The organism is Flavihumibacter cheonanensis (assembly GCF_022352215.1).
GTDB classification, from domain to species: domain Bacteria; phylum Bacteroidota; class Bacteroidia; order Chitinophagales; family Chitinophagaceae; genus Flavihumibacter; species Flavihumibacter cheonanensis.
Genome location: NZ_JAKRWF010000003.1, coordinates 346,028 through 576,713, shown reverse-complemented (window position 1 = coordinate 576,713; position 230,686 = coordinate 346,028). Strand labels below are relative to the sequence as shown.

At 43.1% G+C, this 230,686-nt stretch carries 198 protein-coding genes, 1 tRNA gene and 1 riboswitch (2 of these 200 cut by a window edge); of the genes, 142 read left to right on the top strand and 57 right to left on the bottom strand.

Features of this window, described 5'->3' with window-relative positions; all coding sequences use genetic code 11:
• The 4 genes in view from MD536_RS16370 to ispG are tightly spaced (at most 44 nt apart) and all read left to right on the top strand, a layout consistent with a single transcriptional unit that may run on beyond the window.
• Window positions 1-255 carry the final stretch of a penicillin-binding transpeptidase domain-containing protein gene (locus MD536_RS16370; RefSeq protein WP_239602108.1) on the top strand. It extends 510 nt beyond the left edge of the window, so 255 of the gene's 765 nt are visible here — the last part of the coding sequence; its start codon lies off the left edge, out of view; its stop codon occupies window positions 253-255.
• A gap of 22 nt (window positions 256-277) precedes the next feature.
• Window positions 278-1,276 carry a vWA domain-containing protein gene (locus tag MD536_RS16365; RefSeq protein WP_239602107.1) on the top strand — a complete coding sequence of 333 codons (999 nt, stop codon included), beginning with the start codon at window positions 278-280 and terminating at the stop codon, window positions 1,274-1,276.
• Window positions 1,273-1,893: a tetratricopeptide repeat protein gene (locus tag MD536_RS16360; protein WP_239602106.1), complete on the top strand. Its 621-nt coding sequence runs from the start codon at window positions 1,273-1,275 to the stop codon at window positions 1,891-1,893. The genes MD536_RS16365 and MD536_RS16360 overlap by 4 nt, the downstream gene beginning before the upstream one ends.
• A gap of 44 nt (window positions 1,894-1,937) precedes the next feature.
• Window positions 1,938-3,950, top strand: coding sequence for a (E)-4-hydroxy-3-methylbut-2-enyl-diphosphate synthase (gene ispG, locus MD536_RS16355; protein ID WP_239602105.1), 2,013 nt, complete (start codon window positions 1,938-1,940; stop codon window positions 3,948-3,950).
• Here the strand turns inward: ispG and MD536_RS16350 are convergent.
• The 6 genes from MD536_RS16350 to MD536_RS16325 form a co-directional block, all read right to left on the bottom strand.
• Complete coding sequence (locus MD536_RS16350; protein WP_239602099.1) at window positions 3,947-4,504, bottom strand: hypothetical protein; 558 nt, start codon at window positions 4,502-4,504, stop codon at window positions 3,947-3,949. The two genes, ispG and MD536_RS16350, sit on opposite strands and share 4 nt — an antisense overlap.
• 108 nt (window positions 4,505-4,612) lie before the next feature.
• Complete coding sequence (locus MD536_RS16345) at window positions 4,613-5,695, bottom strand: hypothetical protein (protein WP_239602097.1); 1,083 nt, start codon at window positions 5,693-5,695, stop codon at window positions 4,613-4,615.
• Window positions 5,696-5,717: 22 nt separating this feature from the next.
• A complete protein-coding gene (locus MD536_RS16340; RefSeq protein ID WP_239602096.1) occupies window positions 5,718-7,061 on the bottom strand; it encodes a vanadium-dependent haloperoxidase in 1,344 nt (447 codons plus the stop codon).
• Window positions 7,062-7,077: 16 nt separating this feature from the next.
• A complete protein-coding gene (locus MD536_RS16335) occupies window positions 7,078-8,610 on the bottom strand; it encodes a vanadium-dependent haloperoxidase (RefSeq protein WP_239602094.1) in 1,533 nt (510 codons plus the stop codon).
• Window positions 8,607-9,539 carry a hypothetical protein gene (locus MD536_RS16330; protein WP_239602093.1) on the bottom strand — a complete coding sequence of 311 codons (933 nt, stop codon included), beginning with the start codon at window positions 9,537-9,539 and terminating at the stop codon, window positions 8,607-8,609. The genes MD536_RS16335 and MD536_RS16330 overlap by 4 nt, the downstream gene beginning before the upstream one ends.
• A 77-nt stretch (window positions 9,540-9,616) precedes the next feature.
• Window positions 9,617-10,189: a hypothetical protein gene (locus tag MD536_RS16325; RefSeq protein ID WP_239602091.1), complete on the bottom strand. Its 573-nt coding sequence runs from the start codon at window positions 10,187-10,189 to the stop codon at window positions 9,617-9,619.
• A gap of 146 nt (window positions 10,190-10,335) precedes the next feature.
• On the opposite strand from MD536_RS16325, the gene MD536_RS16320 reads away from it, so the two are divergent.
• Genes MD536_RS16320 through MD536_RS16310 form a run of 3 tightly spaced genes read left to right on the top strand, consistent with a single transcriptional unit; the run spans window position 10,336 to window position 17,372 of the window.
• A complete protein-coding gene (locus MD536_RS16320) occupies window positions 10,336-13,695 on the top strand; it encodes a methylmalonyl-CoA mutase family protein (RefSeq protein ID WP_239602089.1) in 3,360 nt (1,119 codons plus the stop codon).
• Between the two features lie 22 nt (window positions 13,696-13,717).
• Entirely contained in the window at window positions 13,718-16,921 is a 3,204-nt protein-coding gene (locus tag MD536_RS16315) for a WD40/YVTN/BNR-like repeat-containing protein (protein WP_239602088.1), read from the top strand.
• A 7-nt stretch (window positions 16,922-16,928) separates the two neighbouring features.
• Window positions 16,929-17,372 carry a hypothetical protein gene (locus MD536_RS16310; RefSeq protein WP_239602087.1) on the top strand — a complete coding sequence of 148 codons (444 nt, stop codon included), beginning with the start codon at window positions 16,929-16,931 and terminating at the stop codon, window positions 17,370-17,372.
• Here the strand turns inward: MD536_RS16310 and MD536_RS16305 are convergent.
• From MD536_RS16305 to MD536_RS16295, 3 genes are read right to left on the bottom strand one after another with little or no spacing between them, the layout of a single operon-like run.
• Complete coding sequence (locus tag MD536_RS16305; protein ID WP_239602086.1) at window positions 17,360-18,427, bottom strand: mandelate racemase/muconate lactonizing enzyme family protein; 1,068 nt, start codon at window positions 18,425-18,427, stop codon at window positions 17,360-17,362. The two genes, MD536_RS16310 and MD536_RS16305, sit on opposite strands and share 13 nt — an antisense overlap.
• Window positions 18,424-19,473 carry an N-acetyltransferase DgcN family protein gene (locus MD536_RS16300; RefSeq protein WP_239602085.1) on the bottom strand — a complete coding sequence of 350 codons (1,050 nt, stop codon included), beginning with the start codon at window positions 19,471-19,473 and terminating at the stop codon, window positions 18,424-18,426. The genes MD536_RS16305 and MD536_RS16300 overlap by 4 nt, the downstream gene beginning before the upstream one ends.
• A 4-nt stretch (window positions 19,474-19,477) precedes the next feature.
• Window positions 19,478-22,000 carry a serine hydrolase gene (locus MD536_RS16295; protein ID WP_239602084.1) on the bottom strand — a complete coding sequence of 841 codons (2,523 nt, stop codon included), beginning with the start codon at window positions 21,998-22,000 and terminating at the stop codon, window positions 19,478-19,480.
• Window positions 22,001-22,058: 58 nt separating this feature from the next.
• On the opposite strand from MD536_RS16295, the gene MD536_RS16290 reads away from it, so the two are divergent.
• Entirely contained in the window at window positions 22,059-22,937 is an 879-nt protein-coding gene (locus MD536_RS16290; protein ID WP_239602083.1) for an aldose 1-epimerase family protein, read from the top strand.
• On the opposite strand, the gene MD536_RS16285 is transcribed toward MD536_RS16290, so the two are convergent.
• Window positions 22,931-23,833 carry an SAM hydrolase/SAM-dependent halogenase family protein gene (locus MD536_RS16285; RefSeq protein WP_239602081.1) on the bottom strand — a complete coding sequence of 301 codons (903 nt, stop codon included), beginning with the start codon at window positions 23,831-23,833 and terminating at the stop codon, window positions 22,931-22,933. The genes MD536_RS16290 and MD536_RS16285 overlap by 7 nt on opposite strands.
• A 99-nt stretch (window positions 23,834-23,932) precedes the next feature.
• Here MD536_RS16285 and MD536_RS16280 point away from each other — a divergent pair, with 99 nt between their 5' ends.
• Together MD536_RS16280 and MD536_RS16275 are read left to right on the top strand one after the other, a co-directional pair.
• Window positions 23,933-25,270, top strand: coding sequence for a DEAD/DEAH box helicase (locus MD536_RS16280; RefSeq protein WP_239602079.1), 1,338 nt, complete (start codon window positions 23,933-23,935; stop codon window positions 25,268-25,270).
• A gap of 5 nt (window positions 25,271-25,275) precedes the next feature.
• On the top strand, window positions 25,276-26,085 hold the full coding sequence (locus tag MD536_RS16275; RefSeq protein WP_239602077.1) for an N-acetylmuramoyl-L-alanine amidase: 810 nt from the start codon (window positions 25,276-25,278) through the stop codon (window positions 26,083-26,085).
• A 16-nt stretch (window positions 26,086-26,101) separates the two neighbouring features.
• On the opposite strand, the gene MD536_RS16270 is transcribed toward MD536_RS16275, so the two are convergent.
• Window positions 26,102-27,235: a metallophosphoesterase gene (locus MD536_RS16270; protein ID WP_239602074.1), complete on the bottom strand. Its 1,134-nt coding sequence runs from the start codon at window positions 27,233-27,235 to the stop codon at window positions 26,102-26,104.
• 61 nt (window positions 27,236-27,296) lie between these two features.
• Here MD536_RS16270 and MD536_RS16265 point away from each other — a divergent pair, with 61 nt between their 5' ends.
• On the top strand, window positions 27,297-28,247 hold the full coding sequence (locus MD536_RS16265; protein WP_239602071.1) for a DUF72 domain-containing protein: 951 nt from the start codon (window positions 27,297-27,299) through the stop codon (window positions 28,245-28,247).
• Between the two features lie 88 nt (window positions 28,248-28,335).
• On the opposite strand, the gene MD536_RS22175 is transcribed toward MD536_RS16265, so the two are convergent.
• From MD536_RS22175 to MD536_RS16255, 3 genes are all read right to left on the bottom strand, one after another.
• Complete coding sequence (locus MD536_RS22175; RefSeq protein WP_369075808.1) at window positions 28,336-28,401, bottom strand: DUF4113 domain-containing protein; 66 nt, start codon at window positions 28,399-28,401, stop codon at window positions 28,336-28,338.
• On the bottom strand, window positions 28,383-29,627 hold the full coding sequence (locus MD536_RS16260) for a Y-family DNA polymerase (protein ID WP_239602069.1): 1,245 nt from the start codon (window positions 29,625-29,627) through the stop codon (window positions 28,383-28,385). The genes MD536_RS22175 and MD536_RS16260 overlap by 19 nt, the downstream gene beginning before the upstream one ends.
• A 96-nt stretch (window positions 29,628-29,723) precedes the next feature.
• Complete coding sequence (locus MD536_RS16255; protein ID WP_239602066.1) at window positions 29,724-30,158, bottom strand: LexA family protein; 435 nt, start codon at window positions 30,156-30,158, stop codon at window positions 29,724-29,726.
• A 107-nt stretch (window positions 30,159-30,265) separates the two neighbouring features.
• Between MD536_RS16255 and MD536_RS16250 the strand changes: the two genes are divergently transcribed.
• The 9 genes from MD536_RS16250 (at window position 30,266) to MD536_RS16210 (ending at window position 41,289) form a co-directional block, all read left to right on the top strand.
• Entirely contained in the window at window positions 30,266-30,970 is a 705-nt protein-coding gene (locus MD536_RS16250; RefSeq protein WP_239602063.1) for a hypothetical protein, read from the top strand.
• Between the two features lie 10 nt (window positions 30,971-30,980).
• Window positions 30,981-31,652: a 2'-5' RNA ligase family protein gene (locus MD536_RS16245; protein ID WP_239602061.1), complete on the top strand. Its 672-nt coding sequence runs from the start codon at window positions 30,981-30,983 to the stop codon at window positions 31,650-31,652.
• Between the two features lie 29 nt (window positions 31,653-31,681).
• Complete coding sequence (locus MD536_RS16240; protein ID WP_239602059.1) at window positions 31,682-32,764, top strand: PA0069 family radical SAM protein; 1,083 nt, start codon at window positions 31,682-31,684, stop codon at window positions 32,762-32,764.
• 29 nt (window positions 32,765-32,793) lie between these two features.
• Entirely contained in the window at window positions 32,794-34,254 is a 1,461-nt protein-coding gene (locus MD536_RS16235) for a RapZ C-terminal domain-containing protein (RefSeq protein ID WP_239602056.1), read from the top strand.
• On the top strand, window positions 34,251-34,988 hold the full coding sequence (locus MD536_RS16230; protein WP_239602054.1) for a nucleotidyltransferase family protein: 738 nt from the start codon (window positions 34,251-34,253) through the stop codon (window positions 34,986-34,988). Before MD536_RS16235 ends, MD536_RS16230 begins: the two co-directional genes overlap by 4 nt.
• A gap of 117 nt (window positions 34,989-35,105) precedes the next feature.
• Entirely contained in the window at window positions 35,106-37,898 is a 2,793-nt protein-coding gene (locus MD536_RS16225; RefSeq protein WP_239602051.1) for a DUF1553 domain-containing protein, read from the top strand.
• A 19-nt stretch (window positions 37,899-37,917) separates the two neighbouring features.
• Complete coding sequence (locus MD536_RS16220) at window positions 37,918-39,459, top strand: DUF1501 domain-containing protein (RefSeq protein ID WP_239602049.1); 1,542 nt, start codon at window positions 37,918-37,920, stop codon at window positions 39,457-39,459.
• Between the two features lies 1 nt (window position 39,460).
• On the top strand, window positions 39,461-39,610 hold the full coding sequence (locus tag MD536_RS16215) for a hypothetical protein (protein WP_239602048.1): 150 nt from the start codon (window positions 39,461-39,463) through the stop codon (window positions 39,608-39,610).
• A gap of 212 nt (window positions 39,611-39,822) precedes the next feature.
• Window positions 39,823-41,289 carry a c-type cytochrome domain-containing protein gene (locus tag MD536_RS16210; RefSeq protein WP_239602045.1) on the top strand — a complete coding sequence of 489 codons (1,467 nt, stop codon included), beginning with the start codon at window positions 39,823-39,825 and terminating at the stop codon, window positions 41,287-41,289.
• Window positions 41,290-41,333: 44 nt separating this feature from the next.
• Here the strand turns inward: MD536_RS16210 and MD536_RS16205 are convergent, their stop codons facing one another.
• Complete coding sequence (locus MD536_RS16205) at window positions 41,334-42,512, bottom strand: acyltransferase family protein (protein WP_239602043.1); 1,179 nt, start codon at window positions 42,510-42,512, stop codon at window positions 41,334-41,336.
• 48 nt (window positions 42,513-42,560) lie between these two features.
• On the opposite strand from MD536_RS16205, the gene MD536_RS16200 reads away from it, so the two are divergent.
• The 16 genes from MD536_RS16200 to MD536_RS16125 all read left to right on the top strand — a co-directional run bounded on the left by MD536_RS16200 (window position 42,561) and on the right by MD536_RS16125 (window position 61,511).
• Window positions 42,561-43,085, top strand: a complete 525-nt coding sequence (locus tag MD536_RS16200) for an acyltransferase (RefSeq protein WP_239602041.1) — start codon at window positions 42,561-42,563, stop codon at window positions 43,083-43,085.
• A 260-nt stretch (window positions 43,086-43,345) separates the two neighbouring features.
• Window positions 43,346-43,846: a transcription termination/antitermination protein NusG gene (gene nusG / locus MD536_RS16195; protein WP_239602040.1), complete on the top strand. Its 501-nt coding sequence runs from the start codon at window positions 43,346-43,348 to the stop codon at window positions 43,844-43,846.
• Window positions 43,847-43,880: 34 nt separating this feature from the next.
• Window positions 43,881-44,684, top strand: a complete 804-nt coding sequence (locus MD536_RS16190) for a polysaccharide biosynthesis/export family protein (RefSeq protein ID WP_239602037.1) — start codon at window positions 43,881-43,883, stop codon at window positions 44,682-44,684.
• A gap of 9 nt (window positions 44,685-44,693) precedes the next feature.
• On the top strand, window positions 44,694-47,057 hold the full coding sequence (locus MD536_RS16185; protein ID WP_239602035.1) for a GumC family protein: 2,364 nt from the start codon (window positions 44,694-44,696) through the stop codon (window positions 47,055-47,057).
• Between the two features lie 21 nt (window positions 47,058-47,078).
• Window positions 47,079-48,839 (top strand): ABC transporter ATP-binding protein, encoded by a 1,761-nt coding sequence (locus MD536_RS16180; RefSeq protein ID WP_239602032.1) that lies wholly within the window; start codon window positions 47,079-47,081, stop codon window positions 48,837-48,839.
• Window positions 48,840-48,856: 17 nt separating this feature from the next.
• On the top strand, window positions 48,857-50,383 hold the full coding sequence (locus MD536_RS16175) for an aldolase catalytic domain-containing protein (RefSeq protein ID WP_239602030.1): 1,527 nt from the start codon (window positions 48,857-48,859) through the stop codon (window positions 50,381-50,383).
• A 1-nt stretch (window position 50,384) separates the two neighbouring features.
• Window positions 50,385-51,137 carry a 3-deoxy-manno-octulosonate cytidylyltransferase gene (gene kdsB, locus MD536_RS16170; RefSeq protein ID WP_239602028.1) on the top strand — a complete coding sequence of 251 codons (753 nt, stop codon included), beginning with the start codon at window positions 50,385-50,387 and terminating at the stop codon, window positions 51,135-51,137.
• Window positions 51,138-51,162: 25 nt separating this feature from the next.
• Window positions 51,163-51,738, top strand: a complete 576-nt coding sequence (locus MD536_RS16165) for an HAD family hydrolase (RefSeq protein ID WP_239602025.1) — start codon at window positions 51,163-51,165, stop codon at window positions 51,736-51,738.
• The gene (locus MD536_RS16160) at window positions 51,738-53,111 is read left to right on the top strand and encodes a hypothetical protein (protein ID WP_239602023.1); all 1,374 of its coding nucleotides are present in this window, start codon (window positions 51,738-51,740) and stop codon (window positions 53,109-53,111) included. Before MD536_RS16165 ends, MD536_RS16160 begins: the two co-directional genes overlap by 1 nt.
• Before the next feature lie 13 nt (window positions 53,112-53,124).
• Window positions 53,125-53,772 carry a CatB-related O-acetyltransferase gene (locus tag MD536_RS22170; protein ID WP_239602020.1) on the top strand — a complete coding sequence of 216 codons (648 nt, stop codon included), beginning with the start codon at window positions 53,125-53,127 and terminating at the stop codon, window positions 53,770-53,772.
• Between the two features lie 5 nt (window positions 53,773-53,777).
• The gene (locus tag MD536_RS16150) at window positions 53,778-54,692 is read left to right on the top strand and encodes a glycosyltransferase family 2 protein (RefSeq protein ID WP_239602018.1); all 915 of its coding nucleotides are present in this window, start codon (window positions 53,778-53,780) and stop codon (window positions 54,690-54,692) included.
• Between the two features lie 18 nt (window positions 54,693-54,710).
• Window positions 54,711-55,853, top strand: coding sequence for a glycosyltransferase family protein (locus MD536_RS16145; protein ID WP_239602017.1), 1,143 nt, complete (start codon window positions 54,711-54,713; stop codon window positions 55,851-55,853).
• A 1-nt stretch (window position 55,854) separates the two neighbouring features.
• Window positions 55,855-56,766: an NAD-dependent epimerase/dehydratase family protein gene (locus MD536_RS16140; RefSeq protein WP_239602007.1), complete on the top strand. Its 912-nt coding sequence runs from the start codon at window positions 55,855-55,857 to the stop codon at window positions 56,764-56,766.
• 67 nt (window positions 56,767-56,833) lie between these two features.
• Window positions 56,834-57,895: a glycosyltransferase family 4 protein gene (locus tag MD536_RS16135; protein ID WP_239602004.1), complete on the top strand. Its 1,062-nt coding sequence runs from the start codon at window positions 56,834-56,836 to the stop codon at window positions 57,893-57,895.
• The gene (locus MD536_RS22275) at window positions 57,882-60,464 is read left to right on the top strand and encodes a hypothetical protein (RefSeq protein WP_239602001.1); all 2,583 of its coding nucleotides are present in this window, start codon (window positions 57,882-57,884) and stop codon (window positions 60,462-60,464) included. The genes MD536_RS16135 and MD536_RS22275 overlap by 14 nt, the downstream gene beginning before the upstream one ends.
• Window positions 60,465-60,470: 6 nt before the next feature.
• Complete coding sequence (locus tag MD536_RS16125) at window positions 60,471-61,511, top strand: glycosyltransferase family 4 protein (RefSeq protein WP_239601999.1); 1,041 nt, start codon at window positions 60,471-60,473, stop codon at window positions 61,509-61,511.
• Here the strand turns inward: MD536_RS16125 and MD536_RS16120 are convergent.
• The gene (locus MD536_RS16120; RefSeq protein ID WP_239601995.1) at window positions 61,451-62,794 is read right to left on the bottom strand and encodes an O-antigen ligase family protein; all 1,344 of its coding nucleotides are present in this window, start codon (window positions 62,792-62,794) and stop codon (window positions 61,451-61,453) included. The two genes, MD536_RS16125 and MD536_RS16120, sit on opposite strands and share 61 nt — an antisense overlap.
• A 47-nt stretch (window positions 62,795-62,841) precedes the next feature.
• On the opposite strand from MD536_RS16120, the gene asnB reads away from it, so the two are divergent.
• The 37 genes from asnB to MD536_RS15935 all read left to right on the top strand — a co-directional run bounded on the left by asnB (window position 62,842) and on the right by MD536_RS15935 (window position 104,408).
• On the top strand, window positions 62,842-64,698 hold the full coding sequence (asnB, locus tag MD536_RS16115) for an asparagine synthase (glutamine-hydrolyzing) (protein ID WP_239601992.1): 1,857 nt from the start codon (window positions 62,842-62,844) through the stop codon (window positions 64,696-64,698).
• Window positions 64,685-65,836, top strand: coding sequence for a glycosyltransferase (locus MD536_RS16110; protein WP_239601991.1), 1,152 nt, complete (start codon window positions 64,685-64,687; stop codon window positions 65,834-65,836). Before asnB ends, MD536_RS16110 begins: the two co-directional genes overlap by 14 nt.
• Complete coding sequence (locus MD536_RS16105) at window positions 65,833-66,393, top strand: WcaF family extracellular polysaccharide biosynthesis acetyltransferase (protein WP_239601989.1); 561 nt, start codon at window positions 65,833-65,835, stop codon at window positions 66,391-66,393. Before MD536_RS16110 ends, MD536_RS16105 begins: the two co-directional genes overlap by 4 nt.
• Before the next feature lie 2 nt (window positions 66,394-66,395).
• Window positions 66,396-67,148 (top strand): glycosyltransferase family 2 protein, encoded by a 753-nt coding sequence (locus MD536_RS16100; RefSeq protein ID WP_239601988.1) that lies wholly within the window; start codon window positions 66,396-66,398, stop codon window positions 67,146-67,148.
• Window positions 67,149-67,154: 6 nt separating this feature from the next.
• A complete protein-coding gene (gene gmd, locus MD536_RS16095) occupies window positions 67,155-68,270 on the top strand; it encodes a GDP-mannose 4,6-dehydratase (protein ID WP_239601985.1) in 1,116 nt (371 codons plus the stop codon).
• 56 nt (window positions 68,271-68,326) lie between these two features.
• A complete protein-coding gene (gene fcl / locus MD536_RS16090; RefSeq protein WP_239601983.1) occupies window positions 68,327-69,250 on the top strand; it encodes a GDP-L-fucose synthase in 924 nt (307 codons plus the stop codon).
• Between the two features lie 4 nt (window positions 69,251-69,254).
• Window positions 69,255-69,893 carry a response regulator transcription factor gene (locus MD536_RS16085; protein ID WP_239601981.1) on the top strand — a complete coding sequence of 213 codons (639 nt, stop codon included), beginning with the start codon at window positions 69,255-69,257 and terminating at the stop codon, window positions 69,891-69,893.
• A complete protein-coding gene (locus tag MD536_RS16080) occupies window positions 69,893-70,714 on the top strand; it encodes a glycosyltransferase family A protein (protein WP_239601977.1) in 822 nt (273 codons plus the stop codon). The genes MD536_RS16085 and MD536_RS16080 overlap by 1 nt, the downstream gene beginning before the upstream one ends.
• Before the next feature lie 225 nt (window positions 70,715-70,939).
• Window positions 70,940-72,214: a nucleotide sugar dehydrogenase gene (locus MD536_RS16075; protein WP_239601976.1), complete on the top strand. Its 1,275-nt coding sequence runs from the start codon at window positions 70,940-70,942 to the stop codon at window positions 72,212-72,214.
• Between the two features lie 21 nt (window positions 72,215-72,235).
• Complete coding sequence (locus MD536_RS16070) at window positions 72,236-73,192, top strand: SDR family oxidoreductase (protein WP_239601973.1); 957 nt, start codon at window positions 72,236-72,238, stop codon at window positions 73,190-73,192.
• Window positions 73,193-73,203: 11 nt separating this feature from the next.
• A complete protein-coding gene (locus tag MD536_RS16065; protein ID WP_239601972.1) occupies window positions 73,204-73,998 on the top strand; it encodes a polysaccharide biosynthesis/export family protein in 795 nt (264 codons plus the stop codon).
• Between the two features lie 5 nt (window positions 73,999-74,003).
• Window positions 74,004-76,391 (top strand): GumC family protein, encoded by a 2,388-nt coding sequence (locus MD536_RS16060; protein ID WP_239601969.1) that lies wholly within the window; start codon window positions 74,004-74,006, stop codon window positions 76,389-76,391.
• On the top strand, window positions 76,391-77,389 hold the full coding sequence (locus MD536_RS16055) for an NAD-dependent 4,6-dehydratase LegB (RefSeq protein WP_239601967.1): 999 nt from the start codon (window positions 76,391-76,393) through the stop codon (window positions 77,387-77,389). Before MD536_RS16060 ends, MD536_RS16055 begins: the two co-directional genes overlap by 1 nt.
• Window positions 77,390-77,396: 7 nt before the next feature.
• A complete protein-coding gene (locus MD536_RS16050; RefSeq protein ID WP_239601965.1) occupies window positions 77,397-78,536 on the top strand; it encodes a LegC family aminotransferase in 1,140 nt (379 codons plus the stop codon).
• The gene (locus MD536_RS16045) at window positions 78,523-79,152 is read left to right on the top strand and encodes an acetyltransferase (protein WP_239601963.1); all 630 of its coding nucleotides are present in this window, start codon (window positions 78,523-78,525) and stop codon (window positions 79,150-79,152) included. Before MD536_RS16050 ends, MD536_RS16045 begins: the two co-directional genes overlap by 14 nt.
• Entirely contained in the window at window positions 79,153-80,181 is a 1,029-nt protein-coding gene (gene neuB / locus MD536_RS16040; protein ID WP_239601961.1) for an N-acetylneuraminate synthase, read from the top strand.
• Entirely contained in the window at window positions 80,160-81,293 is a 1,134-nt protein-coding gene (gene neuC, locus MD536_RS16035) for a UDP-N-acetylglucosamine 2-epimerase (protein ID WP_239601959.1), read from the top strand. The genes neuB and neuC overlap by 22 nt, the downstream gene beginning before the upstream one ends.
• Window positions 81,293-82,339, top strand: a complete 1,047-nt coding sequence (locus MD536_RS16030; protein ID WP_239601956.1) for a nucleotidyltransferase family protein — start codon at window positions 81,293-81,295, stop codon at window positions 82,337-82,339. Before neuC ends, MD536_RS16030 begins: the two co-directional genes overlap by 1 nt.
• Window positions 82,336-83,049 (top strand): acylneuraminate cytidylyltransferase family protein, encoded by a 714-nt coding sequence (locus tag MD536_RS16025; RefSeq protein ID WP_239601955.1) that lies wholly within the window; start codon window positions 82,336-82,338, stop codon window positions 83,047-83,049. The genes MD536_RS16030 and MD536_RS16025 overlap by 4 nt, the downstream gene beginning before the upstream one ends.
• Complete coding sequence (locus MD536_RS16020) at window positions 83,039-84,358, top strand: lipopolysaccharide biosynthesis protein (protein ID WP_239601954.1); 1,320 nt, start codon at window positions 83,039-83,041, stop codon at window positions 84,356-84,358. The genes MD536_RS16025 and MD536_RS16020 overlap by 11 nt, the downstream gene beginning before the upstream one ends.
• Entirely contained in the window at window positions 84,348-85,880 is a 1,533-nt protein-coding gene (locus MD536_RS16015; RefSeq protein WP_239601953.1) for a hypothetical protein, read from the top strand. The genes MD536_RS16020 and MD536_RS16015 overlap by 11 nt, the downstream gene beginning before the upstream one ends.
• A 3-nt stretch (window positions 85,881-85,883) precedes the next feature.
• Window positions 85,884-86,939 carry a polysialyltransferase family glycosyltransferase gene (locus MD536_RS16010; RefSeq protein WP_239601952.1) on the top strand — a complete coding sequence of 352 codons (1,056 nt, stop codon included), beginning with the start codon at window positions 85,884-85,886 and terminating at the stop codon, window positions 86,937-86,939.
• Window positions 86,940-87,132: 193 nt separating this feature from the next.
• Complete coding sequence (locus MD536_RS16005; protein ID WP_239601951.1) at window positions 87,133-88,200, top strand: EpsG family protein; 1,068 nt, start codon at window positions 87,133-87,135, stop codon at window positions 88,198-88,200.
• A 19-nt stretch (window positions 88,201-88,219) separates the two neighbouring features.
• Window positions 88,220-89,341: a hypothetical protein gene (locus tag MD536_RS16000; protein ID WP_239601949.1), complete on the top strand. Its 1,122-nt coding sequence runs from the start codon at window positions 88,220-88,222 to the stop codon at window positions 89,339-89,341.
• An 80-nt stretch (window positions 89,342-89,421) separates the two neighbouring features.
• Complete coding sequence (locus tag MD536_RS15995) at window positions 89,422-90,507, top strand: glycosyltransferase (RefSeq protein WP_239601947.1); 1,086 nt, start codon at window positions 89,422-89,424, stop codon at window positions 90,505-90,507.
• Between the two features lie 4 nt (window positions 90,508-90,511).
• On the top strand, window positions 90,512-91,636 hold the full coding sequence (locus tag MD536_RS15990; protein ID WP_239601944.1) for a glycosyltransferase: 1,125 nt from the start codon (window positions 90,512-90,514) through the stop codon (window positions 91,634-91,636).
• Window positions 91,636-92,787, top strand: coding sequence for a glycosyltransferase family 4 protein (locus MD536_RS15985; protein ID WP_239601941.1), 1,152 nt, complete (start codon window positions 91,636-91,638; stop codon window positions 92,785-92,787). Before MD536_RS15990 ends, MD536_RS15985 begins: the two co-directional genes overlap by 1 nt.
• A complete protein-coding gene (locus tag MD536_RS15980; protein WP_239601938.1) occupies window positions 92,784-93,923 on the top strand; it encodes a hypothetical protein in 1,140 nt (379 codons plus the stop codon). The genes MD536_RS15985 and MD536_RS15980 overlap by 4 nt, the downstream gene beginning before the upstream one ends.
• Entirely contained in the window at window positions 93,910-94,521 is a 612-nt protein-coding gene (locus MD536_RS15975) for a sugar transferase (protein ID WP_239601937.1), read from the top strand. Before MD536_RS15980 ends, MD536_RS15975 begins: the two co-directional genes overlap by 14 nt.
• 1 nt (window position 94,522) lies before the next feature.
• Window positions 94,523-95,527: a sugar-transfer associated ATP-grasp domain-containing protein gene (locus MD536_RS15970; RefSeq protein WP_239601935.1), complete on the top strand. Its 1,005-nt coding sequence runs from the start codon at window positions 94,523-94,525 to the stop codon at window positions 95,525-95,527.
• 14 nt (window positions 95,528-95,541) lie between these two features.
• The gene (locus tag MD536_RS15965; RefSeq protein ID WP_239601933.1) at window positions 95,542-96,603 is read left to right on the top strand and encodes an ATP-grasp domain-containing protein; all 1,062 of its coding nucleotides are present in this window, start codon (window positions 95,542-95,544) and stop codon (window positions 96,601-96,603) included.
• Complete coding sequence (locus MD536_RS15960) at window positions 96,584-97,237, top strand: YdcF family protein (RefSeq protein WP_239601930.1); 654 nt, start codon at window positions 96,584-96,586, stop codon at window positions 97,235-97,237. Before MD536_RS15965 ends, MD536_RS15960 begins: the two co-directional genes overlap by 20 nt.
• Window positions 97,213-98,589 carry a hypothetical protein gene (locus MD536_RS15955; RefSeq protein ID WP_239601927.1) on the top strand — a complete coding sequence of 459 codons (1,377 nt, stop codon included), beginning with the start codon at window positions 97,213-97,215 and terminating at the stop codon, window positions 98,587-98,589. Before MD536_RS15960 ends, MD536_RS15955 begins: the two co-directional genes overlap by 25 nt.
• A gap of 350 nt (window positions 98,590-98,939) precedes the next feature.
• Window positions 98,940-100,067, top strand: coding sequence for an aminotransferase class I/II-fold pyridoxal phosphate-dependent enzyme (locus MD536_RS15950; RefSeq protein ID WP_239601925.1), 1,128 nt, complete (start codon window positions 98,940-98,942; stop codon window positions 100,065-100,067).
• Window positions 100,068-100,236: 169 nt separating this feature from the next.
• Window positions 100,237-102,108 (top strand): polysaccharide biosynthesis protein, encoded by a 1,872-nt coding sequence (locus tag MD536_RS15945; RefSeq protein ID WP_239601922.1) that lies wholly within the window; start codon window positions 100,237-100,239, stop codon window positions 102,106-102,108.
• A gap of 90 nt (window positions 102,109-102,198) precedes the next feature.
• A complete protein-coding gene (locus MD536_RS15940) occupies window positions 102,199-103,647 on the top strand; it encodes an MBOAT family O-acyltransferase (protein WP_239601919.1) in 1,449 nt (482 codons plus the stop codon).
• A gap of 83 nt (window positions 103,648-103,730) precedes the next feature.
• The gene (locus MD536_RS15935) at window positions 103,731-104,408 is read left to right on the top strand and encodes a hypothetical protein (protein WP_239601910.1); all 678 of its coding nucleotides are present in this window, start codon (window positions 103,731-103,733) and stop codon (window positions 104,406-104,408) included.
• Window positions 104,409-104,867: 459 nt separating this feature from the next.
• On the opposite strand, the gene MD536_RS15930 is transcribed toward MD536_RS15935, so the two are convergent.
• The 4 genes from MD536_RS15930 to MD536_RS15915 form a co-directional block, all read right to left on the bottom strand.
• Window positions 104,868-105,434 carry an MBOAT family O-acyltransferase gene (locus MD536_RS15930; RefSeq protein WP_239601908.1) on the bottom strand — a complete coding sequence of 189 codons (567 nt, stop codon included), beginning with the start codon at window positions 105,432-105,434 and terminating at the stop codon, window positions 104,868-104,870.
• Window positions 105,435-105,579: 145 nt separating this feature from the next.
• Window positions 105,580-106,317, bottom strand: coding sequence for a DUF1796 family putative cysteine peptidase (locus tag MD536_RS15925; RefSeq protein WP_239601907.1), 738 nt, complete (start codon window positions 106,315-106,317; stop codon window positions 105,580-105,582).
• 36 nt (window positions 106,318-106,353) lie between these two features.
• Entirely contained in the window at window positions 106,354-106,782 is a 429-nt protein-coding gene (locus tag MD536_RS15920) for a response regulator (RefSeq protein WP_239601905.1), read from the bottom strand.
• Between the two features lie 4 nt (window positions 106,783-106,786).
• Window positions 106,787-111,259 carry a PAS domain S-box protein gene (locus tag MD536_RS15915; RefSeq protein WP_239601902.1) on the bottom strand — a complete coding sequence of 1,491 codons (4,473 nt, stop codon included), beginning with the start codon at window positions 111,257-111,259 and terminating at the stop codon, window positions 106,787-106,789.
• A gap of 286 nt (window positions 111,260-111,545) precedes the next feature.
• Here MD536_RS15915 and MD536_RS15910 point away from each other — a divergent pair, with 286 nt between their 5' ends.
• A complete protein-coding gene (locus MD536_RS15910) occupies window positions 111,546-112,289 on the top strand; it encodes a tyrosine-protein phosphatase (RefSeq protein ID WP_239601900.1) in 744 nt (247 codons plus the stop codon).
• Between the two features lie 3 nt (window positions 112,290-112,292).
• Here the strand turns inward: MD536_RS15910 and MD536_RS15905 are convergent, their stop codons facing one another.
• Window positions 112,293-112,925: a class I SAM-dependent methyltransferase gene (locus MD536_RS15905; protein WP_239601897.1), complete on the bottom strand. Its 633-nt coding sequence runs from the start codon at window positions 112,923-112,925 to the stop codon at window positions 112,293-112,295.
• Window positions 112,926-113,090: 165 nt separating this feature from the next.
• Here MD536_RS15905 and MD536_RS15900 point away from each other — a divergent pair, with 165 nt between their 5' ends.
• The 9 genes from MD536_RS15900 to MD536_RS15860 all read left to right on the top strand — a co-directional run bounded on the left by MD536_RS15900 (window position 113,091) and on the right by MD536_RS15860 (window position 121,992).
• Window positions 113,091-113,972 (top strand): MerR family transcriptional regulator, encoded by an 882-nt coding sequence (locus MD536_RS15900; protein ID WP_239601894.1) that lies wholly within the window; start codon window positions 113,091-113,093, stop codon window positions 113,970-113,972.
• A gap of 86 nt (window positions 113,973-114,058) precedes the next feature.
• On the top strand, window positions 114,059-114,556 hold the full coding sequence (locus MD536_RS15895) for an RNA polymerase sigma factor (protein ID WP_234867497.1): 498 nt from the start codon (window positions 114,059-114,061) through the stop codon (window positions 114,554-114,556).
• Window positions 114,557-114,691: 135 nt separating this feature from the next.
• Entirely contained in the window at window positions 114,692-116,158 is a 1,467-nt protein-coding gene (gene crtID, locus MD536_RS15890; RefSeq protein WP_239601891.1) for a bifunctional phytoene desaturase/3,4-desaturase, read from the top strand.
• Between the two features lie 32 nt (window positions 116,159-116,190).
• Window positions 116,191-117,030, top strand: a complete 840-nt coding sequence (locus MD536_RS15885; RefSeq protein WP_239601883.1) for a phytoene/squalene synthase family protein — start codon at window positions 116,191-116,193, stop codon at window positions 117,028-117,030.
• 118 nt (window positions 117,031-117,148) lie between these two features.
• Complete coding sequence (gene idi, locus MD536_RS15880) at window positions 117,149-117,688, top strand: isopentenyl-diphosphate Delta-isomerase (protein ID WP_239601880.1); 540 nt, start codon at window positions 117,149-117,151, stop codon at window positions 117,686-117,688.
• Window positions 117,676-118,164, top strand: coding sequence for a sterol desaturase family protein (locus MD536_RS15875; RefSeq protein ID WP_239601878.1), 489 nt, complete (start codon window positions 117,676-117,678; stop codon window positions 118,162-118,164). Before idi ends, MD536_RS15875 begins: the two co-directional genes overlap by 13 nt.
• A gap of 34 nt (window positions 118,165-118,198) precedes the next feature.
• Complete coding sequence (locus MD536_RS15870; protein ID WP_239601876.1) at window positions 118,199-119,386, top strand: lycopene cyclase family protein; 1,188 nt, start codon at window positions 118,199-118,201, stop codon at window positions 119,384-119,386.
• Window positions 119,387-119,427: 41 nt separating this feature from the next.
• Window positions 119,428-120,006, top strand: a complete 579-nt coding sequence (locus MD536_RS15865) for a MarC family protein (protein ID WP_239601869.1) — start codon at window positions 119,428-119,430, stop codon at window positions 120,004-120,006.
• 141 nt (window positions 120,007-120,147) lie between these two features.
• Window positions 120,148-121,992, top strand: coding sequence for an FAD-dependent oxidoreductase (locus tag MD536_RS15860; protein WP_239601867.1), 1,845 nt, complete (start codon window positions 120,148-120,150; stop codon window positions 121,990-121,992).
• Here MD536_RS15860 and MD536_RS15855 read toward each other — a convergent pair.
• Window positions 121,976-124,138: a GH92 family glycosyl hydrolase gene (locus MD536_RS15855; RefSeq protein ID WP_239601865.1), complete on the bottom strand. Its 2,163-nt coding sequence runs from the start codon at window positions 124,136-124,138 to the stop codon at window positions 121,976-121,978. The two genes, MD536_RS15860 and MD536_RS15855, sit on opposite strands and share 17 nt — an antisense overlap.
• Before the next feature lie 101 nt (window positions 124,139-124,239).
• Here MD536_RS15855 and MD536_RS15850 point away from each other — a divergent pair, with 101 nt between their 5' ends.
• Entirely contained in the window at window positions 124,240-124,446 is a 207-nt protein-coding gene (locus MD536_RS15850; protein ID WP_239601863.1) for a hypothetical protein, read from the top strand.
• Between the two features lie 19 nt (window positions 124,447-124,465).
• Complete coding sequence (locus MD536_RS15845) at window positions 124,466-125,416, top strand: TIGR03557 family F420-dependent LLM class oxidoreductase (RefSeq protein WP_239601861.1); 951 nt, start codon at window positions 124,466-124,468, stop codon at window positions 125,414-125,416.
• 20 nt (window positions 125,417-125,436) lie between these two features.
• On the opposite strand, the gene MD536_RS15840 is transcribed toward MD536_RS15845, so the two are convergent.
• Complete coding sequence (locus tag MD536_RS15840) at window positions 125,437-128,322, bottom strand: DEAD/DEAH box helicase (RefSeq protein ID WP_239601859.1); 2,886 nt, start codon at window positions 128,320-128,322, stop codon at window positions 125,437-125,439.
• A gap of 147 nt (window positions 128,323-128,469) precedes the next feature.
• Here MD536_RS15840 and MD536_RS15835 point away from each other — a divergent pair, with 147 nt between their 5' ends.
• From MD536_RS15835 to MD536_RS15780, 12 genes are all read left to right on the top strand, one after another.
• The gene (locus MD536_RS15835) at window positions 128,470-128,868 is read left to right on the top strand and encodes an HYC_CC_PP family protein (protein WP_239601857.1); all 399 of its coding nucleotides are present in this window, start codon (window positions 128,470-128,472) and stop codon (window positions 128,866-128,868) included.
• Window positions 128,869-128,960: 92 nt separating this feature from the next.
• Complete coding sequence (locus tag MD536_RS15830) at window positions 128,961-129,533, top strand: DUF3347 domain-containing protein (protein WP_239601855.1); 573 nt, start codon at window positions 128,961-128,963, stop codon at window positions 129,531-129,533.
• A 9-nt stretch (window positions 129,534-129,542) separates the two neighbouring features.
• Window positions 129,543-130,838 (top strand): efflux RND transporter permease subunit, encoded by a 1,296-nt coding sequence (locus MD536_RS15825; RefSeq protein ID WP_239601853.1) that lies wholly within the window; start codon window positions 129,543-129,545, stop codon window positions 130,836-130,838.
• The gene (locus MD536_RS15820; RefSeq protein WP_239601848.1) at window positions 130,835-132,769 is read left to right on the top strand and encodes an efflux RND transporter permease subunit; all 1,935 of its coding nucleotides are present in this window, start codon (window positions 130,835-130,837) and stop codon (window positions 132,767-132,769) included. The genes MD536_RS15825 and MD536_RS15820 overlap by 4 nt, the downstream gene beginning before the upstream one ends.
• Entirely contained in the window at window positions 132,753-134,009 is a 1,257-nt protein-coding gene (locus MD536_RS15815) for a TolC family protein (RefSeq protein ID WP_239601847.1), read from the top strand. The genes MD536_RS15820 and MD536_RS15815 overlap by 17 nt, the downstream gene beginning before the upstream one ends.
• Window positions 133,987-135,195 carry an efflux RND transporter periplasmic adaptor subunit gene (locus tag MD536_RS15810; RefSeq protein WP_239601846.1) on the top strand — a complete coding sequence of 403 codons (1,209 nt, stop codon included), beginning with the start codon at window positions 133,987-133,989 and terminating at the stop codon, window positions 135,193-135,195. The genes MD536_RS15815 and MD536_RS15810 overlap by 23 nt, the downstream gene beginning before the upstream one ends.
• On the top strand, window positions 135,195-136,400 hold the full coding sequence (locus MD536_RS15805) for an efflux RND transporter periplasmic adaptor subunit (RefSeq protein ID WP_239601844.1): 1,206 nt from the start codon (window positions 135,195-135,197) through the stop codon (window positions 136,398-136,400). Before MD536_RS15810 ends, MD536_RS15805 begins: the two co-directional genes overlap by 1 nt.
• An 8-nt stretch (window positions 136,401-136,408) precedes the next feature.
• Window positions 136,409-136,948 (top strand): DUF3347 domain-containing protein, encoded by a 540-nt coding sequence (locus MD536_RS15800; RefSeq protein ID WP_239601842.1) that lies wholly within the window; start codon window positions 136,409-136,411, stop codon window positions 136,946-136,948.
• A 6-nt stretch (window positions 136,949-136,954) separates the two neighbouring features.
• A complete protein-coding gene (locus MD536_RS15795; protein WP_239601840.1) occupies window positions 136,955-137,521 on the top strand; it encodes a DUF2911 domain-containing protein in 567 nt (188 codons plus the stop codon).
• Between the two features lie 6 nt (window positions 137,522-137,527).
• Complete coding sequence (locus MD536_RS15790; RefSeq protein ID WP_239601839.1) at window positions 137,528-139,567, top strand: copper-translocating P-type ATPase; 2,040 nt, start codon at window positions 137,528-137,530, stop codon at window positions 139,565-139,567.
• 6 nt (window positions 139,568-139,573) lie between these two features.
• On the top strand, window positions 139,574-140,758 hold the full coding sequence (locus tag MD536_RS15785; protein WP_239601836.1) for an MFS transporter: 1,185 nt from the start codon (window positions 139,574-139,576) through the stop codon (window positions 140,756-140,758).
• Window positions 140,759-140,781: 23 nt separating this feature from the next.
• Window positions 140,782-140,937 carry a type II toxin -antitoxin system TacA 1-like antitoxin gene (locus MD536_RS15780; protein WP_239601834.1) on the top strand — a complete coding sequence of 52 codons (156 nt, stop codon included), beginning with the start codon at window positions 140,782-140,784 and terminating at the stop codon, window positions 140,935-140,937.
• Between the two features lie 66 nt (window positions 140,938-141,003).
• On the opposite strand, the gene MD536_RS15775 is transcribed toward MD536_RS15780, so the two are convergent.
• A complete protein-coding gene (locus tag MD536_RS15775) occupies window positions 141,004-143,292 on the bottom strand; it encodes a xanthine dehydrogenase family protein molybdopterin-binding subunit (protein WP_239601833.1) in 2,289 nt (762 codons plus the stop codon).
• A 16-nt stretch (window positions 143,293-143,308) separates the two neighbouring features.
• Window positions 143,309-143,779: a (2Fe-2S)-binding protein gene (locus MD536_RS15770; protein ID WP_239601831.1), complete on the bottom strand. Its 471-nt coding sequence runs from the start codon at window positions 143,777-143,779 to the stop codon at window positions 143,309-143,311.
• Between the two features lie 191 nt (window positions 143,780-143,970).
• Here MD536_RS15770 and MD536_RS15765 point away from each other — a divergent pair, with 191 nt between their 5' ends.
• Entirely contained in the window at window positions 143,971-144,225 is a 255-nt protein-coding gene (locus tag MD536_RS15765) for a hypothetical protein (RefSeq protein WP_239601829.1), read from the top strand.
• 17 nt (window positions 144,226-144,242) lie between these two features.
• On the opposite strand, the gene MD536_RS15760 is transcribed toward MD536_RS15765, so the two are convergent.
• Window positions 144,243-145,316, bottom strand: coding sequence for a 3-oxoacyl-ACP synthase III family protein (locus MD536_RS15760; RefSeq protein WP_239601827.1), 1,074 nt, complete (start codon window positions 145,314-145,316; stop codon window positions 144,243-144,245).
• 45 nt (window positions 145,317-145,361) lie between these two features.
• On the opposite strand from MD536_RS15760, the gene MD536_RS15755 reads away from it, so the two are divergent.
• The 4 genes from MD536_RS15755 (at window position 145,362) to MD536_RS15740 (ending at window position 149,805) form a co-directional block, all read left to right on the top strand.
• Complete coding sequence (locus MD536_RS15755; protein ID WP_239601826.1) at window positions 145,362-146,726, top strand: alpha-L-fucosidase; 1,365 nt, start codon at window positions 145,362-145,364, stop codon at window positions 146,724-146,726.
• Window positions 146,727-146,743: 17 nt separating this feature from the next.
• Window positions 146,744-147,472, top strand: a complete 729-nt coding sequence (locus tag MD536_RS15750; RefSeq protein ID WP_239601824.1) for a GDSL-type esterase/lipase family protein — start codon at window positions 146,744-146,746, stop codon at window positions 147,470-147,472.
• A gap of 163 nt (window positions 147,473-147,635) precedes the next feature.
• The gene (locus MD536_RS15745; RefSeq protein WP_239601822.1) at window positions 147,636-148,742 is read left to right on the top strand and encodes a TlpA family protein disulfide reductase; all 1,107 of its coding nucleotides are present in this window, start codon (window positions 147,636-147,638) and stop codon (window positions 148,740-148,742) included.
• Between the two features lie 496 nt (window positions 148,743-149,238).
• Window positions 149,239-149,805 carry a hypothetical protein gene (locus tag MD536_RS15740; protein ID WP_239601820.1) on the top strand — a complete coding sequence of 189 codons (567 nt, stop codon included), beginning with the start codon at window positions 149,239-149,241 and terminating at the stop codon, window positions 149,803-149,805.
• A 107-nt stretch (window positions 149,806-149,912) separates the two neighbouring features.
• On the opposite strand, the gene MD536_RS15735 is transcribed toward MD536_RS15740, so the two are convergent.
• The 4 genes from MD536_RS15735 to MD536_RS15720 all read right to left on the bottom strand — a co-directional run bounded on the left by MD536_RS15735 (window position 149,913) and on the right by MD536_RS15720 (window position 153,324).
• Window positions 149,913-150,932: a phosphotriesterase family protein gene (locus MD536_RS15735; RefSeq protein WP_239601818.1), complete on the bottom strand. Its 1,020-nt coding sequence runs from the start codon at window positions 150,930-150,932 to the stop codon at window positions 149,913-149,915.
• Between the two features lie 230 nt (window positions 150,933-151,162).
• On the bottom strand, window positions 151,163-152,074 hold the full coding sequence (locus MD536_RS15730) for a helix-turn-helix domain-containing protein (protein ID WP_239601817.1): 912 nt from the start codon (window positions 152,072-152,074) through the stop codon (window positions 151,163-151,165).
• An 11-nt stretch (window positions 152,075-152,085) separates the two neighbouring features.
• Window positions 152,086-152,973, bottom strand: a complete 888-nt coding sequence (locus MD536_RS15725) for an NmrA family NAD(P)-binding protein (RefSeq protein WP_239601815.1) — start codon at window positions 152,971-152,973, stop codon at window positions 152,086-152,088.
• Between the two features lie 279 nt (window positions 152,974-153,252).
• Window positions 153,253-153,324, bottom strand: a tRNA-Arg gene (locus MD536_RS15720).
• Window positions 153,325-153,481: 157 nt separating this feature from the next.
• On the opposite strand from MD536_RS15720, the gene MD536_RS15715 reads away from it, so the two are divergent.
• The 6 genes from MD536_RS15715 (at window position 153,482) to MD536_RS15690 (ending at window position 158,085) form a co-directional block, all read left to right on the top strand.
• Window positions 153,482-154,093: an RNA polymerase sigma factor gene (locus tag MD536_RS15715; protein ID WP_239601813.1), complete on the top strand. Its 612-nt coding sequence runs from the start codon at window positions 153,482-153,484 to the stop codon at window positions 154,091-154,093.
• The gene (locus tag MD536_RS15710) at window positions 154,068-155,345 is read left to right on the top strand and encodes a putative outer membrane beta-barrel protein (protein ID WP_239601811.1); all 1,278 of its coding nucleotides are present in this window, start codon (window positions 154,068-154,070) and stop codon (window positions 155,343-155,345) included. The genes MD536_RS15715 and MD536_RS15710 overlap by 26 nt, the downstream gene beginning before the upstream one ends.
• A 109-nt stretch (window positions 155,346-155,454) precedes the next feature.
• Window positions 155,455-156,258 carry a hypothetical protein gene (locus MD536_RS15705; RefSeq protein ID WP_239601809.1) on the top strand — a complete coding sequence of 268 codons (804 nt, stop codon included), beginning with the start codon at window positions 155,455-155,457 and terminating at the stop codon, window positions 156,256-156,258.
• A complete protein-coding gene (locus MD536_RS15700; RefSeq protein ID WP_234867421.1) occupies window positions 156,251-156,658 on the top strand; it encodes an OB-fold protein in 408 nt (135 codons plus the stop codon). The genes MD536_RS15705 and MD536_RS15700 overlap by 8 nt, the downstream gene beginning before the upstream one ends.
• A 10-nt stretch (window positions 156,659-156,668) precedes the next feature.
• Window positions 156,669-157,229: a YceI family protein gene (locus MD536_RS15695; RefSeq protein ID WP_239601807.1), complete on the top strand. Its 561-nt coding sequence runs from the start codon at window positions 156,669-156,671 to the stop codon at window positions 157,227-157,229.
• 4 nt (window positions 157,230-157,233) lie between these two features.
• On the top strand, window positions 157,234-158,085 hold the full coding sequence (locus MD536_RS15690; protein ID WP_234867418.1) for a DUF5777 family beta-barrel protein: 852 nt from the start codon (window positions 157,234-157,236) through the stop codon (window positions 158,083-158,085).
• 35 nt (window positions 158,086-158,120) lie between these two features.
• Here the strand turns inward: MD536_RS15690 and MD536_RS15685 are convergent, their stop codons facing one another.
• The 5 genes from MD536_RS15685 to MD536_RS15665 are packed head-to-tail and all read right to left on the bottom strand — an operon-like array spanning window position 158,121 to window position 162,133.
• The gene (locus MD536_RS15685) at window positions 158,121-159,227 is read right to left on the bottom strand and encodes a glycosyltransferase family 2 protein (protein ID WP_239601806.1); all 1,107 of its coding nucleotides are present in this window, start codon (window positions 159,225-159,227) and stop codon (window positions 158,121-158,123) included.
• A gap of 10 nt (window positions 159,228-159,237) precedes the next feature.
• On the bottom strand, window positions 159,238-160,038 hold the full coding sequence (locus MD536_RS15680; protein ID WP_239601804.1) for a glycosyltransferase family 2 protein: 801 nt from the start codon (window positions 160,036-160,038) through the stop codon (window positions 159,238-159,240).
• 14 nt (window positions 160,039-160,052) lie between these two features.
• Window positions 160,053-161,108 carry a glycosyltransferase family 9 protein gene (locus MD536_RS15675; protein ID WP_239601802.1) on the bottom strand — a complete coding sequence of 352 codons (1,056 nt, stop codon included), beginning with the start codon at window positions 161,106-161,108 and terminating at the stop codon, window positions 160,053-160,055.
• A 45-nt stretch (window positions 161,109-161,153) separates the two neighbouring features.
• Window positions 161,154-161,678 carry a GNAT family N-acetyltransferase gene (locus MD536_RS15670; RefSeq protein ID WP_239601800.1) on the bottom strand — a complete coding sequence of 175 codons (525 nt, stop codon included), beginning with the start codon at window positions 161,676-161,678 and terminating at the stop codon, window positions 161,154-161,156.
• 20 nt (window positions 161,679-161,698) lie between these two features.
• Complete coding sequence (locus MD536_RS15665) at window positions 161,699-162,133, bottom strand: SRPBCC family protein (RefSeq protein WP_239601798.1); 435 nt, start codon at window positions 162,131-162,133, stop codon at window positions 161,699-161,701.
• A 147-nt stretch (window positions 162,134-162,280) separates the two neighbouring features.
• Between MD536_RS15665 and MD536_RS15660 the strand changes: the two genes are divergently transcribed.
• Entirely contained in the window at window positions 162,281-162,658 is a 378-nt protein-coding gene (locus tag MD536_RS15660; protein ID WP_239601796.1) for a DUF2147 domain-containing protein, read from the top strand.
• 22 nt (window positions 162,659-162,680) lie between these two features.
• Here MD536_RS15660 and MD536_RS15655 read toward each other — a convergent pair whose 3' ends face one another.
• The gene (locus tag MD536_RS15655) at window positions 162,681-164,195 is read right to left on the bottom strand and encodes a T9SS type A sorting domain-containing protein (protein WP_239601794.1); all 1,515 of its coding nucleotides are present in this window, start codon (window positions 164,193-164,195) and stop codon (window positions 162,681-162,683) included.
• A gap of 217 nt (window positions 164,196-164,412) precedes the next feature.
• Between MD536_RS15655 and MD536_RS15650 the strand changes: the two genes are divergently transcribed.
• Genes MD536_RS15650 through MD536_RS15640 form a run of 3 tightly spaced genes read left to right on the top strand, consistent with a single transcriptional unit; the run spans window position 164,413 to window position 169,156 of the window.
• Entirely contained in the window at window positions 164,413-164,859 is a 447-nt protein-coding gene (locus tag MD536_RS15650; RefSeq protein ID WP_234867404.1) for a DMT family transporter, read from the top strand.
• Window positions 164,860-164,906: 47 nt separating this feature from the next.
• A complete protein-coding gene (locus MD536_RS15645) occupies window positions 164,907-166,844 on the top strand; it encodes a transglutaminase-like domain-containing protein (protein WP_239601792.1) in 1,938 nt (645 codons plus the stop codon).
• 20 nt (window positions 166,845-166,864) lie between these two features.
• The gene (locus MD536_RS15640; RefSeq protein WP_239601790.1) at window positions 166,865-169,156 is read left to right on the top strand and encodes a DUF3858 domain-containing protein; all 2,292 of its coding nucleotides are present in this window, start codon (window positions 166,865-166,867) and stop codon (window positions 169,154-169,156) included.
• A gap of 9 nt (window positions 169,157-169,165) precedes the next feature.
• On the opposite strand, the gene MD536_RS15635 is transcribed toward MD536_RS15640, so the two are convergent.
• Together MD536_RS15635 and MD536_RS15630 are read right to left on the bottom strand one after the other, a co-directional pair.
• A complete protein-coding gene (locus MD536_RS15635; protein WP_239601788.1) occupies window positions 169,166-169,591 on the bottom strand; it encodes a response regulator in 426 nt (141 codons plus the stop codon).
• A 5-nt stretch (window positions 169,592-169,596) separates the two neighbouring features.
• Window positions 169,597-171,141, bottom strand: coding sequence for a sensor histidine kinase (locus MD536_RS15630; protein ID WP_239601787.1), 1,545 nt, complete (start codon window positions 171,139-171,141; stop codon window positions 169,597-169,599).
• A gap of 226 nt (window positions 171,142-171,367) precedes the next feature.
• Here MD536_RS15630 and sufB point away from each other — a divergent pair, with 226 nt between their 5' ends.
• The 7 genes from sufB to MD536_RS15595 are packed head-to-tail and all read left to right on the top strand — an operon-like array spanning window position 171,368 to window position 177,373.
• Window positions 171,368-172,813: a Fe-S cluster assembly protein SufB gene (sufB, locus tag MD536_RS15625; RefSeq protein WP_239601785.1), complete on the top strand. Its 1,446-nt coding sequence runs from the start codon at window positions 171,368-171,370 to the stop codon at window positions 172,811-172,813.
• A gap of 30 nt (window positions 172,814-172,843) precedes the next feature.
• Complete coding sequence (sufC, locus tag MD536_RS15620) at window positions 172,844-173,599, top strand: Fe-S cluster assembly ATPase SufC (protein WP_234867390.1); 756 nt, start codon at window positions 172,844-172,846, stop codon at window positions 173,597-173,599.
• Window positions 173,596-174,885 carry a Fe-S cluster assembly protein SufD gene (sufD, locus tag MD536_RS15615; RefSeq protein ID WP_239601783.1) on the top strand — a complete coding sequence of 430 codons (1,290 nt, stop codon included), beginning with the start codon at window positions 173,596-173,598 and terminating at the stop codon, window positions 174,883-174,885. Before sufC ends, sufD begins: the two co-directional genes overlap by 4 nt.
• A 1-nt stretch (window position 174,886) precedes the next feature.
• Window positions 174,887-176,131: an aminotransferase class V-fold PLP-dependent enzyme gene (locus tag MD536_RS15610; RefSeq protein WP_239601782.1), complete on the top strand. Its 1,245-nt coding sequence runs from the start codon at window positions 174,887-174,889 to the stop codon at window positions 176,129-176,131.
• A 2-nt stretch (window positions 176,132-176,133) separates the two neighbouring features.
• Complete coding sequence (locus MD536_RS15605) at window positions 176,134-176,580, top strand: SufE family protein (protein ID WP_239601781.1); 447 nt, start codon at window positions 176,134-176,136, stop codon at window positions 176,578-176,580.
• Between the two features lie 4 nt (window positions 176,581-176,584).
• On the top strand, window positions 176,585-176,896 hold the full coding sequence (locus MD536_RS15600; protein ID WP_239601780.1) for an SUF system Fe-S cluster assembly protein: 312 nt from the start codon (window positions 176,585-176,587) through the stop codon (window positions 176,894-176,896).
• Window positions 176,897-176,905: 9 nt separating this feature from the next.
• Entirely contained in the window at window positions 176,906-177,373 is a 468-nt protein-coding gene (locus tag MD536_RS15595; protein WP_239601779.1) for an RrF2 family transcriptional regulator, read from the top strand.
• Here MD536_RS15595 and MD536_RS15590 read toward each other — a convergent pair.
• The 3 genes from MD536_RS15590 to MD536_RS15580 are packed head-to-tail and all read right to left on the bottom strand — an operon-like array spanning window position 177,336 to window position 181,923.
• Window positions 177,336-179,186 (bottom strand): PAS domain S-box protein, encoded by a 1,851-nt coding sequence (locus MD536_RS15590; protein WP_239601777.1) that lies wholly within the window; start codon window positions 179,184-179,186, stop codon window positions 177,336-177,338. The genes MD536_RS15595 and MD536_RS15590 overlap by 38 nt on opposite strands.
• A gap of 11 nt (window positions 179,187-179,197) precedes the next feature.
• Window positions 179,198-179,626, bottom strand: coding sequence for a response regulator (locus MD536_RS15585; RefSeq protein ID WP_234867377.1), 429 nt, complete (start codon window positions 179,624-179,626; stop codon window positions 179,198-179,200).
• A gap of 50 nt (window positions 179,627-179,676) precedes the next feature.
• Entirely contained in the window at window positions 179,677-181,923 is a 2,247-nt protein-coding gene (locus MD536_RS15580; protein WP_239601775.1) for a PAS domain-containing sensor histidine kinase, read from the bottom strand.
• A 296-nt stretch (window positions 181,924-182,219) separates the two neighbouring features.
• Here MD536_RS15580 and MD536_RS15575 point away from each other — a divergent pair, with 296 nt between their 5' ends.
• The gene (locus tag MD536_RS15575; protein ID WP_239601773.1) at window positions 182,220-182,861 is read left to right on the top strand and encodes a response regulator; all 642 of its coding nucleotides are present in this window, start codon (window positions 182,220-182,222) and stop codon (window positions 182,859-182,861) included.
• Window positions 182,862-182,865: 4 nt separating this feature from the next.
• Here MD536_RS15575 and MD536_RS15570 read toward each other — a convergent pair whose 3' ends face one another.
• Entirely contained in the window at window positions 182,866-184,830 is a 1,965-nt protein-coding gene (locus MD536_RS15570) for a TonB-dependent receptor plug domain-containing protein (protein WP_239601772.1), read from the bottom strand.
• 105 nt (window positions 184,831-184,935) lie between these two features.
• Window positions 184,936-185,155, bottom strand: a riboswitch (cobalamin riboswitch).
• 10 nt (window positions 185,156-185,165) lie between these two features.
• A complete protein-coding gene (locus MD536_RS15565) occupies window positions 185,166-187,193 on the bottom strand; it encodes a TonB-dependent receptor (protein ID WP_239601770.1) in 2,028 nt (675 codons plus the stop codon).
• Between the two features lie 55 nt (window positions 187,194-187,248).
• Between MD536_RS15565 and MD536_RS15560 the strand changes: the two genes are divergently transcribed.
• The 5 genes from MD536_RS15560 to MD536_RS15540 all read left to right on the top strand — a co-directional run bounded on the left by MD536_RS15560 (window position 187,249) and on the right by MD536_RS15540 (window position 193,795).
• The gene (locus MD536_RS15560; protein ID WP_239601768.1) at window positions 187,249-188,610 is read left to right on the top strand and encodes an APC family permease; all 1,362 of its coding nucleotides are present in this window, start codon (window positions 187,249-187,251) and stop codon (window positions 188,608-188,610) included.
• Between the two features lies 1 nt (window position 188,611).
• Window positions 188,612-189,781 carry a trans-sulfuration enzyme family protein gene (locus MD536_RS15555; RefSeq protein WP_239601767.1) on the top strand — a complete coding sequence of 390 codons (1,170 nt, stop codon included), beginning with the start codon at window positions 188,612-188,614 and terminating at the stop codon, window positions 189,779-189,781.
• 83 nt (window positions 189,782-189,864) lie between these two features.
• Window positions 189,865-191,334, top strand: coding sequence for a TolC family protein (locus tag MD536_RS15550; RefSeq protein WP_239601766.1), 1,470 nt, complete (start codon window positions 189,865-189,867; stop codon window positions 191,332-191,334).
• A gap of 29 nt (window positions 191,335-191,363) precedes the next feature.
• Window positions 191,364-192,752 (top strand): efflux RND transporter periplasmic adaptor subunit, encoded by a 1,389-nt coding sequence (locus MD536_RS15545; protein WP_239601765.1) that lies wholly within the window; start codon window positions 191,364-191,366, stop codon window positions 192,750-192,752.
• Between the two features lie 5 nt (window positions 192,753-192,757).
• On the top strand, window positions 192,758-193,795 hold the full coding sequence (locus tag MD536_RS15540) for an NAD(P)H-dependent glycerol-3-phosphate dehydrogenase (RefSeq protein ID WP_239601764.1): 1,038 nt from the start codon (window positions 192,758-192,760) through the stop codon (window positions 193,793-193,795).
• Between the two features lie 189 nt (window positions 193,796-193,984).
• On the opposite strand, the gene hemW is transcribed toward MD536_RS15540, so the two are convergent.
• The gene (gene hemW, locus MD536_RS15535; RefSeq protein WP_239601763.1) at window positions 193,985-195,124 is read right to left on the bottom strand and encodes a radical SAM family heme chaperone HemW; all 1,140 of its coding nucleotides are present in this window, start codon (window positions 195,122-195,124) and stop codon (window positions 193,985-193,987) included.
• 93 nt (window positions 195,125-195,217) lie between these two features.
• On the opposite strand from hemW, the gene MD536_RS15530 reads away from it, so the two are divergent.
• The 8 genes from MD536_RS15530 to porN all read left to right on the top strand — a co-directional run bounded on the left by MD536_RS15530 (window position 195,218) and on the right by porN (window position 206,247).
• Window positions 195,218-197,080, top strand: a complete 1,863-nt coding sequence (locus MD536_RS15530; protein WP_239601761.1) for a ShlB/FhaC/HecB family hemolysin secretion/activation protein — start codon at window positions 195,218-195,220, stop codon at window positions 197,078-197,080.
• 17 nt (window positions 197,081-197,097) lie between these two features.
• Entirely contained in the window at window positions 197,098-197,982 is an 885-nt protein-coding gene (locus MD536_RS15525) for a DUF4271 domain-containing protein (protein WP_239601760.1), read from the top strand.
• Window positions 197,983-198,020: 38 nt separating this feature from the next.
• Window positions 198,021-198,821: a uroporphyrinogen-III synthase gene (locus MD536_RS15520; protein ID WP_239601758.1), complete on the top strand. Its 801-nt coding sequence runs from the start codon at window positions 198,021-198,023 to the stop codon at window positions 198,819-198,821.
• 274 nt (window positions 198,822-199,095) lie between these two features.
• Window positions 199,096-201,201 (top strand): thioredoxin domain-containing protein, encoded by a 2,106-nt coding sequence (locus MD536_RS15515; RefSeq protein WP_239601757.1) that lies wholly within the window; start codon window positions 199,096-199,098, stop codon window positions 201,199-201,201.
• A gap of 189 nt (window positions 201,202-201,390) precedes the next feature.
• Window positions 201,391-202,680, top strand: a complete 1,290-nt coding sequence (gene porK / locus MD536_RS15510) for a T9SS ring complex lipoprotein PorK/GldK (protein WP_239601755.1) — start codon at window positions 201,391-201,393, stop codon at window positions 202,678-202,680.
• Between the two features lie 140 nt (window positions 202,681-202,820).
• Window positions 202,821-203,588, top strand: a complete 768-nt coding sequence (porL, locus tag MD536_RS15505; RefSeq protein ID WP_239601746.1) for a type IX secretion system motor protein PorL/GldL — start codon at window positions 202,821-202,823, stop codon at window positions 203,586-203,588.
• Window positions 203,589-203,656: 68 nt separating this feature from the next.
• On the top strand, window positions 203,657-205,189 hold the full coding sequence (porM, locus tag MD536_RS15500; RefSeq protein ID WP_239601744.1) for a type IX secretion system motor protein PorM/GldM: 1,533 nt from the start codon (window positions 203,657-203,659) through the stop codon (window positions 205,187-205,189).
• A 23-nt stretch (window positions 205,190-205,212) separates the two neighbouring features.
• On the top strand, window positions 205,213-206,247 hold the full coding sequence (porN, locus tag MD536_RS15495; RefSeq protein ID WP_239601743.1) for a type IX secretion system ring subunit PorN/GldN: 1,035 nt from the start codon (window positions 205,213-205,215) through the stop codon (window positions 206,245-206,247).
• Between the two features lie 361 nt (window positions 206,248-206,608).
• Here the strand turns inward: porN and MD536_RS15490 are convergent, their stop codons facing one another.
• The 10 genes from MD536_RS15490 to gpmI form a co-directional block, all read right to left on the bottom strand.
• On the bottom strand, window positions 206,609-207,028 hold the full coding sequence (locus MD536_RS15490) for a response regulator (protein ID WP_239601741.1): 420 nt from the start codon (window positions 207,026-207,028) through the stop codon (window positions 206,609-206,611).
• A 6-nt stretch (window positions 207,029-207,034) separates the two neighbouring features.
• Window positions 207,035-210,088: a PAS domain S-box protein gene (locus tag MD536_RS15485; protein ID WP_239601739.1), complete on the bottom strand. Its 3,054-nt coding sequence runs from the start codon at window positions 210,086-210,088 to the stop codon at window positions 207,035-207,037.
• A 43-nt stretch (window positions 210,089-210,131) separates the two neighbouring features.
• Window positions 210,132-211,955 carry an excinuclease ABC subunit UvrC gene (gene uvrC, locus MD536_RS15480; RefSeq protein WP_239601737.1) on the bottom strand — a complete coding sequence of 608 codons (1,824 nt, stop codon included), beginning with the start codon at window positions 211,953-211,955 and terminating at the stop codon, window positions 210,132-210,134.
• A 3-nt stretch (window positions 211,956-211,958) separates the two neighbouring features.
• The gene (locus MD536_RS15475; protein WP_239601736.1) at window positions 211,959-212,546 is read right to left on the bottom strand and encodes a hypothetical protein; all 588 of its coding nucleotides are present in this window, start codon (window positions 212,544-212,546) and stop codon (window positions 211,959-211,961) included.
• An 8-nt stretch (window positions 212,547-212,554) separates the two neighbouring features.
• Window positions 212,555-214,033 carry a hypothetical protein gene (locus MD536_RS15470; protein ID WP_239601735.1) on the bottom strand — a complete coding sequence of 493 codons (1,479 nt, stop codon included), beginning with the start codon at window positions 214,031-214,033 and terminating at the stop codon, window positions 212,555-212,557.
• A 57-nt stretch (window positions 214,034-214,090) separates the two neighbouring features.
• Entirely contained in the window at window positions 214,091-214,669 is a 579-nt protein-coding gene (locus tag MD536_RS15465) for an RNA polymerase sigma factor (RefSeq protein ID WP_234867331.1), read from the bottom strand.
• 113 nt (window positions 214,670-214,782) lie between these two features.
• Window positions 214,783-217,062 (bottom strand): TonB-dependent receptor plug domain-containing protein, encoded by a 2,280-nt coding sequence (locus tag MD536_RS15460; protein ID WP_239601733.1) that lies wholly within the window; start codon window positions 217,060-217,062, stop codon window positions 214,783-214,785.
• Between the two features lie 27 nt (window positions 217,063-217,089).
• Complete coding sequence (locus tag MD536_RS15455; protein WP_239601724.1) at window positions 217,090-217,620, bottom strand: RasGAP domain-containing protein; 531 nt, start codon at window positions 217,618-217,620, stop codon at window positions 217,090-217,092.
• Window positions 217,621-217,624: 4 nt separating this feature from the next.
• Complete coding sequence (locus tag MD536_RS15450) at window positions 217,625-218,107, bottom strand: heme-binding domain-containing protein (RefSeq protein ID WP_239601722.1); 483 nt, start codon at window positions 218,105-218,107, stop codon at window positions 217,625-217,627.
• Between the two features lie 10 nt (window positions 218,108-218,117).
• On the bottom strand, window positions 218,118-219,641 hold the full coding sequence (gene gpmI, locus MD536_RS15445) for a 2,3-bisphosphoglycerate-independent phosphoglycerate mutase (RefSeq protein WP_239601720.1): 1,524 nt from the start codon (window positions 219,639-219,641) through the stop codon (window positions 218,118-218,120).
• Between the two features lie 166 nt (window positions 219,642-219,807).
• Between gpmI and MD536_RS15440 the strand changes: the two genes are divergently transcribed.
• The 4 genes from MD536_RS15440 (at window position 219,808) to MD536_RS15425 (ending at window position 221,889) form a co-directional block, all read left to right on the top strand.
• A complete protein-coding gene (locus MD536_RS15440) occupies window positions 219,808-220,197 on the top strand; it encodes a DUF4783 domain-containing protein (protein WP_239601718.1) in 390 nt (129 codons plus the stop codon).
• A gap of 189 nt (window positions 220,198-220,386) precedes the next feature.
• A complete protein-coding gene (nadC, locus tag MD536_RS15435) occupies window positions 220,387-221,247 on the top strand; it encodes a carboxylating nicotinate-nucleotide diphosphorylase (protein ID WP_239601716.1) in 861 nt (286 codons plus the stop codon).
• 25 nt (window positions 221,248-221,272) lie between these two features.
• Window positions 221,273-221,620: a translation initiation factor gene (locus MD536_RS15430; protein WP_239601714.1), complete on the top strand. Its 348-nt coding sequence runs from the start codon at window positions 221,273-221,275 to the stop codon at window positions 221,618-221,620.
• A 29-nt stretch (window positions 221,621-221,649) separates the two neighbouring features.
• The gene (locus tag MD536_RS15425) at window positions 221,650-221,889 is read left to right on the top strand and encodes a hypothetical protein (protein ID WP_239601712.1); all 240 of its coding nucleotides are present in this window, start codon (window positions 221,650-221,652) and stop codon (window positions 221,887-221,889) included.
• 71 nt (window positions 221,890-221,960) lie between these two features.
• On the opposite strand, the gene MD536_RS15420 is transcribed toward MD536_RS15425, so the two are convergent.
• Complete coding sequence (locus tag MD536_RS15420; RefSeq protein WP_239601710.1) at window positions 221,961-223,412, bottom strand: NADP-dependent isocitrate dehydrogenase; 1,452 nt, start codon at window positions 223,410-223,412, stop codon at window positions 221,961-221,963.
• A 129-nt stretch (window positions 223,413-223,541) separates the two neighbouring features.
• Here MD536_RS15420 and apaG point away from each other — a divergent pair, with 129 nt between their 5' ends.
• Window positions 223,542-223,928, top strand: coding sequence for a Co2+/Mg2+ efflux facilitator ApaG/CorD (apaG, locus tag MD536_RS15415; protein ID WP_234867313.1), 387 nt, complete (start codon window positions 223,542-223,544; stop codon window positions 223,926-223,928).
• A gap of 17 nt (window positions 223,929-223,945) precedes the next feature.
• Here apaG and MD536_RS15410 read toward each other — a convergent pair whose 3' ends face one another.
• The gene (locus MD536_RS15410) at window positions 223,946-224,320 is read right to left on the bottom strand and encodes a four helix bundle protein (RefSeq protein WP_239601709.1); all 375 of its coding nucleotides are present in this window, start codon (window positions 224,318-224,320) and stop codon (window positions 223,946-223,948) included.
• Window positions 224,321-224,415: 95 nt separating this feature from the next.
• On the bottom strand, window positions 224,416-226,143 hold the full coding sequence (locus tag MD536_RS15405; protein ID WP_239601707.1) for a peptide MFS transporter: 1,728 nt from the start codon (window positions 226,141-226,143) through the stop codon (window positions 224,416-224,418).
• Window positions 226,144-226,257: 114 nt separating this feature from the next.
• Here MD536_RS15405 and purD point away from each other — a divergent pair, with 114 nt between their 5' ends.
• The 4 genes from purD to MD536_RS15385 form a co-directional block, all read left to right on the top strand.
• Window positions 226,258-227,571 carry a phosphoribosylamine--glycine ligase gene (purD, locus tag MD536_RS15400; RefSeq protein WP_239601705.1) on the top strand — a complete coding sequence of 438 codons (1,314 nt, stop codon included), beginning with the start codon at window positions 226,258-226,260 and terminating at the stop codon, window positions 227,569-227,571.
• A 10-nt stretch (window positions 227,572-227,581) separates the two neighbouring features.
• Window positions 227,582-228,598 carry a tryptophan 2,3-dioxygenase gene (locus MD536_RS15395; RefSeq protein WP_239601703.1) on the top strand — a complete coding sequence of 339 codons (1,017 nt, stop codon included), beginning with the start codon at window positions 227,582-227,584 and terminating at the stop codon, window positions 228,596-228,598.
• Between the two features lie 108 nt (window positions 228,599-228,706).
• Window positions 228,707-230,086, top strand: coding sequence for an alpha-L-fucosidase (locus tag MD536_RS15390; RefSeq protein ID WP_239601701.1), 1,380 nt, complete (start codon window positions 228,707-228,709; stop codon window positions 230,084-230,086).
• 153 nt (window positions 230,087-230,239) lie between these two features.
• Window positions 230,240-230,686: the 5' portion of a rod shape-determining protein gene (locus tag MD536_RS15385; RefSeq protein ID WP_234867301.1), read on the top strand. 579 nt of this gene lie beyond the right edge of the window; the window shows 447 of its 1,026 coding nt (coding positions 1-447); the start codon lies at window positions 230,240-230,242; its stop codon lies beyond the right edge, outside the window.

Here is a 230,686-nt window from a genome sequence, read left to right as displayed (position 1 = left end):
TTTCAACGCAGAACTCATGCTATTGTCAGCAATATGATGTTGGTGGAAGACTCCACTGACAATAAGCTGGCGTATAAATTTTCGGAAGGCAGGAACGCGGATGGTACCCGCATTCTTTGGATACAGGGATGGAAAGAAATTCTGCAACACCCGCATTTTTTTGTTATCCAGTTGAAAACCAGGAAGGAAGGTGTTGATTTGAAAGCTGCCGGAAAAAGGATCATGGACCAGGTTTTGGCCGGCTTTTTGCCCTAAATTGCCATAAAACACCGAACCCTTGTTCCGATTTGAACATCCATATTGGCTGGCTGCCCTGATTCTGGTAGCTGTATTGGTTATGCTTTTTGTGAATGCGCAACGCATCCGTAAACAAAAGCTGGCCTTGCTGGGAGATCCGGACCTCGTTAAGGCTTTGACAGGGTCATTTTCTCCGGCCCGTCATATTCGAAAGTTTATCCTGGTACTGGTTGCGCTGATTTGCCTGGTATTATCTATTGCCAACCCCCAACTCAAAGGCGCGAGCCTGGACCAAGGTCGCCAGGGATTGGATGTAATGCTGATTATGGATGTAAGCAAAAGCATGCTGGCACAGGATATCAAACCCAACAGGCTGGAGCGGTCCCGTCAATTAATGAGCCTGCTGATAGACCAGTTGTCCAACAATAGGTTGGGTATGATCTGGTTTGCCGGAAGAGCCTATCTGCAGATGCCGCTGACCACCGATTTATCCGCAGCCAAACTGTTTTTACAGAATGCAGGTCCGGGTGCTGTTCCAACCCAGGGTACTGTAATTGGTGAAGCTCTTAAACTGGCGGGTAATTCTTTTAATACCAAGGAACAGAAATATAAAGCAGTAATTCTTATATCGGATGGTGAAGATCATGATCCGGAAGCACTGGAAGTAGTGGGGCGGCTGGTTGAATCAGGGGTTATGATTAATACGGTAGGAGTTGGCTCAACAGCCGGTACTTCTATCATTGATCCCGAAACCGGTGAAACCAAAAAAGATGCGAATGGCAATGTGGTAATCAGCAAGCTGAACGAAGAACAGCTAAGAAATCTGGCTGTGAAAGGAAATGGAACCTATGTTTTCCTGCAGGATCCTTCTTCAGCGGCCCAAACCCTGCTTGCGCAATTAGACGGGATTGAGAAAAAGCAACTGGAATCTTCCGACACTGTTCAATACAACAGTTTTTTCTATGTTTCGCTGCTGTTGGCTCTAATGCTTTTGATTACGGAAATGGTAATTAGTGAACGTAAAACGGTATTGCAATGAAAGGAAGTGCTTTTCTGATAGTTCTTCTGATACAAAGCTTCCTGGTAAGTGCTCAGTCATCCCATGTACGGGAAGGAAACAAGCTGTTCCGTGAAGGAAAATTCGATGAAGCGGTTGAACGCTATGACAAGGCCCTGCAGGAAAATCCGGCAGACCTTACGGCGATGTACAACCGATCCAATGCACTTGCTAAAAAAGGGGATAAGGCTGCCGCAATGGAAGGGTATGAAAAATTGATACATGCGGGAAAGGACCCCAGGATCCTGGAAAAAGCCTATTATGATAAAGGTGTATTGCATCAGCAACAACAACAGCTGGATGAAAGCATCCTGGCCTGGATGGAGGCGCTAAAACTGGATCCTGAAGATACCCAGGCCCGGGAAAACCTGCAGAAAGCATTAAGGGAAAAGAAACAGCAGCAGGAACAGGAAGAGAAAAAACAGGAAAACAAGCAAAAGGAAAACAAGGAACAGGAAAAGCCAAAACCCCAGCAAAGCAAACTGAATAAAAAGCAGGTGGAACAATTGCTGAAGGCGCTGGAACAAAAAGAGAAGGAGGTCCAGAAAAAAATGCAGCAAAAAGGCGGAAGTCCCACCCGACCTGAAAAAGACTGGTAACAACCAAGGGGTTTCGGTTGTTATCTTTGACTAAAATCGCACTAATGGAATTATACAGCGAATCGCTGACAGGTTATAAAAGACTGATTACAAAAGAGGTTCGGATTGGTGATCTGCAGCTTGGAAACGGGCATCCCATCCGGATTCAGACTATGACAACCACCGATACCATGGATATAGCCGGTACGGTTGCTCAATCCATCCGTTGCATTGAAGCCGGTGCAGAACTGGTAAGAATAACTGCCCCCAGCAAGAAGGAAGCGGAACAATTGCTCCTGATTAAGGAAGAATTACGCCGGCAGGGATATTCAACCCCCTTGGTTGCAGATATTCATTTTACCCCTAATGCAGCCGAGATAGCTGCCAGGATCGTGGAGAAAGTTCGGGTGAACCCGGGGAATTATGTTGATAAAAAGAAATTTGAACAGATTGATTATACCGATGCGGAATATGCCGAAGAGATTGAGCGCATCCACGATCGCTTTACTCCGCTTGTAAAGATTTGTAAGGAATATGGTACAGCCATGCGCATTGGTACCAACCATGGTTCCCTAAGCGATCGAATCATGAGCCGATATGGTGATACACCTATTGGCATGGTGGAAAGTGCGATGGAGTTTTTACGTATTTCAAGGGATGAGAATTATCACAACATCGTACTGAGTATGAAGTCTTCCAATCCGCAGGTGATGGTTCAGGCCTATCGGTTGCTGATTCAGACGATGGAGTCAGAATTTGGAGAGATTTATCCATTGCATCTTGGGGTAACCGAAGCCGGTGATGGAGAAGATGGCCGTATCAAATCTGCAATTGGTATTGGCACCCTGCTTGAGGACGGAATTGGCGACACTATACGGGTATCCTTAACCGAAGATCCTGAATTTGAGATACCGGTATGTCGTGATTTGGTGAAACGATATAATAGTGGCAGTGAACTGCCGCCTGCAACTAAAGGCCGGGTTCCCGGGATTGGTTCCGGTTCTTTGGGATATAATCCTTTTGAGTACAAGCGCCGGGAAAGTTTTGCAGTTGATATTATTGGAGGCAAGCAGGTTCCGGTAGTGGTAGCGGACCTGAGTGGAATAGAGCAAATTCAGCCATCTGACCTGGTGTCGATTGGTTATACCTATGATTCGGTTACGGATAAATGGACGATCAGTGATGCGGCTGCTGATTTTGTGTTTACAGGACACCAGTTGCTTGATTTTGCACTGCCGGGTTCCCTGAAAGTTATTTGTTATCCGGCAACCTGGAATGAAGCGGCAGATAAGACTAAGTATTTCCCTATTTACCAGGACAGCGGTTATGTGAGTGCGGAATGGAAAAGTGAGATACTGAATTTTGTGATGGTAGATTGTTTCAATGATGAAAGTTCATTGAATGATTTTACCTGGCTGGATGAACTGGCTTCAGACAAAACAGTGGTGTTGTGTTTGAGTAGTACGAACCGTAATGCGATGCAATCGGTTCGACGCATGATGATGGAATTGTTACAACGACGAATTCAGAATCCGGTGATCCTGATCACGGATAGTAAATGGAGTACCGTTGATGAGCACCTGATTCATTTTGCTACTGAAACCGGGGCGTTGTTGCTGGAAGGATTGGGTGATGGTATCTGCCTTGGTATTTCTTCGAAGCAACCGATGGCGAATGTCCAGGTAAGTGGCAGAACTTATCTGCCTGTTTCGAACGTGTACCAGTTTATGAACAATACTGCTTTCTCCATTTTGCAAGCGACCCGTACAAGGATTTCCAAAACTGAATATATTTCATGCCCTAGCTGCGGACGTACCTTGTTTGATCTGCAGGAAACAACAGCAAAAATTCGTGCAGTTACCAATCACCTGAAGGGAGTTAAAATAGCGATCATGGGCTGTATTGTAAATGGTCCGGGTGAAATGGCCGATGCGGATTTTGGTTATGTGGGCAGCGGTCCCGGCAAGATTACACTTTACAAGGGCAAAGAAGTGGTAAAACGCAGTGTAAGTAGTGAAGTGGCGGTGGATGAACTCATCCTCCTTTTGAAAGAAAACGATGCCTGGGTAGAACCTTAAAATCGTTTGAGAACAGCGCGCTGGTGACTGCGCATACCATAAGTTTTGACTTTGGGTACGGTGCTGTCGCCACCGCCGGTTATCACGATGGGCTTTTCCTGGAAATTGTAAAATTCCACCAGCAGGCTATCGCCCTGTAATTCGTAACAATTCATAATGGTATTGCCTTCCACTGTAAAGGTTCCGCAAAAACGGGAACCAATCAGGAACTGATCGAGTACTATACTGTTGAGTTCATCAATCAGCCAATGGCCTCTTTCTTTGTTGAAAGGCTTTAAAATATAAGGACGGTTATCCTGTCCGGCAGTTCCGTAAATGATTCTCCAGCTATACTGATCAACGCTATCAGCAGGTAAAATATGAAGCTGCATCTGGACTCCCTCCCGTTGTTGCAATCCCTGGTACCAGGTCATGTTTCCTTTCCATTTTCCAACCCAGGACATTGGGAAGGAGGCAGGTTCAGTAGCTTTTTTTTGTGCTGCCAGTTGCGGACTGGTTATAAAAGAGAAAATCAGTATGTATAGAAAAGCGAGGTGTTTTTGTAACAGCTTCATATGGCTTTGAATGATTTCCACAAATTCCGGAATATTTTAGAAAAAAGAGGGCGTGATGTTCGCATCACGCCCAGCTTTTGTAACTCAACTGTAAAACCAAAAAAACTATTAAAACCTGATTGCATAGCCAAGATTAATAGCGTAATCAGCAAAAGCTGCATCTCCATGGCGATAGGTACCGCTTGTGATGGAGGCTTCTTTGTCCGTTACGCTGCGGGTACGGTTCCTTTCCAGTGCTACCGGAACGGTAAGAAAAAAGAGTGATTTTTTCTGTTGTAAAACAAGTCCGGGTTCAACAGATATTACATAACCGGGTCTGCGAAATCCTTTGCTGCCACCGAGGATATCTTCCACCGGAATGCCTTCGATTCTGCCACCCAAACTTCCGGAAAGTCCTTTCAGCGTACCTATGAAATTATACTGAAAGCCAATGCGTGCCATATACTGATCCGCTACACTCATGATGGATTCATTCGCAAGAACAGGACTGAGTGTTTCCCGGTAAGTGCGGGTTCCATTCACTTCACGTGGATTGGAGAGGTAGAAAAAATTGCCATAGAGTCCGGCTAATGGGGAGAAGTTATAGAAGCTGTTCAGTTCTACTGCGATCCCGGTTCCACCGTCACCCAGTTGAATGGATTGATCCACCGGGCGAAGCTGGGCAGAGCCATTTGGTCCAACATTCTGAAAATAGTCCTCGTAGTTATAATCGCCGGTTGGAAGTTTGAGTCCTGCTCCCAGTTGGAAATTTCCCTTGCTGTGTTTAGTGGGATCAATCATCCAGCGATAGGCCATAATACGCATATCACCAATCCCGAAGGATCGTGTATTATGACGTTCTGTTCGGCCATGTTCGTATAAGGAAGATCGTTTGTTCATTCCAATAGGCAGCCCAACCAGGAGCGACCAGCGTGGATTGATTTGTTTGGAAACAGAGAGGTCCAGCAGGTGCTGCCAGTTGATTACTTCGGTATTTTGTTTGAGTCGCTCTTCCTGTTCCTCGCGACCTTTAAAATGGCGAAAGGATTTGAAATAACGATACCCCATATTAAACTGCCAGGAGCCTGCTTCAATTTGTTGGCCACTAACATTACAACTGGAGCCACCGCCTCGAATGGCTACGCAGCCCTGGGCGTTTACTTTTGAAGCGATCGATATAAATGACAAAGAGGCGATTATGATTTTTTTCATGTCAATACGTTTTGGTTGTTGCTTAATTTTTTTTCATGGTTAATTTTTTAACGATGAGTTCACCTACGCGTTTACCGGATTCACTGCCGAGTTCATTATCGAACCGGAAATGAATTCCACCGTAAAGACGACTCATCGCAGCTTCAGCTGCTGCATCACGGAATGATTTGATTTCGCGGTTAGCGATACCAAATTCAAGCAGGGAGGTGTCAGTAAATGCGAGGTTTTCTCCAAATACACTGCCCATGGTTTCAGCGGCAGCTGCAGAAACCGTAGCGTGTCCGCTTGGGAAGGAGGGGAAGGGCGGAGTTTGGATATAAGGTCTCCACTCCGGATCAATTAGTTGATTGATAACAGTTTCAGGCCGGATATAGTTATACATATACTTGCCTTCCCAGCAACTGATAAAGCCATCGAAGAGGGCAATCGCTGTTTTCGCATAACCGGTAACGGTAGTATTGAAATCAGCGCCTGCTTTTTGTGCAGCGATCCCTACGATATTCATCCAATGACCGGGAGGTGAGAACTTTTTGGTAGCAAACATTACGTGGCCGGTCACATTCATCTTGAACGGATTATCGTCCCAGAAATCGGCAATATGTTTTTGTTCTTCGGTCAGGCTATCCCCGATTTGTTTTACCTCCATCATGGCTTTGTAAAAAGCGCTGTTTTTATTGGCGGGTTCAAATTGTGGTGGAATCATTGCTCTGCAAACAGCAGCACTGTCCAGCACAAAGGGCCTGATCTCCATCCAGTGCGGCTCTACTGCCTGTGCATACATCGGTGGGGTAGGAACATAACGGCCCGGTTCCTCATTCACGGTATAGCGGGTAGCGCTGCGGGTTTCGGCATAGTTGTCTTTTTTTGCCCAGCCCAGGATGGTAGCTACAACCGTATCCGAATAGGCGATGCTGCCGGAGATTTTTTCAGCAGGCATGCCCACGCTGTCTGCGATATTCAGCAGCTCACCATAATAATCCATCAGGCTACCTTCGGGGAAAGTAACTGCGTTACCCACTTTGGTGAAGGCCAGCATGGCTGCCAACGGAAAATCAATCCGGCTGGTGTCTTCAGGCGCAGGCATCTTTGGCATATGCGTAATCTGCTGAAACAAGGTTTGATAATTCGTAGGATCTCCAGCTGCTACAATTTCGTATGCAGCAATGGTGGCATAAGCATAGTTCCGGCTCGCTACCATTGGTGCGAAATTGTTTTCCAGCACTACATCATTCAGCTTTTTTACCGTTTTACTGAAAAGAACGGGATCGTGAATGGTACGAGCGTAGTCTTTATTCGATTGGCAGGCGCCCAGTAAAAAAGTAAGTACTATTGCCAAACCACTAATTAAGCTTTTTTTGCGATTCATATGTTGTTTTGATTTTCTAGTTTGATCCGTCTGCTTGTCCTTTTTTCACTGCAAAACTTCCAATAGCATTCCCACAGGCAGTTCCGGCTTCCGAATCAAACCGGTAGTGGATGCCCCCATAGATCCTTGATTCAGCAGCTTCCAACGACATTGCCTGGTATTCAGCTGCTTTATCCGGGAAAATATAGCCGAGTACTGTTGCTGCCGCTGCGGAAAATGTTGAGTGACCGGAAGTGTAGGAGGGGAAATTCGGCAGACCGATGGTTTTAATGGAGGGATCAACCTGAGATGGACGAGGATACCAGTAAAATGTTTTGGCATCCCAACAACTGACACCTGCATCGAAAATGGCCATGTTCATTAAAGCAAGAGCACGTGCAGTGCGGAGTTCGCTGAATTTTGCAGCTGCAATCGCTTCACAGGCAATTTCGTTCCAGTGACCAGGAGGTGTGTAGGTGCCGGCTCCATCACTCCACAATTGAGCAATACGCCATACTTCTCCTGATTTCACCTCACTCATTTTCTTAACTTCTGCCAGCGCAGTTTTAAATTCATCCGAGCCTATTGCCGGTGGTGGTGGCGGACGAAGAGAATCACGCTGGGCAGTGGTTATCAGAAATTGTTTTACGTTTCCAAAAAGCGGTAGCATTCCTGGTCTTGCTGGAAGCTCCAGGCTTTTCCAGGGCATGGTAATTCCACGTCCTACTGCAGCTGCTTCTAATTCTTTCCAGACTGTAGGATTGCCGCCTGCCTGGCCCATTCCATCGGTTCTGTAACGGGCAAGTGTAGTTGCAGCAATTTGTGCAGCAATCGCTTCTCCCGCCCTGATATCGGAAGGAGATGCGAGTCCGGATACCAGTTTGGCTCTTTTTTGTTCTGCACGTTCTTTATCCAACATTACTGAGTCATTCGGGAACATTACTTTCAGCAGACGGTATGCCACATCTGCAACCACAGCATCTTCGGAGGGATAGGAAGGAAGTGTTTCCTGTATGGGTTCCAGTGCTTCTACTGCGGGTGAATTGACTGCGGGGGCCATCCGGTTGTATTTGAATTTATAATGCCAGGTGGTAACCATTGCATCATAAAGCGCAACCTGCAAATATGCATAGGCCCTGCTTGCATATGGTGGATTGGCAAAAGGAAATTTTGGATAAACTCCTGGGTTCTGGGCATTGGGTGCCGGGTAGGTGCCATCCGGATTGGCTTCGGGTGGAATATTGTAAATCGCTACCAGTTTCCTGGCGGTTTCATTCCAACGGATAATGCCACTGTTTTTCCATTTTTCAATGCTTTTTTTATCAGCTGAACTAATGGAGCGCTGTAAATCCTGAATTTCTGTTAGTTCCTGTTGGTAGGCGGCACTGTTTACTGCCAGCGGTTCTTCAATCAGTATGTCTGTGGGCGCAGTTAACAGGATGGGTTTCCAGTTACCTCCGTTTTGATCAAGGGAAGCCGGTTCAAAATCAGGTAAGGATCGCTGTGAGATTTCTTTGGAACAGGCTGCCAGCAAAAACAGCGTTATTATAATTGAGATATGTTTGGTCATTGTTGCTTCTTTTGGAAAGGTTTAAAAACATATTGCAGTCCGGCCATCCAACCAAAGGATTTGCCCATATTTCTACCGGCAATCGTTTGATCAGCCATGGCATTGATCGCCAATCCTTTGATTCCGGGAATCCAGAATAACCCCGTTAATGCAACCGACTCCCGGTTCATACGATTGCCGGGATAGGGCATATCGTTTCTGCGGATGTCGGAACCAGTGGTTGCGAGCATCCAGTTATACTGCAGGCCAATGCGTACGCGTTTGTTGTCAAAACCGGCGCGGATGCTTCCATCCCATACATCGGGAATAGCCATTTCATTGCTATAGTATTGGTCATCCGAATAATAGGTTTCGCGGTCTACTTTGATTTTTCCTTTAGCTATATATCCGGTTTGAACAGTAGTAAACCAGCCTTTGTCCAGTTTGTAATGCCCAATAATACGGGCCTGAACCGTGTTGGCTCCCAGTCCGATTGAATAGGGTAAGAAATCAGGAATATAATCGCTTACCGGGGTGGAAAATCCTACAGTACCAAAGGTGAGCAGAGTCCCTTTCCATACTCTCGATTTACTTAGCTGGATTTTTGCCTCCATCTGGAGATCCTGCCAGCCTTTCATATGGGCCATATAACCTGCATCTGAGCTGTTGGAAATATGAGGTACTGTAGCGAAAATGGCAATGCGATTGGTGATCCCATATCCAATCATCGGCATAAATTGTTTGGAGGTGAACTTTCCTACATTGAGATTTTCTCTGAGTCGTTTACCCTCCCAATATTCGGTCCAGGTCATCTGACCATAATCGGCTACCAGGCAAAGTTCTCCTTTCGTCATGGTGAAGCCGTCAAAAGCAGTTTGTGCGATAGTATCCAGGCTACTTAAAAATAGCACCGCGAAAACTATCGTATTCTTAACAATACGATTCGTCATTTTGGTTATGATTGCTGTGATGTGTTCATACTGCAGGGCACTATGCTATCATTGCACTGCAGCTTTTTTGAAAGAAATTAAACCGTCACAGCAGCATCGGGAGGTTGTTCCTGGGGAGCTTTGGTGTACATGCAATCTTTCAGGATAAATAGATTGAAAGCGCTTGAACGGGTTGTGAAAACCGGTTCAAAGGAGTTCAGCGATTCCGTTATGGTATAATCGGAAAAAACATTTTTTAAAGCGAGCATTGGCTTTGCAGGTGAATTGGCTTTGCCGGGTGCTTCCTGGATATCATTTACCAGTTGGAAAAATAAATCTCTTGCATTGGTCAAGGTGGTTGCCAACGGGTTGGGGATACAGCGCATTTCAAGGGAATCATTGTAAATACGGCGCTCCACATACTGATAAGTGGTGCCGTTCACAGTAATTATTCCATTGGTGCGTTCAAAAATGGGAGAGTTGGTATAATACGGGAGCTGATCAATCGGCATTTTGATGGTGATCAGGCTCTCTTCCTCGTAGTTTTTATTGTCAATCTGTTGATTGAGCGATTGGTAAGAATGCTGTTCCAGCCAGGAAAAAACCGCGCGATACCCCACTACATTATAGAGGAGCATACCCGTTAGGAGTATGGCAGCTAGTTTTTTCACCCCACCAATATAGGATTTTTTTTGATTTGTCCCTCCTCACCCGTCCGGTGCCACCCGTCCGGTGGCACCGGACGGGTAAAGCTAACGGGTGTTCGTAATTGGGTTTGGCGTTGTAACTTTGGCAATCAATTGACAATGCTTGTTTTATGAGTAAACAACAGGAACCCAAAGTGAGGATCGTAACAGCTGCGGCTCTATTTGACGGACATGATGCGGCGATCAATATCATGCGCCGGATCCTGCAGGCCAAGGGTGCGGAGATCATTCATCTCGGGCATAACCGTTCTGTGCATGAGATCGTAGAGGCGGCTATTGAAGAGGATGTGCAGGGAATTGCGATCACCAGCTACCAGGGCGGACATGTGGAGTTCTTCAAATACATGAAAGATCTCCTGGATCAGAATGAATGCGGACATATTAAAATATTCGGAGGCGGTGGCGGCACCATCCTGCCGGAAGAAATCCGGGAATTACATCAATATGGTATTACCCGGATTTATTCCCCGGATGATGGCCGGAAAATGGGACTGGAGGGTATGATTGAAGATGTAATCAACCAGTGCCGGTTCTCATTGAATGGAACCAATTATACCAAACCAATGGGATTGGGTGAAGTGAAGGATGTAAGGGTTATTGCAAGGAAGATAACAAGAGCGGAGGAGGGAAGAATGGAGGATGGAGAAAAGGAAGAGGGAGGAATGGAAGAGGGCGTTGCCCCAGTGATTGGGATTACAGGAACGGGGGGAGCCGGGAAATCATCGGTTACGGATGAATTGGTGCGGCGTTTTTTAAACCGCTATGAAGACAAAACCATTGCGGTTATTTCGGTAGACCCTTCAAAGAAGAAGACAGGTGGCGCCTTATTGGGAGATCGCATTCGCATGAACAGCATTTCATCACCGCGGGCCTACATGCGCTCACTAGCTACAAGAGACGATAATGTGGCATTAAGTGCATCTGTACAGGATGCGATCGATATTGTGAAAGAGGCCGGATTTGACTGGATCATTTTGGAAAGCGCTGGCGTTGGCCAATCAGACGCGTCCATCCTGGATTATTGCGATTTAAGTCTCTATGTGATGACACCCGAATACGGAGCTGCGTCGCAATTGGAGAAAATCAATATGCTGGATTATGCCGACCTGATCGCTATCAATAAGTTTGATAAAAACGGCGCACTCGATGCCTTGCATGATGTGCGCAAACAATACAAACGCAACCACCAGCTTTTTACCGCAAAAGATGATGCCGTTCCTGTAGTAGGAACCATCGCCGCGCAGTTCAACGACGCTGGCGTGAATGAACTCTTTGAAAAACTGGTGCAGGTGGTAAAGCAGAAAACAGGTGTTTCCCTGGGAGAAGAGAAAGCGGCTATTCCTCACCGTGATACCGTACAGCAATCCATGGTAATCCCGCCAAAAAGGGTTCGCTACCTGGCAGAAATTGCCGAATCCAACCGCTCCTACAATCAATGGGTGGAAGCACAACGTGCAATTGCGAGCAAGTTGTATCAATTAGCGGGTGTATTGCAGGAGCCGGGGATGGATGGAATTTCAGAACTACAATCGATTCGAAAAAAATATGAAGAAGCCTTGCATCCGGAATGCAAAAAACTGCTGGACAACTGGAAAGGCCTGGTGGATGCGTACAATAAGGATTTTTTTGAATACCAGGTGAGAGATAAGGTGATTCGTCAGCCATTGACCAGCCTGTCTTTGAGCGGAACAAAAATTAAAAAAGTGGTGTTGCCCCGTTACCAGGATTGGGGTGATATTCTTCGCTGGCAATTACAGGAAAACCTGCCGGGTTATTTCCCCTATACAGCCGGTGTTTTTGAATTGAAGCGCCAGGGCGAGGATCCCACCCGGATGTTCGCTGGAGAAGGCGGACCGGAGCGTACCAACAAACGGTTCCATTATGTATCACAGGAGCAACCCGCCAAACGATTGTCCACCGCTTTTGATTCGGTTACGCTTTACGGTGAGGATCCTGCAGTACGCCCTGATATCTATGGGAAAATCGGCAATAGTGGTGTTAGTATCGCCACAGTTGATGATGCAAAAAAATTATACTCGGGTTTTGATCTCTGTGACCCCCGTACTTCTGTGAGTATGACGATTAATGGTCCCGCTCCGATACTACTCGCTTTTTTCATGAATGCCGCGATCGACCAGATGGCAGAAAAATGGATCTCCGCCAATGGCGGTTATGAGCAATGGATCAAACCAGTACTAGAGAAAAAATACCAGCACCTGCAAAAGCCGATCTATTATAATCCTTCTTCACCGGAACGGTTGCCAGATGGGCATAATGGATTGGGATTGGCACTATTGGGACTCAGTGCCGAAGAAGTACTTCCGATTGAAACCTATCATCAACTGAAAGCGGAAGCGTTGAGCCAGGTACGCGGCACTGTGCAGGCCGATATCCTGAAAGAAGACCAGGCGCAGAATACCTGTATTTTTTCAACGGAATTCGCGTTGAAACTGATGGGGGATGTGCAGGAATATTTTATCAAACAAAAGGTTCGGAATTTTTACAGCGTCAGCATCAGTGGATATCATATCGCGGAAGCGGGCGCCAACCCGATTACCCAGTTAGCCTTTACATTGGCGAACGGATTCACCTATGTGGAATACTACCTCAGCAGGGGTATGCATATTGATGATTTCGCTCCCAATCTGAGTTTCTTTTTCAGTAATGGCATGGATCCGGAATACAGTGTGATTGGCCGGGTTGCCCGACGAATCTGGGCCAAGGCCATGAAGGAAAAATACAAAGGCAATGACCGTAGCCAGAAGTTGAAATATCATATTCAAACCTCCGGGCGGTCCCTGCACGCGCAGGAGATTGATTTTAATGATATCAGGACTACTTTACAAGCCCTGTATGCTATTTATGACAACTGCAATTCCCTGCATACAAATGCCTATGATGAAGCGATCACTACGCCAACGGAGGAAAGTGTGCGCCGCGCGATGGCCATCCAGCTCATCATTAATCGTGAGCTTGGGTCGGCGAAAACGGAAAATTTCATCCAGGGTTCTTTCCTAATTGAGGAAATGACCGATCTGGTGGAAGAAGCGGTTCTGGTGGAGTTTGACCGGATTTCCGAAAGAGGTGGCGTATTGGGTGCGATGGAACGCATGTACCAACGCAATAAGATCCAGGAAGAAAGTTTACATTATGAAATGCTGAAGCATACGGGTGAATTACCAATCATTGGAGTGAATAGCTTTCTGAATAAAAAAGGCTCTCCAACGGTCATCCCGGGAGAAGTGATCCGTAGCACACGGGAGGAAAAAGAACAGCAGATCCAGCAGTTGCAGGCCTTTTGGAAACGGAATGAAGGCAAAGCTGGTCCGGCTTTAAAGCGATTGAAAGAAGTAGCGGTAGCAAATGGAAACTTGTTTGAGGAGTTAATGGAAACAGTGAAATACTGCTCACTCGGACAAATTACTCATGCTTTATACGAAGTTGGCGGTCAGTATCGCAGGAATATGTAGTTTAGGTGTCTGACATCTAACCATGAGAAAATTACTGTTACTGATCCTGGCACTGGGTACCATCACCGGCCAGGCACAAACGAAGAAAAAAGCAGCGCGCGCTACTGCGGCAGCTCCAACAGCAACCACTGTTTCCCTGGATGAACGTTTCCGGACAGTAAAGTTCCGGAACATTGGGCCCTTTCGGGGCGGCCGATCGGTTGCTACCTGTGGGGTTCCCGGAAACGATAAGACATATTATATGGGTACCACCGGTGGGGGACTCTGGAAAACCACCGATGCGGGTATCAGCTGGCAGAATATTTCAGATGGCTATTTTGGAACAGGTTCAGTTGGCGCTGTTGCCGTTGCTGAATCCGACCCTAATGTTGTGTATGTGGGTATGGGTGAACACGCGCCTCGGGGAGTCATGACCTCCTACGGTGATGGCGTTTACAAAAGCACGGATGCGGGTGCCACCTGGAAAAAAATCGGCTTACCGGATAGCCGGCAGATTGCAGCCATCCGAATCCATCCAAAAAATGCCGACCTGGTATATGTGGCCGTACAAGGCGCACTGAATGGCCCGTCTGAAGAGCGCGGCATTTACAGAACGGATGATGGCGGCGTCACCTGGAAAAAAATCCTCTACGTTAATAACAGCACGGGATGTTCGGATCTGAGCATGGATATGACCAATCCGCGGATCCTGTACGCCGCCATGTGGGAACATCATCGCCTGCCCTGGGAAGTTAAAAGTGGTGGTCCGGGTAGCGGCCTGTATAAATCTACTGATGGTGGTTTAACCTGGAACAAACTGGACCAGGGAATACCGGCTGCATTGGGTAAGATGGCGATTGAAGTATCACGCAGCAATCCGTCAAAAGTATATGCACTTATTGAAAGCGATACCGAAAAAGAGCTGGGTGGCTTATTTGTATCCGAAGATGGTGGTGCTTCTTTTAATCGTGTCAGTAAGGATCACCGGTTAACGACCCGTGCTTGGTATTATATCGAGCTGGCGGTGAATCCACAGAATGAGAATGAAGTGCATGTGCTGGGAGCAGAGTGGGTGAAAAGTATCGATGGCGGCAAGAGCTGGTCCAATTTGCGTACAGCACATGGCGATTACCACCAGTTATGGTTCAACCCCTCCAATCCCGCCAACTTTGTAATGGCGGATGACGGCGGTGCCTCCATCAGCTTCAATGGAGGCAAAAGTTTCAGTCCGCTCGATAATCAACCCACTGCGCAACTGTACCGGATCAACGTAGACAATCAGTTTCCCTATCGCATTTATGCAGGACAGCAGGATAATACTTCTCTTGTTATTGAAAGCCGGAATTTATGGGGAGGAAATATCGGGGAGCGCAACTGGTTTTATTCCGGAGGAGGAGAAAGTGCCTTCTTGGCATTTGATCCGGATCAGCCGACTTATGTCATGGGAGGCAGTTACCAGGGAACCATCGAGTTATTGAATCAAAAAATCAGTGAAGGTAAAGGGGTGATGGTAGTGCCGCTGCAATACCAGAGCATTATGCCCAAGCGGATGAAATATCGGTTTAACTGGAATGCCCCGATAGTATGGTCGAAGGCTGATGGGGGAAGTTTTTATCATGCAGGCAATCATCTGTTTAAGACTTCCAACCTGGGCAAAACCTGGACAGTCATTTCTCCGGATTTGACCCGGAATGATACAACGAAGATGGGTAAGAGCGGGATACCCTATACCAATGAAGGTGCTGGTGGAGAGAATTATGGAACGATTGCTTATGTGTCCATATCAACAGACGGACAGGTAATCTGGACCGGCAGTGATGACGGACTTGTGCACCTCTCAAGAGATGGCGGTGCCAACTGGAAAAATGTAACGCCAGCCGGATTGCCGGAATGCCTGGTTAATAGTATTGAAGTATCACCACACAATCCGGCAACCGTTTATATCGCGTGCACGAAATATAAAATGAATGATTTATCGCCCATGCTCTATCGCAGTGATGATTATGGAACCAGTTGGAAACGAATTGATGCAGGTATTCCTGCAGGTGCCTATACAAGAGTTGTAAGAGAAGACCCTGTACAAAAAGGATTGTTGTTTGCCGGAACGGAAACAGGGCTATTTGTTTCCTGGAATAACGGAGATGCATGGACGAGATTACAGTTGGGTTTACCTGTAACACCGGTTACCGATTTGAAAATTCACCAGGGTAACCTGATCGCAGCCACCATGGGAAGGTCGTTCTGGATCCTGGATGATTTGTTTATGGTACGCCATTCCGCAGCATTAGCAGATACCAATTCTGTGAAACTGTTTGGGGTGGAGAAACTGTATCGGGTAGGTGGCGGTAGTGCCCTGAATGCAACAGGCAGTACGGATGATCCAAAACCGATGACACCCTCCAATGAAGGCGTGAATGCACCGACGGGGGCCGTGTTCTATTATCAGTTACCAGGACTTGCGGATTCGGTGACGCTTACATTAGAGATTCGCGATGCCCGCGGGCGACTGGTACGTTCGTACTCGAATAAGCCGGATTCAACCTTTGTGGAATATGCAGGCGGACCTTCCCCCGAACCTTTATTGCCCAAACGCGCAGGATTGAATCGGTTTGTCTGGAACCTGAGGCATGCTACTTATCCAGGAGTGCCCACGGCCTACATAGAAGGTAGCTGGGATGGGCACCGTGCAGCACCAGGGAAGTATGAGGCAGTGCTCAAAGTTGGTGGCACTGAACAGCGACATGCATTCACCATTGCGGCTGATCCAAGAATTGAAGCGAGCCAGGCGGAATATGATGAACAGGATGAATGGCTTACCAAAGTGGAAGATGGTTTGCGGGATATCCATGGAGCGGTAAATAAAATGCGGGTTGCCAAAAAACAGGTGGCTGATTTACTCCAACTGATTGGCGATAAACCTGCCTATGCCGAACTGAAACAATCCGCTTCGGACTTGCACACAAGAATGGGAAAATGGGAAGAGGAATTGATTCAGAACCGCAGCCAGAGTTACGATGATATCATCAATTTCGTGAATAAACTCAGCGCGGATTATTTCTTCCTGAAAGGAGAAATGGATACCAATATTCCATTTGTGACAGACGGACAAAAAGAACAATTCAAAACATTAGAAGCAACCTGGAAGCCGCTGAAAACCGAGTATACAAGTATTGTAAATGCACTACCGGCACTTAACCAGCTCTGTCGTAAACTGGGTATTGAACGGGTAATGATGCCGTTAGATTAGTAGCGCAATGGAGAAAAAGAAACCATCCTTTGATGTGGTGAATGAGGTGCTGGAAGATTGCATACTGGCTTATCCGGTGTCTTCTTTTATCATCAGCCTTTACAAACAATACCTGCAAAGGGGAAGTCTGAGTAAAAAACAGTTACAGGGTTTATACGGAAAGGCCTCGAAAATCGAAGGCCTTTCCCCCGGTAAACTGGCTACCCTGGAGGCGCTGATTCATAAAATGCCTACACGGTTAAAGTCGGTTGTGCCTCCCCGTGATAGTAAACCGGAACCGGAAAAAGATGAGGTAGCCGGACAATTAATCTGCGCCATCCTCGAAAAAGTTCCCGAACACAAGCGGGTGGTTTTTCTCCAAACGAAATACGATAGTAATGAAGTGTTGACTTCTACTGAAATGGCTGATCTGAAACGGATAGCCAAGGCCCTTGGTCTTCAGGTCAACTGACAGCCAAATCCCGGTGCATCAAGGGGTATCAAACAACCCTTCTCAATTCTGAATCCACCGGTAATGATATCCTTACTCAATTCAAGGCTGCCATCCAAGTCGAGGTAGCGGGTGTTTGAGCAGGAGAGAGCAACATGAAGCGCGGCAGTAATACTTAACTTGCTTTCATCATTGCAACCCCAGAACAAGGAAATGCCTCCCTGTTGGGCAAGCAGCGCAATTTCCTTTGCGGCCCTTATACCTCCACATTTCATGAGCTTGATATTGTAGACGCCATAACGTGTAGGAACATGCGCCAATTGGAAAGCGGCGGAAGCATCCAGCAGGGATTCATCTGCCACTAAAATACTTCGTTGTTGATCTGATAACTGCAGCAGGTCTTGATCTGCGGTTGCAGGCAGCGGTTGTTCAATCAGCTCAATGCCGGCCTTTTCTGCACCCGACAGAAACCGCTTTAGTTTGGGCAGATCATACCCCTGGTTGGCATCCACCCGCAATTGAATAGCCGGACCCGCCATTTCCCGGAGCCGAATCATTCGTTCGAGGTCAAGTTCTACATCAACTCCTGTTTTAATCTTGAGGATTTGAAAGCCCATGTGGAGATACTCTTTTGCATCAGCAAGTGTTCCCGCTATATCCTTGATGCCAATGGTGACGGAAGTTGGTATTGGTTTGATTTTTTGTCCGTAGAATTCCAGCACCGGTATACCAAGGAATTTTCCAAACGCGTCGTGCAGTGCAAGATCAACAGCGGCCAGCGATCCGGGCAGGTGGTTAAAATGAACAGTGGCTTCATCAATCAATTGATTGAAATGCCGGATATCCCTTCCGATAAAACTTCCCAGGAAACCGGATTGTAAATGACGAAGCGTGTCTGCAGGATTTTCACCCACTACCTCTTCAAAAGGGCTCGCCGAACCTAAACCGGTGAGTCCATTTTCGAGTGTAAGCTCCAGGAAAACAATTGTTGCATCCGAACTGGTACTATAAGCAATGGAGTAGGGTTTAGATAGTGGGATATTCTCCAGCCAGGCTCGGTAGGAATGAATTTTCATAGGATTGTATTTAAAACCGGTAGCATTTTTTGAACTCCTTCCTGTAAAGGGAGCAGCACCGGCAGCTTCAATTCCGCTTCCAGTGTTCGTTGAAATTCGTAGGCTTCTTCCGTGGAGCAATCTTCCGTATTCAGCGCAACGGCAATAACAGTGGAGCCATAATGCCGGATCAGTTCGATTTCAGATTGTACGGAAGGAATTGCTCCCCATGCGGGAGTATGTTCGAAATGGGTTCGTTTCGGGGCATGCACCAAAACGGTGTATTTGGCATTTCCTGAAACCAGGAATTCAGATCCAGCCGGACCGCTTGGATTCCGAAGTGCTGATTGTCCTTCCAGTAGAATGATGTCGGGCTTGGTTTCCTTCCAGCATTGCAGTATAGCATGTTCCAGCTCTCCGGAAATAAAATCATTCAGGGTAGAATCAAAAATGAATCCATATTGGCCGCCCTGTAGCCAGCCTGTTTGTCCCGTATAAATCATTTGTGCCCGAATGCCTTCCTCTTCGCATGCCTGGCGGATCAGGCGGCAGGTAGTTCTTTTGCCCATGGCACAGTCCATGCCGAGCACTGCAATAATGGGTGCTGTAACGGAAAATATGTCTCCGGACCAGAAATGAAGAGCTGCCCGTTTTTTTGGCCGGCGGATATCAATAAGTTCAACCCCAAATTCCGCTGCTAATGCTACCAGGTTGGGACGTTCATTCAGGTAATCATGTAGTCCATTGACAATTGAAATCCTGTTTCGAATGGCTGATTCAATAATGTTCAAAAAATCAGGAGGCAGAATTCCTCCAACAGTAGCAACCCCAATGATACAATAACGGAGATCAGTAAGCGCCGCCAAAGCTGCATCCAGATCGGCATAAACAGGTATGCCTCGGTGTTTTCCATCCAACACTTCTCCTGCATCCCTACCAGCCTGTTTAAAATCAATAATGCCGGCAATTTCAAATCGTTCGGTTCCGCGAATCAGTCCGTGTGCAGTTTTGGCATCTGAATGGTCCAGTAATCCATTCGTAATTACAATAGCTTTTGGTCGGTTCATGTATTCATCTTTTAATTAATCTCCCAGGAAATTTTCCCATGAATTCTTTGTTGGCATATACCAGTTCTCCATTTACCCAGACTTTCAGGATCCCATCAGAAAGGGCCTGTGGGTTTTGTATGGTGGCATGGTCCTGGACGGTTTCTGGATCCAGCAGTACCATGTCGGCATAGTAGCCCGCCGCGATCAGTCCGCGTTGCCGGATGCCTACATGTTCTGCTGCGAGGGCGGTCATTTTGTTGATCGCAGTTTCCAGTGATATAATTTTTTTCTCACGCACGTATTGAGCCAATACTCTTGTAAATGATCCATATCCACGAGGATGGCCGCCATCTGCACCATCGGAACAAATATTGGTGTGTTGCCAGCTCAGAAAAGCTGATACATCTGCATCAGTCATAGACTTCCCCATAATGCCTTCGACTCCACCACTATCCGGATTGGCTTTGCGATAAGCTTCCACTTCCGCGATCAATGCCATCAGGGTGCGGGCAGGCGTTTCCTTTCGCAGTACTGCAACTTCAGAGAGTGTTTTACCGCGGTATTCCGGCCGGGGTTTATAGGCTACCAATACTGATGCAGCGGGATCTAAACTTTGAGTTACCGCGAATTCAGCACTGGCTTCATTGGTATAATCTGTTTTTGGAAACAACACTTTCAACGTGCTTCGCCAAAATTCATACGGATAAACATCCGCTGTGATATTGATTCCCTGCTGTCTTGCTCTTTCCAGTCGGGCGAGGATAGCAGGTGCTGTTTTCCAATCGTTTTTCAAGGCAATTTTCAGGTGCGAAATCTGAACCGGAATACGGGCTTCTTTTCCGATGCCGATAATTTCTTCGATGGCATCTCTCAACTGGATATCTTCACTCCGGATATGACTGATATAACGTCCCTGGTTAAACGAAGTAACCTTTGCCAGTTCCAACACTTCATTATAGGAAGAGAACCAGGCGCCATCATATTCCAATCCGGTTGACAAGCCCAATGATCCTTTTTTTAATTCGGCAGCCAGCAGGACTTTCATTTTATTCAATTCATCGGGTGTAGCTGTCCGGTGCAGGTCATTTTCTCCCATTACTTTTTCCCGAAGGCCAGTATGCCCGGTATAAGTTGCCAGATTAATAGCAGGAGCGTTTTTTTTGAACGAACTCTCCAGGCTGTCCATCCAGCTGCCATATCCATCCTGGCCGGCTACGATGGTAGTGATTCCCTGGTTCAGGGCTGCCAGCGCCTGTGGTTTGGATTGCAGGGAACCTTCGAGGTGACTATGGGTATCAATAAAACCGGGCGCCAGGATCTTTCCTCCGCCATCTACCACCGGTTCATCGGGAAAGGGTTGCAGTTCACCCACTGCCAATATTCTATCTCCTTCCAGGCGAACGGTTGCTGAGCGGGCAGGTGTACCTGTTCCATCCACCACTTTCACATTGGATATAATTCGGGTAGGCTTTACTAATACAGGCTTTCCGTTGAACCAGTTTCTGGCTGCAATCATTGCGGCTGGATTGCTGCCACTGCTAAGCAGTATCAGGGTGCGCTTCTTTTTGACATCCCGCATTATTATGTTTACAAAACCCGTCCAGCCTCCGGTATGCGAATATTGTTCTCCCGCTTTGTCAACACCCCATCCGAAACCATAGGGATAACTGGAATCCCGGCCAGGAATAGTGAGTGGTACGGGTTGGAAAGCCATAGCCAGTGTAGCCGGCTTTATGATTTTTGATTTGTACAACTGTTGTTCCCATTTAAGCAGGTCTTCTGCAGAGGAAAAGAGATTGCCATCACCGACAACGCCATCCCAGAAAGTAAGATCGTTCAATCTTCGTTGGCCATTCTCTTCCCGAAATCCTTTTACCTGGTTGGGGTTGTTTACGGTATTGGGTAAGCGAAAAATATAGGTATTCTTCAAGCCAAGCGGACGAATGATTTCTTTTTTGAAAAATTCTTCTATGCGCTGGCCGGATACTTTTTCAATTATGGATGCCAGTAAAACGTAGTTGGTGTTGCAGTAGGACCAGGAACTGCCGGCCGTAAATTTCATTGGAGGCTGGTATTGAGCCAGCATAGCAAGCAGCAGTTCATTGCTCAGTGTATCCGCGTTGCCCCGGTTGTTGTTGAACAATTCAAAATACTCCGGTAGTCCGGATGTATGAGTCATCAGTTGACGGATAGTTATCTCATGATAAGGAAGCGTTGGGATATGTTTTCTGGCGGGGTCATCAAGTTGCAACAAACCCCGGTCATAAAGGATCAATATGCCTGCACAAATAAACTGTTTGGTAAGAGAAGCCAGGTTAAAAGGTGAAGATATGCTCAATGGTTTTCCGGTTTGAAAATCCGCTACCCCATAAGTTTTGGAGAGGATCGGTTTCCCTTTTTCCGCATAGAGTACTACGCCGTTAAAACGACCGGATTGATACAGCGCGGTAAGCGCTGAATCGATATTTTGCACCTGGGCAACAAGTTGATTCGGGCGAATCAATAGCAAGGTACCTGCCAGTAGCAGGACAATCATTTTTTTCATAACATCAGTTGGAGCCTGAATTTAGCTATTTAATCAGACAAGCCTGATATCTTTACGTATGCGAATTACAATTCAGAATGAACGCATACGGGCGGTGATTCATCCAATCGGTGCGGAATTGCAGGAGTTGAAAGACCTGCAAACAGGCGTTGATTATTTATGGAGCGGAGATCCTGCTTATTGGGGCAAGTTTTCACCGGTGCTGTTTCCGATTGTCGGAACACTTAAGGAGAATACGTATTTCTATAAGGGGCATCAATATTCCTTACCCCGACATGGATTTGCACGCGAAAGAAGTTTTGAATGCATTGATCAGTCAGCGGAGAGTGCAAGTTTTCTTTTGACAGATGACGCTACCACACGTGAGGTTTATCCCTTCGATTTTCAACTGGTGATTCGCTACACCTTATTTGAGAACCTGCTTTCCTGTACCTATATGATTTCGAATCCGGGTAAAGAAGACAGCTATTTTTCTATCGGGGCGCATCCTGCATTTGCTGCTCCATTACGAGTTTCAGGTGAAGATCAACGTTATGAAGATTATTATCTTGAATTTTCTGATTCCGATGCCTTGCATCGTTATACATTGGTTAACGGGTTGATTGGTACAGGAATTACAGAAATTCCGTTGCTGGATAAAAAGCTGCAGCTACAAAAAGAACTTTTCCGACAGGATGCGATCGTTCTGAAAAACCTGCCAGATACGGAAATCCGGCTGAGGTCAATGAAGCATGCACACGGACTGGATTTTGGTTTTCATGATTTCCCTTTTTTCGGTATCTGGGCAGCGCCGGATGCGCCTTTTGTTTGCCTTGAGCCCTGGTGCGGCATTGCGGATAGTGTTGATCACAACCAGCAACTGACAGATAAGGAAGGCATAATTTGCCTGCCACCCAATGAAATTTTCGAACGTCAATGGACGGTGCGTATTTATTGAACCTTGGTAACGTCAATGGACCAGTCTGGGCCAGATGAAACTTTATATTGATTAGCAAAATTTCCCTGGTTAACTCCAAAAGACAGATTGAGCAGGCTATTCAGGTAAGCGACCGGCTGGCCCGCTGCCACAGCGGAAAAAGTAGTTCCAAAAACAATCTTTCCGGAATACACCAGTTGTCCTGATTTTCGGATACTCATGGAAAGCGTATCTCCATATTTCCAGCCTTTCTGTTTGATATGGATTTGTGGAATATTTGTCCAGATATTACCATATTGTTCATCCAGTACCGGAATATTTCCCTGGATGGAATCCCTTTTTATTTGCGCTTCCTGATAGGGAAGAAGTACTGCCGATGCGGGGTCCAACATAGTACCAATATCTTCAAATCGAATCTTTCCTGCAGCTAAGCGGGCGGCGGTATAGGCATAGAGGTCGCGACCATGAAAGGTGTACGAATCGGAAGAGCCAGGCAGGCGATTGCGTTTTTCATCTATTAACCGGAGAGCAGCAATGCCGACTTCCTTTGCCAGCAAGGTGAGGGTTCCATTATCGGGGGTAACGATAAATTGGCTGGTTCTCAATTTGGCAACAACAGAACGTCGGTTGGAGCCAACACCCGGGTCTACCACGGAAACAACCACCGTTCCGGCAGGCCAGAAGGGAATGGTTTGCCGCAGCCGGTAGGCGGCTGTCCAGATATCATAGGCCGGGATTTCATGCGTCAGATCGTACTGTGCCAGTCTGGGTGAAACGCTGTAGGCAACTCCTTTCATGGCAGCCACCGCACCATCTTTCAGTCCGAAATCAGTCTGGTAAAGCAGCACCGGTTGCTGGGCAGAGAGGCTGGACAAAAGGAGAAAGCAAGAAAGGGAGGAAAGGAGGAAACGGTACATACGCAATGGTTCAGCCACCTAAAGGTAGGCGAAAGCTCGGCCCAATTGCACTATCTTTACGACTTAACGAAATGAGATTTATAAGTGAAGTTTACTGATTTGAACCTTGATCCGGGACTGATGGAAGGAATCGAAGCATCCGGATACATTACCCTAACGCCTGTACAGGAACAGGTTATGCCGGCCATTTTAGAAGGAAGAGACCTGATCGCTTCTGCGCAGACCGGTACCGGCAAAACCGCCGCTTTTTTATTACCGATACTAAGCCGATTAATTGAACATCGCCACGAAGGGCATACCAGCGGGGTGATCATCGTACCTACCCGTGAGCTGGCTGTGCAGATCGCGCAGCATGTTGAGGGGCTCTCTTATTTTACGCCAATCAGTTCACTCGCTATTTATGGGGGTGGTGATGGAGGGGCTTTTGTGCAGGAAAAACAGGCCTTGCGCAATGGTGTGGACCTGGTGATCTGTACACCCGGAAAACTTATCGCTCACCTGAATATGGGGTATGTGGATTTCAGCCAGGTGCAGTTCCTGGTATTGGATGAAGCAGATCGCATGCTGGATATGGGTTTTCATGATGATATTATGCGTATCATCCGGCACCTCCCTGAAAAAAGACAGAGCCTGCTGTTTTCAGCGACCATGCCTGAAAAAATCCGCAGCCTGGCGAAAAAAATCCTGAAGCAACCGGTGGAGGTGAATATCGCTATTTCAAGGCCTCCGGAAAAAATAGTTCAGCGCGCCTATGTAGTGTATGAACCCCAGAAAAAAGCGCTCATTCAAAAAATAATCCGCGAAACACCTCATAGAAGTCTGATTATTTTCTGCAGTCGTAAACATACCGTAAAGGAACTAACCCAGACCCTTAAGCGAGCTAATTTCTCTGTGGCTGAAATTCATTCTGACCTGGAGCAGTCGGAGCGTGAAGATATCCTGGGAGGCTTTAAAAGTGGTCGGATTCCGGTAGTGGTGGCAACCGATGTATTAAGTCGTGGTATTGATATTGACACCATTGATGTGGTTGTGAACTATGATGTACCGCATGATGGCGAAGATTATGTTCACCGGATCGGAAGAACTGCCCGGGCAGAGAAGGATGGGAAAGCGTTTACATTGGTGAGTGAGCAGGAAATGAATCGGTTTGGCCGGATTGAACAACTGATTGGCAATGAAGTTCCCAAGCTGGAGATTCCCTCAGAGTTAGGTCCCGGACCGGAATACAAACCCGGAGGCGGGAAACATGGAGGAGGGAAGAAAGGAGGAGGGAAACATGGAGAAAGGAAGAGGGGGGAAAGGAAGATGGAGGAAAGAAAGATGGAGGAAAGGAAAAGGGAAGATAGGAGGAAGGAAAATGTTCCTGCGTCTAACGGGGAGCCTAAGGCGAAGATTAAGTTGGAGAAGAAAACTAATAATCCTGGTCCTGCAGAATAAATAGCATGCATATTTTGAATCGAAATTCCTGGCTGGCTGTTCTTGTTTCCATAGCCATGATCTGGGCCTGTAGTCCGAATCCTTATAAGGTTACCAATCGTGCTCATAAGAAGCAGGTTCGGCAGTTTGCGAAGCAACTCAAGCAATTTCCTCCGGCTCAATCCATGTCAACAGCTCCGTATTGGGTAGGTACCACCAATTTCGGCATGCGCAAGCCGAATTTTGTGATTATCCATCATACGGCTCAAAACAGTTGTGATCAAACCTTGCGAACCTTTACCTTGCCTCGTACAAAAGTGAGTTCCCATTATGTGATTTGTAAAGATGGAACCATCCATCATATGCTGAACGATTACCTGCGTGCCCAGCATGCCGGAGTGGGAAGCTGGGGTTATGATACTGACCTGAACTCATCCAGTATTGGCATCGAGCTCGATAACAATGGCTTTGAATACTTCGATGATCGCCAGTTGAATAGTTTACTAACCTTATTGGACACACTAAAAAAGCGTCACAACATTCCCGTAGGTAATTTTATTGGTCATGGCGATATTGCTCCAACCCGAAAAAATGATCCGAACTGGCGCTTTCCCTGGAAACAATTAGCGGATCGCGGGTTTGGAAAATGGTATGCAGATACCACGGGTGTTGAAGTGCCTGAAACATTTGATAAGCTTATGGCTTTGCGTTTGATTGGATATAATGTAAGTGATTCAGTAGCTGCCAGGCATTCGTTTAAGCGGCACTGGTTGCAGGATACCACCGCAGGATGGACGCCGGAAGCAGTAAAGATTCTTTACCAGTTGAGCAGATAATCGCCAGGAGGTTGGGTTAGGAGCTGAGTCGTTGTGATAACTGAACCAGGTGTTCTTCTTCTGCCACAATTCGAATTGTTTTTCCCTCTTTTTTTGACCACTTCACCAGTCGGATATAACCGTCCGCAATTTCAAGTCCGGTTATGGTGCCATCAGCAAAACAACAACATCCTGCATTAAAATAGCTGGGTCTCATGGTGTGGTACTGGTGGCTCACATGATCATATTCTCTTTTTCTTCTTGGGATTTCTGCTTTGATTTCCTGGATTCTTTGGGTATCCTTCTTTTGTTGTGCTTCTTCCAATTGGAGGTACAATCGTTCCAGGTGCGTTAATGAATTAAACACAGGCTGATGGGTATGTCCTGTTATCAATACCAGGTTTTGCTGAGCCGCACTCCATTCGTACATATATTGATTGTGCAGGGTTTTAAGATTAGAGTTAGAAGAGGGAGAATTGGTATTGATTTCAAGAAAGGCCTGCAGGGGTCCCCAGATATAGCTGACAAACCATTTTGAAAACGCGTTGCCATCGCTTTGCGCATCACCCTGGTGACCATGCGTGCAGAAAAAATCGAGATGACCGTAAGGAAGTTCAGCTCTCAAAACCGCGCCTGCAAAAGCTTTTAGTGGTCTGCCGTAAATTGCTTTGAGAAAACTGGGGGCAAGAGGATCGTTGCCCCAGTAAAGGTCGTGGTTACCATAAATTTTCACAAAGGCTTTCCGATTGGCAAACTGGATCTCTTTTTCAAAATTGGCCTTATTGTATTTGATGACATTGGGAAGGATGTTTTCCCAGAGTTCCTCACTATCGCCAAGGTTTATGTAGAAATAATTTCTTTGTAGATAATAATCGAGCGCCGTCATGTAGTTGTCTTCACAGATCGCAAAATCATCTGCACCATCCCGGGTGCCTTTGTGCAGGTCGGTAAAAATGATGACAGGATGTTCATCCGGCCGGAAGCCAATCAACGGACCTTTTTTTCCTGGCTCTGTAATGATGGAACGATATAGTTCAGCTAATGCCTGGTTAACATTGGCTTGTTTAGGCGCCGAGCTAAACCTGGCAACCGCCCAGAGGACCGGTTTTTTCAAGAGGAATTGAAGGATCAGTCGGATCAACTCCAATAGGACCAGGAAAATTTTTCGCATATGGAAAGTTACAAACTGGAGTGGATTCCATGCAAGGCTCTTTATCTTGCTAAAAAAAGAAATGGATTTCGGAAGGGTTTTACCGGAATTATTGGAACAGTTAGATTTTTCGCTGCCACCTGATCCGCTGCTTACACAAAAAGTTTTATCAGGCAAACGGGCGGCTGATCCTGGATTATTCCTGGGGGCAACGAGGTGGACAGTAGGGGAATGGGTGGGTAATCTGTATCCGCGATTAACCAAACCAGCGGTTTTTTTAACGGCGTATGCCCGACAATTGAATACGGTAGAATTGAATGCTACCCATTATAAAATTTATTCGAGGGAAGAATTGCAGAAATGGGTGCAACAGGTGGATGACGCCTGTGATTCGGTTAACCATCCGGGTAAGTTTGTCTTTTGCCCGAAGTTGTACCAGGGGATCAGTCACCGCGGAGCATTAAAAGGAAAAGAAAGTTTGGTGCAGGAATTCATTTCGGCTGTCCAGGTTTTTAATGAAGGAAAATGTACGAGGCTGGGGCCAATATTCATTCAGTTCTCAGATTCGTTTGCGCCAGGCCGACAGGTTGAATTGCTGGAGTTTCTGGCATCACTCCCGGCTTCGGTTCAATGGATGATAGAACTCAGGCATCCTTCCTGGTTTGAGGTAAGCTCAAGGATGCAGGATTTTTTTGGGATGCTGGCTCAATTAAAAATCGGATTGGTGATTACGGATGTGGCGGGCCGCCGGGATGTTAACCCGATGTTGCTGACCGTGCCCACTGTGATGATCCGGTTTGTGGGCAACCAGGGGCATCCTACAGATTATAGCAGGATGGAAGCCTGGGCGGAACGGTTGGGACAATGGTTTGCATGTGGCCTCGAAACTGCCTATTTTTTTCTGCACCTTGGAGAGGAGGCATTGGTTCCGAAATTTTCAGTGTATGCAGGGCAGTTGCTGAAGCAAAAGACGGGAGTGGAAACAGCGGTTCCGGTATTGGAGGAAGAGCCGAAGCAGGGAAGTTTGTTTTGATGCATGGAAGGGAGCCTCTTTCTTCCATGCATCCGTCTTCCTTTCCTCCCTCTTCCATTCCTCCGCCTCACCTCTCACGTCTGACGTCTCACAACACCTGCGGCAGGTCTTTCCAGGAAGTAGTATACCGGGGGCTCATCTGATCCTGACGCATGGTCCAGGTTGGCTGGATACGGTAGCTCCGAAATGAATGGTGTTGGCGCCCTGGCTGAAATTGATATTATCCAGTGCTTTCATAAGTTTTTTAGTTGTTGGTTCATGGACTGCATTGCTTTCAGCGGAGTGTAAAAACAGGTTTTCCTGTAAACTGGAAGCAGGAACCAATCCTGATAATTGCACACCCGCTTTCAGGTATTTTCTTTTTCCCTGGTAAATCAGCGGCAGGAGTGGCAACGCATAAGTCAGGAGTTCATTGGTACCGGAGCAGGGTTTGGGCAGGCGCAGCGCGGTGCTGAATTTTTTCGGATTATAGGTAAATTTTTTTTCATCTGCGGCTACAACGTAAAGACCAATTTCGGTGGCTGCACTGTCTTGCCGACGTAGTTTTTCGGCTGCCCTTGCCAGGTAGGTAGCAACAGCTTCGCGGATCTCTTCCAGTTCATAAACCGGTCTGCCAAACATACGACTGCTGCCGATCATTTTCTTCTTTTCCAGGGGATCCTTCAGATCAATGCAGGGAATTCCATTCAACTCCTTGTGCAATCGAACTCCAACTACGCCACCCATGTTTTTTTGCACCCAGTTTATAGGAAGGCGACTGAATTTCAGGGCGTCTGTAATACCTAAGCGCCTTAACTTTTCCGCATATTGGTGACCGATACCCCACACTTCCCCGATTTCTGTTTCTTTTAGCGCCTGTTCAAGTTCGTCAGGTTTTTGCAGAACGAGTGCACCCCTGGATTCCTGTTTATTTTTTTTAGCCAGTCGGTTGGCCAGTTTGGCAAGGACTTTAGTTGGAGCTATCCCAACTGAAACCCGGATTCCTGTCCATGTTTCTACCCGATGCTTTAAACCGGATGCTATGGAACTAAGCTGTTCTGCGGGAACCTGTTCAAGTTCAAGAAAAGCCTCATCTACTGAATAGACTTCCACTTTTTCAGCACCAACAAAGTTGCGAAGGGTATCCATCACCCGCATGCTAAGTTCGCCGTAAAGCTGGTAGTTGGAAGAAAAGACTGCAACCTTATTTTCAATGATCTGCGATTTGCATTGAAAATAAGGGGCTCCCATTTTGATGCCAACAGCTTTGGCTTCATCACTTCTTGCGATGATGCAACCATCGTTGTTGCTCAAAACAACCACGGGCTTATTCTCCAGATCCGGTCGGAACAGACGCTCACAGGAGCAATAAAATGAATTACAATCTACCAGTGCAAACATCTCTTTGGATTAGTGTCTTTTCACATCTTTCCCTTCTTCCCTCCTCCTTTTCTCCTTTCTCCTTTCTCCCGTCTCCTTTGTTTCCTCTTCCATACCTTAAAAGCTGTGCACCGTATGCGTCACTACTCCCCAAATTGAAAAACTTTCGCAACCAGGGTCAATATCAATCGGGGCGAGGCGATCTGTTTCGGGAATCAATCGCATTTTATTGAATTGTTTTTCGTACCGGCGAATCAGCATTTCACCATTGAGATTGGCTATTACGATATGGCCGTTGTGCGGGGTGATGGATCGGTCAACAATTACCAGGTCGCCCTGGTGAATTCCGGCACCTTCCATTGATTCTCCCCGAATACGGAGAAAAAAAGTGGCCGGTTTGTTCCGGATCAGAAAATCATTCAGGTCAAGCGCTCGGGTTGCATAATCATCGGCAGCAGCTCCGAAACCGGTGGCATTTGCATTTCGAACATCCTGTTGTTCAAAAGATTTGGTACCGGTGTAAGCGGCAGCATAAGTAGTATCGAGTTCCATAAAAAATGATTGTGGTTAAAAATTAGTAAGCGGAAAACAAAATTATTTGTTTTTGCTAAATTAATTAGTATTTTTATGCTAAATAAGTTGGTTTAAAATCCAAAGCGATGAACAAACCTGAAATCTTCAACAAAGTAGCTGGGCGGGATGGTGCGGCAAGGAGGGAAGACTCAACCAGGAAGGAAGTATCCGCCAGCAAGGAAGCTAAAGTTGCGGCCCTAACTGTGGGCAACGGATCCTATGGAAAGCAGTATGAAATGAATGTAAAGTTGCCGGAGACAATTCTTGGTGCAGTTGCTGAAACGGCCGCTGAGTTGGAATCTCTCAGAAAGTCTCAATTAGTAAAACTTTCGAGGCCAGTTCTGACAATTGCACGATTCCAGGCGAGGGAAGAGATGGAAGGCACGCTGTTGCGCTGGATCAACCGCATACTGAGTAGCCAGTCGGGTTTTCGATTTGCTTTCAATAATTACGGAAGTATGCCTGGAAAGCCATTGTATTGGCGTGTACAGGAAGCGGAACCCTTCCGGCGATTAACGGATAGTTTGCGGGTGCTGGAAGGCTGGTTGCAAGGGAATGGATGCCATGGACTCGAATTATTTTCTCACCCGAGGCTTCATTTGGTGGATGAACTGGATAGCAGTATTGAGCGGGAAGTGCTGTTGGCTTTTTCAGCTTCCACTTTTTATGAGGTCGTTGAATTGCAAGAAGTGGAGTTATTGGCAACTGAACAGTGGGCAAATGATTACAGGTTGGTTTCGAGGTTCTCCCTGCTGCCGGAGGGATTTAAACAAGCGGATAATAATCATTAAAAATCTGGTTATGCAAGTACATCAGTCGGTTGGTGAAAAAAGACAGGAAGGTTTTTTTCGGTATTCATCAATGCCAGGGTACCAGGAACATGAATATCAATTGGTATGGTCTATTCCGGATGCGGTAAAAGAGAAAATCAGAAAAATCCGTGTGGGTTTCCAGGAGAAATACCCGATGCCCTATGGCGCTGGTCAACAGGTATTATTACCATTGGTGAAATTCAAACAACGGCAATTATTGGAAGAACGGGTAAAGCATTCCATCTATCAATTAGCCACCGGCTGGCGACCTTTTCAAATCCGGCTCCAGGATTTTGCAGCGCAACCTTCCCACAGTATTTATGTTCCTGTTGCTGCGCGGTCGGGTAGTTCGGGTGACGCAGGATTAGCAGGAATAACGCGCGATTTGAAATCGATTCAATCACTGCTACGGCTCGACAAGGAACATACCCCCTTCTTCATAACAGACCACAAAATCCTGGTTGCAGGAAAATTGCCGCCTCCTATTTTTGACAAAGCCTGGTTAGAGTATGCGCAAAAATCATTTTCAGCCCAGTTCCTGGCAGATGCCTGTCTCCTGCTGAAACGGTCGGCTGGTAACCCCAACTGGCAAATCATCCAACGAGTGGAATTGAGAAATCTTCCTGTAGGCGTGAAGCAACAATCACTGTTTGAAGCCTGATTCAAACGAAGTAAATCATCAAACGGTTCATGAAGAAAGCAGCACAAAAGGAAAACAAAGGGTTGCCAAAAATGCGAGGCAGAGGAGCCCAGATCAATCCATCGAATCGTTTTGATGCTACGCAGGTATCTCGTTTGGAGAATACTGCCATCGATGAATGGGTAGACGCCGACATTGCCACACAATACCTGGAACAGGAAGCAAAAAGCCTGGTCAATAAAGTGGATAGTCCGGATGTCAATATGTTTTACAGCATGAATCCCTACCAGGGTTGTGAGCACGGTTGCATTTATTGTTATGCGCGCAATTCACACGAGTACTGGGGATATAGTGCGGGATTGGATTTTGAACGAAAGATCATAGTAAAGCGAAATGCTGCAGAATTATTGCGGAAATTTTTGATGCGACCTGCCTGGGAATGTGTACCTATTTCAATTAGCGGCAATACCGATTGCTACCAGCCGGCTGAACAACGATTCCGATTGACCAGAAAATTATTGGAGGTATGCAGGGAATTCAACCAGCCCGTAGGTATCATCACCAAAAATGCGGGTGTTTTAAGGGATGCTGATTTGCTGGCATCAATGGGCGAAAAACGCCTGGCATCTGTGCTGGTTTCGATCAATAGCCTGGATGAATCTTTACGAAGGCAAATGGAACCCCGCACCACTACTGCAGAACAACGACTACGAGTGATTCGTGAATTAAGCCGGAAAGGAGTACATACCGGGGTAATGATTGGTCCGGTTATTCCAGGTTTAAATGATCATGAACTGCCATCCATTCTTGAAAGTGCAGCAGCGGAAGGGGCAACATTTGCTGCCTATACTTTTGTCCGATTAAACGGTGCAGTTAAACTGATTTTCCATGATTGGTTATACACCAATTTTCCGGATCGCGCTAACAAGGTATGGCATAGCATTGAGGAAGGGCACGGAGGAAAAGTGAATGATAGCCGGTTTGGGACCCGAATGCGGGGAGAAGGGCAGCAGGCATCCATCATCAACCAGCAGTTTAAAAAGTTCCGGCAGTTGTACGGATTGGATAAAGAACGTTGGAGCCTTGATATCAGCCAGTTTTCACGGCCTGGCCAACAAATGAAACTTTTTTGAAAGCAGCGTTCTTATATTTGACGCCTACTATGGAACAAATAATTGAACGCATTGATCAGCTCTGGCAGCAGTTTTCAGGTCAGCCTGCAGCAGCCATTACCAAATTGCCACAATCGGGCAGCGACCGGATGTATTTCAGAGTGGAAGGCGTCCAGGATGCAGTTGTTAATTCAGCGATCGCAACCTATAATCCGCATATCAAAGAGAATGAAACCTTTCTTTCGTTTACCGAATCACTGAAATCGGCTGGTGCACCGGTTGCCAATGTGTTCGCAGTGAATGAGGAGCATGATATCTATCTGCAGGAAGATTTTGGAGATCGCTCTCTTTTGAATGAACTGGAAGAAAAAGGATTTACAGAAGAAGTGTTTGCGTTATTTCAGCAAAGCCTTTCCAAACTGGCACACCTTCAGATAAAGGGAGGAGAGCAAATCGATTATTCCAAATGCCTGACAGCCCGGGAGTTTGGAAAGCAGGCAATCATGAGTGACCTGTTGTATTTCAAATATTATTTTCTTGACACCCTCAAGTTTCCCTACGATAAACAGGCACTGCTGGATGATTTTGATGCATTGAGTACCTATCTCACACATACGGAAAACAAACATTTCATGTTCCGGGATTTTCAAAGCCGGAATATCATGGTGAAAGACGGACAGGTTCATTTCATCGATTACCAGGGCGGTATGCTCGGAGCCTTACAATACGATGTAGCATCCATGTTGTGGCAGGCAAGGGCTAATCTGCCAGACGAATGGAAAGACAGTTTACTGGAATATTATATTGGAGAGGTAAATAAAATTTTACCAAATCCAGTTGATCCGGTTCTCTTTACCATTCAATTCAATGGATATGTCCTAATCCGGTTATTACAGGTGCTGGGTGCATATGGTTTCAGGGGCTTCTTCCAGCGAAAAGCACAGTTTCTGACCAGTATTCCGCAAGCCCTGAAAAACCTGAGTGCCTTCACGGGCAATCGCAAGATGGGTATCGCAGTTCCTGAATTTGATAAATGTCTTCAATTCTGCACCAGTGCGGAAGTGATGGAAAGATTTGAACCTTTACAGGCGGATGAATCAACACCGCTTGTTGTGAATATTCATAGTTTCTCCTATAAAAAAGGAATTCCAACTGACCCAACTGAAAACGGTGGCGGATTTGTCTTTGATTGCCGGGGAATTTTTAATCCAGGCCGTTTCGAAGAATACAAAACCCAAACAGGCAGAGACAAGGCGGTTAAGGATTTCCTGGAACAACGTACCGCCATGCCCGATTTTCTGAACAGCGTTTTTGACCTGGTGGATATCAGTGTGGCTGAATATATCAGGAGAGGATTTGTGAGCTTGCAGGTAAATTTTGGTTGTACCGGCGGACAACACCGGTCTGTATATGCCGCGGATGCACTTGCGCGTCACCTCCGGAATAAATTCAAAGTAAAAGTGGAAGTGAAACATATTGTACAGGATGCAAAAAACTGGATCAACCCATGAAAGCAATGATTTTCGCAGCCGGACTGGGAACCCGTTTCAAACCCTGGACCGATCAACATCCCAAGGCTCTTGCCCCTGTGAACGGGAAGTCCTTACTTCAACGGAATATTGAGTACCTCCAACAGTATGGTATAACCGAAGTAGTGGTCAATGTGCACCATTTCGCGAACCAGATCCGGGAAGCTGTGGAAAACGCAAATGGCTGGGGTAGTAAAATCCTTATCAGTGATGAGCGCGATGAAGTACTGGAAACAGGAGGTGGTTTGCTTAAAGCTGCGCCCCTGCTTGGAAACGAACCATTTCTTACCATCAATGCGGATGTGTTAACCGACCTGAACCTGGATGCCCTTTTACAATTTCACCAACAGGAAAAAGCGCTGATCAGTTTTGGTGTAACCAACAGAAAAAGCACCCGCAATATCCTGTTTGATAAACAGAACCGGATGCAAGGTTGGGTTAACCTGGCAACCAATGAATTCCGATTTCCGCCAGAATCGCCCTACTCAGCAGCTAATGCTTTACAGGAATTGACGCCAAAGGCATACAGTACCGTGGTGGTGTTTTCACCCGCGATATTTTCGCTGATTTCCAGGACTGGAAAATTTTCGCTGATAGATGTTTACCTCGACCTGGCAGGAACCCATAAAATCATGGGTTTTGATCATAGCGGAGATCGGTTTATTGATGTAGGAAAGCCGGAAAGTGTAGCTCAGGCAGAAGCGCTTTTCGATTGACCCGGTTTTCTTTCTGGATTTACGCAAAATCTTAAACTATTTTGGCATCGTTTGAAAGGAGGGCGTTTTGGCGCTGGAATAAGCTAACTTTAAGAAGATTAGTAGACGATTTCTGCCATGCAACGATTGATCCGATCAAATAAAAAAGCGTTTATCCTGGCTGCCGCACTGGTGGTCATCCTCAGCCTTTCCTGGGTAATCAGCCGTTCCGCGCGCGACCGCGGTGCACCAGTTGATTTCAGTACAGAAGTCAAACCCATCCTCAATAAACATTGTATTTCCTGCCACGGTGGTGTGAAAGCCAAAGCAGGGTTCAGTGTGCTCTTTGAAGAAGAGGCATTTAGTCCTACTGAATCAGGTAAACCAGCCATCATCAAAGGTGATCCGGATGCAAGTGAGATGATTCGTCGGCTTACCCTGGACGATCCTGAAGAGCGCATGCCCTATGAACACGATCCGCTTTCACCGGATGAAATTGCGTTGTTGCGCCGTTGGATCAAACAGGGAGCGCCCTGGGGAGATCACTGGGCTTACCTGCCAGTGAAAGAACCAAAGGAAAAGAAAACCATTGATCAACATATTAAAGAAGAGCTCGAAAAACAAGGCTTAAAGGGGTCGCAACGCGCTGAAGCGCCCGTATTGCTTCGAAGAGTAAGCCTGGACCTGATCGGACTCTACCCTGAAAAAGAGCAGGCAGAAAAGTTTTTACAAGCCGGCGGATCAGCTGCCGCCTATGAAGAGCTGGTAGATAGTTTATTGGCATCGCCCCGGTTTGGCGAGAAATGGGCCAGTATGTGGCTCGACCTTGCCAGGTATGCTGATACCAAGGGCTATGAATCAGATGGACACCGGGATGCCTGGCCTTATCGCGACTGGGTGATTAAGGCCTTTAATCAAAACATGCCCTACGATCAGTTCATAAAGGAACAAATGGCGGGCGATTTGCTGCCCAACCCCACCGATGACAATTATATCGCAACTGGTTTCCATCGCAATTCCATGACCAATGATGAAGGCGGAACGGATAATGAGGAATTCAGGGTTGCGGCGGTAATGGATCGCATCAATACCAGTTGGGAAGCGATCATGAGTACAACCTTTTCCTGTGTGCAATGCCATAGTCACCCCTATGATCCATTCAAACACGATGAATATTACAAGTTCCTGGCTTATTTCAATAATACGCGGGATGAAGATGTACCAGGTGAATACCCGTTGTTGCGGAGGTTGACACCGGAGATGGATAAGGAATTGGAGTATGTAATGGGGTGGATGGAGGAAGGGAAGAAGGGAGGAAAGGAAGAGGGAGAGTGGGTGAGGAAGATGGTCAAGTTTTATCAGCCGGCGGTGAACTCCACTACAGCCGATAAACTCGACAATGCGGTAATCGCTAATATGAACGGCGGACTGATTTTTAAAAATAAATCCACTGCAAGATTTAAGAACATTGACATGGAAGGGACTGAACAGATGATCTGGCAGTTTTATTGCAATAAACCGGGAGGCACCTTAACGCTTCGATTGGATGCACCTGATGGTCCCATTATTGCCAAATCACCTGTTCAGGCTAAGGATCAGTGGCGTTTTGAAAGTATTTCATTTGCAAAACAGCAGGGTGTACACGATCTCTATATTCAATATAAGCGAACTCCGCTTGCTTCCGAAAAAGATGATTTTACCATCAGCTTCAACTGGGTCTCCTGTGTGCCTGCCTTTCCTGGTAAAGATCGTCCGGGTTATGCGGCTGCCTATCAGCGATATTGGAAACTCCTGACAAGCTATGTTCCGGGTATGCCGATTTTGTATGAGAATCCGGCCAGTCTCAAAAGAACTACCCATGTTTTTGAACGAGGTAATCGATTAACCCCTGGGGCAGAAGTGAAACCTGCAGTGCCGGCATCACTCCTGCACAATATGCAACTAAAGGAAACGGATATGCCTAAAAACCGGCTGGAGTTGGCCGCCTGGATGACGGATCCCCGCAATCCGCTGGTATCCCGCACCCTGGTGAATCGTTTATGGGAGCAGCTTTTCGGAACCGGCCTGGTGGAAACTCTGGAGGATATGGGTACACAAGGTGCTAATCCAACTCATCACCAACTGCTGGATGAATTATCATGGAAGCTGATACACGACTACCAATGGAACATCAAAAAACTTTTAAAAGAAATGGTGTTGAGTGCTACCTATCAGCAGGATAGTCGGGTAACTAAAGAACAATTGGATAAGGATGCAGCCAATAAATACTATGCGCGCGGACCAAGAATACGTTTGAGTGCTGAGCAACTGCGTGACCAGCACCTGCAGGTGAGCGGAAAGCTGAGTACTAAAATGTATGGTCCGGGCGTAATGCCCTGGCAGCCCGATGGCATCTGGTTATCTCCGTATAATGGTGCCCGTTGGACGATGAGTGAAGGGGAAGACCGGTATCGTCGGGCGGTTTACACGTATTGGAAACGTACTTCGCCCTATCCGAGTATGATCAATTTTGATGGGGCGCAGCGGGTCGTTTGTAATGCGCGCAGGATCCGGACGAATACGCCGCTTCAGGCGCTGGTAACAATGAATGATTCGGTGTATGTGGATCTGGCGGCGCATTTTGCGAGGAGAATGGAAATTGGAGACGAAGGGGACAAAGGAGGCAAGGAGAAGGGAGGAAAGGAAGAAAGGAAGAGGGAGGAGAAGAAAGTGGAAGAAATGGTGAAATGGGGGTACCGGCAACTATTGTTTAGTGAAATAAAAGAGGAGCAATTGAAAGCGATGATGGGATTGTATGCGAAAGCGCGCGCTACCTATGAGGCTAATCCGAAAGAACTGGAAGCTTTTAAGCAGCCAACGGCCCATGCGGCGGCCATGGTTGTTGTAGCGAATGCCCTGCTGAACCTGGATGAAGTAATCGTAAAAAATTAATGCAACCAATAGTGAGCTTATGACAAGAGATGAATTGCATGCACAGAAATTGTTGAAGGAAGCCGAGCAGGCGCATCTTCAACTGCATACCCGCCGGCATTTTCTGAAAGAAAGTGCAATGGGACTTGGCGCACTGGCAATCGGTTCGCTATTAGGGAGCTGTGGCCAGTCCGCTTTGGATAAAATGGCCAGGGAAGCGGCCAATACAGGTTTTGATCCGCTTCGCGATTTTGATCCTGCACGGCCCCTACTGCCTAAAGCACCACCCTTCGCCGCCCGTGCGAAGAGTGTGATTTATCTGCACATGGCGGGAGCGCCATCGCAACTGGAATTATTTGATTACAAACCCGAGTTGATGAAAATGGACGGGCAGGATTGTCCGCCTTCTCTACTAGAGGGAAAACAGTTCGCTTTTATTACAGGTGTACCAAAAATGCTGGGTCCTCAGGCTACGTTTAAGCAAAGGGGTGAGTCCGGTGCCTGGATCAGCGATCACCTGCCGCATTTTTCCACCATGGCCGATGAAGTGAGTTTTCTGAAAGCAGTTACCACTGATCAGTTTAACCATGCACCTGCGCAATTGCTGATGCATACGGGCACACCTCGCCTGGGTAGGCCATCCATGGGCTCCTGGGTAACTTATGGATTGGGTACTGAGAATCAGAATCTTCCCGGGTTTGTGGTACTGACCAGTGGGGGCAGTTTTCCTGATGCCGGTAAAAGCGTTTGGGGAAGTGGGTTCCTGCCATCGGTATACCAGGGCGTGCAATGCAGAAGTGAAGGTGATCCGGTCTTGTTTATTAATGATCCGAAAGGGATGAGTCGCGATTTGCGCAAGGCCAGTATCGAAGCGATCAACCAGGCGAACGCAGCCACCTATAAAGAATATCAGGACCCTGAGACGCTGAGCCGGATCTCGCAATATGAAATGGCCTTCCGGATGCAGATCACAGCGCCGGAAGTGATGAATATTAATGATGAGCCGGATTATATCCATGAGATGTACGGCACGCAGCCGGGTAAATCCTGTTTTGCGAACAATGCCTTATTGGCTCGTAAGCTGGTGGAAAAAGGGGTTCGGTATGTGCAGTTGTTTGATTGGGGCTGGGATGCTCACGGCGATAATGCCGGCAATAGTTTGAACCTTGGTATTATCAATAAATACCGAAGCGTGGATAAAGCCATGACGGCATTATTGCTGGATCTCAAACAACGTGGTTTGCTGGATGATACCCTGGTGGTTTGGGGCGGTGAATTCGGTAGAACTCCCATGATGGAAAACCGGAATGGGGTACAGAATCCATATAAGGGCCGGGATCATCATACCGATGCATTTACCCTTTGGATGGCGGGTGGTGGTATCAAAAAAGGCTTTACATATGGCGAAACGGATGAGATCGGTTATAGTCCGGTTAGCGGTAAAGTAGAAGCCTTCGATATCCAGGCTACCATTCTACATCTGATGGGCATCAACCACGAAGAGTTCACTTATCCTTTCCAGGGCCGTCCGTTCCGATTGACAGATGTGGGGGGACGGGTGATCGAGGAGGTAGTGGCCTAGGATGGAAGAGGAGACAAAGGAGAAGGGAGGAATGGAAGATGGAAGAAGGGAAGAAAGGAGGAGGGGTATGGAGCAGAAAACAAAGGAGTCGAAGGCAAATGGAGGCGGGAGGAAGGGTATGAAATCGGATGATTTTTATAATCGCTTATAGGCGACATTTCATGGGGATAATGACTGTTTTATGTAACAATAAGAATCCACCTAAAAACAAAGGTGCTGGGAGAACTTTTTCGCACCTTCCCAAATGTATAATTGCATGTATATGAGAGATCCATAATTTTCATTTGAGTGTTGGGATTGTGATCTTTTCACGTCTGACGTCTGACGTCTCACTTTTTTTCACCTTTCACTTTTCACCCCCCCATGCTTGGCAACTTCCATCCCGTCATTGTCCATCTTCCTATTGGTTTTTTATTACTGGCGATCCTGTTTCAATGGATTGGACGCAGGCCTTCCTATGCACATCTGCGGTTATCAGTCCCCGTTATATTGGTGTTGGGAATGATCAGTGCACTGCTTGCCTGTGTAACCGGACTGGCGATTTCCGGATCTGCAGACTATCCCGAAGAATTATTGGGTTGGCACCAGTGGATGGGGATTGGTACCACTTTATTGTCCCTGGGTATGTTCTGGGCTGTACAGCGCAAAGAGGCAAAGATGACGAACTTGTTCTCAGTTTTGCTGCTTGCAGGTGTAACGGTGACCGGGCATCTAGGAGGTTCGCTTACTCACGGTGAAGATTTTCTGTCTTTTGAAAAAGAGGTAGCAAAACCTACCCTGGGACCCATTACAGATATTCAATCAGCCCATGCCTATAACGACCTGGTACAACCGATTTTTGAAGCGCGTTGCGTAAGTTGCCATGGTTCCGGAAAACAAAAGGGCAAACTGCGACTGGATCAGCCTGATTATATTTTAAAAGGCGGGGAAGATGGAGTGATAGTGAAGGCCGGAGATGCGGATAACAGTGAGTTAATCAAACGCTTATTGCTACCGGGCGATGCTAAGAAACATATGCCTCCGATACGGGAGGCACAGTTAACGGATACTGAGATCAGTTTCCTGCATTGGTGGATTCAATCCGGATTAGGCTTCAAACAGTTGGTGAAGGATTTGCATCAAACGGAGGCTGATAAGGCAGTTTTACTGGCTCTTCAAGAGCAATCGCAACAAACAGGGGATGATGCAGAAACTGCCGGGAAAGGAAAATCCAGCGAATCGGGAAAACTCAACGCCACAGGTAAATCAGCAGCATCAAGAGCTGGAGTCAAGCCCGTGTTTACATTGGCGGCATCTATTCCATCAGAAGGAGTAAAAGCTGCAGATTCCGCGCTGGTTGACCGATTAAAAGCCAATGGAGTGGTGGTTTTACCGGTGAATGCGTCCTCCAATTATTTGTCGCTGAATTTTGTTACCGTAAACAAGCAGGTGCCTGATAGCATTCTGAATCTGCTGGCAGGCATCCGCGAACAATTGATATGGTTGAAGCTGGATGAAATGGAGCTGACCAAAGCAGGATATGCTGCTATCGGGAAACTGGACAATCTAACAAGACTCCAAATAACTCGGGGGAATCTATCGGATGAAACGATTAGCGCACTTTCCGGGTTAAAAAATCTGCAATGGCTGAATATCGCTGGTTCAAATGTTTCACCTGATGGCTATCGGCAATTGAGTGGTCTTTCTAACCTGAAACAACTATTTCTGTATAAAGGCGGCCTCACGAACAATGACTGGTCCGCACTCCAGCAACTCTTCCCGAAAGTGCAAATCGATACAGGCAACTACCGGCTTCCCTTACTACCCGGTGATACCTCCCTCGTGAAATAACCACCCGTCCGGTGCCACCGGACGGGTGGCACCGGACGGGTAAACTATACTCGAACGTACCAGCGGCGTTTGTTCATGTACCAGGCGATGGCCCAGAGCAGGAACACCAATGAGAGCGAATACAAGAGGGAGGCAGTTTCGGGGCGACTGGTAATCGGTTTACAAATGTTTTGGAAATACCAGCCCAGCGGATGGGTGTACTTGATTTCACCAGCCTCATTGAGACCATTTGGAATGCGGATCAACCAAAGGGTTTTGGGCAATACCCCGCTCAACACGTAAATGAACAGCGGGTTTTTGCCAAAGGCATCAAAGAAATTGGGCACCACACCTTTCCAGCCCCGGAATTCAATGAGTTGCACCAGGGTAGCCAACAGCATGGTTGCCAGTCCAACTGTGTATAAAACATAGGAACTGGTCCAGATTTTCTTGTTGATCGGGAAACTGAGTCCCCATGCCATTCCCGCCAGCCAGAGCACCACTCCGGCCATAAACAGGTTGGCAACCATTTCGGCATTTTTCCCTTTCTGCCTGATGTAGTCACCAATCAGAAAGCCTAAAATCACCTGTGCGATGGAGGGTATAGTGCTGGCTATGCCTTCCGGATCAAAAGCGACACCTTCCCCTTTGTACATATGGGCCTCTCCTAAAATTATCCGATCCAGCTCTGTGCCCCAGAACCCTTCCAGACTGTAGGGGTCCGCAGGATTGCCAGCCATTGCTGTTATGACCCAATACCCAAGCAGCAGTAAGGCTGCTATGTAAAAAGCCATTCGTGCTTTAAAGAAATAGATGATCAATGCCCCAAACAGATAAGCAAGTGCGATCCGTTGCAGTACGCCAAAGATCCGAAGGGTTTCAAAAGGTTTTCCAACCAGTTCATTGTTTTCCCATTTTACAAAAGGGAACCAGTTCAGCATCAGGCCGATCAAAAAGATCAGTAATCCACGTTTTACAATTTTCCAAACGGCAGCGGATCGGTCCATGGCTTCCAGTCGGGGTAAAACAAAGGCGATTGCATTACCAACCGCAAAGAGAAAAAACGGAAAGACAAGATCGGTTGGCGTGCAACCATGCCAGGAAGCATGTTGAAGTGGAGCAAAGGCCTTGCCTGCCTGGTTATTCACCAGGATCATAAAAGCTACGGTGGCACCTCTGAAAACATCTAATGAAAAAAAGCGCTGTGATGAACCTGCAGCGGCAGAGAGTTGGTTGGCTGTCAATGTGCTTTATTTAGGGTGAAAATTAGCATATTTGTTAAAATCCACCACATGGAAGAAGCTCAAATGTATCCGGGAGTCAGCATTCATGCCACCGCTGTTATTGATAAAGGGGCGCAGATCGGTGCCGGTTGCAAAATCTGGCATTTTTGCCACCTGATGCCAGAAGCCAGGGTGGGGGAAAACTGCATCCTGGGGCAGAATGTGTTTGTTGATAACCAGGTAAGCATCGGGAAGGGATGCAAGGTTCAGAATAATGTATCGCTGTACAATGGAGTGCAACTGGAAGAAGAGGTATTCATCGGGCCTTCGGTGGTATTTACCAATGTGATCAATCCCCGGGCATTTATAGAACGTAAGCAGGAATTTAAACCCACCATTATAGGGAAAGGAGCCAGTATTGGGGCGAATGCTACCATCGTATGTGGGATTCAAATTGGGGCATTTGCATTGGTGGGTGCAGGGGCTGTAGTAACCCGGGATGTGCCTGCATATGCGAAAGTAGTCGGCAATCCGGCAAAGCAGATCGGATGGGTTGATAAAGAAGGGAATAGCGTTGACAATCAACCGATCTAATAATAGTTTTCCCCTATATTTGTTAATAAATGGTGAAGTACCCACCACCATTGCGAGGACCCTTAAAATTCAACCTGTGAATCAAGTGCTGGCATTGTTGGCGGTAGTTCTGATTACAACATATTTTTGTTGAAGGCAAGGAGGTCGAATTCTGGGCTCCCTTGCCTTTTTTATTGCAGGTGGGTAAGGAAAAATTCAGGCCGATGGGACTGAGGAGGCGAAGCTATGCCTAAATTGCAGCGTTGAAAAACCTGAGACCTATGACCAAGCAGAAAAACTGGTACGCACTTTATACAAAACCGCGCTGGGAGAAGAAGGTACATGAATTGCTTCTTCAGAAGGGCTGGCAGTCGTATTGTCCGTTGAATAAAGTGCGTAAAAAATGGAGCGATCGGTATAAAGTAGTGGAGGAGCCTTTATTCAAAAGTTATGTTTTTGTACGGGTAACAGACGAAGACAGGGCCGATGTACGTTTTGTGGACGGTGTGGTGAATTTTGTTTACTGGCTGGGAAAACCGGCGCAGGTAAAAGAGGTGGAGATCGAGCGGATCAAGCGATTCCTGAATGAGTTCGAAGATGTGGAAGTGGAACAGCTTCCGGAACCCAAACCAGGTGACCAGGTGATCATCACTTCAGGCGTATTCATGGAACAGCAAGGGCGAATTTTGTCGGCCGATAAGAAACGGGTGGAAGTGCTGATTGAGAGCCTGGGATGTAAACTGGTAGCTACGCTGGATAAAGAGAAGGTGGTTGTAAAGTGATGCAGACAATTTTGATACTTAACCAATACTATACATGCTGAAAAAGCTATACCAGGGTGCAGCGATGGTAACTGCACTTTTTTTGTTGATTGCCTGTGGTGCATCGCAGAAAAATCACCAGCAACGGATTATACTGCAGGGAATTGATACGGCGGATATAGGCGCTTTGGTTATTCCTGATTTGATTATCAAAAAAGGAGATCTTTTATCAATTTTAGTATACAGTGATAACCGTGAGGCTACTGAAATCTATAATCAACCGCAAACCGGGGGAGGTTCGACTGTTGGTGGAAATGCAGGAACTTCGTCTCTCTCTATTTTAGGAAGAGGCTACCAGGTTGACAATAATGGACAGATATTTTTTCATTCGCTTGGGCCTATCGATGTGCTTGGATTAACTAAAAAGCAAGTCGCGGATTTGATAACCGAGCGATTGCGTCTCTACCTTCAAAACCCTTATGTAGTGGTTCGTTTTACAAATACCAGAATTACTGTGATGGGAGAAGTATTAAGGCCAGGTATGATTGAATTTCCTGATCAAAAAATTTCAATACTTGATGCAATCGGCTTGTCTGGAGACCTTACCAATTTTGCCCGTAGAGATAATATTCTAATTGTACGTGAAGTGAATGGTAAAAGGACTACCGGCCGTATTGATTTGCGTTCAGCTGATTTTTACAACTCTCCTTTTTTCTATCTGCAACAGAATGATTTTGTTTACGTTGAACCTAACAGAAAGAAACCAACGGGGAATGAACAGGTACTGATGAGAAATATTACAATTGCAAGTAGCCTCGTATCAGTAGCAGCCCTTGTAATAACTTTAATTGCACGATAAGTAACTTCTATGGAAAATCCTGCCGATCAATTTGAACTTTCAAAACAGGAATTTACCCCTATGGAGTTTGTCTATAGGAATCTGAAATACCTCCCATGGATAGCGCTTTCCCTTATAGTTAGTATTATTGGTGCACTTATCTATCTTCGCTATACTCCGGATGAATTTATGGCAAAAGGCCAGATGATTATTAAAGGGGAAAATGCTGTAAGTACCAGTGATGAGAAATTCAACCGACTATTTCTCATGGACGCAGGGCCTAATCTGAATAATGAAATGGCCATTTTAAAATCAAACAATTTTGTTCAACGGGTAGTACAGGAATTGGGATTGAATTTTGAATATACCGGTTTAGGCAAAGTTAAATCTACATTAGGTTATCCACATTCACCATTGCAGCTGGAAGTTATTCGCAAACGTGATTCTTCCAGAATTACATTTCAGGTTACTGTCCTTAATGATAAAGAATTCCTGCTTAATGGTGCTGGAGAGGCCCGTCAATTCGGCTCCGTCATTGAGGACAAAAGAGGAGTATTTAAAATTCATCTGAATCCTTCTTATTTAGATGATTATGATACGAGAGATTTCCTGATAGATCATTACCCATTAGATATAGCTGCAGAACGCATAATACCACATATTTCAATCAAGCAAAGCAATGAATATGCGAATATCCTCGAAATATCTTTTCAGTCGACAAACGTACAGCAGGCTGCTGACATAGTGAATACCTTAATGAAGGAGTATGGTAATGCTACTGTAGAAGATAAAAATGCAATTGCTCTTGGGACAATCAGATTTATTGATGAACGGCTAGACTCTTTACAGTCGGAATTATCCGGAGTGGAAGGAGCTATTCAGCAATTCCAGGAGAAGAATCAGGGAATTGGTCTTGGCCTGCAATCAGAAATGTATGTGAACTCCATGTCAGAGTTGGATACCAGAATTAACGACATTTCCGTAAAGAAAAAAGTACTGCAGTGGCTGAAAGAATACCTTCTGAACAAAAACAACGACCAGGCTACTGTTCCTGTTAATCTGGGTGTAGATGAACCCACTTTAACAGCGTTAATTTCTGCTTATAATGAATTACAGTTACAAAAAACTGCACTCCTAAAATCAACTACGCTACAAAACCCCAAAGTGCTGGAAATGCAGGCCAGCCTGGATAAAATTAAAATTGATATCAACGAAGCACTTGCCAGTGTAGATCGTTCGTATGACATTGTGCTGAAACAAATGCAGGACCGGTATTCGTCCGCGCAACAAAAATCAGTTTCCGTGCCTGGGAAGGTCAGACGGTTATTGAACATAGAACGTCAGCATAAAATTAAGGAAGAATTATATTTGTTGCTTCTTTCCAAGAAGGAAGAAGTTGCCATTGCTTCTGCCGCGGTACTTCCCAATTCCAGTATTCTGGAAAAAGCAACTGTAAGGGGGAAATTGGTTGCACCTATTCCTAGTGGTGTTTATTTGAAATTTATTGCTGCAGGGTTGGCTATTCCCATTCTAATTATTATGGTGCTGGGATTTCTGAATGATAAAATCTCCATGCGGAGCGATATAGAGAAAAATACCCAAGTACCAATTGCCGGAGAAGTAGGGAGTTCCGATAATCCAAGTCCATTGTTGGTAACACTTCAAAACAGAAGTTATATAACAGAACAGTTTCGTAGCATCCGGACCAATATGACGTACCTGGCCAATCAAACCAGCAAGCCAACCATCCTTGTGACCTCGTCTATGAGCGGGGAGGGAAAATCCTTTATCAGTACCAATATCGGGGCAGCTTTTGCTTTAGCTGGTAAAAAAACACTATTGCTGGAATTCGACATCCGGAAGCCAAAAATATCATCCAATCTGAACGTGTCAACCCGTAAAGGTTTAAGCAGTTATCTTGTTACTAACGAAAAAGAAGAAGACCTGTTGGTTCGTGTAAAAGATATTGATGGATTGTATGTTTTTCCATGCGGCGTTATTCCGCCCAATCCATCTGAAATGTTATTGCTGCCAAAAATGGAAAAATTATTTGCCTGGGCAAAAGAAAATTTTGATGTTATAATTATTGATTCAGCACCCGTTGGAGTAGTAAGCGATGCAATTACTCTTGGGAAATATGCTGATGCTACGCTCTATATTATTCGTCAGAATTATACGATAAAAAAGGTGGTGGACCTAATTGATACTTTATACCAAACTAAAAGATTGCCGTCCATGTCAGTTGTAATCAATGATGTTCAAATGCAAAGAGGATATGGTTATGGATATGGATATGGATACGCTTTTGGGAAAGGGCAACAGGCATCAGGGTATTTTGATATTAATGCAGAACCTAAAAAATCATTCTGGAAACGTTTGTTCGGTAACAGATAATAGTGATGTAATCCTGCTCTGATGCGGAAATTTATTCTAATATCTACTTATAACAGGATTCTTGAGAGCCTTCCCTCAGAAAAAAGAAAGAAGCTCTGGAGGATACTTGCGCTTATTCTGATTACCAGTATTATTGATATAGCAGGATTGGCTGTGTTTATTCCAATTATCTCAGCTGTTGCAGAACCGGAGTTATTGAATAAGGGATTCTTGCAGGTATTGAATAACTGGTTACCTGGTTGGGATAATAGGGCATTCCTGCTGCTCTTGTTTTTTACAGGTTTCCTCTTTATGGTATTCAGAACATTATTTGTCCTCTATAGCCAACAGTTACAATCCAAATTCTGTTTTGAAATTGCAGAATTTATTGGTGAGAAAACATTTGAATATTATCTGTCTTCTGATTTTGAAACCGTTACAAAACAGGACTCTGCGAAAATTATCCGGGAACTTACTCAGAGTCCACAGCATTTTTCAAGGTTCCTGGTTTTGCCTGTATTGTTGATTACTGCGGAAATAGTCGTGATTGCACTTATCACACTTGGGATCGCCTTCTATAATATTGAGGTATTACTACTCGTTTGCGGTACTATTTTTCCAGTTGTTTTCCTGTTTCAGTTTCTGGTAAAACGAAAACTGCAGACTTATGGTGAACGGCAACATGAGCACACACCAAAACTTTATTCCAACAGTAATAGAGGGATATACGGAATGGTTGATGTACGACTTCGTAATAAAGGAGAACGTTTAATTGACGATTACAAATCGGTTCTGAGGGCATTGAATGCGATCAATATTAAGACCAATGTTTTGGCAATGATTCCTGCCAAGCTTTTTGAATTGGTCACAGTGCTTGGGCTACTAATAATTTTTGTTTACGCGGCATATATTTCAGGAAATCCTTCGCAAATCCTGCCCTTAATTACAGTATATGCTGCGGCTGGTTACAGACTGATTCCTTCATTAACGAAAATTATGCCTTCTCTTATGCAATTGGAACAATACAGTTATCTGTTTAATGTATATCGGCCCGTATTCGAAAATAAGTACCGGTGGTTTTCAAATTCAACTTCCCAGAGGACTCCTGTTTTTTTTGAAGAAGAAATTCTATTTCATAATATTCGTTTTGCATTCAGGAAAAATGAGCAGCCAGTACTTACGGACATCACACTCAAAATTAAAAAAGGGGAAATTATTGGATTAATTGGCAAATCCGGCTCTGGTAAATCAACTCTAATTAACCTGTTAATTGGATTTTACAAACCGGATAGTGGAGAAATTCGAATTGATGGAAAACTACTTGAATCGAATCAGGCAATTTCCTGGATGAACGAAATTAGTTATGTTCAACAGTCGCCGTACCTGGAACGGGGCAGCCTGGCTGCCAATATCGCATTCCTGGAACAGGATATAGATCATGATCGATTGAATAAATCCATAATTGCAGCTTCTTTAGATGGTTTTGTTAATGGGAGGGATCCTTATCAGATTCAAATTGAAGAAATGGGAAAGAATCTGAGTGGAGGGCAAAAACAACGGGTAATAATTGCCCGTGCGCTATATCATAACAGTTCTTTAATTATACTGGACGAAGCAACCTCTGCACTTGATAATGAAACAGAGGAAGCAATCAATCAGACCATTGAACAATTGCGAGGATCGGGCATTACCATTCTGATTATTGCACATCGGTTCTCCACATTGAAACATACAGATCGTATTGTAAGGTTGGAAGGAGGTCGAATAAAAGAGGTTCTTCAGTATAACAGTTTACTACATTGAAAAATTAAATTCATACTATGAAATTATTGGATTGCACCTTTCGGGATGGTGGTTACTATACTAACTGGGATTTTTCAGATCAATTGCTGCAGGTCTATCTTAAAGCAATGAATGAAAGTCCGGTTGATTTTGTAGAAATCGGCTATCGGGCAAAGCCAGAGCCTGGTTATCTCGGGAGATTCTACTATTGTCCGGATTACCTCGTTCAAAGAATAGCTGAAACACTTAGAAAAGGATTAGTACTAATCATTGATGAAAAAAATACACAGCCGGGGGATATTCCACATTTGCTCGATTCTATCAGTGACAAGCTGGCTATGGTTCGAATTACGGTTGCCCCGTCTAAAATAGATGAAGGAATTGCACTGGCAAAAGCCATAAAGGAAGTAGGAATTAAAGTAGCATTTAATCTGATGTATATTTCAAGGATTGCTGGTGATGAGGCTGTTTTGAAAAAATTAGCTGCGCTACCAAATGATATTGTAGATGTATTATACCTTGTTGATTCTTACGGTGGAATCATGCCTGCGCAACTTGCACAAATAATTAAAACAGTTCAGGCAGGCACTAGTATCAGTCTTGGTTTTCATGGACATAACAATATGGAAATGGCGCTTGCTAATACGCTTACTGCAATTGAAAACGGAGTAGAATATATTGACTCCACGATCACAGGAATGGGGCGCGGAGCGGGAAATTTAAAAACTGAACTGCTACTGACGTATCTATCTTCAACGGGACTTTCTGTTAATTTTAATGCACTCAGCAAAGCTGTTACTGCCTTTGAAGAACTTCGAAGAGGTTATGGGTGGGGAACCAATTTACCTTATATGGTTTCGGGAGCGTATTCACTACCTCAAAAAGAAGTGATGGACTGGACTACCAAACAATTCTATTCTTATAATGGAATTTTACAAGCGCTGATTAATAAAAAATCAGGCATTGAAGACAATGTTAAGTTGCCGGTATTTGATGATTCTGGAAATAAAAAGTGCATTGTAATCGGTGGTGGAGTAAGTATTTTCCACCACCTGGAAGGATTAAAAAGATATTTTCAGTCTGCTCAAATTGGCGTACTTATTTTTTCCAGTTCTAAAAATGCTGGCTTATTTGAAAATATCCCGGTTGAAAAACTGTATTGCATACAGGGAAAAGAAGCAGATCGGCTGGAGGATGTGTTACATCATCAGCCGGAAGGTGACTACAAATTAATTTATTCTCCTTTTCCAAGACAGATGGGTACGCAGGTACCTGTCGATATGAAAGACAATGCAGTTGAACTGGCACGTTGGCAATTAATTAAAGAGGGAGAAGAGTCGCATTTGCGACTGGCATTGGAAACCGCTTTGTTATATAATCCAGGTGAAATCATTGTAGCAGGATTTGATGGCTATAATACTGAGCCAAGCTCCATTGAATACGAAGTTGCCAAGGAAAATGATCTGCTGTTCGAGAAATTCAGGAAAAACAGTGTGCGGGTTGTATCGCTTACCCCCACCCGCTATAAAAATATTGATCAGCTTTCCCTTTATTCAAAAATCTGATATGAGAGTAGTTGGTATTATACCTGCACGGTACTCGTCAACCCGTTTTCCGGGAAAGCCTCTGGTTCCAATTAATGGAGTACCCATGGTTTTAAGAGTTGCAAAAAAAGTAGCTGCCGCTTTGGGCAAAGAGCATACCTATGTTGCAACTGAAAGTGAATTGATACATAATGTTGTTACCGATGCCGGATACCAGGCAGTAATGACATCTGATGAACACCTTACAGGGACAGATCGATTGGCTGAAGCTGCAGAAAAAATTCCGGCACACTATTATTTGAATATTCAGGGCGATGAGCCTATCATAAACCCTCAGGATATCCTTATGGTTGCTGAACTAAAAAAACAGTATCCGGATTCAATCATAAATGGTATGTCGAAACTTCGCGAAGGTGAAGATCCATGGGATATAAACATCCCAAAGGTATTGGTTAACAGCAGTGGAAGGTTGCTTTATATGTCAAGGCTCCCCTTGCCTGGCGTTAAAAGTTTAAAAAAGGAACATCCTCCTGTTTATTATAAACAGGTTTGTATTTATGGCTTTACTCTGGCACAATTGAGGCTTTTTAACTCAATAAAAGTTAAACCGGAGTTTGAGTTCCAGGAGGATATTGAAATATTGCGGTTTTTTGATTTTGATGTACCCGTTCAAATGGTTGAGTTTTATTCATCATCAATGGCTGTTGACCGTCCTGAAGATGTAGTGGCAATTGAAAATTACCTGAAAGAAAATGGTGACGACTATTATATTTGACTTTGATGGGGTAATCCTTGATTCCATGCCCATCCGAAAACTTGGATTTGTTGAAGCACTGCGTGATTTTCCCCAGGATAAAGTTGATAAACTATTAAAATATCATGAACAAAATGGCGGACTGTCCAGATATCACAAATTTGAATATTTCTATAAACAAATCCTTCAGCAGCCCTTTGAACCATCTGATATACTTCAATTGGCGGATGCCTTTTCGAAAATAATGAAAGCTAGGCTGACGGATCCTGCCAATCTAATTCAGGAAACCCTTGAATTTATCAAAAAGAACAGAGAACGATACCGGTTTTTCATTGCTTCAGGATCCGATGAAAAGGAGCTCAGATATTTATGTGATGAGTTAGCTATTAGTGAATTTTTTGAATCTATTCACGGTTCGCCAACACCTAAAATAAAGTTGGTTGAAGATATACTGAGAAAATTTTCGCTACCCTCAACAGAAACTATTCTAATAGGAGATGCTCATAATGATTTTGAAGCGGCAAGTCGAAATAATATTGCTTTCTTCGGATTTAATAACATTGAATTGAAAAATCTGGGTACCGGTTACATATATTCGTTTGAATCCATTAATTTTTTCTGATGAACCGCATTTCAAAAACTGATTTTTTTGAAATGTTTTCTGACCCCTCCGTTTTTGATGCCGGAGAGTACAATTTCCTAAGGGTGATCCAATCGGCATTGTTAGGCAGGCCAGCAGAGCGAAATGGAAAAATGGCCCGAAGGAGTTTATTCTTGCAGCCATACTTCATTGTAAAGAGCTATTTACGGCTTCGTGCATTCAGAAAGAACAAACTTTCTGATTATTTCAAACCTGATCAAAAGTATTTATTCATTTGCCCTATTCGGTTTAGTAAGGATCCCGAATCGGGAATAGAAAAAAATAGTTATATAGAAAGAATTGTGGAGCTCCTTGTTAGGAAAAATTGCCATATACATTATAGAGGAATGCTCCCGGAAAGCGCTAAAATAGATTGCGACACTACTATTTCTGAATGGTTAAAGACACGTATACCTTATGGGTCTTTTGATAGGGACTGTATTCAGTTAATCAGGAAAACTTTCAACAACTTGCGAAAGAATCCAACATTGTCTACTGAGGATTTAGTTGAAATAAGACAAATGCTGGATGATTTTTGGTGGGAATCCAGGCTCTATTACTTCTATTTAAAACAATCAAATGTTTCAACGGCTTTTATTTATCCTGCGTATCAGAATGAAGCAGTGGTTTATGCGCTTCGCAAAGCTGGAATTAAAGTGATTGAATTACAACACGGGGTAATCAGTAAAGGCGCAAATTTTTATGTTTATCCCTCAGCTCTAAAAAAAATAAACAGAGATATTCTACTCCCTGATGAAATATGGGTATGGGGTTCTTACTGGAAATCAATTTTGCTTAAGGGGTTTGAATTTTCAGAAAATAAGATAAAGGTGGTTGGTGACTTTATCAAACGACCTGATTTGACTATGTTTTCTTCTCCCAAAGAAAAAGTGGTGCTGGTTACCCTTAGTACTGGTACGCAGTCTTTTTTCATTCCTTATATTAAGCAGCTATATGAACACATACTTAGACATCCAGGCTGGAAATTATGGATTAAACCTCATCCAGGCGACCCCAATAACGCGGTTTACGATGATGCTTTTAAAGGATACGAACTGCTTGAGATAATTGACAAAAACACAAATATTTTCCAGTGCTTGCAAAAGGCTACTATTCAGGTAAGTATTTTTTCAAATACCCTTTTTGAAGCAGTTGAAACTAGTACGGTAAGTTTTTGCCTTGATGTAGATAGTAAATACAAAGGGTTTGTAGAAGATGTAATTGCTGCCGGCGTAGCCTATAAATTGGATTCTGGGGAAGATCCAATCTGCCGAATGGAAGAACTACTCCACTCACATAAAGAGCCTGAAAGAGATATCTTTTTTTCAACCTTTTCAATTCCTCAAGTTTATTGATATTATGCATATAATGCGACAGTTGTTTTCTTTTTGGAGGTTGACTTATGCCCTCAAGAAGCAACAAGAGCGGCTAAACAATCGGAATATCAAGAGTCTTTTGAATCCTTCCTGGGAAAAAAAGATTCAGGCTTATAGTGTAATTGAAACAGATTGTGATTTGAAAGGTGATCCTGCGTATTTGGGAAGAGGGCTATATATTGGGAATTCCACACTTATTTATAATACCAGTTCAATAGGTGATTTTTGTTCTATTTCTTCAGGAGTTAAAATAGGCTTAGCTGCACATCCAAAACATATGCTTTCAACAAGTCCTCTCTTTTATTCAAGTGGAAGGGGGTTAATAAATGATTCGGATATTTTAACTGGTGTCGAAAAAATGGTAGAAATCGGACATGATGTTCTAATATCCGCTAACGTTCTTATCCTGGAAGGAGTTAAAATTGGAACGGGAGCCATAATTGGTGCCGGCGCTGTAGTTGTAAAGAATGTAGAACCATATACCATCGTAGCAGGCGTACCAGCTAAAGTTATCGGCAAGCGTTTTTCAGATGATGTGATTCAACATCTACTTAATAGCAAATGGTGGGAACTGGATATTCAGAATATCCTGCAGTTGCCCTTTTTGAAAGATGCATCTAAAATAGAATTTAACAGGTAATACGGATGCTCGTTTCTGTCATCATTCCCTGCTATAATGTTGCCAGTTTTATTGGAGAATGCCTGAAATCTGTCTATGAGCAGACATATCACCCCCTGGAAGTGATTTGTGTAAATAACAATTCTACGGATGAGACCCTCTATTACCTACAAACATTACGCGAAACCCTCTATCCTGATCTGTTGATTTTGGAAGAATCAAAAAAGGGGGCGAATGCTGCCAGAAATTGTGGACTGCAAAAAGCAACTGGTGAGTGGATCCAGTTTCTGGATGCAGATGACTTGCTATTACCCACCAAAATAAGCCTTCAACTGACAACGATAAAAAAAACCGGGTTTTCGGGTTTTGTCGCTGCAAAGGCAACCAGGCTTAAAGTAAACGGAGAAAAATATACTTATGAGCTTCAGGAAGCGGATCCTTATCTCGCTGCCTTTATAGGGAAAGCTGGAACTACCTGCTCCAATCTCTGGAGTAAAGAATGGTTAAACAAGGTGAGTGGCTGGAATGAATCCATCCAGAGTTCTCAGGAAACTGACCTCATGTTTCGGTTATTGCTAGCTGGTTGCCCCGTTATGTTTGATACCAATTCTTATACCATTCTCCGGGATCGTATAAGTGGCCAGATTTCGCAGTCTGATCCGTCCAGAAGATGGAGTCAGCTGATTCTCACCAGGCTTCATTTTCTAAAAAATATTCGGGAGCATTACCCGGCTGCTTATGAAAGAAATCAACAACTGTTTTGTACTTTTCTGATGTCGTCTTTATTGACGCTAGCAACCTACAACCGACCCAAAGCATTGGAACTGTATAGGCTAATGAACTTCACTTCCTGGAAACCAACCGAAGGATATGGAATTAGTCGTGGTAAAGCGGTATTATTGAAAGTAATTGGTTTTCCTCTTTTCACCAGGTTGAGATAACGTATCCATAAAACAACCATGATCATCTATCTTACAGTTGGCGACCAGCCTTCTGGTGTGTTTAATAGTCAGGTAATCGATTTTGTCAACTTTCTTTCAGCTTCAACTTCCCAAAAAGTGAAACTGGTTGCCTTTCTATCCATTCGGGGCTTTTTTTCAAATCGTCGCGGGATTCGCAAAAAATGCCCCAACGCATTAGTTCTTCCTATGCTTCCCAGGATTAAAAACTGGGAAAAAAACAAATACCTGTTTCATACCTGTTTGATATTGTTTCGTTTGAAACCCTCCCTTATCATGGGCAGAAATGTGCTTGCAACACTCATTGCTTTAGATGCAAAGCAAAAGGGATTAACAAATAAGGTGCTATTCGATGGCAGGGGTGCGATCAGTGCAGAATGGAATGAATACAGGGTCGTAGAAGACAGGTATCTTGAAAAAAACATTCTGCAATGGGAACAAATTGCAGTGCTTAAAACTGATTGGAGAATTGCTGTCTCCAAAAAACTGGTTGAATTCTGGGAGAAAAGTTTTCATTACAAACCGGGACATGAAACTGTAATTCCCTGCACACTGGATCAATCCTATGAAAAGGTTGAAATAAGTGAAGCGCAAATGCTGGCTGCAAAAGAAAGGGCAGGATTGGCACCTGATAAAATAACCCTTGTTTATAGCGGTTCTACTGCAGGATGGCAGTCCAGTTCTTTACTACAGGTATTGCTGGAGCAACAACTGGAAAATCAAACTGACTTGCAAGTTCTTTTTTTATCTGAAGAAACCGTCACCATCCAATTCCTGGCTGCCAAATACCCTGGCAGAATTAAGTCGCGCTTACTTCCTCCCAACCAGGTAGCCAACTATCTCTGTGGCTGTGATTATGGTTTGCTTGTTCGCGAACAGACCAATACTAACCGGGTAGCTGCTCCTGTGAAATTTGCAGAATATCTTGCTTGTGGATTAAAAGTGCTCATTTCACCTAATCTTGGCGATTATAGTGAGCTTGTACAAAGGGAATCGCTTGGGTATTTGTCAACCGCTCTACCAGCTCAACTGGAAAAAATATCACTTTTAGATAAAACAAGGATTCAACAATTTGCGTTACAACACTTTATTAAACAAAACTACCTTCCGGATTACCTGGAAATCATAAATCAAACTACCTAATTTGAGAGTTTTAGTTACAGGTGGAGCAGGATTCATTGGTTCCGCCATTATTCAAAAATTGCAGGAAAAAGCAGACGAGGTTTTTGTAATTGACAACCTTTCTTTTGGCAATCGTTCCTTTATTTCGATACCGGATGATCGCTTTTACAAACTGGATATCCGCAACGAAGCTGAGGTGGTGGAGGCACTTGACGAAATACAACCGGAAATTGTTCTTCATCTGGCTGCTATTCACTTTATTCCCTATTGCAATAAACATCCGTTTGAAGCTTCGGATATCAATATTCGGGGTACGATGAATTTGCTCAAAGCAATAAAAGCCTGTGGGTCTGTAAAACAGTTTTTTTTCGCTTCTACGGCTGCGGTTTATCCAATTCTGGATGGGCCAATTCCCGAAACAGCCGAAAAAAAACCGTTGGATATTTATGGACTGACCAAATTGGTTGGCGAAGAATTGTCTGAAAAGTTTCACCTTGAAACGGGTATCCCCACTATTATCTGTCGTTTCTTCAATGCTTTTGGTCCGAATGAAACCAATCCTCACCTGATTCCTGAAATTCAGCAACAGGTGAATAACGGAAAACGTATCATACAACTAGGTAACCTTGATCCCAAACGCGATTTTATACATACTTCTGATATGGCAAATGCCATTGATGCATTGCTGCAACATGTTAACATGGGTTTTGAAATATTTAATTTAGGGAGAGGTATCGAATACTCTGTGGTAGAGGTTGTGAAAGCTTTTGAGGCTCATTTGGATGAAGCAATAGAAATCGAAGTTGACCCGGAAAGAGTACGAAAAGTGGAACGGATGCACCTGCTAAGTGATATCAGTAAAATTACCAGTTTCACTGGATGGAAGCCTGTAGTTTCACTGGAAGAAGGAATTGAAACACTGATCAGGGGCTAAATCACTTTTCGATATTATGCATATCGCGTTTTGTACGGATGGAATTTATCCATTAATGACAGGGGGAATGCAGAAACATTCCCGTTTATTGGTGGAATCATTGAGTGCTTATGAAGACCTTAGCATCACCGTTCTTCATCCTCATTCTGAAACAATATTTAATTCCCCGAGGATTCAGGAGATTCAGCTACGTCCCATTAATTCAAACAAGAACTACCTGCTCGAATCTTATAGATATTCACAACAGGTAGCTGATAAGCTGAATGATATTCAGCCGGATATAATTTATTCTCAGGGACTCTCAGTATGGGCTGGGATAAAAAATTTTTCCAACCGACTTATTATCAATCCGCATGGACTTGAACCTTACCAGGCGATAGGATGGAAGCACAGGCTGCTTGCAATACCTTTTCAACATATATTTTCCCATCTGTTTAAAAATTGCGCTCGGATTGTATCCCTTGGGGGCAAATTATCCGAAATTCTTCGAAAACATTGCGCTCATGAAAAGCAATTAGTGGTACTTCCGAACGCTATTAACCTTTCTAATACATCAGCTGGGTTTCAACGTATACCTTCCTTACCTGTAAAAGTCTTATTTCTTGGAAGATTTGCGACTAATAAGGGAATTGATATCCTGTTTGAAGCAATTCAACAGCTAAACTCCACTGGATATACTAATACATTCAACTTTATTTTAGGTGGCAAAGGTCCATTGTATGAACACTATCGTTCCCAGCCACAGCCGGCGAATGTAAAATTACTGGGCTTTGTGAAAGACGAAGATATTGATGCCCTTTATCGGAATAATGAACTTTTTATTTTACCTACTTTGTTCGAAGGAATGCCTACTGTGGTGTTGGAAGCTATGAGCTGGAAAATGCCCGTGATTGTTTCCGACGTTGGTGCTACCGCCGAACTGGTAGATGCTGCCAATGGATATCTGGTAAGGCCCGGTAAAGTAGAAGACCTGGTTCAGTCCTTGCTTGGATACGCAGCTGCTTCATTGGAGATTAAACTGTCATTGGGAAATGCTTCGTATAGCCGGGTAATGAACCAGTTTACCTGGAAAGCTGTGGCTGCTCGTCATCGGGATTTATTTTATGCGTTGTTACATGAAACTCAGTAGTGTTTTTTTTCTGTTTTTTATTTCTTTGTCGCTCTTTGCGCAGGAGGAGCCAGTTGCTTACTTGAATTTTGATTCAGCCAAATCATTAAAAACGACCTGCGAATTAAAACAAGTGGTTGGTGTTTCCGGTACTGGAATTGATTTGCAAAACAACAAGTGTTTGTTTATTACCAGTGGTTTGCCTAAGCAAAAGAGCAAGGCAATGACAATAGCATTTTGGATGAAAGGAGACCGTTTTCAGTTTTTATGCTTTCCCCGGCCTCATTTTTTACTTCAATTGAATATGACGGGGTTATTGTTCAGGACCACTCAAATACAATCAGACGGCAGTTCAAAAATTCAGGATTTAAAAATTGCCTTCACTGGAGTCGATCGTTCTTCTTTCAGTTATTATGCGGATCGGGAGTGGCATCATTTTGTTTTCATTGTGGATACAGAAAAAAAGATCAAACAGATTTGGGTGGATGGCGTGTCACCTGCTGGATTTACTGCTTCACTCGAAACCAATGCTCCGGTATTGTTAAGTAATAACGACGGGTTTCGGTTTACTTCGGCGATAGATGAGTTAAAGTTTTTTTGGAACGCGGTTAATGGTGCTCAACTTTTTTCCAGTGCGGGTTATGCTGAAGAAAAAAAAGCAGTTCCCAATCTCCAGTCAGCAATGTTTGATTCGCTGGATTTTGCACCTGGATATCCAGTATATACTGTACACGCAAAGGATCAGCTAAAACATTTTCCGCGTCCCCGATTTTATTCCAATAGCCCGCTACCACGTAATATGTCGTGGATGGATATCCAATACCTTCATGGGGAACTGGGAGTGGTAAATCCAGCTACAGCAGTAACTCTTGTTGATGAGCTGGCCAGTAACTGGAATTATTACGTTGAAATACCATTGCTCAGAACCACTGCAGAAGCCGCTTCAAAAGCCTACTCCAATCCAAATCATATAGCAGGTGCTTTGATTAATTTTGCAAATCAGCATCCCAGCCTGCCCGTTGCCCTAATAACCTTACAAGTGCAAAATAAACCTTCGTACATGTGGTCGCAAAACCAGCCATCAAACTACTACATGAAGGAAACAAACGGGAAATTTATACTTCGGGGTAACCGAAAATTGCATTCCCCTCTCATGCCGCTGGATATTGTTCAAAAAGACGCTGAAGTTAGCGCAGGTTATATTCAACAATTAATGAAACAATTGAAGCAACCACCTGCTCTTATAAATGAAAATGGAGAAATTTTCGGACATACCATAAAGGAAGATTATCTAAAAAGAGATCCTGCCGTATGGAAAAATTTTAAAGCATCAGGCCTTAGCGCTGCGCAGTACAGCGGACGTTTTCAATACAAACAGGACTCCACTTACATGCGTACTATTCTTAAAAACACTACTGCGGATGCCCATTTCAGTTTTTACAATACGTCCGCCATTCAACCGGCCTACTGGCCAGACTATGCCATGCGCAGGAAAGTTAACAGGTGGAATGATTCAGTTATTTATCCAACACCGGATTTCTATCCCTCTACGCCTGACAATTGGGCTACAGGGAGAGGCGCGCTCAATGGGTTTGGGGTTATTAGTGAAGGCAGAAAAAAAGAAATAGAGTTGGGCGATCGTTTTTTTTCTCCTTTCGTTTCTGCAGGTTGGGGAGCAGAAGAAAAAAATATCCGGCCATCTCAGTGGCTTGCACTGCTTAAGTCAATGGTTATGCTGGGTGCTGATTTCTTTTATACCGGCTATTTTAATATTACAGGAAAAAATGGAAAATGGCCTAATGGAGTAGGGCCCTATGATCCCAGAGGATATATATACCAGGCAGCCATACCAGCTTACGCGCAGGCTATCCGCTCCTGGGTGCCAGAGTTTTTTACAAAAGGCAAGCTGCTCGACCCGGGTGATTATTCAGATACAAGGAAAGCATTTCGCTATAAGGGGTTGGCTGAAAATGAACTCATCCTCGTGCGGAAATGGAATAACCGCTACTTGATTTATGGCAGCATTCAACCATCCAGTAATCTTAAAGGGAATATTCCAACAAGTATAAATACACAGATTAAATTGGAGGGTGCTACTATTGAATTTGAAATCAGAAAGCAAGGCAGTCTGTATGTCCTGGATCTTACAGAAAAAAAGCCGGTTTTTTACCAGTTGGATCAATGGCATCAGCCGGAGCATCCCTATTTCTGGAATTCTTCTACCCTGCAGCATGGCGTAGTATACGAATCAGTGGACGGACCCGTTGAGCGGGTGGTGACCAATTTCAAAGAGTTCAACTTTACAAAGTCGCGTTCTCACCTTATAATCGGAACAGCTGGAATAGCCCGTTATGATGGATTATCGCTTAAGCCAGGCCAATATACACTTTTGTTTGAAGGAAGAGCTCTGAAGCCCGGAACGATTATAGAACTGGAAATACCCGAAATCAGGTTTTCAAAACGCATCACTATTTCGGATGCGTCTGTTGATTTAATTGAATTGAATATCAATACACCGATTAATCGTGTGATCTGGAAGACGCTTGCCGGTGAATTTGCACTATCCCATTTTTCATTTACACCCAATTAAATCCGGATGAGGATATTATTTTTATATACTGAACTCGCCGAGTATACCATTGCCTGCCTGAATGCATTGAAACAACAAGGCGTATCTGTTTCGGTAGTGCACTTCCCGATAAATCCTGAAGCTCCGTTTGCATTTAATCTGGAAGGTGTGGGCTCCTTTCATGATTTGTCCGGAATACATTCTTATACCGAACTTGAAAAATTAGTGGATGATTTTAATCCACATAAAATTGTATGCAGTGGATGGATTAATAAGTGGTACCTGAGGATTTGCAGGAAATGGTCAAATCGTGCAGTTTGTATCCTGACCATGGACAACCACTGGAATGGCAGCCTGAAACAACAACTCATGACAATAGGTGGAAAACTGTTGTTGCGGAAATGGTTTAAAAAAATTTGGGTGCCAGGAACGCCGCAAAAAAACTATGGGCTCCGCCTTGGATTTGGCGAATCCCAAATCATGACCGGCTTCTATACAAGCGATGTCGATCGGTTTGAGGCACTTGGACAAAAAGCAATTGAACAAAAAACACGCGTTTTCCCGAAAGTATTACTTTGTGTAGCCCGCTACATTCCAGCCAAAGGATATCAGGAACTCTGGGATGCATTTATTAAATGGCAGGAACTCGAACCCAATGACTGGGAGTTATGGTGTGCAGGTAGCGGAGAGGGATATCCCCAAAGAACCATTCATCCAAAGATCCGCCACCTTGGTTTCGTACAAAAGGAGCAATGGCCGGGTATTATAGAGTCTGCAGGTGTTTTTATATTGATGAGCCGTTTTGAACCCTGGGGAGTGGTAGTCCAGGAATTTGCTGCTGCAGGCTTTCCATTAATGCTGACGAAAGAAGTAGGAGCAGGAGAACTTTTTCTTCAACGTGGAAATGGATGGCTACTGGAGTCCAATACTCCTGAATACCTGATTCCTGTATTTCGCAATTTGAATCAGCTGGAAACGGAAGAGTTGATTCAAATGGCACGAAAAAGTCAGGAGCTTGCTAGACTGCTAACTCCTGCAGGCTGGGCCACTCGTTTGCGGGAAGCCTGAGCTCTTTTGTAGGTCAGCAATTTGTTCGAAACATAGTATATAAAGAAAAACAAAAAGAAACCGACATTGATGTAATTGCCATTGCGAATAAGCCCCAGTACGATATAAACAAAAATGGCATAATTGATGGCTGCCAGGTTGCGGCTCTGTTCATTATAAACGGTTGATTTGGGAGCAAAGAATACAATTACCGAAGTGAGAAATAAAACAAGTCCCAGTAATCCGGTTTCTGACATCAACCGTAAAAACCGGGAATTAGCATCCTGCTGGTTTTGTGCTCCGTATCCTTTCAGGTAATTTTTTGGAAAATATTTTAAAAACGCATCTTCATAAATCAGGGGATGCGATCCCAGCCCTGATCCAAATAATGGGTTGTCCAAAAATGAATCGCGTGCAATAATATAATTAGAATACAATGCAAAAGTGCTGGAATTGGATTTGCCTGCTTCTTTTATATCAATCTCTGTAGAGAGGAAAAGTGAGGTAGTGTCATTGTATCGTTTGTTGATGAGGTCAACATTTTCAATCAGGTAAAAAACTAGTAAGGCCACCGGAGCCAAAAACAAGGGGGCGAAAATGATACGATTTCTTCTCACGTTGAAAAAATCATTCAGGTACAACCCAAAAAAAGCAGCTAAACCAATACCCATAACAGCAGTGGAAGAATAGGTTACCAGGTAACAGGTCAGTAAAACCAGGTATTTAAACTTGGCGGTATGCCAGGTTCTTTTAAAATAGCAGGTATAATAAACAATTGCAGGAGTGATGGCCATTGCCAAATAAAATGGTTCTCCCATTATTCCATACTCACGATATTGAAAAGTCCCATCCTGTAACACTTTGGTAAGGTGAATACCTCCAATGTGCAGCAGGTTATCAATAACTCCATGAAGCGCTACCCAGAAGGCAAATACCAGGTAGTAATTAAATATCCTGGCAATATCGTATTTAAAAACTCTGATAACGTTATAATAGGTTACGGAGGTGAACAAGATGCCGAATACCTGTTTTACCAACTCAAAGCCCAGTATACCTCTAACTAGGGTAACAAAAACACTAGCAGTAATTATAGAAAGTAGTCCCAGGTTAAACCAGCGGGGGGGCATCGTAATCTGGTATCCTTTTATTGGAAGTGAGAGTAGGAAAAAGAGAAAAATAGGATAATAATAATAGAAATCAAATGGTAGTCCCCCTCCTCTGATTGCTTTATCCAGAAAAACAGAGAAGATACAAAGCAGTCCCAGTTTCTGAGCAATGTCCAATTTGTCTTTCTTCTTTTTCATGCTTAGTCTTGCAAATTAAATCTATTTGTTGTTCAACCTATTAATAAATGTGCGGCATATCAGGCATTCTTTCTTTCACTAATACGAACACGCTCGAGGAGCAAATCCATGAAATGACGGATGCCATCGCCCACCGTGGTCCGGATGCTGCCGGTCATTTTGTTGAAGGCCGTATTGCTCTTGGTCACCGCCGCCTTTCAATAATTGATCTAAGTCCTTCCGGTAACCAGCCTTTCTGCAGTGCAAACCAACGGTACCAGCTTGTATTCAATGGAGAGATCTATAATTTCCGGGAAGTAAAAGCAACCATTACTGATCATGCTTTTAAAAGTACCGGTGATACCGAAGTGCTGATAGAAGCCTGGAGCCGCTGGGGATTAGCTGCCCTTCCCAAATTCAAAGGCATGTTTGCTTTTGCGATCTGGGACCGTCAGGAAGAAGCCCTCTGGCTGGTACGCGATCGCCTCGGGGTGAAACCACTGTATTACTCCCATCAGCCAAATGGCTTGATATTCTCTTCTGAAATTCGCTCCATTCTTGCAAGTGGATTGGTTAAAAAAGAATTGAATACGGATTCACTGGCAGGTTATTTCCGCTACCAATCAGTTCCCGGCCCACATACGATCATTAAAGGCATCCAGGAATTGAAAGCCGGTTACTGGATGAAAATCAAAGATGGCAAGATGGAGAGTGGCAGCTGGTGGGATATACAATCAGGCAGAGGGTTTGTGCCACCTGAATCAAGACGGCATGCACAATCGGAAATCCTCCGCCTTCTTCGCCTGGCAGTGCAACAAAGATTGGTGAGTGATGTCCCTGTCGGTGCTTTTTTATCCGGCGGTATCGACTCCAGTGCTGTGGTTGCTCTTATGGCTGAAGTGAGCAACCGCCCTCCTGAAACCTTTAATATCAGCTTTAGTGAAAAGGGCTTCGATGAAAGCGGTTATGCGGAATTGGTAGCCAAAAAATTCAATACCCGTCACCATACCATTTTGCAAAAGCCGGAATACATGCTGGAAAACCTGCTACCTGCACTGGATGCAATGGACACTCCCAGTGGAGATGGTATCAACAGTTATGTAGTATCCAAAGCAATCCGGGATGCAGGTATAACTGTTGCGCTTTCAGGTATTGGTGGTGATGAATTATTTGCAGGTTATCCCTTTTTCCGGCAATTCCGTCAATTGCAGCAATTCAAGAACAGCTGGGTGCTTACAAAACCGCTTCGCAAATTGATTGCGTCAATTATTAGTAATACAACAAGCCGAAAAGACCGTTTGAAACAACTGCTCAACCTTCCCTCACCTCAGATTGAGCAACTGTATCCGATATTCAGACAGATCATAACACCGGCAGCATATCGAAAACTTATACGGCTTGATCTGCCCTCTACTGACATCGTGCAACAAGCTCTGGCGCAACTTGAACAGTTACATAATTTCCCTGAGTACTCACAGGTATCAGTAGCCGAATACTTGGGATATTCCCAATATACCTTGCTAAAAGATACAGATCAGATGAGCATGGCCGTTAGCCTGGAAGTGCGGGAACCATTTTTTGATCATGAGCTGATCGAATATGTATTACAGCTTCCTGATCAACTGAAAGAACCCGCATTCCCAAAGCAGTTGCTGGTGGAATCGCTGGGGGATCGCCTGCCTTTTGAAATTGTTCATCGCCGTAAACAAGGCTTCATTTTCCCCTGGGAGCATTGGATGAAAACGGAGTTGCGAGCTTTTTGTGAAGGAGAAATTCAAGCAATTTCCCATCGGGAGTTTATTAATGGCCGCGCGCTTCAGGTGCAATGGCAACAGTTTCTGAAGGGGGATCCTTCTATCCGCTGGATGGAAATCTGGTTATTTGTTATCCTCTCTTACTGGTTACGGAAAAATGAAAACGGATAAACTGGTTATACTAATCTTCTCCGATTGGTACGCTCCTGGCTTCAAAGCGGGCGGACCTATCCAATCCTGCGTAAACCTCGTTCGTTATCTTTCTGATCAATACTGTTTTTTTGTGGTTTGTGGGGATCGGGACCTGGGAGATGCCCAGCCTTATGAAAATGTCCCTCTGGATCAATGGGTCAACGGCCTATCCGGAGAAACCATATTTTATACTGATAGCAGAACCCTCAGCAGGCAAAAGATCCGTCGTATTATTACCGAACTGAATCCACATGCAGTGTATCTGAACAGTATGTTTTCGATTCCCTTTACGATCCTGCCTATATTGGTTTGCTGGCAACTGAAAAACCGGCCACTCGTGGTTTTGGCCCCCAGAGGTATGTTGCAGGCCGGTGCCCTGCAGTTAAAAGCCAGCCGAAAAAAAATATTCCTTCAGCTTTTTCGTCTCCTGGGCTGGCAGCAGATCATTCGCTTTCAGGCTACCGATGCTCAGGAACTCAAAGATATCCGACAGCATTTCCCTTCTGCCTCTGCGCTGATTGCCGAAAATATTCCAAATCGCCTGCCGGATGGTCCACCTCCGGCAACCAAAGAACCCGGCATCCTGAATCTGGTATTTATTTCCCGGATCCATCCCAAAAAAAACCTGCTCTTCCTCCTGGAATTACTTACAGAATGGCCAGGCAAAGCCCAACTAACACTCGATATTTACGGTGATGCCGGAGATCCTGCCTATGATAGCCAGTGCAAATCGCTGGCTGAACAACTCCCACCTGGGAGGGTTGTACGCTTCATGGGCCCCATAGAAAATAAGCTGGTTTTTGCCACTCTCGCGGCCTACCACGCCTTTGTGCTACCTACAAGAGGAGAGAATTTCGGTCACGCTATTTTTGAAGCACTGGAAACAGGTAAACCGGTGCTCATCAGCGATCAAACACCCTGGCGAAACCTGGAAGCAGGAAATGCAGGCTGGGATATACCTTTGGACAGAAAAGACCGTTATTGGAAAGCATTGGATCAACTGGCAATCATGGATCAAACAGCATACAATCTCTGGTCGGCCAAAGCCCGAAGCCTTGCTCAACAGTACGTGGAGCAGGCAGGATTCCGGACTAAATATGAGGAACTGTTCGCATGAGTAAAACTGATTTATCTGCATATAACAACAACTGGTACCCACCAACCATCGGTGCTCCTTCCTGGAAACGCCTGCTCTGGTATGGTACAAGTCTTGTTTTCTTCGAATCGGCCTGGCTACCGTTTAACAGCCTGAAAATTGGATTGCTCCGGGCTTTTGGAGCCAGGGTCGGTAAAGGAGTGGTAATCAAACCCCGGGTTCAGATCAAATACCCCTGGCTGCTCAGCATCGGGGATCATAGCTGGATTGGCGAAGGCGTTTGGATTGATAACCTCTGTCAGGTGCAGGTTGGTGCACATGCCTGTTTATCGCAGGGCGCCTATCTCTTAACCGGCAATCACAACTATAAAAAAGCATCGTTTGACCTGATGGTTGCACCTATTACTCTCGAAGACGGGGTTTGGATTGGAGCGAAAGCAGTTGTTTGTCCGGGTATAACCTGCTACAGTCACAGCGTTTTAAGCGTTGGTTCAATAGCTACTACCAACCTGGAAGCATATTTGATTTACCAGGGTAACCCGGCCTTGCCCATCAAAAAAAGAACGATAGACCAGTGAAGATGGACCCCCTTGTAACAATTATTACGGCTACCTATAACAGTGCGGCTACCCTTGCTGACACCCTGGAAAGCGTAGCCAGTCAAACCTATCCGAAGATCGAACACCTCATAATTGATGGCGTATCAACAGATGATACAGCAGCTATTGCATGTCAATATCCCCACGTAGCCCGGTTTGTTTCAGAACCGGACAAAGGCCTGTATGATGCTATGAATAAGGGTATAATGCTGGCTTCAGGGCACATTATCGGTATTTTGAATTCAGATGATTTTTATGCCAATAACCAGGTGATTGAAAAAATCGTGGAGCTTTTCCAGGACCCCGATACACTGGCAGTTTATGCTGATCTTCAATATGTTGACGCAGTGGATACCAACAAAGTAATTCGTCATTGGAAAGCTGGTATTTACGATCAACAGGCTTTCTATTATGGCTGGATGCCACCCCACCCGAGTTTTTTCGTTCGTAAACAATTGTATGAGCAATGCGGCGTTTTTAATACCAGTTTCCGGCATTCAGCCGATTATGAGCTGATGCTCCGGTTGCTGCTGCGTTACAATGCTCCTGCTGCCTATTTACCGGAAGTGGTGGTGAAGATGCGGATGGGCGGACAAAGCAATGCAAGTTTTAAAAATCGCTGGAATGCCAACCGGGAAGATCGCCGGGCCTGGACTGTCAACGGTTTGACCCCGTATTTTTTTACCCTACCTTTGAAGCCGTTTAGAAAAATTGGACAATTCCTTATCAAATAAACTATAATGTCGAAAGTTGCTTTAGTTACCGGCATCACCGGACAGGACGGTGCCTACCTCGCAGAACTCTTATTAAATAAAGGGTATACAGTGCATGGCATAAAACGCCGCGCCTCCCTTTTTAATACGGATCGGATTGATCACCTCTACCAGGATCCCCACGAAAAAAATGTGCGGATGCACCTGCATTATGGTGATCTGACTGATAGCACCAACCTGATTCGTATCATCCAGGAAACCCAGCCGGATGAAATTTATAACCTGGCCGCCATGAGCCATGTGCATGTGAGTTTTGAAACCCCGGAATATACGGCCAATGCTGATGGTATAGGTACCCTTAGAATACTGGAAGCGGTTCGTTTACTCGGACTTACCAAAAAAACCAAGGTTTACCAGGCTTCTACTTCTGAATTATATGGGCTGGTTCAGGCTGTACCCCAGAGTGAAACCACTCCCTTCTATCCTCGCTCTCCCTATGCGGTGGCTAAAATGTATGCGTACTGGATTACCGTAAACTACCGCGAAGCCTATGGTATGTTTGCGGTGAACGGGATTCTGTTTAATCACGAATCTCCACTAAGAGGTGAAACCTTTGTAACCCGAAAGATCACCCGTGGTGTGGCGAAAATTGCACTGGGTATGCAGGATAAGATTTACCTGGGTAACCTGAATGCGCGGCGCGACTGGGGTCATGCGAAGGATTATGTGGAAGCCATGTGGCGAATCCTGCAGCAGGATACCCCGGAAGATTATGTAATTGCAACTGGTGTAACTACCCCGGTTCGGGAATTTGTACGGATGGCATTTGCCGAAGTGGGAATCGAAATTGAATTCAGCGGTGCTGAAGAAAAAGAAGTAGCCAAAATTGTTAGCTGCTCTAATCCGGAATTCCAGTTGGAAGCCGGTAAGGAAGTAGTAGCCGTGGATCCAAGATATTATCGTCCGACTGAAGTGGACCTGCTGATTGGTGACCCCACCAAAGCACAGACTAAACTGAATTGGAAACCCAGGTATGATCTGGCTGGCCTGGTAAGTGAAATGGTAGCTGCGGATGTGGACAGCTTCAGAAAGGAGAAGTTGCTGAAGGAGAGTGGATATTATGTGAAGAATCAGTATGAATAAGTGAGACGTCAGACGTGAGATGTGAGATATGAGACGAAGAAAAAAACAATGAAAAAATGGATTTGACAAGTAAGATTTATATAGCTGGACATAGGGGAATGGTGGGATCGGCGATCCAGAGAAGATTGCAGGCGGCGGGGTTTACAAATTTTGTGACTCGTACCTCAGCACAGTTGGATTTAAGGAATCAACAGGCGGTAGCTGATTTTTTTGCAGCTGAGAAGCCGGATTATGTGTTTTTGGCAGCAGCAAAAGTGGGTGGTATTCATGCGAATAATACCTTTCGTGGGGAATTTCTTTATGATAACCTGATGATCCAGAACAATGTGATCCATCAGAGTTATGTAAACGGAGTGAAGAAATTATTGTTCCTGGGCTCTTCCTGTATTTATCCCAAGCTGGCGCCACAGCCATTAAAGGAAGAATACCTGCTGACCGGAGAGTTGGAGCCTACCAATGAGCCTTATGCTATTGCTAAGATAGCTGGTATCAAATTATGTGATGCCTACAGAAGCCAGTATGGCTGCAATTTCATTTCGGTAATGCCAACGAATTTATATGGCCCGAATGACAACTATGATTTGAATAACAGCCATGTGTTGCCGGCACTGATTCGGAAATTCCATGAGGCCAAGCTGGCCAATGCGCCATCTGTAACCATGTGGGGAACAGGAACACCAAGAAGGGAGTTCCTGCATGCAGATGACCTGGCGGATGCCTGTTATTACCTGATGGAAAATTACAATGAACCCGGACTGGTGAATATTGGGGTGGGCGATGACATCCCGATCAAGGAGCTGGCCATGTTGATTAAAAAAGTAGTGGGATACGAAGGTGAAATCGAGCATGATTTAACCAAACCTGATGGAACACCTCGTAAATTGATGGATGTCAGCAAATTGCATTCAATGGGATGGAAACATAAGATAGGGTTGGAAGCCGGCTTGCAGCAGGTATATGCCGAATATGCCTTAGTTTAGTAGTATGAACAACCTTATCAGAGTGGGAATTATTGAAGACAATAATTACCTGCTGGAAAACTACCGCGAATTTTTTTCTCATTACAATGATATTGAGCTGCTCTTTAGTTACCAGAGTTTGGAAGACTGGGAAGCAACGACTCAGCAGACTGATGATCCAGATGTGATTTTGCTGGATCTGGTATTGCCAGGTAAAAACGGAATGGAAGGAATAGGCCTGCTTCGGCGGGCCTTTCCATTGGTGAAAATCCTGGTAATATCGGGAGACGATCGGCAGGAAGCGGTGGTGGATAGCCTCAAACTGGGAGCAAATGGCTTCCTGGTAAAACCCGGGCAATTTGCGGAAGTGTATAGGGCGGTGGTGGACGTTTTCAGGGATAGCGCTTATTTATCCCCAAAAGCGGCATTTCGGGTAGTAGCTCATATTGGTAGCCGTGTGGAGGATCAGCTTGCCAAACGACTAACCAAAAGAGAACTGGAACTAGTTCTTTTATTAAGGGAAGGATTAACATATAAAGAGCTGGCAGAGAAAATGTTCGTATCGGTTTATACCGTGAATCACCATTTGAAAAAAATCTATGCCAAACTAAATGTCGAAAGTAAGAGTCAATTAATAAGCAAAGTGCTGAATAAAAGTTTTTAATGGAGAAGACCTTTTGTTTTATTATTCCCAGAACACCCCGACAGTATAGAACGGAGTTCAGGGATTTTTTGTGGAGGCAAACCGTACAATCTCTTAGGAACCAATTATACGGGAATTGGTGGGCTATAATAATAGGAGAACGCGAGGAATTGGGAGATAACCGCTTTTATTTCGTGGAACAGGACATGGTTCCTAAAAAAAAGAAGCTTATTTATGCTTTGGAATATTTAAAAGGAATGGAAAGGATGCCGGATTACCTGATCCGGCTGGATGATGATGATCTTTTTTCAGCTAAGGCTCTTGAGCAGTTGAAAAATCAGGAGGCTGATTGCCTGGCAGACTTTTACCATAGTTTTATTGAGATAATTACCGGTAAAATTACGCAGCAGCAACGCAACTGGCTGGCGAATACCGTGGCTCATAAAACGGAACATGCTTACCAGTTGGTGGATTCTTCTGATCCTGAGTCCTATCTCCTGGTGCAGGATCATAGCCAGGCCTGGCAACCATATTATGAAGGATTGCGGGTTCATTATATCAATAAAATGGAGCCGTTTTATGTACGGATACTGTCACCGGTATCAATCACTTCTCAGGCTGCCGGTAAAACTGGTAAGGCGGCCAATGATTATCTCCAATATCTGCTGGGGTTCGGAAGCTGGTCGACCAAACCAACCGAAATAAAAGGGTTTGAAAAGGCATTGGAGGGGCTGAAAGATGCAGGAGCATATTTACCTGAATTAGGGATGCCAGAATTTCGTTTTCCTGTTTTATCCCTTTTAAAAAACCAGCTAATGGAATTCTTGCGTAAGGATTATTAGATTGTAAATTTGATCATTATTACTCAAATGAGTAGTAATTGTAGGAATATGTGGCAATACTTTTGCACGGTCGAAAAACGCATGCCAGAACCTGTTGATTATCATCCTATTTAAGGGTAACTAGCAGTGCTGACTACCTTGGTAGTCAATTGATATTCTATTGTTTATACCTTACCCTGGTTGCTAATATGTGACTGAGGAGGCGAAGCTATACTTAAACCAACCATGAATACAGACAGAAAAATTGCGGTTATCGGCCTAGGATATGTAGGCCTGCCGCTGGCAGTGGAGTTTGCCAAAAAATTCCCCACCGTAGGATTTGATATTAATGAGAGAAGGGTAAATGAATTAAATCAAGGAAAGGATTTTACCCTGGAAGTATCTGATGAGGACCTTGCTTCAGTAAAAGGGAAATTGCAGATTTCCTGTACCCTTGATGATCTCAAGGAATGTACTCGTTTTATTGTAACGGTACCAACGCCAGTAGACCGGTATAATCAGCCAGATCTGACTCCTTTGAAGAAAGCCAGTGAAACGGTTGGGAAAGTATTGAAAAAGGGCGATATCGTTATTTATGAATCAACCGTTTACCCGGGAGTAACGGAGGACTATTGTGTTCCGGTACTCGAGAAGGTAAGCGGTTTGTTATTTAATAAAGATTTTTTTGCAGGTTATTCTCCCGAGCGGATCAATCCAGGTGATAAGGAGCGTACTCTGACGAAAATTCGCAAAATCACCTCTGGTTCTACTCCGGAAGTAGCGGCCGAGGTAAATGATTTGTATTGCTCTATCATTACCGCTGGAACATTTCAGGCAGCATCCATAAAAGTGGCGGAAGCGGCCAAAGTAATAGAGAATGCGCAGCGTGATATTAATATCGCCTTTGTAAATGAGTTGGCCAAGATTTTCAACCGCTTACATATTGATACCAGGGCGGTATTGGAAGCTGCCGGAACCAAGTGGAATTTTTTGCCTTTCCAACCAGGACTTGTAGGTGGGCATTGCATTGGGGTGGATCCTTATTACCTTGCGCAAAAGGCGCAGGAGACGGGGTATCATCCGGAGATTATTTTGGCCGGACGCCGTATTAATGACGGTATGGGTGAATATGTTGTATTACAGGTAATCCGGCAGTTAAATCGAAGGGGATTACCGGTAGTAGGGGCCAAGGTGCTGATATTGGGACTGACTTTTAAAGAAAATTGTCCGGATATCCGGAATACCAAGGTGGTGGATATTGTACATCATTTGCAGGACCAGGGTGTAGAGGTGGATATTTATGATCCATGGGCAAGTAAGGACGAAGTGGTACATGAATATGGATATGCCATATGTACTGATTTTAATGAGTTGGGTAAGGACTATGATGGTGTTATCCTGGCAGTAGCCCACAAGCAGTTCCTGAATGGAACCAATTGGCGTGACAAACTGAAGTCGAATGGTGTATTATATGATGTAAAAGCAGTGTTGCCGGTTGGTGTAGCAGATGCGAGATTGTAATAATTAAGATAAGTACAAATAATGAAGGTATTAGTAACTGGAGGAGCCGGCTTTATTGGTAGTCATATAGTGGAGGCTTTGAAATTGCGGAATGATGTTTCGGAGATAAGGGTATTAGATAATCTGAGTACCGGGCACTATAAAAATATCGAAGAATTTATTGATCATAAGAAAGTAACGTTTATTGAAGGGGATATTCGAAATGATGAGACTTGTGCAAAGGCTGTTGAAGGTGTTGATATAGTTTGTCACCAGGCAGCATTAGGGTCCGTACCAAGAAGTATTCAGGATCCTGTTACATCTCACAACGTGAATGTAAATGGTTTTTTGAACATCCTGAATGCCGCACGTTTAGCAGGAGTTAACAAGATGGTGTATGCCTCGTCTTCTTCCGTTTATGGTGATTTGAATGAATCTCCTAAAGTCGAAGATCTCACGGGGAAATTATTATCACCCTATGCCGCAACCAAGATGGCGAATGAGTTATATGCTGAGGTATTTGCAAAGTCATATGGGATGCAGATATGCGGTTTTCGATACTTTAATGTGTTTGGTCCACGCCAGGATCCCAATGGCCCATATGCAGCAGTTATTCCCTTATTTTTTAAAGCTGCGCTGGATGGGAAATCGCCAAAAATTAATGGTGATGGAACCATTACACGTGACTTTACATTTGTGAAAAATGTCGTGAATGCAAATTTGGCGGCCATGCTTGAGTTTGAAGATATAGGGAAACACCATGTATTCAATATTGCATGCGGGGAAACTACCAGCCTGAACCAATTGTGGAATTTAATTTCAGAAATCTCACAATGCAATATTGAGCCGGAGTATGGTCCGGTAAGGAAAGGAGATATTCTTCACTCACTGGCAGATGTTTCCAGGGCTCAATCCTTATTGGGATATGATAAATTGACCACTGTTCGGGATGGTTTGGAATTAACGGCGGAGTGGTACAAATCAACATCTATTGCATAAATAACTTATTGATGAAAATAGAAAAAATAACCTGTCTGATTGCTGTAGTAATGTTGCTGTTAGTTTCATGTACAACTTCAAAGCAAATGGTTTACATGAATGACCTTAAGGCTGATTCAAGTATAACTAGTGAACTGTTAAAGGCCAGGGCAAGTTTTGAATCAAAAATTCAAAAGAATGATCTTTTATGGATAAATGTTGGAGGACCAAATAGCGCAGATCTTGTAGCATTGAATAGTGCGCTTGGAATGCCAACTCAGGGAGGGGCAGGGGTGTTATCGCAGGCAGGCTCACAGGTGGTTGGGTATTTAGTAGAAGCAGACGGAAGTATAAAAGTTCCTTATGTTGGTAAAGTAAAAGCGGAAGGTTTAACAAGGTTGGAGTTGGAAGAAATTTTAACTAAGGAGTTTACCGCTTACACAAAAGATCCAACCGTAAATGTTCGGTTTATGAATTATAAAATTACTGTGATTGGTGATGTAGCACGCCCGGGAACTTTTAGTATGCCCAATGAACGTGTTACAATTTTGGAAGCGTTAGGACTTGCCGGAGATCTCACAGTTATGGGAAAAAGAGAGTCTGTATTGGTTATACGCGAAGTGAACGGTGAACGGACAATTGGACGTGTTAACCTGCTTTCAAAAGACTTATTTACCTCCTCTTTTTATTACCTTAATACAAATGATGTTGTTTATGTTGAGCCTGCGCCAGCAAAATTTTTTGCTAGAGAGCGGCTTCCACAATTCATTTCCCTTGCAGCGGGGAGTCTGTCATTATTAGCAATCATTCTAAGTTTAAGAAATTAAATTCAGTGAAAGAATATTCCCAAAGCGATCGTATTTCAACTAGTGATCCTATTGGTTCAACAACCAATGAAAGATTATCACTTCAATCGATAGCATTACGTATCATTAAGTACTGGCCACTATTTATTGTAGCTGCCTGTTTAAGTATTGCTGCCTCGTATTTGTATTTGAGATATTCGTCTAAATTATACAGGATTCAGGCAAGAGTTGTAGTAAATGATGATGACCAGGAGAAGAGCAGTAGTGGATTATTAAGATTTCAGTTTGATGGTGCTGCAGTGTTAAGTGAAACTGAAAAAGAGGTGGAAATAATGCAATCCAGAACACTGCTTTCTTTAGTTGTAAAAAAATTGTCATTACAAGCTTCGTTCACAAAACAAGGAAAAGTAAAAAATACTGAAATTTATGGAGAAAATTCACCATTAAGTTTAACACTGTATGAGCCTGACAGCGTAAAACAATATTATACGGGTACTGTAACCTTATCACAAAGCGGAATGGTGGAATATCTGGGTCAGGTCTATCCATTGGATAGTTTGGTTAGATCTCCATTTGGTATTATTAGGTGGAAAATGATTAAGCCATGGAATGCTTCGGAAAATTTAAAATTGGATATTTCAACCTTAACGCAGGCTACAAAAAAGTTAAAACAGGGTATAAAAGTTACACCTATAAACAATCAAAGCTCAATAGTTGATATTGTCATGCTGGATGAAGAGCCGGACCGTGCTAAGACAATTCTTTTTTCTCTTCTTGAAATTTATAGTTCAAATTATGTGGATTTTAAGAGAAGAATAGCTCAAAATACACTTGAGTTTGTTGATGGAAGACTAGGTTTAATTTCTACTGAATTAAATGACGTTGAAAATAATCTGGAAGAATTTAAATCTCAAAAAGGAGTAGTCGATCTATCCGCCGAGGGGCAGATCTTTTTGAACCAGGTTGCTCAAAATGATATAGAACTATCAAAGATATCTGTTCAGCTTCAGGTGCTGGATGAGTTACGGAAGTACGTGTCAAGAAGAAATAATGATACGGTTCCAATTCCTGCTACGCTCGGCTTAGAAGATCCATTGCTACAATCCTTGTTGAATCAGCTTTACGAATCTGAATTTGAGCTGGAAAGAATTACTCAGGTTTCAGGGCCAAAAAATCCGCAAATTGAAGTAATTGAGAATAGGATTTCAAGATTAAAACCTAGCATCATTCAGAGTATAAATAATTTAACTGCAAACCTTAGGCAGAGTCAGGCTAGCTTGGCCAGAATCAATAATACAAATGAATCTGCGCTAAGAAAATTGCCCAAAAAAGAAAGAAAATTACTGGATATAAGTAGGCAGCAAACTATTAAAAACAGCATTTACACTTTTCTTTTGCAGAAAAGAGAAGAGGCAGCTATTCAATCGGCATCTATTGTTCCCAATAACAGAGTTATAGATGCACCTGAAATGATGGGTTTGGAAAGTCCAAAGCGAATGTTAGTCATGTTATTGAGTTGGGGAGCGTTTTTTACTCTGCTTGCTTTGTTCATATTTATTAAAGAATTTTCAAACCCGTATTTTCAGTTTAGGGAAGATTTGCAGAATTTAATTCGAAGGCCAATTGTTGGCGAACTGATTTATTCATCTGAGAATGATAAGGGAGTTGTGGTAAAGCCTGGTAACAGAGATACCATAAATGAACAATTTAGGGAATTAAGGACTAATATTTCATTTCTTCGTAAGGATCAAAATTCTCAATCAGTACTAATTACTTCTTCAAAATCGGGGGAAGGGAAGAGTTTTATATCAGTAAATCTTGCAATAACATTGGCGAATGCCGGACGCAAAGTAGTATTGCTGGAATTTGATTTGCGTAAGCCCAAACTACATCAACATTTGGGGGTTAGTAATTATAGTGGACTTAGTAATTATTTAATTGGTGATCTAACAGTCGAAAGTATTATTAAACCAGTAGAAAAATTTGAAAACCTGTTTATTATTCCTTCTGGCCCACTTCCTCCAAATCCTTCCGAATTGTTAATGCAGGATAAGATGGAAGAATTATTTTCTTATTTAAAACAAAATTTTGAATACCTGATTGTAGACGCACCGCCAGCAGGGCTAGTAACAGATGCCAAACTTATTGGCCCTTTTGCAGATACCTGCTTATACGTTGTACGGTATAATTATACTGAAAAGGGCTTTGCTAAGCTAATTGATGATTTGAGCAGAAACAGTTCACTTCCTTCTATAAACATTGTATTTAATGCTGTATCATTAAGTAATGGTTATGGCTACGGTTATGGTTATGGGTATGGTTATGGCTATGGGTACGGCTATGAGGAAGTTGCAAAAAATAAGGTTGGAATAATTGGTCGAATTCGTAATTTTTTTAAGAAAAGTAAGATATAATGGAGTTGAAGAATAAGAAAGTTTTGGTTACTGGGAGTGATGGATTTATTGGAAGTCATTTAGTTGAAGAGCTAGTGAAAGAGGGCGCAATAGTTCGCGCATTTGTGTATTATAATTCATTTAATTCGTGGGGTTGGCTGGATTCATTACCCAAAGAGCTATTAGAAAGGATTGAAATTTTTAGTGGAGATATCAGGGATACCAATGGAGTTCGAACTGCAATGCAAGGAATGGAGGTGGTGATGCACTTGGCCGCTTTAATAGCCATCCCATTCAGTTATCATTCTCCTGAATCCTATATTGATACAAATGTAAAGGGTACATTAAATGTAGTTCAGGCCGCGAAAGATTTGGGAGTTGAAAGAATACTAGTTACTTCCACTTCAGAAGTTTATGGAACTGCTCAGTTCGTTCCTATCACGGAAAGTCATGCTAAGCAGCCCCAATCGCCTTATTCTGCTTCAAAAATTGGTGCCGATGCTATAGCGGATTCGTTTTTTAGGAGCTTTAATTTGCCAGTTACTATTGTTAGGCCTTTTAATACGTATGGTCCCAGGCAATCCGCGAGAGCGGTAATTCCTACTATCATAACACAATTGTTAAGTGGTAAAGAGGAAATTAGTTTAGGGGATCTTACACCTACCCGTGATTTGCTTTATGTAAAGGATACAGTTAGAGGATTTATTGCAATTTGCAAATCTGAAAGTCTTGTTGGTCATGAGGTTAATATTGCAACGGAATCTGAAATTAGCATTGGTGATCTTGCAAATGAATTAATAACGCAGATTAATCCAAAGGCTAAAATAACTGGTGATAAACAAAGACTACGGCCTGAAAAGAGCGAAGTCTTCAGATTATACGGATCGAATATCAAATTAAAAGAGAATACTGCGTGGCAGCAGGTTTACTCTCTTAAGGAGGGATTATCCGAAACGATAAATTGGTTTAGAGATTCCAAAAATCTCAGTAGATATAAAGCTGACATTTACAATATATAGGATATAAATGCGATACAATCGTACAATAGATTTTATAAAAGGACTTTATCTGGATAAATCATTTATTCCGCTTCATGAGCCCAAATTTATAGGAAATGAAAAGAAATATGTAATTGATGCGATTGATTCAACATACGTTTCATCAGTTGGTGAATACGTAAATAAGTTCGAATCAATGATGGCCGAGTATATTGGCTGTAAATATGCCATTGCCGTTGTAAATGGAACTGCAGCGCTTCACATGAGCCTGCTTTTGGCTGGGGTTGAACCGGGTGATTTAGTTATTACGCAGGCATTGACTTTTGTTGCAACTGCAAATGCAATTAAATATGCAGGAGCTGACCCTCTCTTTTTAGATGTAGATCTAGATACTTTAGGTCTCTCTCCGGTTGCTTTTAGAAAATTTTCCAAAGAAATTGATTTGGTGAATGGAGTTGCCATTCATAAGAAATCGGGAAGGAGAATCAAAGCCTGTTTACCAATGCATACATTTGGATTTCCTTGTAAAATTGATATTCTGGCTGACATATGTAAAGAATTGAATATCGCATTAATTGAAGATGCGGCAGAAGCAATTGGTTCTGAATATATGAATCAGAAATGCGGTTCATTTGGTTTGTTGGGTACATTTAGTTTTAACGGAAACAAAACTATTACATGTGGTGGTGGGGGAATTATTGTTACAAATGATGATGAACTGGGCCCGCTTGCTAAACATCTGACAACACAGGCAAAGATTCCGCATAAGTGGTTTTTTAACCATGACTATATAGGTTACAATTATCGTTGTCCGAATTTAAATGCTGCGATGGCGTGTGCACAACTTGAAGTTTTGGAAAGGTTTATCCAAAATAAAAGGGAAACTGCAGAAATTTACGAACAGCATTTTATTGAATCTGAAATTGAATTTTTGAAGGAACCAGTTAAATCCAAATCAAATTATTGGTTGAATTCAATTTTACTACCTGATTTAAATGAAAGGGATAGATTTTTAGAAGAAACAAATAGTGCTGGTGTGATGACCAGGCCGATATGGACATTATTGAACAAACTTCCAATGTTTTCAGCTTGCGAAGCAGGTGAATTAAATACGAGTTTAGCAATCGAATCCCGTTTAGTAAATATTCCAAGCAGTGTCAGGATATAGGGCTTTTTATTTAATGGGATATTCAGGGCATGCAATGGTTGTTGCTGATAGCATTATTGCAAACAATGATAATATTCTTGGTTATTTTGATTACGCAGAGGCGGTTAATAATCCGTTTAATTTGCCTTACGTTGGTTTTGAAAATGATTGTGATTTGAATTTTATCGTTGGTGAAAATTATTTATTTCCATCAGTTGGTAATAATGCTGTGAGGAAAAAAATCATAATGCTTCTTGAAAACAAGAGGTTAAAACAATCGACAATTGTACATCCATCAGCAATTGTTTCAAAATACGCCCAAATTGAAAATTCTACATTTATCGCTCCGCGAGCTGTTGTGAATGCATTAGCTTTCGTTGGTAAAGGAGTTATTTTGAATACAGGTTCAATCATTGAACATGGCTGTTCCATTGGCAATTATTCACATATTGCTCCCGGCGCTGTTCTGGCTGGAGATGTTATGATTGGGAATTCATGTTTTATTGGTGGAAATTCATTTATTCGCCAGGGACAGAAGATCGGGAATAATGTCATTGTTGGCGCTGGTTCGGTAGTTGTGGATAATATTGAGGATAATCAGGTATGGTTTGGCATTCCGGCAAAAAGGTATAAATAAATGGGAAACAAGGTATTAATAATAGCAGAAGCAGGTGTAAATCATAATGGTGATTATAACCTTGCAATTGAACTAATTGATGCTGCAGTTAATGCTGGCGCTGATTTTGTAAAATTTCAAACTTTCAAGGCCGAGAAATTAGTTAGTAAGTCGGCATTATTGGCTCAATATCAAGCAGATAATTTAGGTAACGCCTCGGTTACCCAATACGAAATGCTTAAAAAACTTGAGATTCCAGAGCTTTGGCACGTTTCCTTGAAGGAGTACGCAGAAGGTAAAGGGATTCAATTTTTGTCTACGGCATTCGATGATGAAAGTATCGACTTTTTAGATGACTTGGGTTTGTCTTTTTTTAAAGTACCTTCTGGAGAACTTACGAACAAGCCGTATCTGATTCATATTGCTTCAAAAAGAAAGCCTGTTATTTTATCGACTGGAATGGCAGATATGAGTGAAATTCAGGATGCGATCGATGTGCTAATAACTCATGGGATAGAAAAAAAGCAAATCACTGTTCTTCATTGTAATACTGAATATCCTACACCCATGAAGGATGTTAATCTTCTGGCAATGTTGGATATAAAAAATAAATTTAACGTACAAGTAGGATATTCGGATCATACGCTCGGAATAGAAGTTCCGATTGCGGCTGTTGCATTGGGTGCTTGTGTAATTGAAAAACATTTCACATTGAATAGGTTGTTGGATGGTCCAGATCACAAAGCGTCACTAGAACCTAATGAACTCTCAGCTATGGTGACGGCAATTAGAAATGTTGAATTAGCAACTTCTGGAACAGGCCGTAAATTTCCAACAGATTCGGAGCTTCGAAATAAAAATATTGCCCGTAAAAGTATACATATTAATAAAACAGTAAAAAAGGGGCATATTATTTCAAATGAGGATTTAATTATGAAAAGGCCTGGAGATGGAATTTCCCCTATGGAATTTACAGAGGTTATTGGCCTTCGTACCAAATTTGAATTACAAGAAGATACAAAGTTAACATGGGATCTGTTAGAAAGATAGTAATTGGTGTTCTGACTAGTTCTAGGGCAGATTTCGGCATTTATTTGCCGTTGCTGAATGAAATTAAAAAGGATGATTCTACATTTGAATTAAAACTCATTGTATTTGGCACACATCTTTCAAAGTATCATGGTCACACTAAAACTGAAATTTTAGCATCCGGTTTTCATATTGATTATGAGATACCCGGTTTGTTGTTAACTGATGATAAAGAATCAATTGCTACTTCTTTTTCAATTGTTTCTAACAAATTCGCTGCATTTTGGTCTAATTATAAGGAGGTTTTTGATTATGTTCTTTGTTTAGGTGATCGATTTGAAATGGCAGCAGCTGTTGCTTCAGGTATACCATTTAATTTACGATTCGTCCATTTTCATGGAGGAGAGACTACGCTTGGGGCCATTGATAATATTTATAGACATTTCATTACACTCGCATCAACTATTCATTTAGTTTCTACTGATCAATTTAAGAAACGCGTAACAGAGATAACCGGGTCTGATGGCAGGAATTGTTTTGTTGTTGGTTCGTTAAGTATAGCCAACTTGAGGGATGCAAAAATTTTAAAGCCACTTGAATTTAAACAAAAATGGAACATAGATTTAATTGAAAAATTTATCCTTGTAACCGTACATCCGGAAACAGTTGCTGCGGAAAAGAACTTGCAATTTGCTGATGAATTATTTAAAATTCTGGAGTATCTGTCAAAGGAATGGCAAATTGTAATTACAATGCCAAATGCCGACACTGATGGAACCGTATTTCGCGAAATGTTTCATAGATTAAAGAATCAACATAGTAATAAAATACATTTAATAGAAAATTTTGGCACTGTCTCCTACTTTACGTGTTTGAAATATGCTGATTTTTTATTGGGAAATACTTCTAGTGGAATTATTGAAGCAGCTTCATTTGGTAAATATGTAATTAATCTTGGTGACCGTCAAAAAGGGCGTTTGGCTGGTGAAAATGTATTGACTATTCCTTTCAATTTTGATAAAGTTATTGAAGGCGTTAAAAAAATATCCGGAAAAGAATATTCTGGTGAAAATATTTATTATAAAGAAAATTCGCCCCAACAAGTAATTCAAATATTAAAATCACTGATTTAATGTTGTCATTCAGGAGACATTTGATTCATAAAAACGCAACCGTCAGAGATGCCCTAACGAGATTGGATGCTTTAGCATCTGATGCCATTTTATTTCTTATTGAAGATGATGATAAGTTAATTGGATCATTAACGGATGGAGACTTACGAAGAGGATTTATCAATGGTCTTGGATTTGATGATTTATTGATCAGGTATATTCAGCCTAATCCAAAATTTGTAAACAAGACGAATTATTCATTAAAGGAGATTGTAAGCTATAGAGAAAAGAATATCAATATTTTGCCTGTTTTAAATGATTCAAAACAAATCGTAAATGTTATTAACTTAAGGCATCTTAAATCTTATTTACCGGTTGATGCTATAATTATGGCAGGTGGCAGAGGTGAGCGGTTGAAACCACTAACAGATACTATACCAAAACCTCTTTTACCTGTAGGAGGTAAAGCAATTATTGAACATAATGTAGATCGTCTTCATTTATTCGGGGTCGATGATATTTGGATATCTGTCAGATATTTGGGTGATAAGATAAAATCCCATTTAATGGATGGTGCAGAAAAGTCTTTGAGAATTCAGTATATAGAAGAGGAGACTCCCTTGGGTACTGTTGGTGCAATTAAATTGGCTAATGGTTTGACCCATGACTCAATTTTAGTGATGAATTCTGATTTACTCACCAATATAAACTTTGAGGATTTTTATTTATTCTTTGAGAAAAACCAGGCAGATATGGCTGTTGCATGTATCCCATATCAAGTGAATGTTCCATATGCAGTTATGGAAACAAATGAATATATAGTTACTGGATTTCGTGAGAAGCCAACGTACACTCACTATTCAAATGCAGGGATATACTTGATGCGTAAGTCTGTCCTGGATTTTATACCGGATGGGGTTCATTTTCATGCTACAGATCTTATGCAAACGTTGCTTTCCAAAAATAAGAAAGTGTGTGCTTATCCACTTATGAATTATTGGTTAGATATTGGGAAGCATGAAGATTACAAAAAAGCACAGGAAGATATACTGCATTTAGCTCTATGAAACCTTTAGTTGTAATACCTGCAAGAGCTGGCTCGAAAGGCCTTCCTAATAAAAACAAGAAATCTCTTAATGGCAAACCTCTTATTGTGTACACACTTGAGGCAGCTATGTGTGTATTTCCTAAAGAACAGATATGTGTATCAACAGATGATCCTGAAATAATTCAATTATCCAAAGAGGCAGGTCTATTCGTTCCTTTTGTTAGGCCAGCTCATCTTTCTGGTGACACTGCCAGTTCGGTGGATGTTTTGATTCATGCAATTGAGTATTATAATTCAATTGGTTATTTTGCTGATACGGTAATTTTATTACAACCGACTTCTCCTTTTCGGGATAAAATTCATATCACGGAAGCATTGCAATCTTTTAGTGAGGGTATAGAAATGGTTGTATCAGTAAAAGAAGCAAAATCAAATCCATATTTTTCTTTATTTGAAGAGGACGAGAACGGTTATTTGAGACCTAGCAAAGAAGGTGCATTTATTCGAAGGCAGGATGCCCCTGTAGTTTGGGAGTATAATGGTGCAATTTATATTGTAAACATTGAAGCACTGAAGAAATTTGGATTTCGAGGATTAACTCGTATTAAAAAGTACCAAATGGACCGTATAAGCTCATTGGATATAGATGATGAGATGGATTGGAAAATTGCTGAAATAGTTTGTAAAGAAATTCATCGAACGATTCAAGAAAAGACTAATGCTGAATAGAATCAAAAAGGCTATTAATCCTGCTCTGGCTAAAAAGATGTTTGTTTATATTGTTTCAGATGGTATTGCCAGAGCCATGCCTTTTTTAGTTATGCCGATTTTGGCAATATATATGATGCCGGAAGAGTTTGGTATTGCCAGTAATTATATTGTTTTTACGCAGTTGACTGGTTCTTTAATTAGTTTAAGTACTTATTCCTATTTTTCTGTAGATTTTTATAAAACGAATGAATCAGATAAACCGCATCTTCTTTCGAATTTAATTTATTTAAATTTATTTATTACAATCGGATGTTTGATTCTAGTTCCATTTTTATCTGGAAAACTTCAGGAGTGGTTCTACATTTCAATTGAGTGGCAATTACTCGCTTTGTTAATGATGTTCTTTTCTGCCGTAATTGAGTTATTTACTATTTATTTACGATTAGCAGAAAAGGCAAGATTATATGGTAAATTTCAGTTTATCAGATCATTTTTGTCAGCTGGTTTAAGCCTTCTTTTTGTTGCAGTATTTCTTTGGTCTTGGCAAGGAAGAATATTTGGGTTGTTACTAACAAATCTTTTTATTTTTTTAATATCAATTTTCTTTTTCAAGAAGGCTGGACTTCTTTCGGTTGAGCTGGAGAAAAAACGCATTCTAAACGCGTTAAAGTTTGGATTACCATTGTTGCCACATAAATTGTCTACTTGGATTTCTTCAGGTTTTGAGAGAATATTTATTACTAAAAAGATCGGAATTACAGATACTGGTTTATATTCTTTTGGAGCCAATATTTCTTCTGCAATGACCCTTTTTGTTAATTCCTTTTTCAATGCATTTACCCCTTATGTATACAAGCAATTAAGCTCAAATGAGTTAGAGAATGATAAACTCAATCAGATTAAAAAAAGCATGGTTGTTAAATCATATTTTGCAACACTTGCATTTGCATCTATTCTAGTTGTTTGTTACTTTTTACTGTACTACTTTGTTAAGCTGTTTTTTAATGAGGCTTATGGACGTTCATTAGTTTATCTACCCTATTTTTTAATTAGTATTTTTTTTTCTTACGTTTATAGTTTGTTTTCGATTTATATATTTTTTAGTAAAACAACAAAATTACTTGGCATATTTACAATTTCAGTAGCATTGGGAAGAGCGATCATAACTATTCCATTAATTACTCATTTTGGTACAATTGGAGCCGCGTACGCAGGCGTAATTGGGTCGTTTTCTAAAGCAATTATTGTTGCGGTATATTCAGATAAGGTCTACCCTATGCCCTGGCTAAGTATTTTAAGAAGCAGATTGAAACTTCATGAAAAATAGGACTATATTATTTTATTTCACCTGGCAGTTAAGACCGGTTCATCATGGAATAGTAATTGAAAAACTTCATTCATTACTTGAAGAAAATAAGGATGCAAATATTCACTTTCTGATATGTACGGGCCAAATGAAACCATGTTATACAAACAGGACTGGTGACAGTGGTCAGTGCAAAGTTTGCAGCTTTCATTCAAATGCCGCATTAAGTCAATTTGGAGATAGATTAAAAGTTGTTACTATTAATGAGCCTGAGAGTGAATTTAAGAATGAATTCAAGTACAATTCTATTCAGGAAATTAAAGATATTGTTTATCGTAATGTAAAGATTGGGTATGGTGCACTCTCATCTTACATTTCTTTTACGCGTAATCTCGAGCCAGAATTTGATGAAAATTTTAGAAGCTATTTTGATTCATTATTAAGTAATCAGATTAATCTGACTAACAGAATAATAGATTTATATGAATTACACAATTATGAAAGCATCATTTTTTTTAATGGAAGAACAGCTGATACCCGACCCCTTTATGATATAAGTAGAAATTTCTCTATTCCCTTCATTTCACTTGAGTTAATTAAAAAGAGCGACACCAATTATTTTATTAATGAATTTCCAAACTGTTTGCCTCATGATATTGAATATCACCATAAGAGATTAATGGAAACCTGGGATAATTCCTCTATGAGTTTGGAAGAAAAAATTGAAAGTGGGTCTAGATTTTTTGAAAACAGACGGAATGGTGTCCTCACTCGTGATAGAAGGGTATATACAGCTCATCAAATTCAGAATTTACTTCCGGATGATTGGGATAATTCAAAAAAAAATGTTGCGATATTTAATTCATCCGAGGATGAGTTTGCTGCTATTGGTGATATATTTGAAATGAAGGCAATATTCAATTCACAGGAAATAGGTTTAATTAAAATATTAGAATATTTCAAACACGATTCCGATTTTGTGTTTTATTTCCGTATTCATCCCAATTTAGCTTCCGTTAAATATCAATACCATCTTAGACTGTATAATTTGGAAAATAAATACAAGAATCTACGAATCATTGGTCCAAAAGATAAGGTAAGCACATATGCTATGATTGATTCGGCAGATAAAATTATTGTATTTGGATCAACAGTTGGTGTGGAGGCAACTTATTGGAATCGCCCTACTATTTTATTGGCTGGTTCATTTTATTATCATTTAGATGCAGCATATAAGCCTAAGACATTTGAAGAGTTGATTTCTTTATTAAGAGACAACGAACTTTTACCTAAGAATAAAGTAGATGCAATTAAGTATGGTTTTTACATGATGAACTATACCCAATACACTAGACAAAACAAATTTAGTCCTAAGCCTTTAAGAATTTTTGGTATAAATCTTGGTTTGGTTCATAATCATTTAAAATTATTGGGTAGCAGTACTTTATTTAAAATCATCGAATTTTTACTTAAGAGATGGACTCAGTTGTTTTCATCTAAAAAATGCAGTATCCCTGTTCAGGAAAATTTAAATGCCACCTAAGAAATGAATGTTCTGTTTCTTATCCATACGGAGTACCACTTAATGGTAATTGCGAGTTTTATTCAACAATATTTTAGAGAGCAAGATAAATTTAATGTTTATGTTATTATACAGGTAGACCCGAATAAGAGTCGTTTCAAGTTTAAAATAGACCCAAAATTACTTGGCGCGAAAGAAATTATTGTTGTGCAAACAGCTAAGGATAATTTTGTGTATGACTATAAAATAAAAGAAGCGATTAATGAAGTAATGAATAGAAAGTATATTGAATATATTTCTTTTTTGGAACAAACTGCCCTTAATTTTTATTTTGTTAGTAAATTAAGAAAGACTGGATGTAAAATTTGTTTGGCTCCCGAAGGCACAAAGCCATATATTAATATTACAAAGTTTGCTATAGGGTCTAGGTTGAAGGCAACTATCAATAACTATCGGTTTTTAATAGCTCAGAAACTATATATCAGCGACTTGTATTTTGTTAGTAATAGGAATGGTTTTCTCAAGCATACTGATGAGGTCTGGATTAATCACGCTGAATCTTATTCAAACATAACCAGGAAAAAAGTAGTTCCAGTTGATGTATTGAAAGACAAAGAGGCAATTTATGCAGTGTCTAAATTATTCAATTTTGATGTAACCGATCATTTTTGTAAAACTGATGGTATTATTCTGTATTTAAACCATTGGGTTGTTGAGTTTAAGATTTATGATTATGAAATTAAAATGCTTGAAACCATACGTTCCATGTATCCGGACAAACCAATACATATCAAGTTACATCCATCTACTCATGAATTTCAGTTAAAACGTTTGGAAAAGATTCAGGGAATTGAGATTAACAGGAGTACAATTCCTGCTGAATTATTTATTGCATCAATTAGTAATAGTATAATTTTTAGTTTTTGGTCAGCATCATTACTGCTGCAAAATGAATCTTGTAAATTTTATTGGTGTCATAAATTGTTAGAAAAGGAAGGTGTTATGATGGATTGGTGGTCTATTGTTAATCCAACAAAACACATAAAAGAAGTTGAGTCTATTGAACAGATCAAATTCTAAAATTGTGATTTCAAATTTAAACATAAAAGAGAGCATATATTTTAGACCATATGCTATTTGGATTATTTTCTTTATTAATCCTTTTTTATGTCTATTATTATCCTTGAAGAACTTATCTGAGCGAACATCTCAGTACATTATTACTGCATTTTGTGGTTTTTATGGCTATACGTTTGTAACTCAACGTACGTCTATGGATTCTTATCGACATAGATTGGATTTTATAGATTGGAGTACTAGAAGAAATTTAAGTTTTGATCAGTTTGTTGATTTTCTATATGGAGATAATTTTACATCTGCTGATATATTATTGCCTTTTCTTAAATACTTTATAAGTAGATTTACTAATAATCCGGATTTTTTGTATCTCATTCTGGGGTTGTTGTTTGGGTATTTCTTTGCTCGTAATGTGTCCATGGTTTACTCTTTTTCGAAAAACAAAAAATTGGGCGTCTCCCTATTTATATTAATAGGATTTATCTATTTAATTGCTCCTTGGGAAATTAATTCTTTTAGATTTTGGATGGCTGCGCATATATTTTTCAGTGCTGCTTTTCCATATTTTATTTTGGGAGAAAAGAGGAAAATTTGGTTAATCGCGGTAACTCCTTTTATTCATTTTTCTTTTTTTTATGCAATTGTTGTTTTTGTTTTTTATAAAATCTTGGGAAATAGAGTAACATTGTATTTTGTACTATTTATAACGTCTTTGTTTATTTCGAATATCAATCCAGATTCCATTAAGAATACACTACCCAAGACAGGAATTAATGTCCTGGAAAATCGAAAGGATGTATATATTAAGGAAATGGAGGATTCCGAAATTGAATCTCAGTCAAAACTTAACTGGTATGTGAAGGGGAGACAAATTCCCTTTAAAATCATTACAGTAGTAATGATTATTTTATATTTTTGGAAAGAAAGAACTAGAATACGAAATTCTGAGATGATATCTCTTTTTTCATTCTCGCTTTTATTTTTGGGATTAAGTTTAATATTTTTTTCTACAATTCCTCAATTTGGCCGTTTTTATAGACTTTCTTTGTTATTTGTTTATTCTTTCTTCTTTGTTGATTATTTTAAGTATCGTCCAAAATTTTATTACTATTTGAAGTATCCATTTGCTTTTTCAGTCTTATTTTATGCAATTGTAGATTCAAGAATTGCACTTGATACATTCAGTATTGACACTTTTCTTTCAAATCCAATAGTTGCAGTAATTTCTAAAACAAATATTCCAACGATTGATTTAATAAAGTAGAAAACTTACTAGTAAATAGATGGAGATTATTAAATTAATTAGGAAAAGTGTTCAAAACATACCCGGTTGGAGTTCAAGGCGTCAAATTGTTGTTTTTGAATCGGATGACTGGGGTTCTGTACGCATGCCAAGTAAAAAGATGTTTAATCGTCTTGTGTCTTATGGTATTAATGCTGAAAATTGTAACTATTTAATGTATGACAATTTCGAAACCAATGAAGATCTGTCTGCATTGTTGGATGTTCTGAAATCTGTTAAAGATAAAAATGGTAATTATGCAAAATTGACTGCTAACGTAATTGTTGCTAATCCTGATTTTGACCGTATTCGTAATTCAGGTTATTTGGAATATTTCTATAAAACTCTGCCTGAAACTATTGAACAGTATCCAGAATCTAATCAACATTTAACAATTATAACTCAAGCCAAAGATGCTGGATTGTTTATTCCGCAATTCCATGGGAGAGAACATGTTAACATTAGCAGATGGTTGAAAGACTTGCAACTCGGAATAAAAGAAACTATTGATGCGTTTGATTGTGATGTTTATGGATTAAGTATGAGTGCAAGATCGTACAAAGGGAAGAATTACCTCCCGGCATTAGATTATGATGATTTTGGATCAAAGCAATTAACATTTGAGTTAATAAAAGATGGGTTACATATTTTTAATAATGTATTTGGCTTTCACTCCAAAACATTTATTGCACCAGCTTATACATGGTCCGACTATCATGAAGTAGAATTAAATAAATATGGTATTGAGGCTTTACAGGGTAATCCGTATCAAAAGCTTCCAAGTGGTGAAAGTAATAATAAAAAGAAATTTCATTTCACTGGCCAGTATAACAAATTGGGTCAGGTTTATCTTGTTAGAAATGCCTACTTTGAACCAACTATTTTGGGCAGCAGTGATGCTGTTAGCCGATGTTTGAATCAAATTTCGAACGCTTTTTTTTGGAAAAAGCCGGCAATTGTTGGATGTCATCGTTTAAATTTTATGGGAGGAATAGTAACTCGGAATCGTACTGAAAATCTTAAGCTGTTTAGACTTCTTCTAAAAGAAATTTTAAGAAAATGGCCCGACGTGGAATTTTTTTCATCAGACCAACTAAGCTCTTTGATAAATAATAAAGGATAGTTAAACCATTACTTCCAGGAGGATCATCATAATAAGAGCAGTTTCATTTCCTATGTGTCTAAACAATCCATGTTTTTTTTGTGAAAAATGCAAGTGAAAATAAAATTTCTGTTTGTTTCGTACTACCATCATTAGGATCTGGCGGTATGGAGAGGGTTATGAGTGAACTTGTTTGGTTCTTGTCAAAGTACGAACGCTATAGTATAACATTATTGATAATGACTAAAGCATCGAAGTTTTATTCGCTCCCAGGTTCAGTACGTATTATTGAACCTGATTTTGATCATAGGCGCTATTCCAGACTAAAATTTACTTCCCTGATTTTCCTATTTGTAAGGAAAGTTCTTAAGAAACATAAACCTCAAGTAGTTCTTAGTTTTGGAGGTAAGTATAACAGTTTTGTTATTTTGGCAAATTTAGGCTTGAAAAGTAAAATATTTGTTTCTGACCGCAGCAGACCTGGTGTTAAATATGGGATACTTCAAAGCATATTAAATCCTATTGTTTACCGATATGCAACTGGAATAATTGCGCAAACTAAGTTGGCAAAAGAATACGTTAAAAGACAAACTAACCATCAGAATATTACGATAATAGGTAATCCGATAAGAATAATTTCTTCAGATCAACAAGTTGCAAAAAACAATATAATTCTTAACGTTGGCCGATTCATTTCAACAAAAAATCAGTCGTTCCTCATTGAATATTTTGAAAAAATATCAGATACTGGATGGGAACTCGTATTTATCGGTGACGGCCCGAAAATTGATTTAGTAAAAAAGCAGGCTAGTGAATCGAAAGTATCCGATAGAATTAAATTTTTGGGTAATATTAGAAATATTGATGACTACTATAGGGCTGCTAAAATATTTGCTTTTACTTCAACTTCTGAAGGCTTTCCAAATTCATTAGCTGAAGCAATGTCAGCTGGTTTGGCATGTATTTCTTTTGATTGCATGGCGGGGCCGTCAGATTTGATTGATGATGGTGTGAATGGATTTCTTATCCCTGAATTAGATCATAATACATATATAAGTAGGTTATCGAGATTGATGAATGATCAAAATTTAATTAAAAGTTTAGGCGATGCTGCTATAATAAAAATGAAAAAATATCATCCGGATGTAATTGGAGATGAGTATTTAAGAACGCTAGAATTGATTTAAATAGATGAAAATATTGATTAATACTGCATCAACTCTTAAAGGCGGGGGGGTACAAGTTGCGTTATCTTTTTTGAATGAATGTAAAAATATTGGCGGGAATAACTACCATGTGATATTAGGTATAACAATTCAAAAACTTATTGATAAAAGTTCGTTTCCCAGCAATTTTTATTTTTATCCGATCAGTTTTAGACCGGCAACCAAAGTATTTTCTTTAAGTTCTCATAATCAGTTTTTCAAGAATCTGGAAGATGAAGTAAAACCAGATGTTGTTTTTACTACTAGTGGTCCTTCCTATTGGCGGCCTAAAGCACCTCATTTAGTTGGATTTAATTTAGCGCATCATATTTATCCTGATTCTCCTTATTTCAAAAAAATAAATCTTTATCGTAAACTAAGATGGAGAGTAAAGAAAATGCTCGCTGTTTATTTCTTTAAACGAGATGCCGACGCTTATGTTGTTCAAACAGAGGATGTTAATGTCAGATTGAAAGCATTACTTAATAAATCAAGCATCTATACAGTATCTAACACAATTAGCAATTTTTATATAAATCCAATTATTAAAAATAACTGTTTGCCTTCTAAGGTTTCTGGCGAATTTCGATTTTTATTATTAAGTGCTTGGTATCCACATAAAAATTTTGAGATTCTTAAGCATATAGTACGTTTACTTCCTTATTCGTATAAATCAAGGGTCCGTTTTATTTTAACGCTTCCTGAAGAAATATTTCAACAAAAATTTGATAAAACATTTTCAGATAATATCATTAACGTTGGTCCTGTTAATGTGGAGGACGGGGCATCATTGTACACGGAATGTGACGCTATATTTTTACCCACTTTACTCGAATGTTTTTCTGCCACCTATGCTGAAGCAATGGTTATGGAAAAACCGATTATTACTTCAGATATGGGATTTGCACACACTGTTTGTGGTGATGCTGCATTATATTTTAATCCCGAATCTCCTGAAGAAGCTTCTCAAACTATATGTATGCTATTAGATTCTACCAGCCTTCAAAAGGATTTGATTAATAAAGGAAAAGAGAGGTTGAAAATATTTGGTACTGCAAAGGAAAGAGCAGAAATATATTTAAACATACTGGATTCAATAAAGAGGAAATAATGGCTGAAAAAAATATTGTCATCGTAAATCAAGCAGTTAATTATCTTACTATAGGCCTATGTAATTCGTTTAACAACCATGGATATAGAGTTACTTTAATTACTGGAAGTATTCACACTCAAGGTGAATATTTGCACAGTAATATTAGCGTAAAGTACATTGCAAAGTGGAAAGAAAAACCTGCATTTTCAAAATTGCGATCTTATTTATGGGGTACAATTCAAATTTGGTGGTTGCTTATTTCTAAATTCAGGAATAATGATGTTCTATTTGTATCAATACCGCCAAATGCATATTTACTATCCATCATTTTACCCAACAGATGTAGTATGTTGATATGGGATGTTTATCCTGATTCATTTAAAATATTGGGCATGGATGAAAAGCATATCCTTTATCGGATATGGTCCTACTTTAACAAGATAGCTTTTAAAAAATCGTATAAAATATTTACTATAGGAGATAGAATGGCTGAATTGCTTGGTCAATATGTTAATAGTGAAAAGTTGTTAATTACGCCTATTTGGTCAATTTTTCAAAAGAATGAGAGGGTCGCTAAAAATGAAAATTATTTTGTTCACAAACATAATTTGATGGATAAGTTTGTAGTGCAATATAGTGGCAACATTGGTATGACTCATAATGTAGAATTACTTGTTGAAATTGCGAAATTATTAAAAGATGAGTCGGATATATTATTTCTAATTATTGGACGAGGACCCCGGGCAGATTCGTTGATTAAATATGTGGAGGAACAGAGGTTGAATAATTGTTTGTTTTTACCATTTCAATCCGATACTGATTTTCCTTATTCGCTTTCTTCTGCAGATCTTGGAGTTGTAATTCTAGATGGCGTTACCTCAAAAGGCAGCATTCCAAGTAAAACGTATAATTTGATGAGTTTCGGAATTCCTATACTATCTATAACCTCTAAAGAGTCAGAATTACATGATTATTCTATAAGATTCAATTATGGTAAATCTTTTGACGGTACCGAACTCAGGAAAGCAGCTGAATTTATCAAAGAAATTAAAATGGATAAGGACATATATAATCAAATGTCTAAAAATTCACTAGAGGCCGCTAAAAATTTTAGGCGAAATAACGCCGACAAAATCATTGAATTGTATATGAATGATAATAATTTATGAGGATCAAAAATGTCGTTAGAAATTTCGTTTGGGACAATTTAAAAAATGTCAGGGGTACTAGAACCAATAAAAAATACATAGCGTTTGCAGTTGATGATTATGGAAATGTTAGAGTAGATTCTAAAGTCGCTCGAAGTGAGATGAATAATAAGGGTTTAAGAATTCACAATATTTTTGACGCATATGATTCTTTAGAGACAGCTCAGGATTTGGAAATGTTATTTGAAGTTCTTCATTCTGTTAAAGATAGTAATGGTCATCCAGCTATTTTTACACCTTTCGCTCTTCCATGTAATCTTAATTTTGAACATATTATCGAAAGTAATTTTGATAGTTTTCAAATTGAAACATTACCGGAAACGTACAAAAAATTAAACCAATCTAAATATTCCAAGACGTGGGAATTATGGAAAGAAGGTATTAATGGAGGTTATTTTGTACCTGCATTTCATGGAAGAGAGCACCTTAATCTCAAATTGTTTATTGAAAAGTTGAAATGTAAGGACCGTGATTTAGTTATTTCCATTTATAATCGTTCATTATCCAGTATAACTTCTGATCGATATCCCACTATATCTTATACTGCAGCGTTTGATTTCTGGCATATTAATGATAATTATGAATTGGAAAATATTATTGAATCAGGAGTCAATTACTTTGAAAAAGTATTTGGCTTTAAAACAAATCATTTTAATGCCCCAGGTGGTAGAGAAAATATAATTCTTCATCGGAAATTGGCCGATGTTGGAATTAGATTCATTGACTCTCCTATTATTAAACGAGAACATCAAGGCGAAGGCAAGTACTTAACCAGATTTAATTATCTGGGAAAAAATACGAAATATGGTCAAAAAATATGTGTTCGAAATTGTGTTTTTGAACCTGCATCCAATAAAACCGATTCGATAAACTTAGTTTTAAAACAAATTGAAAGAGCTTTTTTATGGAATAAACCAGCGATTATTAGTAGTCATCGGGTAAATTTCTGTGGCAATATTTCAGAAGAGAATAGAAAAAATAGTTTAGTTGAATTGTCCACTTTGTTAAAAATGATTGTTAAAAAATGGCCTGATGTGGAGTTTATAAATTCTTCCAAACTTTGTGAAATTATTTTTAATAACAATGAATCTTTATAAGTTATATTTCAAACGTTTTTTTGACTTCTGTATTTCTTTAGTTGCCCTACTTGGGTTGTCTCCCTTTTTAATTTTGGTTTTAATTATTTTAATTGTTTCAAATAGAGGTAATCCATTTTATTTTCAATTTAGGCCAGGTCTTAATGAAAAAATATTTAAGTTGATTAAGTTTAAGTCAATGACTGATAAACGAAATGAATTTGGCGAGCTTTTACCGGATTCATTGCGTATAACGGCTTTTGGTAAATTCCTAAGAAATTACTCAATTGATGAACTTCCACAATTAATAAATGTATTGAAGGGTGATATGAGTTTAATAGGGCCAAGACCACTACTCGTTAAATATTTAGATTTATATTCTACTGAGCAAAAAAAGCGGCATTTGGTTAGACCAGGAATTACGGGATGGGCTCAAATTAACGGAAGAAATAGTATAAGCTGGAATGAAAAATTCGAATTAGACATTTACTACGTAAATAATCTGACTTTTAAATTAGACCTGATAATTTTCATAAAAACAATTATAAAAGTCTTGAAAAAGTCAGGGATAAATCAAAGTGATTCAAGACCAATGACTCCTTTTACCGGTAACAATTAATATGAAAAGATTTATTTATTTAGGTTATTACTTTTATAAAATGGATTGGAGTAAGCACAATAGGTTCATTTCCTATGTGTCAAGAAATACCTCACGTTCAAGAATTTCACTTTTTGTGAGCTCTATTTTAAACTCATTATGGTATAATATTTCAATTCTTGAATACTATCAGTTTCATTTTTATGAGATCCCTAATAACCTTAAATCGAATTATGCTGGTACTGGATTTATGTTTGAATATCAAAAATTAATGAATCCTGAGAAGTTTCGTAAGTTTTTTTTAGAAAAGCATTTGTTTCTTTTTACCTTTAAAAAGTTTATTGAGCATAATTATGTATCTCTTCATGATTTAGGTAATCTTGATTTGAAACTAAATGAAATTTTGGCAAATAGTTCAAAGAAGTTTGTATTAAAAAGCAATATGGGTCAATGTGGAATCGGAATTGAAGTTTTAGATACGGCTCATTATGATTCCACATCAATAATAGAAAGAATGAAGCGCTCTGGTAATGATCTTGCTGAAGAGTTTATTGTTCAACATAATGAATTAATGAGATTATCACCATCCGGACTTAATACAATCAGGATTTTCACACAACTCAATAAGAAAAATGAAGTGGATATAATTGGATGCAGACTAAGAATTTCCGTCAATTCTGTTGTTGATAATTTAGCTGCAGGAAATATCGCAGCTTTTATTGATGAGCAATCTGGAAGGGTAGTTGGCCCTGGAGTATATAGTGATATCACTAGAGAAGCAGTACAAAATCATCCTGTAACAGGTGTAGAGTTAGATGGTTTTCAAATCCCATTTTGGAATGAAACTATTAATATGATTAAAGAAGCTGCTTTGGTTGTTCCTGAGTGCAAGTCCATCGGTTGGGACATTGCTATTACAAATTTTGGTCCTGAGTTATTGGAGGGAAATCATGACTGGTGTAAACTGGTGTGGCAATTACCAGCTCAACGCGGGTTAAAGCATATGCTTATAAAGTATTTGGATTAATAATTTGAATAAATATGGTTAGAATTCTTATTACAGGTGTAGGTGGGCCTACGCCAAGAAGTTTTGCAATAAGTCTTAAAGAATATGGACAAAGAGATGATTATTTCCTTGTAGCTACAGACGTTAACAGATTCTCTGTTGGTTTATATAATTCAGCTCTATTTGATAAATCATATGTTGTTCCTCATTCCACACAGAAGGAATTATATTGGAAAGAAATTGAACGAATAATTCAAGTTGAAAAAATTGATTATGCAGTTATCTTACCAGAATTAGAAGTTATAGAATGGAGTAAAAGGCAAGCAAATGGAACATTACCTTGTAAAGTATTATTGCCAGACATTTCTTTAGCTGAAATTCTTGTTCATAAATCTAAAATGACAGAAATCTTGGGAGAGACTGGTATGGTTCCTGAATCTGTTTCATTTCTTAGAACTGACACTAACTATTTGGACTTAGTAAAACCACTGGGTTATCCTTTTTGGGTAAGAAGTGCATCTGGAACAAGTGGTTTAGGTTCGCTTTTGGTTGAAGACTCTGATGCACTTAAAAATTGGATTCAAATTAATGGTCATGTAACTGAATTCTTAGCGAGTTCCTATTTGCCGGGAAGAAATCTGGCATGTAAATTACTTTACTATAATGGTAAATTAGTGAGAACTGCTTGTGCTGAAAGAGTAAGTTATATTATGTCCAAAGTTTCTCCAAGTGGTATCACCGGTAATACTTCATTTGGTAGACTTATTAATAATCCGGATTTGGTCGATAGATCAATTAAAGCCATGAATATTTTGTTTGACTATTCAAAATCTAAAAAGCACGGTTTTTTTACGGTAGATTTCAAAGAAGATTCTTTTGGAATTCCCTTTATTACAGAGATTAATGTTAGACATGTTGCATTTACGCAATGTTTTGCAGCTTGTGGTGCAAATTTTGCAGAAGATACATTGGATTTACTTTCTGATTCTGAATCTTTTGACAATAATTTAATTCAGTATCAATTTGAAAAGGGAACAATTTTTTTAAGAGATGTGGATGCATTGCCAATCATAATGAATGAGCGCGAATTATTGTAAATACAAATCTAAGGTTAATCGATCCTGGTGCTTATGCATTCTTTTTTGTACATTCTTTTTCATCGTTCTAAACATAGGTAATATTATTACCGTTAATGATAAACCTGAAAAAGCTGATGCTATTTTCTTTTTAATGGGCAGTTTAGTAGATAGGGTCGAGTTTTCAAATTATTTACTTCAAAATAAGTTTACTAAAAAAATTGTATTAGTTGATCCTTCAAATAATTCAAGACAATATTTTAGAGAGAATAATATTCTAATTCCAAGTGATCCTGATTTGATAAAAGGCTTATTATTTAATAAGGGTATTGACAGTTCAATAATTACTGTTCTCCCGGGACCTTCTTCCAGTACTTTAGATGAAGCATTGGCATTTTATGAATATTGTAAACAAAATGATGATTTAAAAAAGGTATTATTAGTTACATCTAGTTATCACTCAGGGCGTGCTAGATATATTTTCAACAGAGTTTTTTCCAACGGTGGAAAGTTTATCCAATTTTCAGTTCCCTATAATATTTTTTCCAATTATTCCCCTGAATATTGGTACCTGTACGAAGCAAGTATATTATTCACAATAACCGAAACTTTAAAATGGGTTTCTTTTATTTGTTGGAAGCAGTGGTTTATTTAAATGGTGATTTTATGTTTGCACGAGGAAAATACTGGTTTATTATTTTTATAATTTTAATTTCTTCTGGGACTCTTTTTTCACAGCAGACTGTTGTAGATAATTTGGAACAATTAACCAATTTTGAAACAAATAATAGTACAGTAGTTTTTGTAAGTGATGCTGAATCGGGTGGTTTGTTTTATGTATCAAAAGCAAACATTCAGCCTGATTATGGTATAGTTTTCCCTAGAAAAAATGGCGGGATTTGGGTTAGACATTTTAATAAAGCATTAGGTGTTAATGTAGCTTGGTGGGGAGCTAAAGGAGATGGATATTCAGATGATATTGAAGCTTTCGATCGAGCTACAAAATATTGTCTTGATCATAACCTGATTTTAAATTTACCATCAGGTGTTTTTAGGATTTCAAAGCAGTGGGTCATAGGAGCTAAAGCTACGAATGAAACCACACTTTTAAATAATGGTTACAGTATTTCCGGAACTATTAATATCAAAGCACACGAGATGGCAAGAGCCTTAAGCCCTTTCATTGTTAGAGGTTCAACCAATACATGCATATATGGTGATTTTGATACTGACAGTCTAACTGCTATCGTATATTATGGAATAAAATCGAATGGATTACCAAAACAAAAATCTAATGCTCATTACACACATGAGTTTTCTAATATAGGATTCTACGGGAAGGGTTTTTTCGATGGTATTAAACCGAAAATTCAAATTACTAAAAAGAAATCAAATAAACAGATAGGTTTAGCGCTTGTTTACGGTACTAACATAAAGATAACTGGTTGCACTTTTAACTCATTGGAATATGGAATGGTTGCAAATACTATTTACTTCAGTTCCATTACAAATTCTCATTTTGAAAATTGTTTTACAGGCATTCACACCTTGTTTTCCAATTCAAACTTGATTCAAAATGTAAGTGGATTTTACAACAAAGTATTTATAAATATTAGGGGTAGTCAGATTGTTATCAATAACATGAATAGCGAGTATTGTGAAACAGCTTTGATTTTCTCAGGTATAAATTTAGTTCTTAATGGAGTGTATTGTGAAAATCATAATTTGAATTTGCCTAATAATTCCCAATTGATTTTTGGGCGATCTGATGGCAACAGCAAATCTTCCAAATCATTAACAACAGGTGTAGTAATAAATGGCATGACATTAACTGCCGGAGGAAGAGACGTTATTATGCTTGCTGATGACATGCGTACTTTAAATATTAATGGAAGCAATATTAATGGCAAAATAATAACAAGAAATAAAGCTAACAAAATCATTCTATCTAACACAATTGGGGGACTTAACGTTATTGGACCTGCTCAAATAATTGATCAAAGATGATGTTTTTTAAACCCGTTAATTGAAACTGTTCGATTGTGCCCTTAGAGAGGATGATGTATATTTTTCTAATTAGGATTTAAGTAACAAGTTACTTTCCATTTAGTTGTAAGCAATAAATGAATCTCTTGTTATTTATGTTGACATATAAATCAATTCTGAAGCTAGTACTTTAGATTATCCGTTTACAAAAGAAAATGAACTGTTATGTAAGAATTTCGGGAAGAGTGTTATTATGAGATTTTCATTGACACCTACCCAGTACAAGAACCTCTATGCAATTTGTCTTTATTTACTTACATGGTGAAAAGATAGAAAATTACTTACTTAATCAATAAAATTTCGTAGAATAGATGAGTAGAATATGGTTGTCTTCCCCTCACATGGGTGGTCAGGAAGAAGTGTATGTTAAAGAGGCTTTTGATACAAATTGGATTGCCCCTCTCGGGCCCCATGTTGATCAGTTTGAAAAAGAATTAGCTACTTATACAAAGGTTGCGCATGCCGCAGCGTTGTCATCTGGAACGGCGGCACTACATTTAGCTTTAATTTTATTGGGTGTTGGAACCGATGATTTTGTTATTTGTCAATCAATGACCTTTTCCGCATCTGCGAACCCTATCCGGTACCAGGGGGCGATCCCTGTTTTTGTTGATAGTGAACCAGACACTTGGAATATGGATCCCAATGCACTTGAGGATGCTGTTAAATTTTGTCTCGCCAAAAATAAATTACCCAAGGCGATTATTCCAGTCCATTTGTATGGAATGCCAGCCAAAATGGACGAGATTTTAATAATTGCAAAAAAATATCAGATACCAATTATTGAAGACGCCGCTGAAGCCTTGGGTTCCACGTATAATCAAAATCCATGTGGAGGTTTTGGTCATTTTGGTGTTCTTAGCTTTAATGGAAATAAGATTATCACAACAAGCGGTGGAGGAGCACTAATTAGTAATGATAATAGTACGATTCAGAAAGCTAGATACCTTGCTACACAGGCTCGGGATCCAGCCCCACATTACCAACATTCGGAAATTGGATATAATTACAGAATGAGTAATGTTTGTGCAGGTATTGGTAGAGGGCAACTGGAAGTCCTTAATCTCCGTGTTCAACAAAGGCGGCAGAATTTTGAGCAGTACCAATCAAGAATGAAAAATTTACCTGGTGTTGCATTTCAACCTGAACAACCAGAATCATTCAGTAATCGCTGGTTAACTGCACTGACAATTGATCCAGCCGCATGTAAAGGGCTGAATCGGGAAAAAGTTAGACTAGTACTTGAAAAAGAAGATATTGAAACAAGGCCACTTTGGAAGCCAATGCACCTGCAGCCTGTATTTGGTGGGTACCCATATTTTGGCGGTATCGTATCAGAAGCATTATTTACAAATGGTCTTTGCCTTCCCAGTGGTTCCAATTTATCGGAAGATCAATTCAATCGGATATTTTTCCATTTACTTCCTTTATGGCAATAATTTTGCATACTCCTATCTGCAGTAAGTCATCGTAGATTTACTATAACTTATTATAGTTGGGCCCCTCAAAATAAAAAATTCTTTATTTGACTTTTATTACTACTTATTTAAGTAGATTTAATACGTAAAGGATTGTTATTTTTGCTGTGGCTTTCCGTGAAACCTTATTATGCAAAATCAACTACTTAAAGAGCTGACACCGAGGTGGATCCTGTTCCTTATTGAAACTTTTTTCCTCGTGTTTGCTTTCTGGAGTGCAATTTACCTCTCCAACAGGCTAAGTATTTCCCTTAGCACGCTTTGGGAATATAAATATGCTTTCCTACTCAATGCAGCTATTGGTATTACAGGTATGTGCCTCTTTCATACCTTCTCCGGTATCGTCCGTTTCTCAGGTATCCGGGATATTACCAGGGTTGTGAGTTTTGCCCTCTTTCAGCTCGTTTCCTGGCTGATTATCAGTGCGTTAACTGCCTCCATTGGCATCTTTGACAATGTTCGGCTGGAACTCCTACTGATTAACTGTTGCCTGGTTACCTTCCTTTTCACAGGCTTTCGCATTTTTGTAAGAGAGGTTTTTCATATCTCCGGCAATTTCCACAAAAGCAAACAACGCAAGCGCCGTATCATGATTTATGGCGCCGGTGATATCGGTCTGGCCACTAAAAAAGCACTCGAAATTGACCAGGATACCAAAATGCAGATCATCGGTTTCCTTGACGATAGTTATTCTAAAGTGGGGAAAAGCCTGGACGGTGTGAAAATTTATTCCCCGGAACTGGCCTTTCGCAAACTCATGGCACACCATAAGGTGGATGAAATGATCCTGGCTATTCGCAACCTGCCCGCCGAACGTAAAGAACGTCTCTTTGAATTCTGTTCTGCCCGAGGTGTTAAGGTTACTATCATTCCACCCCTTCAGGAATGGATCAACGGTATTTTCAGAATTAATCAGTTAAAAGAACTTACCATCGAATCCCTGCTCGAGCGAGATGAAATAAGTATTGATAACATCAGCGCCAAACGGACCTATAATGAAGCTGTAATGCTGGTTACCGGAGCTGCTGGTTCTATTGGGAGCGAAATCTGTCGCCAATTGCTGAACTACCCGGTGGTTCAGCTCGTATTGCTTGATCAGGCTGAATCTGCCCTTCACGATCTTAAACTCGAACTGGAATGTTTGAATAAAAATGTCGATATCTGCGTTGAAGTGGCTTCCGTTCGTGATAAATACCGGATTGATAGCATATTTGATCGCTATCGTCCAAACTTTGTATTTCATGCTGCGGCCTATAAGCATGTTCCAATCATGGAATACTTCCCGAGTGAATCCGTGTTGACCAATGTGAAAGGGACTCGTATAGTTGCCGACGCTGCGGTCAAATTCGAGGTGAAGAAGTTTATTATGGTATCCACCGATAAGGCAGTAAATCCCACTAATATTATGGGAGCCTGCAAACGTGTGGCGGAAATGTATATCCAGAGTCTTTCTGATCGCTCAAAAACAACCAAATTCGTTACCACCCGGTTTGGAAATGTGCTGGGCTCCAATGGCTCAGTAGTACCATTGTTCAAAAAACAAATTCTACAAGGCGGACCGGTTACGGTTACTCACCCCGATGTTACCCGCTATTTTATGACCATCCCCGAAGCCTGCCGCCTGGTACTGGAAGCAAGTGTTATGGGGCAGGGAGGTGATATTTTCGTATTTGATATGGGCAAGCCGGTTAAGATTGTTGACCTGGCCCGCAAAATGATCCGCCTGGCTGGTTACACCCCAGGAAAGGATATGGAGATCAAATTTACCGGCCTGCGTCCCGGTGAAAAGATGTACGAGGAATTGTTCAAGGAATCTGAAGAACTTCTGGCAACTCACCATCCGCTGATCATGAAGGCACGTAAAACCAGTATTGATCAGGAATGGCTAGAAAAAGAAATCGGAGAGCTGGTGGAAGCGGCTTTACATCATAAACAACAGCGTATACGCCAACAAATTAAAGCACTTCTGCCTGAATACCAGGAACAGGTGATAGAAGCCTAATAAATAATTAGAGAATTTTATTTGAGTATGTCAATTGTTTTGGGAAATTTCCTCTAAACAGTTGACATTTTTTTTAAACGTAATCTAGGCATGTTATTTAATTCAATTGACTACGCAATATTTCTTCCAATTGTTTTTGCATTATATTGGATAATTCCACCAAAAAAAATCCAGCTTCAAAATATACTTTTATTAGTATCCAGCTACTTTTTTTATGCTTGCTGGGACTATAGGTTTTTATTCTTATTGATGTTCTCAACATTGCTTGATTATGTAAGTGGGCTAAAAATGGGTGATACAAGTTCTCCCGGCTTAAGGAAGATATGGTTTTGGTCGAGTGTATGTATTAACCTTGGATTTTTAGGCATTTTTAAATACTATAATTTTTTTGCAGCATCTTTTGCTGATCTGTTAAATTCAGTAGGATTTCAGGTTAATTTCGGTCTACTTGAAATTATTCTTCCTGTTGGAATTTCATTTTATACGTTCCATGGATTGTCATATGTTATTGACATATATAATGGCAAGATCGAGCCAGAAAAGAATTTAATCGACTATAGTCTTTTTGTTAGTTTCTTCCCATTGCTGGTGGCTGGTCCTATAGAAAGAGCAACACATCTTTTACCTCAACTAAAAAAAGAAAGAAATTTTTCTTATTCAAATGCAGTTGATGGCTTAAGGCAAATCTTATGGGGTTTATTTAAAAAAATTGTGATCGCTGACAACTGTGCTGAGATTGCAAATGGTATTTTTAATAATTCAACTGATCAATCAGGCAGTACACTTCTTGTTGGAGCAATATTATTTGCTTTTCAGATTTACGGAGATTTTTCAGGTTATTCAGATATAGCTTTAGGAACAGCACGATTATTTGGCATTAATTTACTTAAGAATTTTGCTTATCCTTATTTTTCTCGTGATATTGCTGAGTTTTGGAGAAGATGGCATATTTCTCTTTCAAGCTGGTTTAAAGATTATTTATACATACCATTGGGGGGGAGTCGTGGTGGAATAATTATGAAGTTGAGAAATACATTTATAATTTTTCTAGTAAGCGGCTTTTGGCATGGTGCGAATTGGACATTTATATTTTGGGGCTTTTTGCATGCTATATATTATATTCCATTGTTGCTTTCTAATAATAATCGATCAAATCTGGAAATAGTTGCAAAAAGTCGTATTCTACCCAGTTTTAAGGAAGTAACACAAATTATTGGAACATTTGCATTGGTTTGCTTTGCATGGATTTTCTTTAGAGCAAATAATATCCAACATGCATTTGAATACATTTATGGCATATTTAATAGATCATTTTTTTCTATTCCAGCTGAGTTTTATTCGCGAGAATTTCAGGTATTAGCCGGGTTAATTTTTCTCCTCATTTTAATTGAATGGGCTGGGAGAGAAGATGAATATGCATTAGCAAACCTTGGATTTAATTGGTACAAACCCATAAGAATAACTTTTTATTATTTCCTAATTACGCTGATATTTTTCTTCGGAGGAAATGAACAGCAATTCATATATTTTCAATTTTAATAATGAAGTATTTTATTAAGAATTTGTTCCTGTTTTCTGTCCCATTATTAATATTTTTCTTACCTCCATTTTACATTTTATTCATGTCTGGCGAGAATTTTGTCGATTTAGATAAAATTCTGACGGAGAAAAAGAAATATAAAATTGGATATGCATATAATGAATCAAATTATAAGTACCTAAAGTGGAGGGCAATTAATTCCTTTGAAAAAAAATCAATATTGGCGATTGGATCCTCAAGAGTGCTTCAATTAAGGGATTGTTTTATTGACTCCAGTTTTTATAATGGAGGGTATACTGTTGTTGGAATTTCAGATTTTATTCCTTTTTTGAAATCAATTCCCGACAATAAACAGCCGCCTGCAATTATAATTAACCTTGATCAATGGATGTTTAATTCTAATTACGATGCTGTCAAAATAAATTCAATGAATTCTAAATATATTGGAAGCTATAGTTTTTCTCCAACTTTTTCTGTTTATAAGATGTCATGGCTAGACATAATAAATGGTAAAGTATCATTTAGAAATTTATACAATATGAAAAATGATTATAAAGTTGCGAATATTGGTTTAAATGCAAACATTAATGATAAAGGTTTCCGGAATGATGGAAGTATGGACTATGGTAATCAAGTAGTAAAGTTACTATCGAGTTCTAAAGATGCTGATGATTATGGTTTCAGTGAAACTTTGGAGAGAATAAAAAAGGGTAATAAAAGATTTGAATTTGGTGAAAACATAAATCCCCAAGCCCTTTAGGAACTCGATAATTTATTAGAATATTGTAACTCAAGAAAAATAAAAGTTATTGCCTTTCTACCGCCGTTTGCTCCAAAAATATTCAATGAATTAAAAGCTTCTTCAAATCATACCTATATATTCAGAATATATCCATCAATATATCCAATATTTCAGAAATACAACTTTGACTTGTTTGATTTTACAAATCCCGCAACATTAAATTCTTCAGATAGCGAATTTGTTGATGGATTTCATGGAGGAGAATATACTTATGCAAAAATTGTTCTAGAAATATCTGGTTCGGAGTACTTTTTAAGTAAATATGTAAATAGAGGTAATCTCCAAAGTAAAATTTTTAATAGGAAAAATAACTTTACGATATGTGATTGAGGTTTGAATTCTTTCTCAAAAATTAGTTATTAATTCAACAATATCAAACGATGGCAGCAGCTAACAAAATTCATCAATGTTCAATTTCTAATCAAAGGTTCTTTCTTTTTTGATCTGCGGCAACAAATGAGTGGCTCTTTCAATCGGACCTGCCACCAGTAGTGGAAAAAAGCTCACAAAAAGACCATAATCGACAAAGTTTTTTTCAGCTTCAATTCTATCCTTATAAATATCGATTACGTAGGATAAGCCATGAAAGGTGTAAAACGAAATGCCTACCGGTAAAATAATATTTAATGTCCAGTGATTTATTTGAAATCCTACCTGAGCAATTGCCGCTGCAAAGGATTCAATAAAGAAATTGTAATACTTGAATACTCCAAGGAAACCCAGGTTTACTATGATACTTAACCAGAACCAGAATTTTTTTTGTTTAATACTGTGAGCATCCTGCGTTTTAATGCCGGTAAAAAAGTCCAGTAGTGTTGAAAATAATAATAGGAATAAAAAACGCCAGTCCCAGCAGGCATAGAAATAATAGCTGGCAAAAAGTAATAATAAGTTCTGGTTTCGTTTGTTGTTTCCGGCAATCCACCAATGAAATACAAATACGATTGGCAGAAAAATCGCAAAATCGATGGAATTAAACAGCATGTAGGTCTGGTGAGTTAATCCGCTAACTTACATAATTGCAGCCAGAACTCCTCAATCTTGAACATCTGTTTTAAGAAATTCGCTATTTCAATCGGCTTGATTATGTAGCTATTATCATGGGTTTCGTGCGCCGACTCGTAATGTTTTAAGGTTTTAATGATTTTATGGTTAGTATCATTTGTTTGATTAAATCCTCATCTGGTCTTGCCCAGAATAAATCATCATTCCCTCCTGCCCACTCTGCTAACGTATGAAATACAAAAAAATGAATCCCATTTTTGATTTCATACACTACTTTCCGCTGATCTGTTTCATTGATTATTTTCTGTGTAAAACAGACAACTTCCGATTGAAATTTTCTCCTGCTGTATATTTCTTTTATTTTATTCAAGTCACTGAATAATCTCTCTTGGTTGGTTGTTGGATGTATTCTGTGATGATATAACAGGATAAATGATTTATTGCCCTTTAAACGTTGTAATGTGACAATCCGGTTTTGCAATTTTTGCCTGATTGCCGGAGATGCTATTACATCATGATGCGTAAATTCAAAACCGTTTTCATGCAATTCGTTATAACGATTTTGAATAAGGTTATATTTTTTTAGACGAGGTACGTTTTTCCCGTTTAAATCCTCATATTTTAAAAATTCCGGATTCAGGAAGTCTTTATAATTGTCCTGCTCCAACTGTATTATGTATTCTATATTGGTTCGTCCGTGTGAGAAGGGGGTTGTGATTAATTTCAGGTTATATCTTTCCAGTATATTATCAGTAAGGCAATTTTCTCCAAATGAAACATAGATTCTTCTGGTAAAAAGGAGTTGGATTTTTTGTTTTATTACGAGCAATAACTTTTTTGCCTTACGGTCTAGTTCTTTCATAAAAAAATATACTGGTACTTTCGGGTATTTGCAACATCAATCCGCCAACTTACACAACTGCAGCCAGAACTCCTCAATCTTTAAAATCGCCTTTAAAAAATCTTCCATCTCAATCGGCTTGGTTACATAACTGTTGGCGTAATTTTCATAAGAGAGATTGATGTCGCGGGTATTCGATGAAGTGGTTAGCATGATTACCGGAATTTTCTTCAACTCTGCATCCTGCTTGATGATTTTCAGTACTTCATGCCCGTTCAGAATCGGTATGTTGATGTCCAGCAAGATCAGATCCGGTTTGTTTTCTTCCGTATAGCGGTCTCGTTTATACAAAAAATCCACGGCTTCCTGACCATTGCGAACCACACTGATATTGGTGTTGATCTTGCTTTCTTCAAAAGCATCCATGGTCAGTACGATATCTCCTTCGTTGTCCTCAACCAATAAAATATGTACGGGCTTCAGCATATTCCTACCTGTTAATTGTAAAATAGAATGTCGACCCTTTGCCAGGTTCAGACTCTACCCAAACCCGGCCACCCCAGCTTTCTACATGTTTTTTTACCATTGCTAATCCAATTCCTGTGCCTTCAAATTGATCCCTGTTGTGAAGACGCTGAAAAATTACAAATATCTTATCAAAATGTTGATTGTGTATGCCAATGCCGTTATCCTTTACTGCAATCACCCATTCTTTTTCGGCTGCTTCCACAGTAAGTTGAATTTCCGGTGTGCTATCCGGCCGGGAATATTTTACCGCATTGTCGAGCAGGGAATGCAGGGTCTGTATCAACGGAACCTTGTAAACCCGCACTTCCGGTAATGGATCCACGAGCAACTTTGCCTGTTTTTCGGTAAAGAGCTTATTTCGAAGGTAGAGATAATCTTTCACGATTTCATCCAGGTTCACCTTTTCCATCTCTCCGGTTACCTGGCCCGCTCTGGAATAATCGAGCAGGTCCAGTATGATCTTTTTCATGCGCTTCGCTCCATCCATAGCAAAATGGATGTATTGGTGTGCCTTGTAATCCAGTTCTGAGCCATATTTGCGCTTTAATTGTTCCATAAAGCTGGACACCATGCGCAGGGGTTCCTGTAAGTCGTGTGAGGCAATAAAAGCAAACTGCTCGAGTTCTTCATTGGCCTGTTCCAGTTCCCGGATCTTCACTTTTAAATCCTCGTTTAATACCTTCAGTTCCTTCTCAATTTTTTTACGATAGGTTATATCCTGCAAGGCCCCCACTGCCCGGATCGCCTCTCCCTTTGCATCCCGGATGATAATGGCCCGGTCTACCACCTGGGCAATGCTTCCATTAGCTTTGAGATACTGGTACTCTTTCTCCCATACCTGCTGTGCAGGATCCTTTACCACGTCTATAAAGGAACTGATGATCTGCTCCCGTTCCGCTTCGGGAATATAATTACTCCAGCTTTCAAGTGTGGGACTTAATTTCTCAATATCATAGCCGAAAATCGTCTGAAACCCGCTGCCCCAATACAGGGTATTCTCCGGTATATTCCAGTCCCAAATGGCTTCATTGGTGGCTTCACTTACTTTTTCAAAGCGTTCGTTTGCTTCCCTGATGCGGATATCAGTCTCTTTTCTCAGCGTGATGTCCTTAAAATAAACAGATAAACCGGCTTCTGATGGATAGGCAGTTACTTCAAACCATTTCCCCAGGGTACTATAATAATCTTCAAAACTTACGGTATCACCGGTTTCCTTTGCCCGGTGATACATCCGGTAAAAATCAGAGTCAATCGCATCTGCGTATTCCGTCCATAAATGTTTGCCTACTATGTCTGCCTTCTTCCTGAACAAGACTTCCTCCGCCATCTTATTCCAGTAGGTTACTATCCAATTATTATCTACTGCGAAAAACGCATCTCCTATACTTTCCAAAATGGTGGTGCGTTCTTCATAGGCTTTTTGCAATCGGGCATCTGCTTCTTTTCGCAAACTGATATCGCGGAAGAATACCGATACCCCCTCTTCGCTCGGATATGCATTCACTTCCAGCCAAATGCCATAATAATCCTCAAAATTGACAGCCTCACGGGTTTCCAATACCTGCTGGTACCTGGTGTAGGAGGGGAGGTTGACTGCGTCTGGAAATACCTCCCAAAGATTTTTACCCAATACCTCTTCCCGCTTTACATGCAATAGTTCTTCTGCTCTCCGGTTCCAGTAGGTGACAGTATAATTTCGGTCCATAGTAAAGAATGCATCCCCGATACTGTCCAGAATTTGCTGGATTTTTAATTCCAGGCTCTTCCTTTCATGGATGTCCTGGTAACTTCCAATGATCCGAACACATTTTCCTTCAGCAAATTCTCCTTTGCCTATACAACGTATCCAACGCTGCTTTCCTTTGGCGGTTCGAACCAGGAGCTCCTCATCAAATGGTTCCTGCTCCTGGATCAGCCGGTTTACTGCCTGTTGAATCCGATCCCGGCTTTCTCCTTCATAGAATTCAAATCCGCCGGATAAGGAAGGGTTGTAGTTTTCCTCCACTTCCAGAATTTCTTTCACCATGGGCGACCAGTACATGGTATCATCCTGCTGGTGTAAGAGGTTCAACTCCCAACTGCCAACCCTCGCCATTTGAGAAGTTTCCTCGTATAAACGGGAAGCTTTTTTCTCATCGGTGATATCGAATATCAGGGAGTTGAACAATACCGTACCATCCGGATAAAAATAAGGGGTACCATATCCTTCATGCCATCTTTCCTGGCCATCCGGCAATATATTTCTCCAGCTTGCATGCCATTTGGAGCGATTGGTTATGGAGCTTTCGATCGTCTTCAACATCATTTCAAGGTCACCGCCCTTTTTGATCTGATCCCAAACAAGTGCGTTGTCCTTCATACAGATTTCCGGTGCCAGCGCCCAGATTTCATAACTGGTTCTGTTTACAGCTCGCAGTTCATCGGTACCATCGGGATAACGCAGGTATTGAAAACTTACGCCTGGCAAATCATCCCGCAAAGATTCCAGCGTTAGTTCAGTAGTCTTACGGTCATGGATATCCTGAAAACTTCCGTAGATGCGGGTACAGGTTCCTTCATACCACTCAGCTCTTCCAATTACTCTTACCCACAACTCCTTTCCCTGGGTGGTTATGATGATGGCTTCAAAATCCAGGGGCTCACCCGTATCTGTGGTTTGCTGAACTTTTGTGGCCACCAGCTCTCTGAAATCTTCCCGGTAAAACCGGATGCCTTCAGCAAGGGTGGGCGTGTAGGTTAAGGGGTCTGTTCCATGCATTTTATGCACCAGGTCCGACCAGTACAGGGTTTCCTGCACCAGGTCAATTTCCCAGCCTCCAATACGGGCCAATGAATTCGCATCTTCTACCAGTTCCTGCAACTTTTTCTCCCGGGTGATATCTTTCGAACTCGCAAAAATGAGTCCGTCTTCTTTGGAGGTATTACAGTTCCAGCTAAACCACCGCACTTTTCCGGATTTGGTTATAAACCGATTTTCAAATCTGATCAGGTTACCACCAGCTAATAATTTTTCTGCATTGGCAAGCGCATTCTCCCGGTCTGCCGGGTGGATGAATTTATCAAACAACTGACCAATTAATTCGGCTTCCTCATATTCCAGCAAAGCTGCTCCTGCTTTATTGATTTTCAGAAACCGGCCTTTGAAATCAGCTGTACAAATCAGGTCTGGTAAGGAATCAAACAGGTGCTGGTATTCCAACTCCATCCGCTTGCGATGAATCTTCGCACCTATGAAGTTTTCCAGCTTCTTTAATGCGGCTGCCAGTTTTTGGGTTTCCTCCCTTAGATTACTGGTGCCGGTTATTAAAACCCCCACCCGCTGATTATTGAATAGTAGCGGTATTCCTACCAGGCAGCGGATGCCTGTTCGGATGGCAGCTTCTTTACGGGGGAATGGCAGTTCATCTTCAAGCACATCCACCAGTAATTGTTCTTTAGTGGACCAGATCCTGCCAGGTATTCCCTCTTCCAGGCTGATCCGGTTGACATGAGCTGTTTCCTGGTAAAACAATTCACCTGCCGCGTTTACACTGCAGGATACGTGCAATTGTAATTGGTCTTTATGTGTGTCGGGCAGCCATACTTCACTGAAACAACAGTCGTGATGGCTCGCAATCTCTTTGCACATTTCTTCCAGCATGCCACTTAACTCTGCTGCATGATTGAAAATATGGCTGATCTTCAGGGTGAGTGCATTTTCCTGTTCCCTTCTGGTCTGATGGGTTACATCCCGCTCAATGGCAATCCAATGGGTAAACCAGCCGGTGTTGTCAGCAACCGGACTAATAGTGAAGTTCACCCAGAATTCTTCGCCGTTTTTTTTATAATTGAGTAGTGTTGTTTCAAAGGTCGACCAGTCTTTGATAGCCTGAGACAATTTGTCCAGCTCTTCTTTATTGGTTCTTGGGCCCTGTAGCAGGGAAGGGGATCGTCCTATAACTTCTGCTGCAGTATAGCCTGTCATCCGCGTGAAGGCATCGTTTACATACACTATTTTTAATCCGATTTCCGGAGTAGGTTCAGCTTCGGTTACGATGACCGCATCATTTGAATGGGTAACTACACTTTCCAACAACTTCAGTCTTTGTTCCTCCTGTTTATTGGACAGTTCCACCGCTGTGATGCAGTGTAGATTTTTATTGGCGGCGGAATACGGACTGGCATATAATTTTACGGTCAGCAGCTCACCTGTATTTACAGGATGGGTAAATTGACCCAGGCAGGAATGGGCATTCCCTGTAAGCAAAACCTGTTGATCCAGGTCGGCGAGCAGGTTGAAAAAAAGCAGGTCCTGGCATTCCTGTTTCGTGTATCCATACCTGTTGATTGCAGCTTGGTTCAGTTCTACTATTTCATTTTTTGCTGCATCAAATATCCAGCCTGGCAAGGGGTGATGCTGAAACAATTCGTTGAAATCGTTAGATTGTACCTTCATAGTATAAGAGCAAATGGTTAAACAACCATTCAACCAAATATAGGCATAGGGAGGCAATACTACTGGCAGATTAGCGTATATTTAATCAGGAGCCCTTTATTCTACTTTATTTCTAAACATTCTACTTAGGTGAGTGATCGTTTTTTTGAATCGGTGTTTAACGCAAGTTCAAATCCCTGCATGATCCTGAAAAAAGATTGTTGAACAACTTGGTGGAAAAACCTGGGTGGAATCAGAACCAGCAAAGGGTGCTACGTTTTACTTCACCCTGCCTTACCTTTGATACATGTTTTCTATTTTCAGCAGGAAAAGGAATTTCCCTGTTATCGATCTCTCCGGGATTGGTACTGATATGCATTCCCACCTGCTGCCTGGTATTGATGATGGTTCGCCGGATGTGGACACCAGTTTGAGTTTATTGAAAGGCTTGCAGGAACTCGGTTTACAAAACTTCATTACAACCCCGCACATTCTCTGGGATCTCTACAAGAATACCGATGCCACCATTGAACCCGCACGTCTGCATTTGCAGGATGCCCTGGTTTCCGATGGCAATTCAGCCCGCTTAGCTGCTGCCGCAGAATACATGATCGACGATTATTTTTCTGGCTTGCTTCAACAGAAAGCAGCTTTACGATGCCTCAAGGGAAATTATGTGCTGGTGGAATTTTCCTTTATCAACCTGCCTTTCGACTGGAAACAGGTTTTGTTTGATATGCAGATCCAGGGTTATCAGCCGGTGCTGGCACACCCGGAACGCTATCCTTACCTGTTTCAAAAAAACACGGTGCTGGATGAAATCCTGGATATGGGGGTGATTCTCCAGGTTAATCTTAATTCCCTTACCGGTTATTACGGGAAAGCCTTCCTTCAACAAGCGCAGGTGCTGGTTGATAAAAAGCTGGTATCCTTCCTGGGATCCGATTTGCACCACGAGCGTCACCTGGCAGCCCTCCGTAATTCTTCCACCCTGATGCCCCTTGTTGGGAAAGTGCTGGATTCAGGCAAGCTGATGAATCCTACCCTATAGAAATCATTTGCTACATTCTATCGCAACAGCTCCGGCAAACCTACTTTCGTTTTCCACCAGTTTAAACATGGGATCAACACTGTCATTGAAAGAGCATCGACGAATATTTATAAACCCGGTCTGCTTCAAGGCTTCTGCCATGGAAGTATGGTCCCATAACCATAAATGGTTGGCGTTACCCCAATAGGAAGAAATGAATGCTTTTAATCCTCTGGGTCGCTCCTCCAACCCGAATATCATATTTTTGATAAAACGGATACTGGCAGCCGTATCACCCTGGTCAAGCGATTGGAGGTAACCGCGTGCCATTACCTCCAAATCCGGAACTACCAGGCGAAATAGGGCTCCAGGTTTTAAAATCTTATAAGAGTTTTTCAAAGCAATCCGGAAATCATTGAGCGACAGGTGTTCAAGGGTATGGGAACAATACAGTCCGTCGCAGGAATTGTCCAGAACCGGTAAGCCTTTAATTATATCGCCATATAGCACGTTGGGGGGGAACTCTGTGTTTAAACGCCCTTTGAGTAAGGAACCGATTATCGGCATTTTCTGAATCCGAAGGGTGGGGGAAACATCAAAATTAGTCCAGGCTTCCGGTGCAGATAATCCGCATCCGTACTGTACATATAAGCTCATACCGGTTTTTCAAATTTTGGTGAATATAGGATGAAGTGCCGAATTATTTGTGTTTAACCTGTTGCGCACATTTCTTCAACATTTTTTTGAGAAAACCGAACATTTATTAGTTTGTTTCTGTTTAATTATTTATCTTTAAAATTAAACAAAGGAAACCCCAAGGTTATGAATGCGTTTACCATTAAAGACCTTGAAAATTTATCAGGAATCAAGGCTCACACTATCCGGATCTGGGAACAGCGGTACAATTTTTTAAAACCTAATCGTACCGAAACCAATATCCGGCAATATTCCAGTGAAGAATTAAAAGCTGTGCTGAACATCGCTTTGTTGAACAAGTACGGCTACAAAATCTCACATATTGATAAGATGAGTCCTAATGAGATCCGGGACCGGATCGTTTCCCTGGGTAATATCCAGGCACAGCAGGAGCGGCTTATTAATGAACTGATCCAGCATATGGTAGATATGAACCTAGAGGCCTTTGAGCAGGTGCTGGATGAGCATATCAGAGCTCGTACGATTGACAAAACCATTACCCAGATCATATTCCCATTCCTCGAGAAAATTGGAATTCTCTGGATGACCAATCACATAAATCCGGCCCAGGAACACCTGGTAACCAATATTATACGTCAGAAGCTGATCGTAGGCATTGAGGGGGCTTTCTCCCATGTGAAGTCCAGCCAAACCGGACTCCTGTTTCTACCCGAAGGGGAGTATCATGAAGTGGGTCTCTTATATATGTATTACCTGTTGAAAGGAAGAGGGATCAATGTTTTGTACCTGGGAGCGAATGTTCCTTTGAAGGACGTGGAGTTTGTAGCCAATCTCAAAAAGCCCGATTTTCTCTACACCCACCTCACTTCCGTTGCCAATAATTTCAATTTTGAGCGGTTTCTGAACAATTACCAGCTGCGTTGTTCAGCCCATACCATGGTGGTATCCGGATTGCTGGCACAACAATATAAAAAGAAAGTTCCCGAGAGCGTGCGCTTCAAAAAATCACTTTCAGAAGTGATGGAATTTATCGCCGCTATTAAATAAGTTTTAACAAAAATTCGGCCCTCGTTTCGTTGGTGAAACAATGAATTCTGTTTAAATTTGGATACCTAACAATTAAACACATAACCATGTCTAACGTAGATTTTAATGAGATGCTGGTGGACAATGCGGAGTTTCTGCGCCCTTTCGCAATCACGTTAACGAGGGATAATGAAGCGGCACAGGACCTGTTTCAGGAAACCATGTACCGGGCAATTGCCAACCGCGAGAAATACAATGTGGGAACGAATATCAAAGCATGGTTATATACTATCATGCGGAATATATTCATCAACAATTACCGCAGAAAAGCTAAACAGAATACAATATTCGATCATACTCCCAACGATTTTCTGCTCGACTACAACCAGGTGACCACAGCCAATGCAGCTGAAGCCAATCTGAAAATGAAGGAAATCCATGGGTATATCCATAAACTGCCGGAAATCTTCCGGAACCCTTTCCTGCTTTACTTTGATGGTTTCAAATACCATGAAATCGCAGATATGCTCGGTGAACCACTGGGCACCATCAAGAGCCGGATTCACTTTGCAAGGAAATTGTTGAAAGCGCAGATAGAAAGGTGAGAAAAGTGAAAGGTGAAAAGTGAAAAATTAGAGGCCAGCTATCATTTAAAATTTCTAACAATCAAATTTTTAGTGAAAGGGTAGTGTGAAAGGGTTATTTTCACCTTTCACTTTTCACCTTTCACTTCTTCTTCCATGCCTCATGTAATCATCATCGGTGCCGGTTTCGCCGGCTTGTCCGCAGCAAGTTTTATGGCGAAAGCTGGCTGGAAAGTTACCGTGCTGGAAAAAAACGATCAGCCCGGTGGTAGAGCCAGACAATGGAAAACCGATGGTTTCACCTTTGATATGGGCCCCTCCTGGTATTGGATGCCAGATGTTTTTGAACGTTTCTTCAACCAGTTTGGCAAATCCGTTAGCGACTATTATGAACTCGACCGGCTGGATCCTTCCTACCAGGTGGTGTGGCCGACCGGTAAGATGGATATCCCGGCAGGATTACCTGCCTTAAAAGAATTATTCGAATCCATTGAACCAGGTGCCGCCAACGCCCTGCAGCAATTCATGGATGAAGCTTCCTATAAGTATAAAGTAGGGATACATAAACTGGTTCATAAACCCGGACAATCCCTTACCGAATTCATCGATTGGGACCTCATGCGCGGTGTATTCAAGCTGGATGTGTTTACCTCGATGCGCACCCATGTTCACAAGTTTTTCAAAGACCCGCAACTTCGTCTGCTCATGGAATTTCCGGTGATTTTCCTGGGAGCCATGGCAGAAAACACCCCCGCCCTATACAGCCTCATGAACTATGCCGATGTGGTGGGTGGCACCTGGTACCCCAGGGGTGGTATGTACTCCATTGTAAATGCCATGTACCAATTAGCACTGGAACAGGGCGTCGAATTTAAATTTAATGAAGAAGTAAAAGAAATCAGTCTCCAACGCTCACGTGTAACCGCAGTTAGAACAGATAAGACTAGCTACGAAGCTGATGCGGTTATTGGTGGGGCTGATTATCATCATATTGAAACGCAACTCCTGCCTGCCAGTCATCGTTCCTACTCAGATTCATATTGGGATAGTCGCGTTATGGCACCAAGTTGCCTGCTTTATTTTGTTGGACTGAACCGTAAGCTGTCTAACATTCATCATCATACGCTGTTTTTCGATACCCCTTTTGAAAGCCACGCCAAAGAGATTTACCAGGATCCCGCCTGGCCTACTGACCCACTCTTTTATATGAGTGCGGTGTCTGTTACGGATCCAGCCTCCGCACCTCCGGGTTGTGAAAACCTGTTTTTACTGATTCCGGTTGCAGCAGGATTAAAGGACGATTCCCCTGAAATAAGGGAACATTATTTCAATGTGCTGATGGATCGGCTGGAGAAAAAATTGGGTCAGCCGGTTCGCGATGCAGTAATTGTAAAAAGAAGTTTTGCACATCGTGATTTCGAACAGGATTATCATTCGTTTAAAGGAAACGCCTATGGTTTGGCTAATACGCTTAAACAAACTGCGATATTAAAGCCATCTTGTAGAAGTAAAAAGGTAAATAATCTCTATTATACTGGTCAATTAACAGTCCCTGGTCCGGGTGTTCCACCCAGTTTGATCAGTGGAGAATTGGTAGCAAAGGAAGTTATTCGGAATTTTTAACTAACTTATATAAAAAAGCCGGATCTACGCTTATGATGCATTTGTTTCATTTAGTCTGCGAACAGAGCAGTAAAATTACGACCGAACGATACAGTACATCGTTTTCGTCGGCTATTAAGTTATTGCATAACGATCTTCGACAACCGATTTTTAATATCTACGGTTTTGTGCGTTTTGCTGATGAAATTGTTGATACTTTTCATGAGTTCGATAAGCTGACCTTGCTCAAAGAGTTTAAGCAGCAAACCTATGAGGCAATTGAACGCAAGATCAGCCTGAACCCAATCCTGCACAGTTTCCAGGCAACTGTCAACCGGTATAATATCGATCATGAATTGATTGAAGCGTTTTTCAGAAGCATGGAAATGGACCTGGATAAAAAAGCGTATGATCATCAGGGTTATATTGATTATATCTATGGTTCTGCGGAGGTAGTGGGACTAATGTGCCTCTATGTTTTCTGCGAAGGGGACCGGTCGCTCTACGAGCAGCTTAAAAATCCTGCACGTTCATTAGGAGCAGCTTTCCAGAAAGTGAATTTTCTACGGGATCTGAAGGCTGATTACAATGGTCTGGACCGGATTTATTTCCCCGGATGCGATTTTACCAACTTCACGCAATGCGATAAATCGAAGATTGAAGCAGATATTCAACAGGATTTCGACGATGCCTATAAAGGTATTATGCAACTGCCTGTAAAAGCGCGGTTCGGGGTCTATGTGGCCTATAAATATTATCTTTCCCTCTTCAAAAGGATCAAGCAGGTAAAACCTCAGCGGATCCTGATGGAAAGAATCAGGGTGCCCAACTACCGGAAAGCCGCCATCGTAGTACGCGCCGGCCTCAAAAATCAGTTGGGAATGATAGGGTAGGAATTTTACCGGTCGGGTGATTCACCCGTCCGGTAAAATTCCTGGAAGAAAGGAAAAGGGAAGAATGGAAGAGGGTCTCACGTCTCACGTCTGACGTCTCACACAAAACAAGTCTTTTATGGAGCAAACAAATATGCTCGTTCTCGTTAACGAGCAGGATGAACCGAGGGGTACGATGGAAAAAATGGAAGCGCATCGCAAAGCTGAACTTCATCGCGCCTTTAGTGTTTTTATTTACAATGCGGCAGGAGATATGTTGCTTCAGCAAAGAGCGTTGAATAAATACCATAGCGGTGGATTATGGACCAATGCCTGTTGTAGTCATCCTTATCCGGATGAAGAACCAGCAGCAGCAGGCAGCAGGCGGTTGAGGGAAGAAATGGGCTTCGTGACGGATATCCAGCCGGCTTTTCAATTTGTCTATAAAGCCTCGTTCGACAATGGCTTAACGGAATATGAATACGATCATGTTTTCGTAGGAGAATATGATGGTCCCATTCATCCCGATCCTGCTGAAGTAAACGATTACTGCTTTTTATCACCGGCGGAAATTGAGGCTGCTCTGGCATCCCATCCTGCACGTTTTACAGCCTGGTTTCACCTGGCATTTCCTAAAGTTCAGCAATGGAGAAAACAATCTGAAGTATGCATTGGTTAATTTATCTCGGAATCGTTCTGATTACTTTCCTGATTATGGAAGGCATTACCTGGCTCACCCACCGTTATGTGATGCATGGATTTCTTTGGTACCTGCATGAAGATCATCATAAAAAAGGGCCTGGTTTTTTTGAGAAAAACGACTGGTTTTTTGTGATTTTCGCTGTTCCCAGTATAGGTATGATCCTTTGGGGAACATTGGATCCATCCATGTGGTGGATACAGGCCATCGGCTTTGGTATCATGCTGTATGGGTTCGCTTACTTTATGGTGCATGAAATCATCATTCACCAACGCTTTAAGTTTTTCACCCGCAGTAATAATATTTATATCCGCGCCATTCGCTGGGCTCACAAGATGCATCACAAACACCTGGATAAGGAAGATGGTGAGTCTTTCGGTATGTTGTTAGTACATCAAAAATATTGGGCTAAGGTTAAAAAAGACCGTGAAAACACCCGGAATAAAAAGGGATAAGCTGTCTATCTTGCTGCCAGCTAAATCACGGTGAATGTCCACACATCTTTTTCAATATAAGCCCTACGATTACAGGTACGAATACGACTATGTGTTTACGGGCGCAGGTGCAGCGTGCATGAGTTTGCTGATCCGGATGCTGGTATCCGGGAGGTATAGTAATTCAAGTTTCCTGGTGGTGGATAAAGACCGGAAAGAGAACAACGACCGTACCTGGTGTTTCTGGGAAAAGGAAGATGGTTTTTTTGAAAAACTGGTTCATAAATCTTGGGACCAGATGTGGTTTCATGGTCCGGGTTTTTCAAAAAAATACAGAATCAAACCCTATCGGTACAAAATGATCAGGGGAATTGATTTTTATTCCTTTTGTATCGACTACCTGAAAAAGCAGCCAAATGTTCAATTGCTTTTTGAACCGGTACAGCGCATTGAAACCTTAAAAGAAGGCGCCCGGCTCACCATTGAAAACGGGGAAGTCTACACCGCCAAAAAATATATTTTCAATTCTATCCCTTTTGATCAACTCAGGGAAGCGCCCGGCAAACACATGCTGCTGCAGCATTTCAAGGGATGGGTAATTGAAACGGAAACAGATTGTTTTGATCCAACAACCTGCACCTTAATGGATTTTCGGATCAGCCAGGAACATGGCGCTTCCTTCGTTTATACAATGCCGTTAACCGCCCGGAAAGCGCTGGTGGAATACACACTCTTCAATGAAGCACTGCTTAAAGAAGAGGAATATGAAGAAGGGCTGAAAACCTATATTCGGGATTTTCTCAAACTGGACCAATATACCATCCTGGAAAAAGAATTTGGCATCATTCCTATGACCAATCGGGTTTTTGATCCGGGTAAAGGGAATATTGTGAATATTGGTACGGCAGGCGGACAAACAAAACCTTCCAGTGGTTATACCTTTCAGTTTATTCAGCGGAACAGTGATGAAATAATTTATTCCATGTTGAATCACGGTCGGCCCCGGCCCACCGAGGATAGCCATGAAGGGCGATTTATGTTTTACGATTCCGTATTACTGGATGTGCTGGTACATAAAGAATTGGGCGGGGCGGAAATTTTCACCAAACTCTTCAAACGAAATTCAGCCCAACGAATCTTCCGCTTTCTGGATAACCAAAGCTGGATTCCCGAAGAATTGTTGCTGATCAGCAGCCTTCCGGTTGGCCCCTTCCTGCGCGCCGCCAAACGCCAGCTGTTTTGAGGAAACTTGCTTAATATTGGAGAGCAAAGCAACTTCCAACTATGACTCTCAATATTGATGAACTACTCACAGTCAGTTTCACCCTTTTTGCGGTGATTGATATCCTTGGTTCCATCCCACTCCTGATTTCCTTAAAGACCAAAATGGGTGAAATCCGGGAGTTCCGCGCCACCTTGATTTCTGGGGCGCTCATGATTCTGTTTCTGCTGGTGGGAGAACGCTTCCTGGGTATCCTTGGAGTGGATGTTGGTTCGTTCGCAGTTGGGGGTTCTATTGTAATTTTTATACTCGGACTCGAAATGGTGCTTGGTATCGAATTTTTTAAAAGCGATGGCGATCCCAAATCCGGCACCCTTGTACCCATTGCCTTTCCACTGATTGCGGGTTCCGGTACACTCACCACTATCATTTCCCTGCAGGCCAACTATCCTGTGTGGACAGTTGCACTGGGTATCCTGCTTAACCTGGTGGTCGTATACATTGTGCTGCGATCCCTGAACTATATTGAACGCCTGATTGGAGCGGCCGGCCTTATCGCCATCCGGAAATTCTTCGGGGTGATTCTGCTGGCGATTGCGGTGAAGATATTTGCGACGAATGCGAGTGGGCTCATAAAGTGAGAAGTGAAAGGTGAAAGGTGAAAAAAGTGAAAGGGGGGGAAAGAGGTGAAAGGGAGACAAAGGAGAAGGGAGACAAAGAAGAAGGGAGGCGGTCCTCAATTCATAAATCATAAATCATAATTCATAATTTATCACTGTCCTATGTTGCGCGCTTTTTTTTTGCTGTTTGTGCCGTTGTTCCTGCAAGCACAGGAACAACTCAAAACGGATGTTTTGGTTATTGGTGGTGGTACTGGTGGCACAGCGGCTGCTATCCAGGCAGCGCGACTCAAAACCAAGACCATCCTGGTGGAACCGGGTCCCTGGTTAGGTGGTATGCTTACTGCCGCCGGAGTTGCAGCTACAGATGGCAATCATCGCCTCCCATCCGGCTTGTGGGAAGAGTTCAGACAAGCGCTATACAATCATTATGGATCGCCTGCAGCATTGGCTACAGGATGGGTTAGCAATACCCAGTTTGAACCACATGTGGGTGATAGCATCTTAAAAGCAATGGCAGCTCGCGAAAAGAATCATCTAACGGTGATGTATGGTTGGGAATTCGATCAGGTGCTTAAAAAGGGCAATCGAATTGAAGGAGCTCAATTCCGCAATACCAATGGAAAACTGCTCATCATTCGTGCTTCCGTTACCATAGATGCTACCGAACTCGGCGATGTACTGGCTGCAGCACAACTGCCCTATAGCCTGGGTATGGAAGCAGGATCCGAAACCGGTGAACAGGTGGGGGTAGAGAAAACTTCCAATATTATACAGGACCTTACCTATGTGGCTATCTTAAAAGATTATGGAAGAGGCGTGGATTGCACCATAGTTAAACCCGCTGGTTATGATCCCGCTGAATTCGATGGTGCCTGCACCGATTACTATATCAATACCAGTTTGCCCAAACCTTCCGTGAATGCGGCAAAAATGCTGGAATATGGAAAGTTGCCTGGTAATAAATACATGCTGAACTGGCCCAACCAGGGCAACGATACCTACCTAGAACTGGTTGAATTATCTCCTGCTCAACGAATCAAAGAATTGGCAAAAGCAAAAGCCACCACGCTGCGCTTTATTTATTTTATTCAACACCAGTTGGGTTTCAAACACCTGGGATTGGCAGTGGATGAATTTCCTACTGGCAATGGATTCGCCCTGATGCCTTACCATCGCGAAGGCAGACGGGTTAAGGGTGCTGTTCGCTTTACCATCAATCATATCGCTGATCCTTACGGTAATGGACAACCGTTATACCGAACCGGTATTTCAGTGGGTGATTATCCGATTGATCATCATCATAAAAAAAATCCCGCTGCTCCCCAGCATTTAAATTTTTACCCGGTTCCTTCTTATGCAATTCCCATGGGAGCATTAGTTGTTCCAGGAATCGAAGGCTTTATGGTGGCGGATAAATCGATCAGTGTTAGTAATGTTGTGAATGGAACAACGCGATTGCAACCAGTTGTTCTATTAACCGGACAAGCAGCTGGCGCGATTGCTTCCCTTGCTGTAAATGAACGCAAAGCTCCTGATCAACTTTCCGTTCGGAAAGTCCAGCAGCTCCTGCTCGATCAAAAGGCAATGATCCAACCCTTCCTGGATGTGCCTCCTGCTCATCCTCAATTTCAGGCCATACACCGGGTCGGATCAACCGGTTTACTCAAAGGGAAAGGCATTCCTTTTCAGTGGGCCAATCAAACCTGGTTTTATCCGGATAGCACTATTCTAACACAGGATTTCCTGGAAGATCTGAAAATCTTTTTGCCTCCTGGTTCTTCCATACCAGCCGAAGTTTTTGTAGATAGCGGGAGTTTGTCAATCCGGTCCGCTTTTCAACTGGCTGGCAGTTCCAATACCCGCAGAATGAAAGGCTATTGGAAAAAATGGGGCTTGCAAAATTTTGATCCCATTCGCCCCATCACTAAAAAAGAATTAGCGGTTTTGCTGGATCAACTGGTAAAACCTTTTGATCGTCCTGTTAATCTCATTGGTGAATGGTAAATTCGAGTACCCCTCCCCGTAAGAGCTGCTGGTGCGTTACCGACTGAACCGGTATGGATTTGCCATTCAGCTTTATCGATCGAACTCCAGTCCTGCCAGGTTGATTGGTTTTTTTAGTGCGTATTTCCAGTGTCTTGCCATTTGGTAACTGCAGGCTTGCAGCATCCACCAGGGGAACACCAATTGTGTACTCGCCGCTTACGGGGTTCATAGGATACATCCCCAATGCCGACCATACCAGCCAGGCACTCATCTGTCCGCAGTCGTCATTGCCACTCAAACCATCCGGACCGGTTTTATACATACTGTCAACTGTCAGCCTGATTTTTTCGGCAGCCAGATCCGGACGACCCAGCGCTGTATACATATAAATGATGTGATGGCTTGGCTCATTTCCATGTGCGTATTGGCCAATGAGTCCACTTACATCTATAGATATATTATCGCCATGCATTTCGCTGGTTGAATTAAAGAGTGCGTTCAGTTTCTCCACCAGTTTGTTCTTTCCGCCATAGAGTGCTGCCAATCCAGCCACATCATGTGGTACAAAAAAACTGTGCTGCCAGGCAGTGCCTTCGATGTATTGTCCTTCAAACCCATGTTCTGATAATAAAGGATCAAAGGGTTCGATGAACTTGCCGGTACTGTCTTTACCCCGCATAAATCCGGTTGAGGGGTCAAACAGGTTTTTATAACTGGTGGCCCTTTTCATGAAATACGCATACTCTTCTTTCTTACCCAGCTTTTTAGCAACCTGCGCAATACAGTAATCATCAAATGCATATTCCAGTGTAATGGTAACACTCCATCCATGTTTGTCCTGGGGCAAATATCCGAAACGAATGTATTCCGGTGTTCCTCTTTGTTGCTGGTGCGCACTTGCTTTCATCGCTTCATAAGCCAGGTTTACATCAAAGCCGGGAATATTTTTTAGAATGGCATCCGTTATTACTGGAATAGCATGATAACCGGTCATGGTATTGGCTTCCCAGGAACTGATGTCCCAAACCGGCAACAATCCGTTATCGCGATAAAAACTCAACAGGCTGTTGATGAATACCGGCACTTTTTCAGGCTGAGTGAATGTATAAAGCGGATTTAATGCTCTGAATGTATCCCATAAAGAAAATATGGTGTATTTAGGTTGTCCATTTAGCGACTGCCCGATTTTTCCATCGTGATTGCTATAACGTCCATCGGTATCCGATAACAAGATCGGTGCCATACAGGTGCGATAAAGCGCCGTATAAAAACTGGTAGCTAAGGCTTTGTCGGTGGTTTGGATTTCAATTTTTTTCAGTTCTTTTTCCCAGGCTGCAGTAGCCAGCTGATCAACTGCATCAAATGACAAGGCCGCTGTTTCATTCAGCGCAGCCAGCGCTCCTTCAGTACCTACGCTGCTAATGGCTACCCGCACTTGCAGTGGTGTGTTCCCTGTTTCAAATTCCAGCAGCACTTTACTTTGTTTGCCGATTGCTTTCCCCTCACTGAATTCTTCCAGGTTCAGGTAACGGCTATGGGTAACTGATTTTGAGAAACGGGCGGCAAAATAAACCCGTTGGTTTTTGGCCCAGCCAGTGGAGAGGCGATAACCCACAAGGGTCGAATCGTTCAGCAATTGCAGGTTGGCTGTGAGTGGTGCATCCCAGTTGATGGCGAATCCCATGTCAAAGCGAAGCCAGCCTTTGTTGCCGGGGAACTGATACCGATGATATCCAACCCGCTCGGTGGTGGTGAGCTGGGCCTTTACCTGGTTGCCTAATTGAACTTCGTAGTAACCGGGACGTGCTTTTTCCCGGTCGTGACTGAAAGGTATTTTAATCAGCGGGGCAGTTGCTCCATTCGTATCGGCCAGGGGCAATACAGAAATATCACACCAATCGCCAATACCGGTTCCGCTTAAATGGGTATGACTGAATCCTGCGATGGTATTGCTGCTGTAATGGTAACCTGCCACCCAGTCCCAGCCCTGGTCGCCATTATCCGGACTCAACTGGATCATGCCAAAGGGATAAGCTGCCCCGGGGAAAACGTGCCCGTGACCGCCGGTACCTAAAAAGGGATCCACAAATTGGGTAAGTTGTTGCGCATTGCATGCAACTGAAATTGCCAGGCCTCCCGCTATTAAAATTCCTACTGATTTCATAGGTTGAAATTACTGAATTTACCCGTCCGGTGCCACCCGTCCGGTGGCACCGGACGGGTGGCGGAGTGGTACGATCTTTTTACAACAGCCGAAAAAAACATATGAAACAGCTTTTTATATTGATCAGCACGGCATTTTTATTTGCCTGCGGGAATGCAGAACAGCATGAATCAGATGATGTAAAAGTGAAACCCGAAGACACTTCCTTTACCAAGTATCCTCCGGGCAATGTGAATGTTCCACCAACTGTGGAAACTGCAGCAGACAGCACGCGCTCAGCTGCAGATTCGTTAAACCGCCCGCATTAAACATACCTGCATTAATCATATGTGCCTGATCTCCTACCATGCTTCGCATGAACAGTTTGGTCCGGTTGAATTACTCGGGTATGTTCAACAAGCCGAAGCAGCCGGGTTTACGGCCATTCATTCTTCGGATCATTTTCATCCCTGGAGTAAACGACAGGGAGAGAGTGGTTTCACCCTGAGTTGGTTACCTGTTGCGATGCAGGTTTGCAGGTTGCCATTCAGTATGGTTTGTGCACCCGGACAACGACTGCATCCCGCCATTGTAGCGCAGGCGCTTGCAACCATCTCACTGATGTTTCCGGATCGACTGATTGTTGAATTGGGCAGTGGCGAAGCACTCAATGAATCGATCACTGGAGAAGGTTGGCCGGAGAAAGCTATCCGAAATGAACGCCTGCTGCAATGCAAAGAAGTAATGGATGCCTTGTTCAAGGGAGAGCAGGTCGATTTTAATGGGCATATCCGGGTGCGCAAAGCGCGATTGTATTCCCGGCCGGCAATACCACCGCCCTTATTCTGTGCAGCCTTATCTGAAGCAACGGCAGAATGGGCAGGTAATTGGGCAGAGGGATTATTAACCACCGTAGATGATAACCTCGAAGAAGCCGCAGCCAAAATCAATGCATTTAAAAAACAGGGAGAAAACAAACCCGTTCACCTTCAACTCTCTTTTTGTTACGCGCGGTCCTGGAAGGAAGCCGTGGAACAGGCTTATGAACAATGGCGATCAAATATGGTAGGCCTGGATAAATTGGCCAATCTCTCCAGCACAGAAGAATTCGATGAAGCAGGAGAGGAGATCACCCGGGAAGATATCATTGAGAATATGATTTTGATCACAGATATGAAGGATCTCAAGCAGCGAATTGAAAAGATTAAATCCCTTCAACCCGCGCGTATTCATCTACATAATATCAGTAAAAATCAAACTGATTACCTGGAAGATATCCGATCCATTCTTATCCATTAATGATTTCACCGCCAAAAGCTTTATCCTCCCAACACCACTCTCCAATCTTCTTTGGACATACTACTAAAAATAGCCTTCCCGCTTTGTACCAATCCGGCAGAAAGCTCTCTTTTGCTTTGCTGGAGCTGGCGCATTTTTTCTTCCACCGTACCCGGACAAATCAGCCTTATCGCCTGCACATTCTGGTGTTGCCCGATGCGATAGGCCCGGTCAATAGCCTGGTCTTCCACTGCCGGATTCCACCAGGGATCTACCAGGTACACATAACTGGCTGCAGTCAGATTAAGTCCTACTCCACCGGCTTTCAGACTTAACAGAAACACCCGCACTTCAGGATCCTGCTGAAAGCGATCCACCGCTCCTTGTCTGTCCCTGGTAGCTCCGGTGAGTGTTTCGTAAACGATACCCAATTTGTTCAACTCAATAGCAATCAAATCGAGCATGGAAACAAACTGAGAGAAAATCAGAATTTTATGTCGGGGCGATTTGTTTTGCACCTGCTCGATCAGTAACTGAATTTTCGAAGAACCTTCTCCCTGCAACTGATCCGCTTGCAACAACCTTGGATCATCACAGATCTGCCGGAGCTGCGTTAAGCCGCGTAATACATGAATGGAATTGCGTAGGATTTCATCTTCCAGTTTGTCTTCCAGGTAATCCCGCAGGTCTTTTTCATAGGCATTGTACACGGCTCGTTGTGCCTCTCCCATTGGGCAATACAGGATTTGCTCTATTTTATCCGGCAACTCCTGGATCACATCTTCCTTGGTGCGCCGTAGCAGGAAGGGCCTGATTTTTTGTTGCAACTCTTCTGAACGCTGGCGGTTCTCGAACCGGTCGATGGGAGTGGAGTAGATATCCTGGAAGTATTTTTTATTTCCCAGTAAACCCGGACAAACAAAAGAAAACTGCGCATACAGATCCATGGTATTGTTTTCGAAGGGTGTACCGGTGATGGCTAAGCGATTCCTGCTTTTTAACATCTGTACTGCCTGGTAGCGTTGTGAGTCGGGATTCTTAATCTGTTGTGATTCATCGAGTAATACATAACTAAACTGAAACCGGCGCAGGTAAGTGATATCTGTTAAGAGCGTGCCATAAGAGGTGAGAATGATATCATACTGATCAAATGTCTCCGTGTTTTTAGTGCGATTAGCACCATGCAGCGTCAGGCATTTCAAGGAAGGTGCGAAGCGCTGCAATTCTACCTGCCAGTTAAAGAGCAGGGAGGTGGGTACTACTAATAGGTGAGTGGAGTCATGGTTTTTCTCTTTCAATAGTAACAAAAAGGCGATCACCTGCACCGTTTTGCCTAAGCCCATATCATCTGCGAGTACACCGCCAAATTCATTTTCATGCAGGAAGTACAACCAATTAAGTCCTTCCTGCTGGTAGTGACGAAGCTCGGTATGCAAGGTGGAGGGAACCCGCACCGATTCAATAGATTTGATATCGGTTAAGCGTTCCCGATAGTTTTTGATTTTTTGTTGAACTGCTGAATCCATTTCGTCATCCGTGAATTGCTGACTGATGCTTTCAAACTGCATGGCGGGTAGAATCAAATCTTCCCCCATGACCGAGGCACCAAAGAAAAACGTTGAAAAACGTTCTATCCATTCTTCGGGTAACAATCCAAGGGTGCCATCATCCAGTTGCACATACTTACTTTTATTTCTGATGGATTTTTGAATTTGTTGCAGCGAAGCCTGCTGATCGCCGTATTTGGCATTGATCTTTACATTAAACCAATTGAGTCCGGATACCACCCGCACAGTAATGGTTCCTTTAAAAGCACTCTTTTTATTTTCCTTCAATTGATTAAACCCAAAAATGGATATGCCTGCAGCCCTCCATTGCGCAAACGCATCCAGGAACCAGTCTTCATCCAGAAAGCGATCCCGATGCAGGTAGAAATAAGGTAACTCATTATCCAATTGCTCCATGAAATGCGGATGTTGCTGCAGTACCATCGACAGGAATGCATTCTCGGCGGAATCATCACGTTGCATGGCAAGTAATCTGCCTTTGGTATCGGGCAGGTAAACCATTTTTTTGCTACGCAGGGGTACTTCCATACTACCATAGCGCATCATGGGCTGGATGGTTACATACTGCCCGAGATCAGCCAGGTAGATCAGCCCTTCCATCGCGCCTTTCCATCCTGCTTCCTTCAATTGTTCTTCTTCAGCAAGCTCTATAAAATGCCGTTCCACCCGGATCTTGTTCTCCAGTTTGGAAAGAATTTTCTCTTCAAATGCGGCGAACTGGTCTTCATGTAATTGCAGGTGTTGACGGCTTGCAAAAACCTGTAGCAGTTTCAATACAGTCATATTCGCAGCCAGCATGAGCTGGTTCTCCTGCAAGAGAAAGAGTCCGTATTTTAATGGGTATTGCTGCGGATGAACTTTTTGAATGCCCAGTTCCAGTTCGGGACTCACCCTGTAAAACGGACTGGCTTTATAAACATGCAGGGTAAACTTATCCACAAGGGCGCCAACCTGCACTTCCCTTAACGATCCCGCACTAACATTTTCAGAAAACTCCGGGTCGTGGTAAAAAAACCGAAGATTCATTGGGTTTTGGATAATGGTACGTAAACTGCGTATGTCGCTCCTTGTTATACTATTCGCCGGAGTTGTTTGAAATCGACTGATAGCTGCATAAAATCGTACAGCAGCTGCGTCATTACCTGCCAACTGAGAGGCATCAATAGCACTGACAGGTGATAAAGGGTTCCTTATTTTTCCTGCCTGTGTAAGCGGCGCATCATAGAGCTCAATGCACAATGATTTATGAAACCGGAATTGCTTCAATACTACAATGCGGATACAGTTCCCCTCAGCTGTTTGCGGTGGCTGTTCCTCAGGTACAAATAAAAGTTCTTCCAGATCACGGATGGAGTCCATTCTGCAATAATACGGTTTCGCGGGTTCAGGTTATAATCCGCCATAAGTATATAAAAAATGCAAGTTGTGGCGGATTATACAACTTTATAACATCCAGCCAATATTTTATAAATCCTGATTCCCGGTAATTCCTACCTTTATGCCCGAATGAAACGCCTTACCATTTTTCTCCTCCTGTTGTTGTATGTGACGGTTTCCTCCGGGTTTACCGTACATCTTCATTATTGCATGGGAGAACTGGTAGAGTCCAATCTTACGCATTCCGATGAACCAACCTGTGGCGGTTGTGGCATGGAAAAAGATCCATCCTCCAATGATGGCTGCTGCAAAGACGAACATAAGCAGGTTAAAGTAGACCAGGATAAAAAGCTGGCCGAAATAGCAGCCAAGGCTAAACAGACAGTTTCGGAACATACGGTGCTTTTTGCTTTTATTGCTGCGGAAAGCAACTTGTTTGAAACAGTTCGCTCTTTACCTTTTTCCAATGCGCCTCCCCTACAACTAGTTGTCCCTCATTACCTGTTCCAACGCAATTTCCGTATTTGATTCTTATACCTTCTTTGGCCTGAATACCTTCAGGCTATTGGCATTTACTGCCATTTAACTTCTTTATTCTTTCATCCTTAAATAGTCATCTCATGAAATCAGTTTTTGTAACTGCTTTTGCAGCTATGTTATTCATTGCTACTGCCTGTAACAACAGTGCCGATCATTCCGCACACCAGGCAGAAACTACCGAACCTGCTACAGAACAGCCTGCCAGCTCCTCTCTTAACCCGGTTTCCACCCCGTTGAAAGAAGTGTATGCGCATTATCATCATATCAGTTTTGCGCTGGCCAAAGATGATGCAGCAGAAACCAGCAACGGTGCCAAAGCCCTGCAGGTTGCCATCGCGGAAGTAGATAAATCCGGTATGACTCCTGAACAACAACAAGCCCTTGCAACCCAGGAAGCAGCACTGCAGGAACATGCGGCCGCCATAGTTAATGCGGGTATTGAAGAGCAGCGCAAGCATTATGAAAAGCTGGGCGAAAGCCTTTATCCCCTGGTGAAAGTTTTCGGGTCTGATAAGCCTTTGTATAAAGCTTATTGCCCGATGGCCTTTGATAACAAAGGAGCCAGTTGGATCAGTACCAGCAAGGAGATCAACAATCCTTATTTCGGTGAGAAAATGCTGACCTGCGGCGAGATCCAGGAAGAAATCAAATAACTCCTTTTTATGGTTCATCGTATCATTGAATGGTCGCTCCGAAACCGGTACATCGTACTGGTATTGGCAACCGGCCTCTTTATCTGGGGAGTTATCTCCGTAAAGAAAAATCCCATTGATGCCATTCCCGATCTATCCGAAAACCAGGTGATTGTGTTCACGGAATGGATGGGGCGCGCACCCCAACTGATCGAAGATCAGATTACCTATCCACTTGTGACCAACCTGCAGGGTTTGCCCCGTATCAAATACGTACGCGGTTCTTCCATGTTCGGCATGAGTTTTATCTATGTGATTTTTGAAGACGAGGTGGATATCTATTGGGCCAGGGAACGCGTGCTGGAAAGATTGAGTACCATCAGCCGAACCCTGCCCGAAGGTGTGGCTCCTCAACTGGGTCCGGATGGTACCGGTGTAGGCCATATTCTCTGGTACACCCTCGATGCGCCGGGTATGGACCTGGGTGAACAACGCGCTATCCAGGACTGGTACGTAAAGTTTGCCCTGCAGAATGTACCGGGAGTAAGCGAAATCGCTTCCTTCGGTGGGTTTCAGAAACAATACCAGGTTACCATCGATCCGAATAAACTCCTGTATTATAAAATTCCCCTCTCTACTGTTATCGCGGCAATACGTGCCAATAACAATGAAAGCGGCGGCCGCAAATTTGAAATGAGTGATATCGGTTATATCATCAAAACCGATGGCTACCTGAAATCCATGGAAGAACTGGGTGCCATCTCCATCGCCAGTCAGGGTGGCTTGCCGGTCCGCATTTCAGATGTTGCCACCATTCAAATGACCGGTGAAAGCAGGTTGGGCATCTTTGATCAGGATGGTGAAGGGGAACGGGTTGGCGGCATCGTGGTAATGCGATACGGAGAAAATGCTGCAGAAGTTATTGATGCAGTGAAAGCCAAAATGCAGGAAGTAGCCAAAGGCCTGCCCGAAGGAATGAACTTTGATATTGTATACGATCGGGGTGAACTCATCCGGGAATCCATTGATAGTATCCAGCATACCCTGATAGAAGAAATGATCGTGGTATCGCTGGTGGTTATCATCTTCCTGTTTCACTGGAGAAGTGCTCTCAGTATTATCATTCAAATCCCGATCACTATTGCGGCGAGTTTTATCCTGCTCAATGCCTTTGGCATCTCTTCCAATATCATGTCGCTCACGGGTATTGCACTCGCCATCGGTGTAATTGTTGACAATGGCATCATCATGAGTGAAAATGCCTATAAACACCTGGCGGAACGATATGCCGACTGGCAAAGAACCCATCAATCTGACGCATCATGAAAAGTATAAAAAATCTATTTAAAAAATCACCCGACTGGATCACTGAAGAAGAACGGATGCAGGTGATTGAAAAAAGCAGCAAGCAGGTGAGTCGCGGTGTGTTCTTCGCCACCATCATTATCATCACTTCTTTTTTACCGGTTTTCATGTTAACCGGACAGGAAGGAAAACTTTTTCATCCCCTTGCTTTCACCAAAACATTCATCATGATCATGGATGCTTTATTGGTGATCACACTGGCACCGGTACTAATCTCCTTTTTTATGAAAGGAAAGTTTCGTCCCGATAATGCCAACCCCGTAAACCGCTTCCTGGAGAAAATCTATACGCCCATAATTAAAGCAGTGCTCAAATGGCGAAAGACCACCATCGCAATCAATATCATTGCCCTGGTAATTACCATTCCTCTGCTCAAATCGGTTGGTACAGAATTCATGCCTCCATTGGATGAGCAAAGCATTCTTTTTATGCCGGTTACCCTACCGGATATCAGCAATGGAGAAGCCAAACGCATCCTGCAGGTACAGGATAAAATCATCAAATCAGTACCTGAAGTTGATAAAGTATTAGGTAAGGCCGGTAGAGCCAATACGGCTACGGATAATTCTCCTATCTCGATGATCGAAACCATCATCATGCTGAAACCAAAATCGGAATGGCGTCCAGGCATTACCAAAAATGATATCATCAAAGAACTGGATACCAAACTGCAAATACCAGGTGTGGTGAATGGCTGGACCCAACCCATCATCAACCGGATCAACATGCTCGCAACCGGTATTCGGACTGATGTAGGCATTAAAATCTATGGCCCCAATCTGGATTCCATCGCAGCTGCCAGTGAACGCGTGAAATCCGCCCTGGAAGGCACTCCTGGTGTGCAGGATTTATATGTAGAACCCATCACCGGGGGTAAGTATCTATCCATCCAGGTCAATCGCGAAGCACTCAATCGGTACGGACTAAATGTTGCCGATGTTAACCAGGTAGTAGAGTCTGCTATTGGCGGGGCTGCAGTCGGACAAACAATTGAAGGTCGCCAGCGCTTTAGCATCAACGTTAGATTGGCCCAGGAATACCGCAATAGCCTGGATCGCATCAGGCGCATTCCCTTACAAAGTGCAAGCATTGGTGAATTGCCCCTGAGTGCCGTGGCAGAAGTGAAACTGGAAGAAGGTCCGCCTATGATCAGTTCTGAAAATGCACTCTTACGTGGTGCGGTGCTGTTTAATGTGCGGGATCGCGACCTCGGCAGCACTGTTCAGGAAGCCATTGCCAAAATGAATGCAGCACAGGGTATCCTTCCCGAAGGCTATTTCCTGGAATGGAGCGGACAATATGAAAACCTGCTGCGCGGGCAACAAACCCTCTTATGGATCGCACCGGTTGTACTGCTGATTATTTTCTTCTCGCTCTATTTTGCTTTTCACTCCATGCGGGAAGCTTTCCTTAGCCTGATCACGGTTCCCTTTGCGCTGATTGGAGGCGCTTATGCGATTTATTTCTATGGCGTACATCTTTCTGTAGCAGTAGCAGTTGGTTTTATTGCACTATTTGGTATTGCCGTGGAAACAGGTATTGTAATGGTGATCTACCTCAACGATGCCATGCAACAACTGGTGAAAACAAAAGGCAATAGCAGCGAGACCATCACCCGCGAAGATCTCCGGCAATATGTGATCATGGGTGCCGCCAAACGCTTACGTCCCAAGCTGATGACCGTTTGTGTGTCCTTGTTTGGACTCATCCCGGTAATGTGGGCAACGGGCGTTGGTACCGATGTGATGAAACCAATTGTACTTCCCATGATTGGTGGTGTGATTACTTCCTCTACACATATCCTGCTGGTGACTCCCCTGATCTTTTTACTCACCAAGGAATATGAATTACGCAAATACGGTAAACTGGAAATTTATGATGCATCGCATTAAACATATATTGTTCACTACACTGGCTTTTGCATCGGTGCCGGTTATTGCACAGGATACGGCTGTACTGCGGCTGGATACTATACTGGCAAGAATTGAACAATCACATCCGCTCCTGCAATCCTATGGCTTAAAAGCCGAAGGATATAAATACAGTGCAGAAGCTGCTACCGCCTGGATGGCACCGATGGTGGGATTAGGCACTTTTATGACGCCTTATCCTTTTCAGAAAATTATGGAAGACCGCGACAAAGGAAATATCATGTTGCAACTGGAGCAGGATATTCCGAATGCCGCCAAACTCCGAACCAAAAAAGCCTATATCGCCTCCCAGGCAGATGGCCTCCTGGCAGAACGTGGCGTAAGCCTGAATGAACTCAGAGCACAAGCGAAAACACAATACTACAGCTGGCTGATGGCATTGGAAAGAATCCGCGTATTGGACGAAGCGATTGTGCTGATGGAAATGATGAAGAAAATTGAAGAGGTTCGGTATCCTTACAATCAATCGCCCCTGAGTGGTGTATTTAAAGCGGAATCCCGGGTAGAAGAAAACCGGAACATGAAACGCATGTATGAAGGAGAGATTCAAAAAGCACGGGCATGGTTAAACGCATTGATGAACCGCAGGGGTACAGAGTTTTTCCTGATTGACACTACACATGCCGTGAGTTTTATGCCGCAACTGGTTTACGATACCCTTCAACTGGCTGCCAGCAGAAAAGACATTGCGCGCATGAATGCCGATATCAACAGCATGCAATTGGGCATTCACTCCATACGCCAGGAAAAGAAACCTGATTTCCGAATCCGCTTTGATCATATGACCCCCATCAGCAGCATGATGCCCAATGCCTTCAGTGCCATGGGTATGGTAAGTATCCCCATTGCTCCCTGGAGTAAACGCATGTATAAAAATGAAATCAAGGCAATGGAACTGAATATACAGGCGATGCAAAAAGAACGTGAAGCCATGTTACAGGAAACCCAGGGTATGTTGTATGGGATGCAGTCTGAAATCCTGGTGATGCAAAAAAGGATTGAAAATTTTGGAACCAAAGTGATACCTGCTCTTGAAAGAAGCCTGGATGCAGATTTTCAACTCTACCAGGAAAATAAACAGCAATTGGCAGTGGTAATTTCAGATTGGGAAGCCCTGGTGATGATGAAGATGAACCTGGTGGATGAAAAATCCCGCTTGTATAAAATGATTGTAGATTATGAAAAAGAGCTTTATAAATAATGTGTTGTTGACCGGATTAATTTTCCTGGTGGCCTGCAAAGAGCCTAAACAGGAACACAGCGGGCATCAACCAACCGTTTCTCTTGATACCGGATTAGTAGCGCTTGCGAAGCCGGTGAATGAACAGGTGTTGTCAGATATGCGCAGTATCAAAGCGGAGCAGGGAACCAGGTTGTATACGGTTTCTGTACCCGGACTCATCACCTACGATACCCGAAAACAGGTTTCCGTAGCAGCCCGGGTTGGAGGCAGAATTGAACGCTTGTATGTGCATTACAACAATCAACCGGTGCAAAAAGGACAATTGTTATTGGAGCTCTACTCACCGGATCTGGTTGCTGGTCAGCGCGAATTATTACTCTTGCAACGTACAGGTACAGAACCCGCTTTATTGGAAGCGGCAAAAAGAAAATTACAATTGTTGGGTATGTCTGCTGCTGCGATTCAAAAGGTGCTGGCTAAAGGAGAGCCGATGTACCGGATTCCGGTGTACAGTCCGGCTACCGGTTATATACTGGATGTTCAGAGCTCAGCAGTACCTTCTGCTCTTACCTTAAGCAGCAGCAATGCAGGTGGAGCAGCTGGTATGGCAGGCATGGGGAGTGAAACTGCTGGCGGGTCAACTGAAACTACAACTACTACAGCACAGGCAACAAGCTCCCTGCTGGTTCGGGAAGGACAATACCTGGCAAGCGGGCAATCGGTTTTTACGATCTATCAAAACACCGAACTGATAGCTGAATTTGCCTTCGCTCCTTCGATTAGCAAACTTCCGGTGGTTGGAAAAAAGTTGCTCTATTATCCGGTAGGCGATTCAGGGAATGCAAGAACTGGTACTATTCGATTGATCCAGCCGGTTTTTAAAGCCGGACAAAATTTCACGCTCACACGCATGAATATACCGGTAAATGAATATCGGGTGGGACAACTACTCCGGGCTGAACTGGCTGTAGCAGGTACAGAGGGCTGGTGGCTGCCCAGGGAAGCCGTGCTCGATTTGGGAAACAGATCCGTAGTATTTCGTAAGGAGCAGGGACTGTATAAACCTGTTACAGTGCAAACAGGTATCCGGGCTAACGGTTATGTACAGGTGCTGGAGAATATTTCCGATTGGCTACTGGCATCCAATGCCTATTACCTGGTAGATAGCGAGAGTTTTATTCCTGACACAAAATTGAACAACTGATGAAACGGAAAGATTTTATCAAATGGACAGGGTTGGCGGTCTTATCACCGCTGGCAGTTTTAGAATCCTGCAAGCCAAAAGCTGATAAAGCTGCTGCAGCAGTTGCAGTAACTACCTATACCTGTCCCATGCACCCGCAAATTGTTCAGAACAAAATGGGTACCTGTCCCGTTTGTGGAATGGATTTGGTAGTATTTGACAAGAACAATAAAGAGGCATCCCTTACACTTAGTAAGGAACAGCAATTGCTGGCCAATGTAACCACCGTTGTAATTGGTGCCGGTAGTATGGATAATATCACCCGGTTGAATGGCCGGCTGGTTGTGAATCCATCGAATACCGTCTATGTAAGCAGCAGGGTTGCGGGAAGAATAGAAAGCCTGTCTGTAAAAGAAACCGGGGCACTTGTACAGAAAGGGCAACTCTTGTACCGGATTTATGCTGAGCAACTACTTGCCCTGCAAAAAGAATATCGCCTGGCAGTGGCACAGGCCAAACAGTTTCCTGCAGACCGGCGCTTCCAGGAAATTGAAGCAGCAGCCAGGAAAAAATTGCTGTTATACGGACAAACACCTGCACAGGTCACACAATTGATCAGCACGGAGCAGGACAATCCCTATGTTTATTATTATGCTCCTGCAACTGGAGTGGTTGCAGAGTTGACTGTATCCGAAGGGCAGTATGTGGCAGAAGGCAGTCCGATTCTCAAGCTCGAAGATTATGGACAACTTTGGGTAGAAGCAGATCTTTATCCGGGTGAAGCTTCAACCATCAGCAAGGGTCAAACAGTTCAGGTTGTCATCGCTGGAAATGAAGCTGAGAAATATGCAATGAAAGTGGAATTCCTGGAACCGGCACTGCAAGCAGGAACGCAATTGCTGACCGTGCGTGGAACTATAAAAAATACCAACCGGCAGTTTCAACCGGGCATGCCTGTTCAGGTACTACTGAATAAGGGTAGTGTATCCGACCTGTTACAGCTCCCCCTGGCAGCTGTTATTCGCGATGGTCAATCCGCCCATGTGTGGGTACAGTCTGCTGCTGAAAAATTTGAACCCCGGGAAGTGAAAATCGGTCTGGAGAATGCGGAAATGGTAACCATATTGGAGGGCTTGGACGAAGGAGAAAAAGTAGTCATATCCGGAGCATATCTCCTGTACAGCGAATACATTTTGAAAAAAGGTAAACATCCCATACACAGCTAATGCGAGTTATGAATAAATTAAAAATGATAGTCCTGTTGGTTGTACTGGCCGGCTGCAAGCAACAGGCAACCAAAGAGCAGGAACATGCGGCACACACAAAAACAGACACTACAGTTATTGTAAGTAAACCAGTATTCCAACCATTGCGACTGGAAAATCCGGCCCATGAACTACTGCTGGAAACCTATTGGCAATTGCAGGCAGCGCTTGTTGAGAGCAATGCATTTGGTGCAAGAAAAGCTGCCTTATTGCTGGAAGAAGCAACCAAACAGGTCAAAAACAAAAAAGTCATAGTAGAGAAAGCCATCGCCATTTTGCAGGAAGCAGACCTGGAAAAACAGCGCAATCATTTTTCTGTCATCAGCCAGGAATTAATTCAACTGGTGGAATCGGAAGGCATTCGGGAAGGAGCAGCTTATGTGGCTTTTTGTCCCATGGCTATGGAAGATAAAGGAGCCTACTGGCTGACTCAAGAAAAAGAAGTAATCAATCCCTATTTTGGGGCATCGATGTTAACCTGTGGATCAATTGAAAAAACCTTAGAATAAAAACACATGAGAAAGATTCTTTTAAGTTGCCTGTTGTTGGCAAGTATGCAGGTAGTAGTAGCGCAGTCTTCCAAAGAGGGAGAAGTTTGTTACAATCCCAACCTCGTAAAAGACACAACGAAAAAAAGTATTAAATCCAAAACAGTGGCCTTGATCGGGACAGATAGCATTTCGATCATTTATCATTCACCGGGAGTGCGCAAGCGGGTGATCTGGGGCGGACTGGTACCTTATGATGAAGTATGGGTAACCGGTGCACACGATGCTACCTTGCTGGAAGTTCCCAAAGCAATTGAAATTGGTGGAAAGGAACTTTCTCCGGGTAAGTATGCCATCTTTTCCATTCCCGGTAAAAAAGAATGGATACTAATCATCAATAAAAATTGGCAGCAACACCTGGCTTCCGAATACGACCAGGCAGAGGATCTTGTTCGTATTAAAGTAAAACCGAAAAAGCAGGGATTAACGGAGCGACTACAATACACCCTGCAATACCAGGAGCAAGCAGGCAAAGGAACCATCAGCTGGGCCTGGGAAAAACTCGCCTGGGAAATTCCGTTTACGCTAAAATAAAACATCATGGACCATTCCAGCCATCACCACCATCATCACAGCCACCAGGGGGAACCAGCAAAGCATGCAGCTGTTGTTCAGGTGGATGAACATGCGGGACATCATACAGAAGATTTTTTGAAACGTTTCTGGATTTGTCTGGCGTTGACTGTGCCAATTCTACTCTTATCGCCTATGATTCAACATTGGTTGAAAATCGACTGGCGATTCCAGGGGGATCAGATTATTGTGTTGTTATTGGGGTCTGTTTTGTATTTCTATGGAGGTGCTCCCTTCCTGAAAGGATTGGTGAGAGAGCTTAAGGCAAAGGATCCGGGAATGATGACACTGGTAGCAGTGGCTATTACCACTGCTTATTTATACAGCATAGCGGTGGTGTTGGGTCTGGAAGGGATGGATTTTTTCTGGGAATTGGCAACCCTGATTGATATCATGTTGCTGGGCCATTGGCTGGAAATGAAATCTCAAATGGCAGCCTCTCAGGCATTGGAATCACTGGTGAAATTACTGCCGGCAGAAGTTCATGTAGTGCAAAATGACCAGGTTATTGATATACCCTTATCAGAATTGAAAAGAGATGATTTGATGGTGATCAAACCCGGCGAGAAAGTGCCGGCTGATGGAAGGGTAGTAGAAGGTCATTCATCTGTGAATGAAAGCATGTTAACCGGTGAAAGTATTCCGGTAGTGAAGCATGCTGAGATGGAGGTGATTGGTGGATCCATTAATGGAGATGGGGTATTGAGAGTAAAAGTTACAGGAACAGGAGAGGATAGCTACCTGAATAAAGTGATCCGCCTGGTTGGTTCAGCCCAGCATTCCAAGTCAAAAACACAAAACCTGGCTCACCGTGTAGCTAAATGGCTGACGCTGATTTCACTGGCTGTTGGAATAAGTACGTTCGTGTACTGGCTTGGTTCAGGAGCTGCACTTTCTTTCGCGCTGGAAAGAATGGTAACGGTAATGGTTACTGCCTGTCCGCATGCATTGGGTGTAGCCATTCCTTTAGTGGTTGCCATCAGTACCTCCCTGGCTGCCCGTCAGGGATTGCTGATCCGTAACCGTACAGCCTTTGAAAATACGCGTCGGTTATCAACCATTATTTTTGATAAAACGGGAACGGTAACCGAAGGCTCACATGAAGTGGCTCAACTCATTCCAGCCTCCACAAAATATTCAGCAGATGATTTGTTGATATATGCTGCCGCAGTACAACAACATTCTGAACATCATATAGCCCGAGGCATGATAAGCGCCTTAAAAAAGAAAAATCTTCCATTGAAATCTTCAAATGAATTTCAATACAGGCAGGGAGTGGGTGTTTCGGCAATGGTGGAGGGTAAAAATGTTTTTTCAGTTGGGCCTAATTATTTCAGGGAAAATAAACTGGAACTGCCTGCAATTCCTGACTCAGTAGATCAGGCAATTGAAACAGTTACATTTTTACTTATTGATGATGAATTGGCTGGTTTGATTACCCTTGGTGACCAAATACGTGCTGGTTCTGTTCAGGCAGTAGCTGCACTTCAGGAAATGGGAATCCGGACTTTTTTACTCACTGGTGATAATGATAAAGTAGCAGGATCTGTTGCTAAGAAATTAAAGATGGATGGTTATCTGGCCAATGTGCTGCCAGATGAGAAGCAGGAGAAAGTTAAATCGTTCCAGCTTAAAGGAGAATTAGTTGCTATGACCGGTGATGGCGTTAATGATGCACCTGCGTTAGCGCAGGCGGATGTTGGTATCGCTGTTGGCTCGGGTACTGATGTAGCAGCAGAAACAGCAGATATCATTCTGGTTAACAGCGACCCTCAGGATGTTGTTAGTTTGATTCAATTTGGTAAAGCTACTTATCGTAAAATGATTCAGAACCTTGCCTGGGCGGTGGGGTATAATATTATCGCTATTCCGTTGGCTGCAGGTGTATTGTATCCGGAATTTGTTTTGAGTCCGGCTTTAGGTGCTGTTTTAATGAGTGCAAGCACTGTTATTGTTGCACTCAATGCCCAGCTATTGAATCGAACGGTTAGCTTTGGCAACAAATAAGTTTACTTGTTGCCTTTCCGGATCATAACCCGCACTGTTTGGGTGCTTTCCCTGGTGAGTCTCCTGACAGATATGGCCAGCGAAATGCTCTACCCGGTAATGCCTTTTTACCTGGAGAGCATCGGTTTTTCAATTGTACTTATTGGTGTGTTGGAAGGATTTGCGGAAGCGATTGCCGGATTGAGTAAGGGCTATTTTGGCAAACTGTCTGACCTTAAGGGCAAGCGCGTTCCATTTGTGCAGATCGGTTATGCTTTTAGTGCGCTTTCCAAACCCCTGATGGCAGTTGCAGTATTTCCTTTGTGGGTGTTTTTTGCACGCACGTTGGACCGGTTAGGGAAAGGCATTCGCACCGGTGCCCGGGATGCTTTGCTATCGGATGAAGCAACCCCGGCTACCAAAGCGCGAGTCTTTGGTTTTCATCGATCGATGGATACAGTAGGAGCAGTTGCTGGTCCGGCTTTAGCATTGGTCTATTTGTATTTTTATCCCGGACAGTATCGAACGATGTTCTTACTGGCATTTGTACCGGGACTGTTAGCCATTGTACTGACTTACCTGCTAAAAGAAAAACCAAAACCGGCACAACCGCACATTCAAAAAATTTCTTTCTTTTATTTTATCCGCTATTGGAAAGAAGCGCCTGCTACCTATCGGCAATTGGTAGTGGGCTTGTTGCTTTTTGCATTGATCAATAGTTCGGATGTATTCCTGTTGTTGCGGGTTCGGCAGGCGGGACTATCAGATGTGCAGGCAATCGGTGCCTATATTTTTTACAATCTGATTTATGCGTTAGCAGCTTATCCGTTTGGGATTTTAGCAGATCGCATAGGCGTTAAGCGCGTGTTCCTGATTGGCCTCTTCTTATTCTGTATTGTTTATGCGGGTATGATAGTAGTTAATACCCTGTCAGGATTTGTATTCCTGTTTTTCCTGTATGGATTATTTGCCGCCGCCACAGAAGGTGTAGCCAAAGCCTGGATCAGTAATATTACTCCGGCCACTGAAACTGCCACTGCTATTGGTACCTACACCGGCTTCCAAAGCATCTGTGCCTTACTTGCCAGTTCCCTTACCGGTTGGATCTGGTTTCAATTTGGCACCGGCATGGCTTTCGGTATTACTGCAGTCACCACCTTACTGTTGCTATTGTATTTCAGTTGGGTTGTTAAAGCGCCAGAAAATTCGTAATCTTATTTTATAAATGATCGGTTATGAAAAGCAAGCAATTTAGAATTTATATTCCCATTTTTTTATCTTCAAAGAAAGATCAGCAGGTATTCATGCATGCTATAATAAATCCTCCTTCCCCCAATAAAAAACTACTCGCTGCTGCAAAAAAATACAACAGCCTTATAACAAAAGATTGATCTTCCTTTCCTCCTTTGACCTTTCTTCCACGCCTTTCACATTTTTCACTTTTCACTTTTCACCTTTCACATCTTCAACGGCATTCCATACATCCTCTTCCCCGTTGCCTTATAAATCGCATTCGCCAATGCCGGCGCATACGGCGGTACAGGAGGTTCACCCACACCCGTTGGTTTATCCTTGCTATCCATGATATGCACATGAATCTCTTTTGGAGATTCCGGCATCCGGATCAACTGATAGCCGTCAAAATTGGTTTGCTCAACGATGCCATTTTTTACTGTGATAGCACTCTTCATCGCAAGACTCGTGGAGAATTGCGCGCCTCCTTCAAATTGAGATTTCACCCGATCCGTATTGACTGCCAGTCCGCAATCCACGGCATAATGCACTTTGTTAATCGTAACTTTTTTCGAAGCATCCACCTGCACTTCAACCACACAGGCAACATAGGTGAGAAAACTTTTGTGTGCAGCAAATCCCATTCCTGTTCCTTTGGGTAGTTGTTTGCCCCAACCGGATTCTTTTCTCACTCTTTCTATCACTGCTTTCATGCGTCCTGTATTCCAGGGATAATTGGCGATATCTTCTCCATAATTGGGATAACCACCTCCATTCATCATCTCCTCTGCAAAAGTGATATTGCGATCTTCTCCCAATAATTCGAGTGCCTGCTCAATCGGATCTTTCCCTCTTGCTTCAGCTACTTCATCCATCATGGTGCAAATCGCGAAAGCCTGTGGTATATTACGAACCGAACGCAGCCAGCCAATCCGCAGATGTGCTTTGGCATCGTGGGTTTCGATTTTTATGGCAGGTACATTATAGGGGTAATCACTCGCGCCCAACATCAGTTCGCCATCATCGGGTTGTAAGGCAGCCTCATTTTCTGTGGCACCAATAGAAGGGTTGGCAATGTGATGATTCCATCCGCTTAACTGGTTGTTGGCATCTATCGTTGCCACCAGGTGCTGCACACTCATAGCGTGATAATAATCATGCTGGATATCATCTTCTCTTGTCCACTGCACTTTAATTGGATAACCTGATTCCTTGGCGAGGAAGGCTGCTTCTAAAATAAAATCGGGCTTGGACTTCCGTCCGAACGCACCTCCTAACAAGGTGATATTTACTTTCACTTTATCTGCACCTAATTCGATATAACCTGCCACAGCATCTCTTGCTCCCTGTGGATTTTGTGTAGGTGCCCAGATTTCACAATTGCCATCTTTTACTACCGCCAAGGCACAGGGCGGCTCCAACGTTGCGTGTGCCAAATAAGGTGCTACATAAGTATGTTCGATCACTTTTTGGGCGCCCGCCCTGGCAGCTTTGAAATCGCCCCGGTTCCTGCGCAGGGTTCCTTCTTTGGTAATTTCTTTTTTCAGTGCTTCTATATGTTCGTCTGAATTATACGTTGCATTCGGACCGAGATCCCATTCCACTTCCAATGCCTCTCTTCCTTTGATCGCTGCCCAGGTGTTTTCTGCTATTACTGCTACACCTGCGATGGGTTTGGATAGAGTAGCTGGTAAGCCGGCCCCTTTGATCGTGATCACCTGCAACACACCCGGTATCGCTTTTGCTTTGGTATCATTTACTGATTTTACAGAGCCGCCGGTAACCGGACAATGTTTGATCACCGCGATCTTCATGCCTTCCAGTCTCGCATCACTTCCAAAGCCCGCTTTACCGGTTACGATATCATGTAAGTCGATAATGGGTGTGTCCTTACCAATTAAATTGAATTGATTGTCTGCTTTGAGTTGGAGACTTTCCGCCTTGGGTACAGCCAGACTTGCAGCAGCTCCGGCAAATTCACCAAAACCAGCTTTCTTATCAGTTCCTTTGTGGATCACCTGTCCATTTTCGGTGTCAAGTTCTTCTATTGGAAGTCCCCATGCTTTAGCAGCTGCCTGCAATAACATTGCTTTTGCCATAGCACCGGCTTCCCGCATGGGTTTATAAAACATCCGGATGGAAAAAGAGCCATCGGTATTCTGATTGCCGTATTTTTTTTCATCCCCTTCTGCCTGGATGATTTTCACCTTGCTCCAGTCGGCCCCTAATTCATCGGCCACTACGAGGGGGAGAGAAGTCCGAATACCCTGCCCCATTTCCGAACGATGTGCCACGATGGTTACTTCACCGGTATCACTGATGCTCAGGTAGGCGGTGGTAGAGAGGGTGCCTGTTTTCTTTCCTGCTGAATCGCAGGACCAGAAACTAACGCCTAGTACTAAACCACCGGAAAGAATACTTCCCAGTTTTAGGAAATCTCTGCGGGAAGCATTGAATATTTTAGATTCAACTTCCTCAATATTGCTTGTATAGAAAGGAGCGGTCTTTTTCATGATCGGGAGCTTTGAATTAAGGGAGTGCTGGTTTTCCGGAAGCAGCCAGTTGGATGGCTGCCTTGATGCGATTATAGGTTCCGCATCTGCAGAGATTGCCCTGCATAGCCTGGTCAATTTCCTGGTCGGTTGGATTGGGTTTTTGTTTCAGCAATGCAACCGCGGTCATGATTTGTCCGGTTTGACAATAACCACACTGCGGCACAACCAATTTTTCCCAGGCCTCCTGAACAGGATGATTACCCTGCTCCGACAAACCCTCAATGGTGGTAATACTTGCGGTTCCAACTGCCGATATAGGATAACTGCAGGAGCGAACCGGGTTTCCGTTTACATGAACAGTGCAGGCGCCGCAGAGGGCTTTGCCGCATCCGAATTTGGTGCCGGGAAGGTTCAGCAGATCTCGTATAACCCAAAGCAGCGGCATGTCTTCCATTGCTTCTACGGTGTGGGATTTGCCATTAACCTGGATGGTGTAGGTGGCCATGGTAGTATTGTTTTAGGCGGATAGAAGCTACGCTTTTTTTTGGTATTGTGGAAATGAATTGTATATTCACCACCCTTGCGGTGCCGCCTCCGGCACAGATTTCAGCCTCATTTTTAGTTTCGTTCGTCTTTTGCCTCTCTGAATATTGTCAGTTTTTTACGTGCGATTTAATCAACTTAAAACCAGCATTTATGAAACTATCTGAATTCATTGCATTAACGGAAGATCAAAAAAGATCAACTGTTTTATCGAAAGGTGTTGTGCTTGCAAAAAGAAGTTTTACCGAGCAGGTTATTTTTCTCTTTCAGTTATCGGAATACTATGTTGAGATTTTCTGCTGCGGTACGAGTAAAGAAGTGCTGGAATACAGGGCCTTTGGGGATACCAGGGAATTGGCTCTTTACCTGGATGAAATCCCGATACATGACCTGATTAACAATACCTGAGTAATTCGTGTGGCTGTTTAAAACTGGTAAACAATGGCATTGATATTCATGCCTGCTCCAACCGAAGCAAACACAACTTTGTCGCCGGGTTCAATCTGCTGGTCTTCCACTTTATGCTTCAGGATCAGATCCAGTAAGGTTGGAATCGTTGCCACTGAACTGTTGCCAAGGTAGCTGATGGTCATGGGCATAACAGCCAGATCTGTTAAGGGTAGTTCATACAAATTGTACAGTCGTTCCAGGATGGCGATATCCATTTTTTCATTGGCCTGGTGGATCAGTACTTTTTTTATTTCAGATAAATGCACCTGCGCCTTGTCAAGCGTTTCTTTGATAACCAGGGGTACATGGGTTAATGCAAATTCATACAAGGCTCTGCCGTTCATTTTCAGGTAGAGATTGGCATCCCCGTTTTCCATATTGTAAGAACTGTCCATTCTTAACAAAAGTGCATGTTCACTGGCATAGGTTCGGCTACCATGAGCAAGGATGCCTTCCTTTGAATCCTGGACAGCTTCAATGATAACAGCACCTGCTCCATCTGCATAAATCATGGAATCCCGGTCGTGTTCATCAATGACTCTTGATAAGGTTTCTGCGCCAATAATTATACAACGTTTGGCATCGCCAACCCGGATCAGCGCATCGGCCTGAATAACACCCTGGATCCAACCCGGACAACCAAATACAAGATCAAAAGCGACGCAGGAGGGGTTCTTGATTTGGAGTTTGTATTTCACCAAAGAGGCCAGAGAGGGCACCATGGTAGTCCGGTTGGTGCCAATATGTACATCACCGAAATTATGCGCTACGATCAGCAGATCGATGGATTCTTTATCAATACCACTGCTTTCTAGTGCAGCTGCAGCGGCTATACTGGCAAGGTCGGAGGTGGTTTGATCAGGGCGGGCATACCTGCGCTGGTCAATGCCGGTGATATCTTTAAATTTTTCAATGTTTCGAAGAATCGTGCCCGGCACGATGGTGCCATCCTTTTGCAAAAACCGGTTGACAAGAAAGTCTGCATTGTGGATGACTCTTTCCGGCAGCACACTCCCCGTGGCAACAATCACTGATCTGAAACCATTCATACCTAAAGGTAATACAATAACTTAGAGCAAAATGCCCGTTAAGTTATGTTGCGTATAATTTTGATTTCCTTGCTGCAATTGTTATTGCTTAACACAGGTACCAGTCAGGTTCCCATTCCTACACCAGCCCAGCTTGCCTGGGCAGGCGCAGAGTTCGGAGTGATTTTTCATTACGATCTCCATGTGTTTGATGGTCAGCCATATAACCAGGCAAAAAACAGGATCACCCCAGTTGCTGATTATAATATTTTCAATCCAACACAATTGGATACCGATCAGTGGATATTGGCTGCAAAAAATGCCGGAGCAACATTTGCTATCCTTACTGTTACCCATGAAACCGGTTTTGCTTTGTACCAAAGTGATTTTAATCCCTATAGTTTAAAGGCACTCAAGTGGAGAGATGGGAAAGGAGATATACTTCGGGATTTTATTCAGTCCTGTAATAAGTTCGGTCTGCTGCCGGCCATCTATATCGGTATTCGGTGGAATTCATTTATGGGTATTCACGATTTTTATGTAGATGGCAATGCCCCTATTTCCAAAAACAGACAGGCTTATTATAATACCTATTGTGAAAACATTACAAGGGAGCTGGTTACGAAGTACGGTAAGTTTTTCTTTATCTGGTTTGATGGCGGAGCGCATGGACCTGAGCAAGGTGGCGCAGATTTGCTACCGATTATTTCTGCCAATCAACCGGATGCCATTTTCTATCACAACCTGCAACGGGCAGATGTGCGCTGGGGCGGATCTGAATCCGGCACCGTACCCTATCCCTGCTGGTCCACCTTTGCTTATCCCTCCTGGTCCCAGTACGCCGATGCGAAGAATGATTTTAAAGCCATTAAACATGGGCAGGAAAATGGCGCTTATTTTATGCCGGCTATGGCTGATGCTCCGCTTCGCGGCTATAAAGGCAGGCATGAATGGTTCTGGGAACCAGGAGATGAAGCACATATCTTTCCGGTAGCCAGGCTGATGGATATGTATGAAAAATCAATCGGCAGAAATGCAACGTTGATCATTGGGTTAACACCAGATGCAAGCGGACTGCTTCCTCAGCCGGATGTAGATACCCTGAAAGCTTTTGGCGACCTGTTGAAAGCAACCTACAGTACCCCGGTATTTAGCTTCAGTTCTGATCAAAAAGAAATTGAACTGCCGCTGCCGAAAGGCCGGAAATTTGATAAGATAGTGATTGCTGAAGACCAGAGCAGGGGGCAGCGGGTTCGTGCCTTTTCATTACAAGTTCAACAAAGAGGGAAATGGATCACCATTGCAGCGGGCAGTTCTATTGGAAATAAGTTTATCAAGAAATTGGATGCACCCATTAGTGGTCAACGGATTCGGTTATTGATACCGAAATCAGAAAATGGGCATTTGATTAAAGCTGTGACGTTATATTAAATCGAAAATCAATCCAGATGCGTTTTGTATGGCTATTCGCCTGTTTATGTGTGGTAACAGTCGCGCCTGTTAGTGTTGCTTATAGTCAACAGACAAAACTGAAAATTGCCTGCATTGGTAACAGCATAACATTTGGAGCAAGGTTGGATGATCCTTCCAGTTTTTCTTATCCCGCTATTGTTTCAAAGACCTTGCAGGAGAGAGGGTTTACCAACTATGATGTGCTCAATTTTGGCATCGGCGGAGCAACCATGTTGCGCTACGGGAAGCCCAATTTGTGGCGATTGCTGGATTCTATCAAATTGTACAAGCCAGCTATAATCATCATTAAAGCCGGCACCAACGAAACCGTTAGCGAGCCCCTGTTCAATTGGGACCAAATCAAGGATTTTGAATCCGATTACAATCTGTTTATCGATTCAGTAAAGAAAATGACTCCAAATTCTACCATTATCCTTTGCAGTCCACTCGATATGGTGTTGACTACCCCGGAGTTATCAAAAGAACGGTTTGATAATCTTACGTTGCGAAGACCAAGAATCTGGGAACTACGCGACAGGGTTAGAAAGATAGCTTCTTCAGCGGAACTTCATTTTTTAGATTTGACTCCCTCTTTTTCAAATAAACCGGAGTACATGACTGTCAAAGATGGAGTACATCCAAATCAAAGAGGGTATGATTTTTTAGGCAGGTTGGTTGCTGAATATTTAATCAGTCAAAACATAGTTACCTTATCGAGGCGGTGATGCATCATGCGTACGTGTTGCAAATCAAGACTACAGGCAGATTATTAAGGCTTTTTTAATCATACTGTTTCTATACTTTTTTTGGAATTGTTGTATACTGCACGCAAATACGTGTTGCATTTTTCTTATGAGATCAGTCTGTTTGTTGTTTCTTTTTATTTTCATGTCATTAGTTTCCTTTTCACAATTTCAGATAGCGGGAGAGTTTTACGGTGCTGATGTGGATCGATATACCGTATACGTTTCTGAATATTTTGGCTATCCGAAAACTTCCAAAGCATTTGATTCCGCAGCCATAAGCAAGAATGGAACTTTCCGGATACAAGTGCCGGAAAGCAACTATGATTCTTCTGTTCTTCAGCTCATGGTTGCGAAATCCGGAACAGGTGGACGCAGCAGTAATGAAGACGGTATTCATGATAACATGATTCTGTTGCCTGTTTTGCGTGGAGCTACACTGCAACTATCAGCAAGCGTTGACAGCTTTTACTACTCCGTACAGTTTTTAAGGAATGATTCATTAAACGAACACTATACCAGACTTTGGCACGCAAGAAAACCGGTTAAGCAACTGGCAGCCAACTATGCCAAATTAAGCATGGAATTAAAGCCAGAAGAGTTAGCCGCTATGAGATCCAGCCTGATGGACTCTATTCCAATCTATTATAACCTAACCAAAAACACGTTGGCAGTGTACCTGGATGATGAGCAGGATCCATTTTTTCTTACTAGTTATCTGTTTGAGTACCTGAAAGCTTGTGGTGGCGACTACGATGTTACGTTATTTCGGGAAAAATTACCTCTTCTGAAGAAATATCCCGCGATTACAAAAAATGTACAGAATAATTTGTTTTCAGTTGGAAATCCAGAATTGAATTCAATATTTGCAAACACTCCACTCCAGTCCCTTGCAACCATGAAAAATGAGGTGCTTACAATCAATCAGAACCGCATTTACATTTTTTGGGCCAGTTGGTGCGGGCCCTGTAGAATTACCAATCGATCCATTGCGCAGAAAGGATTGTATCAGAAATTGAAAGGCCAGGTGCAATTGGTTTCCATTGGTGTAGACACGCATAAAGAACTTACAATTACAGCCTATAAAAAAGATGGGGTTGATTGGCCCCAATATTTTGATTCTAACAATCTATTCGGCAAACTTAAATTTGGCTCATTGCCTACCTATGTTTCCTATGAATCGAAATCTGACACCTATACGGTACATAGAAATTTTGGGCAGGCACTGAAGCGGTTTGGAATAAATGAGTAATTGGTAATCAGAAAATCTTCCATCCCCCACATGTCGTTCAGAACCACTTTTTGGTCATTCGTCGTGGTTTTTTGTCGATTCGCGAAGTTTATTTTTTTGAGTGAAAATTGCTTTCTAATCTTGTTTTGTCATTCAGCACAAACAGAACAACTACCGGTTACGCCCGACCGCCTTATGTAGCAAAGGGAGATAAGGCCCCAATGCTGCTTCGGGATAAATCAAGTCTCAATTCCAGTTGCTCTCTTCTGATGATTCTCCGGCAATGCTGGTCCTGTGGTTGGCTCGCCGGGTGATAGCCTCCCTACCCAATTCAACTAAGCATTGGTGTTATTTCACAAATGCCCGGAACGGTTCCGGAACGATTCACTGACGGTTCCATAACGGTCAAAGAACGATCAACTAACGGTATAGGAACGGTGCCGGAACGGTTACCCTCCAGTCCGCCCACTCTTTTAATCCGCTTCCCCTTTCTTTCATCCAATTAAAACTTAAAAAAATGGCACGTTCATCTAACAATGTCCTGACTCGTAATTACACCGGTAAAGTAGCCGGACAGTATTCCCTTCGCATGAAAGGCGATCAATCCATCCTGGCGGGACTTCCAAAGCCGCGCAAAGAAAGATCCGACACTGAAAAAACAAAGGCAGTTAAGCGCAAGTTTTCCCTGGCTGTGATCTATGCAAAAAAAGCAATCGCCAACCCGGAACTCAAAGCCGCCTACCAGGCGATCGCTAAGAAAAATCAGTCTGCCTATAATGCAGCGGTGCTCGATGCGCTCAAAGGTCCTGAAATCGACAACCTGCGTGCAGATGGATATTCCGGTGCAGCCGGACAATCACTCACTGTCCAGGCAACCGACAACTTCCGCGTTACCAAAGTGAGCTTCGGTCTCTTTGCGCCCAATGGTAGTCTGCTGGAAGAGGGAGATGCCATTATGGATGATAATGGTTTCGATTGGATCTATACCACCCAATCTGAAATCCCTTCACCCGCAGGCACCCTGATACGGATAACCGCCGAGGATAACCCTAAGAACAGAACGCAAATGGAGGTGGTGATATAAGTTGATGGAAGGTAGTGAGCAAAGCTATTCCAAAAGCGATAAAACCCCTGCCGGGTTTTCCGCGCAGGGGTTTTATCTTCTGACGTCTCACGTTTGACGTCTCACATCTATCGCTTTAAACCAAAACAACTGATAGGATTGTGCCTAAGGATTTGGTCAATTTCCTTTTGCGTAACTCCTTTAGTCAGCAATTCCGGGAGGATAAAACGGTGAATGGTAGAGTAGGGGGTTTTGTTCCCATTGCCAAATAGCTCCAGCTGATGGTAGCTCCCATTTTCCAGCACCGCCCAGCCATCATCGTGAGATAGGAGTAGTCTGTGGAGGAGCTTATGCTGCTTGAGAAATAAAATGGCTTCGACATAATACTGACGGGTAGTTTCACTTACACCATCAAGACTGATCCATATTCCTTTTTCAGCCAGTAATTTTCTTTGCTCATTGGTTGCGTTTTGGGCATGTACCCAGATTAACTTTCGTAAAGGAAAATTTTGTTTGGAAGCCAATTGGTATTGTGATAACGCAGACTGGTAGTCACCGGTATGGACGGCAATACTGAGCCCTGTTTGTTTACTTGTTTCCATAGCGGCCAGTAAAAGCTTGGTTTCAATGCTGTCAATAGGGCCTTCATTTACGCCAAGTTTTATAAATCCGGGTTTAACACCAGTTCCGTCAATGCCGTTCTTAAAATCATCGATCCATCTTTGGGCAAGGGCTTTATAGTTTTCTGTATAAGCATAGGGGGGAAGGTATTTTTGCCTGACCGCTGCATACAATCCCGTGTTGGTAATAATGTGAATGCCCGATTGTTTGGAAAGTTCCTGCAATAGTACCACATCCTTACCTATGAAACTGGGCGTGCATTCAAATAGGGTAGTAACTCCTGCAGCTTTTACTATTTGCAAATGGGGTAAGATCGTCGTTATGGCAGGCTGTTTATCCGGTGGTAGGGTTACGCTGCTTGCTCCTATGAAATTTGTAGTGGCATGTTCATGGATTAATGTGTAATTAACTTCCTTTTTCGAGACAGCACCCGTTACCGTTTGCAGATAGGTTGCCTGGCAGGAAGCAATTCCCAGGCAGGGAAGAAGGAACAAAAAAAGCCATAGCTGCTGTTGTCGTTTATTCATTGTTACAGCATTGCGGTAGGTGTTATTGGAAATGTAACTGCGGCAGATGTTGAAATTAGTGATTTTTGTTCATAGTCGTGGTAAGCAATCCCAGCCAGAGTTTCCGCACAAGGGTTGTATCTTCTCACGTCTGACATCTGACGTCTCACATCTGACGTCTGACGTCTCACATCTTTTCGTGGCCTCGCCAGTTCTGTCCTATGTATTGATAATTAAAATGTTTCTCCACATCAATTAAATGATTTTCTGAATTCACTTGGTGAAAGGTCGGTCTTTGTTTTGAATAGTTTGCTAAATGACTGGGAGTGTTCAAATCCTAATTCGTAGGCAATTTCACTTACTGATAATGCAGTTGTAGATAATTTTTCTTTTGCTTTTTCAATCAGTTTGTTATGAATATGCTGTTGTGTGCTTTGGCCTGTTAGTACTTTAAGCAAGCCGCTTAAATAACCCTGCGATACGTGCAAACTATCGGCAAGGTATTGAACTGTTGGCAAACCTTTTGAAACTATGTCATCGCTATTGAAATAGTCTACAAGTAATTTTTCCAATCGGTCTAGAATTTGATGGTTACTTATTTTGCGTGTAATGAACTGTCTTTGGTAAAATCTATCCGCATAATTGAGCAAAGTTTCAATTTGTGAAATGATAATGCTTTGGCTGAATTGGTCAATAGTTGAATGATACTCATTTTGGATATTTTGTATGATAATATTTAGCGTTGCTTCCTCTTTGTCCGATAGAAATAATGCTTCATTCACAGAGTAGTCAAAGAAATCATATTTTCTGATGTTCTGGGCTAATGTTGTCTTCCAAAAAAAATCAGGATGAATGAGCAACATCCATCCTGCCAAATTCGAAACCTCATTTATTTTAACTTCAATGCTAAAAACTTGATTTGGGGAAATAAAAAATAGTACACCTTCATCAAAATCATATTCCTGCTGTCCATACTTTATTTTTGCATCAAAGTTTTTTTTAAGTGCAATTGAATAAAAATCCAGTACCCAACTTATGTGATTATTGTCTGGGGAGTATTGAAGTGACTCAAAATCTATCAAACTAATTAATGGATGTTGAGGCTTAGGTAATCCCCTGAGTCTGTGATATTCACTTATTGATTTTATTCTGTGAATTTGCATGTTAACTTATTTCAAGAATTATAAGCTACAATAAAATCTTTCAAAAATGATGTAAACTTTACTTTGCCTAACTCTGCTGGTTTATTAAGCTTGTAATCTTCGGCTAATTTTCCACTCTGAAGACATGAAAACATTTCTACAAGATTTTTTGACAGTAGTTCAGGGAAACTATTATTTAAATAACCTTTGATTGCCTCCTCGTCAGAGATAACAATCCATTTCAAATCTGGTTTGCCTATTGATTCACCTATAACACGTGCAATTTCGTTTCCTGTTTGTTCATCACTTGATACATATCTTACTTTTCTATGAACAGACGGTAATTCTATTTCGTCGGCAATGGCTGATGCAATATCAAGGGGTGAGACCATTTCAATCTTTTTATCACCACCATAATTGGCATAAATTGCTCCAGTAGACTTTATTACTGGAATTAGGTTTAGTAAGTTGTAATAAAAATAAGTGGGACGAATATGTGTAATATCCACCTCTAAAAGTTCATTCAAACTATTTTCAACATGATGAGCGCCTAAAATATTGCCAGTTCCTTTGTTTAAATGTGCACCGTAACTACTTAGGTTGATTACTCGTTTAACGCCTGACTGTTTGATAGCCTGTGCGTAGTTATTTCCAATTTTTCGATAGTACTCCCGAATATCAGGCTCCGCAAAATAGTTTGGCGGAACCATCGTATAAACTATATCTGCACCAGTAAAAGTAGCTGTTAGGAAATCTGCATCTTCAATCGAACCAATTGCTGCTATTGCACCTAGCGCTTCTATTTCTTTTTTCTTTTCAGCAATGTGGTTAATACCAATTACCTGATGTCCTTTTTGCCTCAATGCTCGTGTTAGTGGGTTACCAATATTTCCCAAAACGCCTGTAACTATTATTTTCATTTTTTTATTCTTTTATTCTGCAGAATTGCAATGCAAAAATCCACAAGAATAGAAAAACGGTTGTAGCCAAATATGCTTTTGTTGTAGTCAAATTATGGATGGGCTTAATGGTAAATGGCTTGAGGTTGCTATGGTAAAAAACCGTAAATAAAACTGTAAATGAAACAGTTGAATTAAATGAGAATCGGACTTAATTAAAAAACGACAAAACCCCTGCCGGGTCTCCGCGCAAGGGTTATATCTTCTGACGTCTCACGTCTGACGTCTCACATCTTCCTGTGGCCTCGCCAGGAATCGAACCTGGATCTGGAGCTTCGGAAACTCTTATACTATCCATTGTACTACGAGGCCGGCCTAAAAGGAGTGCAATATTACGGCATTTTCGGGAATTTCAAGCCTTACTCCACCCGTCCGGTGCCACCCGTCCGGTGCCACCGGACGGGTGAGGGAAAAATTTACCTTTAGGCAGGCAACCCGGAGCAACCCGAGCCCGTATAGACCCCAGGACATGGACATTACGGCACCCACAGACAACCTGCTGAAGCAACTGGTAGAGGGATGTGTTTCCCTTAAACGCCAGAGCCAGAAACGCTTTTACGAGCACTTCTATGGCTATGCCTATTCAGTTTGTCATCGTTATATAACTAATGAGGATGAATTGCTGGAAGTGATTAATGACGGATTTCTGAAGATTTTCAGAGAAATGGAGCGATTCCAGCTTCGGTATGACTCCTACGAAGCCTCCCTGAAAGCCTGGATCCGACGAATTTTCATCAATACTGCTATTGATCAGCTTCGAAAAAAACAACTGGACCTGGTGGCCATGCCTACAGAAGCCGAGGAGCAGACATTGTTGCCTTCAATCGCGCCAACCGGACTTTCCAACATCTCCCACAAAGAATTACTGGCAATGGTCCGCCGGTTGAGTCCGGCTTACGGCCTTGTTTTTAATCTCTATGTGATTGATGGATATACACATGAAGAAATTGCTGCCATGCTGAAAATAAGTGTAGGCAGCTCCAAATCCAACCTGTCAAAAGCCCGGGCCAGATTGCAGAAAATACTGGCAGAGGAATTACATCTAAACCATAACAATGAACGAAAAGCCATTCAATCTTAACCAGGGAGAAGAAGGTCTGGACGATCTCTTCCGCATTGCCGCTGAAGCTGAGCAGCCGGCCGCACCTGCACATGCCTGGTTAAAAATGAATTTGCTCCTGGATGAAGAGGAGCAGAAACGCCGCCGCGGGTTCGCCTGGTGGTGGTTGCCGCTTTTATTGTTTATGGCAGGGCATCGCCATTTTGTTCCGCAACCCGGACCCCTGGAGGTTGAGAAAACTAAATCCTTCAGCCGCCAATTGTTGCTACATGAGTCATCAGGAAAAGAATCTTCCCAAAAGGATGCTGCTCATACAGCTGCGACTGGTACTCAACAATCAGCTGATCAAAAGAGGGACGCTTCGTTTATTCAACTGGAAAAACAGCACTTAAATGCAACGCCTTCCAGAAAGTTTGTTTCGGAAATAAGTACCCCAGAAGTTAGCGTGAAGAAAGAATTAAATCAACCTATCCTGGAAATGTCGCCTGAGTCGGCATTAACTCAGGAGGAATCCATGACCCTTGTTGTATCTAATGAATTAGAAGATAAAGCCCTCTATCCAGCACTGCCTAAAAAACAGCAGTTGTCCATTCCTGTTAGTGTGTCAATTACAGATCCTGCGATACCCGGACAAACCATTGTGTCAACCCCCAAAAAGCAACCAGTGGCCTATCGATTCTATGTATATGGTGGCGGTGGCCTTGATAGAGGGTTTGTAAGTGGCAATCATAAATCTGAATTAAAACCTGCTTATGGAGCGGGACTGGGTCTGCAGCTCAATAAACGATGGGTAATGCAAGTTGGATTCACGCAAACCAGGAAAATGTACGAAGCTCCCGGTAATGCCTACACGCCGAAAGCGGGATCCTATTATGATAACCCCAACTTCGTCATACAGGAAGTGTATGCCGATTGTGCTATTCTGGAAATTCCTATTAGCGTGAGGTATAATTTTTTACCAAACCAGCAACACCAGGTTTTTGGAATGCTCAGTATGCAAAATGCAATCATGCAAAGAGAATCCTACGATTATTATTATACTCGGTTTGGACAACCGGCTAAGGGATATTACACCTATCGGACCAAAGCTCTCGAACTTTTTTCAGGAATTGGTTTCAGTGTAGGATATGAATACCGTATTAGTGATCGCCTTCATGTTCAGGCTGCACCCTATTTCAATATTCCTACCAAAGGTATTGGTGAAGGATCAGTAAAACTCCGGTCAGCCGGACTCTTTGCAGGGCTTCGTTACTCTTTCTGGAAGAAAAAATAAAATCAAGGCAACCCTTTTTAATTCGGATACGAATAGGTAAGTAATCATACCACGCGCAACGCGCACTAACTCTATCATTATGTTGACAGCAACCTTAAGTTGCCGGCGAATGACATTCGTTGGCCTGGCCCTTTTATTCTTCTTATCCTGCAGCAAAAGCGGTACAGATGAACCAGCAAATCCTTGTGAAGGCCTCACCATAGTAGTAAATGGAACGGTTACCAATACAGCTGGTCCGGGTAGTACAACCGGTTCCATTGCAGCTACTGCAACAGGTGGTTCCGGCTTTACCTTCAGCCTGAATAATGGCCCGTTTCAGGCTTCCGGAACTTTTTCCAACCTGGCTGCCGGTACCCATACGATCCGTGCAAAGAATAGTGATGGTTGTATTGGAAGCGGAAGTTTTACAGTGTCCGATGGTGATCCATGTGCCGGAAAAACAATCTCGGTAACGGTTGATGTCAGTTCGTCTGAAAAATGTGGGAAAACAGGAACCATCACCGTTACCGCTTCCGGCAGTACTGGTTTTACCTATCGCCTGAATGCAAGTGGAACCTACCAGGCATCCAACAACTTCACCGGACTGGAACCAGGTAACTATACCGTATATGCGAAAGATGCAGCTGGATGTGAAACTACCAAAGCAGCAACGGTGGGTGCTGTTGCAAATGGCCCTTTGTTCACTGCTGTAGTAACACTGATCAATTCCAAATGCAGTGGCTGCCATACCGGAACAAATCCCACCAGTGGTATCAGCTTGGGTACCGATTGTGCTATAGTTGAAAAGAAAAACAGTATTAAGAGCCAGGCTGTCGATCTCGAAACCATGCCAAAAGGTGGTCCAGCTTTAAGTGCAGCAGATAAAAAAGTCATCACCGATTGGATCACAGCAGGAGGCAGAACCAGTGATTAAGAAATTGCTATACGGAATCCTTGTGCTGCTGTTGGGTGTAGGAGTAGTAGGTTATTATCTGTACCAACAAGAACCTTCCAGCGCCGATAACCAGGATGCTGCTTTCAGTTTGACTGCTACTGACTTATTGGAGGCCTTTCAACAGGATGAAGCATCCGCTAATTCCATGTACCTGGGGAAATGGCTGGAAGTACGGGGAGCCATCAACCTGATGGATGCGGAGCAAGCTATGATCTACCTGGGTGAGCCCGCCGCAGCTTCCTCTATAAGTTGTTTGCTTGATTCAGGGTTACAATCAACTATCACAGCATATAAGCCTGGTGATTCGGTTTCGGTTAAAGGATATTGTTCTGGTTACCTGATGGATGTGCAACTGACAAGAGCACAACTATTACCCTAATTAATATTGAATGATGATGAATTATTTAACTGGATGCCTGCTTTTTGTTTTAACCTGTGCCTCACCGGTAGTTCATGCCCAACGATATGCTTCCAGGTTGATGAACATTCGTTTTGAATCTGTCACACCTTTGGAAACCATTCGTGCCGAGAATAAAAATGGCGTACTGCTGCTGGATCTCAAATCAGGTAAAGTGGAAGCCGCCGTACTTATAAAAGGATTTTTATTTCGGAAAGCCCTGATGCAGCAGCATTTTAATGATTCCTATATGGAGTCCGATAAGTTTCCCAGGGCGATTTTTATCGGACAATTTGATCCGGGTTCTGTATCGATTGAAAAATCAGGTAAACAAGCTGTGGTGGTAAATGGCCGGCTTACCATTCACGGTGTGGAACAACCGCATACTTGTACAGCCCTGCTGGAATTCAAAGACAAGGATTGTGTGGCTATTACCAGTTTTCATATTAAACCAGCAGATTTTTCTATTCGAATACCTGCTTTGGTGCGTGATAACATCAACAAAGAACTAGTCGTGGAACTCAACAGCGGCTGGATGAAACCAACGAATTGATTATATGAAAAAACTATGTTTGCTTTTCCTTATTTGCGGGGGATCAGTGTACGCCCAGGAGCCATCTGTTGACTCGTTGTTGGAATCCGGCCCCGGAAGCGCGTCTCCAAAAATAACCGGGACCTTCCATTCCACCCGGGTGATTCACGCACAATCGGTTGAAATGCTGGACAAAGGTGCGCTGGATGTGCGGATCCTGCACCGGTTTGGAAAATTGTCGGATGGGGTTAAGGAATTGTTTGGCCTGGATCAGGCATCCATGCGAATGAGCTTTGATTATGGATTGAGTAACTGGCTAACGGTAGGGGTTGGTCGAAGTACCTATCGGAAAGAATACGATGGGTTGGTTAAGATCAGGATAATCCAGCAATCAAAATCGGCACCGATATCTCTTGTAGGTGTTGCCGGTGTGATGATCCGTACTGCTGATGAATCCAGTTCTACCGGATATAAACCCAGTACCGGAGACCGTACTTCCTTTTATGCCCAACTCATTGCAGGCAGGAAGTTTTCTTCCGGATTTTCAGCGCAATTAAGTGCTACCCTTCTGCATATGAATTACGTACCCGATGAAAGCTGGCAAAATACCAATCTTGCTATAGGTATTGGACTGCGCCAAAAACTAAGCAAACGATTTGCCATCACTTTTGATCACCAGGTGGTGTTGACACAATTACCAGATGAATACTATTTCCCGCTGGGTATCGGATTTGACATTGAAACAGGCGGACATGTATTTCAACTCCATTTCAGCAATGCGATCGGCATGAATGAACGGGCTTTTCTGGTTGAAACAACCGATCGTTTCTTCAAAGGTGAAATCCGTTTTGGCTTTAATCTTTCCCGGATGTTCTAAGCTTCACCCGTCCGGTGGCACCGGACGGGTGAAGGTTAAAGACTTAGGCAAAGAGCAACCAATACCGGATAGAGTACCCACTTCACTAACCGCCTGGTATTGCTGTGATAGAAAGGTGGGTTAGCTGTTTTGCCTTCAAAGTTGAAGCGCAAGCCGATTTCCTGCAACTGACCGCGGGAGAGAGAACCCTGTAATAAGCCCATCTCATAAATGAAACGCAGCCCGATTCCGTACACAATTACAGCAGGTGAAAAAGATTTGGATCGCTTGATGATCTGAATCCCGGTTGCGATGGCTTCAATTACCAGTACACCCAATACAAAATACAGGGCGGCTGTCCAGCTGATCAATCCCATCAAAACAAACACCGGCAATAATATGCAACTGACCAGCAGTGTTTCCGGTGCTGTAAGGAAATCATAATAGGCATAAGCAGGATGCCGGTTGGGTAAGTAACTATTTCCAATTCCGTAGCGGAAGGGCCTGCTCCACACTGGAGTTTCATTGCCCCACCAGGGATGCGTAACCGCAGCACCGGAAATACATTTCAAAGATTTACGATGATTGCGATCCCTTACCTGGTAACTGAAGTCCACATCCTCGCCACCTCCCAATTTGGGAAATGCAGCCGAAAACCGAAGATTGCCAATTGCTTTCCGGTTGAAAAGGATATTGGCGGTGGCGCCCCAGGCAAAGGCTTCTTTTACCCGAGCGATTCCAAATATATCCATAGACCCATTGGCTATAACAGCCTTGTTAAAGGGATGCTTTGGCGCAGGTAAATCAATCGGACCAATAAATCCAATTTCCTCCGGATGGTTGCGAATACCTTCAGCATAACGTACCAGTATGTCTTCAGCTGGAATGATATCATCGTCGAGGAATAAAATCCAATCCGCCAGACTCAGATCAATTCCACGGTTACGGGTAGCCGAAACACCGAGATTGATTTCATTTTTGATAAACTGAACGCCCGGTTTGGAACAGGCTTCTTTCAGTGCCTCACTCAATTCAGCTTTCGGATTATCGCACATCAGAAAAAATTGCACGATTGCATTTTCCGGCTGCTTCAGATTCAGTATAGGCAACAGAATTGCTTCGTTCATTCGGAAGCTGGGTATGATCACATCTAATGTCAGCATAACGCGTGTATCAGGATGCCTGGTAATATCCATTCGGACAAACCCAGTGCGGATTTTTAGTTGTTTCTATAAATAAGATTTCATTGTCCTGCAGGTGCTCCCGGCTTGAACTGGCATGATGCAGATGATAGGCCACTCCCGCCATCTTTAATCTTTTTTTCTTACAGCCCGCCTGCAACAAACGAGTAGCGAATTCTACATCCTCCCATCCCCATCCTGAAAACTCATTGTTGTAACCATTTACCAGTACATAATCCGCCCGCCAGAAGGCCAGATTACAGGCTTTGATATTTTGATTGCTGCTTGTTTTTTTCCCAAATAAAAATGCCAGCAGCGGTAGGTGAATCGCATTGATACGATTGCGGATACCCTGGCTCCAGGGATGCAGCGGAACGAATCCCGTTTGAATGAGTTGCTTTGTTAAGGAGGCATCCATCAACACCCTTGATCCCTGAACAAAACAATCTCTTCTTGCTGCTCTCAGGTGATCGGCAATAAAACTGCGATGTAAGATCATATCCCCATCGATCTGTATAATATAATCGCAACTGGTTTGCCGGATGGCTTTGTTGATAATCAGGCTTTTTCTGAATCCCTTATCCGGCTGCCATACATGTTTAATGGGTAAACGATGCACAAGCTGGTAGTACTCTACTACCTGGCGTGTGGCATCATAAGAGCCATCATCCGCTACCAGTATTTCATCCGGCATTTTTGTTTGACGAACAACAGACCCTAAAACCAGTTCCAATGCGGATGGCCAGTTGAAGGTGGAGATCACCAGGGCTACCTGTTTAATAATTGGTTTCATTGTTTGAGTCAATTTTAATTGATAACAAGATGTTCTTTCAGAGTGCGCGCTGCATGTTGCTGCATTATTTTACGTAGAATAATGGAAGCTACTCTTTCATCATTGATCAGGTTAGCACAATCGAAGTGGCGCTTCGGACAGGCTGCTTTACCGTGACTGCCACAGGGCCTGCAGGATAATTGTGCTTCCGCCTGAACGATATAGGATTCATCCGATAGAGGAGTGAAGCCAAATCCGGGTATGGTAGAACAGAACAATGCAATCACGGGTGCATTCACTGCAGAGGCAATATGAAGCGGTGCAGAGTCATTTACGAGGTTAAAAAGGGCGCCCTGCATAAGCGCAGCCGATTGTAATATACTAAGTGATCCTGCCAGCGATTCTATATTGGTATAGGCTGGTAATTCATTCATAATGGCAGTTGCTACCGCCTGCTCTTTTTTCGTTCCTATTATGTAAATCTTCTGACGTATGGGTAGCTGTTTCAGTATGGCTGTCCACTTGGAAACCGGTACCTGTTTGGTAAACCAAACAGAGCCAGGCGCCAGAACAAGGTAAGGCTCCTGTTGATATTTCCGGATAGCTGCATAGTCTGCTGCTGAAGGATACAAAACAGGTTTTGTTACCGGTGTGCTTATGATAGTCTGCAACAACTGATTGCATCTTGTTGTTTCATGAACCGGTTGTACTGCAGTTCCCGCTACATGCTGTACTTTTTTGGTAAACAAAAAAGACAGCGGGTTTTTATCATAACCAATGGTAATCTTTCCGCGCGACAATCCTGTTAAGAATCCGGTTGCGGCATATCGCTGTACATTAATAACGATATCATATTGTTCTGCACGTATCTGTTTTAGCAGCGATAACAGACTACGATACTTGCCCTTTTTTTTATCCCATGTTAAAACTTTTCGCACATGAGGATGGGATTGCAGCACTTCTTCATTGCCCTTCCTCACCAGGAAATCAATACGGGCATTCGGATACTGCAGGTGCAGGTTTTCAATCAGAACGGTGGAAAGGATAAGGTCACCAATGAAGGCAGTTTGGATTAATAACACTGATTTCATACACGCCGGCAATTTGGCCGTATGCACTTGACAGATGGTTATTACTTACCGTTGTATCGGATTTCTTAATTCGTAAATAAAATTTTTTTTGGCAGGTTCGCCATAGTAAGCAACCTCCAGTTCTCCTGTTTTAATCGCGCCAAACCTTTCAATGGATCGTTGCGATCTGAAATTGGTAGCGCCTATGTGAAAGCGAATGATGTTGACAAATTGAAAAGCATGTTCTACCATCAGTTGCTTTAATTCCTGATTGTATCCCTTGCCCCAAAAGGATCTGCCTATAAAGGTGTAACCTATCAATACACTTTTATCAGATTCATCATAATCGTAATACCTGGTGCATCCCATGGTAAGTCCCAGGTTCTTTTCAAGGATGCGATAGGCACCTCCGCTTTTCAGAGCGCCTTCAAAATAATTATTGAATTCCTGCTGCTGATACCTGTTCTTGTTGGGATGCTGCTCCCAAACCAGGGGATCTGATGCAAGAGCATAGACTACGCTGAAATCTTCAGCCTGCAAAGGTTGTAACAATATTCTTTCGGAACCTAAGCTATTTTGTATCCAGGACATACTGCGAATGTCCGGTTATCTTACAGATTTTCCGCATATCTTTTAAAGTTATCAAGTATAGCCTGCCAACCGTTTTGCTGCATTTCCAGTGGGTTGCTGTTTTCAGCATCAAACTGGGTGATAACCAGGGTGCCGGTTTCAATAGGATGAAACTCTACCCGCGCAGTTCGGCCATCTTCCATTTTATAGGCAAAAGAAGTCATCGGTACAACTTCTGTATATTCTCCTGCAAAATCAAATCCAAAACTTCCATCACGGGCTTCCATCCGATAAGAAAAGTTGCCGCCAGTTCGCAGGTCATTGCTGGCCTTTGGTGTGTGCCAGTCGGGGGAAGCAGCATTCCAGTTTACAATATGTTCGGGTGTATTAAATAACTCCCAGGCTTTTTCTACAGGTACTTCCACTTCTGCGCTTACTTTCAATACAACAGTATTGGACTGTTCATTCTTTTTCATTTGGATAAGTTTTACGTTAATTTGTTGGACAAACTTATACCCTTTTTATGGCTAAGAAACAGTGTGCTCTGGTCAATTTCAGGGGGTGAATGCGTCAACCAAATAATTGGTACTATGAAATTGCTTGCTGGTCTAATTTTGTTCGTCATGACATCTACAAGTATCCAGGCACAGTCCGCCGCTGATCAGATTTTGGGCATTTACTGGACCCCACGGAAAGATGGTAAAATGCAAATCTTTAAAAGCGGGGAGCGCTATTTCGGAAAACTGGTATGGGGCAAAAACAGTCGGCTGGATGAGAAAAATCCAAATCCCGCAGAACGTAAAAAAGAATTACTTGGAATGGTAATTCTGAAAAACTTCCTCTTTAAGGAAGGGAAATATGCAGATGGTCAGATTTATGATCCGGATAGTGGTAAAACCTATGATTGCACCATGTGGCTGGAAGGAATGAAACTGAAAGTAAGAGGCTATGTTGGCGTTTCCCTGTTTGGGAGAACAGAAACCTTCGAGCGGGTCGAATAAGTTTCTGTTCTGACAGGTAGTTTTATGGTATAATGATTTTCCTGGATTGATCCATTCCATCGGCACTGATAATTTTCAACACATATACACCCTTGCCCAAACGAACCCGACTCAGGTCAATGGATTGAGGCTGACTGGAATTAAGTTGCGAAACATGCTGACGTATCAGTACTCGGCCCGATAAATCAACCAGGTTGATGTCAACATTTTTGTGACTCGAACCTGCTTTCACCATTACCTGGTTGCTGGTAATAACGGTAGGATAAACCTGTAGCTCATCAGTGCTTGCACCTTTATTCAGACGTACAGTAAGGGTTTTGGAATAGGTAACTGTTCTGTCAATATCCACCATTTTCAAACGGTAGTAAAAAAGTTCTCCTTTAGCTGTTTTATCTGTAAAACTAAACCTGGTTTTGCCTTCTCCCATTTCCGGTTCAATGGTGCCTATGGAACTGAACTGCCGATTATCCGTACTTCTTTCTACTATGAAATAATCAGGAGTACTGTTCGCAGTGATTACCCAGTTTAATACCGGTTGGGAGTTTTTTACCACGGCTTTGAAATCAACCAGGTGGATCGGCAAAAGGGTGATTACACTCATATTGAAACTTATCCTGTTAAATCCTCCGTTTTCGTAATATTCCAGCACCATATCATAATCTCCATCCATATTAATGGGTGTTGAGATAGTGGTATTGTAGGACTGGTCGCTCCAGCGGTTAATGATCCAGGTAGCACCACCATCCAAACTTAACCGGTACCCATCATCTCCACCAACTGTGAACTGGTAAGTACCTGCCTGGAAATTTCTGCGCAGCCGGTACCGAACACTGAAGGTTTCAGTGGTAGTAGCACAACTGCTGGTATTCAGGGTTACATTGCTGCCGCCAAAGCTCTCATCAAAATTGGGGCTGGATGCATTGCCATTCTGTATCATACCTACATAGCTGCTGAAGTTAGTACCATCATACACATATCCATTCCACACATTTCCGGTTCCATATACAGAAGTATTTTCTGTGCCCATACAGATAGAACTAACGTTGAAGGATACCCTGTTATCACCGCCGTTTTCATAGTACTCAATCACCAGGTCATAACTGCCATTTAATACTACGTCATAGGTAGTGGTTTGATAAGCATGATCTGTGAAATTATTGATTACCCAGGTTGCCCCGCCATCCAGGCTGAACCGGTAGCCATCATCACCACCCACTACAATCCGGTAACCGCCATTTGTAAAAGTCCTGCGCAGTTTAAACCGAACACTGAAAGTAGTACGGTCCACATTACAACCATTGGTATTCAGATTGCCGTTAGCACTTCCAAAATTGTAGTCAAAATTGGGACTGCCGGCTGTTCCCTGGTTGATGAAACCCCTGTAATTGGTGAAATTCAGATTGTCATAGACATATCCAATCCAGACATTTCCTGTTCCAAAACTGTTTTGGTCACCCAGAGGCGTACAAGAGGGTTGAGCCATGGTCAGTTTTGAGACCAGTAAAAAAGCAATAATTAATTGTAAATATCTAATCATAAATCAGCCTTTCTGTCCAATTAACGGAGCTATCTAAGTATTATTATGTAGGGTTTTCTAAGGGTTAGTTTATAAGTAGTTTATTGTATGCCGATAATTCCCTCAAAACCATCGATAACCGGCCACTGTTATACGTTTAATGGAAATTTTAGCCTCTGGCAGATTTTTTTAAAACTTGACATAAGTCAACACTATTTTAACTTGCAAACAAAAATTCATGCAACAAGTCCTGCTGATTCTGGTGGCCATTCTGGCCGGTATGTTCCTTCCACTTCAGGCCTCCCTGAATGCCAAAATGGGGGCGGTGGTCCAGAATCCTCTGCTGGGTAGCCTGATCTCCTTTCTGGTTGGAACCCTCGGATTGCTGGTTTATATCCTGATGAGCCGGGTTCCGCTTACCAATCTCTTCCAGGCGAAATCAGCACCCGGATTGGTTTGGATTGCCGGTTTGCTGGGCGCCTTTTATGTAACCGCTATCATATTGCTGGTGCCCCGGCTGGGAGTGGCGCTGACTTTTGGGTTGGTAATTGCCGGACAAATGTTCGTCAGCATTCTTTTTGATCATTTCGGGCTACTTGGAACCCCTGTTCATCCCATCAGCTGGATGCGATCATTGGGGGTGGTTTTATTAATTGCAGGCGTATTGATCATCCGCAAATTTTGAATTCCCGATTTTCCTATTATCTTGGCGCCTGAACCTAAACCGTCTTCATGAAAAAAACGGCGCTCGTATTAGTGCACCTTTTCCTATCGACTCTACTCTTTGCCCAAAATCAGTCTGCCGATGGCGAAGGAAACAGCCAGGCCACTGCCCTCAAAAAAATTGACAAGGACGCTGAATATGGCACCCACCTCGCGGTAAAACAAATCAGTTTCAGTACTGGGAAAGGACTGGATGGAATGCCTGTAGTGGTAGCCAATGAAAAAGGCTCGATTGATATGGTCTCCATCGGCTCCAATGTATTTATGGGGCATTTGCTTCCGTACAACTATTTTGTGCAATTGCGCGACTATGATTTCGAAGTGTTTTATAAAAACAAATTTCGCAGTCAGAAATATCCGCCAAGAAAAGTTTCCCTGACTGATGATGCCATCTTCTTTGATGATAATTATGGACTCTTCTATGGTATGGAGGCAACTGAATCCGGACAGCGTTGCCGGTTCCTCTACAACTATCAATACGCGGATGCAAGATACCTGACCCGACTTTTCTTCCATAGTTCCCAACCGGTGAAGGAACATAGTATTGAACTGGCAGTACCCTCCTGGCTGCAGCTCGAACTCATTGAGAAAAATTTTGATCCGGTGTATAAGATCAAAAAATCCAAACGTAAAGAAGGAGACCTGACTATTTATACCTATACAGCACAGAATCTTGGTCCGGTTAAACAGGAGCCGGCTGCACTGGCCCGGCCATTTTACCTGCCCCATGTGATCGTATCGATCAAAACCTTTAAATCGGATAATAAAACACATACTGTTTTTAATACGATGGACGACATGTATGGATGGTATAACCTGCTGTATAAAAAAGCAAAAAATGAAACAGCTTCAATTAAAGCAATCGTAGATAAAGAAGTACAGGGTAAAAAAACAGACGAAGAAAAAATCAGAGCCCTGTATTACTGGGTGCAGGATAATATTAAATACATCGCATTTGAAGAAGGTTATTCAGGATTTATTCCCCATACGGTTCAGGATGTTTTCAAAAACAAGTATGGCGATTGTAAAGGCATGGCCAACCTGCTGACTGAAATGCTGAAGCTCGCCGGTTTTGATGCTCATTTTGCGTGGATTGGTACTCGTGAGATCCCTTACGACCGAAAGGAAGTACTTTCACTTTGCGTAGATAATCATGCGATTTCTGTATTGTATCATGGCGGCAAGACCTATTTTCTGGATGGTACGGAAAAGTATGCGCCGCTGGGTGTAAATGCGTATCGCATCCAGGGCAAATCGGTACTGGTTGAGCATGGAGATCAGTATAAAATTGAAATGGTTCCACAGGCAAAACCGGAGGATAATACAATGGCAACCGCTGCCAGCCTGAAACTAAATGGCAACAAAATCACAGGCCATGTTAAGCTGACATTTACCGGCGAGGCAAAAAACTTCTTTCACTATATCTACAATGCCATTCCTTCCAACAAAAGAAAAGAGTTTATAGCTACACTGATCGAACTCAATAACAGTGGTGCAGATGTGACCAATGTGAAGACATCAGATTTCAACAATCGGGATATCCCATTGGTACTGGAGGGAGATGTAGAAATCACCAATCGGGTTACCATAGTAGATAAAGACTGTTATACAAGTATTGACTTTTACCCGGCCAGCTTTGCCAGTTTTTCGCCTGATGAAAAAAGAAAAACACCTATTGACCTGGATCACGTATTGTATGCGACAGATACCATCCGACTGGAACTGCCTGCAACGGCCAAGGTGAAATCCCTGCCGCCTGTTTTCGAAAGCAGTTTTGCAGGAAACAGCATGAAAGCAGTTTACCAGCAGGAAAAAAATCAACTCATACTCACAAAACAAATGAAATTAGAGGCACCGGTTATTCAACCTGCACAGTTTACTGAATGGAAAGCCTTCCTTCAGAAGATTCGTGATTTTAACCGTACTACAATTAGTCTCCAGCTTTAATGATTTTTAAGAAACCTTTCATGAGAATAACCATCTTGATGGCAGCCTTACTTTTAGTAACAGGAACTGCCGGCAGCGCTTTTGCACAACAACGAATCGGGACTAAGGAGATTGAGCTGTTAAAGAAAAATGCAAAAGCAAGTCCATTGCTTATTGATACCGATGCTGATTTTAAAGATAATTCGTCCAGTCAGTGGCCGGATGAAAGTGGTGTGATTTTATGCCAGAAAACCAGCTTTGATTTTGATAAAAAAGGGTTGAGCGTGGGTAAGCGAATTGGCAGGAATCTCTGGGGAGCCCTGCTTGCTGTTCCAACTATGGGATCTTCGATCTATTGGGCTAATGCAAGAAATGATACCCGCATGCTGGTAGAGGAAACAGAGCGACGTAAAATTCTGCTACGCGATAAGTTTGCTGTAGAACAATATGCCGTTCTGTATTTCAGGTTGTTTATGGATTCGGATGCATTTGAAGCGAGAGTAATCAAAAGCGACGGAACAGTTCAGCCCCTTGATTTATCAGAAGCCATTGAATTGGCAGACCCAACCAGTACGCCAGGCATATTCAGGGGTTATACAGATGCACGATTTAGTTCAACCTATCGTCCTGATTATTATAAGATAGCTGTTCCTGATCTGCAGGAAGGAGATATCATTGAATATGCATTCCGCCATTTGAATACCCGGTCGTTCAGTCATAATCCTAACTACAAAGAGTTTGATCCGGTTTATTATCTCTGTAACAGGGAATTGCCGGTTGCCAGGCAGGCATTGGAAATCATCACGCAGGATCAGAATTATTACCTCGGTTATAAGAACCTGAAAGGTGCTCCGGACTTTTCCGTAAGCCAGGAATCAGGAAGAAAAGTATATAAATGGGTGGATCAGTCGCGTGATAAAAGAACAGATACCCGATTCGTCAATGAATACCTGGAAATGCCTTCCCTTAAATTCCAGGTGATTTACGCCCGCAATACAGGTAAGAATTTTATCTGGATTCCGGATGATGCTTCATCCAAAACGGATATAACGCAGGAAGATTTTGCAGAAAAAGCCAGGCAGATGTGGTTTGCTCCAGCAAAAATTCAGGAATCGGGTGAGTATACGCGCGGATTGCCGGCACCTCTTAAATCAACCGTGGATGAGCTGTACCGGTTGCTGCGCAAGCGAGGCGCCTATGATGGATCTGAAAAGGATTATGTGAATAAAGCGTATTATTCCATCCGTTCCCTTACCATGTATAATAGTTGGAACGACTATGGGTTTGCCAAAGTATTTTCTTCTTTATTGACCCGGCGGGGTATTGATCACCAGCTTATTGCAACCACCGTTAACAGCAGAACAGCTATTGATAAAATATCTTTCAACCAGGAACTGGCCTGGGTAGTAAAATACAAGGATACCTATTATGTAAATCCGGATGACCACCTTAATCCGGATGAAATGCCGGCTTACCTGGCAGGTAATCGGGCTGTACTGTTCAGCAGCAAGGAGTCCGATCAGAAAATGGATAATATCGATCTGCCTATTGCGGATACTTCTGTAAATACCTATAAAATTTTACTGGCAGTTGCTTTGAACGAAGACAAATCTGGTTTCGTGATTAAAAAAGAAGCAGAAGCTGCGGGACTTGTAAAATTGCGTGCTATTGATGAGTTGCTGGCACTTACGCCTTATATGGAACAGGACTATCGCAACTATGGTGGTGATGGTCCCTGGGATGTACTCAGTGCAACCGAACAGGAAAAAATGATTGAAAAATTCCAGGAGGCAAAAACCAAATGGAAAAAAGAGAAGCCGGATTTCATGAAGGAATTGGCGGAAAGTTTATATGGTCATAAAGTGAATAATTATAAATCTTTCCGGATTGTCAACGATGGCCGTAATTTGAAAAAGCCGGGTATTCGATATGTGGAGGAGTTTGAACTTTCAGAAATGACTGCACATGCAGGAGAAGATCTTGTTATTTCACTCCCGGCATTAATGGGACAGCAGGAAAAAGTGGAGAAAAAAGAGCGCAATCGTCAGTTGCCGGTTGATATCGGTTATCCGGCAAAATACCATTGGAAAATAGTGATGGCGATTCCGGAAGGATATGTGGTTAAGGGATTAGAGAATCTTTCCACAGTGGTAGAAAATGAGGCGGGTAGTCTGGTTACTACCGGGACGATTGAAAATAACCAGGTGCATCTGAACATTACGAAAAAGTATAACCTGCGGCATTTGAAACCAACGCAATGGTCACATTTGCTGGAATTATTGGATGCGAGTTATGCGTTGTCTGAAACCAGGCTTATTCTTGCCAAGCCTTGATCCGGAACATCAGGAGGGGAGTTTTACAATGTTGACCCAGAAATTTTCAAGCTGGAGTACAACTCTGAAAAACTCCTCTACTTCCACCGGCTTGGTAATATAACAATTGGCGTGATTCAGGTAGGAATTGTTGATGTCTTTAAAAGAGGAGGAAGTGGTCAGCATGATAACCGGAATATGCTTGTAAGCATCCGTGGTTTTGATAAAATGCAACACTTCATGTCCATTTTTTTTCGGCAGGTTGACATCCAGCAGGATCAGGTCGGGGAGCATAGAGGCTTGAAACGGGGCTTTTTTTTCCAGGAAATCAATGGCTTCTTTCCCATCTCTTGCAATACTGATCTGGTTGACCAGTTTTCCTTCTTCGAGTGCTTCTCTTGTTAATAGTATATCCCCTTCGTTGTCTTCAACGAGCAATACATGAATTGATTTCATCGGAATCAGGCGGTTTTGCGAATAGTAAATGTAAGGATTGTTCCATTTCCTTCATTGCTGTCTATCCAGATTTTTCCTCCGTGTTGTTCGATGATACGTTTACAGGTAGCAAGGCCCATTCCTGAACCACTGTATTCATGTTTGGTATGAAGTCGTTTAAATAATTGGAATACTACCTCCCTGTTTTCCGGGGCAATCCCAATACCGTTATCCTTAACCGAAAACTGCCAGTGCGTATGTGCATCTGATGCATTTATTTCGATACTGGGGCGGCTACCAGGAGCTTGGTATTTCAGCGCATTTCCGATCAGATTTTGAAAAACAAGTTTCAGTGGTGTTCTTCTTGCCTGGATGGTTGGAAGCAAGCCTATGTTCAACTTAGCCTCCTGTTCTTCCAGTTGGCCATGCATCAGCACTTTTATATCTTGCAGTAAGTTGTTGCAATCAATCCATTCTGTTTCTCCACCCTTAACCCCGCCCGCATGTGCAAAGGCCAGCAACTCCTGGATCATTGCAGACATACGCTCTGCACCATCCATTGCATAGTGAATGTATTGTCGGGCTTTTTTATCCAGTTGCTCGCTGTAGTTTTTATCCAACAGGCGCATGAAGCTGCTGATCATTCGGAGTGGCTCCCGCATTTCATGAGAAGCTACAGATGCAAAACGGGTCAGTTCTTCGTTGGTTTCCTTCAGATGAGTAATGTCTACATGGGTACCAAACATCAATAATGGCTCCCCTTCTTCAGACGACTTTACAACTTTACCCCGGTCCAGGATCCAGACCCAATGGCCATCTTTATGCCTCATCCGGTAAGTGGCTTCATAAAACTGGGTATGATCCCGCAGGCATTCACTTACTTTTTTATTGGTCTCTTCCAGGTCTTCCGGATGAGCAAAGCGGGCAAGCGTGGACTGATCAATGGGCTGGATCTCTTCCAGCGTATATCCAATCAGGGTTGCCCAGGTTTCATTATAGGAAAGTTGTCCGGTTTGAATATTCCATTCCCAGGTGGCGGCATTGGTGCCTTCCAACACAAAATTCAGCCGGTCTTTTTCCCGGATCAGGTCTTCCTGTACCAGGCTTTTTTCCCGGATGGTTTCCCTCAGCAAGTGCATGGTTTGCCGATCCCGCTCCTGCAACTTACTTAGTTTATACCGCCTTTTGAACTGCAGGATATTAAAGCCAATCAGAAAGAGTACGGAGCAGACTAACATCGCCACGCCCAACCGGTTGATTAAGATATAGGTCTGGTTAATTTTTTCGAGGTTGCTCAGTCTTTGGTCATTTTCCAATTGGTTGGAAGCCCTGTTCTGAATGATCCGTAGTGCAGCAATAGGTATTTGTTTGGCCGTATCACCCTTTGGAGACAGCATCAGTAAGTGAGCCAGATTTTCACTACGCAGTTCCTTGTTTTTAGCTCTTATGAGGCCTATTTCCATATTTACCTGCTGGTGGCGGTAGTAATTCCGGAGGAAAAAAAAGAGTCCGGCTGCCATTATTATAATGGACCCAATTAAAACTGGCAAGGTAACCGGGTAACGTTTCATTTTGTGTAGGAGGTACACAAATTAACGCCGGCACGCCTCCGTATGGTGTGAACACCCAGATTTTAATGCATTTTCCATTTTTTACGATCTATTCCCTAAGGGTTTTCAGGTACCTGTAAACATTTCAAATCCACCGCTGTTATAGTTTTTCGGACTATTTATACTCTTTTGTATAAATAGATCTTACCTTTGTGGCCAATTTTAGCAACTGAATAGATTTTGCAGTATGAACGACGGATTAAGCACTATTGAACAACAGATTACCAGTGATTACAAATATGGATTCACCAGCGATCTGGAAGCCGACCAGGCACCGAAAGGGCTGAATGAAGACATCATCCGGTTTATATCCGGAAAGAAAAATGAGCCCGAGTGGATGCTGGAATGGCGCTTGAAAGCCTATAGGCACTGGTTAAAAATGGAAGTGCCGGAGTGGGCGAATATCAAGTATCCAGCAATTGATTTCCAGGATATTATCTATTATTCTGCCCCCAAACAAACCAAAAAGTTAAACAGCCTGGATGAGATTGACCCGGAATTACGCCGGACCTTCGAAAAACTGGGCATCTCCCTGGATGAGCAGAAGCGCCTCAGTGGAGTTGCTGTGGATGCGGTGATTGACTCCGTTTCGGTTGCTACCACATTCCGGGAGCAGTTGGGTGAATTGGGTATCATTTTCTGTTCCATGAGTGAAGCCATCCAGGAACACCCTGAACTGGTTAAAAAATACATCGGCTCGGTAGTGCCCATGACGGATAACTTCTATTCTGCCCTGAACTCAGCAGTATTTACGGATGGTTCTTTCTGTTATATACCCAAAGGTGTGCGTTGCCCGATGGAACTCTCTACCTATTTCCGGATCAACGCCCAGAATACCGGCCAGTTTGAACGCACCCTGATTGTTGCGGAAGAAGGCAGTTATGTTTCCTACCTGGAAGGTTGTACAGCTCCCATGCGCGATGAAAACCAGTTGCACGCGGCGGTGGTGGAATTAATCGCAATGGATCATGCCGAGATTAAATATTCAACTGTACAAAACTGGTATCCCGGTGATAAAGAAGGGAAAGGCGGGATTTACAATTTTGTAACCAAACGCGGTATCTGTGCAGGTGTTCATTCCAAAATCTCCTGGACCCAGGTAGAGACCGGATCTGCAGTTACCTGGAAATATCCCAGCTGTATTTTGAAGGGTGACCACTCCGTGGGTGAGTTTTACAGTGTGGCAGTAACCAACCACCATCAGCAGGCCGATACCGGAACCAAGATGATCCACCTGGGAAAAAATACCCGTAGCCGGATTGTATCCAAAGGCATATCTGCAGGGGTTAGCCATAATAGTTACCGCGGATTGGTAAGCGTGGCAAAAAATGCTACCAATGCCAGGAACTTTTCGCAGTGTGATTCCCTCTTGTTGGGAGATCGTTGTGGGGCACATACCTTCCCTTACATAGAGGTAAAAAACAATACGGCCCAGGTGGAACATGAAGCTACTACTTCCAAAATCGGGGAAGACCAGATCTTCTATTGTAACCAGCGGGGTATTGACACAGAAACTGCTGTGGCCCTGATTGTAAATGGCTTCGCGAAAGAAGTTATGAACCAGTTGCCGATGGAGTTTGCAGTGGAAGCACAAAAATTACTGGCCATCACCCTCGAAGGAAGTGTTGGTTAAACCTAATCATCAAATTTGAAATAACACAATATGTTACAAATAAAGGATCTACACGCAGGTATTGAAGGAAAAGAAATTCTTAAGGGTATTAATCTTACCATTCGTCCGGGTGAAGTACATGCCATCATGGGACCCAATGGTTCCGGTAAAAGTACCCTGGCATCTGTGCTTGCAGGAAGAGAAGATTATGAAGTAACCGGTGGTTCAGTGGAATTCCTGGGTAAGGATCTGCTGGAGCTTGCTCCGGAAGCCAGAGCTGGAGAAGGATTGTTCCTTGCTTTTCAGTACCCGGTAGAAATACCCGGATTAAGCACCATCAACTTCATGAAAACAGCGGTGAATGAAGTTCGTAAATACCGTGGTCAGGAAGCCCTGGATGCTGCAGAATTCCTGAAACTCATGAAGGAAAAAATGAGCCTGGTAAATATTGATAAAAACCTGCTCACCCGTTCCCTGAATGAAGGGTTCTCCGGTGGTGAGAAAAAGCGCAACGAAGTATTCCAGATGGCGATGCTTGAACCCAAACTGGCAATCCTGGATGAAACAGATTCAGGTCTGGATATTGATGCCATCCGCATTGCAGCAGCCGGAGTAAATGCCATCCGCAGCAAGGAGAATGCAACCTTGGTAATTACACACTACCAGCGACTGCTGGATTATATCGTGCCTGATTTTGTGCATGTATTGTACAATGGACGTATTGTAAAATCCGGTGGTAAAGAACTTGCACTGGAACTGGAAGAGACAGGCTATAGTTTTCTTAAAAACGAGATGAATATTGCATGAGTACGATAACTACGATTAAAGATAAAGCACAACAACTGGGAGCTGCTACACAGGATGCTCTGCAGCCCGTGCGCGCCGCTGCATTGGCAGCTTTTAACCAGTTGGGTGTACCTGCAGTGAAACACGAAGAATGGAAATATACCCGGATCAGTCAGCTGTTTAATCAACCTTACCAGTTAGGCGTTGATCATACCAATACGGATGCGGCCTGGCAGGCATTTCGTTTGCCCGAATATGAAACAGCAAACGAACTGGTATTCATCAATGGAGTATACAATGCTGCAGCATCTACAGTTCGGTCAGCCGGATTGATTGTGTTGCCCCTGGAAGAAGCGGCGAAGGGTGAGTATGCGCAGGTTGTCAATAAAAACCTGGGGCATAGTGGAAAGTACATGAAGGATGGGATCAATGCACTGAATGCATCTTTCCTGGTGGGAGCTGTATTCATTGGTGTGAATCGTTCCACTGAAATTGAGCATCCAGTATATATTTATAATATCACCGACGGTCGCGCTGGTAACGTTTTTGCACAACCGAGAACACTGGTACATGTTGCTGCCAATGCAGGTGTGGTATTGGTTGAAACCTATGGAAGCATTGGGGTAGCGGATCATTTCACCAACCAGGTAATGGAAGTAGTGGTGGAGCAGGATGCCCGCGTAGAATATTACAAGATTCAGAATGATAGCAATCGCTCCAGCCTGGTAAGTACCACGCATTTCCGCCAGGTAGGTAAGAGTTATGTGCATGCCGTTACCATTTCACTGAATGGGGTGATGGTGCGGAATAACCTGAATATGGTGATGGAAGCAGAACATTGTGATTCCAACATGTTTGGTTTGTATTTTACTTCCGATTCCTGTCATGTTGATAACCATACCATCGTAGACAATGCCAAACCACATTGCCTGAGTAATGAATACTACAAGGGCATTCTCGATGGTTCCTCTACCGGCGTATTCAATGGTAAGATATTTGTTCAGCAGGATGCGCAGAAAATCAATGCCTTCCAGTCTAACAAAAACATTCTCTTATCTGACAGTGCGAATGTTTATACCAAACCTCAACTGGAGATTTTTGCAGATGATGTGAAATGTTCGCATGGTTGTACGGTTGGAAGACTCGATGAAGAAGGACTTTTTTATCTCCGCTCCCGTGGGGTAACAGAAGCAAGTGCGAAATCACTGCTCCTCCATGCTTTTGCGGTTGATATTCTTGACCAGATCCGTCATGATGCCCTCCGTGCTTATGTAGACCAACTTATTTCTGAACGTTTAGGAGCATAATATGGAAACGCTTACCCGATCTGAACTGTTATTTGATGTGGACTCCATTCGAGAGGAATTTCCAATTCTGAAACGAATGGTAAAAGGAAAACCATTGGTCTACCTGGATAATGCGGCTACCACCCAAAAACCGCTTGCAGTGATAGATGGGTTAACGCGTTACTATTCAGAATACAATGCGAATATCCACAGAGGTATTCACAGCCTTGCAGAGGAAGCTACAGCTGCTTTTGAAGCAAGCCGGGATGCAGTGAAAGAATTCATAGGTGCTGCTCATCGGGAAGAGATCATCTTCACGAGAGGTGCAACCGAAGCGATCAACCTGGTTGCATATACCTGGGCACGTAAGTTTGTTGGTGCCGGTGATGAAATCCTGGTTTCGGGCATGGAGCACCACAGCAATATTGTTCCCTGGCAGATCATTGCGGAAGAGAAGGGTGCAAAGGTGATTCCGATCCCGGTATTGGAAGATGGAACCCTGGATATGGAAGCCTTCCAGCGTTTACTCACGGAGAAAACAAAACTGGTGGCCATTGTGCATGCTTCCAATTCATTGGGAACCATCAATCCGGTGAAATATATCGTGGAGCAGGCGCATGTAATCGGCGCTAAAGTTTTGGTAGATGGATCCCAGTCGGCTGTTCACCTGCCGATTGATGTGCAGGATATCGATTGTGATTTCTTTGTATTCTCCGGACATAAAGTGTATGGCCCAACCGGTTCCGGTGCGCTTTATGGAAAAAAAGCCCTGCTGGAAGCCATGCCGGTATTTCATGGGGGAGGAGAGATGATCAAAGAAGTGTCCTTCGACAGAACAACCTACAACGAATTACCGTACAAGTACGAAGCTGGAACACCAAACATAGCTGATACGGTAGCATTGAAATTTGCCCTTGATTTTGTGAACGGGATCGGCAAGGAAAAAATCCATCAGTATGAGCAGGGCTTGCTTGCATATGCTACGGATGCATTAGAACAGATCAAAGGTTTGCGCATAATCGGAAAAGCACCTGAAAAAACAAGTGTGATTTCATTTGTGGTAGAAGGAGTACATCCGCAGGATTTAGGTATTCTGCTGGATAATAAGGGTATTGCGGTTCGGACGGGTCATCATTGTACACAACCCCTGATGGACAGATTTGGAATTCCGGGTACAACCCGTGCCTCTTTTGCATTGTATACAACCTATGCAGAAATTGATGCATTGGTAGCAGGCCTGGAGCGTTCCATTAAAACTTTATTATAGAAATGACAGCAAGGCCAAGTATAGAAGAACTCGAAGAAGAAATTGTTGAGAATTTTTCGCTGTTTGATTCCTGGGATGAGAAGTACGAGTACATTATTGATCTGGGAAAAAAACTGCCGGCGCTAGAAGATGAACATAAAAAGGACGACAATAAGGTAAGAGGTTGCCAATCCACCGTATGGCTGGTTGCGGCCTATAAAGATGGGCTGGTTGAGTTTAAGGCAGATAGTGATGCGGTGATTGTAAAGGGACTGATCAGTATGCTGATCCAGGTATTGTCCGGGCATACTCCGGATGAAATTATTCAGGCTAAACTTGGATTTATTGATCGGATAGGCATGACAACACATCTGGCTCAGACAAGATCAAACGGACTGGCGGCGATGGTAAAGCAAATGAAAAATTTTGCATTGGCTTTTAAATTACAGAATGAATCTGCAAAGCACTAAGAACATGGAAACAGAAGCTTTGAAAGAAAAAGTGATTGATTGTATCAAAACAATATACGATCCTGAATTACCGGTGAATATTTACGAACTGGGACTTATTTACGAGGTGGATATTCTGCCGCTGAACAATGTCCAGATTGTAATGACGCTGACAGCACCCGGATGTCCTGCTGCGCAATCACTGCCCATTGAAGTGGATCAGAAAGTGCGACAGATTGAAGGCGTGAATGATGTTCATGTGAGTGTAACCTGGAATCCGTCCTGGAATAAATCCATGATGTCGGAAGCTGCACAATTGGAATTAGGTATGTTTTAAAAGCTATCTATGAAGATTACGGCACAGGAAGAAATCGGTCTGAGAATTATGTTACGCGTTGCCAATTGCGGCAATGAAAGCGGACTCAGCATTCCCCAGCTCAGTGAGGCGGAAGGAATCAGTATTCCCTATGTTGCAAAGCTTACACGCTTGTTGCGTCAGCAGGGATTTCTCAACAGTACACCTGGCAATAAAGGTGGTTATGTGCTGGCCAGACCTGCCAATGAGATTATTGTAAATGATCTGCTGAAGGTCTTAGGGGGCGCACTTTTCGATACGAGTTTTTGTAACCTCCATAGTGGAGGTATGAAACTCTGTACCAACTCTGTGGATTGTTCGGTTCGTTCTCTCTGGAAGATGATGCAACTGGTGCTGGATGAACTATTGCAGCAGTTGACGCTCAGCGATCTCTCCAATTCCGAATTAGAGGCCCAGCGAATTATTTCGCGGGTATTTGCTCCAAAACAGGTAGTTTAAACTGTACCACCAATTCACATCCTTTTCCAGGCGCGGTATTTATTTCTATCGTGCCATTAAAGAGTGCAGCGCGGGTCTTCATATTCATAAGTCCCACTCCATTGCTTTTCCTGGCCTTGTCAAAACCAACACCATCATCTTTGATTCGTAATTCCAGGATTCCGTTCCGGTTGCCAAGGTAGAAATTGATCGTAGTTGCTTTTGCGTATTTCGTGATATTATTAAACTGCTCCTGGCAGATGCGGTAAATGGAAAGTTTGAAATTGTCTTCCATATGCTGCTCCCCGAATTCTGTCATGTTGTGGTAAATGGTAGTTCCGATGCCGTTTGCTACATTTTCAAATAATTGAAGGAGGTTGTCTTTCAGGTGTCCTTCACTTAATGTGGGGGGAATCAGCGAGTGGGAGAGGGTCCTGATTTCATCAATGGCCGACTGGATCAGTTCATCCGATTTGCCCAGGTAAAGAGATTGTGTATCTCCGGCTGTTTTACCAAGACCCAGGTATAAGCGGGCACTGGCCAGTATCTGGTTGATATTGTCATGTAATTCCCTGCCAATTTCCTGGCGCTCTGATTCTTGTGCTGAGATTACTGCATTGGTCATTTCTTTCTGTGCCTTGTTGCGCTCTTCTTCCAGTTGTCTTTCAAGCATCACTCTTTCGGTAACATTATTACCCAGGGCCATAATACATGGCATTCCCATATAATCGATACGGTGAGATACAAACTCAATATAGATCTTATCGCCCCATTTGCTGATAATCCGGGTAACATGGGTCTCTCTGAAACTTTTATCTTTTAATGCTTTTTCGGCTAGTACATATACAAGCTCAGCCCTCTCTGCCAGTCCCACTGCAAGAATGGATTTTCCTTTCAGATCTTCCCTTTTATAACCTGAATGATTTTCGGTTGATTCATTGATTTCCAGGATCGTAAAATCTTTCAGGCTCCAGATGATGATGGCAGCTGGATTGTTTTCAAAGAGATAGCGGTATTGCTCTTCGGACTCTTTTAATATCCTTTCGGCTTCCTTTCGGGGCGTTATATCCTGTGTGGCACCTATAAAACGAACTGCTTTGCCCTGCTCATTTCGGATGATATATCCGCGGTCCTGAAGGTATGCATACCTTCCATCCGCTCTCAGAAAGCGGTATTCCAATTCAAATTGCTGGAAGGATGGGTTCTCTTTGTATATATTGATTTTCTTTACTACTTCTTCTCTCTCTGATGGATGAATCTGTGTTACCCATTTTCCCTCTGATCCGAATTGAGCAGCATCATAATCGGTTTTAAAAATTTTCTTCCAGCCTTCCGGATTCCGGTAAACTTCACCCGTCAGCAGGTTAAGATCCCAAACCATGTCATTGGTAGCCTTGCTTACCAGGTCGTATCGCTCATTACTTTCCTGCAATGCCTGCAGGTTGTTCATACGTTCGATGGAATAGAGGATGGTTTTTGATAGCAGTTTTTCATCAAAATCGCCTTTGATCAGGTAATCCTGTGCCCCGAGTGTAATCGCATCCAGGGCAGTATTCATATCCGAAACGCCAGAAAGAATTACAATCGGGGTATACCCTGCATTTTCCCGGATCGATGTAAAAGAGTTGATACCAAAGCTGTCGGGTAGTGAGAGGTCAAGCAGTATGATATCAACAGGCTCCGACTTCAGTACTTCATGCGCCTGTTTGATCGACTCTGCAGTAAAGAGTTCCCGGATTTTTATTCCGGAACTGAGTAAGAGTTCCTCCAGCAGAAACTGATCTCCGGGATTATCCTCCACCATCAGGATCGTCAGTTCAGTTGAATGTATCATGAAGTACCGGTTTAGCTATTAGGGAGTTGTGCTGTCTTCATCCAAAATGATTCCATAGACTGGATCACTTTCATAAAACTGGAATAATCAACGGGTTTGGTTATATAACAGTTGGCATAGTGGGTATAGGCCTCGAGGATATCTTTTTCAGAAGCAGAAGTAGTTAACACAATTACCGGAAGGCTGCGTAGTGCCGGATCCTGCTTAATTGTTTTCAACACCTCCTTTCCATCAACTTTTGGAAGATTGATGTCCAGCAAAACCAGATCAGGAACCTGGGCATTCTCATGGGTCCCTGTCTTAAAAAGAAAATGGATCGCTTCCCTGCCGTCTCTTACAACCGAAATATCTTTTACTGCAGTTACTTCGCGAAGTGCTTCTCGTGTAAGAATGATGTCGCCTTCATTGTCTTCCACCAATAAAATGTGTAAGTCTTTCATACGTTTTGGGTAGTTTCGATAGGTTCTGGATTCTTAATGAATATAAAGATTTATTTTTTGATGGTAAAATAGAAGGTGGAACCTTCTTTTTCTTTGGAATAAACCCATATTTTACCTTTATGCTGTTCTACAATTTTCTTACAGATAGCCAGACCAATTCCTGTTCCGGAATATTCAGTCATATTGTGTAATCGCTGGAAAATGACAAAGATCTTTTCAAAATAATCCGGCTCTATTCCGATGCCATTATCTTTTACAGCGAACTGCCAATAATTGTTTTCTTCTTTTGCGCTAATCCGTATCTCAGGCTGTAAGTCACTTCGGTATTTAATGGCATTTCCGATGAGGTTCTGAAATAGTTGTACCAGCCCTGAAAAATTGCCTTTAAGCACCACTGGCAGAGTGTCAATTTCGACAATAGCATTAGTTTCGGCGATGCTTTCCTGCAAATTATGGACAACCTCTTTAAGTACCTGATTCATGTCCACTTCTGTTAATTCCACTGCCATGTTTTCCAACCTCGAATAGGCCAGCAGATCATTAATTAATTTTTTCATTCGCTCTGCCCCGGAAACAGCATATTGAATATATTGTTTGCCTGCTTCATCTAGTTTGTCCTTGTATCTTTTTTCCACCAGTTGGAGAAAACTACTTACCATTCGAAGTGGTTCCTGCAAATCGTGTGAAGCTATGAAAGCAAACCGCTCCAATTCGGCATTGGATCTGGATAGTTGTTCTGCTCTCTCTGACAATTCCTGGTTTGCTTTTTCAAGGGCCTGTTCGTAAAGTTTTCGCTGCGTGATATCCTGCACGGTACCACTATATCGCATGGGTTTGCCATGCTCGTCTTTAAACAAGTTGCCCTTTTCATGTACATACCGGATAGCACCATCGGGTAAAAGAATCCGGTGTTCAAAATCCAGTGAGTCGTTTCCGTTGAATACTTGTGCTCTTTTTTTGAGGAAAGTTTCTCTATCATCCGGATGAAGGGTTTCCAGAAAAACTTCAAAACTTGGCTGAAAATTGGAAGGGTGCCTGCCCCAGATTGTATACACTTCATGGGTCCAGAAGAGTTCGTTGCTTTGCATGTTCAGTTCCCAATAGCCCAGTTTGGCCAGCTTCTGTGCAGTTTCTAGTTTCTGATTCAATTGCCATAATTCGGATTGGTACTTTCTGTTTTGAGTGATATTTCTGGAATGACAGGCAACTCCAACAATTTTCTGATCTTCCCGAATTGGATTGAAGCTGGTTTCCCACCAGATCTCTTCACCCGGCTCCGTATAAATATCAAGACTTTGCATGTGAAAGGATTCGCCTGTTAGTGCCCGGTCGTATAGTGATTTCCAATATTGTATATGTTCTTTCGGATAGATTGTTTCAAGTAACATATTATCTCCAATTTGTATGGAAATATTAGAGGTTCGCTCGGTGGTTTGTATAAAACTTCGGTTGGCTGCAAGCAAGTTATACCTTGCATCAATACTCCAAATCATATCGCTTGTAGTATTGATCAGTGCAATTTTATTTCGTTCCTCTTCCTTTTTTTGAAGTTCCAGTTTCAGGCGATCCGTAATATCGTTGGAAAGTACCAGGGAAGCCAGCTTTCCATTGAATTCTATCTGGTGAGAAGTGATTTCAATGTCAATGATATCGCCATTTTTTTTGATGTGTTTCCATCTTCCTTTATGAACCAGGTTTTTGCCCTCCCTGATTCGCTGAACTTTTTTTAAACGTTCTCGATCTGCTTCCGGACGGATATCATGCGCAGTCATCTGCAGAAATTCTTCCCGACTGTAACCATAATGATTAATTGCCTTTTCGTTCACTTCCAGGAATTGTTTGGTATCCGGATCAATGATCCACATGGGAAGCGGATTGTGATGAAACAGATTTCGGTACCAACGTTCCGATTGTTCAAGTCGTTGCTCATATTTAACCCGTTCGGTTACATCCCTTCCTATGCAGAACAGCGCATGTACTGATTTATTCCAATTCATCGACCACCGGATCGTGAAGGATTGTCCGTCTTTAGAAATCACTTTGTTATCAAAAAAGCTGACCGGCTGACCACTGATGGCTTTGGCTAACATCGCAACAGTTGCCTGCTGATCGTGCTCCTCAATGAAACTCAGGTATGGTTTACCAATCAATTCTTCTGTGTTATATCCAAGTATTCGTGTAGCTGCAGCACTGATGCGGGTAAACATGCCATCCCTGTTCATGGTACAAATAATATCCAGGGATGCGTCCATGATCCGCTCATATTCTTCCAATATGCCTGATTCGAGCTTGTTCATAGTTATAAGGTTCTGATAAGGTCAGTGAAAAAAAGGAAAAAACCAAAAGGGTACAAAATTTTCTCACGTGAGAAGTTTTCGCACCCCTGGCTCATTAACCTTAGATAAAAATTCCACTACTAACCAGTTCCTGGCGTTTGGACGGTTTGGATACTTAGGATATTGGATACAGAATAAAAACGGACCATTAACAACACAAAGATGCATACAAAAAAGGCCTGCAGACAATAGACAAACTTGGCAATTCTTGTAGAAAAAAACCTACATTCATCCGGTATTTTCATTAATTTGTATATATGAAGCACTTTCTTCTCATTGACGATCATGAAGTTGTGAGAACCGGTATCGGTCACGTACTGGCTGAGTTGTTTCGTCCCTGCACTATTCATGAGGCCAGCAATGAAGCCTCTGCACTTGAAAAATTAAAGGAAAGAACCTTTGATCTTATCATAATGGACGTTTACATGCCGGGCTCAGATACCTTCGGTATAATGGAATTTATAAAAGTCCGGTTTCCGGAAGCCAGGGTACTGATTTTTTCCATGAGTGCGGAAAACATCTATGCACCCCGACTGATCAGGGCCGGGGCAAAAGGATTTTTATCCAAAAACACGGGAATTCAGGACCTGAAAAAAGCCGTAGAAACACTGTTGAACAATAAGATGTATATAAGCTCGGAACTGGCGCTTCAACTCGCAAGTGGTTTACAGCAGGAAGAACCTTCCAATCCGTTTGATAAACTGAGCAGCAAGGAATTTGAAATTGCCTCCCTGATGATGGAAGGTAAATCCCTTACCGAAATCTCCCTGATTTTGGGTACCAGCACCTCAACGGTGGGTACCCATAAATCAAGGTTGTTTAAAAAGCTGAACTGTAATAACCTACTGGATCTGGTTGAACTTGGTAAAGCCTACGAGATCAGTAGCAAAAGACACTGATTTTTTACCATTTCCAAATTACTCCTGCCATTATATTGAATTTTCGCGCGTTGTAACCCACCACATCAAAATACTCCTGATCGGTAATGTTCCGTAAGTCTGTATACAATGTTAGCTGCGGCAACAACTGGTATTTCGCATATAGATCCAGGTTATAGTAATGTTTCAGATCGGCCAGTTCTGTACTGAAGGTGTTGCTGTTATAAAAAAGATCCTGTCTTTTATCTACCCATCGGTAATGAATGCCAATAAACAGTGAACTGGTTAGCTGATAACCACCATTGATGTTGAAGCTGTGTTTGGGGCGACGATAAAGATTGAAATAACTGGTGTCTTTCCCATTTGAAGTGGAGGTGGATAACTTACCATCTACAAAGGTGTAATTGGCACTTAGGCTGATTTTCTCAACTGGTTTCCACCTTAGTTCAAGTTCGATGCCATGGTCTGATTGCTTGTCTCCATTCTGATACTGCCCAAAAGGAGGAACAGAGAGCGGAGCAAAAAGAATGATATCTTTTATGTTTCTATTGAAGTATGTCGCACGGGCAAAAAACCGATTGGAGCTTGCGTTGTATTGAACTCCTAATTCCTGCTGAGTGGATCGTTCCGGTGCCAGTGCAGTATTACCATATTCACTCGCCAGGTTGTATACAGAGGGAGCTCTGAACGCAGATCCTGCCGAGGCGAATATTTTTAATTGTGCGATAGGGGAATAATACGGGTTGACAGAATAAGTAAACGCATCCCCAAAATCCTGGTGCTGGGTAAAACGACCGCCCAGTTCAATTCCAAACCGGTTGTTTTTATGGAGGTGACCCGAAATATAGGCGCTCATCATGCTGGCTTCCAGTGAATCCTTACTCAAACTGCTTCCGAAACCACCAAAGTCGGTAACGATATCAGCCTGGTTGCGCCGGTAATCAACCCCACCCAGTAAACTGAACCAGGGCTGAATCGTACTATTGAGATAGGCTTCTGCAAAAAAAGAATTGCCTTTGTAATTGCCACTGCTGGGATCGAAATCAGAAGGGCCCGCCGGAACATTTACCGGATCCCTGTAATCACGATTAATCCGGTTATAATTACTGTGAACAACAAACTGTCCCTTTGGTAACTGCAGGATGGATTTGATACCAATTACCTGTTGACGATTGTAAGCTGTTCTGTTTTTATCATCACTGAATGCAGCATCATCCAGATCGGTTTTGTAATCGCTGTACTGATAATAGCCCTGTAGTTTCCAATTGGCAGTTGCCTGTAAACCAGCCGCCAGATTGATCATGTTCTGCCTTTGACCGTCTTTGTCAAAATTGTCGGCTCCTGAAGCATCCGTAGCTGAGGAGAATCCCTTTGACTGAAATCGGTTATACTGGGCGCTGTAGTTGACTTTACCGGATTGGCCGCTTACTCCAAGGTTAGCTTTGTAGGTATTAAAACTGCCTGCTGAAAATTGACCATTAACTCCAAGTTTCCGGTTACTCACATTCTTTCGGGTGATGATATTGATTACTCCCGCAACCGCGTCTGATCCATACAACGTGGATTGCGCACCTTTCAGAATTTCAATCCGTTCAATCTGATCAACTGCAAAATGGTTGATGTCAAACTCGATGGAAATACCGGATGCATCTGTTACAGGCATACCATCAATCAGAATCAGCGTATTGGCACTTCCTGCACCTCTCAGGTACAGATTGGGAACGGTGCCAGGGTTGTTTTGAGAGCCGGACAGGAATAATCCGCTTTGTTCATTTAATACCTGTGCAAGGGAACGACCGGCATTTTGCTCCAGGGTTGCCCGATTGATTACCTGTACAATTTTTGCTGTGCTGTTTTGTTTCTGCGAGATTTTGTTGGCAGTAACAATGACTTCTTCAAGTGGAGAGGAGCTGCTGTCTGTTGGGTTTTGCTGGCTCCAGAGCGGACTGCTGAATACTGCAGCAGTCACGACAATCAGGGTTCTTTTCATGTTGGTGAAAAAGATTAACGTGACTGCTTCCGGAAAAGGATGGTAGAAATATAAACGACCTGGTACCCGGCCTTTTATATCCCTGCTTTTCTCCCGAAAGCGGAATATGGTTTCCTGTAAGCGGCAGGTCTTCTGGCTCGTTTTCTGTAAACCCCCTTCCCGTTCACCCTTACGTGCAGGCGGACAGTGGTTATGGATTGACAGCAGGATACAAGTATCCTGATAACATTACAGCTACGGGGATAGCGCCGGGATCAACCGGACTTCCCTTTTAATCCTGTTAACAGTTGATTTGTTAACAGGAACCGATTACGGCGCGAATATAGGCATTTTCATTACTGGAGCCGAATGCCCGCAAAATAGTTTCGGCCAGCAGCAGCATTGAAATAACGGCCACCAATTGCATTGATATCATTACCCAGGCTGTACCGTTGATTTAGCAAATTATCTGCCCCGGCAAATATGCTGAGGCGCTTAAAAATGCGGGATTCCAGCCTGGAGCCAACTAATTGGTAGGCATTTGCCTTAGCGGTATTGGCATCATTCAGCCATATCGGATCCACATACTGGTAGGTAAGATGAAGTTGCAGCATCAGCAGGTACAGATCCAACCCGGCTGCCACTGTTTGCCTTGCGATACCCGGAATACGTTTGCCGCTGAAATCCTGTTCCACTTGACGAAATTCCTTATAGGTAAAAGGATGGAAGGTATAACTGATCCAGGGCTGCCACCTTAAACCAAATGGATGCCTGAGTGCCTGGTACCGGGAAGCAATTTCAATTCCCCATTGCCTGGTACTGCCAGCATTGGTGAAAAAGTCCGCCCCGCTTGCATCTCTTCTCTGCACGATGGCATCATTTAACTGGAAGTGGAAAATATTAGCATCTAACCATAACCGTTGTTTTGCAAATCTGCCACGCATACCCAGTTCAAAATTCCATCCGCCTTCGGCCTTTAAAGAGGTATTGATTACACTGGTGGAAGGCAGCAGTTCGGAACTGGTGGGAGGAGAAAAACCTCTGGCTGCCAGCCCATAAACCAGAACGGATCCTAGTTTTCTTGAGATAGAAATACGCGGCGCCCATTCTGCCTGCTGGCCGGTGTTGAACCGATAATTGGGTACTACTGATTCACGTATGATGCGGATCGTATTGTTATTCCAGCTTAACCCGGCATTGATTTCCCAGTTGGCATCCGGTTTCCATTGCGCCTGACCAAAGACCAGGGCATTACCTGGTGTGAGTGCATCAGAAGTTTGCAGGGTATCCTGTTCTCCGCCACGATTGCCGAAAACATTGATCTGGTAATATCCTTTCTGCCACTCCCCGCCTGCTGTGAATGTGATAGTTCCGTTGGATAACGGTGCAGTATAAGCGATTAATGCTCGGGTTCCAAAAGAGGGTTCAGTTCTTCTTTCAAAGTTCCGTATGGCAGGATTGGTAATCCGGTTATACATTCCATATACAGTAGCTTCCATGCTGAGCCTGGTAGTGGGCATGTATTGCTGATACAGTCCGCCATAAAAAGATTGTTGATAAAAAGCAGCTTTTGCAGTTTCTGCCGAAGGGAAGGGGCCACCTGCAGGCCGCGCTTGTTTGGGGTTGGCATTGTATTGTGCCAATGTGAGTCCGCCCGGTGTTTCATACTGCAGATCACTATAAAGTACCAGTGAGCCGATGGTGTATTTATCCGATACCTGTCTTTTGTTATGCCAGCTCAGAAAATTTCTGCGAAGTGCACTTTGATTGCGGTATCCCTGTGATTGCTGGTGATGCACTTGTACCCGGTTGAAATGTTGTTCATTTCCGGTGAGTAGCTGACCATCTAGCTGGAAGAGACCATAACTACCTCCCATAACACTTAGTCGAACTGGTGATTTGCTATCGGATGGTCTGGAGCCAGTTGCCAACAGGGCGCCCCCTGATCCGGATCCATAAACAGAAGCTACCGGTCCCCTTAGTATTTCCATCTGCTCAATAGCAGTTGGCGCAAACAGGTTCAGATAGGTGTTTCCGCCCGGATCTGTTATAGGAAACTGTTCATAATAAAAACGCACATTTCTTACACCAAACGGAGAGCGAAGTGAACTACCGCGGATGGCTATACGATAACTGCCCGGTGAACGCTCTTCCATTCTTACACCGGGAAGCGTATTCAGGGCAGCTACTGAACTTGCCGGAGAAAAACGGTTCCATTCAGCAGCTCCGGCAATGGATACTGCGGCAGGTGTTGCAGCAAGCGGACTTCTTTGTACAAAGCCCTGCACGATAACCGAATCCAGTTGTCTGTTGGGCAGGGTATCTGTAGAAGGGGACAGAGGAAGCTGAAATCCGGTGGCAACGAAAACAAATAAGAGGTTCATTTTTTATTTGTGGGCTTGGCTTTTGGAATTATATTGGGTAAAGATCGGAACTAACATGCAAAACAATACAGGCAAAAACAATCAGTTAAGATTGTTTGATCTTACTATGATTGTAGTTGGTCTTGTTATCGGTATGGGTATATTCAGAACTGCAACCGATGCTGCCAGCGCCTCGCTTACGCCCACGATTTATTTTTCGGCCTGGATCGCCGGAGGCATTATCGCGCTTTGCGGTGCACTCACTTATGCGGAGATTGGCTCAAGGTATCCTGTTACAGGTGGGTATTACAAAATCTTTGCGGCCTGTTATCATCCCTCTGTTGCTTTTGCAATCAATTGTATTATTCTTATTTCTAATGCAGCTTCTTTATCCGGAGTGGCTTTAATAGGCAGTGAATACCTGTCGCAGTTAATTTTTGATGAACCCGCTTCCGACCTGGTGAAATCCCTGATTGCTATGTCGGCCATCCTGGTATTTTATTTTGTCAACCTGGCCGGACTTCGCATGAGTTCACAAACGCAGAATATTCTCATGCTCATCAAAATTCTAATGGTGCTTGTCCTGATTGGTGCCCTCTTTTTTCCCGGGGCTGACCCATCTTCCCTTCCTCCATCTTCCCTTCCCCCCTCTTCCCTTCCTCCCTCTTCCATGTCCCTCATCTACTCCTTTGGCGTAGCTCTTATTGCGGTTTCTTTCACCTACGGTGGGTACCAGCAAACCATCAATTTTGGAGAAGAAGTAAAAGATGCGCGCAAAAACCTGCCGAGAGGAATTGTGATCGGTATTCTCATGATCATCGGACTGTATTTGCTGGTGCAGATGGCTTATGTACACAGTATCGGTTTTGAAGCATTAAAATCCACCAGGGGTATTGCAGCAGTAGTGGCGGAAAAAATGTTTGGTCCAACTGGTAAAACCATTTTCACGCTCCTGCTTTTCCTGGCTGTACTGGCTTATGTAAATGTGTTGCTATTGAGTAATCCCAGGGTGATGTATGCCATGAGTAAAGATGGTATCCTCCCCGGTATGTTTGCCAAAGCCGATGAAAAGCGTGGGGTACTAACCGTTAGCCTAACTGTGTTTGCTGCTATTTGTATCATCGTCCTGTTTTTTGCCAACACTTTTGAGAAAATTCTGGGCTTTACGATTTTCCTGGATTCAATTGGGATGGCAACATCTGCAGCAACCATTTTTATTCTTCGCAAACGAACCAAACACCTGGATGGAACCGGTATTTATACCATGAAATGGTATCCGGTTTTGCCTCTTGTTTTTATGATTGCCTATACCTTTGTAGGAATCAGTATTGCGATCAACACACCTGTTCTTGCATTAACCGGACTGGCGGTATTTGCTGTCTTCCTGGGAATTTATTTCCTGGTGGTTCGGAACAGCAAGGGCGCAAAACATAGTTAAGATGGATCTGTCCTACATTATAAACGAATTGGGAGAGGAAAGAGAGCAGTATTTCAATGCCATGTCCCCGCCCATTATGCAAACCAGCAATTTTGCATTTCGGAAAGTGGATGACTTGACGGCTGCTTTTGCTGATGAAATGGGAGGGTATCTCTACAGCAGGGGGCTTAATCCAACGGTTGATATACTTCGAAAAAAACTGGCAGCTCTGGATGGAGCTGAGGACTGCCTGGTGCTCAACAGTGGTGCCGCCGCGATCTTTGCAGCTGTATTTGCCAATGTAATGGCAGGAGATCATATTGTTTCGGTGCGTAAACCTTATACCTGGGCAGAGCGGCTGTTTTCGGTTGTACTTCCCCGTTTCAATGTGGAAACTACCTATGTAGATGGTGGCTCAGTGGAAGAATATGCAGAGGCAATTCGTCCTGACACCCGGCTGATTTACCTGGAATCTCCCAATAGTTGGAATTATGCGATCCAGGACCTTGCAGGTATAGCAAAACTGGCAAAGTCCAGGGGAATCATCACTATAGTGGACAACAGTTATTGTACGCCCTTGTATCAGCGTCCAATTGAATTAGGGATCGATTTGTCTATTCAATCAGCCACCAAATACATAGGAGGCCATTCCGATACCGTTGCAGGAGTGATAAGCGGTTCTGCAGCCATGATCCGAAAAATATTTGATTCAGAATACCTGACCATCGGTAGTGGGATCCAGCCTTTCAATGCATGGCTGCTGATCCGGGGCTTGAGAACCCTGCCGATGCGGTTAAAACAGGTGAGTGAAACAACCCGGCTGGTGCTTGCTTACCTAAAGCAACACCCGAAAGTGGAGTCCTGTCTGTTCCCGCTGGATCCTGGGTTTCCTGATTATGAACTGGCAAAGAAACAGATGAGTGGTGCCTGCGGATTGCTCACTTTTATATACAGGACCGACCAGCGGGAGGAAATTATTCGGTTTTGCGAGGCGCTCAGGCACATATTTATGGCTGTAAGCTGGGGAGGTCATGAAAGCTTGATCATTCCCAAATGTGCGGGAATCAAGCCTGAGCATTTTCGACAGGAGAAAAAAGACCACCGGATGCTTCGGTTATACGTTGGCCAGGAATCAGCCGATTACCTGATTGCAGATTTAGATCAGGCTTTTTTATCCGCTTCTGGTGGTTGATGGGGAGTTTTTTCACGATAATTATATGACCGGTCGGCAGGATGCCGCTGAATTCTTTATTTTTAACCCCTTAACCAATTTGCATGCGATTTTTTAAACGGTTATCCTATTGTTTAGTTTTGGGAATGGGGCTAGGGCTTGAAAGCCAGGCACAGGAAGAGTGGGATTTGAGGCGATGTGTTGAATATGCCATCGCCAATAATATATCAACCAAACAGGCAGATGTTCAGCGGCGGATCAGTGACCTTTTATTCAAACAAGGTAAGAAAGCCTGGATACCCACAGCTGATTTCAATACCAATACAGGTTATCAGTTTGGTCGTTCTATTGATCCTACCACCAACTTATTTACCAATCAGCAACTGCTTTTCCAGGGATTCCAGTTTAATACCAATGTGACTATTTTTAACTGGAACAGGATTACCAATACCATGCTGGCTTCCAAATACGAGGCGGAAGCTGCCCTGGCGGATGTGGAAAGCAACAAAAATGACCTGGCCCTGAATGTGGCTACCGCTTATCTGACGGCGCTTTTATCTAAAGTGCAGGTGGATATTGTAGAAGTTCAGGTAAAGCAAAGCCAGAGCCAGTTGAATGATACCCGGAAAAGAGTGGAGGCCGGAACCGTACCTGAATTGAACGCGGTGGATCTGGAAGCCCAATTGGCCAGGGATAGTTCTTCCCTGATTACAGCTCAGTCGACCTATGAATTGAATCTGTTGTCTTTAAAAGCTTTACTGGCGCTGGATGCCGGAGCTCCTTTTGCTATATCTGTACCACCGGTGGATAGAATTCCCGTTGATCCGATTGCAGAACTGGAACCGGAAATGGTTTACCAGATGGCCTTGCAAAACCAACCGGTGATCAAGGCAAATGACCTGCGTAAAAAATCGCTTGAATACAATATTAAATCTGCCAAAGCAGGTTTATATCCCAGCTTTTTTGCCTTTGGCGGATTGGCTTCCAACTTTGCCAGTTCCAACCGAAAAATTACAGGAGCTAATTTCCTGGGTTATAATGCCCCCAACCCTGCAAATGGTGCTGTGAATGTAAACGGCACCCTCGTGCCTATACAATCGCCCAATGTTCAGATAACACAGGGCAATAAAAATTTCGGTGAATTATGGACCGGCTGGGGAACACAGATGTCGAATAACTTTCGTCAAAATATCGGGGTAGGGATAAGTATTCCGATTTTGGGTGGCTGGCAGTCCAGAACCAATTACGAACGAGCGAAACTCAATCTGGCAAATGCTGAATTGGTAATTGACCAGGGGAATCTACAGTTGAAAAACAATATTTACAACGCATATACCAGCGCTGTAGCCGCCATGCAAAAATACAATGCCGCACGTAGCAGTGTCAGCGCGGCGGAACGCTCTTATAACTTTACCCTTCGGCGTTATGAACTGGGGTTGCTCTCTACACTGGAACTGATCACTTCACAAACCAATCTGACGAGATCCAAAATCGATATGGTCAATGCCCAATTCGATTATGTATTCCGGATGAAAGTACTTGAGTTCTACAAGGGCCAGGGTATAAAATTATAATCAATCAAGCACAAGCACATACGATCTATATGAACAAGAAATTAGTTTGGATACTGGTAGCCGTGGTAATACTGATTATTGCCTTATTCGGTTTGAAACAGGCAGGTGTAATTGGAGGTGAGGAGGGCATCAAAGTAACTACGGAAAAAGTCGCAAAGCGTACAATCATTGAAACTGTTAACGCCAGCGGAAAAGTATATCCGGAGGTGGAAGTAAAAGTAAGCTCTGATATCTCAGGGGAAATTGTGGAATTAATGGTTGAAGAGGGTGATAGTGTTCGCAAGGGACAGGTGCTTGCCAAGATTTTTGCTGATATCTACCTGACCCAACGCGACCAGGTAGCCGCCAGCGTTCGTCAGCAGCAGGCATTGGTAGATAACAGCCAGGCACAACTGGAAGCACTTCAAAGTGCGTTATCCCAGGCTGAAGCGCAATTTCGCCGGCAGGAGCAACTCATGAAGGAGAAAGTGATTTCCCGTGCAGAATTTGAGCAGGCGGAAAATGCTTACAACACCGCAAAGGCCAATTATAACGCAGGTTTACAAACCATTCGCGCTAACCAGGCTTCAGTAGCCAGTACCCGTGCCAACCTGGAGAGTGCCAATAAGAATTTGGGCCGAACAACGATATTGGCGCCCATGAATGGTGTGGTATCTCTTCTGGCAGTTAAGAAAGGTGAAAGAGTGGTTGGTACAGCCCAAATGACCGGTACCGAAATGATGCGGATTGCTGATATGGATAAGATTGAAGTTCGGGTAGAAGTGGGCGAGAATGATATTCCTAAAGTTCACCTGGGAGATTCCGCCCTTGTGGAAATTGATGCGTACAATGACCGCAAATTCAAAGGTATTGTAACGCAGATCGCCAGCAGTAGTAAAGCATTGTCTTCTGCTACCGCCACTGCTGTAACCAATGATGTTACCAATTACGAAGTGCGGATCCGCCTGCTGAAAGAATCTTACCAGGATCTGATTGATCCAACACGCCCGAAGAACTTTCCATTTCGTCCGGGTATGAGTGCCAGCGCTGATATCCAGACCAAACGTAAAATAGATGTATTGGCTGTGCCAATCAATGCGGTTACTACCCGTGAAAAAGATTCTGACAAAGCAGTGAATGAAACCCGCACTTCTACTGCCGAAAGCGGTGAAAATAACAATGAACAGCAGGAAAATCGCAGGTCAATCAGTACGGAACTGGATGAAGTAGTGTTTGTGCTTCAGGCTGATAAAACTACCGTGAAGCGGGTGAAAGTGCGAACAGATATCCAGGATATTACCTACATAGAAATTCTCAGTGGGTTAAAAGAAGGAGATGAAGTGGTTACTGGACCCTACTCGCTGGTTTCCAAGACACTCAAAAACAACGATAAAGTTAAAGTAGTTAAGAAGGAAGAGCTCTTCGAAAAGAAAAAATAAAATCCATGCGGCTCGGAATCATAGGGAGCGGTAGCTGGGCAACTGCTTTAGCCAAAATCGTTACCGATAATGGCAATCCGATTCACTGGCTGGTTCGCAGTGAATCCATTCGTCAGCATTTGATTCACCGCAAACACAATCCGAATTATTTATCAGCTGCCAGTTTTGATATCACAAAGCTTCACTTACACCTATCCATAACCGAAATGGTGAAAGCCTGTGATTGCCTGGTACTGGCTGTTCCTTCTGCCTATATTGAAGAAACCCTGACCGGATTAACAGCTGCCGACCTGGAGGAAAAGATCTTGGTTTCAGCTGTAAAAGGCATGATGCCGGAGCGAAATATTCTGATTAATGAGTGGTTGCAGGAGCGCTTTCAATTGCCATTGTCTTCCTACTATACGGTTATGGGTCCCTGCCATGCAGAAGAAGTAGCAAGAGAACGTTTGTCCTATTTGACCTTTTCCGGCATTTCGGAAGAAAAGGCACATGAGGTTGCTTCGAATTTCAAGACCTGGTATATCAATACCCTTGTGAACACAGATGTAATCGGAGTGCAATATGCAGCTATTCTTAAAAACATTTATGCGCTGGGAGCCGGTATTGCACACGGACTGGAATATGGCGACAATTTTCAGAGTGTATTCATTGCGAATTGTGCGGATGAAATGGCTGGATTTTTAAAAAAAGTAGGGGTTCAGCGAATGGAAGTTGGCTCTCACCAGGGGGAAGATCCGATTACACATAAAAAAGATGCAAATTATGCTGCATCCGTTTACCTGGGTGATTTGCTGGTAACCTGTTATTCTCTTTATAGCAGAAACCGAACCTTCGGTAATATGATTGGTAAAGGATATTCCGTAATTAGTGCGCAACTTGAAATGAATATGGTGGCGGAGGGTTATAATGCCAGCAGAAGTATTTTCCTGCTCAATCAGCAGGTTGGAGCCGATATGCCCATTGCTTCGGCCATCTATCGAATCCTGTGGCAACAGTTGGCCCCGGCAGCAGGCTTTAAACTTATTGAAGAAGTACTCATATAGTTGTCAAACAACTGTTACTAAATCTCAGGCCTGTGCAACGTATCACTTGAAAAAGTTATCTTTAATGAAATGCCTGTTAGTTTCTCCATATACGGTTCTGCCATGCTGGTGCTCCTGGTAATTGTGCTGATAAAACAGGCTTTAGCACATTTTACCAGAGAAAAAACAAATTCTTAACTACGGTAGTTCCTAGAAGAAGAAACTGGCAATTCCGTCAGCAAAAAGTTTTCCCTCATTTGTGAGTTGTATCCTGTCGCGGTTTACTACAAGGCGTTCCGGCCCTTCTTTTCTGGTTAATTCCTGGTATTGATTGAGCCTATCCATCAGCGCTTTTGTTTCCTGTAAACCATATTGGCGGGTGTAATGGTCCAGATCTAGTCCCTCAGCTGTTCGGAGAGCCGTCATAATATATTCATGGCGACGGTTTTCTTTGGTCAGTTCTTCCTCTTCATGAAATATTTCCCCTGTTTCTATCGCTTTAATATAGAGTGCATTATTGGAAATATTCCATCTTCTGCAGTGGCCGTCAAAGGAATGTGCACCCGGGCCGGCACCCAGATAAAGTTTGCCGCTCCAGTAGGAGCTGTTGTGGCGACTGTGGTATCCTGAGAGGGCAAAATTGGAGATTTCATAATGCTCATAACCTGCTTTGCGAAGCGTTTCCATCAAGAGCAGAAACTGCCGGCTCTGTTGTTCCGGGTCGGTATCTGGCATGCGTCCTGATTTGACCAGGTGTGCCAGGGCTGTTTTCTCCTCTACGGTTAAAGCATAACAGGAAAGATGCGGAACCCGGCTACCAATGGCGATCTCCATGTTTTCCATCCAGGCTTCATCTGTTAACCCCGGCGTGCCATATATCAAATCGATACTGAAATTTTCAAAACCGGCTGCCTGTACCCGTTTTAAACCTTCCCGTGCTTCCACGGCCGTATGAGCCCGGTTCATCCAGCGCAAATCCATTTCATGAAAGGATTGAATGCCAATACTCAGGCGGTTGATTCCAGCCGCCTGCCAGGATTCGAGTGAAGAAGAACTAAGGTCATCCGGATTCGCTTCAAGTGTAATTTCAGCTGTTGGAGATAGATTGTACTGATCTCGAACCACGTTCAGTAAATAATTTAATTCTTCCTGGCTCAAAAGGGAAGGGGTCCCTCCACCAAAATACAGGGTTTCAATCGGATCAACCTGCCAGATTGGAGCACGTTCTGTTAACTCCCTGGCAATAGCATTCACCATCTGCAGTTTATTCTCCAGTTGGGTGGAAAAATGAAAATTGCAATAGTGGCAGGCCTTGCGGCAAAAAGGGATATGTATATAAATTCCAGCCAATGTTGATAGTAACCCGCAAAGTTAACTTTGCCGGGGCAATTCAGATTCCTGCTAAAACGTTATTTTACTGCCGAGATGAGGGGATTACCATTGATGAAGATCGTATGCCACAGAAAGATCCTGCTTTTAGCAGGTTGGATGCTATTCGCCGTTGCAGTGGTAGCCCAGTCTGTATCTCATCAGTTGCAGTTAAAACGGATCGACTCTTCCAATTCCACACCAATCCCGGGATCAATAAAAACCAGTTTTCCGGATCGGGTTAGCTGTATGCAATATGTTCTAAAGCTGGATTCTTTGCTGGCCCTACAGGGATTTGCAACCGCATCCGTTGACAGTATCCGCGAATCTGACAGCCTGACCACGGTATATTATTTTCTTGGTCAGCAGTATCGCTGGGGGACTATTCGGGTAGAAGGTATGACTGCCGGCGAGATACTTGCAGCGGGGTTGGAGATGGATTCCCTGACCCGTACATTGCAATTATCCATCCAGCGAAACAGATCGGCCAGGTCATCCGGAAAAACCTCCGTTTTTTCCACGAGTCAACTTGAAACTATACAGCAAAAATTGCTGACATATCTCTATAATAATGGCTATCCTTTTGCGTCCGTTCAATTGGATAGCCTGGTGTTGCAGGCTGCAGGACCGGATACAGCATACATCGGCGGGATATTAACTATTCAAAAAGGATTGCCCTATAAACTCGATAGCATCCGCGTGCTTGGTAAAGCTAGTATATCGGAAAACTTCCTTCACCGGTACCTGGATCTTCCGAAAGGAATGCCCTTTCGAAAGCAGTCATTTGAGAATGTGAGTGTACGAATTCGGGAATTACCCTTTTTGCAGGAACAAAAACCCTGGGCCATCCGGTTTGGTGGAAATGGTGCGATTCTGGATTTGTTCCTGGAACCTAAAAAAAGCAGCCAGATCAATGTACTTATTGGTTTATTGCCCACCACTAATACTGCGGGACAGAATAAATTCCAGGTAACGGGAGAAGCAAATCTTAATCTCAAAAATGCGCTTGGAAATGGTGAAACGATTGGTGTGAACTGGCAGCAATTACAAATTCAATCGCCCCGACTGAACTTGTTATACCAGCAACCTTATTTATTTGGATCCGCTTTTGGAATCAGTACCCAGTTTGACCTATTCAAGAAAGACAGCTCTTTTCTGAATATCAATGCTCAATTAGGTGTTCAATATGCGGTCTCTTCGCGTCAGACAGGAAAAGTTTTTTTACAATTATTCCGGACCAACCTGGTGAATGTAGATACCAACCGGATTAAAGCAACCAAACGCCTGCCGAACGATATCGATATGAGCATCGTTAATCTGGGTGTGGATTATGAATTGTTTACAACCAATTACCGCAGGAATCCGAGGCGCGGATGGGAAGTATTTGGGTCTGTTACAGCAGGAACCCGAACCATAAAACCCAGTACGGCTGTTTTGGACATCAAAGATCAGTCCTTTAATTACGCATCATTGTATGATACAATTGATTTGAAGTCGTATCAGTTTCGGATCAGGGCCCGGTTGGCAAAATTCATTCCTCTTGGAAGACAGGCTACCCTGCAATTGTTGAGTACAGGAGGATGGGTGCAGAGTCCATCTTTGTATCGCAACGAACTCTTCCAGATTGGTGGCTACAAGCTAATGAGAGGCTTCGATGAAGAAAGTATATTTTCTTCCCGCTATTTGGTGAATACATTGGAATACCGGTACTTGGTTGGTGTAAATTCTTACTTTTTCGGTTTTGTGGATCTGGGTTTCACTTCCAACAAAAGTTCATTGGGGCAAAGCAACAACCGGCTTCTGGGAGCGGGACTTGGACTCGCATTTGAAACAGCAGCCGGATTCTTTAATCTCTCGCTGGCGGCCGGAAAACGGGATGACAGTCCGTTTAACCTTCGTCAAACCAAGATTCATCTTGGCTATGTGAATTATTTCTAAATTGCAGCCTGATCATCATGCGATTCCTTTCCCCTCTTTTTATTTGTTGCTGGATGCTGCTGGCAGGTATGCTACAGGCGCAAGACAGTTCTGTTATAGTTCAGCCGGATAGTGTTGAGCAGGTTCCTGTTGCGCCTCAAATTAAGGAGCCTCTTGATTTTAGCAGTTCAGGTTATCAGAAAGTATTGCAATCCCACCCCTATTATAATTTCACTCAAAAGGGGGTGTATCGTACAATTATTCCCAAAAAAGCCAGAGGCAAGGATGGTTTATTTTATTTGTTGGCTGGCTTACTGTTAGTTCTGGCATTGGTCAAACTTAGTTTTGGTAGGTACCTGGACAATATGTTTAAAGTGTTTTTCCGTGCCTCTCTGAAAGCTAAGCAGATCCGGGAGCAGTTATTGCAAACGCCGCTGGCCAGTCTTCTGTTGAATATTCATTTTGTAGCTTCCGCCGGATTGCTGGCCGCCATGGTGCTCCACCAATACCAAAAGGATCCGGTTGATCCGGGTTTTTGGAAACTTTACGGCTACTCTATCCTTGCCATTTCAGTGATTTATGTCGGTAAAAATTTTATTCTTCAATTTCTCGGATGGAGTTTACGTATGAAGGATACCACAGATACCTACATTTTCATAGTGTTTCTGTGTAATAAGGTCCTGGGAATCTTCCTGTTACCCGTACTGATGCTGATTGCCTTTGCCAATGAGACACTGGTAACTGTGGCTACCACAGTAGCCTATTTGTTGGTGGTGGCAATTTTCCTTTACCGGTATATAAGTGCCTATGGATTTATAACCCGGGAACTAAAAGCCAGCCGTTTCCACTTTTTTTTATACCTTTGTGCCTTCGAAGTAGCACCCTTACTGTTGATTTATAAGGTGTTAACGAAAATAGTGTAGGTGTTAATTAACTTTAAGAACGTTTAGCTTAATAACAAATGCTAAAGAACGAGGCTAAGAAGGGAGCTGGAGCTCCTGTAATCAAGAAAATCCTGATCACCCAACCGAGGCCTGAAAGTGACAAATCTCCTTACTTTGAATTGGGTAGGAAATTTGGCGTGACCTTAGACTTTCATCCCTTTATCAGCCTGGAAGGAATTCCGGCTAAAGATTTCAGGAAACAAAAAATTGACATCGCACAGTTTTCAGCGGTCATTTTCACCAGTCGAAATGCCATTGATCATTTCTTCCGTATCTGCGAAGAAATGAAAGTCAGTGTATCGCAGGATACCAAGTATTTCTGCATTACAGAGGCGGTAGCGCTTTATCTGCAAAAGTTTATTCTTTATCGCAAGCGGAAGGTATTTTATGGTGCAGATGGTACCAACAAGAGCATGTTTGATGTTATAAACAAGCATAAGGAAAACGAGCAGTTTTTATATCCCTGTTCTGAAAATCAGCAGGATAATGATATCGTTAACTGGCTGAAATCACATAAATGTGAATTTGCAACTCCGTTTATGTACCGCACTATTTTCAATGACCTGAAGCCTATTCTTGGGTCTAATGAATATGATATCATTTGTCTTTTTACGCCAAGTGGTGTAAAGAGCTTGTTGAATTATGAAGGCTTTAAGCAGAACGGTACGCTGATTGGTGCGTTTGGTAGCAACACTTCAAAAGCGGTAGAAGAGGCAGGTTTGGCACTGGATATTAAAGCACCTCAGCCACAGGCTCCTTCGATGGTAGCGGCCCTGGAACAGTTTTTGGCGAAGAAAGTGAAGGGAGAGGGGAAGTGATATGGAAGATGGGCAATGGAGGAGGGAGGAAGGAAGAAAGGCAACTAAAAAATTATAAGAGAAGTGGGTACCGGAGGTCCGGTACCTTTTTTTATTGGTATGGATCTGCCAGTATTCATGATTTGTTACCGTTAAAAAAGGTTCAGTTTCCAGGAATTGGGATGTAAAGTACAGGGGTCTCCCATTCCTCCATCTTCCATTCCTCCATTCTCCCTTCTCCTTTGTCTCCTCTTCCATTCTCCTCTTCCATACCTTTGTTCTTCAACCGTTACTTATGGCAAATCGATTGGCAAAAGAAAGCAGTCCGTATCTATTACAACATGCTCACAATCCGGTGGATTGGTATCCATGGGGGGAAGAGGCGCTGGAGGCAGCCAAAAAACTGGACCGCCCTATCCTCGTGAGTATTGGTTACGCAGCCTGTCACTGGTGCCATGTAATGGAGCGGGAAAGTTTTGAAAATCCGGGAGTGGCGGCTCTCATGAATGACCGGTTCATCAACATCAAAGTCGACCGTGAAGAACGACCGGACATCGATCATATTTATATGGATGCACTGACCTCCATGACAGGTTCGGGTGGTTGGCCTCTCAATGTTTTTTTGACACCGGATGGCAGACCGTTTTACGGAGGAACTTATTATCCTCCTCAAGCATTTCATAATATGCCTGCTTGGACCGACGTGATTCTGGCTATTTCAAAAGCCTGGCAGGAGAGACGAGGAGAACTCTTGCAGCAGGCTGAAAATCTAACCCAGCATTTGGTGCAGGCTAACAGGATCGGGCAGGGAGCCGCTTCGGGTCCGGATTTTCATACTGAACAGCTCACCCAGATGGCGCAGGTACTTTTAAAAAATGCTGATAAAACCGAAGGTGGATTTGGTCGGGCCCCCAAATTCCCTCAGACATTTTCTATTGCTTATCTTCTTCGGTATGCTGCCCGTTTTATGGAAAAATCTTCCCGTTTTGCCAGTAAGAGGAAGGACGAAAGCATACATTGGAAAGAGGGAGCCCTTGAATTAGCCGCCGAAGACGCTTTACGCCAGGCTCTTTTAAGCCTGGATAAAATGATTGAAGGGGGAATTTATGACCAGCTAGGCGGTGGTTTTGCCCGCTATTCCACAGATAATAAATGGCTTGTTCCGCATTTTGAGAAAATGTTATATGACCAGGCATTATTGGTTTCGGTATTGTCAGAAGCATATCAGTTAACAGGTAAAACAGAATATGCTGAAACCATCCGGGAAACAATTGATTTCCTGGAGCGGGAACTAATGTCTGCCGAGTTTGGTTTTTATTCCGCTTTGGATGCAGATTCGGAAGGAGAAGAAGGGAAATTTTATGTTTGGGAGAAAGGGGAAGTTGAGGAATTGCTGGGAAAGGATGCTGCCCTTGCCTGCGACTGGTTGGGTATCACTAATGAAGGGAATTGGGAAGGAATTAACATTTTAACAAAATCGCGCAAGAGGCAGGAATTGTTAGATATGGGATATTGTGATCAGGATCAGGATAAGCTGAATCTGCGCCTGGAAGAAATCCGTCAGAGATTGCTGGAAGCAAGAAAAAGCAGAATCCGTCCTGGATTGGATGACAAGCAGTTAGTATGCTGGAATGCCCTGATGAATTCAGCTCTTTCAAAAGCGTTTGCTGCCACTGGAGAAGAAAGGTATCGCTGGCTGGCGGAAAAAAATATGGCCTGGATGTTACGCGTTTTTTCGGGACCGGATAACAACATTCTGCATACCTATAAATTAGGGAAGGCACAGATACCCGGATTTTTGGATGATTATGCATATCTGGTACAGGCTTTGATAAATCTGCAGGAAATCACGGGAAGAACGGAATTACTGGAAGAAGCAAAAAAATTAACAGAAGTTATATTCAGGGATTTTAGCTCGGAAGACAGCCCGCTATTTTACTATACGAACCAGCGACAGACAGATGTAATCGTGCGAAAAAGAGAAGTGTATGACGGAGCCCAGCCCTCTGGGAATGCGGTTATGGCCTTCAATATCAAGTACTTAGGTATCATTTTTGAACGGTCTGACTGGTCTGGAAGGTCGGCATCGATGACAAGTGTGATGGCTGGTTCAGCAGTACGATATCCGGGCTCATTTGGTTGCTGGGCGATGGAAATAATGGGTTGGGTAGATGGATGTGCAGAAATAGTGGTAGTGGGAGAGGAGGCAGACGTACGACGAAATGAAATTATGGCTAATTTTATTCCGTACAAAGTACTTCAATCCGCCACCCGGGAAAATCCCGCTTACCCGCTTTTGCGTCACAAGCCCTCCGCCCCTGATACACTAATCTATCTATGCCAAAGCTATAACTGCCTTCGGCCAGAAAGCGCTGTAGACAGGTTTTTGGAACAATTGTAGGTGATTTTGGACTGAAAACGAGGTTAATTGGCAAGATTTTATTGGGGGGCAAAACAATAATCCCCTTTTATAGACCGTTAAATTTGTCACGGGAACAAGCAAAATCAGTTCCTTGACGTAAATTATAAACAAAAGAAGCTGATGTTGACAAAACATTATATTTGCCCACTACCCTTTAATATTATGAAAATGAAAAACCTGTCCACGTTGTGCACGCTTGCAGCCGTATCTATGTTGGCAAGCTGCGGAATGTTTGGAAAAAACTCCAACAAGGGAGGATTACCAAACGATGGTCAGTTGCACGGCGTAGCGCCTGGCAACAAGTACTCTATGCCAAAACCTCCGGGAATGGTGTACATTCCACCCGGGACATTCCACATGGGTCCAAGTGATGAAGATGTCAACTATGCATACACTGCCCGTAATAAGCAGGTATCCATTAATGGCTTCTGGATGGATGCCACTGAAATCACCAACAACGAATACCGCCAGTTCGTAAACTGGGTTCGGGATTCAACAGCTGCCAAGCTGATGGGATTTGTGAAGAATGTTGACGGGGTAGACCAGGTGGACTGGGCAAAAGCAAAAACCATCAAGTGGGGTGATAAAGCTACCATTGAAAAGATCGACCAGTTGATTCTTTCTCCTGAAAACCGAATCTTCGGCAAAAAGGAACTGGATGCTTCCAAATTGGTATATCATTCTGAAACATTCGATAATAAGGATGCTGCCAAGCGTGAAAATGCTGGTAAGCCCCGTTCTCAATTCATCGTGAAAAAAGATGTTCGCATCTATCCCGATACGCTGGTATGGATCCGTGATTTCTCCTATTCCTATAATGAGCCAATGACCAAGCGCTATTTTTCTCATCCGGCATTTGGAAATTATCCGGTGGTGGGTGTAAGCTGGGTACAGGCTACTGCTTTCTGTGAGTGGAGAACGCATTATCTCAACTCATTCCTGGAAAGTAAAAAACGTGCTCAGGAGTCTGATTTCCGCCTGCCTACAGAAGCAGAATGGGAATATGCAGCCCGTGGCGGTCGCTCACAATCAATGTTCCCCTGGGGTAACTACTATCTGAGAAATAAAAAAGGATGTCTGCTGGCTAACTTTAAGCCAGGCCGTGGTAACTATCCGGAAGATGGTGGTTTCTACACTGTTCGCGCAGATGCTTACTGGCCTAACGATTTCGGTCTTTATAATATGGCCGGTAACGTAGCAGAATGGACCTCTTCTCTTTACTATGAAGGTGGTTACAATTTCCAGCATGATATGAACCCGGATATCCGTTATAATGCGAAGGATTCTGATCCTCCCCGCATGAAACGTAAGGTATTACGTGGTGGTAGCTGGAAAGACGTTGGTTATTTCCTGCAAACCGGAACCCGCTCTTACGAATACCAGGATACGGCTAAATCGTATATCGGTTTCCGCTCTGTAATCGATCTTCCACCTACACAGGGCAAAGGCAAAAAATAAGCGTATAGCAAATTTCTAAAGACAACATCTTACTAGTTATTATTTGATTGAAAAATCGAACTGGAACTCTTTTATCTAAAATCTAATATCTATATCAAACAAGTATCTAAACCCTTATTCAAACTCAAAAATTAACAACTATGGCTGGTGCATCAAAATCTACTGACAAACTCGTGAATATCTTCGTATGCGTGGGCGCTGCGGTGGTAATCTTCGGAGCATGGGCAAAAATCCTACACCTATCTTTTGCCGACATTATGTTGACCGTTGGTCTTCTGACGGAAGCCCTGATCTTTATCGTATACGCATTCTTACCGCCTCCCGGTGGTGAAATGGCTGCGCTGGCTGAAGCTCTGCCGAAACTGTCTACCAGTCCGGCTGGCAACCCTGCCCTGAACAACCTCGATAAAATGATGCAGGAAGCTGATATCACTCCAACCAACCTGAAAAAACTGAGCGAAGGTTTCAACAAACTGGGAACTACCGTTAATCAAATGAAAGATGTATCTGATGTGGTAGCTGCTACCAATGATTATGCATCTAAAACTAAAGAAGCTGCAGGTGCACTCGGACAAATGAAGGAAGCTTACCAGAAGAGCGCCACAACCATGGCGGTTTTCAACGAAGCATCTGAAAGCACCAAACAGTTCCATACACAGGTACAGACCCTGACCAAGAACCTGGGATCTCTGAATACAATCTATGAACTGGAACTCCAGGATACGAACAACCACCTGAAAGCGATGAATAAGTTCTATGGTAATCTGGCCCAGGCTTCCGAAGCTATGCAGGGAAGTGTGGATGATGCTAAGAAAACACAGGATCAAATCGCAGCACTGGCGAAAAACCTCAGCAACCTCAACCAGATTTATGGTAACATGCTGAACGCCATGCAAGGTCGCGCGTAAGCCAGGTTGATCGTACCCTTTATTGAAACTGTGAAAAACTAGATTGACAACATTTAAATCCCAGATCCATGGCCTTACCTAAAGAGCCCAGGCAGAAGATGATTAACATGATGTATTTGGTGCTTACCGCGCTACTTGCATTGAACGTATCATCTGAAATCCTGAACGCATTCAAAACCGTTGACGAAAGCATCCGTACTGCCAACTCGGTAGTGGATGAGAAAAATAAAACGACTTACGAGTCGTTCGAAGCCAAAATGAAGAAGCCGGAAACTGCTGAAAAAGCAGCCATCTGGTATCCGAAGGCGCAACAGGCACAAAAGCTGTCTGCAGAAATGTCTAAGTATCTCGATGATCTGAAGACAGAACTGAAAAAAGAATCCAAGGGAGAAAACATCGGTACTCCTGAAGAAAAGTTCTCTATCGATAACCTCGATGCCTCTACCCGTATGCTGGTAGAAGGTGCCAAAGGCGATGAGTTACTGAAAAAACTGACCGATTTCCGTAAGCAGATGCTGGAAATCGTTCCAGAGCAGAAGGCGAACTTCGAAAAGTCGCTGCCGCTTGATCTGAGCATTCCTAAGTCTCAGACCGGAAGCACTGTACAGAACGACTGGAAATCTGCCTATTTCCGCATGACTCCAACCATCGCAGCACTTACTATTCTAAGTAAGTTCCAGAATGATGTGAAGAATTCTGAAGCCCAGATCGTTGATTTCTGTCATAAAGAAATCGGTGAGGTAGAAGTTATCTTCGACGAATTCCAGGCTTTTGCCGGAACAAACTCTACCTACCTGATGCCAGGTCAGGAATTGGAAATCACTGCCGGTGTTGGCGCCTTCTCAAAAGCAGCAAAACCCTCTGTATCAATCAATGGTGCTCCTGTTGCATTAGGTGCTGAAGGAACTGCAGTGTACAAAACCACAGTGAGTGGAGCAGGTGAGAGAAGCGTAAACGTTGAAGTTAAATTCAAGAAGCCAGATGGAACGGATGCTGTTCTGAATAAGACTATCAAGTACACAGTGGGTGTTCCTTCCGGAGCCTCTGTATTCCTGGAGAAAATGAACGTGGTTTACATTGGAGTTGACAACCCGGTAATGGTATCTGCTGGTTCTGCCGGTAAAGAAAAGATGAACGTAAGCTTCACTGGTGGTGCAATTACTCCTGCAGGTGGCGACCGTTACATCATCAAGCCGAGCAAAATGGGGCCTGCTGAAATCAAAATCACTGTTGAAGGTAAAACCAGCTCTTTCCCAATGCGGGTGAAGTCGCTGCCTGATCCTACTGCAATGGTGGGTGCCAGCAAAGGTGGCGCAATGCCTGCAGCCCAGTTCAAAGCTATGGGTGGTTTGTTGGCTAAACTCATGGATTCTGAATTTGACGCTAAATACGATGTGATCAGTTATGTAGTAGGTGCTAATGGTGGAGCATTCCAAACCTATCAGCAATCTGCTAATGATGGTCCCCGTTGGAATGGTGGCGCTGCTGCAATTATTAACAAAGCTACACCAGGTTCTAGCGTGTTTTTTGATCAGATTCGTGTAAAAGGTCCGGATGGCCGCGTACGTGAACTTCCAGGTATCTTCTTTAACTTGAAATAAGCAATTGACTAAAACAGGATAAAATGAAAAACCGTATCATCCAATTTTGTTTGCTGGTAGCTGTGATTGGCTTCAGTGCAGAAGGTGTACAGGCACAGCGTAAGCCGAGCCGGACCTCCTCCAAGCGAACCAGCACCAAGAAAACCAGCACCAACAAAAACAATACTGGTAATGCCGCCGCGTTGACGCAGGCACCAGCCGTTGACACTACGCCGGCAGCACCAGTGGAACCGGAATTGAAACTAGGCGAAACGCGTAAATCACTCAGGAATGATAACGCCATAGAGCGTAACCTTGTGAAGGAGCGTATTCCCCTGTCATATGAACATATCCGGGAAGATGATGCGGTGTATCGCCAGCGTTTGTGGAGGGAAATCGATGTTCATGAAAAAATGAACCTGCCCTTCATGTATAAAGCGGATGACGATAATGGTAACCAGCGTTTCATCAATATTTTACTGGGCTCCCTGAAAAGTGGTGAGATCACTGCTTTCAACCCGGTAGATGATCGGTTTACTACCCCTATCACATTGAAAGAAATTACCAAGCAATTGGTTGGCGAACCTTTAACCATCCAGGTTCCTGATTGGTCCAAAGACCCTGACGGATCACTTGGTATTTTGAAGGACAGTGTGATTGTGAATGAATTCAATCCTGAAGAAGTTGAAAAATACTGGGTGAAGGAAGAAGTGGTATTTGATAAAGAGTCTTCCCGTTTGCATGTTCGTATTCTGGGTATCGCTCCGCTCAAGACCATTAAAAATTCCGATGGGTCTTTCCGTGCAGTTACTCCGCTATTCTGGGTTTACTACCCTGATATGCGCCCATTGCTGGCCCGATATGAAGCTTACAATGGTAAAAACTTCGGTGCCCGGATGAGCTGGGAAGAATTGTTCGAAAGCCGGATGTTCGCCAGTCGGATTATCAAATCCACGTTGGATAACCCGGGTGATCAGTTCATTGAAGCTTTCATCAAAGATCCCATCCTTCGTTTGCTCGAGGGTGAGAATATCAAAGAAAAGATTTTCAATTACGAACAGGATCTCTGGTCATACTAAGACTGGAGGAAAGGAAGAGGGGAGAATGGAAGAGGGAAGAAGGAGTAATTGTAAAATATAAAATAGGAAAGGAGAACGACAACGTTCTCCTTTCCTATTTTATGCTGTTACTGCCTTTTTCAAATAAAAGTGGGCACCGAACCTCTGGTACCCACTTTTATTTTTTATCAGCGATTCCCTTTCCTCCTTTGTTCCCTGTCTCCTTTGTCTCCTCTTCCATGCCATTCGTCGAAAATGGAAAAAATACCGCTATCCGGGTATTGGAAGAAATAAAAATTCATCTACCTTTAACTCGGTTTTTCATAGGATATTGGATTTTAAAAACGGGGCTGGATGTCTATCCTGGCCCCTTTGTTTTTTACTACAAGTGAACATTCCTTTTCCAGAACTCAATCAGTGCAGCTACCATTTTGCTGAATTCTTCAGCTTCTGTTGGTTTGGTAAGATAGGAATTGGCATGCGCCTCGTAGGCTTTCTGGATATCCAATGGAGCGGAAGAAGTAGTTAAAATTACCACCGGAATAGAAGACAGATAAAGCTGATTTTTGATGAACGCAACTACTTCGTGGCCGTTCTTTCGGGGCAGATTAATATCAAGCAGAATAAGGTCAGGCTTTTTAAGCAGCGGATCTTCCTTGAAGGATTGAAGTTTCTCAATTGCTTCCTGCCCATTTCTGGCAACTTCTATATGGCAATCCGGATCATACTCCTGTATTGATTCTGAAGTCATCAGAATATCTCCTTCATTGTCTTCTACCAGTAAAATGTGGAACTCTTTCATGCAGCATTATTGGTCTTTAAATAGATCAGCCCCTGTTTTCGGTAATGTAAAATAAAAGGTACTTCCCTGTCCTGGTTCAGATTCTACCCAAATCTTACCACCTTGCCATTCAGTAATTTTTTTTGCAATGGCAAGTCCCATACCGCTACCAGGGATTTCCGGTGTGTAATTCAGTCGTTGGAAAATAACAAATATCTTATCATGGGCATCAGCTTCAATACCAATTCCATTATCCTGTACTGAAAACTGCCAATACGATTGTTGATCGGTAACAGAAATCAAAACCTCAGGTTTTCGGTCAGGGTGGCTGTATTTTAATGCATTGCTTACCAGATTTTGTAATACCTGCTGCAGGGGTATTTTATAGGTTGCTATCCTTGGTAATGGATCATGATTGATGGTCGCGGATTTTTCCTCAATTTGATTTTGTAACAATTGTTTCACTTCCCTGATCAGTATTTCCGGGTTTACGAGTTCCAGTGTCGTATTCATTCTGCCGACTCTAGAATATTCAAGGAGATCCAGTATGATTCCCCGCATCCGCTTTGCTCCATCAACTGCGTAATAGATATACTGATTCGCTTTACTATCGAGTTGGGGGCCATATTTTTTCTCCAGCATGGTAAGAAATCCGGTAATCATTCGAAGCGGTTCCTGTAAATCATGTGATGCTACAAAGGCAAACTGTTCCAGTTCCGCGTTGGAGCTTTTTAGTTCCTGGTTGATCCGCTTCAGTTCCAGGTTTAGGTTCTCAAGAGAGGCTTCATACAGCTTCTTTTCATGTATGTCCTGTATACTTCCATAAATCCGGTCACACCGGCCTTGTTTGAAACTGGCCTGACCTATCAAACGTACCCAGCGGGCGGATCCTTTTGCAGTCTCTATTTCTATTTCTATATCCCAGGGTTCGCGGTCAAAAATGGCAGCCTGTAATAATCTTCGAACTTTCTCCTTACTATTTTCCCGAATATACTCAAGCCGGCTATTGAGTTGTAATTGCTGATTGGGTTTTAGTTCCAGTATATCACGGGTGATTTTTGAGCAAAAGATTTTCTTATCCGCCATATTAATTTCCCAACTGCCTATCCTGGCTAACTTGGAGGTATTGTCAATCAGCTCCTCCAATTGTTTCATTTCAGTAATGTCCCTTCCATAGGCGAATGCCTGGTTTTCATCTCCGAATACTTCTGAGGAGCTCCAGGAAATCCACCGGTGTTCACCGCTCCTGGTAACATAGCGATTTACAAAATTGGTTGCCTTTTCATCAATGATCAGGGTTTCACTAAACGTCCTTAACGAATATTCCAGGTCGTCAGGATGAACAAAATAATGGAAGGGTTTGCTGGTCAATTCCTGTGCAGAGTAACCCATGATTGTACAAAATGCCGGATTCACACGGGTGAAATATCCATCGGGAGATATAATCGCGAGGATATCCGGTGAACTCTCAAACATAAGGCGCATCTCATCCTCCTGTTGTTTGCGCCTGATTTCAGCGCCTAATGAATACTGAACTGCTTCAATAATGGATACGGTAAAGGCCTCTTCTCCAGTATTCCAGGTGCGACCGAATACTACAGCTCCAATTACTTGATTGCTATCTGTTAGTGGTATACCGGAAATGGATTCAATGCCCGCGGCTTCAGCTTTCTGTGCACGTACAAATTCTTTTCTTATCTGTGCTGAGCCCCAATGCTCCGGTTGCCTGGTTTGCCAGATTTTTCCAATAAACCCTTTTCCTTTTTTTATTTCTGTTACTCTTTTATTTTCCGGATAAAAATGTGGGGCGGTTTTAGAATTCCAGTGATAAGCGATTAGTCGCATTTTGTCCTGGCGACTCGAACAAAGCCAAATCTCCGATAACTCAAAATATCCTAATTGCGCCAAATAATCCACTACCTGTTGAAGGATCTTATGCAGTGGCCTTGTGGATCTGAATAATTGGGTGATATTTTGTTCCAGTTGTTTTCTATTCCGTGCAAGTTTGGTATCCGATATATCTCTAACAGAGCCGATCATGCGAATTGGCTTTCCTTCCTTATCACGTATCAGATAGGCAATTTCTTCTACATAGGCGTAAGTTCCATCGGCTTTTTTGAACCGGAATTCATTGGTCCAGCTGTTCTGGCGAGGATCGACCCAAAATGTATTCCATCGCTGTTCATGTTTTGTCACATCCTGGTGGTGTGTCAGGGCAATCCAGTTCGATAAACGGAATGGTTCGCCTGTTGCTGCGTAGCCAAATAAACGGTTAAAGCCATCGCCCCAGTAAAATATGTCTTCTGGAATGTCCCAGTCGTACAAGGCATCCTTGCTGGCTTTGGAAATCAGCTGGTATCTTTCATTGCTCAATTGCAATTCCTGTTGTGTGTGCACCAGTTGGGTTATATCCATACTGTTTACTATTATTGCTTTGCCGGGATCCGTCTCAAGCAGATTGGTGCCTACGCTTTGCAACCAGCACCAGCTTTGATCTTTTTTAAGGAAACGAAAAGGTGGTGCAAAAACACTGACTTCCTGTTGAAGCCGCTGAAAATTTTCTTTTACCATTTTACGGTCTTCCGGATGGACCAGTTCAAAGACATTGGTGCCGATAACATCCGCGGTACTGTACCCCATGATTTCCGAAAACTGATTCGAAACACTCAGGTAATTCCCGTCCCTGTTTAATATCACACAAATATCACCTGCTTCTTCGATCAGCGGTTTGTTCTCAAATTGACCGGTTGTCTGGTTTGTATTTTGCAGCACAGCCAGGATGAATGGTTCTGCAGACTCTTTCAGTACGGTAAATTCAATTTGCAGTTCCTGAACTTCTGGTTTCCCTGTTAAGAATATTGTTTGATTGCCTTTTATGGGATTATCGGGACTTACCTGGTGAGTTGCAGCCAGTAACTGAAGACAATAGCCTTCAAGGGCCGGATTATCAGTAAAAATCCTGTCTTTATAGAGAAGCTGGTTAAATGCTTTGTTACTGTAAAGGATGAACAGTTTTCCCTCCTCCGGGATATTCAATACCACGGCGGGTTTTGGTATTTCATTAAGGATGGTTTTGAACATGACAGTGCAATGTACAATTTGAGTTTTAAAGCACATAGTGCTCTCAGCCTTTATGGAAATATTCCCAAACCAGTTTTGCCCTTGCGCCACCTATTTCCTGGCTTATTTCTTCCTCACTTAGATTTCTTATATTGGAAATGCTCCTGAATTTGCGCAGCAGCTGGGTTGCAGTTGCCTTACCAATACCAGGAATTCCTTCCAATTCGTTTTTAAAAGTGCCTTTACTGCGTTGGTTGCGGTGGAATGTGATTCCAAACCGATGCACCTCATCCCGGATGCGGCGAATCAGTTTGAGCGATTCACTGTTGTAGGGTAATCGAACGGACTCCGAATCACCAGGAAAAAATAGTTCTTCTTCATTTTTTGCCAGTCCCACAAGGGTCATACTACCAGTCAGATCCAATTCCCGAATCGCTTCCATTGCTGCCCCCAATTGCCCTTTTCCTCCATCAATGATAACCAGTTGAGGAAGTGAGCTTTCTTCGTCTTTCAATCGTTTGTAACGCCTGGTTACTACTTCCTTCATAGTGGCAAAATCATTGATCCCTTCCACCGTTTTCACGTTGAAGTGGCGGTAATCTTTTTTGCTGGCTACCCCCTCTTTGAAACATACCATCGCACTTACAGGAAATGCACCCTGGAAATTCGAGTTATCAAAACATTCGATATGAACGGGTAGTTCGGGAAGTTGTAAATCTTCCATCAACTGAAACAGTACCTGTTTCTTTTCTTCTTCGGACTTGCCTTCCAGGTGGAGTGTTTTTTTACGGCGAATTTCATCCTGGAAATAATTCACATTTTTTAGAGATAGCTCCAGCAGCTTTTTTTTGTCACCACCCTTAGGAACGGTAATCAGGAATTCTTTTTCGTCTAAGGTCTCCTCCTGCCAGCCTGGTAATTCAAAAGGGACAATTATTTCTGTTGCCTGGCTATTAAATGATGCCCGAAGTTGACCTATCGCATAGAGCAGTACTTCCTCCTGGTTTTCATCCAGGTGTGTTTCCAACTGTATGGTGTGGGTTTGTACGATAGTGCCATGCTGTACCATCAGGTAATTTACAAAGGCTGTATCACCATCCTTTAATATAGAGAATACATCCAGATTGCCAAGATGTTTGCTAACAATGACGGATCTTGCCTGGTATTGTTCAAGATAATCCAGTTTGCGTCGCATCATCTCCGCTTTTTCAAACTGAAGTGCCCCCGCGTAGCCTTGCATTTCCTGTTTGAATTGTTGCATAACCGGGCCCAGGTTCCCTTTCATCAGATTCCGCAATTGAAGCAGCCCTTGCCGATATTCCTCTTCCGATTGCAATCCCTCACAGGGTCCTTTACAGTTACCAAGATGGTATTCAAGGCAAACTTTATATTTCCCTTTTTGGATGTTGGCAGCACTAAGGTTGAGCTTGCAAGTACGGAGTGGAATGGTTAGTTTGATGAAATCCAATAGTTCCCGCACTTTTCCTACGGAAGTAAAAGGGCCGAGGTATTCAGATCCATCGTTGATTTTGCGGCGGGTTAGAAAAACACGGGGGAAGGGTTCCTTTTTGATGACCAGATAGGGATAGGTTTTATCATCCTTCAGGTCAATATTATAGCGGGGTTGAAATTGCTTGATAAGCGCATTTTCCAGTAGGAAAGCGTCCTGTTCTGTGTCTACAATAGTAAACTCAATCCGAGCAATACGCTGAACAAGTTCATGTGTTTTATAACTGGTGAATGTTTTGGAAAAATAAGAACTGATCCGCTTTCGCAGGCTTTTTGCTTTGCCCACATACAAAAGCGTATTACCGTCATCATAATATTTATAAATGCCGGGCGAGAGAGGAATGGTAGATGAGATCTGTTGAAATTCAGTAGCTGTCATTCCTTATTCAGTTGGATCCCATACAACCTTCACCTGGGAAAGTGTGGGAGGTGCGGAACCGATTTTGCTGGTTCTCAAAATCTGATAATAATGGTCATTGTTCCAGAATAGTTTTTCTTCAATCAGGGTATCGCCATTGGAATATATTTTTTCCATGTAAATAGTTCTGACTTTCTCCGCGAGTGCCGGATCAGGATGCAGCACCACATCTACCCGCTTCAATGGCAGCTTTTCATCCTTGGTGGTATAATTGAAGGTTACACTGGGAATGGATTGATCCGCGAAACTGGTTTCGGTAAATTTAGTCGAAACGGCCGGGTCGGTAATATCTGGTTCCTGAAAGGGAGCTGCCATTTCCAGGCATTCCTTCGTTGAAAGAAGCAATGTGTCGGATCCATTTTCACCTGAACGATAAAGGGTAACCGGCAATTGCAAAGAGTCAATTACATGAAGCTGGGAACGAATATAATCGGCAACCGGGAAATATTGTTTTTCTTCAGAGGGAAGAGATTTACCGGTGTCTTTACAACCAATCCATAAGGATATCATTAACCACCCGCCAAGCAGCTGTTTACAAGTTGAAAATTGCATACGCAAAATTAACGGATCGGCCGGGTTATACCGATTTTAAGTCCGTACTCCATCAGGTTTTCCTTGATGGGATAGGCTTTTTTGAAGGTGGAAAGCAGGTTATAACGAAACTGGGGACCGATCTGCCAGTTGACTTTTCCGGTATTATAAGTAACAAAAACTTCCATGCTGCTGGCAATGTTCCAGCGACGCAAGAGGGATGGCTCACTAACATAATTGCTGAAATCTGCGCTTAGCTGCACCTGGTTGGTATTGAGCAGATAACTGGGTTGTAAACTACCACCCAGGTTTACCTGAAGACGATCGTCGCCAAATAATTTCAATTCTGCTCCAACGGGCATGGATATCTGTAAGTAGGCGTTGTGTACGCGTTCAGGACGATTGCCGGCCAGGTTTCTGAGATTGGAAGTGGCAATCATGGTATCCGGGCGGAAGCCTAATTCAGGATTAAGTGCAACCGTAGTTTTTTCTGTGGCGTGAGAGAATGCGCCAATACTGTAACGGGTAAGATTCAGTTGCAGTCCGGTTTTCAATACCAACGCTTTGTTCAGCCGGTAGCGAATTCCTCCTCCAAGTTCAAAGCCGATGGCGGGTTTATGATCTACAAACTGGTTTACATTCAGGCGGCTCACCATCAGCGGTGAGTTTCCATAGGTAACCCAGTTCTTGCTGTCAAACAAATTTCGGTAACCAACAGTGGGAGCAAAATGCATGGAACTTTCCCATTTTGTCTTCCGTTCAGTTTTTACTTTAACAGGAATAAGACCTGCAAAGGAAGTGGTGCTGCTGGTTGGTTTGGATAAACTCTCTTCCCGGAGTGATGGGTGCGTGGAAGCGGGCTGATCCGGCATAGCAATGACCTCTTTCGCAACGACTTCCCTAGCCGCCACACCGGATGAAACCAATTCGGTATGTTCAATTTCTTCAGTTGAAGTTGGAGAAATGCTGGTTTCAACTTGTGTGACTAATTTTTTGAACGGCACGCTGCTCAGGTCATAAACAGGTAAGTTAAGCCGGGGTAATACCAGGTCCCAATGCGACAAAGAGAATTGTTCTGCATATCCAAAATTAGCGGAGAAAACGGTCGGGATGGAAACCAGCGATGGTCTGAGTTCTCTGCGAATACCAAGGGGTTTCAGGGCCACTGGTGCCTCAATAGTAAGGGGCGGCATGAAGGATTTTGCCCTTAGTTTAGCTATGATATCATCCACTGTAACAGAGGGAAAATGATCGTGATAGGTGGACTCTTCGACTGGTGTTACCTCGGCGGTTTTAGATTTGGAAACCGGTAATGCCGAAGTGGAAAACAGCCAATACATGCCGGAGAAAATAAGTAACAGCAATATGGTTATCATCAGCCTGCGTTTCCCGGGGTGAAATTTACGGTATACGTTGGTCCACACCGCTTCGGAAGGATACATCCTGTGCTGGTCAGCATTTTCACGAAGAAACTGCTCAAATTCGTCCTCAAAAAAATGTTGCTCCATTACGCTTCCGGTTAGGGACTCCTAATTTTCAAACCCTACCCCATACTAAGAGTGCTATTAGCGCCCAAACGCTGCTAGCAGGGACACTTTCTCCTGGGGTTTTGCCATAATTTTTCGCTTAACCAGGATTTCTTCCAGCATCTGACGGGCACGGGTATATTGAGAACGACTTGTACTTTCTTCAATGTCCAGCACGGTCGCAATCTCTTTGTGGGAATATCCTTCCAGGGCATAAAGGTTGAGAACGGTCCGGTAGCCGATGGGCAGCATCCGAATGCATTCAATAACCTGTTTGGCCTGTACTATGGATGGTATAGACTCCTCCCGAACCTGCAAACCGGTGGCATGAATCAGATCTACATTTTCATTGAACTTCTTGTTGCGCTTGAGGTGGTTGATACAGGTATGCACCATGATTCTTCGAATCCATCCTTCTAATGCGCCCTGGGAGCGAAAAGTATGGATCTGCGAGAATACCTTGATAAAACCTTCCTGCAACATATCTTCCGCATCCTCCCGGTTGTGGGCGAAACGGTAACATACCGCCAGCATCTTAGAATTGTACTTCTGGTACAGTTCTTTTTGTGCCATCGGCTCATTATTAATACAAGCTTGCAGGAGTGCTTCTTCCGTCATATGAGGGATTATACTATCGTAATTTAGGGAATTTTTCTTGTTCCAACACTATGTTCAAAAAAGAAGGCGGGACCTGAATCCCGCCTTCTACAAGGCTTCCGTGCAATTATACCTTAAAAAGTCGCCCTCAGGCTGGCTACCAGGTTAGAACCCGCAGCCACTATTCCACTGGAGTAGGGGCGGTATCGCTGGTTGGTCATATTTTCCCAGCCCAGGCTAAGTACAAACACAGGCGTAACCCGATAACTTCCCTTCAGATTGATGGTGTGCCATTCCGGACTGTAGGGCTTTCCATTTCTGTCGGTCGCATAGATATCGGTTTTAGCTTGCTCTGATGGCGCCAGGTTTTCAGCACTGATTGAGCTGTTGTAAACCAGGTTGGCTTCCAGGGTAAATGCGGATCGGTTGTACTGGAAGGCCAGGTTGCCGAAAAAGGGCGGTGCGTGGCGCAACGGAACCTGTTTATTGGATCCGACGGCGTCATCCGTTTCCCTGCCCCAGGTATAATTGGCATTCAGTCGCAGGATCCACCAACGATGCAGTGGAAGGACTGCAGCAGCCTGAGCACCCCATACCGTGGCCCTGGCCAGGTTCTGAAGCGCATTTACCTGGCTTATCACTCCATCAAAATCAAGAGAGTCCCGGCCATTGAACTGAAATGGTCTTAATGCGATAGCGTTTTCCAGAATTGTATAAAAACCTGTTAGTTCCAGTCTTCCTGCCGGCCGATGCTCCGGAATTGCCGGGATGTCATAGGCAACCCCCATTTCCATATTCCAGGCATATTCGGGTTCAAGTCCGGGGTTGGGTACTGTCAGATTTCCGGGAGCAGATTCAAACAGTTTCCCGATATCGTCAATATTGGGCATACGGTACCCGCTTGATACATGAGCATGCAACTGCCAGTTGGCGGTTGGACGGTAAACGGTTCCCAGATTGAAAATGAAGGCCCCTTTTTGAATAACCGCTTTTTCATAGGGGAAAGGGATGAACTGCGTGTTGAATCGTGCATTCAGACCATTGTAACTGTATCGGATACCCGAAGTTAAGGTAAGGTCTTCCCTTAAGTTGATTTTATAACTTCCATACAATCCTGCTGTATACCAGTTACTGTTATCAGGATAGCGGCTGACGGAAGAAGCAGACTCTCCAGTTTCAATATTCGTTGTACTGCCGGTTGATCCCACTTTGTTAAGTACGTATTCAGCTCCCCAATACAATTGACCTTTGCCAACTGTTTTTATCGCATCCAGGTTGGCGGAGACTGCATCTACTAATTCTTCCTGCCGATTCCGGATGTTTCGGTTAAACGTGCGATCCAGGCGGCTCTCTGCATAATTCTGGTACCCTGCGGTTATTCGCAGGTTATCGTAAAGCGCTGTTTTTTGATTGCTCAGGAAATGCAGTGTATGCATTCTCCAAAGCATGGGCCCATAATTCCATTCTGCAAATCGCAACCTTCCGGAACGATACTGTATCAATCGATCATAACGTGGATGAGTACCCGTACCTCCATAGATAAAACTGTATTGAAGTTTCATTTTATCTGTGATCCGGTAGTTGAGTTTCTGCATCAGGTTCCATTGTTCATATCCGGAAAACCGCTGTACACGGGCGTCAGTGTTGGTAAGGATGGTATCCCTGTTATTTCGCCGGATGACATACTCCGGGCGCAGGTAACTATCCTGTCCTCCCTGTTTTCCCATTTTCAGATCGTCGAATTTGCTGTAGGTGATGGATGACAACCAGGAAAGTTTTTTTCCGGCTATATTCCAGTCGGCATGTATTGTATTCTCATTGTTCGCGCTGGAGTAACGTGCCTGCACAGCACCTCTCACCAGCCAGTTGGAATCCGCACTGAATCTGGGTTCCAGTGTATGAAAGTCCATTACACCTCCTATGGCATCGGATCCGTAAATCAGGCTGCCCGGGCCAAACACCACTTCTGCCGCTTCCAATGCAAGCGGGTCTATACTTATAACATTCTGCAGATTTCCGCTTCTGTAGATGGCATTGTTCATGCGAACTCCATCCACAACCAATAGTACCCGGTTTGTGGCAAATCCTCTGATCATTGGGCTTCCACCTCCGAGCTGGCTTTTCTGGATGAAGACAGATCCGCTTTGAGCCAGCATATCCGCTGCGGTTTGTGGTTGCTGCAGCTGAATCTGGGTCCGATTGATTTTTGTGATTTTGTTGGGTACCTCATTCAGTTGTTGTTCCCATTTGTTAAATGAGATAACTACTTCTCCCAATTCCTGTATTTTTTGAGTGCTGTCTTTTTTTTGTTGAGCAACTGCAGGCTGATAGAATAACGGAACTGTTCCTGATACTATAGCGTATAGGAATAGCCGAAAGATTCTGCCAGCTTTTTTTGTGCTGTGATCTTTCATGTAACGTATTTAAAGTGAAAACCTTGCTTACATCTGATTTAAGACAGGCCGGGGGGGAGGACAATCAGTTGGAATCATGCAGTTAGGAATCCTGATCCTGATAAGTGAATATTGAGCAGTTGTTTCGATTATTCCAGGTAAGTCAGGTGTCCATTGCGATGGGAGCAGGAAACAGATAAACCAGAAGCCGGATATGGCCTGCAGGGAATGATCTTCCTGGTTTTTTTCCTTATGAAGTAGTCGAATTAACTTCATATGGAGTTTGGTGTCCTCAGGGTCGTATAGTCCCAGTATTTTCCAGGGTAAACTGCTCGAATCAATGCTGAGTACATCAAAAAAACTTTCGTTCAGCCAGATTTCTTTTCCTGGTTTAAGCCACCTGAGTTCTTCCGGTTGCAATAATACAGTAGTCAGTTCTGTACCCCGCAGTTCGGCATTCATTTTATACTTAACCGATTGCTGTTGTAATTGATGAAATACCGACAAAAAAAGCGGCAGCAGAAGCGTTATCAGTCCGGCTGCTGCGATCCATCGTGATATGGATGGAATTGTTTTCAACCTCCTATTTTTTTATAAGACTATCCAGGGGATACTTGCTTTTCATTTCTGCCATTAACTTGTCAGCCCAGCTTGTTAATTGCTGCCGTTGTTCAACTGTTAGGTCGGCGTTTTTATGAATCCAGGTATAGGAATTAAGCGGCATTTCTTTTTCCTTAACCTGTTCAACTACTTCCTCCAGCTTATGGTATTGCCTTCTGAGGGAATACGTAGTGAATTCATCAAAATTGAGTTCCTTCTTTCCTTCGTTCACATGGTCGTCCAGCCACCAGCCAACTGGTTGTATATGCGAATACCAGGGGTAAACAGTTCTATTGCTGTGACAATCGTAACAACTGCTTCGAAGGAGCTGGTCTGTTTCTTCAGGAATACTGGTTATGGTGGCTATGGAATTTGTAACAGCGCCGCTCTTGTTATCCAATTTGGGCCGTATCACCTGCATTACAATAAATACTGCTAATAAAACTAAGAGGACCTTTCGTATCATATTGGTAGATTTAGGGTTTTGCCAGGCAGTTTCCAGTCATTTCAGCAGGCACAGGAAGCCCCATAAAGGTCAGTATGGTGGGGGCGATATCACCCAGTTTGCCCGGACTAACTTCACCTCTCCATTCCTTATCAATGATGAAAAGTGGCACTGGGTTCAGGGTATGGGCGGTATTCGGACTTCCATCTTCATTCACCATATAATCAGCATTGCCATGGTCGGCTGTGAGGAAAATAGTATAGCCATGTTCCAGCCCTGCGGTAACAACCCGCTCCACACATTTATCAACCGTTTCAACAGCTTTGATGGCTGCCGGAAATATTCCGGTATGACCAACCATATCCGCATTGGCATAATTGAGACAAATAAAATCAGGGGATTCTGCCTGAATCTCAGGGAGCAGGGCATCTGTAAGGTCAAATGCACTCATTTCCGGTTGCAAATCATATGTAGCAACTTTTGGTGACGGTTTCAGGATGCGCGACTCTCCTTCAAATGGAAGTTCACGACCGCCACTAAAGAAAAAAGTAACGTGTGGATATTTTTCTGTTTCAGCGATACGGATCTGCTTTTTACCATGTGCTGCCAGTACCTCGCCAATTGTATTGTTGAGATTATCCGTTTCGAAAATAACCTGTACATTTTGAAAGGTTTTATCGTATTCCGTCATGGTAGTATAATGCAGTTGCAGGGTATGCATACCATGATCCGGGAAGTTCTTTTGTGTTAATGCTTCCGTGATTTCGCGGCATCGATCGGTCCGGAAATTGAAACAGATTACGGCATCACCGGAATGAATGGTTGCCAGTGGTGCACCTTTTTCATTCGTGATGATAGTCGGCTTTAAAAATTCATCGGTAATATTATTGTCATAGGAAGCCTGAACAGCAGAAAGGGCATTTGTTGCAGTTTCCCCGATTCCTCTAACCAGTGCATCATAGGCTAGTTTCACCCGCTCCCACCGTTTATCGCGGTCCATTGCATAGTATCTTCCACTAACAGTTGCAATTTTGCCTGTAGTCTGATCCAGGTGTGCCTGCAGACCGGTAAGGTAGGAAAGACCACTTTTGGGGTCGGTATCGCGCCCGTCAGTGAAAGCATGAATAAAAACATTTTCAAGTCCTTCCTGCTTGCAAACACTCACAATTGCTTTGAGGTGATTGGTGTGAGAATGTACGCCTCCATCACTTACCAGACCCAGCAGGTGCAGTGGTTTGTTGTTTTCCTTAGCATACCGGATGGCATTATGCAGGGTAGGGTTCTGTTGAAACTGCCCATCCCGGATGGCTACATTAATTCGTTGCAACTCCTGGTATACGATTCTTCCTGCACCCAGATTGAGGTGGCCAACTTCACTATTGCCCATCTGGCCATCTGGAAGTCCGACCGCTTCTCCGCAGGTAATCACTGTGGTGTTTGGGTATTTTTTATATAAACCGGAGACAAATGGTACATGAGCGTGCTGGATGGCATCACTGGAAGCTACTTTACCAAGGCCCCATCCATCCATGATTATAAGGATTGCTTTTTTCATTTTTTATTCGATTCTGCTTGTTTCTGGTTCGTAAAACTAGGTAAAAATCAGGCATTTGGAGGAGAGGTAATACGAATTTACAAGTTGGCACACTTTTGGGTAATAGTTTGGTATTCGTCATTATTCCGATCCCCTCTGAAATACTGCGACCGTAAAAAGTTCAGGTATGAAAGCATTTTATACAATTATCCTATTGAGTACCATGATTCTGGTATCCGCTTTTAAAACGGGTGCAGAACTGGATTCCGTTCTTGGGGCATTGAAAACGGGTGATGCTACACAGTTATCACGGTATTTTGATTCCAGGGTAGACATCACGCTGCCTGAAAAAAGTGATAATTATAGCAGAAGTCAGGCGGTGATGGTCATTAAAGATTTTTTTATTTCTACCGGAGGAGTAAAAACCTTTGAATTGAAGCATCATGGAGAAAACAATGGCTCCAATTTCCTGATCGGTGTGCTACAGACAAATAACGGCAGTTATCGCACAACCCTGTTTCTAAAACAGAAAGGAGAAAAGGCATATTTGCAGGAAATGCGGTTTATGGAAGAATGAATGGAAGTATGAAGTGAGAAGTATGAAGTATGAAGTATGAAGTAAACCTCCATATATAAGTAGATACAATATTCTGATTGAAAGCTGTGATCCCCGCTTCGTGCGGGGATTTTTTTATGCCTGCTACCTCCATTCACCCGTCCGGTGCCACCGGACGGGTGAGGAAACTAAGTCCCTATCTTTGGGGGTATGAAGAATTTTGATGCCTTGTTTGAAAAGCTGGTAAAAGATGCTTTGCAGGAAGATATTGGTACCGGTGATCATTCCACGCTATGTTGCATTCCTCCTACAGAGACGGGAACTGCCGTGCTCAAAATCAAGGAGGATGGAGTACTGGCTGGTGTTGAGGCTGCAGAGCGAATTTTTAAATTAGTTGAGCCGGATGCTGTCTTCAGGCTTTTTAAAAAAGATGGGGATATCATGCGAAATGGTGAAATCGCCTTTGAAGTGGACGCGCATGTACATACGATTCTGCAATGCGAGCGACTGGTATTAAACTGTATGCAACGGATGAGCGGGATTGCCGGATTAACCCGTCAATACACTGAAAAACTGCAAGGCTACCATACAAAAGTTCTGGATACCCGAAAGACAACTCCTAATTTCAGGCTATTTGAAAAATGGGCGGTTGCCATCGGAGGAGGAGTGAATCACCGGTTTGCCCTATACGACATGATTATGTTAAAAGATAATCATGTCGATTATTGCGGAGGCATAACCAAAGCGGTTGAAAAGGCCTGGCAATATGTTCAGGATAAGGCACCCGGACTACTAATTGAAGTGGAAACAAGGAGCCTGGGGGATGTGAAAGAATTGGTGGCTTGCGGAAAAGGAAAAGTATTTCGAATCATGTTGGATAATTTTACTCCGGATATGATAGCCGATGCACTGCCTATGATCGGAAAGGATTTTGAAACAGAGGCAAGTGGAGGAATCAATCTTACCAACTTGCTTGAGTATGCAAAAACCGGGGTGGATTTTGTTAGTGTCGGCGCCCTGATACACCAGGCGAAAAGTGTGGATTTGAGTTTGAAGGCGATGAAGAGGTGAGACGTCAGACATGAAAAGTAAAATTATGAGTAAGAAACATAAAGGTGATAAGTTCGGGTTTGTGTATTCGACAGATCCAAATTTCAGAATGGAGGAGGAGCAGCATTCCCAGGAAACGTTGGCTCCTTCGCAACAGGTATTGCGGGTTCGGCTTGAAACCAAACAGCGGGGAGGAAAGGCTGTAACGGTGGTTACGGGTTTCATTGGTACGGAAGAGGATTTGGAAAGCCTGGGAAAACAATTGAAAAACTATTGTGGGACTGGTGGCTCCGCTAAAGATGGTGAAATCCTGGTGCAGGGAGACCAGCGTGAGAAAGTACTGGCCTGGTTGCTTAAAAACGGATATGCCAAAACCAAAAAAATGGGCGGCTGATAATAGCCTTTAGCAATTCTATTAATTACATGAGCTTATTACATATATTCTTGTTAGACGCCGGAGGGGCGGCCTGGGGCCTTTATCAACTGATCTTCGTTTGTGCCGTACTGTTATCGTTGTATAGTGGTTATACCTGGTATGAAGGCCGCCGTGATAAAAATCCGGAAGTTGAACGAAGAGGTCGTTTGTTGCTACTTCTGGCAATTATCACAATGGTAGCGGTTTCCTTTGTCTCCTTCGCCATTACCCGCAAATTACCTTTCTAGCTTTTATTCATAAAAAATGCCGGCTCCATCAGAACCGGCATTTTCACTTTTCACCTTTCACCTTTCACTTCCTATTGTCCCTGCGCAAGACTATAAGCCTTTTTGCCATCCCACATGTTCAGTAATTCAGTTGAACAGATTTTAAAATCAACCATGAGACGCTTGTATAATTCCAGCACATCTGTTTGTGTAAGTGGTGCCTCTCCAATACTTTCGAAACGGCATCGATATTGGTTGATAAGATTGGTGAAGACAGAGCCTTTAGGCCAAACCTGGGTGCCCCTGTTACTAATGGTAACCAGTTTAAAAAGGTCGCCGGTATGCTTCAGGCATTTATCTGCAACTTCCTGGGGTTGTTCAAAGCTTTCAATAAACATATCGACCCCAACAATCATTTCATTTTCCAGCTCTTCAGACATGATAAGCGGGTTCTTTTCCAACTTGTAAACGGTTTGAGTTATCGGTTTATTCGGCAGAATTGGGCGGGCACCATGTGCTGGGGTTTTGCCGATATTGCCGATAATCGCGTCTGCAAATTCTGTGGTATTAACGGAAGGTTTGGATTTGTCGCCGAAATCACCCGTATGCACACCTGATTCCAGCGTGTATAGCAATGCGTTTTCGATTACAGCTGCATTTTCCATAAGTCCCAGGTGTCGAAGCATAGCAATGCCACTCAATAACAGGGCGGTTGGGTTGGCGATATTTTTACCAGCGATATCAGGAGCGGTTCCGTGAACTGCTTCGAAAATACAGATGTGATCACCGATATTGGCAGAGGGGGCAAATCCAAGTCCGCCTACCAGTCCGGCACACAAATCACTTACAATATCTCCCTGAAGGTTGGTCAATACCACCACGTCAAATTCATTTGGGCGACTAACCAGTTTCATACAGAGATCGTCCACAATTACATCATCGGCTTTCAGATGCGGATACTGTTTGGCAACTTCATAAAATACCTCCAGGAATAATCCATCGGTAATTTTCATAATGTTTGCCTTGTGGCCACAGGTAATCCGGCGGGCACCGTTTTTACTGGCCATTTCAAAAGCGTATTTAATAACCTGCAGACTTCCGGGTCGGGTGATGAAACGGCGACTGAGTGCCACATCATGGGTAAGCATATGTTCGATGCCGCCATAGGTATCTTCAATGTTCTCACGAACGATGGTGAGGTCAATGGGTATTCCAGCTTTGCTGAATACGGTATCTACTCCATGAAGGGTTTGGAATGCTCTTTTATTAGCATATGTATTCCAGGTTTTACGTGCGGTAACATTCACGCTTTTAACACCTTTGCCCTTCGGAGTTTCCATTGGTCCTTTGAAAAGAATGGAAAGGTTTTCGATTGTTTGCTGGGCTTCCGGTGTCATTCCATTGGAATAACCTTTGTCAAACACCCATTTACCCATTTCTACAAATTCATATTCGAGGGGAACCTGGTTTGCATCAAAAATGCGCAAAACGGCATCCATGATTTCCGGGCCTATTCCATCACCTTTGGCTACAGCTATTTTCATATGTTTACAATTGAAGAATGATTGTCAGGTGGCGCAAAGGTACAGCGGGACGGGCAGGAAATTGCCAATAAATGAACAAAAACTGGCACCAGCGGTTGATTTTATATACCTTTAAACAAATTCTTCGGAATGAACAGTATAACCACACAAGGTATAGAGGTGAGTGTGGAAACGTTTTATCAGCCCGACTATTCTAATCCGATGTCGGGTGAATACATGTTCGCTTACCGCATTACCATTGAAAATCATAATAGCTTTCCCGTTAAGCTCCACCGCCGGCATTGGTTCATTTTTGATTCCAATGGCGAGCACCGCGAAGTGGAAGGGGAAGGGGTGGTTGGTGTTCAACCCGTCCTTTATCCAGGTGACCGCTACCAGTACGTAAGTGGTTGTAATCTTCGCTCTGAAATGGGCCGCATGTCTGGCACCTACCAAATGGAAAACCTCGATTCCCGTAAAAACTTTTCAGTAGATATTCCGGCATTTGAGATGATAGTGCCCTTTAAAAATAACTAGGAATTGTGAATTTTGAATTATGAGTTATTGGGGGTCTTTTCACTTGCATTTCTTTTAATTGTTTTGACCGAGCTGGTAAATATTGCTGTAAGTTGAAATGCTTCAGATTTAAGAAGTGATATATCTGAAAGTTTAGGATTCAAAACTTCCAACAGATCGAGCCAGAACCAAGATTCGTCCGCTTCCTCAATAACTACCCCCAGTCTTGCTGTAAACTCTTTCAGAGATCGTGATTTGGTTGACGCACGGTAATTGGCAGCCATTCCGGTTGCAGATCTTACCAGTTGATTTTTAATTGTTTTATTTCCGATAGAATCAGGTAGTTTATCTAGAATTTGAATAACATTCAAAGCAAACTCTCTCGTTCTGAATAATAATTCCTTTGCTCCCATTTATTTAAAATAATAAGGAAAGAGGCAACAAAAAAGGTTGAAAAAACCCAGAATTTAAAATGAGGTTCCATAATTCTCAATTCAAAATTCATAACTCATACTTCCGTTTTCTCGTGCATCATCTTCTGCAATTTCTTGGTTAATCCAAACAGAATGAGTGATGCAACACCGGCCATTCCTACAAAGAGCAGGAAGAAATCGTAGTTGTTGGCGATCTCATACCCGAGGAAGTAGGTGCTTTTGCCATCAGGATAGAGGGCACTCAGTACGCCGGCAAATTTGTTGGCCACGGCGTTCGCGAGAAACCAAACGGCCATTAACAAACTGGCATATTTCAACGGAGCTAATTTGTTTACAAGGCTCAGTCCGATTGGTGAGAGACAAAGTTCACCCCAGGTATGCATTGCATACATACCAAGCAGCCAGATCATGCTTACTTTAATGCCGGGTTGAACCCCATCAACACCCTGTGCAATCCAGAGATACCCCAGGGCAAGCAACATCAGACCAATAGCCATTTTGGTTGGGGAGGAGGGTTCGCGTTTGCCCATTTTAATCCATAACCACGCAAACACCGGTGCGAAACTCACAACATAGATGGAGTTCAATGAAGCGAACGCACTGGCCGGTATGGTGCCAATAAAGATGGATGAGGTTCCATTGGTGGCAACCTGGAACATTAAGTAAACGAGCGTGCCAATTGCTGCAGCCAGTAAAACCTGAACGGTTATACGAAGTTGTTTGTCAAATGATCCTGCTAATGCCGATGTGGCTTTTTTCAAGAGAAGACCAAGGTAAAAAACAATAGCTATTCCAAGGAGATAAATTATCCATTTTGGGATATCCCAGTTCAAATCGCGATTGGTTTGTTCATCCGCAAAAAAGGTAAGTGAAGCGCCAGCCTGTTCAAATGCACTCCAGAAAAAGATTACAAAGAAGGAAACGATGAGAATAACAATAACCCTTTCTTTTTCAATCTTGGTCAGTGTTTTGTCAGACAGGATAAAAACGATGATAAAAATGGCGGAGGCCAGCAACAGATAGGTTAGGAAGGAGAACTTGGTAGCATCGATGTATAGCAAGCCTATCATCAGTGCCGATAAAATGGCTAAACCGGTACCTACAAGCAATGGATTGGAAAAAGATTTTGGAGAATCGGCAGGTACCAGTCCCAATGATTTTCCCTGGGGGTCAACCACATATTTCTCCTGGAATATCCATTGTACGATAACACTTAACAACATAGCAATACCTCCTGCCAGGAATGCCCATTTAAAATCTGCCGGATCTCCGGTATCTCCCAAAAAGGCACAAACGATCGGTCCTAATGCACCACCTACATTGATTCCCATATAAAAAATGGTATAGGCGGCATCTTTACGACGGTCGCCATCGGGGTATAACTGGCCGACCAGCGAAGAAATATTCGGTTTGAAAAATCCATTTCCCGCAATCATGAAACCCAGTCCGGAGAAAAACAGAACACTGGATAATCCGGGATTGGAGGCATACAAACTTCCACAGAAAAATAGGATGAATTCGCCCATCGCCATCAGTAATCCCCCCGCAATAATTGAGCGTTTGTTACCCCAGTAGCGATCTGCGATAAATCCACCGATTAGGGGGGTAAGGTAAACGAGTCCGGTATAGGAGCCATAAAGATTGGAGGCGAAAGCTTTATCAAAGACCAGTGCCTTTGTCATGAATAGAACCAGTACGGCGCGCATTCCATAATAATTGAAGCGCTCCCACATTTCTGTTGCAAAAAGAATATAAAGCCCTTTTGGATGACTTTTTTGGGCAGCAATCTGCGTTTGACTCATGAGTTTGTCGGTTTTATTGGCTGTAGTTCAGGGCCGGAAAATAAGGATAAAAATGGGAAACCGGCGGGCTGGTGTCATTTCCCTATTTTCGCAGCCTGAAACGAATAGTAAATCATGAATATATTATTGCTCGGATCTGGTGGCAGGGAGCATGCCATGGCCTGGAAACTGAAACAAAGTCCGCTTTGCGATACCTTATACATTGCCCCAGGAAATGCTGGTACAGCGAATTGCGGCACGAATGTTTCGCTTTCTATCACTGATTTTCCTGCCATTCGCCAGTTTTGCCTTGATAATGAAATTCACCTGATTATAGTTGGACCGGAAGAGCCGCTGGTGAAAGGGGTGGTTGATTATTTTAAAAGTAATCCGGTCCAATTGAGCGCGGAAGCCGCCCGGGAACTGGGATTGGATTCGATACCAGTAATTGGTCCGGCTGCTTATGGTGCCCAGTTGGAAGGGTCCAAGGCTTTTGCAAAAGCATTCATGGAAAGGCACGCCATCCCCACAGCAGCTTACCGCGAATTCAGTGCGGAAAATTTTGAAGCCGGAGTTGAGTATATCCGTCAGCATAGTTTACCAATTGTATTGAAGGCAGACGGACTGGCAGCGGGCAAGGGGGTTCTGATTTTGAACGATCAGGAAGAAGCCATCCGGGAATTTACTTCCATGATCCGGGAGAGCAAGTTTGGAGATGCCAGCAAAAAGGTAGTAATAGAAGCTTTTTTGTCAGGCATTGAATTGTCTGTTTTTGTTCTGACAGATGGAAAAAATTATGTGTTATTACCGGAGGCGAAAGATTATAAAAGAATTGGTGAGGGCGATACCGGTTTGAATACCGGAGGCATGGGGGCTGTAAGCCCGGTTCCTTTTGCCGATACGGAATTTATGCAAAAAGTGGTGGATCGGGTGGTGAAGCCAACAGTGAAAGGATTGCAGGAAGAAGAAATTGAATACAAAGGGTTCATTTTTGTAGGCCTTATTAAAGTAGGGGATGATCCATATGTGATTGAATACAATTGCCGCATGGGAGACCCTGAAACAGAAGTTGTGATGCCTCGTTTGAAAAATGATCTGGTAGAACTGATGCTGGCTACAGCCCGCCAGGAGCTCGATCGTCAAACAGTAGAACAGGATTCACGGGTAGCCTGCACTGTTATGGCAGTGAGCGGTGGATATCCCGGAGATTATGAAAAAGGCAAAAAAATTAAAGGGTTAGGACAGGCAAGCGGTTCTGATACCCTGGTTTTTCATGCAGGGACTACTGAGAAAAATGGGGAAGTATTGACTAATGGGGGAAGGGTTTTGTGTGTTACTTCCTATGGTAGTTCTGTTAAGGAGGCAGTTGGTGCCTCTAAGGCTGTGTTGGACAACATTTCTTTTGAGGGTATGTATTTCCGGACAGATATCGGTTACGAATTCAATTAATCTGATTGAAATGAAATCTGTGCATTATTCTGACTATCTGCAGCTTGATAAGATACTTGGTGCTCAACAACCCGAGAGTGATTTGCACCAGCAGCCTGCGCATGATGAAATGTTATTCATCATCATTCACCAGGCCTATGAATTGTGGTTCAAACAGATCATGTATGAAGTTGATAGTGTGCATGCAATTCTGCAACAGCCATCTCTAAACGATAATTCTCCTGAACTGCAAACAGTAGTTCATCGGTTGCAGCGCACAGTTACCATCCTGAAGTTGCTGGTTCAGCAGATTGATGTGATGGAAACGATGACCCCTATGGATTTCCTTGATTTCAGGGACATGCTGCGGCCGGCATCAGGATTTCAAAGTTGGCAATTTAAGGGGTTGGAAGCCAGGATGGGACTTCGATTCGAACAACGGCATGGCCAGGAATATTATTTATTGCAATTACGTCCCGAGCAGGTAGCCCTGATCAAACGAATTGAATCTGAACAATCCCTGATCAGTTTGCTGAATGAATGGTTGGAGCGGATGCCATTCCTGGAGCAGGCCCCTGGCTGGTTTGAGGAGTATACGGATGTCTACCGTTCAAGTTTATCCGAAAAAGAGCAGGGTAACCTTGATGCATTTGCACAAATGTTTGGGATGGCGCAAAAGCAGGATTCGGCGGATCAGCAGAATCGTCAATTATCTCCAAGGGCTTCAAGAGCAGCATTGTTTATTATGTTGTACCGGGGGTATCCTATTTTGCAACTGCCGTTCCAATTACTGAATGTATTACTTGAGATAGATGAGCAGCTGAGTACCTGGCGCTATCGTCACATGAACATGGTTCATCGAATGATCGGTACCAGGATTGGCACAGGAGGCAGTACAGGTAAAGATTATCTCAAGGGAGCTGTGGACAAACATTATATCTTTCGCGAAATCGCTCAATTAACGAGTTTCCTGGTAGAGCGCCGGCACCTGCCAAAGCTGGATACAATAATGGAGAAACGTCTCGGTTTTGGGGGGTATGAAAAGTGAGACGTGAGAAGTGTGATGTGAGTCGGGTAAAATAATGGCCTGAATAAGGAAAATCGAAACACCCTCATCGGTATGCATCCAGTACATTAGCCGTTGAATTGAATCAACATGAAAAAAGGCTACTGGAAAAGAACACTAACATTTGCTTTTCTTGCTATTATGGGTGGAACAATTTCCCTAAAGGCAGTACAGGCTCAAACAGGAGTAACCGGACTTACTTCGCAACAATTACAACCAGGTGGAGATACCGCAAAAATGGCTTGGTTTGGAGATGCCAAACTCGGCATTTTTATTCATTATGGAATGTACGCAGTAAACGGCGTAGACGAAAGCTGGAGTTTTCATAATAAGAAAATTAGTCACGCTGAGTACATGAAACAGCTGAAGGGTTTTACTGCCAGTAAATACAATCCGGATGCATGGGCTGCTCTTATTAAAGAAAGTGGTGCCCGGTATGCCGTGATCACCACCAAACACCACGACGGGCTTGCCCTTTGGAATACCGCCCAAAAGCATTATAGCACTGTAAAAAATACCCCTGCAAAAAAAGATTTGCTAACTCCTTTTTTCCAGGCACTGGATAAGTATGGACTTAAAAGAGGTGCCTATTTTTCTCTTATTGATTGGTCTTACCCTGATTATCCCGGATTTCTGAAGGACAGCAGTCGGTATAAAATTGCACAGGATACCGCCCGCTGGAGCAGGTTCAGTCGATTTAACAAAGCCCAGATTCAGGAAATCAGCCAGCAGTTTAAACCGGATCTTTGGTGGTTCGATGGTGATTGGGAGCATAGTGCGGAGGAATGGGATGCGGCAGGAATTCGGAAAATGATCCTGGAATCTAAGCCGGGTGCTATCATTAATTCCAGGTTACAGGGTTATGGCGATTACGCAACACCCGAACAAAACACCCCGGTCCACCGTCCAAATGGCCGCTGGTGGGAGCTCTGCATGACCATCAACAACAATTGGGGATACCAGCACAGTGATACCAATTGGAAGACACCTGCAGAAATCATTTCCATATTTGCAGATGCCATCGGTAGCGGTGGAAACTTGCTTCTGGATATCGGGCCGATGGAAGATGGAACGATCCCAATGGAACAGGTTAGGGTGCTAAAAGAGCTCGGTAAATGGAACCGCAAACATGAAGAAGCCATTTTCGGCACGCAGGGTGGTATGCCACACGGACATTTTTACGGTCCGTCTACATTTTCAAAAGATTCAACCCGGTTGTACCTGTTTCTTGCAGGCAAGCCCTCCGGAACGGTTTGGATCAAAGGCCTGGTAAACAAGATCAAATCAATCCGGGTGGTAGGCACCGGGCAGGAGTTGTCGCATAAGGTTGTAGGTAAAATCTCCTGGAGCCAGGTACCCGGACTAGTTTATATTGACATACCTGCCAACGTCAAGGACGATTATATGTCAGTGCTGGCACTCGAACTGGAAGGCCCCATCAAGTTATATGGAGGTCATGGTGGACTCTGACCCTTCATCAGTCGGGTACCCGACGGGTGAAGGTGAAATTCAGTATATTGTGGAAAAAATAGTGATAATCAAAGGGTCTTACTTTGATTTATCGAATTATTTGCATCAATTTTGCTGACATTATATCCTGACTAAAATATTGACCTCAACAACATGGGATTATTCAACTTTCTGACCCAGGAAATTGCCATGGATCTGGGTACAGCCAATACCCTAATCATACATAACGATGAAATTGTAGTGAACGAACCTTCGATTGTTGCCCTCGACCGGAACAACCCGAAGAATGTGCTGGCCGTTGGCAAACGTGCATTGATGATGCACGAAAAAACGCATGAAAGCATCCGCACGGTAAGGCCGCTGAAAGACGGAGTAATCGCCGACTTCAACGCCGCCGAGCTTATGATACGGGAAATGATCAAAATGATCTATCCCAAAAAACCACTGTTCCCGCCCAGCTGGCGTATGATGATCTGTATTCCTTCTTCCATCACGGAGGTTGAGAAAAGAGCAGTACGTGACAGTGCGGAACAGGCAGGAGCCAAGGAGGTTTATCTCATTCATGAGCCTATGGCGGCTGCCCTGGGTATCGGTATTGAT

What these genes read in the sequence shown, in the direction of transcription:
- MD536_RS15960 (WP_239601930.1), top strand. Translation starts at nt 96,584, where the DNA reads ATGAGCGCGAATTATTGTAAATACAAATCTAAGGTTAATCGATCCTGG.
- MD536_RS15810 (WP_239601846.1), top strand. Translation starts at nt 133,987, where the DNA reads ATGAAAAAGAGCTTTATAAATAATGTGTTGTTGACCGGATTAATTTTC.
- MD536_RS15860 (WP_239601867.1), top strand. Translation starts at nt 120,148, where the DNA reads ATGTTGCGCGCTTTTTTTTTGCTGTTTGTGCCGTTGTTCCTGCAAGCA.
- MD536_RS15735 (WP_239601818.1), bottom strand. Translation starts at nt 150,932, where the DNA reads ATGAATAAACGACAACAGCAGCTATGGCTTTTTTTGTTCCTTCTTCCC.
- MD536_RS15750 (WP_239601824.1), top strand. Translation starts at nt 146,744, where the DNA reads ATGCGTTTTGTATGGCTATTCGCCTGTTTATGTGTGGTAACAGTCGCG.
- MD536_RS15635 (WP_239601788.1), bottom strand. Translation starts at nt 169,591, where the DNA reads ATGAAATCAATTCATGTATTGCTCGTTGAAGACAACGAAGGGGATATA.
- MD536_RS15640 (WP_239601790.1), top strand. Translation starts at nt 166,865, where the DNA reads ATGAGAATAACCATCTTGATGGCAGCCTTACTTTTAGTAACAGGAACT.
- MD536_RS15775 (WP_239601833.1), bottom strand. Translation starts at nt 143,292, where the DNA reads ATGAAAAAGACCGCTCCTTTCTATACAAGCAATATTGAGGAAGTTGAA.
- MD536_RS15760 (WP_239601827.1), bottom strand. Translation starts at nt 145,316, where the DNA reads ATGAATGGTTTCAGATCAGTGATTGTTGCCACGGGGAGTGTGCTGCCG.
- MD536_RS16310 (WP_239602087.1), top strand. Translation starts at nt 16,929, where the DNA reads ATGGAGAAAAAGAAACCATCCTTTGATGTGGTGAATGAGGTGCTGGAA.
- MD536_RS16300 (WP_239602085.1), bottom strand. Translation starts at nt 19,473, where the DNA reads ATGAACCGACCAAAAGCTATTGTAATTACGAATGGATTACTGGACCAT.
- MD536_RS16285 (WP_239602081.1), bottom strand. Translation starts at nt 23,833, where the DNA reads ATGTACCGTTTCCTCCTTTCCTCCCTTTCTTGCTTTCTCCTTTTGTCC.
- MD536_RS15610 (WP_239601782.1), top strand. Translation starts at nt 174,887, where the DNA reads ATGGAAACGCTTACCCGATCTGAACTGTTATTTGATGTGGACTCCATT.
- MD536_RS16185 (WP_239602035.1), top strand. Translation starts at nt 44,694, where the DNA reads ATGGAAAATCCTGCCGATCAATTTGAACTTTCAAAACAGGAATTTACC.
- MD536_RS15410 (WP_239601709.1), bottom strand. Translation starts at nt 224,320, where the DNA reads ATGGGAGCAAAGGAATTATTATTCAGAACGAGAGAGTTTGCTTTGAAT.
- MD536_RS16150 (WP_239602018.1), top strand. Translation starts at nt 53,778, where the DNA reads ATGCTCGTTTCTGTCATCATTCCCTGCTATAATGTTGCCAGTTTTATT.
- MD536_RS15525 (WP_239601760.1), top strand. Translation starts at nt 197,098, where the DNA reads ATGCGATTCCTTTCCCCTCTTTTTATTTGTTGCTGGATGCTGCTGGCA.
- MD536_RS15915 (WP_239601902.1), bottom strand. Translation starts at nt 111,259, where the DNA reads ATGAAGGTACAATCTAACGATTTCAACGAATTGTTTCAGCATCACCCC.
- sufB (WP_239601785.1), top strand. Translation starts at nt 171,368, where the DNA reads ATGAACGACGGATTAAGCACTATTGAACAACAGATTACCAGTGATTAC.
- MD536_RS16165 (WP_239602025.1), top strand. Translation starts at nt 51,163, where the DNA reads ATGCCCATCCGAAAACTTGGATTTGTTGAAGCACTGCGTGATTTTCCC.
- MD536_RS15935 (WP_239601910.1), top strand. Translation starts at nt 103,731, where the DNA reads ATGTCTGGCGAGAATTTTGTCGATTTAGATAAAATTCTGACGGAGAAA.
- MD536_RS16360 (WP_239602106.1), top strand. Translation starts at nt 1,273, where the DNA reads ATGAAAGGAAGTGCTTTTCTGATAGTTCTTCTGATACAAAGCTTCCTG.
- MD536_RS15920 (WP_239601905.1), bottom strand. Translation starts at nt 106,782, where the DNA reads ATGCTGAAGCCCGTACATATTTTATTGGTTGAGGACAACGAAGGAGAT.
- MD536_RS16190 (WP_239602037.1), top strand. Translation starts at nt 43,881, where the DNA reads ATGCTGAAAAAGCTATACCAGGGTGCAGCGATGGTAACTGCACTTTTT.
- MD536_RS15660 (WP_239601796.1), top strand. Translation starts at nt 162,281, where the DNA reads ATGACATCTACAAGTATCCAGGCACAGTCCGCCGCTGATCAGATTTTG.
- fcl (WP_239601983.1), top strand. Translation starts at nt 68,327, where the DNA reads ATGGATTTGACAAGTAAGATTTATATAGCTGGACATAGGGGAATGGTG.
- MD536_RS15440 (WP_239601718.1), top strand. Translation starts at nt 219,808, where the DNA reads ATGAAAGCATTTTATACAATTATCCTATTGAGTACCATGATTCTGGTA.
- MD536_RS15820 (WP_239601848.1), top strand. Translation starts at nt 130,835, where the DNA reads ATGAAAAGTATAAAAAATCTATTTAAAAAATCACCCGACTGGATCACT.
- MD536_RS16120 (WP_239601995.1), bottom strand. Translation starts at nt 62,794, where the DNA reads ATGAAAAAGAAGAAAGACAAATTGGACATTGCTCAGAAACTGGGACTG.
- MD536_RS16235 (WP_239602056.1), top strand. Translation starts at nt 32,794, where the DNA reads ATGGAACAAATAATTGAACGCATTGATCAGCTCTGGCAGCAGTTTTCA.
- porN (WP_239601743.1), top strand. Translation starts at nt 205,213, where the DNA reads ATGAAAAACCGTATCATCCAATTTTGTTTGCTGGTAGCTGTGATTGGC.
- MD536_RS16065 (WP_239601972.1), top strand. Translation starts at nt 73,204, where the DNA reads ATGAAAATAGAAAAAATAACCTGTCTGATTGCTGTAGTAATGTTGCTG.
- MD536_RS15765 (WP_239601829.1), top strand. Translation starts at nt 143,971, where the DNA reads ATGAAACTATCTGAATTCATTGCATTAACGGAAGATCAAAAAAGATCA.
- MD536_RS15805 (WP_239601844.1), top strand. Translation starts at nt 135,195, where the DNA reads ATGAAACGGAAAGATTTTATCAAATGGACAGGGTTGGCGGTCTTATCA.
- MD536_RS16010 (WP_239601952.1), top strand. Translation starts at nt 85,884, where the DNA reads ATGAATGTTCTGTTTCTTATCCATACGGAGTACCACTTAATGGTAATT.
- MD536_RS15980 (WP_239601938.1), top strand. Translation starts at nt 92,784, where the DNA reads ATGAGGATCAAAAATGTCGTTAGAAATTTCGTTTGGGACAATTTAAAA.
- MD536_RS16315 (WP_239602088.1), top strand. Translation starts at nt 13,718, where the DNA reads ATGAGAAAATTACTGTTACTGATCCTGGCACTGGGTACCATCACCGGC.
- MD536_RS16125 (WP_239601999.1), top strand. Translation starts at nt 60,471, where the DNA reads ATGAGGATATTATTTTTATATACTGAACTCGCCGAGTATACCATTGCC.
- MD536_RS16105 (WP_239601989.1), top strand. Translation starts at nt 65,833, where the DNA reads ATGAGTAAAACTGATTTATCTGCATATAACAACAACTGGTACCCACCA.
- MD536_RS16075 (WP_239601976.1), top strand. Translation starts at nt 70,940, where the DNA reads ATGAATACAGACAGAAAAATTGCGGTTATCGGCCTAGGATATGTAGGC.
- MD536_RS15630 (WP_239601787.1), bottom strand. Translation starts at nt 171,141, where the DNA reads ATGAAACGTTACCCGGTTACCTTGCCAGTTTTAATTGGGTCCATTATA.
- MD536_RS15715 (WP_239601813.1), top strand. Translation starts at nt 153,482, where the DNA reads ATGGACATTACGGCACCCACAGACAACCTGCTGAAGCAACTGGTAGAG.
- MD536_RS16220 (WP_239602049.1), top strand. Translation starts at nt 37,918, where the DNA reads ATGACAAGAGATGAATTGCATGCACAGAAATTGTTGAAGGAAGCCGAG.
- MD536_RS15925 (WP_239601907.1), bottom strand. Translation starts at nt 106,317, where the DNA reads ATGAAAGAACTAGACCGTAAGGCAAAAAAGTTATTGCTCGTAATAAAA.
- MD536_RS15475 (WP_239601736.1), bottom strand. Translation starts at nt 212,546, where the DNA reads ATGCAATTTTCAACTTGTAAACAGCTGCTTGGCGGGTGGTTAATGATA.
- MD536_RS15560 (WP_239601768.1), top strand. Translation starts at nt 187,249, where the DNA reads ATGCAAAACAATACAGGCAAAAACAATCAGTTAAGATTGTTTGATCTT.
- MD536_RS15470 (WP_239601735.1), bottom strand. Translation starts at nt 214,033, where the DNA reads ATGGAGCAACATTTTTTTGAGGACGAATTTGAGCAGTTTCTTCGTGAA.
- MD536_RS15645 (WP_239601792.1), top strand. Translation starts at nt 164,907, where the DNA reads ATGAAAAAAACGGCGCTCGTATTAGTGCACCTTTTCCTATCGACTCTA.
- MD536_RS16210 (WP_239602045.1), top strand. Translation starts at nt 39,823, where the DNA reads ATGCTTGGCAACTTCCATCCCGTCATTGTCCATCTTCCTATTGGTTTT.
- MD536_RS15670 (WP_239601800.1), bottom strand. Translation starts at nt 161,678, where the DNA reads ATGTCCTGGATACAAAATAGCTTAGGTTCCGAAAGAATATTGTTACAA.
- MD536_RS16015 (WP_239601953.1), top strand. Translation starts at nt 84,348, where the DNA reads ATGAAAAATAGGACTATATTATTTTATTTCACCTGGCAGTTAAGACCG.
- MD536_RS15970 (WP_239601935.1), top strand. Translation starts at nt 94,523, where the DNA reads ATGAAAAGATTTATTTATTTAGGTTATTACTTTTATAAAATGGATTGG.
- MD536_RS15665 (WP_239601798.1), bottom strand. Translation starts at nt 162,133, where the DNA reads ATGAAAAAGAATGAACAGTCCAATACTGTTGTATTGAAAGTAAGCGCA.
- MD536_RS16335 (WP_239602094.1), bottom strand. Translation starts at nt 8,610, where the DNA reads ATGACCAAACATATCTCAATTATAATAACGCTGTTTTTGCTGGCAGCC.
- porL (WP_239601746.1), top strand. Translation starts at nt 202,821, where the DNA reads ATGGCTGGTGCATCAAAATCTACTGACAAACTCGTGAATATCTTCGTA.
- sufD (WP_239601783.1), top strand. Translation starts at nt 173,596, where the DNA reads ATGAGTACGATAACTACGATTAAAGATAAAGCACAACAACTGGGAGCT.
- MD536_RS22275 (WP_239602001.1), top strand. Translation starts at nt 57,882, where the DNA reads ATGAAACTCAGTAGTGTTTTTTTTCTGTTTTTTATTTCTTTGTCGCTC.
- MD536_RS15565 (WP_239601770.1), bottom strand. Translation starts at nt 187,193, where the DNA reads ATGAACCTCTTATTTGTTTTCGTTGCCACCGGATTTCAGCTTCCTCTG.
- MD536_RS15975 (WP_239601937.1), top strand. Translation starts at nt 93,910, where the DNA reads ATGAATCTTTATAAGTTATATTTCAAACGTTTTTTTGACTTCTGTATT.
- MD536_RS15780 (WP_239601834.1), top strand. Translation starts at nt 140,782, where the DNA reads ATGAAAAGCAAGCAATTTAGAATTTATATTCCCATTTTTTTATCTTCA.
- MD536_RS15895 (WP_234867497.1), top strand. Translation starts at nt 114,059, where the DNA reads ATGTCTAACGTAGATTTTAATGAGATGCTGGTGGACAATGCGGAGTTT.
- MD536_RS15930 (WP_239601908.1), bottom strand. Translation starts at nt 105,434, where the DNA reads ATGCTGTTTAATTCCATCGATTTTGCGATTTTTCTGCCAATCGTATTT.
- MD536_RS15950 (WP_239601925.1), top strand. Translation starts at nt 98,940, where the DNA reads ATGAGTAGAATATGGTTGTCTTCCCCTCACATGGGTGGTCAGGAAGAA.
- MD536_RS16230 (WP_239602054.1), top strand. Translation starts at nt 34,251, where the DNA reads ATGAAAGCAATGATTTTCGCAGCCGGACTGGGAACCCGTTTCAAACCC.
- MD536_RS15910 (WP_239601900.1), top strand. Translation starts at nt 111,546, where the DNA reads ATGTTTTCTATTTTCAGCAGGAAAAGGAATTTCCCTGTTATCGATCTC.
- MD536_RS16145 (WP_239602017.1), top strand. Translation starts at nt 54,711, where the DNA reads ATGATCATCTATCTTACAGTTGGCGACCAGCCTTCTGGTGTGTTTAAT.
- MD536_RS15695 (WP_239601807.1), top strand. Translation starts at nt 156,669, where the DNA reads ATGATGATGAATTATTTAACTGGATGCCTGCTTTTTGTTTTAACCTGT.
- MD536_RS16085 (WP_239601981.1), top strand. Translation starts at nt 69,255, where the DNA reads ATGAACAACCTTATCAGAGTGGGAATTATTGAAGACAATAATTACCTG.
- MD536_RS15515 (WP_239601757.1), top strand. Translation starts at nt 199,096, where the DNA reads ATGGCAAATCGATTGGCAAAAGAAAGCAGTCCGTATCTATTACAACAT.
- MD536_RS15590 (WP_239601777.1), bottom strand. Translation starts at nt 179,186, where the DNA reads ATGATACATTCAACTGAACTGACGATCCTGATGGTGGAGGATAATCCC.
- MD536_RS15835 (WP_239601857.1), top strand. Translation starts at nt 128,470, where the DNA reads ATGAAACGCCTTACCATTTTTCTCCTCCTGTTGTTGTATGTGACGGTT.
- MD536_RS16250 (WP_239602063.1), top strand. Translation starts at nt 30,266, where the DNA reads ATGAACAAACCTGAAATCTTCAACAAAGTAGCTGGGCGGGATGGTGCG.
- MD536_RS15425 (WP_239601712.1), top strand. Translation starts at nt 221,650, where the DNA reads ATGAGCTTATTACATATATTCTTGTTAGACGCCGGAGGGGCGGCCTGG.
- MD536_RS15875 (WP_239601878.1), top strand. Translation starts at nt 117,676, where the DNA reads ATGCATTGGTTAATTTATCTCGGAATCGTTCTGATTACTTTCCTGATT.
- MD536_RS16305 (WP_239602086.1), bottom strand. Translation starts at nt 18,427, where the DNA reads ATGAAAATTCATTCCTACCGAGCCTGGCTGGAGAATATCCCACTATCT.
- MD536_RS16245 (WP_239602061.1), top strand. Translation starts at nt 30,981, where the DNA reads ATGCAAGTACATCAGTCGGTTGGTGAAAAAAGACAGGAAGGTTTTTTT.
- MD536_RS15870 (WP_239601876.1), top strand. Translation starts at nt 118,199, where the DNA reads ATGTCCACACATCTTTTTCAATATAAGCCCTACGATTACAGGTACGAA.
- MD536_RS16240 (WP_239602059.1), top strand. Translation starts at nt 31,682, where the DNA reads ATGAAGAAAGCAGCACAAAAGGAAAACAAAGGGTTGCCAAAAATGCGA.
- MD536_RS15575 (WP_239601773.1), top strand. Translation starts at nt 182,220, where the DNA reads ATGAAGCACTTTCTTCTCATTGACGATCATGAAGTTGTGAGAACCGGT.
- MD536_RS15855 (WP_239601865.1), bottom strand. Translation starts at nt 124,138, where the DNA reads ATGAAATCAGTAGGAATTTTAATAGCGGGAGGCCTGGCAATTTCAGTT.
- MD536_RS15825 (WP_239601853.1), top strand. Translation starts at nt 129,543, where the DNA reads ATGGTTCATCGTATCATTGAATGGTCGCTCCGAAACCGGTACATCGTA.
- MD536_RS15900 (WP_239601894.1), top strand. Translation starts at nt 113,091, where the DNA reads ATGAATGCGTTTACCATTAAAGACCTTGAAAATTTATCAGGAATCAAG.
- MD536_RS15730 (WP_239601817.1), bottom strand. Translation starts at nt 152,074, where the DNA reads ATGCAAATTCACAGAATAAAATCAATAAGTGAATATCACAGACTCAGG.
- MD536_RS15940 (WP_239601919.1), top strand. Translation starts at nt 102,199, where the DNA reads ATGTTATTTAATTCAATTGACTACGCAATATTTCTTCCAATTGTTTTT.
- MD536_RS22170 (WP_239602020.1), top strand. Translation starts at nt 53,125, where the DNA reads ATGCGACAGTTGTTTTCTTTTTGGAGGTTGACTTATGCCCTCAAGAAG.
- MD536_RS15580 (WP_239601775.1), bottom strand. Translation starts at nt 181,923, where the DNA reads ATGAACAAGCTCGAATCAGGCATATTGGAAGAATATGAGCGGATCATG.
- MD536_RS15655 (WP_239601794.1), bottom strand. Translation starts at nt 164,195, where the DNA reads ATGATTAGATATTTACAATTAATTATTGCTTTTTTACTGGTCTCAAAA.
- MD536_RS15490 (WP_239601741.1), bottom strand. Translation starts at nt 207,028, where the DNA reads ATGAAAGAGTTCCACATTTTACTGGTAGAAGACAATGAAGGAGATATT.
- MD536_RS15395 (WP_239601703.1), top strand. Translation starts at nt 227,582, where the DNA reads ATGAAATCTGTGCATTATTCTGACTATCTGCAGCTTGATAAGATACTT.
- porM (WP_239601744.1), top strand. Translation starts at nt 203,657, where the DNA reads ATGGCCTTACCTAAAGAGCCCAGGCAGAAGATGATTAACATGATGTAT.
- MD536_RS16000 (WP_239601949.1), top strand. Translation starts at nt 88,220, where the DNA reads ATGGAGATTATTAAATTAATTAGGAAAAGTGTTCAAAACATACCCGGT.
- MD536_RS16160 (WP_239602023.1), top strand. Translation starts at nt 51,738, where the DNA reads ATGAACCGCATTTCAAAAACTGATTTTTTTGAAATGTTTTCTGACCCC.
- MD536_RS15570 (WP_239601772.1), bottom strand. Translation starts at nt 184,830, where the DNA reads ATGAAAAGAACCCTGATTGTCGTGACTGCTGCAGTATTCAGCAGTCCG.
- MD536_RS15555 (WP_239601767.1), top strand. Translation starts at nt 188,612, where the DNA reads ATGGATCTGTCCTACATTATAAACGAATTGGGAGAGGAAAGAGAGCAG.
- MD536_RS15840 (WP_239601859.1), bottom strand. Translation starts at nt 128,322, where the DNA reads ATGGACTCCATCCGTGATCTGGAAGAACTTTTATTTGTACCTGAGGAA.
- MD536_RS16270 (WP_239602074.1), bottom strand. Translation starts at nt 27,235, where the DNA reads ATGCGAAAAATTTTCCTGGTCCTATTGGAGTTGATCCGACTGATCCTT.
- MD536_RS16275 (WP_239602077.1), top strand. Translation starts at nt 25,276, where the DNA reads ATGCATATTTTGAATCGAAATTCCTGGCTGGCTGTTCTTGTTTCCATA.
- MD536_RS15985 (WP_239601941.1), top strand. Translation starts at nt 91,636, where the DNA reads ATGGCTGAAAAAAATATTGTCATCGTAAATCAAGCAGTTAATTATCTT.
- MD536_RS15685 (WP_239601806.1), bottom strand. Translation starts at nt 159,227, where the DNA reads ATGCTGACATTAGATGTGATCATACCCAGCTTCCGAATGAACGAAGCA.
- MD536_RS16260 (WP_239602069.1), bottom strand. Translation starts at nt 29,627, where the DNA reads ATGTTTGCACTGGTAGATTGTAATTCATTTTATTGCTCCTGTGAGCGT.
- MD536_RS15675 (WP_239601802.1), bottom strand. Translation starts at nt 161,108, where the DNA reads ATGAAATCAGTGTTATTAATCCAAACTGCCTTCATTGGTGACCTTATC.
- MD536_RS15965 (WP_239601933.1), top strand. Translation starts at nt 95,542, where the DNA reads ATGGTTAGAATTCTTATTACAGGTGTAGGTGGGCCTACGCCAAGAAGT.
- MD536_RS15770 (WP_239601831.1), bottom strand. Translation starts at nt 143,779, where the DNA reads ATGGCCACCTACACCATCCAGGTTAATGGCAAATCCCACACCGTAGAA.
- neuB (WP_239601961.1), top strand. Translation starts at nt 79,153, where the DNA reads ATGGGAAACAAGGTATTAATAATAGCAGAAGCAGGTGTAAATCATAAT.
- sufC (WP_234867390.1), top strand. Translation starts at nt 172,844, where the DNA reads ATGTTACAAATAAAGGATCTACACGCAGGTATTGAAGGAAAAGAAATT.
- MD536_RS15795 (WP_239601840.1), top strand. Translation starts at nt 136,955, where the DNA reads ATGAGAAAGATTCTTTTAAGTTGCCTGTTGTTGGCAAGTATGCAGGTA.
- MD536_RS15830 (WP_239601855.1), top strand. Translation starts at nt 128,961, where the DNA reads ATGAAATCAGTTTTTGTAACTGCTTTTGCAGCTATGTTATTCATTGCT.
- MD536_RS15520 (WP_239601758.1), top strand. Translation starts at nt 198,021, where the DNA reads ATGCTAAAGAACGAGGCTAAGAAGGGAGCTGGAGCTCCTGTAATCAAG.
- MD536_RS16320 (WP_239602089.1), top strand. Translation starts at nt 10,336, where the DNA reads ATGAGTAAACAACAGGAACCCAAAGTGAGGATCGTAACAGCTGCGGCT.
- uvrC (WP_239601737.1), bottom strand. Translation starts at nt 211,955, where the DNA reads ATGACAGCTACTGAATTTCAACAGATCTCATCTACCATTCCTCTCTCG.
- MD536_RS15885 (WP_239601883.1), top strand. Translation starts at nt 116,191, where the DNA reads ATGATGCATTTGTTTCATTTAGTCTGCGAACAGAGCAGTAAAATTACG.
- MD536_RS16265 (WP_239602071.1), top strand. Translation starts at nt 27,297, where the DNA reads ATGGATTTCGGAAGGGTTTTACCGGAATTATTGGAACAGTTAGATTTT.
- MD536_RS16055 (WP_239601967.1), top strand. Translation starts at nt 76,391, where the DNA reads ATGGAGTTGAAGAATAAGAAAGTTTTGGTTACTGGGAGTGATGGATTT.
- MD536_RS15745 (WP_239601822.1), top strand. Translation starts at nt 147,636, where the DNA reads ATGTCATTAGTTTCCTTTTCACAATTTCAGATAGCGGGAGAGTTTTAC.
- ispG (WP_239602105.1), top strand. Translation starts at nt 1,938, where the DNA reads ATGGAATTATACAGCGAATCGCTGACAGGTTATAAAAGACTGATTACA.
- MD536_RS15585 (WP_234867377.1), bottom strand. Translation starts at nt 179,626, where the DNA reads ATGAAAGACTTACACATTTTATTGGTGGAAGACAATGAAGGCGACATC.
- porK (WP_239601755.1), top strand. Translation starts at nt 201,391, where the DNA reads ATGAAAAACCTGTCCACGTTGTGCACGCTTGCAGCCGTATCTATGTTG.
- MD536_RS16290 (WP_239602083.1), top strand. Translation starts at nt 22,059, where the DNA reads ATGCGAATTACAATTCAGAATGAACGCATACGGGCGGTGATTCATCCA.
- MD536_RS15815 (WP_239601847.1), top strand. Translation starts at nt 132,753, where the DNA reads ATGATGCATCGCATTAAACATATATTGTTCACTACACTGGCTTTTGCA.
- MD536_RS16100 (WP_239601988.1), top strand. Translation starts at nt 66,396, where the DNA reads ATGGACCCCCTTGTAACAATTATTACGGCTACCTATAACAGTGCGGCT.
- MD536_RS16025 (WP_239601955.1), top strand. Translation starts at nt 82,336, where the DNA reads ATGAAACCTTTAGTTGTAATACCTGCAAGAGCTGGCTCGAAAGGCCTT.
- MD536_RS15450 (WP_239601722.1), bottom strand. Translation starts at nt 218,107, where the DNA reads ATGATACGAAAGGTCCTCTTAGTTTTATTAGCAGTATTTATTGTAATG.
- MD536_RS15405 (WP_239601707.1), bottom strand. Translation starts at nt 226,143, where the DNA reads ATGAGTCAAACGCAGATTGCTGCCCAAAAAAGTCATCCAAAAGGGCTT.
- MD536_RS16350 (WP_239602099.1), bottom strand. Translation starts at nt 4,504, where the DNA reads ATGAAGCTGTTACAAAAACACCTCGCTTTTCTATACATACTGATTTTC.
- idi (WP_239601880.1), top strand. Translation starts at nt 117,149, where the DNA reads ATGGAGCAAACAAATATGCTCGTTCTCGTTAACGAGCAGGATGAACCG.
- nadC (WP_239601716.1), top strand. Translation starts at nt 220,387, where the DNA reads ATGAAGAATTTTGATGCCTTGTTTGAAAAGCTGGTAAAAGATGCTTTG.
- MD536_RS15550 (WP_239601766.1), top strand. Translation starts at nt 189,865, where the DNA reads ATGCGATTTTTTAAACGGTTATCCTATTGTTTAGTTTTGGGAATGGGG.
- crtID (WP_239601891.1), top strand. Translation starts at nt 114,692, where the DNA reads ATGCCTCATGTAATCATCATCGGTGCCGGTTTCGCCGGCTTGTCCGCA.
- MD536_RS16080 (WP_239601977.1), top strand. Translation starts at nt 69,893, where the DNA reads ATGGAGAAGACCTTTTGTTTTATTATTCCCAGAACACCCCGACAGTAT.
- MD536_RS16070 (WP_239601973.1), top strand. Translation starts at nt 72,236, where the DNA reads ATGAAGGTATTAGTAACTGGAGGAGCCGGCTTTATTGGTAGTCATATA.
- MD536_RS15865 (WP_239601869.1), top strand. Translation starts at nt 119,428, where the DNA reads ATGACTCTCAATATTGATGAACTACTCACAGTCAGTTTCACCCTTTTT.
- MD536_RS15790 (WP_239601839.1), top strand. Translation starts at nt 137,528, where the DNA reads ATGGACCATTCCAGCCATCACCACCATCATCACAGCCACCAGGGGGAA.
- MD536_RS15465 (WP_234867331.1), bottom strand. Translation starts at nt 214,669, where the DNA reads ATGACGGAAGAAGCACTCCTGCAAGCTTGTATTAATAATGAGCCGATG.
- nusG (WP_239602040.1), top strand. Translation starts at nt 43,346, where the DNA reads ATGACCAAGCAGAAAAACTGGTACGCACTTTATACAAAACCGCGCTGG.
- MD536_RS15650 (WP_234867404.1), top strand. Translation starts at nt 164,413, where the DNA reads ATGCAACAAGTCCTGCTGATTCTGGTGGCCATTCTGGCCGGTATGTTC.
- MD536_RS15680 (WP_239601804.1), bottom strand. Translation starts at nt 160,038, where the DNA reads ATGAAACCAATTATTAAACAGGTAGCCCTGGTGATCTCCACCTTCAAC.
- MD536_RS15800 (WP_239601842.1), top strand. Translation starts at nt 136,409, where the DNA reads ATGAATAAATTAAAAATGATAGTCCTGTTGGTTGTACTGGCCGGCTGC.
- apaG (WP_234867313.1), top strand. Translation starts at nt 223,542, where the DNA reads ATGAACAGTATAACCACACAAGGTATAGAGGTGAGTGTGGAAACGTTT.
- MD536_RS16225 (WP_239602051.1), top strand. Translation starts at nt 35,106, where the DNA reads ATGCAACGATTGATCCGATCAAATAAAAAAGCGTTTATCCTGGCTGCC.
- MD536_RS16295 (WP_239602084.1), bottom strand. Translation starts at nt 22,000, where the DNA reads ATGAAAAAAATGATTGTCCTGCTACTGGCAGGTACCTTGCTATTGATT.
- MD536_RS16330 (WP_239602093.1), bottom strand. Translation starts at nt 9,539, where the DNA reads ATGACGAATCGTATTGTTAAGAATACGATAGTTTTCGCGGTGCTATTT.
- asnB (WP_239601992.1), top strand. Translation starts at nt 62,842, where the DNA reads ATGTGCGGCATATCAGGCATTCTTTCTTTCACTAATACGAACACGCTC.
- MD536_RS15740 (WP_239601820.1), top strand. Translation starts at nt 149,239, where the DNA reads ATGGCACGTTCATCTAACAATGTCCTGACTCGTAATTACACCGGTAAA.
- MD536_RS16135 (WP_239602004.1), top strand. Translation starts at nt 56,834, where the DNA reads ATGCAGAAACATTCCCGTTTATTGGTGGAATCATTGAGTGCTTATGAA.
- MD536_RS15545 (WP_239601765.1), top strand. Translation starts at nt 191,364, where the DNA reads ATGAACAAGAAATTAGTTTGGATACTGGTAGCCGTGGTAATACTGATT.
- MD536_RS15725 (WP_239601815.1), bottom strand. Translation starts at nt 152,973, where the DNA reads ATGAAAATAATAGTTACAGGCGTTTTGGGAAATATTGGTAACCCACTA.
- MD536_RS15390 (WP_239601701.1), top strand. Translation starts at nt 228,707, where the DNA reads ATGAAAAAAGGCTACTGGAAAAGAACACTAACATTTGCTTTTCTTGCT.
- neuC (WP_239601959.1), top strand. Translation starts at nt 80,160, where the DNA reads ATGGGATCTGTTAGAAAGATAGTAATTGGTGTTCTGACTAGTTCTAGG.
- MD536_RS15690 (WP_234867418.1), top strand. Translation starts at nt 157,234, where the DNA reads ATGAAAAAACTATGTTTGCTTTTCCTTATTTGCGGGGGATCAGTGTAC.
- purD (WP_239601705.1), top strand. Translation starts at nt 226,258, where the DNA reads ATGAATATATTATTGCTCGGATCTGGTGGCAGGGAGCATGCCATGGCC.
- MD536_RS16020 (WP_239601954.1), top strand. Translation starts at nt 83,039, where the DNA reads ATGCTGAATAGAATCAAAAAGGCTATTAATCCTGCTCTGGCTAAAAAG.
- MD536_RS16345 (WP_239602097.1), bottom strand. Translation starts at nt 5,695, where the DNA reads ATGAAAAAAATCATAATCGCCTCTTTGTCATTTATATCGATCGCTTCA.
- MD536_RS15705 (WP_239601809.1), top strand. Translation starts at nt 155,455, where the DNA reads ATGACATTCGTTGGCCTGGCCCTTTTATTCTTCTTATCCTGCAGCAAA.
- MD536_RS15755 (WP_239601826.1), top strand. Translation starts at nt 145,362, where the DNA reads ATGTTGCGTATAATTTTGATTTCCTTGCTGCAATTGTTATTGCTTAAC.
- MD536_RS15600 (WP_239601780.1), top strand. Translation starts at nt 176,585, where the DNA reads ATGGAAACAGAAGCTTTGAAAGAAAAAGTGATTGATTGTATCAAAACA.
- MD536_RS16215 (WP_239602048.1), top strand. Translation starts at nt 39,461, where the DNA reads ATGGAAGAGGAGACAAAGGAGAAGGGAGGAATGGAAGATGGAAGAAGG.
- MD536_RS15850 (WP_239601863.1), top strand. Translation starts at nt 124,240, where the DNA reads ATGAAACAGCTTTTTATATTGATCAGCACGGCATTTTTATTTGCCTGC.
- MD536_RS16050 (WP_239601965.1), top strand. Translation starts at nt 77,397, where the DNA reads ATGCGATACAATCGTACAATAGATTTTATAAAAGGACTTTATCTGGAT.
- MD536_RS16110 (WP_239601991.1), top strand. Translation starts at nt 64,685, where the DNA reads ATGAAAACGGATAAACTGGTTATACTAATCTTCTCCGATTGGTACGCT.
- MD536_RS16175 (WP_239602030.1), top strand. Translation starts at nt 48,857, where the DNA reads ATGAAATTATTGGATTGCACCTTTCGGGATGGTGGTTACTATACTAAC.
- MD536_RS16340 (WP_239602096.1), bottom strand. Translation starts at nt 7,061, where the DNA reads ATGAATCGCAAAAAAAGCTTAATTAGTGGTTTGGCAATAGTACTTACT.
- gpmI (WP_239601720.1), bottom strand. Translation starts at nt 219,641, where the DNA reads ATGAAAAAAGCAATCCTTATAATCATGGATGGATGGGGCCTTGGTAAA.
- MD536_RS15845 (WP_239601861.1), top strand. Translation starts at nt 124,466, where the DNA reads ATGTGCCTGATCTCCTACCATGCTTCGCATGAACAGTTTGGTCCGGTT.
- MD536_RS15485 (WP_239601739.1), bottom strand. Translation starts at nt 210,088, where the DNA reads ATGTTCAAAACCATCCTTAATGAAATACCAAAACCCGCCGTGGTATTG.
- MD536_RS15430 (WP_239601714.1), top strand. Translation starts at nt 221,273, where the DNA reads ATGAGTAAGAAACATAAAGGTGATAAGTTCGGGTTTGTGTATTCGACA.
- MD536_RS15945 (WP_239601922.1), top strand. Translation starts at nt 100,237, where the DNA reads ATGCAAAATCAACTACTTAAAGAGCTGACACCGAGGTGGATCCTGTTC.
- gmd (WP_239601985.1), top strand. Translation starts at nt 67,155, where the DNA reads ATGTCGAAAGTTGCTTTAGTTACCGGCATCACCGGACAGGACGGTGCC.
- MD536_RS15530 (WP_239601761.1), top strand. Translation starts at nt 195,218, where the DNA reads ATGAAGATCGTATGCCACAGAAAGATCCTGCTTTTAGCAGGTTGGATG.
- MD536_RS16255 (WP_239602066.1), bottom strand. Translation starts at nt 30,158, where the DNA reads ATGGAACTCGATACTACTTATGCTGCCGCTTACACCGGTACCAAATCT.
- MD536_RS15605 (WP_239601781.1), top strand. Translation starts at nt 176,134, where the DNA reads ATGACAGCAAGGCCAAGTATAGAAGAACTCGAAGAAGAAATTGTTGAG.
- kdsB (WP_239602028.1), top strand. Translation starts at nt 50,385, where the DNA reads ATGAGAGTAGTTGGTATTATACCTGCACGGTACTCGTCAACCCGTTTT.
- MD536_RS15710 (WP_239601811.1), top strand. Translation starts at nt 154,068, where the DNA reads ATGAACGAAAAGCCATTCAATCTTAACCAGGGAGAAGAAGGTCTGGAC.
- MD536_RS15460 (WP_239601733.1), bottom strand. Translation starts at nt 217,062, where the DNA reads ATGAAAGATCACAGCACAAAAAAAGCTGGCAGAATCTTTCGGCTATTC.
- MD536_RS16180 (WP_239602032.1), top strand. Translation starts at nt 47,079, where the DNA reads ATGCGGAAATTTATTCTAATATCTACTTATAACAGGATTCTTGAGAGC.
- MD536_RS16005 (WP_239601951.1), top strand. Translation starts at nt 87,133, where the DNA reads ATGGATTCTTATCGACATAGATTGGATTTTATAGATTGGAGTACTAGA.
- MD536_RS15905 (WP_239601897.1), bottom strand. Translation starts at nt 112,925, where the DNA reads ATGAGCTTATATGTACAGTACGGATGCGGATTATCTGCACCGGAAGCC.
- MD536_RS15540 (WP_239601764.1), top strand. Translation starts at nt 192,758, where the DNA reads ATGCGGCTCGGAATCATAGGGAGCGGTAGCTGGGCAACTGCTTTAGCC.
- MD536_RS16200 (WP_239602041.1), top strand. Translation starts at nt 42,561, where the DNA reads ATGGAAGAAGCTCAAATGTATCCGGGAGTCAGCATTCATGCCACCGCT.
- MD536_RS15595 (WP_239601779.1), top strand. Translation starts at nt 176,906, where the DNA reads ATGAAGATTACGGCACAGGAAGAAATCGGTCTGAGAATTATGTTACGC.
- MD536_RS15420 (WP_239601710.1), bottom strand. Translation starts at nt 223,412, where the DNA reads ATGAAAATAGCTGTAGCCAAAGGTGATGGAATAGGCCCGGAAATCATG.
- MD536_RS16030 (WP_239601956.1), top strand. Translation starts at nt 81,293, where the DNA reads ATGTTGTCATTCAGGAGACATTTGATTCATAAAAACGCAACCGTCAGA.
- MD536_RS15990 (WP_239601944.1), top strand. Translation starts at nt 90,512, where the DNA reads ATGAAAATATTGATTAATACTGCATCAACTCTTAAAGGCGGGGGGGTA.